Below are 230,686 nucleotides of genomic sequence, written 5' to 3'. Positions count from 1 at the left end.
CCCTTGATTAAACACAAATACATTCTGTACCCCCAAAGGCAAAATCAAACCCAGCGCTAATAAAACAGCATGGATAATAGCTTCCAGCATAATTATATTCCCCCAAATTTAGTCCATCATATTTCTCTAGTATTTGCTCTCCTAAATAGTCCTCGCGCAGGAAGCTTGTACGTTTCTAATCCTCTCGTATTTCCTTTAAATTCTTCACGTTCTGCGTATTCTGTTGTACACTATGCTTCAACTGCTCTAACGCCAGCTCGTAGTCCTGCGGATTATTCATATTGAACGCGGCCTTATGCCACATGTCTTCACTCACCCGCGGCAAATCCTCTACCGTCGCATAACGAACGTTCAGCTTGTCCAACCAATCGGTGAGACGAAGCCGTCTACTGCGCAAACATTCCTCGGCAGACGGCAGCACGCTCCGATGGTACACAGCCAGCAACGGGTGTATACGTCCATCCATAGAAGAGATTACTGCTTGCAATGCTGGTTCCGTCGTCCCTTGCAACTCCGTCCATTTCTCAGTTACAACGAGCAGGTCATGCAGCACCTCTGGCTGTACAAAGGGCATATCACAAGCGACAACCATCCCCCACTCCGTAGTAGATGCAGATAATCCTGCATGGATACCGCTCAAGGGCCCCATACCCGGAAAAACATCTGGCACTGTCTCCATACCACTCAGACCATATCCTTGGCTGTCACGAGTGACTACTACAACCCGCTGGGCCGCCTGCTGCAATGTAGTATACGTCCGTTCAAGCACAGTAGCTCCATCAATCTCAAGCAGAGCCTTGTCCTGTCCCATTCGGCTGGAACGTCCTCCTGCGACGATAATCCCAGTCACTTTCACAAATAAATCCTCCTTTTTTTCTGAAAACAATTGCAAATATGCATATGAATTCTTGAACAAAATTTAATTATTACATAATTGTTAATTTATTGGTTTGTTAACCCTTTCAACACATGATACATTGGAATAAGAACCTTCCCACAGATCGGCATCGATGCGTAGTTCTCTATCGGGCTAAGAAAGGAATGGCTTGTCTTGCAAAAGAGAGAAATTCAAGAGACTCCTCTATATTCCTTAAAACTGTATAATTTTTTTCTATATGGAGCTATGGTCATTTTCTCCAGCTTCTTCCCGCTGTACCTGCAAGATATCGGCATGGACAAGCTGGAGATCGGGAGTCTGATGGCCATCGGACCTTTTGTATCCGTATTCGCGAACCCTTTTTGGGGCTATACAAGCGACCGGAGCCGTAACCTCCGACGTATTCTGCTATTTATGATTATAGGTACCTTGTTATTGCTGCAAGCTTTATTTCATGTCCATACGTATATCATGATTTATGTGTCGATGATTGGTTTTTATTTTTTCCAAAGCCCTTTATTTGCGCAAAGCAACAGCCTAATTCTCAGCTATATTGAGGGCACAGACCGGAAATTTGGTTCATTCCGTATATGGGGTTCCTTCGGTTGGGCTGTGACAGCAGCAGTTGCCGGCATAGTTATTGACCAAACGGGGATATCCAGCATATCCACCATCTTTACGGTACTTCTTCTGGCTGCATTGATCTGCACCTTGTCGATTCCACCACTGAAAAGCACTGTGGAGACAGCAACTATTCATTTGCGTGGCTTTGGCAGCGTTCTAATGAACGGATACTTTATATCCTTTATTTTATTGGGCATCCTTGTATCCATCCCGAATTCGATCAACAGCGCCTTTATGTCCCTGTACATCACCGAGCTGGGCGGGTCCAAACAGATGCTTGGTTTTGCCGTTTTTATGTCATCGGTATTCGAAATTATTGTCTTTTTGCTGTTTGATCGCTTCTTGAAGAAAAAAATGACTGTGATGGTCGGCTGTTTGGCACTCGTCAGTTTGCTGTTTGCCTTACGTTGGGAACTGATGGCTCTGGCCACAGACCCGATTCAGATTGTGTTCATTCAGGCTCTTCATTGCGTCACCTTCGGTGGATACTTCTATGTAGGCACCCAATTGACCGTCCTGTTCACCCCTGCAGCTTACCGATCATCCGGACAGGCCGTATATACTTTGACCTGGAGTGGTATATCCGGTATCGTAGCAGGTTTTGCGGGAGGTTGGCTATTTCAGAACTTTGGCGGAGAAATGATGTACCATGCAGGGGTCTTTTTCGCCCTACTTGGCTCTGTGGGATTCGCTATCATGTGGTATATGCTGTACAAGAACGGTTATCAGCCAGGACTGCCAGCGGGCACTAACGAATAGAAGAAGCCCCTTAACAACACTAGAGGAATGAGCTATCCCCTCTTCCCTTCTGGCTTGTTAGCAAAGACAATAGAGTATCGTCAAGTCAATGATCATGGATAAAGAGTGTGCATGCGTAAAATAAAGGAGTCTGCCGACGGCAGACTCCTTTTCAACTTGGTCGCACGAAGCTACCATCTCTCCCACACTTTCCAACAATCTATTGCTTAGGCAATTGGAAAGAGCTTTTCAACGAAACAACACGGTTAAATACAGGCTCACCCGGCTTGGAAAGCTTCGGATCGACACTGAAATAACCATGACGGAAAAATTGGAACTTGTCCTGCGATTGAGCTTCTTTCATGTTCGGCTCGACATAGCCATGAGCAATTTCCAAAGAGTTCGGATTCAATTGGTCAAGGAATGTTTTTTCCGATGCATCCTCTTCAATCTCTTCCGTGTCCTCTGCGTTAATCAAAGGCTCATACAAACGGAATTCGGCAGGTACAGCCTGAGTAGCCTCTACCCAGTGGATCGTGCCTTTCACTTTACGTCCAGTAAAGCCTGATCCGCTCTTGGTTTCTACATCATAGGTACAGTGAATCTCCGTTACATTTCCGTCCGCATCCTTAATCACATCGTTGCATTTAATGAAGTAAGCATGTTTGAGACGTACTTCATTACCAGGGAACAAACGGAAGTATTTGCTCGGCGGATTTTCCATGAAGTCCTCACGCTCAATATAAATTTCACGGGAAAACGGAATTTGACGTGTACCGAGTTCCGGATTTTCAGTATTATTTTCCGCCTCCAGCATTTCAACTTGTCCTTCAGGATAGTTTGTGATAACCACCTTCAACGGATCTATGACTGCCATGGTGCGAGGTGCCTTAAGCTTCAAATCCTCACGTACAAAATGCTCCAGTACCTGCAAATCGATGACTCCGTAGGCTTTGGAAATGCCTGTCTCATATACGAAGCTGCGGATGGCCTCCGGCGTGTAGCCGCGACGACGTAAACCGGATATCGTCGGCATACGCGGATCATCCCAACCATCTACATGCTTTTCATCCACCAGAAGCTTGAGCTTACGTTTGCTGGTTACGGTTTGAGCCAGGTTCAGCCGTCCAAATTCGTATTGATGCGGTACCTTTTCCATCTCGCATTCAGCTACAACCCAATCGTACAGCGGGCGCTGATCTTCGAACTCCAGCGAACAGAGCGAGTGCGTTACTCCCTCAATCGCATCTTCCAGCGGATGAGCATAGGAGTACATTGGATAGATGCACCATGTGTCGCCTGTATTGTGATGTGCTGTGTGTGAAATGCGGTAAATAACCGGATCACGTAAATTAATGTTTCCTGAAGCCATATCAATTTTGGCACGCAGCACCTTTTCACCATTTTGGTATTTGCCTGCACGCATCTCTTCAAACAGCTTCAGATTGTCTTCCACACTGCGATCCCGATAAGGGCTATTTTGCCCCGGTTCGGTCAGTGTGCCACGAGTTTCGCGGATTTGGTCCGCGCTTTGGTCATCCACGTAGGCTTTACCCTTTTGGATCAGCAGGATGGCACGCTTGTACATTTCTTCAAAATAATTGGAGGCAAAATGTTTTTCCTCCCATTCATAACCGAGCCACTTCACGTCCTCTTGAATGGAGTTCACGTATTCCGTGTCTTCCTTCGCCGGATTGGTGTCGTCAAAACGCAGATTTGTGCGTCCTCCGAATTCATCTCCTAACGAGAAGTTGATCCAGATAGCTTTGGCATGTCCAATATGCAAATATCCGTTTGGTTCAGGCGGAAATCGTGTAACAACCTCCTTTACCTTACCCGTACGTAGATCCTCTTCAATAACATTTTTAATAAAATTGGGGGGAGTGATCGGCTTCTCCACGCTAATCAACCTTTCTTCCGTATAATCTGTGTAAAACCTGTTCCCTTAAATATACCCTTTCACACCGCATAACTCAATAAAATGAAAATCCTTATGCTCTCTTCAGCAAAAAAAGTGACAAGTTATGAAAAAGAGTTAACATTTTCGGCAAATAAATTCGTTATAGTGTATATATCTTTTATTTTGTCCGGAAAAGGAGACCCACCCGTGTTTAAGCTGCTCATTGTGATCCTGCTGTCTATGCTTTTGTCCTCTTCCGTCATGACTTCCGGTCATCCTTCATCGGACCCGGTGAACGAAACCGTACAATCTCGTCCGCTAGCCAGCGCTCCAGAAGACCCCTCCGTCCATTTATATGCCGTGAATCCGTCACAGGGACTATTCCATTCAGCTGTACTGGAAATCGGCCAGCAGCGTCGCACATTCCGCTGGTCGGGCTCGGCAGATATCTCCACCGCACCACAATTATATTACAGGGATGTAAACGAGGATGGTGTCCGTGAAGCCGTCGTGATCATCACACGCGCCTCGGGAACGGGTGTCGAATTGCAGGAGCTGCATATTATTAACGCACAGACGATGGAAGAATATGCGGTCGAATCGGCAGCATATGCTGTGTCCCAGCGCGTACACAGCTCAGTGGAGCTACGTGACCACAACCGCCAGGTGCATATTACTGTCACGATTGACGGTGCTACACAGACGATGGACCCTAAAGCATCAGTATTTTACGATGATCCAGTGCAATTTACAAAACATCTCGATTTTAACTCCGTCGTAATGTATGATGCCGAACAGCTCCCTCTGCAAGCCACTGTATCTGGCAGTGTATCCCCGACCGAATTTGTAGGGGATTTGGATTTGAAATATGTATACGAGCATGAACGGTTCCGGGTGGGACCTATAGAATTTGAAGCTTCCTCTCCCTTTTGACGACTCTCGCAGAATAAGGTAGCATGGGATTAAATGCTAGACTGGCTGGTTTAGCGATTTTCCGAGTGAAAGAGGGGATCAATCATGTTTACATATGCGTTGGACGAACGCACAGTCCTTCGGCCGCTCACCAAGGAGCATGTGCAGCCTCTGTTTGAGCTGATCGAAATGTCCCGTGACCGCCTGCGTCAATGGCTTCCATGGGTAGACTCTACCACGGAAATCAGCCACACAGAGCAGTTCGTGCAGGGCGCCTTGAAACAAGCCGCAGAGAACGGTAGTCTGACCGCCGGAATTTGGATAGACAACGAGCTTGCTGGCATCATTAGCTACCATGAGATCAATTGGACTCACCGCTCCGTTAGCATCGGATACTGGCTTGGACACGGGTACGAAGGACAAGGTCTTATGACCAGCGCCTGCCGCGTATTCGTTGAATATGCTTTGATGGAGCTGGACTTGCATCGGGTCGAAATCCGTTGCGCAACTACGAACCGCCGCAGCCGCGCTATTCCAGAACGTTTGGGCTTTGTGCTCGAAGGCATTGTACGCGAAGCGGAATTGCTGCCCGACGGCTACATGAACCACGCAGTGTATGGTATGCTCCAAAATGAATGGAAGCAACTTCGGTAATATTGATGTACAACAACGCCGCAGACCTGATCAGGTCTGCGGCGTTGTTTGTTTAGGCCAGGCATAAAACCGAATATTACTGTCTGTAGCCTCCCGCCTATTTTAAGAAATAGGCCATTAACACATCATCCACGAATTGGCCTGCTATGTAAAACTCCTCATGCAAACGTCCTTCAATCGCGAAACCGCTTTTTTCATAAAACATAAGGGCTTCCGTGTTGCATGAGAGTACACGCAAACTCAACTTGCGTATGCCCTCGGCAGCTGCAATGTCCTTCATGGAGTTCATGAGCGCCGTCCCAATACCTTTACGATGATAAGCTGGATGTACAGCTATATTTATTTCGAGTACATGACAATTACTAGCCAACAGCGTTGGAGAACGAAATCCAATATACCCGCAGAGTACTTCCTGTTCGATGGCGACCAGTTGAGAGCCTGGAGGCGTATTGCGCAGAAACTCTCCGCGCGACTTCCAAGACAGCGAAGCGGGAGCCGTGCGTTCATTCCATACCAATTCATCCAGCGCAATCAGATCAGGAGCATCCTTCATCTCCGAATGACGTATTGTCAAGGGTTGACTTGTAAACAATTCCTTTCAATCCTTCCTGTGAAGGCTTTCCTGAAGCAATAACTACAACCATTCGTCACTTATTGTACCATAATTACAGCATATTACTGCACTTTTATTAGGACTTAAGAACTGGGAGCATCTACCTTGGATGTCGTAGTATCCAAAGTATCCGAATGATGCCGGAAACGGTTCAACCAGCTATGCAGGACGAAAAACAGGATCGACAACACCGCTACGCCTGATGCCAGCCAAAGTGTAGGCGGTAACCCACCGCCATCATACAACTTCCCCATAATATAAGGCCCCATTACCCGTCCGGCTGCGCCAATACCCCCCACAAGCCCAATGTAAAAGGGTGCACCCCGACCTCCATGATCAGACAGGAATGCTGGAACCGCAGGTGCAATCAGCATTTCTCCCAGGGTCGCCAGAACCATAGCGAATATCATTCCAGTATAGTTCTGTGTGCCCAGCATGACAATATAAGCCGCCAAATAAAATCCTCCAGCCCATGTCATTTGCGCTGAAGCGTGATGAGCGTACAGTCGTTTTATCCAAAAAATAATGGGTTGTGCGGCAAAAATAAGGATACCATTCAGCGTCCATAGTAACCCATACATCGTTTTAGGCAAGCCCTGCTCAATAATATGGGGAGACACTCCTGTATTCCAGATCGAATTGCCGAACCATAAAAAAAGCGAGCCTACCCCCACAAAGAGATACAATCTGGTATCACGAAACAGCAAACGAGCTGGTATTTCCTCTCTTTTCTTCACGGACTTGCTGAGCTGTACTTCTCCCTCTTCTCGATCTACCCTGCTTAGATAAGACCAGAAGAACCCGGCAAATACCGCAGAAGTCACCCCGTTCATCACAAAGCTGAGCTGATAGGAAAGGTCAGCCAGAACGCCACTCAATCCCGTACCCACTGCAACCCCAATATTGTTAGCGACATAAATAATATTAAACAGCTCTCCACGACGGTCAGCGAAACGAAAACCTACAAAGGCCTGAATCGCAGGCACAGATACGACATTAAAAAAGCCTATAAAGCCCATCATGATGACAAACGCTACCCAATGACCACTGGTAAATGGAAGCGTGAGAAGTCCCAGCGCGTTCATCGCCAGTGAGCCAACAATCAATTTTTTGGCTCCAATACGATGATAGAGGGCTCCGCCCAGCACTTGACCAAAAATTCCGCCCAGAGACTGCACTAAAATCGCAATCCCTGCATCTCCCATACTACGGTTCAGTTCGTCAAACACATACATGCTGACCAACGGCCACATCAATGAACTTCCAGCGGAATTAATCAGGCTAGCAATGAGAAACACTTTCACTTCTTTCGGATAAGACTCCAACCATTTCATATCTTTTGTTTCTCCTTTTGCATCTGACGCCATAAATGGCATTATCTCATTGGGGCTTCACATTCACCACCGTTGAGAAGAAAGTAGCCCCCTGTCCCATATCCGACAGCCGATCAGAGGTTAACACATTGGCACGCTGTCTGCGTCCTTTGCCTTCCCACCATAATCCCTGGCTAATCACTGTACCGGGCAGCATCAGATCGGTGACTTTGGCTTTCAGCTCATACGTCCCCCGATCATTCCATACGGTAACCGGTTCCCCATCCGCGATGCCTCTTGTCTGAGCATCCTCCGGGTGAATTTGTAGCAAGGGCTCCCGCTCCAGCCGCTGATGCTTGGGTAAGTTAGCGAAAGTAGAATTCAGAAAATTATGGTTTGGCGGTGAAATAAACATTAATGGAAACCGCTCGTCCGCTTGCGGTCGATGCTCTCCATCATACCCTTCAATCAGCGGCACATATGAAGGCATCGCGGGCAGACCTGCTTGTTTCATTTTTTCCGAATATAGCTCAATCTTGCCTGAAGGCGTGGTTAGACGATCCAAATAAGTAGCCTTTGGCGACATATCGAGCTTTACAAAAGGTGACTCTTTTAAGGCTTCCAAGGTTACACCGTTGAGATAAGGGTTCGTTGGATTATCAAGCGCGCCTGCGATCATGTCCGCTTCACTTTCCGTAAAGGCAGCTTCGTCAAAGCCCATAGCCCGTCCGAGCAGGCTAAACAGCTCATAATTGCTTTTGCTTTCCCCGAGTGGAGCAATGACGGGTTCCTGCATCTGGACATAGTGATGCCAGTAGGATTTATATAGGTCCGTACCCTCAAAGGAAGACGCTGCAGGCAGCACAATATCGGCATAACGGGCCGTATCCGTAAGAAACAGGTCATGTACGACTGTGAACAAATCCTCTCGTTCAAATCCTTCAGTCACCCGTTCCGAATCGGGAGCTACAACTACCGGGTTACTGCAGTATACAAATAACGCCTTAATCGGCTGTTCCTTCTGTAGCAGCGCTTCTCCGATCCGGTTCATGTTGATCACCCGGGCATCCGGGTTCTGTCGCAGATCAGGACGCGCCAGATTGGCGCCGTTAAATTTGCCATAAGCGCCATTAGAGCGTGACGCTCCCCCGCCGTGCTTTAGCCATTGTCCAGTGAGCGCAGGCAAGCATGTAACCGCACGTACGTTCATACCACCATTATCATGATGCTGAAGCCCATTACCTATATTGATATACGCTGCTCGCGCAGTTCCGTACATTTCCGCTAAACGGATAATATCTGCTTCCGGCACGCCGGTAATCCGCGAAACTCGCTCTGGTGTATACGTCTTAACATGCTCGCGCAGTTCCTCATGGCCTACCGTGTAGCGATGTAAAAATTCGTCGTCCGTCAGTCCCTGAGCGAACAGCACATTCATAACACCCAGCGCGAGCGCCGTATCCGTCCCCGGATATAACGGAATGAACCAATCCGCCCATTGCGCCGTCCGGTTGCGATGAACGTCAATAACGACCACCTTAGCACCCTTTTTACGTGCCTTCTCAGCCAAAACGACCTGATGCATGTTGGTGCTAATGACATTTCCACCCCACACAATAATGAGGTCTGCATCCTCCGTGTCCTCCGGGCTGGTGCCGCCCTTAAAGCCCATAACGGATGCCCAGCCTTCATTCCCAGCCACGCTGCAAATCGTCTGATCCAGTTGGCTTGAACCCAGCGCATTAAAAAATCGGCGATCCATTCCATCCACACTCAATACGCCCATATTGCCATAAAAGCTGTAGGGGAGAATAGATTCCGATCCGTCCGTACGTATCAGCTCCTTGAATCGACCTGTAATGGTATCGACCGCTTCCTCCCAGCTAATTCGTTCAAACTTCCCTTCTCCTTTGGGGCCTATACGTTTCAACGGATAGAGCACCCGATCAGGATCATATACCCGCTCCGTCATATTGCGAACTTTGTTACAAATAGCGCCTTTGGTAATAGGATGATCCGGGTTCCCAGTGACCTTGACTATCTTTCCATTTTCCTTGTGAAGCAGGAGCCCACACGTATCCGGGCAATCTAACGGGCATACAGCCGGAAAAATACCGTCCTGCTGCTCCGTCATCCGCTGTCCCCTTTGTAAGTCTTGTTGAAGCGTGGCCTCAGGAGGCGCGCTATTGCGATGATCCATAGTGTTGATGCTCCTTTCCGTTACCGTTTCCAAAAATTACACTGATCTTATCATATCCACAGCTTTGACCTATGGCAAGAGAAGGATTTTCCCACACAGCCGCTAGTCCAAAATATTAAAAAATCCGTCTGCTGCATAGAGCAAAACGGATTTTTTTAAGAATCATATTTTTTTCGACATCCTGTTTCATCATATCTTACCGAGGGTAAAAGAGATCAAGGCATTATGGGACGAGAGCACACTCATCCTCCATGCCAAATCATGGACCACTCCCAAAAAAATCCGCCATGACAGGTTTCGTTCCCCCGGGCCTGTCATGGCGGATTTGCTTTGTTCATTGCTGTTTAAAGTGCCGTAATTAAGCAGGATCACTCAACGGATTTGATGTGCAACCGAAGAAGTGGTTGGAGATTCATTCACTGGATGTGCGTTGGCTTGAGGCTTTTTTAAATAGGCCAACCAGTAGGCTCCAGCCACAAACAGGCTACCTCCTACCAAATTCCCCAGCCAGACCGGAATGAAGTTCATAACATAATCTGCCCATGAAAAGTGGCCTGCAAAAATAGCCGCCGGAATGAGAAACATATTGGCAACAACGTGCTGAAATCCAATAGCGACAAAGGCCATGGTCGGGAACCAAATCCCCATAATTTTGCCGCCAATTGAGTCTGTGCTATAAGCCAGCCATACAGCCAGTGCTACGAGCCAGTTACATCCTATACCCGATATAAAAGACTGCAAAAAGCTTTCATGTAGCTTATGTCCTGCCATATCCACCACTTTGTCCAGGTAAGGGCCCGTTTCTGTCAAACCCAGCACATGGCCAAAGAAAAATGCAACGAATAACGCACCCGCAAAATTACTGAGCGTAATAATCGCCAAATTACGAAGCATGGCCCCTGTCTTAATCCGTCCTGCCCATCTCGCCAAAGGAACCGCCATCATATTGCCGGTCAGCAATTCTCCGCCGGCGATCAAAACTAATACCAGACCTACAGGGAACACCGCAGCTCCAATAAAGGTAGCAATGCTTCCCCATTCTTTAGGCGCACTTGCAATAACACGTATATCCAGCAAAAACCCGAGTGCAATAAATGCACCTGCCAAAAATCCCAGTACCACCGCCACAGTCCACGGGTTGTTCGCCTTGGCCACTCCTGTTTCCACCGTCTTTTCGGCAATTTGCCCCGGTTTATAGCTCGCCATATGTCCCCGCTCCTTTAATATCTTTTCACTAAAATGTTCTTCTTTCATATTTTATTTAAAATCAGTGATTATGTTTGTGAAAAAAATCACTTTATCAAGCATTAAAAAAACAGCCCTTGGAAAAAGGACTGTCTTTTCTGTATTATTACATCTACTGCGCTACTACGCGCTTTGCATTTAGTTGTATTCTTCCTTTTCAACTGCTCTCAAGAACCAAATAACTCCACCGAGGCCTACCAGCGCTACGACTACAAGAAAAAGGATATAAAACAAATCCATAAGCTACTTACCCCCTAATCCTTATGCTACTCTATATTGTACTATAAGGATTCGTCCATACGTCTCAGATTGTTGACAAACTTATGAACAATGTCACAGACAAACCGAATTATACAGTAACTGGGTTCCGTTCGGATATTGTAGGCAATGCTTGTAAACCTGCTGCGTTCAGGAAATTCCAAGGCTTGTTATAATGTGGCTGGAAGAAGAAATCGACAAAGGCCAACTGGTCAATGGTCATATGATTTTGAATGGCTACGGATAGCGTGTTAATGGATTGCGTCAAATCCACCTTCGACATAATTTGTGCCCCCAAAATTCTCCGTGTCTCCTGCTCATATACCACTTTCAGTAATACCTTTTCGGAGGTTGGCATAAATTCAGGCCGGTAGCTGTCTTCAATGGTTACAGCTTCTACAGTCATGCCTTCGTCCGTTGCCGCCGCTTCCGTCATGCCTGTTCCTGCAATATTGTCTTCGTAAATTTTGATACCCGAAGTTCCTTGGGTTCCCATGTAGGCAATGGTTGGTTGTACCAGATTACGTGCTACCAGCGTACCCATACGAACTGCGTTGGTTGCCAAAGGGATATAAGCCGTTTTGCCTGTCGGATTATAGCGGATTGCACAGCTGTCACCTGCTGCAAACACGTCCGGGCAGCTACTTTGCATATAGTTATCCACAATGATCGCACCGTTAGGCAACATATCTACCTGACCTTTGAGCAGATCCGTTTGAGGTCGGAAACCGATGCAGAGAATAACAAGCTCTGTTTCATATTCTCCTTTAGAGGTCACGACTTTACTTACCTTACCGTTCGTACCCTCAAAACGACTCACCGTCTCGCCAAGTACCAGCTTAATGCCATGTTCCTTCAGGGAACTTTCAATCCGGTCTGTATACTCATGGTCCAAATACTTATTCAATATACGATCAGCACTGTCGATCAATGTTACATTTTTACCGTTCATTTGGAACGCTTCTACCAGTTCAACACCAATGTATCCTGCTCCGACGACTGTAATGTTCTGTACGTGCTGGGCTTTCTCAATGATATCATTCGAATGATTATAGTTTTTACAGAGCAAAATATGATCAAGTTCAATGCCTTCCAGCTTCGGAATAATGGGCCATGATCCTGTAGTCACAATTAATTTATCAAATGTGTCTGTAAATTCTTCACCTGTTTGGAGATTACGTGCATGCAGCGTCTTGCCTGCCGTATCCACACTCGTTACCTCATGAAGCATCTTGGTCTCTACACCCAAGTCAGCCAGTTGATCTGGAGACGAATAAAACAGTCCGTGCGGATCTTTGACGACACCACCTACGTACAGAGCAATACCACAAGATAAGAATGAAATATTATCATTACGCTCATAAACGGTAATTTCGGCATCTGGATAACATTTAGCTGTATTGACGATAGCTGCCGTGCCTGCGTGTGTACATCCGATAACTGCTACTTTCATGTTAAATTCCTCCTTGGTGTGTGGGCATAAAATGTATAATAATTGTGAATAGTTTCACGTAAACAGCTCGTTTGCGTTTGTGATTTATTTCACTTCATGCGCTTATTATAGTGTGATATTTTTCACATTACAATAGCTTTTTAAGATATTCACAATTTGTCCACATTTAAAAAAGAAAGGATATACGAGTTCAGTCGTTTGCTGAAATGTTTCTTTGCTCCATCCAGTTTTCCCTGTAAGCCTCCTGATTATGCCCTTGGAACCTACCTTCACATGATGCAACACACCTTAGACAAATGCATATGTAGAGAACAAAAAAGGTCCGTTTCCCGGAGACATTCCGGAAATCAGACCCTTTTTAAACATATACGTTGGAATTAAAGCGAAGCTACTATAGCAATTGCTCAATAGCTGCTTTCATCGCTTCTGGTGACTCCTTCGGTTCAAAACGACCCACAGGTACACCTTCACGATTCACAATGAATTTCGTGAAATTCCACTGAATTGTCCCATCTTCCTGTTCTCCAGGTTGTTGCTTTTTTAAATATTCAAACAGAGGCGCTGTATCCGGTCCGTTGACGTCCACTTTGGCGAATATCGGGAAACTAACCCCATAATTCAATTGGCAAAATTCAGCCGCTTCCTCGCTGCTGCCCGGCTCCTGACCGCCAAATTGGTTGCAAGGAAATCCTAATACAACTAATCCCCGATCCTTATATTCGTCATAAAGCTTTTGCAAATCCCCATATTGCGGGGTAAGTCCACATTTACTGGCGGTATTCGCAATAACCAGCACCTTACCGGTGTAAGTATCCAGAGAAACCTCCTGATTCGCTGGTGTTACGGCATTATGTGAATAGACAGACATACAGCATCCTCCTTCGTGTCGCTTGGTTTAGGTTACATAACCTATTTTAACCAAAACGTGACGGACATGCCAACATCCACAGTGACTTTACCGTGATGCCATCACTTCGAGTCTGCGTTCTTCGCGTTCGGAAGCGGACATTTTTGGGCAAGCATAACAATACCGCTGGCCTCCACCTGTCTTGTAATATTGGCAACAGGACGGTTTCATGTAGGTATTTTCACCGGGGCGGTAAGGATTGTCTAATTCAATGAGACGAACCGTAAACGGATTTCTTTTACGCCCGAATACCTCTCCCTCCAGCTCACGTGTCACATACATATAATCTTGTTCAAAGCGCTCCACATCCTGAGGATCAGTCAACGATGGCTGTACTCTATCCTTAAAATACAGCAATGTCAACGGAAACTGTCCCCACATTTGCCCAATAGATGCGCTCCCCACTGCAGCTATTGCCTCCAATATGGGCCGCATCTGCAAACTGTAAAAGTCACGTAACACTTGCTGATCGTGTCCGGAAGAAGGGTCATCCCCATTGTTCCGCGTATTGTCCAGCTCTGTTAGGTCGATGACCTGGAGGCTAATAGAGGGATATTGACCTTCATAACAAATATGAAATCTGAGATTAGAAACGGACAGATCCAAACGGCGTTCACACAGTGACACCATAAAATGCTGTGCAAACACGAGACCACGCAACTGGTTCACAAAATAAACAGCTGCGGTCAAATCGTCTTCAGCACGCAGAAGATCGCTATAGTACTCCATTACAGAGCGGAGCTTCTCTGGTTCAAGCCATTCCGCCACTGGGCCGGAATATACTGCATCCTCCGGCGTGACTCTCACTATTTTCGCTAATTGCTCAAGCTGATTGTAATCCAGTGGTCTCATGGTATGTCCCCTTTAACCTCTTGCCGCTACTTGTGGTCTGGCATCACGTCGCTCGGCAACAGAACCCACGGGTTGCTTCTCTTCCACATTCATTTCCTTTACTGCTTGGCTTACCGCTGGCTGTCCAGCCAAAGCATATGGAAGACAGAGCGGTACACCCGTACGAGGATCTGTTACAATATCCGCCTCAATCCCGAACACCTCGCGCAGCACATCAGGAGACATAACCTCAGTTGGAGTTCCTACCGCCTCGGCCTTCCCTTTTTTGATCGCAATCATATGCTGAGCATACCGGGCCGCATGGTTCAAATCATGTACGACCATAACAATGGTGCGCTCCGCCGAAGTATTCAGATACTCTAGCAAATGCAGCACTTCCAGTTGATGCGCCATATCTAAAAATGTCGTCGGCTCATCCAGAAACAAAATATCCGTATCCTGCGCAAGCGCCATAGCAATCCAAGCACGCTGACGCTGACCGCCAGAAAGCTGATCAATCGGACGATCGTGGAACTCACTCATTCCCGTTACTTGAATGGCCCACTCTACCATTTTGCGATCTTCCGCTTTCATGGAACCAAAGCCTTTTTGATAGGGAAAACGTCCGTAAGATACCAGTTCCGTCACGGTTAATCCTTCCGGTGCAGTCGGATTTTGTGGCAAAATAGCCAGCTGTTTAGCTACTTCCCGGGTGGATTGCTTATGAATGGATTTACCGTCAAGCAGAACACTGCCGCCCTTAGGATTCATGATGCGAGCCATCGTCTTCAGAATGGTGGACTTGCCAGAACCATTTGCGCCCACCAAGGCTGTGATTTTCCCTTGCGGTATTTCTACGTTCAGATCTTCTACAATCAATCGATCTTCATAAGCAATATCCAGATTTGCCGTTTTCAGACGAAACATTTGGAATCATCCCTTTCCCTTATCCAATATATATAGTCACGGGCTTAACGCACGACTTTCATCAAAACTTCATTCTATCTTTATATAATAAAGATATTGATAATCATTATCAAGTGTTAACTGGTTTATTTCCTATATCATACAGTGCATATCATCCAATATTCCCTCAAAAAATTCAAAAAAAGATCACAGCTCCTCGAAGCTGTGATCTTTTAAATCCGGCGAATCGCATTATGACTATACAGAAGACAGTCCAAATGCTTCAGCCATGAGACGTATAGATTTCATTTTGGCATCAAAGTCGTGAATAATGCTCGCAACCATGATCTCCTGTGCATTATAGTCCTTACTTAATTGCTCAATCTGACGCTTCACCTGTTCGGGCGAACCGACCACCATACGTTTGCGATTCTCACGAATACGCATCCGGTCAAACGGCGTATACGGATACGCCAGTGCCTTTTCGACGGAAGGTGTTCCAGCGGAGCGCATTCCCTGCTCTAATAGTACAAGAGACAAGTCCATACTGGAAGCCAACCGATTCGCCTCCTCTTCGGTGTCCGCACAGATCGCAAATACGGCAACAAGCGAACGCGGTTGGTCACTATGCTGGGAAGGCTGGAAGCTTTCCTGGTATTCCTTCATAGCCCCTGTGCCGCCTTCACCATTAATGAACTGCGCAAACGCAAAGCCCACGCCACGCTCGGCTGCCAGACCTGCGCTATCACCGCTGGAGCCGAGCAACCACATTTCCGGTACAGTTTCTATGAGCGGCATCGCCTGTAGCGAACCGAAACGGTGATCATTGCCTGTGCTGTCATGTAAATAAGCTAACAGGTCATCCAACTGCTCAGGGTATAGATCTACGCCACCTCGCATTTTGCCTTCTTGCAGTGCTCTGGTAGCAATGGGCATTCCTCCAGGCGCTCGTCCCAGACCCAGATCAATGCGTCCCGGATACAACCCCTCCAGCACACGAAAGTTTTCCGCTACTTTATAAGCGCTGTAATGAGGCAGCATCACACCACCCGACCCCACTCGAATGGTTGAAGTCCGGGCGGCCAGATGTGAAATCAGTACCTCCGGACTGGACCCTGCAAGATTTGCGGCAGAATGATGCTCTGATACCCAAAAGCGATGATAACCCAAGCGTTCCGCCTCTATAGCAAGCTCAGCGGTCTTTTGTAATGCCTGCGCATGCGTCATGCCTTCCGATACCGGAGATTGGTCAAGAATGCTGAGTTTTATCATAAAAGTCTGACCTTTCTATTTTGGAATAAGGATAGGCATTAATTATAGCACGCGTAGCCACAGTTACCCAAGAGGGGGCCATATCAATTTTATAGTGGAAAATTTTATTTCTCGTAAAGACTTGCGTTCTCTTTATCCGCCTCATAGAGATGCGAACGCTTTTTAAAGAAACTATACAGATGTGTAACGATTACTTTCAAGACAGCATATCCCGGAACCGCCAGTACAATTCCCACCACACCAAACAAATTGCCTGCGGTCAGAATAACGAAGATAATCGTGATCGGATGTACTCGAAGAGATTTGCCCATAATTTGTGGAGAAATAAATTTACCCTCAATGAGCTGTACGACTGTCCATACGATAACCATCTTGAGCAGCATAATCGGTGAGGTGACCAAGGCTACAATTAACGCAGGTGTAATGGCAATGACGGGACCTAAGTAGGGGACAACGCTCGTAAAGGACGCAATGACTGCAAGCGTCAGAGAGTAGTCTAATCCAATGATTAGATAACCAATATACAACAGCGCCCCAATACAGAAGCTGACAATAATCTGCCCACGAATATAGGAACTGACCTGATGGTTCATTTCAGTCATAATGCGATCTGTTTCTTTACGAAACATAGGCGGGAGCATTTTCAGGATAAACTGTGGCAGCTTGTGTCCATCTTTTAGCAAGTAGAACAGAATAAATGGAACCGTGGCAATCGCAAGTACCGTTTCTGTAACCACGCCCAAGAAGCTGCCCACGCCCGTCCATGCATTATTAATAAAGCTAGATAACTTTTCAGAAGCTTTGGAGGCCAGCTCAGATGGATTAATTTGAATGGTGTTCTGGAACTGGTTTACAAAATCGCTGCCGATCAGTTTCTCGAATTGTCGTTGTACTTGCTCGCTATAGGCAGGGAAATTCTGGATAAGCCCCTGTATTTGATCGCGGATTACAGGTACCACCGATGTAACCACAATCGCAATAACTCCTATAATGAGCAAAAACAGTACAATAATGGAGTATATTCGTTTTACCTTGTTACGCTCCAGTACATCAACCAACGGATTGAACAGATAGTACAACACGCCGGATAAAATGACAGGGAGAATTATCGTTTTAAGCAGCACCATGACAGGTGTGAATATGTATGAAATTTTGGTAAGCACCAAGATATTCAAGCCGATCAGCAGCAGTACCAGCAGGAATAACACAAACTTGTTGTTCAGAAAAAACTTCTTGAATCGGTCTTTCCATGCCGGAGTTATTTCCACACCACATTCCCCTTCTCTTTACACAATTGAGTATACGTTCTTCATAGATACGATATATTTTTGGAACAAAATATACAAGGTTATACCCAAATAAACACAAAAGCAAACAAAGTTGTACGTCATCGTACGAACTTCGCTTGCTTTCGAGGGTTATGGAGTATCATTTATCGTGGTTGCAGCATCCACCGTCGTGGTCACAGGTTTGTTCTCCTGTTCAAAAAGATTCTGTATGAAGCGCTTGAGCTTTCTTTCGTCCACACCCAACACCTGCGCACCCTTAATGGTTTCCCCGCGTACCAATTCATTCGGCGGGATTTGCTGCTTCGCTACTGTTGTTGCATCGATATTAAAGCCCAATGAAGCCAATTGCAGCATTTCCGTAGTACTGAGATTCGTTTCAATATAAGGAGAAATGCTATTTAAAATACTTGGCAGTTTAATTAGAGATGAGGTTGACTGAATTTTACCGCCAAGCTCGGTAATGAATTTGCGTTGCCGCTCCGTACGCGTAAAATCGGAAGTCGCATCATGACGGAAGCGCACATATTGCAAGGCTGTTTTACCGTCCATGTGCTGCATTCCCTTTTTCAAATCAATATCAAACTGGTGTTTATCTGCCTTGGAGGTATAGTGCATATCTTTTTCGACATCCAGGTCAATACCACCCACAGAATCAACCAACGCAATAAAGCCATTAAAATCAGTATATACATAATATTGAATCGGTATGCCCAACAGGTCGCTCACGGTCTGTCTGGTCAAATCCGGTCCACCGTAGGAAAAAGCAGCATTCAATCGACTTTGCCCATGACCTGGGATATTGACGTACGTATCACGAAGAATCGACATAAGTGTAGCCTTTTTCGTAACCGGATCAATAGAAGCAACCATAACGGAGTCAGAACGCCCTGAATCCTCTCCACGGGAGTCGCCACCTAGCAGCAGAATATTCACTCTTTCTGTCCCATCCCATTCTGGTGGGAGCGATACCTCTACTGGTTGTACATTGGTTTGAGTTTGTGCCTGCGGTTTGAATTTCGAATCCTGTCCCGAAGCAACCGAAATTTGATTCGTAAAATGATATATAGAATACGTATAATATCCGCCCACTAAAAGAACCGCCGCAGTCACAGAAATGCCTAACCATTTTAAAAATTTTCGCATATTTTCGGGTAACCTCGCTTTTATTCATCATCGTTCGGCTTTTAAAAGCATACCCTCCCTGCAAGTTATCTGTCAATTCGCGTCGTCTGTTCTAGTGGTCGTCCGGATACCATGGATTCAAATGGACAAGCACCTCATAAACCCGCGGTTCCTGCTTCATGACAGCCCCCTTAATCAGTCGGATAATATCGTGTCCCTGCTGAATCGTCAAAGAGGCATCCACTGAAGCGCGGATATCCACGATAATATAATGGCCGTGCTCACGGGCACGGATACGGTCAATACGTTGAACCTCGGCTACACTCAGTGCGGCTGCGGCGTAGCTTTCAATTTCCTCCGTGGCAATCGCTTTTTCCATAAGCACATCTATGGATTCACGGCCCATTTCCCACGCCAATTTCAGAACTAGCAATGCCACTACGAATCCCGCAATAGGGTCGCCGTAAGATAAGATTGAAATGCTCCAGTGCTCCCCAATCAGCCCCAAACCGATACCCAGTACAGCAGCCCCAGAGGCGTACACATCAGCGAGATGATCTTTTGCCGTTGCGATAAGACCCTGACTATTGGCCGCTCTCCCGATACGAATCGTGTAGATATACAACCACTGTTTCCAGAGCAAGGAAATAATGGCGGCCACCAATGCCAGTATATGCTCCTGTGGCATCGGTTCGAACAGTGCTGCAATCGAATGATAGCCGATAAATATGCCCGCTCCAAACAATATGACCGCCACCACGCTTGCACCGATCACTTCTGCTTTGCCGTGACCATAAGGATGATCCTCATCCGGCGGCTGGCTGGATATGCGCATCGCTCCCAGTGCCGTTGCAGAGGCAATCACGTCCCCGGCATTATGCACACCATCGGCCACCAGCACCTTGCTGTTGAACATAAGTCCTGTAATAATTTTAATGCCGGTTAATAGGATGTTGCTAATCAGGCTGATCCATGCTGAGACCATGGCGCGCTTGCCCATATCCTGTTCCTGCATGATGTATAACCCCTCCAAATTTATCTTTTGAAAAATGTATCCTGAACGCTGATCATTTATTTCAAGGTAGCTCCGCTGCTCATGTCATCTTATGGTGCTGCTCCTTCAAGCGGTATGGGTGAAGATTACAATAGCCCCGGAAGATGAGCCTCCCCGGGGCTATTATGATAACCATAGTGGAGTATTCTATGAGAATACTCCTGTTTTATCTATCTGGACCGTCCGCGACGGCCGCCTTGTCCTTGACCACCACGCGGGCCGCCTTTGGCTTGTCCACCGCGGCCACCTTGGCCTCCGCGTGCGGAACCGCCGCTACTGCGGTCATATCCGCCACGCTCGCTGCTTTGCCCTGCCGAGCGGCCTTGGCCTCCGCGTGCGGAACCGCCGCCGCTGCTGCGGTCATATCCGCCACGCTCGCTGCTTTGTCCTGCCGAGCGGCCTTGGCCTCCGCGTGCAGAACCACTGCTGCTGCGGTCATATCCGCCACGCTCGCTGCTTTGTCCTGCCGAGCGGCCTTGGCCTCCGCGTGCAGAACCACTGCTGCTGCGGTCATATCCGCCACGCTCGCTGCTGCCGCGGCTAGAACGACGTTCGCCGCCTGTGGCATCACGACGACCCGCCTGTTCGCGACCGCTGCCCCGGCGTCCGCCGCCGGAGTCGTTGCCGCCGTAGGAACGGCGGTCGTTTCTGCCCGAACGGCGTTCTCGACCCTGTCGATCAGCCGTATCGGAAGCAGGTCTACGCTGTCCGCCGCCCTCACTGCTGGTGAATGTGACACCAGCAACTTTCTGGATGTTCCGAAGCTCTGGAACATCTCTTGGCGTAGCGAGCGTCACTGCCACGCCTTTGCCTCCGGCACGGCCGGTACGCCCGATGCGGTGGATGTAGCTTTCGGCATCCTGTGGCATGTCATAGTTAAAGACATGCGTGACGCCTTCTACATCCAGGCCGCGCGCAGCTACATCAGTCGCTACGAGCAATTGGAGTTTCGCTTCCCGGAACGCCTTCATCACTTGCTCCCGCTTGTTCTGGGACAAATCTCCGTGAAGCTCACCGCTCTCAAAGCCCATCTCTTGCAGCTCTTCGTTCAGTTTGGCAGCCCGGCGCTTCGTACGGCAGAAAATAACAGCCAAGTACGGGCGATCCGTATTCAGCATATCCACCAATGCCTGTTGCTTACCACGGTCTGTTGTTTGCACAACGACCTGACGGATTTGGCTCACCGGAACGGAAGAAGCGGATTTCACTTTGACATCTACGGGTTCGTTCATATATACACGAGCCAGCTTGCGAATACCGGCTGGCATCGTAGCGGAAAACAGCATCGTCTGTCTCCGGTAAGGAACCTCCTGAAGAATCGTCTCCACATCGTTCAAAAAGCCCATGTGTAACATTTGGTCGGCTTCGTCCAGGACCAGCATTTTAATGCCACCCAGATCCAGCGTGCCACGTCTCAGGTGATCCAGCAGTCGCCCAGGTGTACCAATAATCAGTTGTGCGCCGCCTTTCAGTTTACGAAGCTGACGCTCTACGTCCTGTCCTCCATAAACAGCCAGTAATGACAAGCTTGGCTCTGTAGCGGCCAACGTGTTCGCTGCCTCTGTAATCTGGAGCGCCAGCTCACGCGTCGGTGCAATCACGAGCGCTTGTGGATGACGCTTGTCCAAATTCATTTTTTGCAAAATGGGTAGTAAGAACGCAATCGTCTTCCCGGTTCCCGTATGTGCCTCGGCGATAACATCCTGACCTTCCATCAACAGTGGAATCGACTCCTGCTGTACAGGAGTTGGGGATGAAATTCCCTGTTCTTTCAAGGCTTCTACCCAATGCTGCTCTACGCCTAATGCTGCAAAATTCTTCAAGTGGTATTCACTTCCCTTATCTGTATTCAATATGTGTCACGTAAAATAGGTTCATGTGCCATATGACATCTATCGTTCCATAGTTCAGAATTCCCATTTTTGTATCGGTTCTCATTCTACCCTTTTCAGGAAGGGAGCTTATCCGTTATCGTTGAATCTGTTCATGTAACCAACATACGGCCGCAATGCGGCTCAGGCCCGTTCCATCTATGACTTTCCTAGTATACGCGAAGTTGAACTGGTTTCCAAACGATTTTAATGAACAGTACCACAGTCAATGTAAAAGGTGAATTCGATCTTCATGTCATATATTATGGTATATGAATTGGTAATTCATGAATAAAGGATGGATGCTTGTGGTTAACAACCTGCATTATAATTTCATAATGACCGGTTCCTTGTCGGAGAAGCACACTTTGTTTGCCGAAGAGTGCTTTACTAACCTGTTCGATTGTTTTGAAACGCTCCTGAATATATCAGGAATCCGCAATACCCGTGTGTCAGTCTATCAAGCCGGGGCTAAAAAGGCCAAACACGGTAAGATTCGCTGGGACAAGCAGGAGTTGCTTCGTATTGTTACCGATGATGAATTGATTCCGCTGATGCTAGCTATCGAGGCTCCCAGTATCAAATCATCCTATAACAAAGGGACAACGCCGGAAGTGTACATTCTTTTGTCCAATGACCCCCTGTGCCAATCTTCTAATCATTGCGGCATGCTCGTTTCAATCCGTCAGGACGTTTATGAAAGTATCGACCAAGCAATCGTCGAAGACGTTATGATGAAGCTGAGCCAGTGGTTAAAGGCAAACAAGCTGCTACACAGCTCGCGTAACTTTTATGCTGGCAGTAAAGCACGCGCTATTATGGATATTCTTCCATTTATGCTCGAACAGGATACCCCGGATATGAAGTATGTTTTTCAAACGTGGACTCCGTTCCCTTTACCACACACTTAAACAATCCGTCATACCATTAACCCCAGGAGGCTGCAATTTATGCAAATTCAAGTTCAAAAGGTTGAAAAAAAAGAGAACGAATATCTCATTCATTATCAAGCCGGGGGAGCGTTGCCGTTCGTTCCGCATGATATTGTTCTGATCCATGGCAAACAGTATTTTATAGGGACGATTTTGAAAGTAGAGCCGGAACAAGCCCTTGTACGTATCAATCCAGAATATGAAGACCAACTGGCAGGGTCCATCGGACTGGAACTGGCTTTCTCTCCAACCGTTTCTATTCAAGGAGCAGACAGCATTGTCGAGAAGCTCGGCTATTTCCCTCCCTTTCATTATGACCGAATTACAGCTGCTAATATGACGAAAGACCAGATTACGCTGACGATTGAGCTATCCTACGCTAGCGTGCTTGTCCCTAAATCACCGGATCTGGAGCCTTCGGCTGAGGCACCTGTAATCCCTGAAGCTCCAGTAAAAGACGTCCCACGCTATGCAGTGACTTTTACATTTCTGGAAACCAAAGAGCATGTATTAATTCCTGTAGAAACAGAAAACATCATCTTGCAGCTTGATTTCCGCTATGAAGAAGCAGACATGGTCGTTGATATCGATGCCTTGTCGGGACTGTCAGGTAGCTTTCTGTGCAGAGGTATCCGCGCAGAGATTAAGGAGCTGAATGAATAAACAGGAGGCTCGCGAGCTGTTACGTTGTCATTCTTTTATTCACGATGATCTGGAGCATCCCAAAATGCAAAACGGATTTCTAGGGATGCTCCGCCCCTTTCAGGGAGAACTGATCGAGGACAACTTCCATGAACTGATGACCATCATTGAAGTTCTCGCAGATGAGTTGGAGAAACCATCCGTAGAACGGGAGCTGATTGCCGCTCTGTGGGGGATATGTCAATATACACGGGCATGGGCATTGTATCCTGATAGTATGCTGCAGCGAAACAACCTGCTGACCGTAGAGCAGATCAACACCCTCGACGATTGGATTGATACGATCTCCTATGCGGTTATGGTGCTGCTGGAGGGTGGCGGACGGGAAGAAGCTTTATCGAACTACAGACATGAGAGTTGATCCGCAGTGATACATATATCTTAGTCAAGGAGGCCGCTTGTGCACTGCTTCGCGCACATAAAAGCATGCCTTTCGCACAACATGCTCTGAAGCAATTATCGCAGCATGAGAATTCGGTGCATCTGCCAAACGGGAGCTGTCCACATAATCGACAACCAAAGGAGAATCACTCTACTTATGCGTGTAAGAATATTTATATTCATATTGATTATCGGGATTATATGTGTGCCTGCCTATTTCATCATGAGCAGCTTTGGATTATTTCAAAATGAAAAGGTGCTTTTACATTACAAGCTTGCCATTGAGGTAAAGGATAAAAAGTATGATGCCTGGCCTTTAATCAGCAGCTATACCGCTATAGATAAAAAAGGGGACAATCGTCAGCTCTACTATCAGGCGGAGGGCTCAGGCATAGAGTATCTGTTTCAACTGGCGTATGGACAATATGAACTCCGACCCTCCAAGGAAAATCCTTTTCTGGACGGGGGAGTCCACTACACCATGGACCATCCTGAGTATGTGCGTGAGGAAAAGCAGTATGAGAATGCTAACGACTACACGGAATTAACCCATTATTACAATCAGCAGGAACAGATTATTTATACCTATAATCCCAAAGCCAAGCTCGATAAAACATACGTCCGTTCCATCATCACCGCTGGGATGACTCGCACGACCGGTAGATCAAGCCGTGCGGTAAAGGATGACTATATCAATATCAGTAAGCTGTTTAAGGACAAGCTGGGAGTGAATGTGAAGGTAGATGTGGATGAGGACAACAAAATCGTCACCCTATCCATGACATGATCTCACAAACGATGCACCGCTGCGTCTTCTCATTTCCAAAAAGAGGTCTATGGTTTACTAGGATCAAGGAGGCTGGTTGTTGATGTCATTCGCAATTGAATCAGGGCTTTCGCCTGCCCAGATCGCGGCATTGGAGGAACAGATACAGCATATATTGCCCGCTGGCTATACACGTTTTCTTTCACAATATAACGGTTTTTATGTAGCCGCCCCTTTTTATTGCAATGTGCCCTTCGATCGCGTGGATAACGGAGACATTGATTTGACTTGTTTTTTCGGATATGAGGTATCCAACAAAAATCATGACCTTCTAGCGATTAATGATGAATTTCTGGATGAAATCAATCATGTCCAGAACGCTTTGTTGATTGGTGCAGATGCGGGCGACAATTTTTACGTTCTAATATGTAATGAATACACCCCGTATGTGTACTACTGGGACCGCACACATCTTCATGCTTATGATGACAAACTGAACTATGATATTGCAGAGCAGGACGAATGTGGACATTTGTATCTGGTGGCAACAGACTTTACAACGTTTTTTAATCAGGTAATTGAACGACTCAACGAGCAGAAAGGGAGGCCTACTGATGACAGAAATACATAACCCTAATTGGGGACCGGCTTATTTAGAAGGTTGGGTTGTACCCGAAAACCCAGAGGCATGGGTCGAGCAGGAGTGGACAGGTACGCTTCGTTCACAGGCAGGACATACGAAATTCCACATTTTTTATTATGGAGAACTTATGGACGAGCTGATCACTGGAACTGAATTTGCCCCCCAACTCATTATTGCAGAAGAGGCAGTCACAGGTGAACAGATCGTGATTTTTGACGGAACCCGCCATGGTTACGATGCTCTGCTATGCGAAGTTTATACCAAGGAACAGCAGAACAATCGTACTCCCCTGCTGCCCTATCTGGACGAAGATGGTGAAGATACTTTCGAGGTAAGCTTGACCGCTTTTTATAATGTTGATTGGGATGACGAGTTTGCAGACGATGTGGATGAGAATGGACAGTTAGAGCTGATCAACGGCGAACGATGCGATTTTGAAGATGCGAAGCGGAACGGCTATGATGCGATCAGCATTACGATTACCAACGCTAAAGGTCTAAAAACAGAGATCATTCAGGAAGAGCTGGCCTGACGATGGTGTTCAAAAGAATCAAACATCGGGAAGGCGATATTTTTGTTATCCCCATGCATGACGGCCGATTTGCGGTATGTCAGGTGATCTGCGCACTGTATGGTAGATTCAAAAAAGCGTTCTCCTTCGGGGTTCTATCCATAGGCCAGAATCAAGCGTACAAGGGTGAAAAGACATATCTTCCGTTCACAAATTATCGCGGCCGATTTGAAGTTATATTCACCGCCACCCAAAACATGACGAAGGGAGTATGGCCTATTATCGATCAGCGCCCTCTATCCGAGGAACAACAGCAGCTAAAATATTTTAATTGTGCGGGCCATCTGTATTGCGGGGATGAATATATACGCAATCTGGAACTGGAAGAATATAATCAATATACTGTAATGGGCGTGGCTGGATATGAGTTGGTACAGCGATATTTAGCCCAATACGAAGACCACTAGCAGAAGAATAGCAGCACAAATAACCACCTTGAAGTTTGATACCAAGGTGGTTATTTACGCTGCTAAAAGGGCTCGAACGTATAAGAGAATGGTGTACGCTCTGTCCCTAATACTGACTTCACGCGCTCTTCATCCACCAACGCTTCGACGAGGCTATATAAATCCGAGGCTGCATACCGAAAATTGCCCCATGTGCATAGATTCAAAGCATAGATTGGGAATTCTCCCCGTTCATCAGGCGATTGAATATCCCAAATCAGCAGGTCATTCCCTTCACTGGAAGCGAAGGGAACCGCATGCTCCAAAAGCTCCGGAAAACCATCTGGCTCCAGCGCCGCTTCTTGTAGAACCTCTTCCGATCCCAGTAATTCATCAAACCAGGCCCGCCAGTTATGATAACGATGAAGCCATGAATCCGGGTGATCGCCAAGAGGAATATGAATGTTCCATAAGCCACATAGTCGCCCGTAACCAAGAGTTTTGACATAATCTATATAAGAAGGCGGAAAGCCCATACCATTTTTAAAACGATGCTCTATTAGAAAAACCTCATCATAATAAGCCTGAAACTGCGGACGTTGCAGCCCTGTAAAAATGCTCATGTTCGCCCTCTCCTTTTGCACGTCCTATTCACCTTTTCACCCTTCGGCGCATTGAAAAGGCCATTTTCAAGTGTTAAAATGGGAATAAGATGTATATTCTAAAAAAAGAGTGAAGATGCGTCAACATCCTCACTCTTTGGCAACAGCCGCTTTTAAGGGCGGTAGCCGTGTCAAAGGATGATCATTGAAATAGACCGCTTGCCTTTGTCGAGGGCGGTCTATTTCTTTTTATGGAAGGAAAGAATTAGGATCACCAACGTTGCGAATTGAATCATCAACATTAGGGTGTCTTTAACCTCCACAGGCCTCACCTCCTTTACAGGAGACTAGCCGACCGCCCATCTAAGCCATTCTGTTGTTGAGGAATATTATAACATAAGACTCGTAAAACGTACGTTTTTACGCTCTTTTCGAAAAAGGAGGAACGAATATGGAGCAAAAGCGCTTCAAAGATGAACATGGATATAAATATGACTTTAGCGCCGTGATCCGGAGAGGAGAACAAGTAGCTGTTCACTGTCCCCGTTGTCAGGGCCAAGCTTTTATTTCCAACTCAAAGGAAGACTGTCATTACGTCGTTCGATGTTCTCATTGTTACTACACGTATCAGCAGCCAGAATCTTATACATTCTATGCACGCGGCGTATGCAACCATTGCGAGCGGTATTTTAATATCGAAATCCATGATGACCGAACGAAACTCCATAAAAATACGAATATAAACTGTCCGCACTGTGAGACACGCAATCAGGTTCCGGTGCATCGTGTTCAATCACACGAATGGCATACAGACGTGGTCCAAAACGGAAAAGACCCTATTTTCCAGCTTCAGCTGTACTTCCTTGATTACTACCGGGGGAAACCTGTCTGGGCTCTTAACCGGATACACCTGAATTACCTGCTCTCCTATATCTCTGCCGAGTTGCGAGAAAAGCCTACATCCGGTATGATGCGTACGGCTTCCCATTCCATTCCCAAGTACATTAAGGATGCGAAGAATCGACAGGCCATCTTGAGAATATTACAAAAGCTACAGCATAAGCCAGCGACTAAGGGAGGGGCCTCCATACATGAGCATACAAACTTTTGACAGCCTTGAAGCATTGATTCGTGCCGTTGGCCAAACAGAGATCAATGAATGGGTATTTGCCAATCTGGAACGTGTTCAAAGTAATCCGCTCAATTCTACCTATTACATCATCCCCGAGGAAGAATTGTGGGAACTGGAGGATGCCGGTCTCACCGTCACCAATCATCGTGATGAAAGTATACCTGCATCTCTACCAGACCATCACGTGCAATCTTGGTTGGAGGTGGCGACTGTACAGGATATCATTGAAGTGTTACGCCACAGCGGAAGCGAGCCGGATATTGAACGCATTGCGCAGGGACTGCGATATTATCATGAATATGATGCTTTTATGGAATAAGCGTTTCCAGCAGCTCTTTTACCTCAGGGACAGCCTGCTTCAGGCTGTTTTTTAGTTTCTTCGCGCCACCCCATATACGATAAACAAGCACCTCTTGTTCATAGTCCTCCAGCTTCTCAAGCTCCTCCACCAGTACCTGTGCCTGCTCTACGGTTTCGATTCTGGATGACTTCAGTGGTTTGGCAGACTCGTTGCCTGCCAGTAGAACCCTCGTCCAAACGGGGATCGTGTCCGGTGTCAGTCCGTGTGCGTCAGCAAATACAGCGGCGTAACCGTCCTGTACGGACTGATGTTCACTGTCCACCAGCTTCATATAACGATTCACTAATGGAAAATAGTTCTTTCCTTTTAGGCCCAGTCCCATCACCGCATAGGTTCCCGGCATCGCCGACTTTTCACCGGGCTCTACATCGTTATACCACTTGAACTCTTCCATCACGACCTCAGCATATTCAGCCAGCAACGGATGCAGCGACGGATACTCAAGTGCGTTGGCGAAGAAACGATGTAACGTAGATTTAGCCAACTTGGGTACAGGCAGGTAGTTTTTCACCTTGCTTTTGAACTTCATCCGATATTCCTTGGTAAAGCCCTTTCTTAAAATATCGCATAAATATACGAGTGCTTCTCTATAGCTCTCTTCTTCCTCTGAACGAATCTGAACCTCCAGCGTTTGCAAAATATCATTGGCTTGGCAGATGACTCGCTCACTTGTATATAACGCTGGGATGCTTCCTGATCCGCTCTCAAGCCACACGGAAGCCTGCTCCGAGCCTAGCTGTGCAGCAATCTCCAAATACTTCTGCCGTGCATCGGCATCGGTCGAGCCCACCCGCATCGCGGTAAGCAGGAACATCTCCATGGCTGGCGCAGGAATTTCCGAAGGGAGAATATCGGGCTTCACTTTATAATCCAGCCCATAGCTTTTTTCCCGATCTGTATAATTGGCCAAAAATTCATCCTCTGCCCAATGCTTCAAGCCACTGCTGAGCTGATACCTCCATGCTTCCTCACGCTTGCGGCTGACCTTCACTTTGGCATCCATTCGATTCAGCAGCTCATTCATCCACTGGGCGTTTACAGGGTACAAATGAGGATCAAGCAAGTGCCTTACTAAGAAAAAATCGTCCTCTTCCTTCGGCACAGCTTTACTAGAGGGGTTGAGTTTCTGCTCTACAAACTGTTGGATAGTGGCTAACAGTTGCTGCCGCTTATCTTCGTTCAGGAGTGAGAATGTAAAATGACTAGCCTTATTCTCCAAGACTACTTCCAGATGAAATTCCAGCCGATAACGAAAGAACATGGAACTAAATTCTTTCGACTTAAACAGAGCCTCTATCCGTTCCCTAAACACAGGCATCCATTCGTCCTGTACCTGCTGCAATGTTACCCCATCTGTAAACCCAGAAATTTTCGTATCCGGTCTACGATGATCCCAATCAAACGGTTCGTAGGTATCCACCCACAGCCCATCCTTCTTACAGGTAACTTTTAAGTATTCATGAATCCCTTCGTGAAGGACACTTTTGATTTGGAATTCGGCGATGCGCTTTTGCTCAGAAGCGTACGCCTCATCAATCGCCTCAAAAATTGGATCTATGTAGGCTTGTACCCCTGATGTCATAAGATGTGTTCCTCCTTCGTCCCCTCACAAATTGTAGTTCCTATGAAATTAAGATAGACTAATCTATAACTATTTTATTTCCTGATTATAGCATATCTCTCATTTACTTTTGGGCTCTATCCCTATAGATAGAGTGCCGGAAAGCAGGTGTATTCTACATGTATTGGGTTTCCACACAGCACACACCGGTGGCTACCGATGAACTGACAAATATTGAGCATACCTATGGAATAACTTTACCACCTCCCTATGTAGCATTCCTCACCCGCTACGGGCCGGGCACCTATTGTGGCCTGCTGATAATTGAAATGCCTGATCCTCAACTATTGCAATCCTATACGGATTACGAACTGTGGACGCATGATGATAACTGCCCAATTACAGCACAGCAGCTGGGCGAGTGCGTGGTCATTGGCAGTTCCATAGATGGTGACTTCCTAGCGATTCACCCTCAGGTTGAAGGCTTAATGTGGCTGCCACGACACTCGGAGATCATTACTACGAAGACTTTAGATGTTCAAGTTCCATTCACAGAGACATTAGGACATATACTACAGGATGAATTTGGAAGAATGGAGCCATTCCCCCGTTATTTCGAACCTGTCAGCCAAGACAAAACCGCTACATTCCTACTGTTTAGTCCCCTGGATACGGCCGAGGCCTACAATCCAGCCAATCCGAGCGATCAGGCGCTGAATTTTGCTCCGGCATCCTTACAAGCATTGGCTCAGCGATTTAAACAGCATTTTAACTCAAATCTATGGATTGAAAATGAGCATATCTGCATGGCTTTTCTTCAGACTCTTGGCGGATACGTGCGTTTTAACTATGCATATGGACGCGAAGTGGCGATCATTTATGAATCCAAAGCGATAGCACTTCGTGATGAAATTTTATCATTCTTGCAAAAAGAGCATTGCCGGGTTGTAGAGTAAGAGGAGGGCGAATACGAATGACAGTACATTTTACACAAACCTTAGAAAAACTGGAACAAGTCGTTGATCGTCTGAGACAAAGTGGGATGCCTGATGTGGTATACCAATGGACGGAAGGGATTTCTACAGGTGAACTAACTGAGCTGGAGGAACGGCTGCAGATGCATTTGCCTGCCTCCCTGTCTGAATTGATAAAGCGGTGTGGCAGCTTAAATTTGCTATGGTGTCTCCCCCAACACTGTATTGTAGCTGATGGACCAGAGTGTTCATATAAAAACAGCAAGGATCTTGAACAAGAGCAGTGTATCCTAGACGATATCACAGGAGAGTTTGGATGGAATCATGAGTATATTGGCTATTTTACATCCTATGGGGAAGATACCGACTCAGCAGCGGACGAGCAACGATATCTGATCCTTAATTATAATGGTGCGGGTGATCCGATACTGCTTGATATGGCAACATCCGCAACAGAGCCAGCGGTTTTCTGCTATCATCACGAGCTGGATCAGTTCACGCTGCTCGCGGAAAATCTACCCGCCTATATAGACACCATGCTCACCTTGCACGGGCTATGGCTATGGGATTGGTTTAAAGTGACCGATGAGCATGGCATTCAGCTAAACAGCCCACCACTGCAACTGTGGCAACGCTGGTTGAACATGTTTTGCACGATGAAGCTGGAGGATGCACAGTCGTTGGAGACGCTAATCCATTACACCACCATGCATGGCGTAGATTATCCTGCTGTGTTGCAGGCTTTTCAAGCCTATGATCCAAAGGATATTTTTCTTGCCTGGGAGCAGCACTGGCAGAACATTCAACATAGCCAGGTTCCATTCTCTACTTGGGCCGTTTTGGTAGGGGAGACTGCGGGGATTGGGGCTGCTGATTGGGTCCGCTCCTTGTGGGAACCGGAAACCGCGCAAGCATGGACATCTTTAGCTCAAAACAATACCCTACATGCTAAGGGTGCATTTGCGTCCACACGTGCTTATCTAAGCGCCCGCTGCCTACCCGAGCAGGAAGGCTTGGTATGTGTTTGCAATCACCTGCTACAGCATTCGGTCGCAGAAGACAAATTAGGAGGATACACCGCTAATGGGCAGCTACAACATTTTCGTTCACCACAGATCATTAACTGGATGCGGGATAAGGTCAATCATCCGGTGGATGGCTGGGCAATACTTTTCGCTCACTCCCGTCCTACAGCTGAGCAGTTGATTGAATGGCTATCCGATAGCGAGCTTCATCAAAAAATTGCAACCGAGGCGCTGGATATTATGATTCATCGGGATCCTCTTCCCGCTCTGGAAGCAGACGCTTGGGCCAATATCTCAGATCTACTTCTTGCTTCTTTGCAGCTCGTTATGCTCAAAAAAGATAAACGTCGTATTGAAGCCGTACTTAAGCAGCTTTCAGATTTGGAACTTCGTTAATCTTTCGGAATGGTTGTATGCGGATTCGCATGTACAGTGGTGTGAGGTAAAGAAAGTTAGCCGCTGCGTCAGCGGCTTAACCCCTTGAGGAAAGTATCTATAGTGAATGCGATCAATTCATCATTGGATTTTGCCATAGGAAGTTCAAAATTCAGGAGCAAAGAAGTCAATCCGTGCAGCATGCTCCATACGGATCTGGCGATCAGGTGCTCATCTCCTTGAATGATGCAGCCCTCCTCCATAGCAGCTTTGAGCCCCGCTTCAAGCAGCTCAAAGCCTTTAAAACTCCCACTGTCTATAAGACTGACCAAGCTTACAGATTCCAGGTTGCTGATAAACAGGATGTTGTAATATTCCGGGTTAGTCGTTCCAAAACGAACATACGCATCAGATACCGTTTTCAATGTGTCCAGCGTATTCAATCCCGCTGCCTGTGCTTCATCCACACGCTGCAGAAGAGCCTGCAGGAACAAGGTATTTCCTTCTAGCAGCAGTTCACGGACAACGGCTTCCTTATTGGCAAAATAATGATAAATAGTCGTTGGTGAATATTCGATCTGATCCGCAATTTTGCGCATGGAGACTTCGGCATACCCCTGATTCAGGAAAAGCGACCGGGCGGCCTCAATGATTTTCCGGCGGATCTCACTGCTTTCACGTTCTCGGCGTTTGATATGTTTCATGAGTAGATGTACTTGCCCCTTCTGCCTACCCCAATTTGGCGGCGATACGATCAGCTTCCATTATACCCGAGTTCATAGCCCCTTGAAACCCGCCCCCAGGCTGTGTCCACGCCCCTACCAATGACAGACGGTCTACTGCTGATTTGTGCTTCAGTCTTTTTATGCCGGACTGGCGGACCGTTTGTGCGTAGCCATAAACGGCCCCGTCGGGATTAGCGGTATAACGCTGCATCGTGCGCGGTGTGCCCAACTCGGCCACCACTACCTTGCTGCGAAAACCAGGATACAGCTGTTCTAGGCATCCCAGTATCTGCTCTGTCACGGCTTCTTTTTTGGCTTTATATTCGGGACGTGCGGCAGGCCAGTTCTCCAATCTGTCCAAAAATGTAATTGCAATGACACCCTTCCCCGGTTCATTGAGCTTAGGGTCCATAGCGTTATAATTGGTGAGCATCCAGTTGCCTTTGGTATACTGGCCGCTCATCATAACTTCATAATCTGTTTCCGAATCCGGCTCATTACGTAGGATTAAGTCTTCTTCGGTGATACCAAGCTCATGGGGTTCACATGATAATCCCAGATATAGCTGGGTGAGAGATATGCCAGTCTCCAAACTGCTGACAGCTTCCAGCTCACGACGGGCAACATCATAGTTTTCCAGTAGGCGGCCATAGGTATGATGGGGACTGATACCAGACACAATCCAGTTGGCTTTATATACATCCCCTTTTTTCAGACGGACACCAGCTGCTTTACCGCGTTCGAGCATAATCTCAGACACCTGACTGCGCAGGTGAACTTCTCCTCCCGCTGACTTAATAGCGTCAACCAGTGCATTGGATAAAGCCTGTGCGCCTCCCTCAATGTAATACGTCCCCTCCAAATGATAGCCGATCCAGGGAATGAAAAAATACAAGGCCGCAAGCCGTTTTGGAGGCAATCCATAATAGGCCCACAGCGCGGTGAAAAATTCCGTGAATCGGTCAGACAACCCGAACTGGCTTACAGCTTCCCAGGTAGTCATCTGCGTCCAGCGGAAGAAGGTTCCTGCTTTGAGCAGGCCAGCCGCCCTGCGCCAGGAAGTGAGGGAAGAAAAAGCAGAGAAGCCTGTTTCAAAACGGCGAATGCCCGCGAATAGACTATCGATGGCTGCCACCTCAGCAGGAAACATGTTTTTGAGGAGCTGCACATACTCCTGAACATCGGACGGAATATCAATGGTCTGCCCTTCCCAACGAATGGAGTAAGGGTGCTTTTTGCGGAGAGGAACAATTCGCTGGTCCGCATTACAGTCCTTTAACATCCGACCGAAGCTGCCTTCCCCGAGTCCACCGACACCATGCAAGGAGACATCAAAAGTGTAGCCCTTTCTTGTAAATTCAGTTGCGAAACCGCCAGGCAGAGTGTGGCTCTCAAAAACAGCTGTTCGGTAACCGAGCGCGGAGAGTCTTGCTGCACAGGACAAGCCACCCAGTCCTGCACCGATGACAATAACATCGTATTGATTCATGATTTCATCTCCTTTATTAACATCGTTATATAAGTTAACGTCGTTAAGTTAAGGAGATTATATACCACAATATTACCGTTGGAAAGCCTCGGTTTCTTATCTTCCTGTCATAGACGAATACAATCTTTTCGATCTATCTATTTGCTGATTACAAATCTCTTCAATGGATTTTTGCAAAATTCTAAGTTGCGAAAGTAGAATTTTTTATAAAAAACATCCAAAATTGTAGCGCTTTCACTTGTCAGATTCCAATGAAGGTGCTATCCTTCAAGTGGGATTGTTACTGAAAAGGCAAAACCCGAGTACACTTGTGTACCCGGAGTTTGCCTTTTTTTTGATTTGTATGAATTCCACAGCATACAGTCAACCATCCCGAACATGTAGTAAGCGCTTTAAAAAATGACACCAAAGGAGATTAATCTCATGCAAAGAAGACGTTTTGCCCTTGTTTTATTATCTTTCGTGTTCCTGCTTACGATCTTTTTCCCATCCTCCAGCTCTGCCGCAGCAGCCGATGTCCCAGCGCCACAGGCTACCCTGCTTACGCAGGTACAGCCCTTGGGTGAAGTTGTTTCTGCTGTTGTACTGAAATACAGCACTAATATTGACGGGGCATCCTTATCCACTTCCAGCTTTCAGGTTCAATCTGTACTCAATGATGTATATACAGACAGAACCGTGACCGGTGTATATACCAATGATACCGGAGCTATCACCAACCGCAGTACTCATGGTAAATATGTCGTGATTGAGCTGGATACGCAAGATAAAAATGCAAGTACCCTTACTTATGATGCAACAAGCGCAGTTAACCGCATCAACACGTTGAATTATACGATTAGTCAAAAGAAAGATATTGCAACTTCAAAGAAAACAGTCATTCCAGCCTCTGCACAGACTGTAAAAGCAACGGATAAAATTACACCGATCGTGGACGATTTCCAAAAAAACACCTTTGAAAATAAAGAAGGCTTCAAGCTGAACTACTTTACGTTTGAGCCTAAAGTAGAGCCCGGCAAAACCTACCCTCTGGTTGTGTTTCTGCACGGAAACGGCGAACGTGGCGACGGAAACGGAGTAAACCTGCTGGCAAATGCCGGAGCTGTTACTTGGGCTTCTCCTGAGCAGCAAGCCAAACACCCATCCTTCGTAATCGCTCCACAAAGCCCGATTGACCTGGAGCATAAATTCATTTGGGCGGATGAGCCACGCAACAGCGCTGTAGCCGATTTGGTACGTGAAACGGCGTTAAAATACCCGATCGATACCAACCGAATCTATATTGTTGGTATTTCTCAAGGAGCCATGGGGACGTGGAGATTGTTGGAGAAAAATCTTGACTTGTTCGCCGCAGGTGTGCCGATTGCCGGTTTGACCAACTATGAAAAAGCCGTTAACATGTACGCGCCTGTTGAACCTACACACGTCGAGGTATTGAAAAACGTTCCTATTTGGGCCTTCCATGCTGCAGACGACACCACAGTAAGTCCTAAAAACTCGCAAGAAATGGTCGCTGCCATTAAAGCACAAAACGGAAACCTCATTCACTTCACTGAATACGAAGCAGGGATTATCAAACCTACAGGACACTTCTCCTGGGTTCCGGCTCTGCAAAATCAGGATATGATTGAATGGCTGTTTGCACAAAAGAAATAAATGTAGTTTTTGTATTAAAACCGAACTTAAAAGTTTCATATTGTGCCACTACGCAGTCGGATAGTGCTTCCCATCGCCACCGCCCCCGGATTTCTTGAACAAAGCCTTTTATAGAGTAGTAATCCGGGGACAAAAGCGATCGCTTCGCTTGTACAGCACTATTCCGTCTACTCCATTTTTATGTTCATTTTAAGTTTGGTTTTTTTATATCTCCAAATAATGCGCCAGAACGGTTCGATACCCGTCTGGCGCTTTTTTATATCATTCAAAAAAAGGCACCTGCCTTCCTGTGTACCACCATCAGGAAAGCAGGTGCAATATCAAAACGAGGAGACTGAAAAATTTGACACTGGTATTGCCATTTGCAGTTAACTTGGAACCTGCTACTTCGCGCGTTTCGCAGCTTTGATCGTTTTCAAAGCTCGTCTGCGAGTTACCTTGTTCGGACTCCGAAGCTGTCTTCTGGCAGTTGCCACATCTGCTTTAGCCATGTGCACATCACCATCCTATTCACTTAGGCTCATATTGGGAGCATGCACCTAAAGACTGTTAGTAATGATTATGATTCTCATTATCATTTAAGATTATATAATGAAATCTACTAGCATGCAAGAGCTTTTGGGTAGAGTATGTATCTTTATTAGGACGGTGTTCATTTCACCCTTTTACGCTTCTGTGTTACATTATATAAGTAAAACGAGAACAAAAATTCGAATCAGATTTACGTTCGCCATTTTCATAGTCCTTTATTCCGAACTAAATCAAAGTCTATATCTTCCCGACATGTGTTCCATAACAATTCATCTGTAAGAAAACTTAATGCATCCATGTTGCGCAATCGTTCGACCAACTCAGTAATCACATCTATGTCTTCACGTTGTACATGCCTTGCAAGAGTGAATTCCTCCCGTGTCACCATCAACATATAGATGCGAATGATTTCTTTCCTTTTTTACATGTCGAAGAGTAAGCACGCTATTGTCGATCATCATGACGTAACGGTCCTTGATCAGATAGCCTTCAAAAAGCTCATACATATGCGGAAGATCACAGGGACCAAGAATGACACTTACTTTTTCAAAATTACTTTTGTTCATTTAGATTTAGCTCCCTTCACATCTATTAAAACGGTCTTTACTAAAGATTAGATTTGTAAATTTTATAACTTTTAAAGATTAACCTTTGTAGTTATTTTATATCCTTTAAAGATAAACTTCAATAGTTAATGTTATTTCTATTTAAATTTCTATAATGAGGTGTATGTATGGGAATTGTTTTTAAACTTGAAGAATTACTTCGAGAAATCGGGATTACTAAAAACGCTCTCGCTCGTGAGGCAAAAATCAGGCCTAATACCATCTATGAGATGTGTAACAATACATCCAAGCGAATCGAATTTAAAACATTTAATACCGTGATGGAAACACTGATTCGGCTCTCTGGTCGTCCATTAACTCTACATGATGTTCTCGAATATATACCTGAAAATGAACTAGAGAAACACTAATTCATTCACAGAATAGTCCGCTGCACCTTATATCTCTGCCCCTGGCAGGGATATTTTTTCCCTTGTTATTTAGCATAATTGTTATCATTATTTCAGAGTACGTGTAACTAGAATCTATACTGATAAAGGAGTATTTTTCAGAAGCAAAAATACGTCCGGCTACCGTAATAGATATGGTAAATGGCAAAACCAAAAGACTTGAACTGGAAACACTAGTCCATATACTTGATGCTTTGAATAGATTTGCCCGCCAACGAAGATTTACAAGGGCTATTACTCTCGCTGATATTATAGAATACATTCCTGAAGATGGAATTGAGAGACAGTGAGACTGTAACATGAGAATGAGGATTACTATTAGCCCAGTGGGCATTTCCATGACAAAATAAGAGGTTGCTAAGGCCCTCTTTTCCCCATATTAAAGAAGCGTTGGGCTTGTTGTCCCAACGCTTCTTTATGGTAAAACAACAACTTATACTATGATTAATCCACTTTGCCGCCCTCTACAACCAATTGATCTGTAAAGCCTTCTCCATAAACAGAGGTCAATGTGTCCTTGTAGGCTTGATGCACAAAGTTTTCCTTGCCTAATGTAGCCAGCTCATTGTTGATCCAGTCTAACAACTCCTTATTTCCCTTTGCTACTGCGGGTGCAATTGTATCTTGACCACCAAAGGCCGGGATGGTTACGGTAAAGCCGGGGTTGGCCTTGGCCCAGGCGATCAGCTCTGTATTATCGTTGGCAATGGCGGCACCGCGTTTGTCTTTGAGGGCTGAGAAGATTTCTGTGTATTGATCGAATTTAAGCAGCTTGATGTCAGGATAATTTTTCGTGAAATAGGTTTCAGCCGTCGTTCCCTTTGCGACAATCAGCTTCTGGTCCGAATTCTTTAATTGGTCAATCGTGGTGATTGGAGCGCTGTCAGGTGACACAATGCCAAAGGATAATTTCATATATGGATTGGCAAAATCGACTTTTTCTTTACGCTCATCCGTCACCGTAAAGTTAGCCATGATGATATCTACCTTGTTGGATTCCAAATAGGCGACCCGGCTGGCAGCATCCACCAGGACAAATTCCACCTTGGACTCGTCACCCAAGAGATCTTTGGCAAACCGCTTCGCAATGTAAACGTCAAAGCCTTGATTCTTCCCTTCCGAATCCACGTAGCCAAAAGGCGGCTTATCTGCAAATACACCAATTCGAATCTTGCCATTCTTTTTAATGTCCTCAATCGAAGCAAATTTAGCCGAGCCTGAACTACCGTTGGTATTTCCGCCTCCTGCACATCCCGCCAAACCAACAAGCAGCAAGCTTAAAGCCAGTAATAACGTCGTGAACTTCATTCCTTTTCTCATCTGTATTCATCCCCCTGTTTATATCGTTTCGTACTGAAATATATCCAGAAAGTGCTGGGCACGCTCTGTTTCCGGTTGGGTAAAAAATTGCTGTGGCGTAGTCATTTCACATATTTGTCCTTGATCCATAAAAACGATACGATCTCCTACCGACTTGGCAAATCCCATTTCATGCGTCACGATAATCATGGTCATGCCCTGTTGTGCCAGCTCTCGCATGACATCCAGCACCTCTCTGACCATTTCCGGGTCCAAGGATGCGGTGACTTCATCAAAGAGCATAATTTCCGGGTTCATACACAGGGCGCGCACAATCGCAATCCGTTGCTTTTGCCCGCCTGATAATTGTCTCGGATACGCATCTTTGCGATCCAGCAGACCCACTCGCTCCAATAGCTGCTCCGCTTGCTCAAGTGCCTCCTGCTTGTTTCTCCGCTGAACTTTAAGCGGGCCGAGCAATATATTTTCTAAGACCGTCATATGCGGAAACAATTCGTAGTTCTGGAACACCATTCCGATATGCTGCCGCACCTCGCGCCAATTCACTTTCTTATCCGTCAGGTCCTGCCCTCTATAACGGATAGCTCCGCTCTGGACTGGTTCCAGACCATTGAGACATCGGAGGAGTGTGCTTTTTCCACATCCCGAAGGACCGAGAACGACCACGACTTCCCCCTTCGTTACATCCAGATTAATCTGTTGCAGTACTTTTCGGTCTTCGAAGCTTTTGTGCAGCCCTCGAATTTCGAGTAAAACCTCCACAGCCTCTCCCATGACACCCACCCCATCCTGCTAATTTTGCCATCTGCGTTCAAATCTTTTGGAAAGTCTGGATAACGGATAGCATACGAGAAAATACAATATGAAAATAAAGCCGTACACCCAGAAGGATGCCGAGGGCGCTTTGATTACACCGAGCTCAATAATCTGCTGTCCGACCTTGACCACTTCCACTACACCGATCAGCACCACTAATGAAGTGGTTTTGATCATCCGTGTCGCCAGATTAATAGAACCGGGAAGCATTCGGCGCACCGCCTGGGGAATGAGCACATGGCGGTATAACTGTCTATATGTCAGTCCCAGTGCCTGCCCGGATTCCACCTGATGCTTGGGCAGTGATTCCAATGCACCACGAACGATGTCACCAATCTCGGCCGCTCCCCACAGGCTGAATACGATAATTGCTGTCAATTCCCCGCTGATATTCACATTCAACAAAGGAGTAAATCCAAAATATACGACATACAACCACACCAGAATTGGAATAATGCGGAATGTCTCCAAATATAATTTCAGCACAAACCGAATCGGTCTTGATTTTAAGGTGCGCAGCAACCCCATCAAAATGCCTAATAGAGTACCGATAATAATGGAAAGTAGCGCAATCTCCAGCGTAACGAGTAATCCCCCTAATAGACGCTCGAAATTGGAACCTTCAAAGAGCACATTAATCCCCGAATTCAGCATATCGCACCTTCCTTTCCACCCACGTCAGCAGTATCGACAAAGGTAAAAGCAGGACGAGATATGCCAATACCAGCAGAATTAGTGATTCTGTTGTTTTGTAGTACATGCCGATCAGGTCTTTTGCCACATTCATCAGATCTAATAAAGCAATGGCGCCAACAATGGAAGTCTCCTTGAGCAAAAAAATCGCATTCGCTCCCAGAGACGGAACACTGATGGCAAAAGCCTGTGGCAAAATAACATATCTCGCCAGTTGTATCTTGGACAGCCCGAGACTCAGCCCGGATTCCGTCTGGGTTTTACTCACTGCTTCCATTCCCCCACGGAACGCCTCAGCCATATACCCCCCGCCCAAAAAGGTCATGCCCACAATGGCACACGTCATTTCGCTCATATGCAGACCTATTTTCGTAAACCCATAATACAGAAAATATAACTGTACAAGCAGCGGCGTATTTCGGGAAAGCTCAATATAGGCAACAATGATGCCGCTAATTCCCCTTACCTTGTAATACAGCACTGTGCTGCACAGCAAACCGACGACTAATGAAAATAGAATAGCAAAAAAGGCGATCTTCAACGTCAGCCACATAGCTTCTCCATATAACGGCAAGCTCTCTACAATAAACTCCCAGTCTAAGTTCATATGTGCATACCTTTCGATTTTCGATTATTCCTATGTATTTGCTTTGCTTAATAACAATGATTGTATTCCTGCCCAATTATTACGTCAATACTTTGATGAAAATTTGTCATATTTATCTATGATTTAGGAAGAAAAGTGTTGTTTTATTTCAGAAATAAATAAAAAAAGCTTGAAATGAATAAATTTCATTTCAAGCTTTGATTTATGCTATACGATTCATCACACGAGTGGCTCTGTAACTACAGGACCGCCAAGCTTCTCTATAATTAAACGGCTTTCCTCATTTAACCCTTGCAGGGTAATAGATTTGCCGGATTTCGTATACTTTTGCAGCACCTTGCCGATGGCAGTAACCGCCGAGTGATCCCAAATATGAGAATGGCTAAAGTCCACCACGACACGTTCTGGATCATCCGAAGGTTCGAAATGATCGACAAAACGAGTTGTTGATGCAAAAAACATCGGACCCCTGACATGGTACACCTTCTCATCGTTGTTCTCCGTCGCGCTAATGCGAATTTTAGCCATTTTCCAGCCAAAATGCAGGGCACTCAGCAGTACGCCCACGATCACGCCCTTGGACAAATCATGCGTAGCCACCACGATGATCACCGTAACTACCATAATTAACGTATCTGCTTTCGGAACCTTGGCAATGTTTCGGAGCGATTTCCAATCCACAGTTCCAATACACACCATGAACATGACTCCCACCAATGCGCCCATTGGCACTTCCTTTACAACCCCGCCAAGCACGAGCAGCAGAAAGGCCAAGAATACCCCAGCCGTAAAAGTGGACAAACGCCCTCTTCCGCCTGAGCTGACATTAATGACGGATTGTCCGATCATGGCACAGCCACCCATACCACCAAAAAAGCCATTTACAAAGTTGGCAATCCCTTGTCCGCGGGCTTCCCGGTTTTTATTGCTTTTCGTTTCGGTCATTTCATCCAAAATACTGGCTGTCAGCAGCGATTCCAGCAGTCCAACCAGTGCCATCGTAAAGGAATACGGCAGCAAAATCCGCAAAGTGTGCCACGACCACTCAATTTGCGGCAAATGGAATGAAGGCAGCGAGCTGGTTAGTGTACCGATATCTCCTACTGTTTTCACATTCAATCCAAATACATACGTAATGATCGTCATGATGATGATTGCCGTCAATGGGGCAGGAATGCTTTTCACAAATCTCGGTAAAATATACACAATAAGTAGCGTCCCTGCTACCATCGCGTACATGATCCAATTAGCTCCATGAAAGTGGGTGAGTTGCGCCATAAAGACGAGGATGGCCAGCGCATTCACAAATCCGGTCATGACTGGCTGCGAAATAAAGCTGATAAAGCGACCTATTTTCAATACACCCAGCAGCACTTGAATGATTCCTGCCAAAATGGTAGCTGCAAACAGATATTCCACGCCATGATCCTTCACCAGGCCAACGACCAGTACAGCTACGGCCCCGGTCGCTGCCGAGATCATCGCCGGACGTCCACCTGCAAAAGAGATGACAATTGCCATCGAGATGGAGGCGTACAGTCCGACCATGGGATTGACCCCTGCAATGATCGAGAAGGCAATCGCCTCGGGAATTAGTGCTAGCGCCACAGTCATGCCCGCAAGTATATCGGCCCGGATATTACCGAACCATTGTTGTCTAAGATTCATACTGTCTCGTTCCAGCCTCCTATATTTACAGAGAGTAGCGTGTTGACTCGCAACCCGTGTGTTTCGGGCATCCGTCCAGCTGCCAATCGCCAAGGCTCTCCTATCATTCAGCTCGTCTCTCTCAAACGAACCCGGTCCGTTACATTCAGTCCATCATTATAACGTAAGGAATTCGCAGAGACGAATGAGTTAAAAGGCTGTTTACAGAAAGAAATCATCTATTTCCTTGAAATATCGCCCAGTATCTTCATCTTATTCGTTTTCTTATAATTAAAATTTTCGCAATTTCTAAGATTCTAACCTGCTAAAGTTTATCACCTTAACTTCATACTCAGACTCCGCGAACTGTAAATCTTGATCCGCCGTAACCAGTACCAATTGGTTTATAATAGCTGTCGCAAGAATCAATGCATCTGGGGTCTTGAGCTTTCTTGCAAACTTATCTTTTTGTTCTCTTCTGATACGCCCCGCTTTAACTGCGATCTCTGAATTAACTGCAATAAATTCCCCGCCAAGAAAAGGTATCGAATCTAAGTCAGTATCAGTGGGCAACCCGGCTATAAACTCGGACTGAGTTATAACAGAAAAGAAAATATTTTCTTTATCTTCCTCAGCTTGTCGTATCACTCTATCCAAAGATGAGTCAAGCCTATGAAGGGCAATAGCTGCATTCGTATCAAATAAATACCCCCTCTAATCCCAATCCTCTCTGGATTGTTTAACACTCTCTTCGATCTCAAGTAATTGCTCCTTACTTAGGCTGCCTCGGGAATTTAAAACAGCTTGCAACCCTTTCGGTAACGGGGACTCTAAATCAATAACCTCAGTTTCCCCCTGTTTATTTTCTATAGTAACTTTTGATGGTTCAAACCCAATATCACGAAGGAGACTTAGGAGACGTATTCGATGTATATCAGTTAATTTTTTTGCCACTAAAATCACTCCTTAGCAAAAGATTAGTTTCCGGTCATAGCTCGATTGATTCGTTTTTTTATTATTTTAAAATTTTCGCAATTCCTGTACAAGCTCCGATAGAGCTTCAGCAAACTCCGAGTCCGCATGGTGCTGAAGTAGGCTTTCAAAGTCAGGCAGTGCTTTCTTCAATAATCGATAGCTATAGTCATAATAACTCCAAAAAGCTACCGGATCATAACCGCGTGCTTCTTCCTCTTCCCACTCCAGTTCATCTTCTTCTGGATCGCTGTCTGCCGGCCATAGGTATTTTTCGTCCAGCAGCATGGTTAGAGATTCCACAGACTTCTGTGAATCCTCCTGTGCATTTTCCATGTCCAATGCTCCAACAACCGCATGGTACAGTTCCAACTCACTCAGCGTGATATCATCCGAATTTCTCGTATGCATATTACGCAATAAGAAAAGTAACACCCATGGCGTAACCTGCCACAGTGTGCCTTGATGCTCTATCAGATCAGCAATTGCTGCGTACTCCCCGTTGGATATCAATTGTGGCAACTCCGTGCCCCTACCATAAGGAGTAGTCAGGCGGTGCCATGGCACATCTGCAATTAGGAGATTATTCATCTTATGTGTATCCATAACCCCTCCTTCCTGGTCGGTATCTAAAACCTTCCCGATTTAAAAATGGAATACAGTAAAAAGGCAACCATTAAGAGAGCTACAACAAAGCCGATTTCAATGGCAGGTACATTCCACAGCATGGTCGCCTGATGATTCAGCGATGAACCGATAATCAGTCCGACCATAATAATGCTGAACGCTAACAACACGATACTGAATGACAGGCGGTTGCTGATCTGATCCAGCCTGCGCAGAAGCATTTCCAGCTCCGGCACAGTAACCTCCAGCTTAAGCTTGCCCTTGCTGATAATCGAGGCCAAATGTCTCGCCTGTCCTGGCAGTTCCATCAGCGTCTCCACCAGCTCGGTTGCACCACCCAGCAGCTTGCCTCGGATACGACGACCACTGAAGCGTTCCTTCAACAGCTTGTTACCAAAGGGCTCAGCCAAAGCGATAATACTGAGATCAGGGTCCAGATGCTCCACGACCCCCTCCAGTGTCAGCAACGCCTTGCCTAGCAACAGGACGTCCGACGGCAAACCAATCCGATGGCGCTGCGCTGCGCCAAATAGGTCGTTCAAAGCATCACCAATACTGACCTGTGAGAAAGGAACGTCTGAGTAATCTTCGCGTATCTTGTCCAGATCGGCACGCAGCGCATTCAGGTCGGTGTCCGGTTCGACCAGACCCAAACGTTCGATAGACCGAACCATGGCATCGGTATTTTTGCGCATCAGGGCAATAATGAGGGAAGCGAGATGATTCTTCATCTCTTCGCTCAGCCTTCCCGTCATGCCAAAGTCCAAATAAGCGAGACTGCCATTTTTCAGAACGAGTAAATTCCCCGGATGGGGATCGGCATGAAAAAAACCCTCCATAAAAATTTGATGCAGCATGCTGTTCACCAGCCGCTGCGCCAGTTCTTTCAAGTTATATCCACGGCGTAATAGCTCTTCACGACTACCTAAGTGAGTTCCGTCTAGAAACTCCATGGTCAGTATACGGGAAGAGGTATGATCCCAGTATATTTTCGGAATATAGATATGTGGGTCCTGCTCAAATTGGAGCGCAATCTTCTCTGTGTTACGGGCTTCATGGTTGTAATCCAGCTCCTGAATGAGCGATCTCCCCAGCTCCTCTACCATCTGGCGAAGCTGATACCGCTCTACCCATTCCCAGCGCTTGGCTGCCATAGCGGTCAGTTCCCGCAAAATGTCCAAATCTCGCCGAATAATGCGATTAACGCCAGGACGCTGGATTTTAATGGCGACCATTTCGCCGCTGTGCAGCTTGCCCAGATGCACTTGCCCGATCGAAGCAGCGGCCAGCGGAACATCGTCAAAACGAACCAGTATGTCCTCTAATGACGTGTCCAGCTCCTGCTCCAGAATGCCACGCGCTGTTTCAGATGAAAACGGCGGTACCTGATCCTGAAGCTTAACCAGCTCACGGATAATAGGCTCCGGCAGCAGGTCAGCACGTGTGCTTGCCAACTGTCCAAGCTTGATGAATGCAGGCCCCAGATCCTCCAGCACAAGTCGAATCCGTTCACCTAGCGTTTTGGACTCGGGAGTTTCTCTCGTCAGCCACTTGCGAGGCAATGACAGCAGCTGGAACAGTCCCATTTCTTCCACCATATAGCCAAAGCCATGACGCGCCAGCGCCATGGCAATTTCCCGGTAACGACCGGCGTGCTTCATACGAACCGCCATTTTAATCCAGCCGGTTCGCTTCTTCAGCGTCGCTCGAACCCGTAAGCGCCGCCTTTTCTTTTTCCAGCTCCGCTACCTGTTTTTCCAACAATGCCACACGTTGCTCCAAACTTGTAACATCATTTTCGGTAGGTACTTCCAGCTCCTGCAAAATGCGGCTAACCTGTTCGCGGATCACTGTTTTGAATTGTCCCTGTTCCTCTGCCCCTCGTTCGATCAGACGATCGACCAGCGCTTTGGATTCCGAGGGCGCAAGTTCTCCCCGGTTTACGAGATCCTCGACGGCTTTCTCCACCTTTTCTTTGCTGACAACGGTGAGGCCCCACCCCAATGAGATGGCTTTTTTGAACAAATCGCTCATAATATATCCTCCCCTACCTGTGATTACCTATAGTATAACCTGAAAAGGGGAGCCGCATAAAGCTCGCAGCTCCCCTTCCTCAATGAATGGAATGATCTATGTTTAACCTGGAAAGCGTCCAGCCCACTTGGCAGCCTGAAGCAGCAGCTTGCGGTATCCCTCGTGCTGGAAGCTTGGCTGATTATGTCCAGGCATCAAATAGACGACCCGACCCAAGCCATAGGACAGTGACCATGCCGCCGGCCACCACTCGCCCTCGTGTTCATATTCCATCAGTAGTGTTTTTTCAGTGAATGGATCAAAGTCAAAACGATACGGTTCCTCTTGGATCTCAAACGGCTCGATTCCTTCCATAATCGGATGATCCGGCGCCGTTACTTTGAAGGAAAGCGGTCCGGCAGCCGGATGCCGCAAAAAACGCGCCCCCATTAATTGTGCAATTTCATACCGTCCTTGCAATGTGATTCCGTTATGCAGCACAAGCAATCCACCCCCGCCGCTAACATAGGACAGCAATCCTGCTGTTTGTTGAGGAGACAGGACCTCCTTGCGGCTATCACAGTACGAGATACATAGATCGAATGGGGTTAGATTTTCCTTGAGCAGCATTTTACGATTCTCACTGCATTGTACGGTCATCCAATCCTGTAAAATATGGCTAATCTCTTCGTCCACCCCTTGCAGCGGGTGAAACTCCGGATACGAATAATCTCCTAACAACAATGCTTTTCTTTTTTCCATGATAAATCCTCCTTGCCTGACTTGTATATAAGGACTTTAAAGGCGGGACCCGTGTCATTTATTCTTGTTTGTGGGGTCAAAACGCTCAGAAAATTCCGTTTGGCCCTCATCCATTTCCCATAACACCGCCATCATTGTCCGAGCTACGGCATATATAAATAATTCTACAGACGGCCTATTAAATCCTTTAGCAGAAGATTATAGCATATATGTTCGCTCGGGATAAACTTATTTAAAACTTATTCAAAATTTATAAATCTGAACGATGGCGATTCGGCCTGTTTATGGTATACTCGTAAGAAAAAAAGTGCGTCCATGCTTGATTAACAATAAAGGGCCGCTTTTTGTAAGAATTTATGCTTGCGGTTATAGAATTGATAAGAATTGCCTCAAACCTTATACATTCTATAAATCTTAAAAAACCGGGGAGGTTGCATGAATGAAAAGGACTGGAATGACCCGGCCCTTGGACAGCTTGGGGCGAATTGTGCTACCTAAAGAGTTGCGCATGACGATGGAGATTGACATCGGCGATCCATTAGAGTTTTTTATTGAAGACCAGACACTCATGCTCCGTAAGTACAAATCAACCAACTGTATATTTTGCGGTTCGGTTGATACCAACACCTACTTTAAAGATCAGTTTATCTGCGATGAATGTGCAGCCTCGATGAAAACGGAAGATTTACTTCCGGTCACAGCGACTGAAACCCATTCACCCCCACTTAAGCAAAATATGCATATGAAAAAAATTTATCAGCGCACGGACGTTATTTTGGAGAAAATGAGAGAGCTTATGGAAGAACATCCAGCATCTTCACAAAAACAACTCGCCTCCATGCTTGGTGTGAGTCAGGGAAGGATTTCCCAACTGAAAAAGCTCATGTAAGCGAATCACCAAAAAAGTAATGTATACGCTTCCAAACTATGTAAGGTTTAAGTCTATTGATATTTAGAAAAGCCGGACCCTTTAGGGGAATCGGCTTTTTTTCGTTTTTATGAAGTAGTGGACTCGTTTGCAAAACTATTGACCGTAAGCCCGGCATTGTTCAACCCAGCGTGCTGCCGCTTTGGGAAGAGAAGCGAGATGAACATGCGTGTAGGCTGCCAAAAGGTTCCCTTTCGCATAGCCCTCGCTCTGGAGACCACGCATCCCCTTGGTTTGATAGGCGTAGGAGTAGGGGACGGATGATTCATCATAGTGCATGACAGAATAATGAAATTCATGTCCCCGAATGGTCTCTCCAGCCTCCAGCAGCAAGCAATCCTGCAAAGCGGTTGCTTCCCGGTATCCCAGTGCGGCCCGTTTCTCTTGCATGCGGACGTCCGACGGAATAACCCCGGCCATGTGATGGGCATTACCCATACGATCCGTAAGTGTCCGTGCCAGTACCATATAACCGCCGCATTCGGCGAATACTGGCATATCCCGGCTCACCGCGTTGCGGATATCTTCCAAAAAGCCTGTATTTGCAGCGATATCTGCGGCAAACTCTTCGGGGAAACCGCCGCCCAGATATAGGCCGCTTGCCTGCTCAGGTACGCGTTCTCCCGCCAGAGGACTGAAATAGACAATCTCCGCTCCCGCCTGACGTAGCAAATCCATATTTTCCGAGTAGTAAAAATTGAAAGCCGCGTCTCTGGCGACGGCGATGACGGGACGTCCCCCGGTATCAGCTTCATGCCCTACTGATGGAAGCCGATCTGGGGAAAATAATGGGTGATCAGGCGGGCTGGGCGGCGGAGCCGAATCTGCCAATGCCCGCAGTGCATCCAGATCCGTACCCGCGCGGATCAGCTCTGCCGCCCGTTGGAAAAGCGGCTCCAGCTCGCCGCGTTCCACAGCAGGTACTAAACCCAGATGACGCTCGGGAATATCCAGCCCGTCATCACGCTTTAACCAGCCGAGCACGGGGATGCCGCACTCCTGCTCAATCGCCTTTTTGACGATGCCATAGTGCCCTTGGCTACCGCAGCGATTCACAATTACGCCCACAATGCGCAGCTTGGGCTCCAAGCGCTGAAAGCCGAGCACAATAGCGGCGGCGCTTCGTGCCATACTGCGCACGTCGACCACCAGCAATACAGGGCTGTCCGTCAGCATGGCGATCTCAGCGGTCGAGCCGGTGTTGCTGAGCGGGTCCTTGCCGTCATACAGCCCCATGACGCCTTCAATCACGGAAATATCCGCGCCTTCAGAAGCACGGATAAAGATTTCACGCACCGTATCTGGTGAGGTCATCCATGAATCCAGATTACGGGAAGAAGTCCCGGTCGCGGCAGTATGATAGGTCGGATCAATATAATCCGGTCCGCACTTAAAACCCTGCACTCGCAGGCCGCTATCGGCGAACGCCTTCATCAGCCCGAGGGTAACCGTCGTTTTGCCTGCGCCGCTGCCTGTGCCAGCAACAACAATACGGCTTCTGCGCGTAGCGGCAGATGGATCAGACTGTACAGCAGCCTGCTTCATGACGTCAGTCATAGGAAACCCGCGCTACAGACAACGTCATATTGCCGCTTTTTTTCTTCTCCAGCAGCCAATGGTCTGCACCAGAAGACAACAAGGCTGAAGGTTCGCTGACCCCATATGCGCCAGTGTATTTGAAGACGGTTTCCGATGGATTGGGAAGCTGCACCGTATTCAGCTCTGACGGAGTATACGTCACCAGTTCCCAACCGTATTTGGCGCAAAGAGCAAGTAAGCCCTCTTCGTCCTTTTTCAGATCAATAGTGGCAATATTCCGTACGCTTTTCACGGACAAACGCAGTTCTTGCAAGGTGTCCAGCACACCCGCCTCCAGCTCCTCTAATGCAGTCCCACGGTTGCAGCCGATGCCAAGCACCAAGCTTTTCGGACGGTACAGCACGCCATTAGAAAGAAGCTGCTCCTCTTCCTCCGGCTCCAATAAACGGTCACTCACGACCAACGCGGCGTTAAATGGTTCTTGTAATGCTTCTGCCGTTGAAGCATATACCTTGATATGTCCAGGTACAGGCTTGTCATAACGCCACCAGTTCCGTTCGCCTGTCTCTTGTATGAGCGCAACAGGCTCCTCGTTCACAACAGCGGCGCTCACAGGAGTGGCCTTGTCGAAGCTATCGACCACCCATCCCAATTCCCGACCAAACATGTCCACCGGAATCGTGCCCTGCACGTCTGATGCAGTCGTGATTACAGCACGTGCGCCTAGTACAGTCGCTACATGGCGGGTCAATTCATTGGCGCCACCCAAATGGCCAGACAATACGCTAATGACATGCTCGCCTCGATCATCAATGACAACTACCGCTGGGTCTACCTTTTTATCCACCAAAATTGGTGCAATCATACGAACTACTGCACCGAGAGAAATAAACAAAATAATACCGTTATATTGTTTAAATAAATCCGGCAAAATCAGCTTGACTGAGCCTTCGAACAACTGAATGCCACGCTCCTGCTCGTCGCCACGCTCAAACTTGGACATGTAATACACATCCGTGCCCGGAAAGCTGGCTCCCAAATTGCGAACCATTTCCACTCCATGCTTCGTGATCGCCACAGCGGCAAATGGATTACTCACCGGACTTCACTCCCTTCCGGTAGCCATGGGTGAACGACTTGTCGTACAGCTTGGAACGATGCGCATCCTTGTCCACCAGTCCCGGGTCCAGCGCCCAGCCTGCCAGAATCATGGCATGCATCGTAATGCCTGCTGCACGCAGATCAGCTGGCAATTGGGCAAGCGTCGTGCGTACGATCTTTTGATCCGGCCAGGTCGCCCGCTGTACAACCGCTACAGGCGTGTCCTCGCTCCAGCCTGCCGCCAGAAACTCAACAACTACCTTCTTCGCCAGCGTTGCGCTGAGGAATAAGGCCACTGTGCAGTGATGGGAAGCCAAATCACGCAGCTTTTCCCGATCTGGTACAGGTGTACGGCCTTCGGCACGCGTCAGAATGACGGTCTGCGTCAGGTCAGGCACAGTTAGCTCTGCACCCAACACGGCCGCAGAAGCAAAGACCGAGCTGACGCCCGGCACGATTTCGTATGCTACTCCGCGCTGCTTCAGCAACACCATTTGCTCCAAAATGGCACCGTACACTGCCGGATCGCCTGTATGTACGCGAGCTACACTGCGTCCAGCCTGCACAGCCTCGCTCATGATCTCGACCTGCCGCTCCAGGTCCATGCCTGAGCTTTGCAGTACCTGCGCCTCTGGTTTGGCCGTGGCAATCAACTCGTCGTTCACGAGTGAATCCGTGTACAATACCACATCGGCCGTGCGTAGAATCCGGGAGCCTTTGACAGTAATCAACTCCGGGTCGCCGGGACCTGCTCCTACAATATATACTTTGGGCTCCAACGTCATTTGCTCACCACCATTAAACTCAAATATTCAAGTTCCTGTCCGCGCAGCTCACGTGCGTTGCGCCATACCATTTCATAAGGAGAAGTGACCTTGGTAATGACAGAAGCACGGTCCCCAAGATGGAGTTCATCCAGCACATCCAAAATCAAATCCAGCACCTTGGCAACCTTGATAAACACGACCGTATCGTGATTCTCAATCGCCCGCTTCATCGCTTCCCGATCATCCGTAGCCGGAATAATACCGACCTGCTGATCTCCGTCTGCCAAAGGCAATTCCAGCGCTGCCGCCGCCCCCAACACAGACGAAATGCCCGGAATAGATACAATCGGCACCTCAGGATGGAGATCCTTCATGAGCCGTGCCAAATGAATAAAGGTACTGTACAGATTAGGGTCTCCCTCTGTGACAAAGGCTACATCCTTGCCTTGACTCAGTGCCTCCCAGCAAGCAACCACCGTTTTGTTCCATTCACGCTCCAGTACAACCGGGTCCTTGGTCATTGGAAAAATGAGTCCCAGCATCTCCTTTTCCTCCGGGTTGACGTACAACTCCACGATCTCGTGAGCATACGACTTACCTCCCCGGCGTTTCTTCGGATAAGCCACAACTGCACATTCCTGAATCATGCGATACGCCTTGACTGTAATCAGCTCGGGATCACCCGGCCCCACGCCTACGCCGTAAAGTGTTCCTGTTGCCGCTGTATTCATGCTGTCTCTCTCCCCCTCTTGAATTACCAGCTTACTCCCCTGCTACTTCATCAGCCACGTCCACCACCGGCTGTCCTGTAATAACATATATCGGATTGAGTCCATCAAAACGAGTCATATTCAAAATCGGCTTGCTACGCGCTGTTTGCAGTAACGTCACCGAAGTATCGAGTCCTGCTGCTTGCATCGCCTTCATACCGTCATGCAACGTCTCAATCGTTGCAGCATTCACTACAATTCGTCCATCCTTACGTAGACGGGAAGCACACAGACGAATCAGCTCAGCCAATTCTCCCCCGCTCCCACCGATAAACACCGCATCCGGGTCTGGCAGATCTTCCAATCCGGCAGGCGCTTTGGCATGAATGACCGGGAAATCGGTACGGAATTTGATTTTGTTTGCTTCGACATTAGCCAGATCGCCTTCATTCTTCTCAATGGCAAATACTTGCCCATACCTGGCCAGCCGCGCACATTCCACCGCTACAGAGCCGGAGCCTGCGCCGATATCCCATACGATGCTTCGTTCGGTCAGACGCAGCTCGGACAAGCTGAATACGCGTACTTCACGCTTCGTGATCAGCCCTTTTTCCGGCTTGCGCTGGTGAAATTCTGCATCCTCGAAGCCAAATCCCCGACGAATTGCAGGCACGTCTTCTCCCTTACGGCGGCGTAAAATAACCACATTCAATGGTTGGAACGTTCTCTGTGCCATCTCTTCCAGCGTATAATGCTGATACGCCTCATCCGGTCCGCCCAAATGCTCGCCGACAAAGGCATCATATTCCGTCATGCCATAATGCAGCAAATAGGCAGCGACTGTGGCGGGATGATTTCGGTCATCCGTTAGCAGCGCGACCTTGTTCTGTCCGTCGATCCGCTGCGCCAATCCGGTCATCGGACGGCCGTGTACGCTTTCCAGCACCGCATCCTGCCAGCTTTCACCGAGACGCGCAAACGCCAGCTGAACCGAGCTGAGATGCGGCAAAATATCCAGATGTTCAGCCCCCAGCTTGGCAGACAAATAACCTGCAATTCCAAAAAAAAGCGGATCGCCTGACGCAAGCACGACAATATCCTTGTCCTTGCGCAACCGTCCCAATTCTTCTACCACGGCAGATAAGCCGCTCTTTAATGTTCGTTTTTCCCCTGCGAATGCCTTGAAAAAGGCTAGCTGGCGTTCTCCACCAACCAGCAGGTCGGCACGCTCAATGTGCTCCAGCGTCTCCTGCGACAGACCTGCCGCTCCATTTTCACCGATACCAATGACACGAATCACTCTACTCACCGACTCTCGCCCTCCCCAGCACGTTCCCTTTCATCGTTACCAGTACCATTTCCACGACAATTCCACCACCTGCATGGTCCAGACAATGCTGACATCCATAGGTACACAGCTTTTCAAAAAAGCTCAGCGCATTCGCTTCGGTCATCATATCTGCCACCTGCGTAGCTGTATTCGCCTCTGCCACTGCCGCTGCAAGCGACTCGTCCACACCTGCTTCACGCGCGACCTCAGCCAAAAAGCCAAAGTCCACCGGTGCGCTCTTGGAGTGAACCATCATGACACCTTGAGCTACCTTCGACAGCTTGCCGGGCATACCGACGAGAATAATCTTTTTCATTCCCAGCCGTTTCCCGTGCTTAATGGCAAAGCCGACAAAATCCCCCATCTGAATAAAGGCCTCTTCCGTCAGCTGATCGTACATTTGCATGGCATATTTTTCACTGCTGCCACCTGTGGTCAGGACTATTTCCTGGCAGTTCATCGCTTGCGCAACCGATATGGCCTGCACGACACTGGCTTTATAAGCTGACGTGGAAAACGGAACGACCACTCCACGCGTGCCTAGTATGGAAATACCGCCAAGAATGCCAAGTCGCCCATTCAACGTTTTCTTGGCAATTTCTTCACCGTCCGGTACGCTGATGACGACACGGACACCTTTGGCCGATCCGTGCTCTTCAAGCACGCCTGTCACAGCCTCCGTAATCATCCGGCGCGGCACCGGATTAATCGCTGCTTCCCCGACAGGCACAGGCAGACCGGGCTTCGTTACCCGCCCCACGCCGATGCCACCGTCCAGCTCAATGCCCGGCTCCTCCCGCCAGCTAACAGAGGCGCTAATTCTCGCCTGATGCGTGGCATCTGGGTCATCGCCACCGTCCTTGATCGTCGTGCAGGAAGCTTCGTCCGCGTCCAACACAGGCTCAATCAGCTCAAACGCATGATCAAAGCCCGCGGGCAGCGATATCACTGCTTCCTTCGGCGGAATGCCCGTGATGAGCAGTTGTACCGCTCCTTTGGCCACTGCAGCCGCACAAGCTCCAGTCGTAAAGCCTGACCGCATCGGCTTGTCAGGTGCGGGAGCTTCACCGCTTTTCATCCGTTTGGGCCTGTCGACGGACGCCGCTTCCTTTTCCATGCCAATTCCTCCTTAACCTCTTCTGCTGATCATACTCCAATTCATTTCATGATACAGCAAACGGACAACCGCATCTAGCGGACAGCCATTAAGGAGATCGCATTCAATGCTGCTACGACAATTGTACTGCCGCCCTTGCGTCCAATATTCGTAATGAACGGAATATCCAGCTTGCGCAGCTCGTCCTTGGATTCTGCCGCCGAGACGAAGCCTACGGGCATGCCAATTACCAGTCCGGGCTTAGCTGCTCCTTCTTTCACCAGACGAATTAACTCCAGCAACGCTGTCGGCGCATTACCAATGGCATAGATACCGCCTTCGCCCGCCTGAATCGCTTTGCGCATCGAAATAATGGCGCGTGTCGTATTCAGCCTTTTCGCTTCTTCCATGACGTCAGGGTCAGATATGTACACATGCACATCCCCACCAAATTGACGGATACGATCCTTGCTCAGCCCCGCTTGAATCATTTGCACATCCGCCACTACCTGCTGTCCTGCACGAATCGCTGCAACCCCGGCTTCAATCGCTTTTGGATGAAACACCATACTGCGGCCCAGCTCAAAATCAGCAGATGCATGAATGACACGCTGTACAACGGGATATTGCTCTGCTGTAAAAGGATGCTCTCCCAGTTCTTCTGTGATCATCTCGAAGCTTTTGCCTTCAATCTCCTGCGGCTGTACCGTTAGCGGTTTGAAATCTGTTTTAAAATCCATCGTATCGACCACTCCCTTATGGAAAATCAGAAAATTAAATTAGCTTAGAACATTAAAGTTACCTATTGTTCCACTACGCAGTCGGATGGTGCTTCCCATCGCCACCGCCCCCGGATTCCTTGAATAAAACCTATGATCAGCGTAGAAATCCGGGGACAAAAGCGACCGCTACGCTTGTACAGCACCATTCCGACTACTCCGTTTTATGTTCATTTTTCAAGTTCGTCTTATATAGGGAAAATGACATTCATGTTAAGGAGTTACAAACACCTCTACACAAAAACTGCACATTTTAAGATGACTATATTTTAAATACACGCCAGAAATCGTTCTGAATTCATCGGATTGACTGGACCGACCAACTTCATAGGCTTATGTCTTAAAGCACAGACTCCTCTTTGTCTATACGCAGTGCGTCGATGACTCCGTCGAAATGATCAAATACTGTGCCAAATTCCACTTCCGGCCTGGAAATCAAAAGTACGTGAATCCCCAGCTCCAATGCAGATTGAACCTTTTCATCCACTGCTCCCGTGCGTCCGCTTTCCTTGGTGACCATCACGGTCGTGCCATAGTGCTTGTACAATGCTTCATTCATCTCGCGGGAAAAGGGTCCCTGCATGGCAATAATATTCTTTTGCTCCATGCCCAGTTCGCTGCATTTCTCCATATTGTCCAAGCGCGGCAGCATGCGTGCAACCAGACGAATCTCAGGGTCTCCGAGTAAATGCTTGGTGAACGTGCCGAGCGTCTTACTGCCTGTCGTAAGCATTACAGAGCCTTTGAGTTGCTTCGCTTCTAATGCGGCCTCTTCATAGGAAGACACGATGTGGAGCAACGGATGATTGTCATATACCAGTCCCGTTCGCTCGTAGCGAATATAAGGAACTCCGGATACGCGAGCGGCTGTCATCGCATTCGCATGTGCTTCTTCTGCAAAAGGATGACTGGCATCAACGACGGCCAGTATTCCCTGCTCCCGAATCATTGCAGCCATTTCATCGGCTGTCATTCGGCCTGTACGTACGTCTAGTCCCACTTCGGACAAGCTGGCTGCCGCGCTTTCGGTTACGACCGAGGTCAATACGTTGAAGCCATTGTCACGGATTTGCAGCGCCAATTCCCGAGCGTCGCTCGTTCCGCATAGCATGAATATCATGAGCCCTTCACCTGCCCGCTTCCGTTCACTACAGATGGCGTATGTGAATGCTCGTGATGGTGATCATGGTCATCATGGCTGTGAGCATGGACATGCTCATGAGTGTGATCGTGGCTGTGTGTATGGTGATCATGATGATCGTGCTCATGTGCATGATGATGATGTTCATGGTCGTGCTCATGCTCATGATGGTGATCATGATCGTGATGGTGATCGTGGTCATGATCGTGGTGATGATGGTGGTGCTCCTGCGCCTCCAGACGGAACTGGCAGTTATCACAATTGGCCGTAACCTTGCCAAACAAGCCTTCCTTAGCTCGCTCCAGCACCAGTTCAATCAATTGGGGATGGAAACCAAAATATCCGCCCATCTCCACTTGTAATGCAGGGTGAGCCTCGGCAAATTCCTGGGTCATTTCTCCGATGCGCTTAATCAGCACACCCGTGAACAGAAAATAGGGAAGCACAATAATCTTTTTGGCCCCCAATCGTACACAACGCTCCAATCCATCGGGAAAAGAAGGCTGCGTCACACCGATAAAGCTGCTCTCTACCCACGTATAAGAAAGCTGCTCCCACAGCATACGGGTGATTTTGAAAAAGTCACTGTTCGCATCTGGATCGCTACTTCCGCGTCCTAACACAAGTACCGCCGTTTCTTCGTCGGATACCTCGGGAAATGCCTCTACAGCGCTATTCATTCCCGCTGGAATCGCAACCGGACGGGCCTCTTTCAAGCGGCTTTGCAGAATGCTGACGATTTTCTCGTGAACGCCAATCGGGCGTCCGTATACAAATTCCACCTGCGGATATTTTGCTTTTGCCCGGTCAATAGCCATCGGAATATCAATTTTGGCATGTACCGCTGCAAACAAGATAATCGGAATAAGAACGACACGCGTCGCCCCTTTCTCCACACATGTTTGCATCCCTTCAGCAATGCTGGGACGTGCCAACTCCAAGAAACAGGTTTCCACGCACATATCCGGTACCCGGTCTGCCACTGCCTGTGCAAATTCCAGCAGCTCCTGGTTCCCCTCCGGGTCCCGACTTCCATGTCCAACCAACAATATTGCATCCACTGCTGTTTTTTCCTCCTCTTTAATAGGGATAACCTGCATGACGCCCTATTTTATATATATGCTTGTATCCAGTTCATCAGGCCTTCATTCCATTAATCACCACAAACCGCATTCACTTCTACCGTTGCTGGTGCATCTTCATGCCGGAAACCCGCAACGACGCCTACACGTTTAAAAAATTTATGAAAACGCTCATTCGGATGCCCTTTTTCCTTATATTCAGCAATGACGTTCTCCACGATATCAGTAATCTGATCACCCGGAATTCCTTCCGCTACGGGCTGAGCGGCATGAGCATTGCGACCGAATTTTTTGCCACCGAGGAAGAGGTCGTATCCTCCCTTGCGATAGACGATTCCGATATCCTCCAGCACCGCTCCATAGCAGGCCATACCGCATCCGTTCAAAGCAATACTCGTTTCCTTGGGTGCCTGTAACCCGCCAAGTACAACCTGTAGATGCTCAGCCACAGGCACAGCGTCATCCTTCTCCATATTGCAGAAGTCGCACGCCTTCACCTTAAACACATCGCCAATCGGCATGACAATGAATCGTTCATCCCGCAGCCGTCCGACCAGTTCCTCGGGGTCTGCACACGGCACGCGCAGCACGATCTGATGATCTGGCGTGTATTCCAGCTCGCCGTCATCACCCGCTACCTCGGCGAGCAGCGCCATCTGACGAGCGGTGAACTTCTTGTTTCCCACACCCGGGGAAACGCCCACCTCAAACAGCGCAGGCTTGCCAAAGCCGCCTGTCGCCATTCCAGCCGTAGCCCCCGCTCCGGCCACCGCTGACGTTCCGGCGGTACTCTCGGCGGTAGGCGCTTGCCCGCTCCAGCGAGCGTTGGCTGCGCCAGGCAGCTTGCCGCCGACAGCGAGGCGGCTTAGTGCCTCTGCCGCCAGCGATGCTGGGGCTGCGCCGGTTTGCACAGCATTCGTTGCCTGCACGGCAGCCATCGCTTGCGGGCGTGCCTGCGTCGCAACCGCAGCGCCGCTCGCGGAGGGTCCAGCGGGCGTAGTCGGGGCTGCGCTTGCCTGCGGTGTATCCTCTTGTGCGCCCAGCGACCACGGCTCCGCTTCCGTGCGGAGACGCTGGTGCGGCTTGAGTGCCTGCTCGGTCGCATCTAATGTGTATTTGCGCTGATATCCGCGCGGAGTCACGATCAAGCCGTCATACACTGTCGTCGAGGAATTGCCGATGATTACAGTCGTCAGCATCCCAATGTCATGGTTCAGCATATCTTCCAGCGTCGTTACAATAACTTGCTGACGTTCACGATAAGCACTTTTCACCAACCCGACTGGAGTTTGCGGATCGCGGTAACGCAGCAAAATGGACTGCGTCTCCACAATCTGGCGGGTACGCCGACCACTGCGCGGGTTGTATAATGCAATCACAAAATCGGCCGAAGCCGCTGCTTCTACGCGCTTCACAATCGTTTCCCATGGGGTCAGATGATCACTCAGACTGATCGTGCACGCATCATGCATAACTGGCGCCCCCAACAGTGATGCACAGGACTGAATAGCCGAGATCCCCGGTACGACTTCTACCTCAACCCCGTCCTCGCGTCGCCAGCCTTTTTGCATCAGCACCTCATACACCAGCCCTGCCATACCATAGACTCCCGCATCTCCACTGGAAATGACAGCTACCTTCTTGCCCATCTCTGCTTGGCGAACCGCCTCCTGTGCACGGCTCACTTCCTCTGTCATTCCTGTGCGTACAATCTCCTGTCCGTTCAACAACGGACGGATCAAATCAACGTAGGTATTGTAGCCGATAATGACCTCACTTTCGGCCAGCGCATCCAGCGCCCGTTTTGTGATATGTTCCATATCTCCTGGTCCAAATCCAATCACCAGCAATTTTCCTAATGGGCTCATCGTGCTCCTCCTATTCATCCTTTTCAGGGCAGCTATGCTATCTATTTCAATGATTTATGCACATCGTGTAACTCAAAAAAACCCCATCCTGCCCGGATGGGGTTTCTATGTACGCATCTCTCATCAGACGAACAAACAGCGTAAGAAGACACTATTTGTCTTCCTCCAGCCTGCCGTTGTTTTCCATCTGACTGTTTACGCTTCAAACGCTGCTGCACGTTCATATCCACGCAAACCTCTAGCCAACATGGAAAAAGCAACGTGTGCCTGATTTCCTGATTTCGTACACCCATCCTCTCCACGAAGGTTAACGGTGCATACAGATCAAGGTAGGTCTCCTGGCTTGGCATCAACGGATTCTTTCGTCTTCCCCGTTTTTCACGAGTGACCATTTTAAAAAATCCTCTTCCTTACAGTGGCGGGACCGCTCGGGATTTGCACCCGATTCCCTGTTACCCTTTGCTCAACCGCAAAGGCACCTTGTCTGTCCGCTATTTGATTATGGGTCTTATCATAACCTTGCCTCAATCAGTTGTGCAAGCACGAAAAACGCTTTATTTCAAGTTCTCTGCTTTATTTTTTAACATATGTAGCAATTCGTCCGGGTCCGCAGAGATACTTAATAACGCTGGGTGCTCGGCCCCGGTAAACCCTTCTTGCACGCTATGACGCACCATTTCTACTAACGGGTCAAAATATCCATTCACATTCAACAGCCCAATGGGCTTGCGATGAATCCCGATTTGCGCCCAGCACAATACCTCGAATAGCTCCTCGAAGGTTCCCAAGCCACCCGGAAGAGCGATAAACGCATCGGCCATCTCGCTCATTGCCGCTTTACGCTCATGCATGCTTGCTACCTCAATAAATTCGGTAACTCCCCGATGAATGATCTCTGCATCAAATAATAGGGTGGGCATAATGCCAGTGACCTGACCGTCACCCGCCAGCATTCCATCCGCCACCTCTCCCATCAGCCCCCTGCTAGAGCCACCATAGATCAGACGGATATGATGACGAGCCATGGCTTCCCCCAGCTTGCCTGCAGCCTCAACATATACCGATGAATGTCCAGGTCTGGACCCGGCAAATACGCAAATAGAATTCATTAACGTCTCAGCTCCTGTCCTAAGTATCATGCATCGAAACTTATTCATTATATTAGATAAACATTTTCGCTATAACAAAAATCTTTGTCGATGCATGTCCAACAAAAAAAGATAAAGACCTCGTAGGCCCTTATCTTTATTTTACTCTGTATCCCAAAATATAAGTTCATTTTTTAGCATACTGCATTTATAATTTCTATCTCATTTCAATGACCATTCACGATCTTCAGACCACAGCCATGCACCGAATCGTTATGTTCAAAATATTTACCCAGCTCCACCATCATCGCGCCCATGCGCTCTTCGGTTGGAAACACGACTCGGTCAATCCCTTCTTCCACAATGGACTGTGCAGTCACCTTCCCTACGGATACAGCAATCACATCCTCACGAAAAGCTTCCAGTAACTCCTCGATTCGATTTTGCTCTCTGGCATATTGGGCCAAAAATCGGATTTGCGGACCACTTGTAAACGTAACAGCATCAACATTACGATGGATAACATCCTCCAGTAACGCCTGCAATTTTGCTTCCTCAGGTGGGATATGCTTATAAGGAAGTACCTGGCGGGTCACTGCCTCCTGCTCGTCCAGCCACTTTACCAACCGTGGAGCTGGATCGCCATGCAGTTGCAACAGTACTTCCTTCCCCTTCAGATCGTATGGGGCGAAAGCTCCTGTCAATCCGATCAAACTTCCGTCCTCGTCTCGTACTGCTGGCGTAAAGCCACGCTTTTTGAGTCCATTGACCGTCTTGTAGCCCCGCGCTGCAATGTTGGAAGATTGCAGCAACTCCATGATCTGTTCGGCCACGCCCATATCCTCTGCCATATCAAACAGGGCATCCAGCCCCATACCTGTCGTGAAGATGTACCAGTCCGGAGGGTGCTTCACCCACGATACAACAGCGTTGCGCAGCTCGATATCATCCAAAAAAACGGTGCCCTGGGCCGGGCGCTGTACTGGCTCACCCCCCATCTTCACAACTAGCAGCGCCATTTCTTCTGCTTTACGGGGACCAGCAAGAGCGACTCTCTTACCTGCCATGCGTTGTGCCATTCTGTTGCCTCCCTTGTAGAAGTCGTATTTCTTTCTACCAAGTATACAATCAGAGGGGTAAAAGACAAATAAGAATTACTTTTCCGATAAATACAGTAATCTTATAAGTGGTCGTGTCCTGTTCTGCCTCCATGCTGGCTTTCTTTCTGACTACTGCTATCCCGCTCTCCGTTAGATGCCTTATCATCTCCGCCTCTCCCTTTAGATTTGGGTCGGAGCAACATCCATAGCAACAAGGGCATGATAACAAAAAAAATGATCATCACCGCGGTCCACTCCCGGCTGAAATCATAAATTTGCACGATGTTGGAGAACAGCATAAACGAACAGACGTAACCCAACAAACCTACGGGCCAAACCATCAGACTTCCCCATGCATGGGCAAACATACGCTTTACTGCCAAACTGGTAACGTACAGGTCAACCCCAATCTTCGTAAGAAAGGTCGGTACGGTCAGTGCGGCCACGAACAAGTCGAACCGATCCAGAAAGTCCGTTAGCTGCAATTGACGCACTAGTTCATAGGATGGATAAAATAGCCGGGACAAGATAGGAACACCAATAACCAACTCCGACAGCAACATCAGCATGGTCAGAAATGCGGTTCCGAGCAAATGCCCATACCACGCACTACGCCCATTATAGCTCTTCCCAGAAATCACAAAGGGAACCATCATGATATCGGCCATATATCCCAGCATGCGCCAACTGCCCTTGATCACTCCATCTACTTCCGGATGTAAATAGGGTCTCAATACCGAAAAATCCATATTACGCCCGAAAAAAAGCGGCATGGTCAGCAGCGTCAGAATCAACAAAGGTACAAAAATCTCGGTCATATTCACGATGGTGCTTATTCCGCCTTTGGCCATAAACGCCAGAGTCAAAAGCAAAATAAGAGATACGACAACAATCGGAGTCAGCGGCAAAAGTACAACCTCCACCAAATCCGTGATAACTCTCAAATCCCGTGCAAAAATGATCAGAAATAAAATAAGGTAGACTGCAAGCAGCATACGTCCTAGCACAGGGTGAGAGCTCACCATGGCCTGCATCAGGTCCTGATCAGGAAAACGCCGCTTGAGTCTCAACATGGCCCAAATCGGCAAGCATAGCACGATAGCTGCAATTACACATGTCCAGTAGGCATGTTGATTCGCGTAATCTGCTGCCTGCGCCGGAGCATGTATAAGGGTAATAGCGACCTCCATCAATACACCAAGCAGCACGATTTGTCTGGTTGTGAACTGTCTCATGCAGGTACATCCTCCTTTTGCCCGCAGGCATCCATTACACGATTTACAACGTAGGGGGGAGCCACATGTCAATAAAACGGGCCAGCCATGTAGCCACATAAACAGTGCTCTTCGTTGATGTTCCGTAAATCCAGACACCAATGCTAATGACATACAATACGCGTGAGATCCAGCGATTGACGGCAGGCGCATCCCTAATACTTTTGCGGTCAATCAGATACATGAAGAGCATAGCCAGCAATAAAGGTAATAGAAATACTTTATTCATTCTGGATTTGCTCCTTTTTGACCCCGAATGGTTTGGTGACCGCACCGATATTTTCAATATGCACGACCGGATCTATAGTGACCTCCACCTTGGGATACAGTTGATCCCATTGAGGTTTAATCCGTTCCCATTCATCCGGATGACTCGTAATAATAGCCCGGCCCAAACCAAGTACGTCTGAGTGATATTTTTGCTGGATCACCTTGACACCCTCTCCCAGCTCCCTCTTAATTTCCTCGGCTGTCTGCTGTTCCAGCCACTTCAAATTTTCCTCGTTGGAAATATCGAAATCCGTCTCATTTTCCTTCACATTCCCGTTACAGTTCATATGAACGGTCATGCGAATATCGTTCCCACGAATATATGGCTTGATATGGACATTATTTTCGATGAGGTGTACAGATATGTAGCCTCTACCTTTGGGAGGGTGGATAAATATTTCTGTCTCCTTGGCTTGCTCCATACCCAAAAGCAGGAATCGACTGAGGTGGTTATCTATAATCCCTGTTAACCTGTCTTTCCGAAATACAGCTAGCCCATCGACCTGAATATTTGTCTTCTTGTCTTTAAGATTAGAGGGGCCATTCTTCACCAGAGACATCACCGGCACCACCGGGTCAATACCATCCAGCAGGACGGAATTTATCAGCAGCTTAACAGAACGAGGTTTTTTCATATAGGAATAGTTGAGCTCACGAACCATTTCTGCCGGATATTGCTCAATCGGGGCATCTGCCTGAAGCACTTCCATCGCTGATCCCTTCGTAATAACAACCAGGGAAGACAGACGGTTTTGCGGAATACGCGCCAGTACATCCATCATTTTGTTAATCCCTTCCCGCGCCAGCGTCTCACCGAACAGCAGCACCCGTCGATGGGAGTAATTCAGCGTTCGCGAAACCGCACGCTGTTCCTCGGTGCTTGCTCCCCGGAAGCTTAGGCCTGTTTTGGACTCCAGGTAGTAGGATTTCGTACCACTTGTACCTCCCCCTCCTCCTGTACTGCCCGAAGATCCAAGTTGTCCGGGTAAAGCGATTTGCATCGTTACCCGGTATTGATCGCCTTCTTTATCCAGACCCGTGCCCATCACAAAGGCCACATCGTTCACTTCACGGCGATCCCAGCATCCTCCCAAAAGAACAGAACAAAGCAGCAGACAACAGAGCACAGCCGCTTTACGTATTTGTTGTGCATCGGATTTGGGCTTCATCACCATCCCTCCTCGGTTGTAGGCGATCCATTCATCTTTTCCTTCGCTCGTTTGTTGTTGTCTTTACCAATCCAGGAAGGACGTTTAGTCATTTTCCACCAAGGCGCACGAACGACGATATCCTTTTGATCCATATGTTTGTATGGGCTATATCCGCTCATATAAGGAACACCAAACGATGTTAGCTTGGTTAGATGCGTAGCAATCAGCGTTGTCGCAATAATGATCCCAAACAATCCGAATAATCCCGCCATCAGCATAATTGGAAATCGTAGCAGACGAACCGTGATGGCAAAGTTAAAACGCGGGATGGTAAACGACGCAATACCTGTGAGCGACACAATAATGACCATCGGGGCCGATACAATCCCTGCTTGTACAGAGGCCTGACCGATGACGAGCGCTCCAAGGATACTGACAGCCTGACCGACCGTTTTGGGGAGACGAATCCCCGCTTCTCGTAACGCTTCAAAGGAAATTTCCATCATTAGTGCTTCCACCAAAGCGGGGAAAGGGATAGACTCACGCGCTGCCGCAATACTCAAAATAAGCGTCGTCGGCAGCATATCATGATGATAGGTCGTCACCGCTACATATAATGCAGGCAGAAAGAGAGCCAATATGAGAAAAAGAAAACGAATCCAGCGCACCATATTACTGATAAAAAAGCGCTCGTAATAGTCTTCGCTCGCTTGCATCATCTGCCACATCGTGACTGGCCCAATCAGGGCAAAGGGCGTTCCGTCTACAAAAATAGCAAAACGTCCTTCCAATAATTGCGCAGTGACGGTATCCGGGCGTTCGGTGTATTCCATTTGCGGAAACGGCGAAAACGGGTGATCTTCAATCAGTTCCTCAATATATCCAGTCTCCAGAACACCATCAATTTTAATATCGCTAAGCCTTTTTTTAACATCCTCCACCAGTTTTGGATCTATGATCCCTTCAATATAAGTAAGGACGACGCTCGTTTGAGTTTCTGTTCCGATGGTCATGCTGTACATCTTGAGCTTGGAGGTTTTCAATTTGAAACGTAACAGTGCCGTATTGACGCGAAGTGTCTCTGTGAATCCTTCACGCGGTCCACGAATAACCGATTCGGTCTGCGGTTCCTCCACTCCACGGCGGACACCCCCCTTGGCGCTAAAAATATACGCACGAGGCGTGCCATCTACAAACAAGGCGGCATTGCCGTCCAGTATCGCTGCCGATACCATCTTCCATTCGTCCATCGTTTTGGTCTGGGACATGGAGATACGAGTTTCATCCAGCGGCTCCAATTTGCCGTTCACTTCAGGGTCCTTGAGCATCATGCCCAGAATGACAGGCCGCAGAATATGGTCCTGCAAATCCTCCGATTTTACCGTACCTTCAAAATAAGCCAATAACCCTTTGCGTTCAGGGGAAATCATGAGCTCTCGATAGACGATATCAGAGCAATCCTTGAAAATATCACGCAAAGCAATCAAATTGTCTTCCACACTGCTACGCAGCGGCTGTTCTAGCCATGAAGACTCAGGCAGTCCTTTAGGCACATTGAAATTTCGTGTCTTGCGGTCTGCGGCTGGAATCGCTCGCCGGCTCCACGGTGGCTTCGGCAACTTGGGAAAGCGCCCTTTCTTCATCGTTATTCCCCCTTTACGAATGAGCCGAACAGATAATATGACATATAGGATGTACCAGCCTGCAAAGGATTATGTATCCAATGAACTCAACATGTTGAACAGATAACAAAAAGGCCCTGCAATGATGCAGGGCCTTCGAAAATCCATTATAAATCTGAAAATTTATGATAAAGGAATGATTAATCTCCCCAATACTCCTCGGGATGGTATTCAATCTCAGAACTAGCTTTGAACGTAAGCTCATCTGTCTGATCATGATATTCCACGCTTTCCGGGGTGACGTAATACCAATGCTTCACCACGGGTCCATCGTCTACCAGCGTTACAAAACGAAATACGTTCAACTCCCCGCTATAACGCACAATCGCCTCCGCCGTCTCATGCGGCAGTCCTTGAAGCGTAAAGCGAAACACGCCGTCCGCCGATTCCAAATGGCAATCGAAAACCTGCTTGCGGCTGTCAGCAAAGCTACGTCCCGTGACGGCATGCTTGATCAGCCATGTTTCCTGCTGCGCCATTGTGCGCACCTCCTTTTAGGGCAAATCAATCAACATATAAAAAACAGAATCTTCTGCTTTCGGTGAGAGCTTCGGCTCCTGCTCAATACGAGCGGAATCGCGTCCTTGCAGAATATGTTCACCGTTCACACGCAGCGAGCCTTCGATGACGAATAGGAACACGCGCCGACCCTCGGCCTGTGTGAATTCTACTTGCTCTCCAGGCTGAAGCTTGCTTAAATAAATCGTTAAATCCTGATTGATTGCAGCTATTTCACCCTCTGTGCCTGGTACGCGCTTTCCGGCAACGACAGGCAGAAGCTGACCGTGAAGACGCTCAGGATTGAACGCTGTAGCCTCATATGACGGTTTCAGGCCTCTCGTATGCGGGCTAAACCACAATTGCAGTAGACTGACATCCTCCGTTTGTGAAGCGTTGTGCTCCGTATGAATGATGCCGTGGCCCGCTGACATTCGCTGAATGCCTCCAAAACGAGTCACCGCTACATGTCCACGGTTGTCTTCATGACGCAATTCCCCATACAGCACAATCGAAACAATCTCCATATCACTGTGCGGATGCGCCCCAAAGCCCCGTCCCGGTGTGATGACATCGTCATTACAGACACGCATAGGACCAAACGCTGTATTGTTCTCATCCTGATACTCCGCGAATGAAAAGCTGTGACTCCCCCGCAGCCAGCCCTTATCGAAGCTGAATCGGGAAGCCGCCGGATATATTGTAAACATAATAGCCCTCCTTCAGGAAGAAAAATGAGATCAAATCCCTCTCATTGTAACCGAGCCCCAGCGATAAAGCTACGCCTCTGTCTGAGTGATAATTTCGTCTATAAAAGACTGCAAAGTACTGGTAACAAAGGCTTCCTTACGCCGGATAAACACCGTTGTTACTTCATTGTACGGCTCAGGCATCGCATGACCGCAGACAAGGCCTTGAGCCACCAGCCCACTGATCGACGATTCGGGAAAAACAGTCATTCCAATACCAGCCGCCACACTGCCGATAATTGTCTCAAATGTCCCAAACTCCATAATCTGCTTGGGAATAATCCCCTCCATCTTGAGCCAGGTTTCCAGCCGTCCCCGGTAGCCGCAACCTTTTTTATACAGCAGGAGTGGACGGGTTGTAAGATCCTCAACAGAAAAGTCATCTCCTTGGGATACGAGGACCAGCTTTTCCTGAAATACATCAAACTGTTCAATCAGCGGATGCTTCACCGGCCCGGTCACAAAAGCTCCATCCAGCCGCATTTCTGCAACCTCCTGCACCAGAGACTCTGTAACCCCGGCCTTTAGGGACAACTCGACATCCGGGTACTTGCTATAGTAAGCATGTAAAATGGCCGGGAGGGCAATGACAGTCTCCACAATGCCAATCTCCAGCACCCCCGAAGGTGCAGAGGTATTCTGAAACGCATGTTTCATTTCCTCGAATTGCGATAAAATGCTTTTCGTATATTGCAGCAGACGCTTGCCCTCGGCATTGAGGATCATTCCCCGCTTATGTCTATTAAATAAAGGCGTTTGCAGTTCCTTTTCGAGCAGCTTGATTCTGGCCGTTACATTGGACTGGACATAGCTAAGCTCGGCTGCAGCCTTGCTGACACTGCCATGCGCAGCCACCGTCTGGAAAATGTTTAAATCGTTCAGATCCACTACTGCTCCCCCTTATTGTGAAGGACAATGGGCCATCAAAATTGACGCGCCTTGTCACTTATTATCATTTTAAATGATCATAATGTTTATTTTCAATCATTTTACCAACAGCTTCCTATCCTTTATGATGTGTCCATAAGATATGTCCGCTGAGACCGGCAAGGAGGAGCTTTTGTACACCATGAACAGACAAATCATGACCGGATCTTTATTATGCCTAATCGCCAGTATGTCCTGGGGGGCGATGTTTCCGGTTTCGCACATTGCATTACAACATATCAATCCACTGTACTTTTCATTTTTGCGCTATTTATCGGTTACACTCATTTTAGTCGTGCTATTGTGGCTCAAAGAGGGACGGACTGCATTTCGCTTTGAGGGCAAGGGTAAGACGTTGTTATTCTTCGGGACCATGGGATTCACCATTTATAATATGGCCGTTTTCCAGGGGCAGCACGCGATGGGGGCAGCAGGTACTCTCGTAGCCTCTATAATGGAAGTTCTAATGCCGATGATTTCCATTGCGATGGTGTGGATCATGACCCGTAAAATGCCTCCGAAATATACACTAATCAGCATGGTGATTGCGCTGGCTGGGGCTTTACTAGTGATCACGAACGGAAAATGGACCTTTTTCACGCTTGCCGGACAACATTTACTGCCGCTGCTGCTTATTTTCGTAGGCGTCGTCGGATGGGTCGTATATTCCATGGGAGGCAGCCATTTTGCAGGATGGTCTACTCTTCGGTATTCAACCCTAACCTGTCTGCTCGGAACTCTCGTCTCCTTCGCAGTCGTCACATTTGCCTCTGCTTTCAACTGGATTGTGGTGCCAGACTGGCAGGCTGTGTGGTCAGTTAAATACGAAATGAGCTTTATGATCCTGCTTCCAGGGCTAGCCGCCCTGCTTAGCTGGAATGCCGGAATCCGAAAGCTGTCTCCACTGAACGGAATTCTATTTATTAACTTTGTACCGATTACCACGCTGGTACTCATGTACTTCCAAGGTTATGCTATTAGCCGTTTTGAACTATATGGTACAGTGCTAGTCATTTTCGCACTGATTCTGAACAATATGTTTCAGAGAAGTTCGCTGCGTCCTTCCGACAGCTCACGGAATTTCCGTTTCCGCCTGGATCGCCGCAAGTCCTTCCAACGTTAACTTCTAACTCTGCAAACCAAAAATTATGCTAAAACATTTAAAAAAAGCGCCTGGATACAGAGTACAATCTCCTGTATCCGGCGCTTTTTATCATTTTAAGATTTTCCTTCAACCTGAAACCGTCCAACCAGTTCGCGTAGCTCCTCTGCCATTTGGCTCAGGTCCGCTGTAGATGAAGCAATTTCCTCTATAGAAGCGAGCTGTTGCTCAGCTGCCGCTGAGATCGACTCGGTGTTGCTCGCTGCCTCGTCCGAAATGTGGGAAATATCGCTCATAATATCTACGACACCTACAGTCCCCCGTGCCATTTCCTGAGTCACTCCGGTAATGTCATTGATATGCTCCATAGCTCGTTCCACGGCTTGGCTGATTTCCGCAAAGGATTGCTCAGACGTGGTTACCGAATCAATGCCTTCCGTCACCCGTGTCCGCGCTTGATGCATAGCACCCAGAGCATGATTCATATCCACCTGCATCGCTTCAATGCGCTCCGAGATCAAAGTAGCCGATTTCGCTGATTCCTCAGCTAGCTTACGCACCTCCGTAGCGACCACGGCAAATCCCTTACCATGATCCCCAGCGCGTGCGGCCTCAATGGACGCATTCAGAGCTAACAGATTGGTCTGTTTAGCGATACCGGATATAACGCTGATAATATTCACGATTTCACCGGAGCGCTCATTCAGGGAGTCCATGGCTTGTCCGAGATCGTTAACGGTCTCGTCGATGTCATGCATCTTCTGTACAGCCTGCGTAGCAGCCTTGCTACCCTCCTGAGCCGACTCGGCGTTCATCTTCACATGTTCAGATACGCCCAGCATACGCTCGGATACGTTCGCTGCTTGCTGAGCAAGCTCCTCCATATGTACAGAGCCGTGCTTGACGCTCTGCACCTGACGTTCGCTGCCCACAGCTACTTCCTGGATAGCAATGGTGACATGCTCAATCGCTTGGGTCGTCTGATCTGCACCCGCAGCCAGCTCCTCCGCTGAAGAACTTACCCGATCTGTCGTTTCGTGTACGCTTCGAATCATCGTGCGCAAACTATCGACCATAGTTTGGAAGTGAGAAGACAATTCGCCTACCTCATCCGTTTTTCCAGTTTCCAAATCGCCCGTCAAATCTCCTTCACTGATTCGTTCTGCTGATTTTTGCAGCTTACGAATCGGTACCAGAACAGAACGGGTGATCAGGAAAATCGCGATAAGCGCAATCACCAATGAGGCAGCCAACACAAAAATGGTTACATAACGTATGGCAGCGGTGGCATCGCTAATCTCGGATTGATAGAAGGTACCTGCTATTTTCCAGCCGGTATCTTTATTCGTTACATAGTTCAGGTACTTCTCTTGGCCTTCATACACATATGTATACTGCCCGCTCTGCGCAGCATACATATCATTTATAAAGCTTGCATCAAGAGATGTACCCGGCTTAGCTGTAGGGTGGACTACAAATTTTTTCGTATGATCCAAAATGATGATATACCCCTCCTGGCCGACTTTGATGGAGGCCAGTTTGCGTACACTTTCCAGATTTAGAGAAATCCCGATAACCCCGGACTGGTCGGAAAGCGTCTGAGATACCACCACAACAGGAATACCCGATGAATTGATGATAACAGGGGTGATCGCTACCTTACCGGGTTGCTTCATCGCTTCGATGTACCATGGCCGTGTGCGAGGATCAAATGTCCCTTCGTCCTCCTTGGGCACCCCCCGAATCATCAGCCCGTCCGGTGTTCCAACAAAAATATCCGTCGCATCTTCGTGCAAGCCCTTGTATTGAATCAGTTTGGGCTGAATCAATGGGCTGTTTCGACCATCTATCATTGAGGCGTCCAGACGCTCCGCCAAATACTTCGCATCTTTAATTTTACTGGCGATTGCATATTCAATAATCGAGTTAGCCGTCGCTACACCCTGATTTGCACTGCTGTAGAGCTGTTTTTCCATAGCATTATATGATGATTTATAGGTCGCAATGGAAATACTTAAGCTCGGAATCAGCAAAACAAGCAAAAAGCCTAAACTTAGCTTGTTCCTGAGTGTCCATATAGTTTTTCTCTTTCGCGTTGTTCCCATGTTTTTTCCCCTTTGCTCATAAAACGATATATTTGAATTACATTCAGTGTTAGTTATATCGGTTGAAAGTAACAAATGATTTACAATAAAATTTCACAAAGGAGAAAAACAAAAACCGCGCCCTATGAGACTAAGGACGCGGTTATATGAACATTTAGACCTGTACGTTACTGTTTTCAGCCTTTTTACGGCCAAATAACTGATCCACTGCCAGAAAACGTCCACCGACAAGCGCTTGCTGAAGGCTGGTGAACAGAATCAGCAGATCAAATTCAATCGAGCCAAAAGGCTGTCCTTTTTTAGCGGTTAGCAATACACCAATCATAACAATGGTCAATGCCGCTCCAGCCACTCGTGTTCCGATACCCAGAACCAGTGCAATTCCTCCAACCAGCTCAACCGTAGCGACCACAGGGGCCATCCAACCAGGGAGTCCGATACTTTGGAAGAAGCCAGAGGTTCCGTCTAATCCCTGAAACTTTTGTGCACCGTGAACGATAAAAATAACCCCTGTAAAGATTCGTACCAACAACAATCCAATATTCATAAGCGTTTGATTCATTTGCTCATCTCCTTTTAAGTTGTATAAAAATCCTGTAACAAACTACATAATGTAGTGTATTGTACATCGAGAATCGGGAGCGCGAAAAGCGCCACCCGTAGGAAACATCTTATCCAACTAGATTAGCGCCAGTGCGAACATAAGTGTCAGCATCACTAGCACATAGCTGGAAAACATAATCGAACGCCAAGGCATTTGAATGACAGGTTCTTGCTGAGGGTCTAAAATACGTGAGATACGATAATTAATGGACGTTTCTGCAAACGAGGAACAAGCGGCGGAGTTTACCAGGCGAGTATTGGCAGGCGTCATACTCAGAAGCTTGAGCAATGCGCTCCCAATCCCAACTGGTGAACCGGCTCGATGAATCGCTTCGTTATCAGCCAAAATTTCACGGGCCGTCTTATAATGATTGGTAATGTGACGCAGAACCGGCAAGTAAAATAGCTGTTTAGCACACACTTGCAGCAACCAGGTCTTCAACGGATCATAATGTTTCATATGATAGGCTTCATGGTATATGACCGCTTCTTCCTCGTGCTTGTCCAGTACGGACAATAGTGCAGAGGACAATACAATACGTGGCTTCCATAATCCCATGGTGAAGGCGGCTGGCTTAGGATAATCAATGACCCATATCCGATCGGTCCCGAGTTCACGATATCGCTCACCCAGTGCTTCGGTCAGCGGCAGGTCACGCATTCGGTGCAGTCTGCGAAAAGCTGCCCTGGTAGCCATACACTGTCTGACTGCTTCTCCTCCGGCGATAGTGAAGGTAACGAGAACCAGCCCGCTGAGCGCATCCACCATGTAGCCGATTCCGTAGTGCTGCAACAAGCTTCTGCATATTTGAAACACGTTATAATTCAATTTCCAGCCGAAAACATGCTGCCCGGCGTACATACCCATCTGTATAAGGGCGAAACCCGAAATCAAGGCGCCTGCTGTAAACAGTAATTTAGAACGTGTTTTCCACATCGTCTACATATCCTTTTTCCATTGTTTAATTTTTTGTTCCAGACGTTCGATCAACTTCGGATCGGCCACCTCCAGAGCATCAATCATATGATTGACAGCAAGCGGACCAAATTCATCAACCAATTCGTGACTCAGTCCCTTGGATTGCTCATCCATGAACTCATCCCTGCTTAATACTGGACGATATAAAGACGTTCTCCCACGTATACTCTTACTCAGTATTCCCTTTTCCACTAAACGGTTCATCACGGTCATTACCGTATTGAAGTTAAAGTCCCGATCCCCCTCCAACGCGGTCTGCACTTCTTTGATACTCCGATCCGAAGTGGACCATAAAATATCCATAATTTTGGCTTCCAGAGGTCCGAAAAATCGGTTAAGCCCGGTTTCGCCAGCTTTAAAATTCAGTCGTTTCATAAGAAGCACCTCACACTACCGATTGTAGTGTATATATCCGGATAAAGTCAACCGTCACACCTAATGTCAGTTTCTTCATGGAATCATATACAAACCGCCGAATGTCTCCATCCGGCGGAAATTCATCGGTATTCATAGCTTTTAGTTCAATCTGCCAATCTGTATCCTACACCTCTTACGGTTGCAATATATTCAGGTTCTGCAGGTCGATCATCCAGCTTCTTGCGCAAACTTTTGACATGCACATCTACAACGTTGCTGCCGCCTACAAAATCCGTCTCCCAGATATCGTGCATCATTTGCTCGCGGGAGATCACTTTGCCTTGAGCATCAATCAGCTTCAGCAGCAAATCGTATTCTGTTTTAGTCAGATTCAATTGACTCTCTTCTTTATATACCAGCATTTTATCTCGATCAATCCAGATGTCCTTGAATACCGTACGACGGCTGGCTTGCGCGGCCTGACGGGAAGCGGCAGGATGGCGTACAATCATCCGTTCAATGTCATGCACCATATGATTGGAAGCCAGCGGCCACACCAGCACCTCTTCTGAAGGAAGCAGCTCATGCGCATGTACAGACACCCGATCCTGAACCACATACATAACCGGTGTGTCTTTCATGTGTTCTACCTCGAGACGATTGCGGATATCCAGTAATTCACTCTGTGGTTCGGTGGCGGTCAAATCGTAAATCAACAGATCGCTTCCCAGATGACGCTGCACTTCAGGCTCCCAGCGATGAAAAACCATCACATCAAAACACGCATCTGACAACGTACGCACCAACCCATGAACTACACCCGGTACCGAACTGATCAGAATGATACGACGTGTAGTCGGACAATACAAAGGCTCATTGGAGGGAACGGTCTGCAACGTAGGTGTAGAGGGAGCTGCTAACATCGATGTCCAACTGCCCTTCACCCGTCTAGGCATGTCAGCCACTTTGAAACGATTCGTTATCTGATTCGCTTGCTTTGACATTCCTTACACACTCCTCCGAATACGACATGGGCATGGGCAATATTATACCCCGTTTCATGCGCAACCGTGTCAATCCAATCATGTGGGACTTCACTCATTACTTCATCTACTCGGCCGCATACCTGACAAATAATATGCTGATGATCGTCCATCCGTCCATCATAACGACTAGCAGCTTCCCCCAGCTTCAATTCACGGATTAATTCCTTATCCGTCAAATAACGTAGGGAATTATATACTGTTCCATAGGCCAGATTATATCCGCGCTCCATCAACCGATTCATAACATCAGCCGCAGTAGGATGATCGTGGGCTTCACGAACCACATCATATACCGCTTGGCGCTGCGAAGTTAAATTTAAAGTTCTCATACCGCATCTCCCTTAACCAACGCAGATTATATTAATTACAAAATTACAATCACAATAAAGATCAACTTAGAATAAGTATAAATCTTAATTTATTTCAAGTCAATGGGATCGGATAAATTGAACGGCTTTGCAACACAATGTATACATGGTACATCTCAGCCCATACACATTGGAGGAATATTTTATGAAAATACTGTGGATATTCATTCTCTTTATGATGCTTACGCTCGGAACAAGTATATCGATAAAATGGCTTTTCGGCGCTCATCATCCTTGGGAGCCTATTTCATTGGCTTTTCGCACTATGCGACCATCGGAATATGTCGTCCTGGCAGGAATGCTTATAGTGTTCTTTATAAATGTGGGCAAAAAGCCAATAGGAAACGCATTTCGCTTCCTGTTCTCACAATGGTCACGTTTCCTCAAAGTTTCTACTTCTTCCTCTGATTCTCCGCAAGAGAGTCATCAGAAAGAACAAACAAGGGAAAACGCAAGCAAATAATGGATGGACATAGATGAGGGACATTCGTCCAAATTCAAAGTGGCAATCCATGCATTCCGTTCATATTCATTATCCATATTAATAATGACCGCATTTCCAAGAATAAAATCGAACATCAAAATGAGCATTTTACCGGTACTGATGTATGTTTTGTCGGCAAGACGATGTCTCATGAGACATTTTCCTCTCCTTTTTTATTCCGGGTCTTTCTCAGCCACGACACGATTAGCAGCAAGATAGGAAAAAACACGGCAAATATCGGAAACAGCCATTTCAGCACTAACTCGCCTGTTTGAAGGTGATCTTGATAGCTCAGTGTCATCAATACACAAGAGACTAACATGATAATCCCAAATGGCAGGATCAGTTTATGGTATGACATTCTCAATACATCCTCTGCGGCTTTAACCGCGGCATAATAGAAGATGAAAATTTTAAAAAAATCAAAGATAATAACGCTCATAACGCCGATGACATCGACTCTGTCGATAAAATCAGATATTTCGACCTTGCTGATCATCGAGAGTAGCGGGTAAGTCGCCCGTTTAAACACATCCTCTCCCAGTGCAAGCACATTGGACAGTGTAACAATAGATAGGAGCAGCCCTCCGAACAATATAGCAGAGACCCCTACCCCATTGGCACGATAGCCCTTTTTTAATGTGGGAAGAATCATCGCAAACGTAACCATCTCGCCGTACGGTAGCATCACGGCTTGCGAATAAACAACTTGCCATATCGGCTGCCAGCCATGCTCGGCTATGGGCAATATATTGCCCACATCTACAATGCCTGCCAACAAAATTAATATATTCGTGGCTAGGCCCAGCAACAGTAGCAAAATCAACATGATGATGGCCGTCCGGCCTGCAACCTCGATTCCCAAATACACCACATACATTACAAGTCCAATCATTAAGGCACAAATGACTGTCAACGGCGTATGCTGAAGTGTCCGGTCGGCAATCAGGATCCCCGTGTCCCGAAGATCCCGTGCTCCGCCGTAAAGAAAAAACACGATATATATAAAAGCAAGCGCACTCCCTGCTTTCTTGCCCAAAAGGGCTCTGCAGTACTGTGTCATGAGCAAGTCGGGAAAGCGTCGGTGAAGGCTGCCATAGCATACAAAAAGCATTGCCCCCAAAACTGTGGAAATGAGGATGGCGATCCACGCATCCTTGCCCGCATTCCTTCCGGGAATAGACATCATGGATGTACCCATCTCAAACAACACCATAAGAGAGATCATCTCTTTTGCACCTATCTGTACCCTTTTTTTCATGGCCTTCCCTCCTTGTTCTATTTTTCACTAGTCTGATTCCCCCTTGGAATATGGGTTAGTCCGCGACTGAGTGTGTTTCAGTATAGAAGTCACTTGAATACGAACGGTACTTTCCGCAAAATAACGGCTCCAATCGTGAGAGAGCCTCTTCCATTGTTGGGGATGGCTCCTCTCCAGCGCAAGGCCAAAGCCTATTACATCGCTGCGGGTACGCTGAATGTCTCTGACTGTTGAAGCGATTACTTTTTTCGTCTCCTCTGTCCATTGCTCCTGCAGTCTTTTCATCGCCTCCGGACTCTGTAAGTTAATCGAGCACTCGGCTTCCTGTACTGCCCCGGTCTGTTTTAAGTTAATCACAAAAATAGGCTCTCCTTGCTCCATCCGAGTGTGTATCTTGGTTGCAGAAAACAAGGTTTCGATGCCAATGGTTTCCCTATTCTTACCGCAGCTCAGTGTTGTTTGGGCACCTTTCACCTTGTTGTTGATCATAGACAGTCCAATGGCCTGGTCATCGTCCAACCAGTGGACAAGCCGATCCTTTTTGAACACCCCCATTCCGTTAATATGAACAATGGCTTTCGGTAAAATATTGTCCACATTGTTCTTGCTTGCAGCCTGCTCCAAATTCCCATTGACCCCTATGCCCGTCAGCACAGGACCGCCACCCTTATGAGACATGCTGCGAATGACATCGTCGATAGTCACCGCGTAATCCCCGGCATACAAACGCTCCGATGTTTCCAGCTTTCCTGAAATATCATTGGCCGGAATACGGCCGATCGCGGTCATGATTGCCAGTACATCCTTCCCAGTATTACCGCGTGCCACCAGCATTTTCACCGGCAACCGGATTTCTGTAGACCTTTCCAAAGAATCCATCATATCGCCGATTCCAGCCCGTGCCAGCTTTTCACCAATAACGACCAGTTTGGTGTGCGCCAAAGAAATGATCCTCGGAACCTTTTGTGAGGCTCTGCGGAGCGCTTGAAACAGATTTTTTCCCTTTTCCCGATACAAAACGACAGGAGTATCTCCTCTCGCTTTGGCTCCGGCGATTTCATCTGCCACGATCACCTGTAGGGAAACTTCGTAATCTGACTCCCCAACCATATCAATTCCTATCCCCGCTACTACTGCTCTCTGGTTTAACTCCACAGAATCCCAGCAACCGGATAACAAGGGAGCGAACAGTAACAGGACCAAACACAGTCTCCCTATACTCCCCTTAAAGGTTACTGCCCTTTGTTCATTCCTCTTCCCCTGATACACCCTGATTGCCCCCCTCCTGCATCGGTGTGGTTTTATCAGAAGGGGAATTCCCGCTTCCACCCTTCATTCGTTTCTGGTTCTTAGACGTTATGCTTTTAGGACGTTTCTTCATCATCCAAAATGGGAGTCGCAATACGGCATCCTTTTGACTCTCCAGCACAAAAGGACTGAAAGGCGCCATGTAGGGCACCCCGAAGGAACTTAGACTGTTCATATGAGCAATCAACGCAATCAGCCCCAATGTAATGCCGTATAGCCCCATAAACGCTGACAGTATCATGAAAATAAACCGGCACAATCTCCCGGCCACTGCCATGTTATAGGCTGGGATTGCGAAACTGGCTATTCCTGTCAGGGCTACTATAATTGTGAGCAGCGGGGTGACGACTCCGGCTTCCACGGCCGCTTGACCCAACACAAGCGCACCAATAACGGATACCGTTTGACCACCCGCACGCGGCATTCGAATACCCGCCTCACGCAAAATCTCAAAGGTAATCTCCAAAATAAACGCCTCTAGAAATGCCGGAAAAGGAACGGATTCCCGCTGAGCCAATATGCTGATCAGTAGTGGAGTCGGTATCATTTCATAATGGTATGTTGTTAAGGCAATGTAGAGAGAAGGCCCCAGAATAAGAATAATGAAGCTGATATATCTAATGAGCCGAACAACAGTCGCCATATCGTAACGCTCTTCATAATCCGAAGAACTCTGAAAAAATTGGGCAAATATTGTAGGCATCACCAGTACAAACGGAGTCCCGTCTACAATGAGAGCCACTCGACCCTCCATAATATTGCTGCTAATGGTGTCCGGTCTTTCCGTGTTAAAAATCGTCGGGAATGGTGTAAAGTGATTTTCCTGTATCATCTCCTCAACCATGCCGGACTCAAATACAGCGTCAATATTGATGCTTTCTACCCGTTTACGAACCTCATCTACGACACGTGGATTTGCAATATTTTTCATGTAGAGCATGGCCACATTTGTGAGGGACGTGCTTCCCACTTGGAACATCTCCAGTGTAAGATCGGAGCTTTTAATCCGTCGCCGGACGAGAGAAATATTCGTGAACAGGGATTCTACAAATCCCTCTTTCGGTCCTCTGACGACTGTCTGTGTTGTTGGCTCGCTGACTGCGCGTGTCTCTCCCCCACGTGTGCCGCACGCAATGGCTTTTTCGCAGCCTTCCAATAGGATGATCGTGTCCCCCACTAACAGTTGTTCCATCATGGAATTCCAATCATCGCAGTCCTTCACTTCTCCTAGTGCAAGCGCATGACTCTGTATTCTTGCGTACAGCGCTTCTGCATTCTCCGCCTCAGCAGCCACTTCAGCAGATGGGCGGCTAAGCATGGATCTCATGATGAGTTCATTCACCGTATCCGTTTTAGCCATACTATCCAGAAACACAATAGCGGCGGGAACATCCGCCCTCAGCCCTAATTTAAAGCGGCGAATCAGAAAGTCTGGGCTATCTGATGTCAATTTCTTAATTTGCTGCAAGTTGGTTTCCAAACAAGTATCGATTTTTAAATAGCGCGGAGAATTTTCATTGTTCTTGCCCGCACCCGACTTTTTATTATGTTTGCGATAGGGATAGCGAATCATGAGCAAACCTCATCTCCAGTAAGGCAGCAATAGATACCGCCTATTTTTCCTTATTCTTGTATCTTTGGAGTATGCTCAATCTATTCCCAGTTATGCACCAAACACGTGAACGAAACGTTATAAGCGCATCAGCGTAATAAATTTCAATAAATTCTTCATTTTCAAGCTTAATGTCAGTTTTTTTGATAAAATGAAGAAATATGCCTCTCGGGAGGGTTAGCATCTTGTTCAGTACGTTTTTTGTAAATACCTGTATCCTTGTCACCTTTTTGTACATAACTGGCCTCATATCACAAAGATATAAAATCCGTCTGCACACCTTGAAGCGTAAGATACATTGGATCGGAGGCGGCCTTTTTGGGTGCTATGGCATTGTTATGATGTACTATTCAATTCCAGTAGGATTTAATACGATTGCCGATCTTCGTCATTTGGCCATCGTAGCTACCGCAACGTACATCGGCGCCCCAGCAACGCTCATGGCTACCCTATTTATATGTGTAGGTAGATTATTGCTGTTTGGTATCAACACTCAAGCCATCGTAGGCGCTATTTTTATGATGCTCGTTGGGCTGGGGTGCGCTTTATTGTCACATCTGTCCTGGTCACGTTTACCCAAGCTGATGATTATGAACGTTTTTGCTATGGGCATTATATTCTGTTCCCTTATGATTAATTTGAAGAATCTTGATGATGTTCTGCATGTTTATCCGCTCCAATTATTCATATCCATGATCGGCGGATGTCTTCTGTACCTCATTGCTGAATCTATCAACACATCCAATGAGCTATTACTTCGACTGGAGCATACCTCCTACACAGACCATCTCACTAATTTAAGCAACAGAAGACAGCTTGAGTTTTCATTGGAAGAGAAGCTCCCTCAAGCTCGTCAACGTCATGAGCACTTATCTGTACTGGTGTTGGATATTGATCACTTCAAGGAAGTCAACGACACCTATGGGCATGCGGCAGGAGATGCAGTGCTGCGCCAGCTTGGGCAGATTCTAATGGAAAAATGTCGTCCTAATGATGTAGTCACCCGCAGCGGGGGGGAAGAATTCACCGTGCTTTTGCCAAATTGTGCTTTTCGGCAAGCGTTGCGAATAGCTAATCAGATTCTTAGTGGAGTAAATCAGCACGAGTTTATTTTAGCGGATGGTCTTGTTCTTAAGGTCACGGTGTCCATCGGTGTGACGACATTTCCTGGTACCGGGGAAGATATGTCCGGGGCAGCCCTGTTGGAGCAGGCAGATAAAGCACTATACGAAGCTAAAAATGCAGGACGTAACCGGGTTTGCTCATATGAAACATAATTTGAGGCATGACCATTTCATAGAAATAGCCGATACAACCCTCTTTTGAGAGTCGTATCGGCTATTATCATTTTGAATCTTCATTATGATTGCATTTTCCCACCACGAGTGATGTACGATTGGCAAGCGAAGCCAGCGTATGGGACCCCCATACTTCCAGCATACGTCGTTCGCTCTCGGCTAAAATTTCGGATACGGCTATCGCCAACTCCTCACAAAAAGGATTGGTTTCCGGTTCATGCATCATACCCGGGAAAATCGGATCACATATTTCAATGGCGTGGTATATATCGGCAAGTGTAATATGGTCGGCCGAACGGGTAAGCACATAGCCTCCCTCACGACCTTCGCGTGCTGCAATCAAATCTGCCTGTACAAGTCGCGTCAGCACCCTGCGCACCAAAGTGACTTCGCAGTCAATGGAACGGGCAATAGAACCGCTGGCACAGAGTTCTCCGTGCTTTTCCAAATAGACAAGCGCCTTTACCGCCACCCCAAGCCATTTGGGCGTTGCGGTGCGTAGTCGTTTTTCACTATTCAAATGAGATGACACCCCTAAGCTGTAGAAACTTCGTTGAATGCATTGTACGTGATGTCAGAAGTAAGTTCAAGCCTGAAAGCCGGAATCCTCTGTAGCATTAGCGCCCAAAGTAAAATGAGCTAGCCGCACTTCCCCGCTCAACAACAGGTATACATCACGTGTGCCAGAGACTGAATGTACCGCTTCCGAAAGCGTAACCCATGCTTGCGCCCCTCCTGTATTGCCCACGTTCACACGTGCCACAGCTTCGCTGTCCGGTGCATCCAAACGCAGCTCAATTGTGGCATCGCTACTGTTGCCTGACACGCGACACTGAAGCTCGACCACACTCACCGTATCCATGTCTACGCCATGAAAGGCAATCCAACCGGAACGTTGAGGTGTGCGCGGACGTACACAGGCCTCCCTTTGCTCCTTGCTTTCATCCAGTACGATGTCGGAGCAATTATCAAAGTTTTCAGCGCGAATACTTCGTCCGGCTTGGCGTGGTGGAATAACTTCGCCACGAACGTACACAGGGTGCTCCAACCGGATATCCGCTGAGGAAGCGCCTGCCAGCAGTGTATATTCCCCCGTTTCAACGCAATAGCAATCCCGTGTAACATCCCAAATCGCCCAATCCTTCATCCGAATCGTAAAGGAAACCGTTCGCGTCTCACCTGCGTCTAAGCGAATACGTTGAAAACCGCACAATGTCTTCAGTGGTCGCTTTACTCGTGAGGCACCGGGCCGTACATAGAGTTGTACAACCTCTTCACCAGCAGCTACACCCCGATTCGTCACCTCTACCCACACCTGGAGCGTATCCACGGCATCCAGTGCAGCAATAGATTTTACGCTATCCTTTGGGGCATCCGTACGCAGGTCATTATATTCAAAAGGCGAATACGTCAATCCATGGCCAAACGGATACAAGGATTCACCTTCAAAATATTGATAGGTACGACCGCCGCGAATAATATCGTAATCTTTGATGTCGCCCAATTGATCCTCGCTCTGAACCCAGGTCATGTTCAAACGCCCCGCTGGCGCGTAATCTCCAAATAACACATCCGCTATTGCTGTACCATGCTCTTGTCCCGCATGAGACGTGTATACGATCGCTGGAATATGCTCCTGAACCCAAGGGATGGCAAATGGATAGCTGCCCGTCAGAACCACAATCGTATTCGGATTGACGCGATACACTTCCTCGATAAGCCGTTGCTGGGAAGCTGCCAGTTCCAAGCCTGGACGGTCATTCTCTTCCTTTCCATTGATGAGCGGGTGATTTCCAACAAATACAATTGCTGTATCTGCCGCTTGCGCAGCGGCTATCGCTTCCGCTAAACCATCTGACACCGTCTCTACCTGGAATGTTTGGCTCTGTCCTAAAACTGTCGAGGCGTTACTCTCTACAGCGTTAAGTGCAGATTTTTCAGCCTCCACTACCTTTAATGAGCCCTCCGTTCCGGCAATCACTGGTTTGCCATTCCATGTTGTCCACAGATGCTCTCCTTGTCCAACAGGAGTCAGCCCAAAGACCTCTTTGACATACCAGCCATACGCTTCATCAGCTGTAACACGGAGCGTTTCCTCATCACTCGTCACGTAAGTACCCAGATGCTCATCATGTAACGTCACACTGCCATAGCCCCAATCCGTCATGGTCAATACCGTTGGGTCTCCATCCTGGGACAGGCGCATCTCACCAGAAGAATCGACTGTAAGCTTCGCTCCGTCATTCGCCGCCGTCAAGGTCACGCGATTCTTGGCATCACGGTACACGACGCTTTCCTTTGCGTCCTCGCCTTCCAGTTTGGCACGAATCGCCTCCAGCGGTGTAACCCGGTAGGGCAGCGTACCGGAATACCAGTCGCGGTACACCTCATTGCCATGCGTACCAATGACCGCTACTTTGCCACACTGGGCAGGGTTCAATGGCAAGAGTTCATGCTCATTTTTAAGCAGTACGATCTGCTCCCTCGCCGCACGCAGCGACAATTCACGGGCTTGCTCTGTCAGGAGAGCTTCCTCTCCGATTGAGGCATAGGGATTGTCTGCCGCCGGATCAAATTCCCCCAAACGAAAACGGACACGGAACGTATGGAACAATGCCCGATCCAGGTCTTCTTCTTGTAGCGTTCCTTGCGCCAAGGCTTCACGAATTGCCTGTTTGGAGAGCTCTGCATCATCTGTAATGCTGTCAATTCCCGCCCGAATAGATTCGGCCACGCCAGGCGTATGGGAATCGTAATACTGATGATCGTTGACAATCCCCATGACATCACCCGCATCACTTACAACAAAGCCGTCCATCCCCCATTCGCCCCTGACAATATCGTTAACCCCATGATATAACGTAGCAGGCGTTCCATTAATCAGGTTGTAAGAAGTCATCATCGACTGTGCGCCGCCTTCCGTAAAAGGCTTTTCAAAAGCTCTTAGGTAATATTCTCGCAGGTTTCGTGGGTCTATACTGGAGGAGCCACTTCCCCGATCCACTTCATTGTTGTTACCCAGAAAATGTTTTAAAGTGGCAACCGCTTTCAAATATACCGGATGATCCCCCTGTATCCCCTTGACTAACTCCTTTGACAACTCTCCCGTCAAATACGGATCTTCGCCGTAAGCTTCCTCATTGCGCCCCCATCTCGGGTCACGCTCCATATCCACCGTAGGTGCCCACAGGGTCAGACCGTTTAATTTGGGATCACGACGATAGTAAACACGTGCCTCATCTGCGATAACAGAGCCGATTTGGCGCATTAATTCCGTATCCCAAGTACATGCCAATCCTACAGGCTGAGGAAATGAAGTCGCCTCACCTAACCACGCTATCCCGTGTGCCGCTTCCGTACCGTGCTTGTAAGCTGCGACTCCCAATCGGTCAATGGCCGGCTGGTATTGCAACATGGATTCAACCTTTTCCTCCAAGGTTAGTCGCGAAACGAGATCCCGTACACGCTCATCCAGATGAATCTTCGGATCTTGAAATAAATATTCGATACCCGTTGTTTCATGACTCATATCCGTCATCTCCTTAGCTTAATTAAGATGATAAAAAGCACTTTTATGAAAGCGTTTTAATATATCATAGCTAAAAAGGAGTACCCCGGCAACAATACCGAAAACATCCTATACTGTTTGAAAGAGAGACCGCAGCATAAAGACAAAAAAAGTTGTATTTTACCTTCAATATACAAAGCTAAAAATAATATTTTTTGGTATAATCAGGATATATCACTGAAGGAGGAAGCGCTAATGAAAAATACCGGAATGACAAGGCCTCTGGATCAATTGGGGCGGATTGTACTCCCTAAGGAAATGCGCACTACAATGGATATCAATATCGGTGATTCACTTGAATTTTTCGTAGATGAAGAAGGGTTTGTACTAAGAAAATACACCGGTGTCTCCTGCAAATTTTGCGGCGCAGTGGATCATTTAACTTATTTTCGCGACAGCTTTATTTGCGCAGAGTGCATCCAGGTATTAAAGACCGATGAAAATGTGCATGCCACAAGCACCGATGCTATCCAGGCTCAAGAAGATTCTAAGCCGACCCGAACCAATACAACCTGGCAACCCAAGCAATCTAGAGTGCAGCAAGGTGAAATGGTAAAAAAGCTACGCAAGCTGATTCAGGAACACCCGAATCTGCCACAAAAAGTATATGCCGAAATGCTAGATATTTCCCAAGGCCGGGTGTCCCAGTTGAAAAAGCTACTCTAAACCTTCCCAAAACAATATCCCAAGATCATATACTATGTACTCGCAAGCCTATCATTTTCATCGCAACTACGATGGCCAGATATAGAGTAAGATACATATCCGTGGATGTGTCCCTTACTCTGTATCTGGCTTTTTTATACCGCCCACTCCTATCAATGTGACAATAGTCACATACTCTCAATGTTTACGTATATACAATATATAGATCGAAACAATTGGTTAACACAAGATATCATCAATATGTTGTTTTTGTGAAAAATATATATATTTTACTATATGGAGGGTTTTACGATGAAGGTGCTGGAGGAACATCAATTATACGACATCGGCGAGCGGGTCATTGGGGCACAAGATCTGGACATGCTGCGGGAGAATGCGAATTTGAATGGAGAATCGTTCAGCGGCAAAATGAGCAAGCTTGGGTCCGAGTATGCCAAATGGTATGCGCGCCTGCGGGTACTTCCGCCTGAACTGACGAACGCGATTGACCACGGATATGTATATGTTCACGATTTGGACCAATATGCGCTCGGAACTACAAATTGTATCTTTATCCCGTTTGGTCGTTTACTGCGAGACGGCTTCAATACAGGCAACGGCTCTGTGCGCACACCGCAAACGATTATGTCCGCTATGGCACTGGTCGCCATTATTTTCCAATCTCAGCAAAATAGCCAATTCGGAGGTGTCTCCGCCAATAAAATAGATTGGGACCTTGCCCCATACGTTGCCCGGTCCTTCCGCAAGCATCTGCGCAAGGGACTTCGGTTGTTCGAGGAAGAGATAGAATCCCATCTGTCTGACGACGAACTACATATGGCCAATCCCCATTTGCAAGAAGTCTGCCCTCGTTCATACGCATTCGCACGCGAAGAAACGGAAACGGAAACCCGGCAGGCTGCTGAATCGCTCATTCATAACCTGAACACCATGAGCAGTCGGGCGGGTGGACAGATTCCATTCACTTCACTGAATTACGGAATGTGCACGTCTGCTGAAGGACGGCTTGTTACTCAATCGCTGCTGGAGGCCACTATTCGCGGCTTGGGCAGCGGGGAAACTCCTATTTTTCCGCAGCATATTTTCCAATGCAAAGAGGGAATCAACCAGGCAGAAGGCGACATCAATTATGATTTGTTCTTACGGGCAGTAGAATGCTCTAGCAGACGGATGTATCCCAATTTTGTGAATGTGGATGCCACCTTCAACTTGCCTTTTTACCGTGCTGATGACCCGGATACCATTATAGCGACAATGGGTTGCCGTACCCGCACCATTTCTGACCGTTTCGGTAGAAACCGGCAGAGTGGCAAGGGAAATCTCTCCTTCAATACCATTAATCTGGTGCGGCTTGGCATTGAGTATGGTATTTGCACAGGCAAACGCCTGACACCTGACCGTGATCGCTTTGATGCGAGACTGGAAGAAGTTATGCGCATTGCGGTGGATGGCCTAATCCATCGCTATCAAATCCAGACCAGCCAACCGGCCAAAGCCTCGGACTTTATGATGCGCGAAGGGGTATGGGAAGGTGGAGAACAACTGGCGCCAGATGATAAGGTGGGAAGCGTACTAAAGCACGGTACGCTTTCGATCGGGTTCATCGGGCTGGCTGAGTGCATGAAGGCACTATACGGGAAACACCACGGGGAGGATGATTTCGTATACCGCGAGGCACAGCGAATCATCACTTCCATGCGCGTGTATTGCGATCGAATGAGTGAATATCACAATTTAAATATTACATTGTTCGCTACGCCTGCCGAAGGTCTGTCGGGCAAGTTCACATTGCTGGATCAACGTGATTTCGGGATTATCCCTGAGGTAAATGATCGAGAATATTACACGAATTCTTTTCATATTCCCGTGTATTATACGCTCCCGGCTGCTCGTAAAATCAGCTTGGAAGCTCCGTTCCATAACCTCTGCAACGCTGGTGCGATTTCATACATCGAGCTGGATGGTAACGCGCGGAATAACCCGGATGCGTTTCTTAAAATTGTTCAGTACGCGCTGCATCAGAACATCGGCTATTTCTCTATCAACCACCCGGTGGATCGTTGTACGGAATGTGGTTATGAAGGGATTATCGGGACAAGCTGCCCCCAATGCGGCACAGATGAGGAGCATACACACTTTCAGCGCTTACGTCGGGTAACCGGATATCTGACAGGAGATTATACCGTTCGCTTTAATGCTGCAAAACAGGCAGAAGTTCGAGACCGGGTGAAACATAAGTGAATTTGTGTGGCTACATTCCGGAATCTCTGAACGAAGGATACGGCCTGCGCACTGTCGTGTTTATTAGCGGTTGCCGTCATGCCTGTCCCGGATGCTTTAATCCAGCGTCGTGGAGCTTCCGTGCAGGTGAGCCATTTACACCCCAACGACAACAGGAAGTCATTCGTGACATCATGGATAATCCGTTGTTGGACGGACTGACTCTCTGCGGGGGAGATCCGTTTTTCTCAGCAGCAGAATGCTCGCAATTTGTGCGTGACTTCCGCGAGGCCTGTCCCGACCGAACCGTGTGGGCTTATACTGGCTTTGTCTATGAAGATTTACTCACAGATCAGGAGCGACAGGAGCTAGCGCTTTTGTGCGATGTGATTGTGGATGGTCGTTTTGTAGAACAGCAAAAGGACCTGACCCTTCCCTTCCGGGGCAGTCGCAACCAGCGTCTGGTAGATGTAAAAGCCAGTATTCAGGCAGGCTATACCGTTTCATTGGCTTAACGCGAAGTTTACCCGGCAAGATGCTATATATCTAAGACAAGTCCCCATCATGGGTAAGGCTTGTCTTTTTTTCATATAGCTAACTGTTTCCATTGGAGTTTCTATTGCGCATCCTGTAAGTTTCACTTATGATGGTGAACAAGTATACGAGTGCATAATTATTCGTCATACCTTAACCGCATAGCTTGGAGATAGGTGTCTGTTCTATTCAGATCAGGCTTAAAAGGGAAGCCGGTGCAAATCCGGCACGGTCCCGCCACTGTAAACGGGGAACTTTCAGCTGTTCATATATCCACTGGTCCACAGACCGGGAAGGAATGCTGAGAGTCATGATCCGTAAGTCAGGAGACCTGCCTATTTTAACAACATCGCAAGTACCTACGGAAGATAGGGAGGTGTTAAGAGCAGTCGCCGTATTTTTGATTTTTTAATCACGGAGGCATTCTTTCCCCTACTTATTTTTAACTCTGGGGGAAGAATGCCTTTTTTGGTACGTAAAAATAAAACAGCTACCCACTAGGAGGAAAAGTACATGTCCATTATTGAATGGCCTGAATTGTCCGGCTTGATTAGCAGTAATCTGGGATATCCGCGTATCGGCGAAAACCGGGAATGGAAGAAAGCACTGGAACGCTTCTGGAACGGCAGCATTAACGAAAGCGAACTGCAGACGGAGATGAAAAGATTACGGTTGGAGCATCTGAGCAAGCAGCGTGACAAGGGGATTGATCGCATTCCTGTCGGAGACTTCTCCTATTACGATCACATGCTGGATACATCTGTAATGTTCGGTCTGGTACCCGAACGGTTCAACCATCGTCCCGCAGGTCCGGTTCCTCTGTCCGTGTATTTTGGGATCGCTCGTGGACAGAAGGGAGCAACCGCCAGTGAAATGACCAAATGGATGAATACCAATTATCACTACATCGTTCCTGAATTGGCAAACGCAGTCCCGGTGTTCACTGAAAATAAACCCTTACAGGCTTATCGTGAAGCAAAACAAGAGCTAGGCATTGATGGGAAACCGGTCCTCATCGGCCCCTATTCATTCGTTACCTTATCCAAAGGCTATGATCGTAAGGATTTGGCCGCCATCGTACGAAGCTTCCTGCCACTGTACACCCGTATCCTGTCTGAACTAGCGGCAGAAGGCGTTCAGTGGGTCCAAATCGATGAACCTGTCCTGACCACCTCATTCCCGGCAGAGGATTTGGACATTATTCAGGAAGTCTATGAAGCTTTGACTCAAGCTGCGCCCTCCTTGAATATAATGCTGCAAACCTACTTTGGCAGCCTGGACCATTATGAGCGTCTGTCCGCACTTCCGGTACAGGGATTGGGTCTTGATTTTGTGTATGATGATGGCGAAAATCTTCAGCATATATTGCAGCATGGCTTCCCTAAAGGAAAAACGCTGGGCGCTGGGGTTATTGACGGGCGCAATATATGGCGAAGCGACCTGAACGCTGTGGCTGCCCTGCTGGGTCAGTTAGCAGAACAAACCACTGCCGCACAGCTTATCGTACAGCCATCATGCAGTCTGCTGCATGTGCCAGTCAGTCTGGAGGCAGAGCACAAGCTGGACAAGGAGCTGGTGCAAGCGCTGGCCTTTGCCGATGAAAAGCTGGAGGAAATCGCCGTCCTGACGGCTGCACTTGGCAAACACGATCCTTCCGCACTCGCCAAGCTTGAGCAAAGTGCGGATGCGGTAGCCCGTTTCAACAGTTCAGCGGCACGCGTACAGACAGCTGCCGATCTGGCCGACCTGTTGGCAAAAGAGCCTCTGTCACGCAGCGTTCCTTTCGCCGAGCGTCGTGAGATTCAGCAAAATAAGCTGAAGTTGCCTCCACTGCCTACGACGACCATTGGTAGCTTCCCGCAAACCGCCGAGATCCGCAAGGCCCGCCTGCACTATCGCAAAGGAGAATGGTCAGCCGAGCAATACCGGGCGTTCATCCAACAGCAAATTAAGGAATGGATTGATATTCAAGAGGACATTGGCATTGACGTGCTTGTTCATGGAGAATTTGAGCGGACCGATATGGTTGAATTTTTTGGCGAAAAGCTGAACGGCTTTGCTTTTACGCAAAACGGATGGGTGCAGTCCTACGGCTCCCGCTGTGTTAAACCGCCGATTATATACGGAGACGTTTCCTTCGATCAGCCCATGACCGTGGAAGAAACGGCATTCGCCCAATCGTTAACTTCCAAGCCTGTTAAGGGAATGCTTACAGGCCCTGTGACCATTTTGAACTGGTCTTTTGAACGTAACGATATTCCTCGTAGTCAAGTTGCTTTACAGTTGGCTCTGGCATTACGGGCAGAGGTAGAGGCACTGGAACAAGCGGGCATCGGCATGATTCAGGTCGATGAGCCTGCAATTCGTGAAGGGCTTCCACTGAAAAAAGAACAACAGCAAGCCTATCTGGACTGGGCGGTTCAAGCCTTCCTTGTGACCACGGCCACCGTTGAACCTGCGACCCAAATCCATACGCACATGTGCTATTCCGAATTTCAGCATATGATTCAGTCCATCTCCGATATGGATGCCGACGTCATATCTATTGAAACTTCGCGAAGTCACGGAGAACTGATTGTCAGCTTTGAAGATCAGGTATACGACAAGGGCATCGGTCTGGGCGTGTACGATATCCACAGTCCGCGCATCCCCGATGTATCTGAAATGCTAAGCATGATCCAGCGTGCTCTGCGCGTACTGCCATCAGATTTGTTCTGGGTTAATCCGGACTGTGGTCTGAAAACCCGCACCAAGGAGGAATCTATCGCCGCCTTGCGACTAATGGTACAAGCGGCTCAAGCAGCCCGGGCTGCATTGGCTGTATCCAACTAATCTTTTTATCGTATCGAATCGCACCATCATTTCACCATATCCTATTCCCCTTTCCGGCCCTTTTTGGTAAAAGCCGGGAAGGGGGATTTATTCTAGGTCATATAATGTATAAACGCCTTGAATATGCTCCATTTTCATCTGCTTCATATGTACGCCTAAGCCATGTTCTTGATCCCAGGAGCAACTAAAATTCAAATACAGTTCATCCTTTGCCGATGAGTCGGAAATCAGTATAGACACAAGCTGTATTCGATCCAGCAATTGTTCCGGCCGCTCCACATAAGGCGCATATTCATCTGGGTCCTCTCCCCATATACTGTAAGCATTCCGGTACTTTTCCACTATGCCAGCATAATGATGGTGTATGGACTCCAACACTTGAGGATGAATAGCTGACGAATATTCCATATACTGCTCCCATGTGTTTTTTTGCAACTGTGTAGGTTCTTCTATAGTCTGTGCCTGTTCTTCGGAGTCAGCCCCCACGATAAATTCGACTTCTACTTCCGAGGGCTGCCCGCAAAAATTAAGATGTACTACACCACGCAGAACAATCTCCTCAGATACATCCCAAGACTCATCATCCTGTTCCAGTTCCATATACCAATTTTTCCAATCCACCCTTTACCCACCTCTTCATAAAAAGTAATATTTAACCCTATTGAATACTTTACAATCTATCATTTTAATGAATGAAATTAAAGTAGCATCCTATTTGTGCTTCCAGCCATATTTCGAGTAATTTCCAAATAAAAATACTTTTTTCTACAACATTCGCTACTCAATAAAGCCTCCAAGGAAGGAATTCTGCCCATTTTGGCACAAATATTTTATTATTAAAAATTTAGTACCTTGCATTAATCAGTACATGATGTTAAATTATACCTGACTACTGTTCTATAATTAGTACCTGTGACAAATTATGCACAAACACACGTTTCTTTCCCTTATTCCGAACGACACCTATGAATTATTGATAACATCCAGGAAGGGAGCACCGCTCGTGAATGTGAACATCCAATTCAAAAAAGGGGTACTGGAACTGTGCGTTCTAGTTCTAATTGGACGCAAAGACCGTTATGGCTACGAGTTGGCGCAAGCCGTCTCCCGTCATATTGAAGTAGCCGAGGGAGCCCTATATCCACTGCTTCGCCGTCTAGTATCAGAAGGATACTGCACAACGTATTTACAGGAATCGACCGAGGGGCCTCCTCGCAAATATTATCGGCTGACCGATACTGGCAGTCATTATACAAGAATACTTACGCGGGAATGGAATGATTTTGTCCATAATGTCGCAAGCCTACTGGAGGAAGGAAATTCCGATGAATAGAAAACAGTTTCTTACAGAGGTGGAACAGCGTCTTTCTCCTCTCCCTGCAGAGGTACGCAATGAGCTGCTTAGTGATTTGAGCCAGCATTTTGACTACGGGTTGGTTAATGGCAAAAGCGAAAGTGAGATTGCCAATGAGCTGGGTAACCCGGAGGATATTGCCCGAGAAGCGTTGGATGATCCCAATGCAGCCTGGAACGATTCTCCTCCGCTTCGTCAGGGAAGCTTCGCACGCAATCTTTTTACTTTCTTAGGGCTGCTGTTTCTCAATTTGCTAATCTCCATCCCGATTATGGCTACCCTATGGGCAGTATGGGCTTCATTGGCCGTGGTATCGGTCAGCTTCATTGCAGCCCCCCTTCTCGCCGTTACTGATTATGCACTAAACAGCACCTTTTACCCGGCCAAATTCTTTTTCTCTATCACGTTGACGGGTATAGGTCTATTGCTGCTGCCTGGAGTACGTTATCTCCTACTCCTTATGGTCAAGGGCACAGTACGATACTGGAAATGGAATCAGACTACCCTGAGGGGAGCTTACTAACAACATGAATAAAAAGTGGTTTATTGCAGCAGGTCTGTGCATTGTCATCGGCGCAGCCGGAATGGTGGCCTACGGTGCCCCATGGAGTCAACAAGTCATGAAGGAAACAACTGCGATTAACAAAAAATGGACGTTTACACGTGGTCAGCTACAGAAGCTGAAAGTGGACAGTTCTGATGATGTCTCTATTTTGTTTGCTCCTGGCTCTGGCGACCAAGGTACGATACGCATTAGCGGAGAAGTTCAGACAAAAGTAGCCGACCAGATTCATAATGCCCAAATTGAGAACGGTAAGCTTACGATTCAATCGGAGCCGGCCCCTTCCTTGTCATTCCTTTCGATCACCCCTGATGTGGATCAAACGATTACCGTAGAGATGCCCTCCGGCGAAACACTAACTGACCTACAGATAGATGCACATTCAGGGAATGTAAAACTTCAAGATGCCTCCGTGCAGAATACTTCCATCACCGCTACTTCAGGCACTGCCGAGATTACAAACCTCCAAAGTACCCACCTGATCGCAAATTTAACATCCGGCAATTTTACAGCCAGTCAGCTTGCAGCAGATATGGAGTTGAAGCTTACTTCTGGCGATGTTACCATCCGCGATTATAGCGGTAATGGCCTTATTTCCCTAACCTCAGGGGAGACAAATATTACGCAACGTGCCGTAGCCAACTTGGAAGTGAATGCTGATTCTGGTGACGTGAAGATTAAACAAGCTCCCGATTTTAAAGGTGTTTATAATGTCCACTCTGACTCTGGGAGTATAGATACTCCCGAATCTGTTCCCGGTAGTGTGAACGTGATAAAGGCAGAAACCACCTCAGGGGATATTAATATTTCCAAATAGGAGACCTCTAGATGAATACCTCATCAGAGGCGAAGTTTGGTTCAATGAGTTTAACCTTGTATAATGTAACCATGTGCTCACATGCACAACCACGTTATGGAGTGAAAAGGAGGAGACTGGATGGAACTTAAGAATAAAACAGCCATTATTACAGGAGCCAGCAAAGGAATCGGTAAAGCAATTGCCGAAACTTTAGCTAAGGAAGGCGTCAACCTGGGATTAATCTCACGAACATTGACTGACCTGCAAAAGCTGCAGGATTCGCTGGGGAGTACATACGGTGTGAAAGTGGTGAGTGCTGTTGCAGATATATCGGATCGCGCACAGGCCGCTGCCGCTGTAGCTTCACTGGAACATGAGCTGGGCGCTGTCGATATTTTGATCAATAATGCAGGCATTGCTACCTTTGGCACAGTCGCAGATATGGACCCCGAAGAGTGGGAACGTATTATTCGCGTAAACCTGATGGGAACCTATTATGTCACACATGCTGTTCTTCCAAGCATGCTGGCACAAAAGAGCGGGAACATTATTAATATTTCCTCGACGGCAGGAGAACGAGGTTTTGCAACAGGCTCGGCATATTGCGCATCCAAGTTTGCTTTGATGGGCTTCACGGAAGCACTGATGCAGGAAGTTCGCAAATCTAACATTCGCGTCACCGCGCTGACTCCAAGCACTGTCAATACAGAACTGGCGGCAAATGCAGGATTGCCTATTGGTGATGAAGATCGCATGCTTCAACCGCAAGATTTGGCCGATCTGACATTAGCCGCATTGAAACTGCCTCCACGGGTTCAATTAAAAGTAGCCGGTATTTGGACAACCAACCCACAGTAATTCGACACGACATCTTAGATTCATTGGCTGTACAATGCTCCGGCAGACGTAATTGTTCGTCATGCCGGAGCTTTTTTTTCAGCAGAGCTATACCAAAACAAACTGTAATATAAAGCGCTTTGTACTTCCAGCATATATACATACAATTCCTACAACTATAAGCGCATTTCAGGAAAGGGGAAAAATGATGAAGAACACAGGAATGACACGGCCATTAGACCATTTGGGCCGCATTGTGCTGCCCAAGGAGCTGCGCAATTCTATGAATATTAATATTGGAGATGCCCTCGATTTTTTTATTACCCCAGAGGGACTGATGATTCGCAAGTATACGGGGGTTTCTTGCTATTTTTGTGGTGCCGTAGATCATTTGAGCTATTTTAGGGATCATCTGATATGTAAAAGTTGTATTGAAAATCTGAAGAGCGATAATCCTTCCAGTCATTTGAGTGAATCCCGTCCTGTCCAGCCCAAGAAAAGAAGGAGTTACAGAAATCAGAATGATCTCCTGAATAAACTAAAACAGCTCATGCAGGAGCATCCTAATGTATCTCAAAAAGAATTAGCCGAAATGCTCGAACTATCCCAGGGACGCGTGTCACAGCTTAAAAAGCTACTCCTTTAAATGATCCTGCCGATCCGTCTGTTATTATCAACAAAAAAAGAGCCTGACGGCTCTCGGATCATCATCGTTACGCAATGTCAGAATGCTCCATAACCGGGACTCGATAGGCCAGCAAGGACTCGTCTATTACGGCAGAAATAAACGTTGCTTCTATTTCAGGCACCAATCTAAGCGCATAATTCCATGCGTTTTCTTCAATTTGCAGCGCAAGTCGTTGCCGGGTCCCTATCCCGCTCTCTTGCTCCAAAGCATCGGAGAGGTCCACTAATTCCGTATCGGCGGCGTGCCCGATCTCATGTGCAAGCACAACCGTAAAATACTCCTCAACTCGATCAACGCTGCCGAACATTTGTAAACACTGTGTTTCAATAACGTCCGTATACATGGTAATGGCGTGAGCATTCATGGCATATTTGCCCCCAATCAGCCTTCCACCAGGAAAACGTTTCTCCAGCTTAACTGTCACACCTATAGCAGCCCGTTCCAAAAGCTCAGCGACAACGCGCTCTGCCTGATATCTTTCCAACTTAGCTTCGCTCCTCAAACCAGGATATATAAAGTTATATTTACTTTAAACTTATGAAATCATGGATGTGTTCATACCATACACAGTACGATATTATACCTTTTTACAAAGGAGAATACCATGTCAGAAGATTATTATATAGGCTGGGGAACGCTTGCCCTTATTAATGCCGGTTTGGCACAATCCAAAAATCGGAGCGGGCTAAATTGGTTTCTGCTCTCCCTATTAATAGGGCCACTGGCTACCCTTTTTATCGTTGCATGGGATAAGCTGGAATCCTAATCCAGCCATTAGGTCATTCCCATCATTATCCGGAATGAAAAGGGCAACCTTGGCGCTTCTGCTGAAGCACTGCATCTGATGCTGTATTAGCCTGTCTCGACATATACGGCTTCTCTTGAACTCCGAAATTCGGCTTCACAAGCCGATTATCGTAGGAACTATGAAAAATATGCGTTGTCGCCGGGGATAGCGGAGGGATCAGCCATGTCCAATTGCCTGTCAGTGCGCGCCCAGCCTTGGCCTCCCGTTCCTCAAACAGCTTGAATTGTGCCGCTGCGGTATGGTGGTCGACAATGCTGACTCCCGCTTTTTTAAAAGAATGCAGCACAGCAATATTCAATTCCACCAGCGCCCGATCACGCCAAAGCGTTGTTTCACTCGTCGTATCCAGCCCCATCAGCTTAGCCACCTGTGGCAACATATTATAGCGGAAGGTATCCGCAAAATTACGGGCGCCGATTTCTGTTCCCATATACCAGCCGTTAAAGGGAGCCGCCGTATAGATGATACCGCCAATTTCCAGCGTCATGTCCGAAATCATAGGCACGGCATACCAACGTAATCCCAAGGAAGCGAAACCCGAAAGTTCTGGATGCTCAATGGCTACCTCCATCACCAAATGCTCAGGAATATCAAATAGCTCGGGAGGCCGCCCGCCTGCTTCCACAACCAGTGGCAAAATATCAAAAGGAGTCATCGCTCCTTGCCAGCCCATATCTTTACAAACATTGGTAAAATCCACCGAGATCGGGTCCCCGATGATCCCTTGATCGGTTTCATATCCAGCGTAACGAATGAGTTGATGGTTCCAGATGCGGATATTCGGCTGCCCCGGCTTGGAGGCGCGAAATACAGTAAGCGTTGGCTTAATTTTACCGCCATTCGTTCCTATGCGCATATGCTCCAGGAGCTCGCGGACCACCTCCGTCGCATCTGACGCGCCCCGCGCATCTCTGACCAAAAGCTTGTCCCAAAATAAGCGCCCTATGCAACGGTTGCTATTGCGCCAAGCCATGAGTGCTCCGTGCTCCAGCTCTTCGTACGTATGATCATACGTTCCCGTAGTCTCTATGTCGTGACGAATATGAAGAAGCCGGGCTTCCGCTTCATCGCGGCTTCGGCCCAGCTCCTCATAACATGTATATATAAACTGCTCCGCTTCATGCAAAAGCTGTTGTTTCACTTCCATAACATACACCCCATCCCGGCAGCTCTATGACTCAAGAGCCTGTGGTCTTCCACGCCTTCACGTTATTATACTCCAGCGGCAGAGTGGAACCAACGGGATGTGTACCTTGTTCACCTGATCTCCATATACGTGGAAATATATCCCAATATCTTATCCCAAATACGCACTCAGCATCCAGATATGTTTATCCATTGCTTCTCTCAAGCCGTTAAGAAGATCCTCTGTCGCTTTATCCTGTGCTGCTTCCGCTGCTTCCATCCCATTAGCCAGTTCAACAGTGATGGTTTTAAAATCAGCAACAACGGACTTCACCATATCGTCAGCTGTCTGCTCACCTGCGGACTCCTGAATAGCTGAAAGTTGCAAATGCTCCTTCAAGGTCGCAGCCGGACGGCCACCAATAGCCAACAAACGTTCAGCAATCGTATCTAGATTAGCTGTTGCTTCATTGTAAAGTTCTTCAAATTTAGCATGCAGTGTGAAGAATTTAGGTCCTTTCACATACCAGTGAAAATAATGCAGTTTCGTGTACAATACAGACCAGGTAGCTACCTGACGATTCAATGCCTTGTGCAATTCTTGAATGGCCTCTTGTGTAGGTGCGTTCGTATGATTTAATGTACTCATGTTAAAATCCCCTCTCGTTTTCATTCAAAATATAGTTGGTGTAAAGCTTGGATACTCGTTAACAGTAGTGTCTGATTTTCTTCAAAATCCCATGCGTGAATCCAATAAATATTTATTTATTAATTTAGACTTAATCTAAATCCTGTTTTAATTATAACACTGTGTCGATGTTTTTCAAGTCTTTATTCGGTTTTAATCATGAAGATTACGTGAATTGATTGTAAATCAAACTCTATAGGCAATAGGATATCCAGAACCAAGACTTATTTATCTTTATACATAGGTTACATCAATAGGAGTAAAGAAGATGTTAATTTTGTCTGCTAAAGTATCTGTATTGTAGACAAAGTCCAAAGTCCATAACCTACTACCTCATACCTAGCCACGACAAAAAAGAGCCGGCCCGTAAGAGGGTCGGCTCTTTTATTATTCTTGCATCTCTGAAGGTTCCACGATTAAGGATACAACCTTGCCAGCATTTACATCAATCAGACCATGATCGGTAATTTTCAGGGCCGGGCTGACCGGCAAAGAATGCGTACTCAGCGACATGATTGGATTGTAATGGCGGTAGCCCAGCGACAACAAGGCTGAACGCAGCTCCTTCACATGCGCTGCAACCATTTCCAGCGGTCCTTCTGTTAAAATCCCGCCTACGGTTAACGGCAAATGGGACAGCACCTTGCCATTTTCAACTACGCAAAAGCCACCTTGGCTGGATAAAACCGTATTCGCAGCCAATATCATATCTTGCTTGTTATGCCCTACGACCAGCAAGTTATGGTTATCGTGCGAATAGGTGGTTGCCACTGCCCCACGTTTAATCGTATCTCCCCCGATCAAACCATAAGCACGGTTGCCATTCTTTCCATATCGCTCAAACGTAGCGATGAGTCCATGTTCACCATGTTCCCATACCAGTTCACCCTGCTCCACATTTGCAGGGGCAATCCGTTCGCTCGTAAAAGTTGAGCCATCCTTGACCATCATAACACGGCATTGATGTGTGCCATCAGCTACATCCATCTTTACCGTAAAATCCTGCTCCGTGAGCGGATTGAGCTTCACACTTTGATAAAAATGGGCGGGGAAGCGGCTTTTTATCGGTGCTTGATGGTATTCCTCGAACTTATCGAATACCTTGAGTCCGTCCTTATAGACTTGCTCCACATCAAATTGACCAAGATCGGACAGCAGTACAAAGTCAGCTATTTTTCCCGGTGCAATTGTTCCGCGGTCATGCATACGCATCCGTGCAGCAGGAGTAAACGTAGCTGCATAAATGGCATCCTCAGGCTTCATGCCCATTCCGATAGCTTTACTTACGATATGGTTCAGATGCCCTCGTTCTACGAAAGAGTCTGGCATCACATCATCCGTTACGAAGCAAAAATGTTGTGCCACATCTTCCTGAATAAGATAGTCCATCACTTCAGGGGTCATCGATTTTTCTTGAATTTCAATAAACATCCCGGCGGCCATCCGCGCCTTCATACCTTCAATACTTTGGTGAGTATGGTCCGAGCCTATCCCCGCATAGATCAACTGATGCAGGTCCAGATCAAGCAGCTGCGGCGTATGGCCTTCAATGATCAGCTCCGGGTAATGCTCACGAACATGGCGTAAGATGCGATTCGTCTTGCTTTCCGGATCACGAATGACATCCACATAGTTCATAATTTCACCCAGGCAGATCATTTCGCCGGTTTGCAGTAAGGCATCTATCTCGGGAATACCGATCTCGCCTCCTGAGGTTTCGAGCGGCGTTGCCGGGACAGAGCTTGGAATACCGTAGAACATATCAGCCACGCAATCTTTGCTGGCTTCCATCATTTCCTGAATGCCTTCCAATCCGAAAACATTCGCCATTTCGTGCGGTTCCGGTACAATCGTCGTTACCCCATTGCGAATCAGCCCATAGGAAAAGGTTGCCGGTGTCACCATTGTGCTTTCGATATGCAGATGGATGTCGATCAGGCCGGGAATCATATATTTCCCATGTCCCTCTACAATCTCAGCCACTTCAAAAGACTCCAGACCACGCTGACCGATATACATAAACTTACCGTCAAGTATAGCTACATTACCTTCTTCGAACGTCTTGTAGTAACTGTTATACACCTTAACTTGTAAAATCATTTTGTCTGCACGCATGATGTATCTCCTTCATCGAACCCGCTGATTATTGGACCAGCACCATTTTATCTGCCGGAAAATGCAGGGTAACCCGCTGACCACTCAGGTAAGGCGTATCCATTTCCTGATTAGCCGTAAAGTTGCCTTTCGCCGTTTCTACCACATACTGATAGCTACGCCCCAGGTAAGTACTTACCTTAATAATACCGGGAAGCTCATTTTCCCCTGTCTCGTTGCCTTCTGTTCGAATGACCAAATCATCCGGGCGAATAGCGCCCTGACGAGCACCCGGCTGGGCAGTACCCTGATTACGCGCTACACCGAACGAAAGATCGCCTGTATTTAGTCGAATACGATCCCCTTCTTCAGTACGCTCGTCAAAACTCAGAAAATTATTAAACCCAATAAAACGGGCGACAAATTCGGTCGTCGGATATTTAAAAATGGTCGATGGAGCATCTAATTGTTCGATGTTCCCCTTATTCATAATCGCAACCTGGTCAGAAATCGAAAAACATTCCTCCTGATCATGCGATACATATACGGTAGTGATGCCCAGTTCCTGTTGAATACGGCGGATTTCCACACGCATATTTACACGCAGGTTAGCATCCAAATTACTCAGAGGTTCATCAAACAACAACAGGTCGGGTTCAATCACAAGCGCTCGCGCAATCGCAACACGTTGACGCTGTCCGCCTGACAATTCACCGGGGAAACGTTTTTCAAATCCCCCCAGGCTAACCGTATCCAGCATGGTCATAACGCGGCGCTTTACATCATCTTCCTTTACCTTGCGTAACCGCAGACCAAAGGCAACATTATCAAAAACGGACAAATGCGGGAAGAGTGCATAACTTTGGAATACAAAGCCGAAGTTCCGTTTATTTACCGGAATCCGAGTATAATCCTTATCGCCAAACAAAAATGTTCCTTGTTTAGCTTCGAGAAATCCTGCAATGAGACGAAGTGTGGTCGTTTTGCCACAACCACTCGGTCCGAGCAGCGAGAGCAATTGCCCCCGTTCGAGCTGCAAATCGAAATCCTGCAAGATCAGTTGGTTGTCATAAGCGACCGATACGCGATCCAGAGTAAGCAGTGCCATAAGGTTGAAGCCTCCATTACCTTTTAGTGAAGTAAGACAATCCCATCAGTCGTTCAATCAAGAACATCAGGATACCGGTCAAAATCATCAGCATAACCGAAATCGCCGCAATCGTCGGGTCAAAATAATTTTCGACGTAAGTCAGCATTTGAATGGGCAGGGTGCTGAAGCCCGGTCCTGTCATAAAGACGGAAATGTCGACATTGTTGAATGATTCCAGAAAGGCAATCAGGATAGCCGCAATAATACCTGAGCGGATGTTGGGCAGAACCACCTTGAAAAAGGTTTCCAGCCGTCCAGCCCCTAAACTAAGCGCTGCTTCCTCAATCGCAAAATCAAAGTTAGACAAACTGGATGCAATGACTCTAATAATGAACGGCAGCATAATCACCGTATGTCCGATCAATAGTCCAGCATATACTGGTAAATGGTAAACAATGATCAGATAGCGCAGCAGTGTAAAACCAAGAACAATACCCGGTATAAGCAACGGGGAAAGGAACAAAGCATTCAGCGCATCCTTCCCGCGAAACGAAAAACGACTAAGTGCATAGGCGGCAGGCATACCGATCAGCAGTGCCAAGATGTTGCCTAGCAGAGAAACGACAATGGACGTTTTGAACGTGGACATAAACAAATCCACTTCAAAAATATTTTCATACCAGCGCAAAGAAAAGCCCTGCGGAGGAAATTTTAACACCGTGCCCGGCTCGAAAGAAGTGACCGATATGATCAACAGCGGACCGAGCAGAAAGATGAAGACCAGCAGGCTAAAGAAGCCTAGTCCGTAATGTTTCTCCCGCATATCCACCTACCCCTTCGGATTGAGTTTATGGGCCGCCTTATTTAAGAGACCGACCACGATAAATGTAATAACAATCATAATTGTTGCAATAACAGAAGCTAAAAACCAGTCGTTTAGCGTCATCGCGTTCTGATACAAAAATGTAGCGATAACCCGCTGTTTTCCTCCAAGTAGTGCTGGTGTCGTATATGCAGTCAGACTGCCTACGAAAACGAGAATGCTTCCAATGATCAGGCCCGGCACAGACAGCGGAAATACGATTTTACGAAATGCGCTGAATCTAGAAGCCCCGAGGCTCTGAGCAGCATGAACAAGATCACCGTCGATATTTTCGAGTACACCAATCAGTGAAATAATCATCAGTGGTAAAAACAAATGAACCAGACCAATAATCATCGCTGCCGGGGTGTATAAAATATTCAGCGGTTCATCCACGAGTCCTAAACCGATGAGCACGTTATTTAACAGCCCCTTGCGTCCCAGAATGACCATCCAGCTGAATGACCGCACCACCGGACTCGTCAACAAGGGAAAGATAGCCAGCGCTAGCAAAATCCCTTTACGACGCGGGGCCTTTTGCGAAATATAATAAGCCGTCGGGAAGCCGAGTAATACGCACACAAGTGTCGTTACGACACTGACTTCCAGCGTAGTCAGCAATATTTTCAAAAAATAAGGGTCCTTGAAGAAATGGAGATAGCCTTCTAGGGTGAATGAGCTGTTCTGTACGAAGGTCGAACCGATCGTCAACACAATCGGAATGACCATGAACACCGCCAGAAAGAGCAGACCTGGCAGCAGCAGCCAATACAAGTATGTTTTCTTCATGGGTAGCTCCTTGCGGTTATCAAAATGTTATTCCTTATTCAGCACCTGGATAAACAGCTCCAGAAAAGCTTCGCTGTCCACCTGTTCGCACACATTCATATTAGGGCTATGATTGAGGCGGTTCTGTACATCGCCCACTGTTTGTCCATCACATATGCGACTCGAGGTTTCCACGTCGACATACAACAGCGAGGTATTTACTAACCTCGAATTCAACGCGACGCCCACGGCAAGCGGGTCATGAAGCGCACACGCTTTTACCCCGTTGCGTTCTTCATAACGCTTGGTATAAACGGCCGTGCTTTCAGCTACATAATTACGAATTGCTGGGCGGGTCAGACGAGCAATATGATCCGCAGTCAGCAGAGCCTTCCGTGTTACATCCAGTCCCACCTGTATCAATCGACCAAATCCTGCATGAAATACGATTCGTGCGGCTTCAGGGTCAGCATACATGTTGTACTCCGCTACAGGTGTAATATTGCCGCATCCGTGAATAACACCGCCCATAAAAATGACCTCATTGACGTGATCCGTCAGCTCGGGACACTTGAGCAGCGCCAGTGCCAGATTGGTGAGTGGGCCGGTGCAAATGAGCGTCACTTCCCCCGGGTGAGCCATCACGGTATCAATGATGATATCCGGTGCAAAACCTTCGGACGCAGACATGGCTGGTACTACTCCACTCAATGCACCTCCAATGCCGTCTTCTCCATGGACACGGTGCTCGTGCAGACCTTTACGTATTAAGGGAGCCTCTGCCCCCCGATAAACCGGAATATCCGGTCTATCCAAAAGGTCGAGGATTTTGCATGTGTTCAATGTTGCTTGTTTAAGTGAAACATTACCGCATACTGTAGTAATCGCTTGGATATCCAGCTGACCACTTTTGGCCGCTAGTAAAATACCCAACGCATCATCAATGCCCGTATCTACATCTAATATGACCTTTTTCATTATTGTGCAACTTCCCGGTTCCAGCGATCTGTCCATGCCTTGATATGATCGTTAACGAACTTCATATCCAGCTTGGTCAGCTTGTTCACTACATCCGCACCGTACGTAATTCCCTCTGTATCCGCACCGGATAGTACCACCTGCGTATTCACCGGGGAATCAACCTTTGCCTTGGCAGATTTTTCTTGAACTTCCTTGCTCAGCTGCCAGTTGATAAATTCCTCAGCCAGCTCCTTCTGGTCGGAGCCTTTCACTACATTAATCGTGTTCATTACTGCGTAAGCACCTTCACTAGGAGCTACAAATTTCGCTCCTGGCACAGCCGCCTGCAAATCTTTGAAGTACATTTCCATGATCGGACCGCCCGCAATTTCTTGTTGACTAAACATGTTCACGAACTCGGACGTTTTGCTATAAAACTTAACGATATTCGGACTCAGCTCTTTCAGTTTTCCGAAGGCTTGGTCTTCATTAAACTCCTTACTACCCGCTACTTTGGAGGCTGCATCTACCATCATTGGTCCGGCAGTCGCCGTAATGTTCGGCAGAGTCACGTTTCCTTTGAACTCATTGCCCCACAGGTCAGCCCAAGAGGTCACATTCTTTTTCACCAGCTCCGGATTATAGGCAATACCGAGACGCCCGACCGTATAAGCAGGACCATACTCCTCACCCAGCGGCGCTTTGGCAATATCATAAATTTGGTTCAGGTTCGGCACCTTGCTGCGATCCAGCTTCTCAAACAATCCCTGTTGGATTCCCTGTTGAGCATAATAATCAGACAGATAAATCAGATCGACGTCTGTGCTTCCTTGACTGATTTTGTTCAACCGTTCTGCGTTATTTCCAATTTCGACTACGATGTCAACGTTATGTTCCTTTTCAAAAGGCTCGTACACTTCTTTGTTAAAAAAGTCCTCGGAAAAGCCCCATGTTGAAATAACTAGTTTCTTTTTCCCATCAGCTGAGCCATCTTTTCCATCTGTCTGACCGCCAGTAGCATTGCTGCCGCAACCTGCCAGTACCACAGATGCCAAGGTCACAGCCATAAATCCTTTAAACCATTTTTTCATATGAAACTCCCCCTGTTTTTTTATTCTGCACACCTTATGACACAAAAAAGAAAAGTACTCTTGTAAAACAAGAATACTTTTCTTCGTAAACAAAGAATAAGTTGATCCCGCTGCGCGTTATAACAGGTTCTCCCCTCAGATAGATCCGAAGCGAAAAGCCGAATATCCAATTTTATTAGGATTCTTTCAGTATGATGTTCGTAATTGCCCACTGCGTTGCTGCATCATAATCGCGCAGTAAAGCCTCTATATCGAGCTCCATATCCTCAATCAGCTTCTCGCGAAGTCTCTTCTTGTACAGCATGGACATTCGGAAATCCACTTCCAGCTTCAAGCCGGGGGCTTCCACTTCCAATGCCGCCGAGCGTGGAGAACGCCGGTGCTTCGCCACAAAGGTAACAATGTTGTTCTCAACGGTGGCCCGCAGCAGCGTGGTCCCGAAGCCGAACAGTTCCTTTGAAACTTCATTGTAAATCTGGCACATCCGCTTCTTGCTTTCGTTACTGTCGAGCAGCGTCATGAACCCACCCTCATCAGCATATTACGTACAATCAATCTTTCAACACGATAGATTATACATAAATATACGATAAATAGCAAACAAAAATCCCTAATTCAATAACATATGATGCGAAAAAGCGAACAATATGTCGAACTTTGTAGCTTTTCAACATTTTTACACTTTTTCGTCTAACCCTTAAGTTTCCGAACACTGCTATATTCCCCGCAGGAAAATTAAAGTAGACTACAAAGTCGTTATCGTTACCACTCTGGGAGAATATTTTTTTCTTCTACTATATATGTAGTTTTATTTAAACGCATTTAACCATACCCCGCGGGAGTCCCCTAGCGATTGTACGGTTTTTTTATGTTATATAGCTGACTGGCCAGATGGGAACCCTTCAAGAAAAAGCCGATTGAATCCACGAGGACACGACAAGAGTAGCTGGCCACAGCAGCATAAAGTTAGCTATGATATACGCCTTCTTAAAAGCATAACGATGATAAAAATACCAACAGCTCCATGAGATAAATACTCCTATCGGGTAGCTCATTATGACATAGGCAAAAATATAACTGATGAGATAATCTCCAGCTGTTGGTGCATCGAAAGAAAATGCGACCACCATCAGCATGACCGGATAGGCAAATAACGTTAAGCCATAAACGATATTCAATATAAGTAAAATGACAAATGCGTTTTGATCTTTCATGATGTTCTCCTAACTATTGCAGTCCGCCTGTATCACCATTGTGCAGCCCGTTTGCGTCTCTCCTCACGTCGATCAGCTTCTTCCATTTTCCGAATATAACGTTTCAACTGCTCTTTATGATCGTCCAATTCCTGTATTCGTACAGTTGTGCCTTGGAGAAACGTCTCCATTTTACGTGTTAATTCAGCAGCCGATTCGCCCCTCCAGTCTTGCAGACGACCATATATATTTCTCATCTGCTGCTCCTGATGCTGAAGTCTTTGCTTTAGCTGTTCGCATTGCTGTACAGCCCTTCGCAGATCCCCCAGACTCAAAGATATTCTGCCCATCTCTTTTGCCCCCTGTTGTGTTCTTACAGCTGATCTTTTACTGATCCACCATCGTGAATTCCTGACCCTTGCGATCTATATATTCTGCTATCTCCGTAATTGATTCTTGATACCAGCGATTAATCCGATCTAGCGTTGCCGTTGCACTATGCGCAATTGGGGTCAAAGACTGACTTTCACTTGTCCCGATATGAGCCTGAAATAACTGGATGGATGCTCGGGTATCGCTAGAGAACCCATGCAGGCTGGAACGCATCTGGTTAGCCGCATGCTTTAGCTCCTCAGGTGTTAATTGAATTGTGCCCCCATTTTTGTTGCCCACAAAATATGCCCCACCATGGGTGCGACCATTTTGCTGTCCTTCTCCCATCAGATTCACTCCCAGTGTAGTAGCAGCAAACTGCCCGAAAGCACCCATTTGTCCACCGTAGCGTTCAACCAGGTCGCCCATGACTTCCTTGAGTTCTGCTCGCGCGGCCAGCATTTGCTCGTACGCCTGCACCCGTGGATTGCCTTCCACCAATTGACCGTCCATGGTGTACAGTGGATTGCTGATATTGCCATTTTCATCAAACGTAAAGTTTCCCATGCTATGAGTGTTCTCTCCACCTAATACAGAATTATAGAATTTGGTGAATGCATCTTGCTGCATCATAGGCAGCGTAACCGGGACAAAAACAATTGGGGACCATTGAGGACCAAAAATAAGATCTCTTAATTCATTATTTTTTTTAAGTGGAACTGAAACAGGAATAGTAAACTTGGCCGCATTGGCAGTCTTATAATCACTCCCAATATGATACGTTTCCCCCACATGTTGATTAGCTTTAGTAGCTCCCCCACCAACGCTATCTCCGGGATGGGCAAAAGCCACATTAGTCTTCTTGAATTCTCCTGCTTTCACCCTCTTTTGAAGATCTTCAGGCAATAAATGTACAATACCCGGAGCAGCAAAACTCACGGATGATAAACCATTTTTCACTGCAATATATTCTGCTTCTGCACCGCCTAAAGAATGGCCTGTCGTAGAAATTTCGGAAGCGGGGTACTTCTTCTTCACTTCGTCATACAGTGTTTGGGCTTTTGTAAACTGATTATCTTGATACTGGGCTTCATAATGTTGAAATGAGCTTTGTACCTGTGGGGGGAGCTTTTTTATCTCTTCTTGATTATTGGCATAATAATCGTGAACTTGATTTAAAGTTTTTGCTCGTCCGCCCACAACATCGCTAATGTCCGTTCCTATGTCCATCGCTCTACTCCATATTGGTCTTCCCCCTGGTTCAGTTCCCCTATATCCTATAATCACCTGATTGCTATTCTCATTGTGAAAAACGGTCGCATCAAATCCAGAACCGTTCGTGTCATGTAATAGTTTCTCGTCTAAATCAACAACCTTCCAACCGGGAATATCTTCATTTTTATAAGTCTTTGGATCAATATCCAATAGGTAAGCCTCATCTGCTATCTTCCAGTATGTTTTTTCGCTAATATACTGCAACTATTACCCCACCTTGTCTAATCACCTAATATATTATAAAGTTAGAAAAAGTTGATACTTTCAAAAAAGGAGCATCAAAAATTGAAAAAGAAAAAAATTTGGGTTACTGCTCTTATCTTATTCTTCATCCTAGTAGGAGCTCTCTATTACATGCAGTACGCATCAAATGTAAAAAAAGAAGAAGCCGTTAGAGCAGGTATACCTATTGGAAAAGAGTACATCCAAAAATACTATAGGGCTGATTTCATATTTAAGAGTTATGACTATATAGGGAGCTATGTTAATAATACGGTTCATCTAATCGGCTATATAAAAGGGCATGAAGGTCAATCGATATCTATTGCTTACGATTTTGAAAAAAAAGAAGTGCTTAGTGTAACCGGACCGGATTGGTTCATTGACAGTCGATACCCTAAAAAGAATGTTCCACCATTTTAAAAATCAAGATTTGTATGCAAAAAAAAAAGCATATATGATTCATTCCAGTTCAAGAATATATTTTTCCAATCTAAGGAAGTGAAATCATTATAATACTTCCTGTTTACTTGCGGTATAGTTGAAGGTGAAAATAAGTATAAAGTCGTTGGTTACTGCATTTCTGGTCGTGGTTCATACCTAATAACGATTAGGACTTTGTAACTGGATGTTAGAAGAAATTTGCGTATATGAACATAATTTTTAGAGGTTGTATTGAGCTAATCCTTATATTGGCTATAATGATCTATTCTATTATTAACAAACAAAGCAATAATGTTCCTGGGTATATAAAAGGGGATAATAAGGAGAAGAATACAACTTGAAGAAGAAAAAGGTTTGGGGAAGCATCCTTATATTACTTTCCATCCTTGTCGGAATCTTTTGTTACATGCAATATACAGCAAATACAGAAAAAGAAGCATACGTTCAATCTGGCATACCCATCGGAAAAGAATACATTAAGAAGTATTATAATGCCGATTTTATTTACCAAAATAACGAGTTTATTGGCAGTTACGTTAACTCTACCGTTTATCTCCGTGGCTATATAAAAGGGCATGAGGGTCAGATAATCTCACTAAATTACGACTATAAGAAAAAAAAGGTACTCTACGTAACTGGACCGGATTGGTTCATCGATAGTCAGGATCCCAAGAAGGACGTATCTGTTCCATAAAATAAGATTCGCTTTATTCAGTAAATAAGTTCACTCTTCCATTCTCAGGAAGCAATATCATTATAATGTATTATATTTATTTCGAGTATCAATCGGAACAGAAATGAGGACAAAGTCGGAGAGGATTGTATTTTGGTGATAGTTCTTACCTAATAACGTTTAGGACTTTATAGCTGTATGTTAGGAGAAGATTACGTAAATGAACATACCTTTTAAGTTGTGTCTAATATTTCTATGACGCCGCTTATTCTGACAGGATTCGGTTTCTCAGTACCTCAAGAAAAAGAGTTATAGATGTCGCAACTCCCATCGGCATCAACCTTATCCACTACAAACTACGCTATATTAGAGGTCACGGGAACAGCAAAATTACCATTCACTACACTTATTAAACTAATGAAGTGATCAAGGTTTCTGGACCGGGTTGGTTTGTTATTGGTTTATTAATAGTAGGGTTATAGATGAGGATGCTCCTTATTCCTAAGAAAGCGTGTAGCATATTCACTCCAATTCTAAGGAGATTAATTCAACTTGAAAAAGAAACAATTATGGCTTTTTGTCTTTATATTACTTGTCATTCTGGTAGGAGTCTTCTATTACATGCAGTACGCATCGAATGCCAAAAAAGAAGAAATCGTTCGAACAGGCATGCCTATTGGAAAAGAGTACATCAAGAAATACTATAGGGCAGATTTCATATTTAAGAGTTATGACTATATAGGTAGCTATGTTAATAACACGGTTCATCTAATCGGTTATATAAAAGGGCATGAAGATCAATCGATATCCATCGCTTACGATTTTGGAAAAAAAGAAGTTCTAGATGTATTAGGACCGGATTGGTTCATTGACAGTAGGAATCCTAAAAAGAATTAGAATATTGAACCATGATTGCAGAAAAGGCTCCTTAGGAGCCTCTTCCAGTCGTCGTTAGTCCCCACCTTTGGTGCTATGCTTAGTTACATGAATAAAAGGATATTCTCCTTTGCTAATTTTACGTTTCCATTCTTGAATCATATCTTCTTGGGTAGGCGGTTTCTCATTCACGATTGCTCCTGTAGTTACTTTAGCCATATTCTTTACCCTCTCACGATGGATTAGTTATTGCGTCTTTATCTTTTCTCCAGTCATTTTGATGTTACCATCCATTTCTACCAAACTCGTTTTACATTTTAAACCGATAGCATCCTTCGCGGTGACCTGAATTGTGTTCCCCGCATTGAATACCAAATTTCCATCAGCCTTAACACGGATGTCCTTTTTACTCCGCAATTCGATGCCGTGGTCATCCAACAGTCGAATCACCACTTCATCGTCGTTCCCCGTGATTAAAATTTCATTTTTCTCAAAAATAATAGCTTTGCGGTACTTGGTCATAAAGATCTTCGTGGACGGGTCCTGAATAAAGTCGCCCCCTTTGGATCTCTTGCGGATCGAGTGAGTTACAATGGCGTCCTTTTCTTTAGCGGTCGGAAAGTAAATGTCTACAAAATCAAATAGCTCCGGCATGCAGTACCATCCTGTATTCCCTTCCGATGTATAAAATGTAGCCGTTGGGAAAGCGTAGGTTTCCTTGACATTCGGCTTGACCTTATCCATTTCATAAAAGAAAACCTTCACATGATCCTGCTCGATTCCAATAACCTTCGATTTTAACGAGATACCACGAATGCTTTCATTTACAATCAAATCCTGTTTCATTCCATCCGCTGTAGTCAGCACATATTCATGCCACAAAGCACTATGTCGTATAAACGCAACAGACTGCAGGACGTATAAAGCTTTCCCTTTAAATTTAACCTCCGCCCCAATTTGCAGCAGGACATCTCTAGCCCCTGTCGTTTGCACTTTATAATATAAAAGATTGTCATCCTTGCTGGCTCCTGGTTTGGTTTTTCTGGTCATCGAGTAGTTATATTGCTTTAGCTCCCCTTGATTGACACCATCCGGTAATCCAAAATAAAACTGAGGTTTTTCTCCAATCGGATCAGGTATTAGTCCCCAACCAAGCCGAGACGCTATACGTTTTAGAAACGACCAGTCCGTTTCGTCGAATTGCATCGTAAATTCCTGTAAAAGCTGATCTTTTAAGCGGCTCGTACAATTGGCTTTGGGATAGGATTTGAGTACATGTTCAAGTAATGCCTGCACCTTCATCTTCACATTTTGAAAGGATTGTCTATGAAGCACTTCATCCAGCTGGCTTGTATAGGAGAGGGCCTCGACAACCAAATAGGCTACATTGGACACCAACTTGATTCTGAACTGCGTGACTAATCCCCTAAATAATACACTCTGCTTTTGATCATCATTCACATAAGAAACGACTAACTTCGCCCCTGCCTCCATATGATCTGTGTACTCTTCCATTTGGGCACCCGTTAACACACCTGTCAAAAAGACTTTCACATGCTCATTCATTTTCTGTACAACTTTAACTTTCGGATTTTTAAGAGATAAAACCGTTCCGTTATACTTTATGATTGGATATCCCATGTCTCTGCCCCTTTTTGTCGGTTAGTTTACAATTATCCGTTGTTCGCTTACGTATTGAATGACATCTTTAACAGTTTGATTATGCTCCTGATCGTTGAGAGCCTGATCCAATGCAGGGAGCGTGGTAAAGGTTTTATTTTTTTTCTGAAAATATATCTCGGCCATAGGGAATTCATCAACTCTACCAGGTCCATGAACCCCGTTGTCAACATCGGCAATGATGATAACATCCTTCAATCCATCCTTATTCACATCCTTGAAGGCCACTGCTTCTACTCCTCCGTAACGTGCAACCCACTCACGGTTCCCGTAGAAATCGGGGAATGGATAAAGAATATGTCCTTGGTCATCCAATAGGAAGAAAAAGAATTTACGAAGACCTTCCGGATATCCATATGTGGATACAAACCTTACTTTCCCAAAGCCTTCAAGAGTAGTTTGAAAAGACTGTGACTCTTCAACTTCATACTGGTCGGTATCCAATTTCTGTTCATTTACAACGGTAGCTGGCTGATCAACGACAGGACTTAGCTCAGTCCATAGTTCTTTATTTTGCTTAATATTATCTGGAATCTGTGCAAGACGAATTTCATATTCTGCATGGTCCCCTACCGCATGAGCCACAGGAATACTAATTCCTAATGAATCACTTGTGAGGTAACTAAACGATTCTATTCCTGCTTCCACAGGCGATCCTTCGGGTACATCCGCGCTTGCTAATGCTAGAATCAAATCATCTTGAGTAAAGTTACCAAGTAAATCTTTTTGTTCTGGCTCTACAGCTGAGAATTCCCCACTTTTTATAAGATCAATAAAAGGTTTCTCGATCTTCACCAGATCACTCAATCCTAATCTTGAAGTCTGCTTCATATCCAAGTTGGTCGTATAGAAAATATGATTAGGATAGGCTGCGTCCTTCACGTAACGAACACCTGTATATTGAACACTCAAGAACCGTTCACTTTGCCGTTTAATTTCATAATCAATCTCTACATGAACTTCAGTACCCGAATCGACATATTCGTGTAATTCTTTTACCGCTTCGGCCTTAAGAATTTGGTTTAAAGTTTTTTGCTTTGCATTATCCTTGAGTTTTGTAATTTGAGGATATTTAATAATGATCCCATTTTCCGAATATTTCTCTTGCATGAGTTCATAGCTTGGCTGATTATCCCGAACATCATTACCTTTATTGTTTTCAACGTGAATTGAACTTACATCTTTTGACACTTTTCCGCACGAAGCCATTATCATTAACACAAGTATAATAAATGCTATTTTTTTACAATGAATTCTAATCAAGAGCTTTCCCTCATCTCACAACGTTAAGAATAAATCCTTAAAATTCATTTGAAAATATTCTCGCATTTCTTGTAATACATTTCTCTATCTTTTAATCCATTGTACCCGCCATTAACTTTTTTAGTAATTTGCCTTACCGTTGCACCTTTGTCACACAGAGCATTCATATTATGCTGCTCCCACCAAAATCCTGCGCTTGTCCAAGGATAATGTTCTGCAACATATTCCACACCTTCCATAACTTTAGGATCATTTAAAGCAGTAGATAGTTTTTGATAATTGTGTCGTCCTGTTAATTGAATGTATCCCCCACCTTTATACTTAGGGCCATCACCTTTATAAATATTGCCCAAATCCTTTCTCCCTTCGTATTTCTTGCCACTTGCAATTTCTTTTGTATAGCGACCGCCAGCGGATTCATGACTACATTGACTTATAAAATGTCTTATTCTGGCCGGTGTTGTGATATTGTATCTTTCCAAACAATTGTTCAGATCGGTTATCATAGCTTTACTTATTTTAATCCAACCAAGTTGTTCTAGTTGTTTCACACTAACATATTGCTTTGATTCGTTTACGGCTGGAACTTCTTTGACTTCCGATTTATTAGGTTTCACTTCCTTATCTATTGGCGGCGCCTTCTCTGTGATATCGATCAGACCCAGCTTCTCGCGAATGGCTCGTCCTGCCTTCTCAGCAGCTAACTTTTCTTTGATATTCCCGCTTGCCTCAGCAGCCATCCAACGAATTGTTTCTTTTTGCATTTGCTCTTGAGCCCATTTGGGGAACGTAGCCATTTCGCGTAGTTTGCTTCGCAGTCCCTCTGCCAGCTTTTGCGCTTTACGCATACCGACCTCGTCGCCGTTGGCTTGAGCGGTGTACCAATCCTCTTTGTATTTGCGCATCCAGGTCTGGGCCCAGTCGGGATAGTTCAGTTTTTGTTTCTTTTGTTCTGCTGCCAGATCAAAAGCCATTGCTTTACTGTGTGCATTAGCGGTTGTTAAAGCTTTCAACATAGGGGTTGCACCAAACGTTGGCTCTTTCCATTTCATAGGCTATCTCCCTTTTGTAAGAATGCTAGAAGAATCGTATCTCCGACATACAGGTATCGTGATATTTGGTTCCTCGCTCTACGGCCTCAATCGTTATTTTCACAAATGAAGTATGAATGGCACTACCTGGAAACTCATTACTTAAAAAATCATTATCTACCATTATGGCCTGCCCATTCGAGAACTCTAGTTTCATTCGCTTAACTCTGTTATTTGTTTGGAAAGCATTAGATGACTTAGCCAAGCCATTGATGAGTTCGAAACCCTTCAATTCTTGCACAGAACCAAAATCAACCTTGACCCACTCTCCAATCCCGTCTCCCTTAACTCCTTCGCACCAAGCTGTGCTTGCATCTCCATCCATGATGTTACGGGCAGCATAGGAGTTCCCTGCTTGATCAGAAAGCGTAGAAGAAGCAATGATTTTCTGTGCCGGGATGGTTTTTCGATATTTCATTAAATCCGTTGCAGTCTGTACCCATTGCGTAGGGGACACATTATAGCCTATCCTATGGAATACATTGGAGTATTTTATAGGCAGACCTGTTTGAATATCTTGTTGTTGCATTTCACCCTTGGAGTTCAGAAAAGCAACCCTGTGGTTATCCAAGGTTATAACAGGAGAGTCTGTGGCTTTCATTAGTTGCTTCTTCTCCCCTGTCTGTATATTGAACATATACGACTTATCATTATCGTAAGAAGAGAGAAGCAATTGATCGTTATAAAGCCACTGCTCGATCTGTATTCCTTCTATCCCTAGCTTGATTTGTTGAATTTGCTTATTCTTGGACAAGTCATAGATCAATACAGTATGGTTACTATCTACAAGGGCAAATTGACTACCGTCAGGCGAAAACACTGGAAGATTGAGATAGTGACCATCATTTAATTGCCCCAATGCTTTAGTTTCCTGCCCCTGGTTCATAAGATAAAAAAAGGCTGCATCCCCTGTGTAAACACACTTGCGTAAGTCAGGAGACATAACAGCGTAGTCCCTATTTGGCACCTTAAATTCATATAATTTCTTTGTAGTAGATAAATCAAAGATTTTGATCATTAAATAATTCAAATCCTGCGACTCTCTACATAAAGCGATCCGCCTACCGTCATCCGAGAACCTAACCAGATACAACTCAGATTCAGGATACGCTTCACCTTCACTTGCATATAATTCATCTATAATGTCATCTAAATCAATATAGGTATTGCCTGTAGGATCATCCATATCAGCGAGATAATCCATGGGCATGTTTCCATTTTCCGCTTCAAAAAGCAACCAATTTACAGCCTTTTTTGCTGGAGGAAGTCTCTTGGACTGAGAGACTGAAGCATGAGATTCCTTTCGCTCCTGTACTGCTTTTTGGCCCTCGCTCGATTGTATACACCCGCATAGCATGGAAAAGATCATGATGAATAACGTAATTTTACTTATCCATACCGCAGTTTTATTTCGCTTTCTACTGCTTATCACAATAACTTCAGCTCACCTATACAAGTATTGGGGAAATCCGCGCCTTTTTTCACTTCTAGAATAGTGATTTTAACGAAAGATGTTCGTATGGGTTCATCGAACTTGAAGCGGGTGTCATTATTCTCAAGCATCACAGATTGTCCATCCGAAAAATCAAGTTTCATTTTTCGGATTGTATTTACGTCTAAATACTTATTGTTAACCCACATAGTGCCATCGACCATCCCTATACCTCTGACCTGTTGAGTTGAACCCAAATCTATAGTTACTGTTTCTCCTACTCCGCCTCCCTTCGTTCCTTCACACCAAGGGGTTAAATTATTATCGTCCGTTAAATTGTTAACGCTAAAAGAATAGTTACTCTGATTAGGAAGTGTGGAAGTGGCCGTAATTTTTTTCACTTTGACCTTGTTGCTATATTTCATATAATTGGTTTTTGTTTCGATCCACTGTATTGGAACTACCCAGGTTCCTTCACCACTTACAATGGACGAAATATCTTCTTTTTTTCCACTAGCTACATCAATCATGAACATTTTTACAACCTCATCATCTGCCAGAACCAATTTTTTTTGATCTGGGGATAAAATAAAATCGCCCTCATTTTTAGTTATAAACTGTACTTTTCCAGTGTGTATATCTAGTGAATAAATATCGTTTATGAAAGTATTATCTTTTTTATAAGTGGTATAAATAAGTCGGTTCTCCTGATCCCATTGCATAATACTCGAGACATCAGTGCCTGCAAGCAGAAGCTTCGTACCACTATCACCGGATAGATCAAGCATTACGATCCCTGTCTGATCATCAACAAAACATAACTTGGTGTTATCCGGTGAAAACACTCCCTGAGCAATATTACTAACATCCGCTTTGCCTTTGTTAGTCTTCAATTCTGTAGTTTTTTTACTTATTGCATCATATAAATACAAACGTCCGTCCATTACGTATAGATATTTGCTTAAATCAGAAGAGATCACAGGATATTGAGCCGTTGGCGGCAATTTAAACTCTCGTTCTTTTTCTCCCGCATCCAGATCGTACACTTCAATAATGAGCATCTCCTCTGGTTGCTCCCCATAAACATCTCTGATAATCGACATACGACTGCCGTCACTTGTTATTTCCCCAACATATACTTGTGAGCCACGATATTTTAGACGTTCTTCCCGAGTTTGCATGGTGTCAATCAGGTCGTCGATACGGATATTAGTTTCTCCAGTAGGATCATCTAAATTGGTTAAGAATTGAACTCGATCTTCTACGCCTTCCTGACCATTCAAAAGCCAGCTTGCTTGCTTTCCATTCCCCTTTGCAGCATCCTGATTGACCTTAACTTCATTACTTGATAGTTTATTGGGGGACTGCGAAGATGTATTGTCCTCTCCTATGGTTGCTGTACATGCAGATATCAGCACTGAAAAAACAATAATCAAAACTACTTTTATACAACGCATGATTTCTCCTCTCTTCTACACTCTCTATAAAGTTTCCTCATTAAGCGGGTTGGCTCAGTTCCTTTATACGATTCTGTACTTCCTTATCCCTACTTATTTTTAATGGATCCATCGTCTTGGATAATACGCCTAACTGCTATTACGTTTGTATATATACGACCGTAAGACCCCTTCCAATCTTTGCTTAATTTATCTATCGTTACATTATGAGAAGGCTTTTTATCTGAATCCATTTCACTAGGCTTAGTTGCGTTACCATGCTCGTGAATAAATTCCCCGTTCCCGATATACATGCCTACATGATTCGGTTGTCTCCCCGTTCTTTTTTTCCAATCAAATAATATTAGGTCACCTAACTTCAGGTTTTTATAATCCCCCTTAGAGCGTAAACTTTGGTGGTCAACCTCTGTCCCCCGATTGATTTGGTCTCTTGTAGTACCGCCTATACGCACATTTAATATGGTAAAGTACACCGAGGAACTAAAATCAGAACAGTCCATATAAATAGGTGGATTGTTGGGGTCCAGCTTCATCGTTGTAATTTTAGTATCCATACAGTAAGGAATCTTGCCTAAAAACTTCTTAGCGAATTCTACAATTGCTTTCCTTTTTTCCTCGGCAGAACTGTTGGATGGAGTAGGCTTTGGTTCCTCCTTCGCTGGCTTTTCAGGAGTAATCGGCGTCTTCTTGCCCGGTTCCCTTTTCGTTGTTGTCGTCGTTGCTGGAACTGTTGGCGTTGCAGCCTTATTAACCTTAGGCCATGGAAGAATGCCATTGGCTACTTGATGCAGGTACACCGCGAGCACATCACGGCCATAGCCCTTATTGTCCAAGCCGTATTTCTTCGCAAAGTCCTGCAATGCAGCGTTAAGCTCCTTATCCCAATCGCCTGTTGTTGGAAGCTTGTACGAGAAGCTATCTGGATACTTCTTGGCAAGCTTGTTCAAATTCTCCCTGGCAAGCTGGCTGTTCACGCCATACTTACTCCGCAGAGCAGCTGCTTCCTTGGCTAGAGCCTTTTGATCAGCAACGGTCAGCTTATGGGCCGCGTCTGCGTATTGTCCGGACAGCTCTTCTAACCGGTTCGCATCGAGATAGGAGTTGGCAGAATGACCACGAATCAGCTCGTTGATTAGCACATTGTCACGCAACTGGTTCGCGAGAAGATGCATCTGCTTTTGCTTGGCCTTGTCATTTGCACCGTACGCTTCCCACCACTGGGACGTGTATTCATGCATTTGCGCTCTGGCCCAGGCAGGCATACGATCTATTTCTGCCACCTGCTGACGCAATTGCTTGGCCTTGGCCGCTGCTTCCTTGGCCCCCTTTTTGTCCCCGGCTGCCACGGCCTTGTAGTAGTCCGTTTTATATTGAAGCAGCAAGTCCTGTACCCATTGCGGATATCCCTTCCCCTTTAATTCTTGAATTAGGGATTTATAGGCTTTCAGCTCTGCATCAGGCACCTGATTTTTCATGAGCTTACTTGCCTTGATATGAAGCGTTCCATCGGTTCGGATATAGCTGCTTTTGCACGTCAGAGATATTTCGCGAGTAGCGGTCATCTGTACCTTTTTGCCATGCAGCACCAAGTCTGTATCAGCGTGAAAGGTAAGATCGTGATGACTATACACGTGAATACCGGAAGCTGGATTTAAGCGTACAAGTATCTTTTCTTTTTGGGTGGAAAGTGCCACTTCTTTGTCGTCGAATCTCGCCACTTTTTGAGTTTTGGTATGAAATAGCTTTCTTGACGGCTTGCTGATTTCATCTCCTTTGAAGTCTCTCTTACGCAGGGATTGAACCACACGAGCTTCCTTTTCTTTGTTGGATGGAAAATACAAATGAACATGATCCCCTAGCTCGGGCATGCAATGCCAGCCGATTCCATCACTGGTATACATGGTGGGGTAAGAAAACCAGCATCCCTCAACTTTGGACTGCACAGAGTCCACGGACAAGTGAAGTTTAACGGATTCGTTTTCACCATCTAACTCTATGACTTTCCCTTCAATAGAGGTACCTTTGATTAACGGGTTATATATAAGCTCCCTCGGAATACCTGCTTCCGGAACGAGAATGTAGCCATATGTCATAATACCTTGCTTCATCTCTGCATGAATCTGCTCAATAACCCAATGCTTTCGTTGAAACATGACGACATCTCCAAGTTCAAAACGCTTCGTATCCTCCACTTCAGCATATGTATACTGGGGACCTGACTTTGTTTTTTGGAGGGAAAAATTAATGCCACGCAGTTCACCTTTCACCTGTTCTTTCGAAGTACCTAACCATAGTCTCGGGAATACGGATGTAATCTCAGCAATCAGTCCAGCTTGCAGATGAGAGGCCATTCTTTTTAGAAACTCCCAATCACTCTCCCCATACTGGATAGTAAAGCCGCCCAGCTTTTGATCGCTGTCCGTCAGGTCAATAAAATCCCCGTGTGGATAGGTATCGATGAGTTTGCGGAACAGTTGATAATACGTCAAGTTGCTATTTTGAAACGAACGATTTTTCCGTTGTTGATCCATCAGATATGTAAAAGAGGCAGCCTCTATGTACATGTGATATATGCCATTTTTGAATGCAATTCTAATATTGGTGACAATTCCTTTAAAGATGCTAACTGTCCCTCGCTCTTTATCCGTCTCATATACCTCTAGCACATCTTCATCGTAAGCTAATCCATCATACTTTGCATGATCCTCATCCGGTATGAGAGCAGTGATGTACACCTTGCCGTGCTCATTTATCTTCTGTGTCAATTCAAAATCAAGCAGCCTGATAATTTCATACGGTGCATTCACTCTAATATTTCCATAAGTCAGCATAGTTCCTGCCAGTCCCATCTTACTCCCCCCGTTTGCTTTTCATATGATGCAAATCCTACAATCTGTTAACTATTCCTGCCCGTCTGTGGTGAACGAGATTTTTCCACACCACATGCATAAGTTCGTGGAGCAGCTCATAAGAGCCGGAGATTGATCTACGTATACATCCTTTTTCCCATTCAACCAAGGCATAGAAACGCTCGGTTTGCAGGGCAGCGGAATGATTTTTCCGGAATTTCCTTTGTTAGCAGAAGAGACTGTAGGATTATGCATACTACGGCACATTCCGAAAGAAGGGATATGCGTCTGCGGGTGAAAATCCTGAATATTCCCTTGCAGTTTGTCGCCAATACTAATCCCCCTGTTAGCTGAAACACTAAATCTTCCCGTATGACTTCCATAGCTGCAATGTATCTGTGCCCCATCCACTACATAGCTCTCACTCATTCTTAGACTCTCCTTTGTATAGATGGCCCCTCTGTATCGACCTTTTGTAATTTCAAGCCTGCCAGATTGAACTTCAAAATACATTCAGCCACATCGAGGTCTACAATGATATGATGATTGGCATCCTGAACCCTGAATATTTTATGATTCTCCACTGCATATTCATCTAGAATGATTTTCTTCAGTGTACCGTCCCTATGATATTCACTACATGGTGATAAACACATCAGGCTAGGCGGATTTACCAGCCAATACCTTGTTTGCTGCATTCGCTGCATATCGGCAAAAACAACCAACTTCCAGCTTAATCCGGCCTGATATATATCAAAGATTTCCTTTAGTTGTTCAGAAACGATGGATACCGGATGCTCTATAAAATCAATATAGTCCGCATCACCTGATACATAAAATTGTAAAATAGATTCTTCATCGGCACATGATGGGCTTTCTGCCCATTCCAACAACTGCCTGCGATTTGTCTCTACTGGATACATATACTCCGTAATACGATTATCCTGTTGAATCATGTAGTACTCCATAAGCTGTTGAATACACCACCTCACTGATTCCTTTATACTCCCCTATTCTTACTTCCAAATCGTTCTTACATTTCAACGCCTTGAATTCAGGTAAATGTACAGCCTGCTGAATAGCATCTTTCGCTAATTTCAGAATATATTGATGAAATTCCCCTGCAGCCTGGAGTACAAATCGCTCCACATCAGGCTGAAAAATCTTATTCATATAGGGTTTTCGAAGCTGATTCAATTCATCCTCCAATTCTGCTAAAAAGCTGAATGCCCAGCCTGCATCATAGATTCCATAACAAGGTTGAGGATCAAAGAACCAATTTTTATCATAGGCTTCGACGACATAGTTATAGTTACGATCCATCAGATACGTGCGCCTCATAGAATAGGTAATGTATCCGATCCTCGTCTTGGCCACTTCTGCAGAATGGGCTTGCAGGCAGATCGATTGAAAGGATTGAATAAAGGAAGAGATGAGCTCTTCTTTTATTTGTTCATACAAAGACGCTGCTTGATGTAATTTCTGGTTCAATACATCTTCTGCATAGGTCTTAAGGAAGTGTTGTAGGGCTTCCTGTCTATTCATGATTCCACCTCTGAACCTATTATATAGAATATTTACATGATATTACTGGTTCTATCCTCCTATTTTATTACACAATTTTCATATCATGAGATTACATATGAATTTATGAAAAAAGAATGAAAATAATCATATATTTTCGTGAATGTGTAATAATACAAACAAAAACCTTCCCAGAAAGGCTAGCATTAGACCTAAAAAATGAAGGTTTGCGCAAGCGAATAGGTAAATGGAAGTAGAAAGATCGGTTTATAATGAAATAATCATGTATAATTAATGATACGCTCCAAAAACACATTCAGAGGATCGGGAATGGGATACACAAACTGCTAAAGTTTTTGGATAACCACCACTTTGCATCAGGATTGGAGATACATGACTACTTCACCTACAGGTTTTTATAATAGTATTCAAGAGGCTACCGCGCATGTCATTGATGTGTTGAGTGATATTTTGCATGTAAATACCATTTTCATTGCCGCTAATGATGGGATTACGAATGTAATCGTTGATTCATTTAACCGGGAAGAGATACTCGTTAAGAAAGGGGATGTGCTCCCTTTTGAGCTTAGCTATTGCAGTCTGGTGTTGGACCATCCTGCAGATCACCTCACGATTTCAGAAACGACTATTCACCCGCTCACATGCGATTTAGATGTGACTAAAACCATGGGAAACCACTCATTTACAGGAATCCCTATTCGCATGAAAAATGGTCAGGCTTACGGAACCATTTGTATCTTGGACGCGCCATTTGTACATTTGACAGAATCCGAATTGAAGGCCCTACAGGCTATGGCTGTATTTCTGGGTTATGTGGTGGAACTGGAGAAAGAAAAGATAGATGCTGAGATCTCTGCCCTGAGCAAGCTGGATTTGATCTCTTCCCTGAGTAATAAAATTCGGTTTTCGCTAACCGAAATATGGGGAGCCACCGACCTCATGCTGACGACGGAGTTAACAGAGGAACAACAGCAATATATGAGCATCATGGAGTCGAGCAGTCGCTCGCTTATGACGTTGTTGAGTAATATTTTGGATTACAGCAATATAGAGTCCAGACAGATCGATGATATTGAAGATCCGTTTGATCTGAGAACGATGATGGAAAATGTATTGAGTCTGTATACAGAGGTAGCTGCGCGACGGAATCTAGAGTTGAAGCTCGACTGGAATCTCACCAGCTCGCCTATTTTTATCGGGGATGAGGCTAAAATTCGCCGTATGCTGATTAATTTGGTAGATAATGCAGTGAAGTTTACAAGCACAGGAGCCGTCACTTTATCTGCAACCACCCGATCTGTGACCGATGCACCTGAGGTTGAACTGGAATTAAAGGTGAAGGATACTGGAATCGGTATATCTCCGAATAAATTGAATTTGTTGCTTGAACATGACCGTGGGTACTCTCTCTCATATGGAAATCCAGGCTTGGGTTGGCAGATTACCAAACATCTATTAAAACGAATGAACGGTAAGATGACAGGGAGCAGTGAACCTGGTAGCGGGACGGAGATAACGCTCCAGTTCACCCTGAAAATATACCAGGAGTCTGCCTAAAACAGAGATTAGCTTGTGATGATATGGCATATCCTATAATAGAAGCCCGTGACGCATAACGTCACGGGCTTTATGTTATGGGTACGTGTCACTAGGCAGTATTATCACCCTATACCGCACGTTTGTGCATAGCCAGACTTAGTAACGTTTGGGAGCAGCCAGCTTAGCCAAATCCGCCATATACGTAAAAAAGGCCTCTGGATCTGTATCGTATACCAGGTTTACAGGACGTCCACTTGCCTGTTCCACCGTTCTGCCCTGACTTGGGCCTTCTGCGATAACGCTGCAATGCACCGTCTTTTTCTTGACAGTGTCCGGGCGTCCTACGGATGCAGTGGTCAGTACATCCCACAAGTAGTAGGTTGAGTTCGTTTCGCTATAAACAAGCGGAGGACATCCTGCATAGCAATTGCCCAAGAAATCCACGCCTTCATATCGGCGCTCCGCAGCCCAACGATTGCGTACTGCTGGAGTTAATGGCACTTTGCTTGTGCTTTCCAGCGCTACCAGATCAATCGTAATGCCGCTTTGCCACACCCGATATGCCGCTTCTGGGTCCCAGAACACATTCCACTCTGCTGTGCCGTCATGCTCCGGCTCTTCTACATTCCCTTTTTCAAAGGTGCCACCCATCCATACCAGCTTTTCAATCTTTGCTTCAATATCCGGTGCTTCATCCAGCGCTCGCGCCAGATCGGTTAGCGGTCCAGTGAATAGCAACAGCGTCTTACCTTCAGCTCCGCGTACCTTTTCGATCAGATGCTGATGAGCTGGCAGGGATGAAAGCGGTGCTTCCATACGCCCCGATTCATTCAGTACGGGTAATGCATCCACATAGAAGGAATGTAAACGCCAAGCGGCAGGAAACGGATTTTTACCGCGTGAATTAGACTTTGCGACTTCCACAGGCCCTTTATTTTGTCCAAAACGATCAATAATTTTACGACTGGCATCCGTCGCAGGCTCCAGGTAACCATCTGCTGGAATCACCGATACTCCGGTCAAATGAACCTGCTCCATCTGAAGCAGCATAAAAAGGGATACTAGATCATCCACTCCACCATCATGATTAAAATAAACGTTTGTCTGACTCATCTGTCTCTTCCTTCCTTTATCCCCGTAAAACAGGCTTGTTCTTATCGGCAACCATCCTTCATTATGCCTGATCGCTTCACAGGAGTAAATGTGGGATAGTGCGTGAATCAGCGATTTTTTGCTTACTCCATGCTTAAGAAAGGTAGAAATGTGTGTAATAACAGGGTAGAATCGTGGGTCCTAATCGGAAGCGTATGAAGGAGAGATGCATATGACAGCCCGAACAATAGAAGAGTTGGAGCAGATCCGTAAAGAATGTAAATCCATGGTGACGAAAAGGGCTGCGGCTTCAGGTGGGGCGGTATTAGTTCCAGTTCCAGGGGCTGACGTTCTTGCTGATGTTGGCATTTTGATGCAGCTACTGCCAGCTATTAATGGAAAATTCGGATTATCTGAGAAGCAGCTGGAAGGTCTGGACGCAGAAACAAAATCCATGGTGTATGGTTTTATCACCTCGATTGGCAGCAAGCTGATCGGGCGACTCATTACCCGTGAAGTCATCGTGCAGATTTTGAAAAAAATGGGCATTCGTATCGCTACCAAGCAGGTTAGCAAGTTTGTCCCCCTTCTGGGGCAAGGGCTAGCCGCGGCAATTGGCTTTACTGCTATGCGAACCATTGGTAATCGGCATGTCGATCAATGTTATGAAGTGGCCAAGCGCTTGCTGGAGCAGCGAACTGCGGCAGATATCGCGCGCAACTGGACGGTTCCACAGCAGCCGCTAGAGCCTGTGGGAGTTGATCATTTGCCAAACCGGGACCCGGAAGCAGCAATTCCACTACTGCCAGCATCCACTAAAGATTAAGTCCTTCAAATTCAAGTCAACCATCCATTTCACCCACACGGGGTACTGCAGATCGAGACAGCTCCTGTATCCCGTGCTTTTTAGCCTTCCACCTTGGCTCCATAGGAGCGAGCTACCGCTACTGCCTGCTCGATATCCAGCTTGGCTCCAGTGATGTCCAGATCTTTAAAATTCACACCATCCATTTTCGCACCGCGCAGGTCTGTTCCTTGAAGATGGGCTTTGTGCAGTCTTACTCGGGTAAGATCCGCCTCCCGCAAATCTGCTTTTTCCAAATTGCATTCGGATAAGTCAGCTTCCTTGAATCGTATTTTTCGCAAATCTTGTTTTCTTAAATCTGCATGACGCAAATTCGTATAAGACCAGTCTCCGCCCGTAATTGTGATACCATCCATATTCGCCCCTGCAAAATCTGAACCTACTAGCTTGCAGTTATCAAACCGGACTACAAACAGATTGGCGCTGGTGAACAAACAATTGGTAAAAGCCGACTCCTTGTAGTGAGATGCATTCAGAATGGCTCCGGTAAAATCACAGTCCACAAAAGTACAGCCCTCCACGAGGGACTCATTCATCTCCACACCCCGAAAGCGACATCGGGTAAACTCGCAATTTCTCCACTCGCCTTCTCTGGCATCCATTGATCCAAAATCACGGGCTTCATAGACCTCATCTGTATAAAAGAACATGTTCTCTCTCCTATTCCTTATTCCTTATATTAGGAACTCAGCATTTCGGCAAGGACCGCTCAAAACCGCCTTTCATTTTTCCCAGTAAACCCTTCATCATCTTATGATCCTGCGGCGTAAACTCAGACATACACGACCGAATCAACTTCGTATAATAAGGGACTATCTTACTTAACAGTTCTCGTCCCGCCTCTTTTAATCCGACAGTCACCATCCGCCCGTCACTCTCATGAGCCACACGTTCAATCATGCCATCTCGCTCTAATCCGTCGATCAGCCCCGTCATGGTTCCACGCGTCACATCAGCTTTTTCCGCCAACTCTGATGGTGTCATGCGATGCGGCGAATGGCAATGCAACAGGCTAAGAACAATAATCCGGCCCTGAGAAGCCCCCAACTTGCTAAAATCGGTATCCATTTCTCTGAAAATACCGTTAGCCAAGCGCGCAAATGTCACAAAAGTCTCTATATTATCCACTTCGGCATCTTCATGTCCAAAGCTACGCAGCACCCCGCGTATGGAGTCATTATGAAAATTAAAGTTCATAGTCTATCCATTCCTTCCTTAATCCCGCTTGTTCCGTCAGACGGTAGCTTTTCCATTCGTCTGGCAGCAAAGAAGCATACGGTTCCTTGGCAAAACGATCATCTACCAGGACCAACAATCCTTCGTCGTGCTCTGTGCGAATAAGTCTGCCACCTGCCTGAAGAACCTTGTTCATCCCTGGATATACATACGCATAGTTGAAACCATTCCGTCCCTGTTCGGAAAAATAATCCCGCAGCACATCCCGCTCTGCTCCAATTTGCGGCAAGCCGACGCCGACGACCACTACCCCATTTAAGCGATCCCCAGGTAAATCGACACCTTCAGCAAACACACCACCCAGTACGGCAAAGCCAAGCAAGGTGTGCTCTTGCCCAGGCTGGAAAGCCTCTAGAAATCGATCCCGCTCTGGTTCGGTCATCCCCGGACTTTGTACCAACGTATTTGCGGACACGTCCCGAAGCATGAACTCCTCATATACCTCACGCAGATATGGATAGGACGGGAAAAATACAAGGATATTTCCTTTCCGTTCTACAACCAATGCAGCCAGCATATCCGCAATCGCCCCTTTGGAACGCTCACGATCCCGATAACGGATGGAGAGCGGCAACAGACGTACATCCCACTGCTCCTGATGGAAGGGGGAAGGAACCTGTAACGTATAATCTTCCTCGTTTGCTCCGAGCATGTCCCGGTAATAAGCAAGCGGTGTCAACGTTGCGGAAAAATAAATGGCTGAGCGGTAGCCCTTAATAGCTTGTCCCAGCAAGTGAGAAGGATCGAGGCAGAACAGCTTGACCCTCACTTCACTGCGCCCCGCTTCCACATAAGTAACGTATCGTTCATCGTATAAAGCAGCAATGCGCAGCATATTCTGAGCGGTAAAATACGTATCTAGAAGCAATGCATAAGCCGTACCCTCACCGCTTGCGTGGCTTGTACTGCCCCCCGTCACCAGTTCACGTTCAGCTGCTTCCACAAAAGGCGCCAACAGCTCCAGCACCTCTTGCGGTGCTGCTGTCTCCACTGCTTTTCCTGTATCTGCATATTGCTTGCGCAGCGTAATCATATGTGCGTTCACTGCACTCGCAGCCGCAGCAATCTCTGGGCTTAGCAACTTAAATTCTCGTTTCAGTTCTAAAAAAGAAGATTTCAAAATTTCCGCCGAAAACATGTCCCGACCGCGTTCTACCAGATTATGCGCCTCATCCACCAGTACGACACCTTTTCGCTTGTGCTCCTCCAGTAATCTTTTCAAAGAAATCCGTGGATCGAAAACATAATTATAATCACTGATTATACCATCCGAGGCATACGCCACATCCAGCGAAAATTCAAAGGGACATACCTTATGCTTGCGCGCATAACGCTCAATCACCGCCCGGGTCATTAACGTCTCATTCGCCAAAATATCGGATACCGCACCGTTGATCCGGTCGTAATAGCCCTCGCACATGCTGCATGATCCAGCATCACAATCATTTTCATCCTTAAAGCAAATTTTATCCTTCGCAGTCAAAGTCACCACATGCATGTGCAGCCCTTGGGCCTGCATTCTAGCGTAAGCTTCTTCGGCTGCTGCCCGAGTGGTGGTACGAGCCGTCACATAATATACTCGCCTAACCTGGCCCTCACCGATAGCCTTGATCGCAGGAAACAAGGTGGATACCGTTTTACCAATACCTGTAGGCGCTTTGGCAAACAGGTTAACCCCTTCGGCAATCGTCTTGTACACCGAACCCGCGAGAGTTCGCTGACCCGAACGATATGTGTCAAAGGGAAAGTTCAACATAGCAATGCTGGCATCCCGCTTTTCCGCATGTGCTCTCAGCAGGAATGCATACGGTGCATAACCAGCAATCATCTCTTGTGCGAAAGCTTCTAGCTCAGCAAAGGATAGCTCGCGCCTAAATCGGCGAATGTCTTCACTGTGTGCCTGTACATAAGTAAGCTGGACCTGCATGGAATGATGTTGTTCCTCACGAGCAATCATATAGGCATACAGAAATGCTTGTGCCCAGTGTACGGGTTGACCGTCACCCTGAATATCTTCGAGGGGCAAAGAGATCGATTTAATTTCATCAACTGTCCATACGCCATCCAGCTCAATCAGTCCGTCACAGCGGCCTTCAATGATAAACAATTCGTCCTTATACGAAATTTCTGTACGTAAATGTACCTCTTTGCGGTCATGCTCCTTGTAACCTTTCTGGATAACCTGATGCACGCGAGTTCCTTCGAGCATACTGCTATTCGAGCGAAAGCCGCTATGAATGCTGCCGCTCCGATGCACATATTCCACAAGTGGACGCACCGATATGTGAATTGGTTCCTTCATACGATCACCCGTTCCGGTCATAGTCCTTTCACTGTACCACGTAGATAAACGAAACGTAAGGGACATAAGAATCGTTTGTGGTCGATTGGTATTCACTCATGCCTACTTTTTACCGAAATATAGAAACGAGGCCTTTTGCTTTATTCCCCACGATACTACAACTCTCATTTCAGCATAAAGGATAGGGATATGTTAAAAGAATTAATTAACAATTTTGCGTTATTAACAAGCTTCTTATTCTTTGGAAATTTATTTTTCCGGAAATATGAGCGTTACCTAAAAAAACATGTATTCATTTATCGGGTAATGAACGGTTTAATGCTGGGTCTGTTTGGCATTCTGTTAATGATGACCGGTTTATGGATCCGTGGGCACTTTGTGGTCGATCTGCGCCAATTGGCGATTATCATTTCTGTTTATATGGGAGGATCGGTATCCGGTCTGCTGACTACCTTGATCATAAGCCTGTACCGTATTTACATCACAGGTGGTTGGACAGATGTTTCTCTGACTGCTACCGTCAATTGCTTCATGACACTGGGCATTTCACTTATCTTTATTCGAGAAAAAAGCCTAACACTCCGCAAGTGGATGTCGGCTGTGCTTGGAGCTGCTGTAGTGTCACTGTTATCTACTTTCTATGTGGTTAATCCTCCTGATAATGAATCTATGATAATAATCACAACCGTTAAGTTACTTGGCGGCCTGTTCACTTATTTTATGATGTCCCATATCAAAAAAACAGAACGAGCTGTTCATCTGCTGGAAGAAGCTGCAAATCGGGATCATTTAACCGGACTCTACAGTCCGCGTGCTTTCGATGCGCTATTCGAAGAGGTCTTTCATACTTCCAAGACTACAAAACAGCCCTTTGGACTCGTGATGCTGGATATTGACCACTTTAAAAATATTAATGATACGTATGGTCATTTGAACGGAGATACCGTCTTAAGCCAATTAGGAATGCTGTTAATCCGGGAATCTACAACGAGGGCGTACCCCTCCCGTAAAGGCGGAGAGGAATTTGCCATTCTGATTGGAAATTGCGATAGTCAGAAAGCAGCAAGCTTTGCCGAAAAGATTCGGAAAGCTGTGGAAAATGAACGTTTTCTTTTGAATGACGGAACCTCGATCTCTCTAACCGTATCCATTGGAGCAGGCAGTTCACCTGTCATTGCATCGAGGCACTTACTGGAAAAGTCAGATGAGGCATTATATGAAGCTAAGCGTTCAGGACGCAATCAGGTGAAACTGGCAAAACCATAAATATTAGTCGCTAAATGTCAGGAAAGCTGGATTATTGTTAATAAAAAGTGGTAAAATGGAAATAACATCGTTATCAAAAAAACTTCTGCCGCTAGTGGAGACATGCCTTACAATCGACATGGGGGGTGGGCTTTGTGAACCTCGAACAATTGGAAAAACTCATGGAAAAAGAACGCCGTGAACTGAATCGCATGGCTGACTTACACGGATTAAAAGATGAACGTGTATTGGACAAATCCTCCAGACTTGACCGTATTATGGACAAGTACCTTCACACCAAGCGTGCAATAAACCAAACACACTCATAGAAGCAAGCTACATCGCTGCCCCTCAGGGCAGCTTTTTTATGATGTAAGCAGTATTCGTCCTCCTTCGGTGCACCTCTGCATCTTACTCACCTTCTTGTTGACTGACTATTTTCCGCCATATTCCGTCCGCAACAATTGTTGTGTGAACGATATCCATTCTCTGGCGGCAAAGGACAGATAACGATCGTTCCGCCAGATCATCCCCAAATGCCAAGGTATGACGGGGTCCACCAATGGAAGAACACGCAAGCGCTCGGAATCCAGATCTCGGCAAATGGCCTCCGGCAACAGCGCTACTCCCAGGTTTGCAGCAACCATTTCGCTAATCAGATCCCATTGTGAGCTTTCGTAGACTACACGCGGCTGAAAGCCAGCACGAACACATTCCGCAATGATACGGTCATGCAGCGTAAAATCCTCACGGAACAGTACAAACGCCTCCTCCGCCAACGCAGATAACGGTACCTCCTTGCACTCTGCCAATGCATGCGTAGGATGAACGAGCAAATTCAGCTTTTCCTCCACAAACAGAAATGTCTCAAACATATCTCCAACCGCAGGCAGCACAATCACCCCGATATCCAATGCCCCGGCTTCTACGTCCTGTTCCACTTTCTTCGCCCCGTCCTCAAATAATTGAATGGTCACATCAGGATATGCCTTATGGAATTCTCCAATGACACGCGGAAAAAAGCTTGATCCGACCATAGGGGGCAGGCCAATACGGATATGTCCCTTTTTCAGGTTCATCAAATCACTCAGCTCCGAGGACAGGCTTTGAAAGGACTTTACAATCGCTTGTGCTTGAAGCTCAATTACCTTTCCCGCGTCCGTCAGTTCGATTCTTTTGCCAATTCGGTCGAACAAAGCGACCCCCAATTCATCTTCCAGACTTTTAATCGTCTTACTGATCGTCGGCTGGGTAATAAACATGCTCTGGGCTGCCTTTGTAAAGCTACGCAACCGCGCGACTTCCAAAAAGTATTGTAAATGTCGGATATCCAAAGCTACACCTTCTCCCATAGACAAACGGAATAGATTACATTCTTTATATGCATTTTACTCATGAAAGCTTGTGATGTAAAATTTCATTACAGTTTGAAAATAACCGATCTCAAAGATAGGAGCCATTATATATGAAAAGCTTCATACGCGGTGTCCTCCAGATCGCCGTCCTGATGGCCTTTTCGCTCATCCTGAACGCGGTAGTCTCTTGGCTCCACCTGCCTGTACCCGGTAGTATCATTGGTATGCTGATCCTTTTTATTCTGCTGCAAACCGGCTTGGTCCGGCTAAGCTGGATTGAAGTTGGTGCAAATTGGTTGCTGGCCGAGCTGCTATTATTCTTTATCCCCTCCGCTGTCGGCGTTATGAATTATTGGCCGATGCTGGAACACGATGGTATGAGCATTATGCTGGTCGTGTTGCTCGGCACCTTTCTGGTGATGGCCTGCACAGGTATGGTCGCTAGTCTGCTTGGTAAACGAAAGGAGCATAAATCATCATGACCGGTCTTCTATGTATTGTATTGACACTCGCTATTTACTGGATGGCCAAACGCATGTACCGCACACTACCCAAGGTGTATTTGTCTCCATTGCTCATTACACCTATTGTTATCATTTTGATTTTGACGCTGACGGGTGTGAACTACCGTTCTTATAATTCGGGCGCTCACTTGCTGTCCATGCTGCTACAGCCAGCTACGATTGCATTTGCTGTCCCTTTGTACCGATATTTCCCTGTGTTAAAAAAACACGCGACCCAAATCGTGCTTAGCGTGCTGTCTGGGTCTGTTGTAGCCGTGTTGTCCTCCATGGCGCTTGCTAAGTGGATGCACCTGAATTCTTCGCTGCTGAGCAGCCTGATTCCTCGCTCCATTACGACGCCCATTGCGATGAATGTATCGCAAACGATTGGCGGCAATCCGACGGTCACGGCTGTATTCGTTATTCTGACCGGATTGAGCGGTCTTATTATCGGTCCGATGATTGTAAAACTGTTCCGTATCGAAAATGAAGTCTCACGTGGGGTGCTGCTCGGTACCGGTGCTCATGGTACAGGCACTTCCAAAGCATTCGAGTTCAGTTCGCTGACGGGGACGATATCCAGCATCTCGATGGTGCTCGCCGCTCTCTTTACCTTGGCGGCTGCCCCGTTCCTGTTCCACTTGATGCTGTAAGCCATCTGTATACAAAGAAGCAGCGATTCTCTTGTTATGAAGAATCGCTGCTTCTTTGCTTTCAGTCCATGTCTCAAAGCAATGGATGGCTCAAGGATATATATCCCTCGCGGCCTCAAATAGCTTTAACGTCACCGGGTTTCACCTCTACCTCTACAGGCGTTACAGCTTCATACAGGTAAGCATCCAGCTCAGCCGTATATTGTCGTTCTTGCGCGGCGCTCCAGCCTGCATGTTCGGACATCCATGCAATGGCGGGCTGTTTCCAGCGCTTCACCTCGTCAATCTGGAAGAACAGAGCCCCAGTTCGGCGTATAAAAAAATCAGACGGTGTCACTGTCATTTCCTGTTCCATCGCATACAGGAGCGGGGCACGCACTTCCACAGGCAGCGCCGCTTCCTTCTCGGTAGCCTCCTTCATGCTCTGTGCCGCTATGGCAAACAATCGCTCTGTGTTGGAGCCATAGCGGGTAGCCCATGCTCTAGCTATATCCGGCGACAGGCCGAGCGCAACACCTGCTGCGGTTTGCTTACCTACGTACGCGTCCCAGCCCGCTGAGCCTCCTACGCTGCCACCCGAAATCGGGATATGTCTGGTGCGGCATGCCCGGAAGCTCTGCCCATGCAAGCGCCCCAGCTCCTGTACCGCACGATCCACGACGAGTTCGGACATTTTCCGGTAGCCCGTCAGCTTGCCGCCTGCAATCGTGATCAGACCTGAACGGGATTCCCAAATTTCGTCCTTGCGTGAAATTTCCGAAGGGCTTTTACCGTCTTCATAAATGAGCGGCCGTACCCCTGCCCAACTGGATTCTACATCCGTAACAGTCAGCTTTACATCCGGAAACATTCCGTTGATCGCTTGAAGCACATAGGCCCGATCTTCGGCGGTCATCCGGGGATGCGCCGTATCCCCCTCATACACCGTGTCGGTCGTACCTGCATAGGTTTTTCCATCACGTGGGATGGCAAATACCATGCGTCCATCCGGTGTATCGAAGTACACTGCCTGTTTGAGCGGAAAGCGCTCAGCATCGAACACCAGGTGAATACCTTTCGTCAGGCGAAGCACCTTGCCCTCTTTGGAGCGATCCATTTCCCGTAACGTGTCTACCCATGGTCCGGCTGCATTAATAACCAGCGAAGCTTGAATTTCGTATGGTTTTCCCGTTACCCGGTCCGTTACGCTTGCACCGCTTATTCGTCCTTCGTCATACAGCAGCTTGTCAGCCTTGGCATAGTTCACCGCCAGCGCCCCTCGTGTAACAGCTTCCTTCATGACCTCAATCGTCAGGCGAGCGTCATCTGTGCGGTACTCTACATAGCTGCCGCTTCCCTTCAGTCCATCACGCTTCAGCAAAGGCTCGCGCTCTAGTGTAGCTTGGATGTCCAGCATGCGGCGGCGCTCACTACGCTTAACACCAGCAAGGAAATCATATACCAGCAGCCCGACAGAGGTGGTGAATGCGTTAAACGTGCCGCCCTTGTGAAAAGGAAGTAGCATACGCTCGGGTATGGTCACATGTGGACCATTTTCGAATACGATTGCCCGCTCCTTCCCGACCTCGGCTACCATCTTAACTTCAAACTGCTTCAAATAACGAAGACCACCATGCACTAGCTTGGTCGAGCGACTGGACGTACCCGCTGCGAAATCCTGCATCTCCACCAATGCTGTCTTCAAACCACGATCCGCCGCATCCAGCGCAATACCCGCCCCTGTAATGCCGCCGCCAATGATTAAAATATCCAAATGCTCATGTCCCATACGTTCCAAAACAGCGGTTCTCTCCTGCGCAGCAAATCCCTGTTCTCCCATCATTTATCCCTCCAGCTTTGTATATATTCACGATGCAATCTGCCAACCGAATCATCATAAGGTACAAAAAAAGACCACGAACATCGCTGCGGCGGATGCCGAGCGGTTCATGGTCTCTCCAAGTCTCCTGACGAGTATTAACTTATCTATATCGTAGCACACACGGTACGCTATGAAAAGGGAAATCTGCCTGTTGCCAGATGGCTGCCTTCTATCGCAAAACCGTCTCTACTTGAACGCCATTGCGGCATGAACTGCCTTTTTCCAACCACCATAAAGCTCAGTCCGCATGTCCTCACTCATGGACGGAGTAAAGGTATGATCACTCTGAGCATATCCCCGGACTTCATCCAGACTGCTCCAAAACCCAACTGCCAGTCCCGCTAAATACGCCGCACCGAGTGCAGTTGTCTCGTTCACAGCAGGTCGTTCTACAGGCAGATCGAGAATATCGCTCTGGAACTGCATCAGGAACTCGTTCATCACTGCGCCTCCATCTACACGCAATGAACGCACAGGTACACCCGAATCGCTCGCCATGGCAGTTAGGACATCTTTAGTCTGGTAGGCCAGCGATTCCAGTACCGCTCGTATAAAGTGCTCCTTGGTCGTTCCCCGCGTCAAACCAAATGTCGCGCCGCGCACGTCACTGTCCCAATACGGGCTGCCCAAACCCACAAAGGCTGGGACAAAATATACCCCTTCCGTCGAGGTCACACGCGCCGCATACGCTTCACTATCTGTGGCCTCGCGGAACATGCGCAGCCCGTCACGCAACCACTGAATAGCAGACCCAGCTACAAAAATGCTGCCCTCCAGCGCATACTTTACCTGACCATTCAGCCCCCATGCAATGGTCGTAATCAGTCCATGTTCCGAGTCACAGGGTTCATCTCCGGTATTCATCAGCATAAAGCATCCCGTACCGTATGTATTTTTAATCATGCCCTTGTCAAAGCATCCCTGACCGAACAGAGCTGCTTGCTGATCGCCCGCCGCTCCGGCAATAGGGATTTCCTGCCCAAAAAAGTGATAATCCACCGTATGAGCATATATCTCAGAAGATGATTTCACCTCTGGTAGCATAGACGCAGGAACGCCGAGAATATCCAGCAGCTCCTCATCCCATTTTAGCTCATATATGTTGTACATGAGTGTGCGGGCCGCATTGGAGTAGTCCGTTACATGTGCTTTACCACCGGACAATCTCCAGATTAGCCAGGTATCAATCGTACCAAACAGCAAATCCCCGCGCTCCGCTTGAGCTCGTGCTCCTTCGACGTTGTCGAGTATCCATTTGACCTTGGTGCCAGAAAAGTAGGGATCAATGAGTAGTCCCGTTTTGCTATGAAAAATACGATCAAATCCACGACTTTTCAATTCCTCGCAAATCCCGGCTGTTTGCCGTGACTGCCATACCAACGCATGATATACAGGCAGACCTGTATGTTTATCCCACACCACTACGGTTTCCCGTTGATTCGTAATACCAATCCCGGCAATTTGGCTGGCTTTCACACCTGATTCCGACAGGCAGGAGGCGATGACGGCCAAAATAGAGCTCCATATTTCATTTGCGTTTTGCTCTACCCACCCCGGCTGGGGAAAATACTGTGGGAACTCCCGTTGTGCCTTGTATACCACTTTTCCCTGCCGATCAAACAAGATGGCCCGCGAACTGGTTGTGCCCTGATCCAAGGCAAGAATGTATTGCTCCATCACTTCCCGATCTCCTTGCTTATAATGTTATGATGCCCACTTTTTAGGCTTATCCAGACTTATTCTAAAAATCCTTGGCCCAATAATGAAAAAGCGGCGAGCTAAGACAAGAAAATAAAGTCTTAGACTGCCGCTGCTTGTATTGAACTAACGTTTCCCGTTAGCGAAATGACCTGACTTTCTATCGTCCTCAAAGAGATCCCTGTAATAAATCTTCTAACAGCTCATTAGTTCCTGTGTTTTCGATTGGCGTATATATCCCCATCACGAACTCACCACTTTCAGAGACTGTAAAAGTATTGTAACGAAATGTCAATAGTCCTGCTTGAGGATGATGTATCACTTTTTCCCCTTCCGAGTTTCTGGAAACATCATGGCGTCCCCACCACTCTCTAAACTCCTCGCTTCTGTCACTTAACATGTTAACTAAATCCTGATACCACGAATCATTCATGTGTAAGGCGTATCGGCTTCTGAAATGGGCCAACAGCATGGTGGCGACGTCTTCCCAATTAACTATGCGAGCTTTGTTATCCTTCATCATAAAGATGCGCCAAAGAATATTTCTTTCAATTTCTGCTATTTGGTTAAAGTCTCCACACAATATACTTGTCATTTTGTTCCAAGCAAAAAGGTTCCATCGCCTGTCGATGACATAGGCAGGGTATGTTCCCAGCTTGTCGAGAACCTGTTGAAGGGCTGGAGAAATGGATTCATCTTCTGTTACGTTTGGAAGTACAGAATGGTTAGCCAATACGAATAGATGGTTGCGTTCGTCATTACTGAGTCGAAGTGTTCGCACCAAACTCTCCAGTACTTGTTCCGACACTTGAATATCCCGCCCCTGCTCCAATGCGGTGTACCATGGTAAGGAAATGCCTGATAGACTTGCCACTTCTTCTCGCCTCAGACCAGGCGTACGACGACGTGAGGTCTCAACCCGAAATCCCACATCATGCGGGGATAGACGTGTGCGACGAGTCCGAAGAAAATCAGCTAGTTCTTTTCGTCTTCTTTCAGAATTCATAACAATGATACACCTCTATATCCTGATAGAATTTATAACAGTATCCGTACAATTAGCATTCAGAACAGTACTACAAATACAGACCTATTTGGGCGTTTACAAAACTGATTATAATCGATTTGTCGCCTACAGTGTAGGAGGAATCGGCAGTCAAGGCTGAATAGGTTGTACTTCCGTTCCATAACAAATAATCGAAGAAGAGAGGATTTAGGGTGAAACCAGAACAGAACGATCGTAGCAGTACTTTGAGAGGCCAACGCATTATTCTCTTCGGAGGAACTTCTGGAGTTGGATTTGCGACAGCCGAAGCCGCTGCACGGGAAGGAGCGTCCGTAGTCGTAGTATCCAGTCGAAAAGAGAAGGTTCACAATGCGATCTTGCGCCTCCCCCAAGGTTCGGAAGGACATGTGGTTGATCTATCTAGCGAGGAGCAGGTTCAAACATTTTTCAGCCAAATTGGTGAATTAGACCACTTGGTTTTCTCGGCAGGCGATTCATTACTAATCAAAAATCTCAGCTCAATTGACGTGGAGACTGCACGGCGATCCTTTAACCTGCGGTACTGGGGAGCGTTTATGGCCGCAAAATACGGAAGTGAGAACATCAAACAGAACGGTTCCATCATTTTAACTTCTGGCATTGCCGGAGTCCGACCTCAGAAGGGTTTGACGGTCGCAGCCAGCGTATGTAGTGCTGTTGAATCTCTAGCCAGGGCGCTGGCTGTTGAACTCAGTCCTCTTCGTGTCAACACCGTTAGTTTAGGGCTAATACGTACTGAGATGTGGGACAGTATTCCTGAGGAAGACCTAAACGCGATGTATGAAACTGCCGGAAAAGACCTCCCTGCTGGCCGAGCGGGAGAACCCGAAGACGCAGCTGAGGCTTATCTTTATTTAATGCGTGGAAAATATTCCACCGGACAGACCATTGTCGTGGATGGCGGTTCTACACTGGTGTGATTTAATTGTACAAGAAGTGTAATATGTCTATACTTTACGCTCCAATGAATTTCACATCGAGTCACTACAGACTCAATCATGGAGTTGCCTCCAACAACAAGGGTACTCTTAATGTCAGCATGCTTTAACCCATTACCATTCAGCAATGAAAAGACTGTACGAGGTCACCAGAGCATGATCATGTTCCTAGGTGGCCTCCCACCAAATAACTTCTTTATATACGGGACTGCTTAAGTCCTCGACCAAAATCTTGAAAATCAGAATTCTACTGATTTAGATCAACCTCGTGATAGGACTAAACAAACATCTTGCAGAAATACCCAAGATACAAAATGAGTTTTTTTGAATTTATGCAAAATACATATGATCAAATCTAATCTATTGCCTATAATGCTCGAACAGTTGTTTATTGGAGGTTGTAACTGCTGTAGCTCCCGCAGCCAACGCCGCTTCCACATCCTCTGGGGTGCGAATAAGTCCGCCCGCCAAAATGGGAATGCCCGTGCGTTCGCTGACTTCCTTAATCATAGGTGGAACAACACCGGGCAGCACCTCAATATAATCAGGTCGTGTTTTTTCCACCAGCGCGTAGCTTTTTTCCAGCGCAATCGTATCGAGCAGGAACACCCGCTGTACAGCAAGAATCCCTTTCTTTTTAGCAGTTGCAATCACCCCGGATCGGGTCGAAATAATCCCAAACGGCTTAATTTCCTGACACAAATATTCAGCCGCATACTCGTCATTCTTCAAGCCTTGCACCAGGTCGGCATGCAGAAGCATTTGCTTGCTGCGACTCCTAGCCATCTGGTACAGGTTGCGCAGCTGCGCTACATGCGTATCCAGAAAAACCGCATACTCATAAGAGCTGTCCAAAATACCCTCCAGCTGCTTCATATGCTTAGCTGCAGGTAAAATGCGTTGTCCCTGAAATGGCATGGATATCCCCCTTAAAGCTGAATGTCGGTCAAACTCGTTCAAATTTTATATTATCACTCTGTTCGACGAAGGTGAAGCGGTTTCATTGCAGATATGTATAAAGGCTGCCTTCCCTGCAATAGATGTCAGCAGGAAGAAGACAGCCTAATCGTTCAAAAAACTGGATCAAATCACACGACGGCACCCTTAAAATGCTCTATAGTGTACTAGCCTTCAAACCCTCGGCGCAGCCATGAGGTAGCGAGCATGATCGCACCGCGCTTGGCTGCTGTTTCCGACAATGGGTTCAGCATCACAAAGTCGTGGATGATGCCCTGAAAGCGTGCAGCGGTTACATCTACCCCTGCTTCACGCAGCTTGTTCGCATAGGCCTCACCTTCATCGCGCAGCACATCGGCCTCGCCTGTAATGACCAGCGCACGTGGTAGCCCTTTGAGCTGTTCTGTGGTGGCACGTAACGGGGACGCCGTGATCTGCGCTCGTTCGTTGGGATCCGTCGTATATTGATCCCAAAACCATTGCATTCCTTCGCGGCTCAGGAAATATCCTGTGGCGAACTCCTGGTATGATTCCGTGTCAAAGGAAGCGTCCGTCACCGGATAAAATAACAACTGCTGCAGGATGGAAGGACCACTGCGTTCTTTGGCCAGCAGCGTTATGGCCGCGGTCATGTTACCGCCGACACTGTCTCCGGCTATCGTCAGCGTATCGGGCTTCAATCCATGCTCGCGCCCATGCTGCGCCACCCATTGAACGACCGCGTAAATTTCCTCAATTGCCGTCGGATATTTAGCTTCAGGTGACAAGCTGTATTCCGGGAATACAACTGCTGCCTGTGAGCCGACTGCCAATTCACGAATCAGACGATCATGCGTATGGGCATTACCGAATACCCAGCCTGCTCCATGAATATATACAATGACCGGGAGATCGCTTGTCACCTGTTGTGGACGAACAATTCTGACCTTCACCTCACCGCCAGGCCCACCTGGAATAGACAGATCTTCTACATCTGCGGCGGGTTTGTCTGCTGGACCGGATTGAACCTCATTGACCGTTTCACGTCCTTTTTCAGGACCCAAATCATATAGAAACGGAGGCTTGGCATTGTCGTCTGCAAATTTCTGCGCTGCGGGTTCAAGCTGTACTTTTTTACTCATATCGTTTCACTCTTCCTTTCTTATCTGTGCTCTACATATATCCAATATGGCTTAAGTTTGCTCATTCAGTTTCACCTTATATATTTAAACGAGTTCCTCTCTTTCCAATCGGAGGACTTTAGTTTGCCCAACAGAAGAGCTTGACTTTTATTTTATATTGTAACTATAATAGTTACATGTTAAAGTTCTTAAATGTACCAGGTACATTTACGATCAAACTGATGAATCATCCAAATCATATTTATAGGAGGCTATCTATTATGAAAATTGCAGTTATTGGTGCAACCGGTAAAGCAGGAAGTAATATCGTAAAAGAAGCATTAGACAGAGGACATGAAGTAACCGCCATCGTCCGTGACTTGGCTAAAGTAACGGAAAGCCGTGCTACTGTAGTACAAAAAGACGTTTTTGATCTGAAAACAGATGATCTGAAAGGTTTTGACGTAGTCGTTAATGCTTTTGCCGCTCCACTCGGACAAGAGCATCTGCATGTCGATGCAGGTAACGTACTGATTGAAGCCCTGCGTAATGTATCCGGTACTCGCCTAATTGTCGTAGGTGGTGCAGGCAGCTTGTTCACTGACGAATCCCAAACACTTTTGGTAAAAGATGCTCCTGGCTTCCCTGATTTCGTATATCCAACAGCAAATAACCAAGGAAAAAACCTGGAAATTCTGCGTGGTACTAGCGATCTGAACTGGACTTTCATTAGTCCTTCTGCGGAATTTGCTCTGGGTAAACGTACAGGCTCTTACCAAGTGGGAAAAGAAACGCTGTTGGTTAATTCCAAAGGTGCAAGCTATGTCAGCTATGAAGATTATGCAGTTGCCGTAGTGGACGAAATCGAAAAACCGCAACATCTAAACCAACGTTTCACAGTGGTGTCCGAGTCTTAATTTTTCTATTCTTGCAGCGTTTATAGCATAAAAGAGACCCTTCGCCCATTTTCTTATGCTGCATGGAAAGTCCGCTTTACTCTAAATCAGACTTTCCATGCACGCTATGAGAAGCTGAACCCGAAGGGTCTTTTTGTTATGACCTGTTGATACTCTCGTTATGACTTGTCAGTGCTGACCTTCTTTTCTATATCGTGAGCGGAAGTCTCCCTTTTATTGCTAAAACACAGCTTGAGAATCGGAGGCGAAGCCAAGGTCGTCAGAATGATGGCAATGATCACCGATGTAAAATATTGCTGTGCCAACAGACCCGTCTGTAGACCGGTAGCTGCAATAATAAGTGCGACCTCGCCGCGAGATATCATCCCGGAGCCGATCGCAAGGGCAGAACGGTTATCGAAGCCCGTCAGCCGCGCCCCGAGACCTCCCCCGATTAGCTTTGTCACCAGCGCAATCAGTGTCAAAACAACAACAAATCCGAGCTGCTGCCCTACTCCCTCAAAGGAAACATTTAATCCGATGCTGACAAAAAATACAGGAACAAAGATGGAATAAGCGATGGGCTCCACCTTTTCTTCTACGACGTGCTTAAAGCTGGTTTGTGCAATGGCAATCCCGGCCGCAAAAGCCCCGATAATACCTGCCATCCCCAACATATCCGCAAAATACGCAAACCCAAAGCAAATAATCAACGCAGTCGTGATGACTGCTTCAGTCACCTTGAGTGGAGCAAGTATTTTCATAATCCACGGAACAACGAACCAGCCACCCAGAATAGCTACTACGAAGAAAACTAGCTTTTTGCCAACAAGAAGTCCCAGCGAAGTTTCTCCACCCATACCGAATATACTCATTACTACCGCTAGTAGCACCACGACAAGCACATCATCCAGCACTGCTGCACCCAAAATGGTCGAGCCTTCCCGGGTATTCAGCTTATTCATATCCTTGAGTACCTGTACCGTAATGCTTACAGAGGTAGCACTCAGAATAATTCCTAGAAACCAGCCTTCATGCACCGAGAATCCAAAGGCTTCCCCTACACCAAAACCGCAAATTAGCGGTAAAATAATACCTCCAACCGCCACAGCTACCGCAGGCTTCCAGTTACGTCGAAGTTGATCCAGGTCCGTCTCCAGTCCAGCAATGAACATCAGCAGCAGCACGCCGATTTCAGACATATTATGAATCAGCGAATCATTCTGAACCCATCCCAATACGGCTGGACCCAGGACAATTCCTGCGATCAGCTTTCCCAACACCGCTGGTTGACCGAGCTTGACAGACAAATGACCCGCGACTTTTGTGAACAACAGAATCAGCAGTAGATACAATATAAATTGCATAGGCTGATAACCTCCTTTGGTTTAATCCTTGAACTTATTTGCGCATAATTCACGATATTGAAGAAAACTGATAATCGAGGATTTTGCAAAAATCCCATAAGCGACTTCCAATGAACAAGATATAGATCGAAATGGTTTAGTTCGTCTATATATTGCACTTCGGAGCGACTGGAATCGAATTTTGCAAAATCCTGAATCATAAAATGCTAAACAAACGTGCAAAATATGTGTCTGACCTTAACGGACAACTCGCAAAATAAAAAGGGGAACCCGAGATACAGCACAGGTTCCCCTAAAAAAGACATAAAGGAGCCTTGGTGACAGGCTCCTCCGGTAATTCATATATTCATTTGATGTTGTCGGTCATACTTGCGCAAACAAGCAACTTTATCCTTTAATTATATCTCTTCTGTAAACCCGTGTAAACGTATTGAATCAATTTTCTGCTTTTTTCACATAGTGGTCGCGGTATTCGTGGTCCAGCATACTCATCAGAATCGAATCATGGTATTCATAATTATAGAATAAAGCATCCCGCTGCACACCTTCGCGCTGAAAGCCTACTTTTTCATAGCAACGAATGGCGCGTTCATTAAAATCAAATACATTCAGCTCAATCCGATGCAGATTACAGATACCGAATCCGTAACCCAGCATGAGTACAAGCGCTTCGGTGCCGTAGCCTTTCCCCTGATTTCCCTGCTCATTGATCGCAATACGGATGTTGGCACTGCGGTTCAGGCTGTCCATATCCTGCAAGGCAATATCCCCAATGACACGATCACCTTCGCGAAGCGCAATCAACAGCAGCAGGCTTGAGGCATCCTGTCCTTTAGCTTCAATATAACGGGCAATTTGATCCTTGGTAAAGCTGCGTTGTGTGCCTGTCAGCCGCCGCACATCCTGATCGAACAATGTATTATAGTATAGCTCGGTGTCCTCTACGTTAACGGGACGCAAGTATACCCGTGATCCTTCAAGTAACCGTGCCACAGGCTCTGAGGATGAAGTTTGTTGAGTCATCATGATCTCTCCCATGCTAAAAATATAAATGACGAAAATCAAAGCAAATTATTGCGCAAGATCGACTACGCAAGGTCTGCATTTTGCTCCGTAGTCAGGCTAGAATCGGCGAGGGACTCGCGCCAAATTACAGATTGAAGCAACAGTCCCGTCAAACCCAGGATTCCAACAGTCATTCCGATCCAGACAAAAGCCGTGCCCGCCCCTGCTATTCGGATCAATACTCCTCCGGCAAGCGGTGAAACGACCATGATTGCTCCAATCACGGTACTTTGGATACCAAAGACGCGTCCTACCATATCAGCAGGGGTTTTGGCTTGTAATATATAGTTCTGGGTGATAATGTACAGGCCGTTGCCCACGCCCAGCACAGCCCCGATCATAAGCAGTACAGGCAATCCAGTTCCAGGTTGCGCCCAGCCTAAAGCAGCAATAGCTCCGCCAACCAGCACATATCCACCACCGAGCCCCCAGCCTGCGCTTATGCGATTCAAGCGATTAAGCACAAGCATGCAGCCGACGGCGCCAGCCCCAATGGCTGAAACCAGCCAGCCAAGCAGCGATTCATTACCTGGAGCGAGCACTCGCAGCAATGTAGGGAACTGGTAGTCGATCATGAGAATGGCGATTAAGCCGAAAAGTCCGAATATGAGCGTATGCAAAAGCATTCGACTGCGCCATAAGAACGCCCAGCCCTCACGCCATTGGTTGAAAAAACGAGATGCGCGGACATGCTCCTCCCGCATTTTAGCTTCATCAGCCTCAGGCGCTGTATGCGCAGCCGACTTTCCTTGCTTCTCGGCTGCAACAGCTTGTTGGTCTGCGCTGACCAGCGCCGGACCGATTCCGCGCAGCGGCCACAGCAGCAGGCCGGAACAGAGACGCAGCAATGCATTGAGAATAATGCATGCCTGGGGGGACAACACAGTCAAGGTCATAGCGCCCAGTAATGGCCCTGCCACTTTGGAGGCCTGATTGACCAACCCATTCAGCGAGGTTGCCCGAAATAGGTCGTCGCTGGTGACTACCGTGCGGGTCAAGCCTTGCTGTGAAGGCATTTGGAATACGCCAGCCGCCGCGCGCAGACCAAGCAAAGGCAGCAGCCACGCCGGGCCCGGGACGGCGAGGATGGCCAGCGTCAATAAGGCAATAGCTGCATCGCAGACGATCATCAGCCTGGCCTTGTGTACCCGGTCGGCTAACGTGCCCGCGATGGAACCCAGCAGCAGACCCGGTAGGGCCATCACTACCGGAATCAGTGCAATCATCATAGGGTCGGCTTCCCAGCGATAGGCAACAAGCACCTGAATGGCGATAGCATCAAACCAATCGCCAAAGGAAGCAGCCGTGTGCGCTGCAAACATCCGCCGAAAACGGCCATTGCGCCAAATGCTAGGCGTGGATTGCAGTTCTTTCTTTTCCTTCATTATCTACTCACCCTGCTCTCATTTTCAGCTTCTTTAGCAATAAGAACATTCTAGCGGGTCTATATCAGAGGAAAATCAGACAGCTAAAAACATCAGACGACAGAAAGTGTTTGTTCCAACCAGCGCCTTAGCGCTGGACGATGCAGTGTTAAACTGTTATCCCGGTCAAGCCGATCATATTGAGCCGCATATTTCTCTTCCAGCATGGGATAGGAGCCGCAAAGCTTCAAAAAACTGCGGATTTGGCAGATCGCTTTGATTTTTAGCAATTCCTGTTTAGCCATATCAAGGGTGCCCAGCCCTTCATCCATGAGCCGCTCGGCGTTGCCCACATCTCCAGTACGTAAAAGCATAAGTCCGCGCATCATGCGATAACGGCCCAGTTCGCGCAAATACGGAGCTTCCGACAGCATGCCTTCCAGACGATCAGACAGTTCCGCAGCCTTTTCCATATGATTGGAAGCCAGATGCATGTACATCTCCATCAGTGCAACAGGCATCACAAATTTATCGAGATCATCCCGCTCCATGACCATCAAGGTCAGTGGTAGACCTTCCTGTGCGCGTTCAGGTTTTCCATTTTCCACATAAGCCTCCAGGATGTTGAGAATGCGTAATTCCCGTTCCTGATCACTGGACAGCAGCCTGCTGGAAAGCGCACACTCACATAGAGCAAGCCCCTCATCCGTCACCCCTGCTGTGCACATATATAGCAGCAGCATCCAATACAGTCGGTCTGCGCGTGTAAAGTCCTCCCGCTCCAAGAACCAGGAAACATCCGCCTGTACAAAACGGGTATACATTTGATAAAAGACAGACAATTCAAAACCCATCTGCTCCTGCTGGGCAGCCAGCGCTACAATGGAATTCCCCTGCCCCAATAGCTGGTATTTCCGGAATAGTCCATGTACGGCGTCCTGCACCTCCTGATCGAGCAAGGACGGATGATTCTGTGGCTGCACGTCAGTCAAGGTCAAGCTGTAGCCATACCCTCTAACCGTATGAATACGGAGCACATCCCATGATTTAAGTTTTTTGCGCAATCTGTAGATATGATCATCCACCGTACGCTCCACCGGATACTCCAGCGGCCACACACGATCCAGCAGTTGTTCCCGGGTGAACACCTGATTCCGGTTATCGTACAGAAAGCGCAACAGCGCAAACTCTTTAGCCAACAACATAACACGACCTGCACTACAGATCACACTGTAACCGTCTGCATCAAATTGCAGTCTGATCATCCACCTCGCCTCCGACATATCGTTTCTTGGCTGCACCTAGCCCTATAAACATAAGCAGAACACTCAGGCACAAGAGCAGCAGCAGCGGAATTGTCCAGCCTTGTGTTGCATCATGCAAATAACCGAACAGTGTCGGCCCGGTCGCTGCTAGCAAATAACCAAAGGATTGCGCCATACCAGACAGCTCTGCTGCCTGCTGCGGTGTCCGCGTCCGCAAATTAAAGAACATCATCACTAACGGGAAAGCAAAACCACCCGCTATACCGATACAAATGACCCAAATCACACTCCACTGTGTAGCTCCAAGCAGAAATCCACCCAGACCGATAAAATACAGCGCAGCCATAATCAGAACCAATACCCGCTGATCCTTCACCCGTGCCGCCCAAATAGGCACAATAAAGGTAAATGGCATTTGCGAAAACTGCAGCACAGACAGCATCCATCCCGCAGTCTCTGAATCCATTCCCTGTCCGCTCATCATTTCTGGAAACCAGGCGGCAGGAACATAGAACAGAGCAGATTGCAGCCCCATAAACAGCGTCACCTTCCAAGCCAAAGACGATGTATATACATTCACGGTTCGGGCAGACACTGCCGCTTTATTGGCTGTTTTGCGTGCCTTAAGGAGCTGGGGCACCCAGAGTAAAATACCTACGACACCCACAATCCCCCATATTCCCAAAGCACCTCGCCAGCCCATACCTCCATTTATAGCCAGCGGTATACTCAGGCCAGATGCGGTTGCTGCGACCACATTCATGGATACTGAGTATACGCCGGTCATTAGTCCGCTGTTGCGAGGAAACTCCTCTTTGATCAGACTGGGCAGTAACACATTACACACGGCAATAGCCAGTCCCAGCATGGCGGTCCCGACAAATAATGCGGTCACCCCCAGCGTTGAGCGCACCACAATACCTGCGGTCAACAACAGCAAGGCTGCAAAAATAACAAGAGACGACCCGAAGCGGCGCGACAGTTTGGCTACAAAAGGCGACAACATGGCAAAAGCCAGCAGCGGCAATGTCGTTAATAGGCCACTCAGTGTATTCGAAATATGCAAAGAATCCTTAATCAAACCGATAAGAGGTCCTACCGAGGTAATCGAGGCGCGCAGATTGGCACCTACCAGAATGATCCCTACGGCAAGCACCCAAGGACCGGCATGCCACAAAGATTTGTATACCAAAGCTCGTTGGTGTTGCTGTGAACTCATCTCTCCATTCTCCAATCCATCTGTATTATGCTCAAAGGCTCCAACCAAGTGTACGGCTGGAGCCTAGCAATTTTTATCTCATTAAATTATAAAGGCATTCGTGCCATATGCATAGGACGGATCGACACAGCGCCCCAAGTCTTCAAGTTCACCATATAGCTTCATTGAAAAAATAAAAGCTGCCTGAAAGGATAGTTTCCTTTGGAGGCAGCTTTCAGTTCATAAACTTCGATGCGACCAGCGCTGCTTAACGTACCAACCAGCCGCCGTCCACCGCCAAGATATGACCGTTCATGTAGTCGGAACCCTGACTGGCGAGGAAAACCACAACTCCCATCAAATCAGACGGATCGCCCCAACGACCCGCAGGAATACGCGACAAGATTTCTTGATTGCGACTTTCATCCGCACGGATTGGAGCCGTGTTTGCCGTAGCAATATACCCCGGCGCAATCGCATTAATCTGAACGTTATGAACCGCCAGCTCGTTCGCAAATGCCTTGGTCAAACCAGCTACCGCATGCTTGCTCGCTGTATACGGCGGAACGAATTTGCCACCCTGAAAAGCAAGCATAGAAGCGACATTGATAATCTTCCCGCTTTTTTGCTCTACCATTACCTTTGCCACTTCCTGGCTCAGATGATATACGGCATTGAGGTTGATCTCCATGACAGCGTCCCAATCCTCATCTTTATACTCCAGCAGAGGGGCGCGACGAATCGTACCTGCATTGTTTACAAGGATATCAATTTTACCGAATTCATTGACGCATTCTTCTACAATTTTTTTAATGGATTCTTTTTGCGTCAGATCCGCCTCATGAAAGACAACCTTCACACCTGTAGGTTCGAGCAGACGTCTTGTTTCTTCATAATCATCATTGTTAGCTACAATGAACAGGTCTGCACCCGCTTTGGCCAAAGCTACGGAATACCCTTGACCCAAACCACTGTTGCCTCCTGTTACAATCGCCGTTTTACCTTTTAGACTGAAAAAATCCAATGAAAAATTGTCCAGACCCATGCCTACGCCTCCATCACAAATTAGTATAAAAACCTATATTTCCTGAAGCCTACAGCGCTGCGCGTACTTCCTTATATTTAGCTACATAACGTGCTGCATTTTCTGTGATCAAGTCGTAGCGACCTTCCTTGGCTGGAGCCGTCAAATTACCCCCAATTCCCACGGCTACACATCCATTACGCAGCCAGGTTTCCATATTGTCCAGATCAACGCCACCGGTTGGCATAATCTGTACATGAGGCATTGGACCTCTGACGGCCTTAACAAAGTCCGCTCCCATTGCACTTCCTGGGAACAACTTCACGACATCGCTACCCAATTTCATGGCTTCCTTAATCTCATTCAGCGTCATACAGCCGGGCATATAAGGAATCGCGTACAAATTGCATAGCTTCGCTGTTTCTTCTTCAAAAGAAGGACTCACAACAAACTCTGCTCCGGCCAGAATAGCAATTCTCGCCGTCAGTGACTCCAATACTGTTCCTGCACCAATCACTGCCCGATCTTTAAATTCGTCTCTCAATCTTCGAATGACCTGATCCGCATCCGGCGTCGTAAATGTAAGCTCAATATTATCCAAGCCGCCTTCAATGCAGGCTTTAGACATGAGATATGCTTCCTCCGCCGTGTTTCCCCGAATGACTGCGACGACACCTACTGAAGTGATATGTTCCAAAACTTTCTTTTTCGTCATGTTCCTGATCCTTTCCACGAATGGGATGATCATGTACCCTCAGCCGCTTGCAGGTCTACGCTCCAACACACTGATCGGATTAACGCAACTCGCTCATGGCAACCTGATCCATGTCTTTGTATGTTTTATTTTCACCGGCCATGCCCCAAATGAAGGTATAGCTGCCCGTAGCCGCACCGCAGTGGATAGACCAAGGTGGAGAAATAACGGCTTCATCATTCTTCATCACCAGATGGCGCGTTTCGTTCGGTTCACCCATCAGGTGGAACATTCTCGCATTCTCATCCAGTTCAAAGTAGAAATACACTTCCATACGACGGTCATGAACATGTGTCGGCATGGAGTTCCACACACTGCCGTTCTCCAACGTCGTCATCCCCATAACCAATTGGCAACTTTGAATGCCTTCATCATGGATAAAGCGACGCAACGTACGGTTGTTGGCTGTTTCCTGCGAACCCAGACTTTCAGACGGTACATCGGCAAAAGACTGCTTTGTCGTCGGATACGTGGTATGAGCCAAAGCTGAAACGATATAAAATTTCGCAGGCTTTTCACTGGAATCGCTTTCAAAGATCAACTCCTTGCCACCTTTACCTACGTAGAGACAGTCTTTTGTGGCCAGCTCGTAAGTTTCACCGTCCACCTTGACCGTACCGCTGCCCCCGACATTAAAAATACCCAGTTCGCGGCGCTCCAGGAAAGTTTCCGCTTTGATTTGATCGTTACCTTCCAGTGCAACAGATTTATTCACGGGATAAATGCCCCCGATAATGACACGATCTTCATGCGTATAGACCAGCTTTACCTCCTCAGGTACAAACAGTTCCTGGATCAGATAGTGCTGACGCAACTCTTCAGTCGTAAAATGCTTGGCATGTTCGGGATGAGTTGAATAACGCATTTCCATAAAAACATTCCTCCTGTTTAGATAAACTTTTTTATCAACGGAATTGTTATAAAAGCGGTTTCTAACTCTACTTCTTAGCTAGAATTGTAATAATTATCTAAGAGGGTGTCAACCCAAAACTTCACTAATCCTAGAAAAACCCTTAATACACACGAAGTTTTACACGATTTTCACATTTTGATAAACAAAATCGATTTTTTTTATCTATATTACCCAAAAAGTTTTTAGCAAATATATCAACTTCATCATTGTGAAAAACCGATTTATGTGATAATTTCAATTTATTCAGTTGGTGCATGCGCTTACAGATTAAGTTTACTAAACATAAGGAGGAATACAAATGACCGCAACATTGGATGCTGTTACCTTCGGAGAACCGATGGCCATGTTTTATGCCAATGAAGCAGGCTCTCTGGATGAGGTGCGTTCATTCACCAAAGCGTTGGCCGGGGCAGAGACGAATGTTTCAGCCGGTTTGGCGCGTTTAGGTCTACGGGCGGGACTCGTGACCAAACTCGGCGAGGATGCGTTCGGCAAGTTCATTGCCAGTGCGCTACGTCAAGAAGGGATCGACACCCAGAACGTCATGTTTACCAAAGACCACTCTACCGGCATGCTGATTAAATCCAAAGTTACAAGTGGGGACCCAGAGGTGGAATACTTTCGCAAACATTCCGCCGCCTCCACACTAAGCATCGCTGATTTTAACGAGGCTTACTTTTCCGGAGCTCGCCATCTGCATTTTACAGGTATTTCTGTCGCCCTCTCCCCTGAGTGCCGTGATTTCGCACGACATGCGCGGCAATTTATGAAAAAGGCTGGCAAAACCGTATCCTTTGATCCGAACCTCAGACCCAAGTTATGGCCTGACACGCAAACGATGGTGGAGGCGATTAACGAAGCATCTGAGGGGTGCGACTGGCTTCTACCCGGCATTCATGAAGGTAAAATATTGACAGGCTACACCTCACCGGAGGATATCGCTTCCTTCTATCTTGACCGAGGTACCTCGCTGGTCATCATCAAGTTGGGAACCGAAGGTGCATATTACAAATCCGCAGATGCTGAGGGATACGTCAAACGCTTTCGCGTAGAGCATGTTGTTGATACCGTAGGCGCGGGTGACGGATTTGCCGCAGGTGTTATCAGCGCGCTACTGGAGGGCTTGCCCCTGGCAGAGGCCGTCAAACGCGGTAATGCCCTTGGCGCACTGGCTGTCATGTCAGCTGGAGATATGGACGGCTATCCGACACGAGCCGAGCTGGAATCCTTTTTGCTCAGCGCCAGCACGAATTAATCCGGTTTTATTCCCCGCATAGCCTTCACCGCTATTAGCGCAAGCTCAACAAGGCCGAAAGAAGTCGGCCTTAACTTTTAATAGCCCGTATTCGCGTTTGTACGATCTGAGCAGCATACGCATACTCAGATCGTACAAAGGAATACGGGCTATTTTTATAATATATGACACATTGCTCGTCTACAGCGTTTTGACGGATTCTCCCCGATTAATATCCGGTACAAATCGGTAGATAATCGGAACCGATTCGCCGCCCTCCTCAATGCTGGACAGCAGCGTCTTTGCCGCTTGCTTCCCCATATCCGCAATCGGTTGCGTAATAGTCGTAATCGGCGGATTGTAAATATGGGCAAACTCCGCATCGTCAATCCCGATAATAGACAACTCCACCGGAATGCGTATACGGCGGGCATTCACATATTTCAGCGCTTCTGCTAGCACAATATCATTCCCGGCCAACAGCGCAGTCGGTGGCTCTGGCAGCTGGAACAACTCCTTCAGTGTCTGCTGGATTTCTTCTCTCGGCACACTGCGCATATACTCTTCTCGAAATGGCAAGCCATGCTCCTCCAGCGCCTTTTTGTATCCGCTGAGCCGCTCCACCCGTGGAGTAATCCGATTCAAGCCAAGCGGCAAAGTAATCAGCGCAATTCGCTCATGTTTGTGAGCCACAAGTTCCTGAATCGCCAGCTTAATCGCCATTTCGTTATCCAGCAGCAGGCTGCGCGTATTCACCCCGTCTACCAAACGGTCCAAAAACACTAACGGATACTTTTCACGAATGAGCTGGTTGTAAATATCTGCATGCTTGCCTGTCGGGAAGATGATCAGGCCGTCCACCTGCCGAGCCTTGAGCATCTCAATATATTGGCCCTCCTTGTCCGGGTTTTCATCGGCGTTGCAAATGATCACCTGAATGCCAAAACGCTGCAATTCCTCCTCAATCGCACGGATGGACTGGATCGAAAGGGTATAGTCAATGTTGGCTACAATGACCCCGACCATAAACGTCCGGTTTTGCTTCAAGCTGCGGGCCAGCCCGTTAGGCTGATAGTTCAGCTCTTGAATAACCTCGGCAATCCGGTCTCTGGTCTGGTCGCTCATATATTTATATCGTTTGTTCAGAAATTGCGAGACAGTGCTTTTAGACACTCCTGCCTTCTGGGCAACATCTTCAATCGTCGGCTTCTTCATCGGTACACTCCTTGTCTTTCATGTACTGCGTTAGTGCAACAAAAGTATATCTTTTTTTTAGTAAATTTACCATACTTCTATTTATGAATGCCATTATGATATAAGTCGAACTTCAAAGTTGCCTATCGTGCCACCGTGTAGAAGTATGGTTCTCCAGCAGCAAAAAGAGGCAGCTCAAGATGTTCTCTTGAACTGCCTCCACGTAACCATAAATACTGCTCGGATCAGTGTGCTGGAACGGGCGTTGCAGACTGATCTGGTGTATCGTGCTCGACCAGCGCATGTTTTTCCCATAACCGGCTTTTCCAGCGGGCATACATGATGACAGCACGAGTCCATTCATCAGCAGCAATCGCCAGCCACACTCCGGCGAGCCCCATGTCCAGCTTGAACACAAGCAGATAACCAAGCGGCAAGCTCATGCAGACCATGGAGATCAGGCCCATAAAGACCGGGAACTTCGCATCTCCAGCAGCACGCAACGAGTTAATAATGACGATATTCGTTGTCCGACCAGTTTCTAGCAGAATGCTAAGTAAAATGACCTGTGCTCCCAAACGAATAATTTCAGGATTTTCCGTGAACAAACCAAGCAAGGGAACACGGAAAAAGATGACCACCGCATCAATAATCACGGTCACGAGCAACGCCCATTTCACACTGGTCAGTACACGTTTATAGGCAGTATCCTTCTGTCTGGCTCCCACGAGCCTTCCTACCACAATAGCCGTACCCATACCGACTGCCATACTGAACAAGTAAATATAGCTTGAAATATTATTCGCATATTGACGTGTCGCCATTGCTTCTGCGCCCAGATAAGTCACGTACAGTGTGAAGATGAGCTGACACGACTGATACATAATGGACTCCAGCGCGGATGGTACACCAATGCGCAATATTTTAGAGATGAACTTTTTGGACAGTTGGACGTAATATTTCCACTCGACACGAACCTCAGTGACCCGGTACATCAGCCAGAAGAAGATCAAGAGACAAATAAAGCGGCTACCTACTGTAGAAATAGCAGCACCCTCTACTCCAAGTGCAGGCATTCCCCAATGCCCAAAAATCAAAACATAGTTGCCGACCACGTGGATCACGTTCATAAAAACCGATACATACATCGTTTCTTTGGTAAAACCATGTGTACGAATGGTCGCGGCCAGCGCATTAATCAATGCTTGAAGAAAAATGGCACCCCCGACGATGCTCATATACGACTCCGCGTAAGCCAGAATCTCACCCTGGACATTCAGCCATTGCAACATGTGCGTACCAAATACAAGAAAAATTACGCTAAGTAAAAGACCTACCATCAAATTCAACGTAATGGCCGTACCTGTAACCTGGGCCGCTTCGACTAGTTTCTTAGAACCGATATATTGAGCTACGACGATAGCAGCGCCGTTGCCGATAACCTCCAGTACAAGGATGGCAATTGAAATAATTTGATTGGACGCGCCCACACCCGACACTGCATTATCAGATACAGAACTGATCATGAACGTGTCGACGCTCCCCATTAGCATAAACAGAAACAATTCAAGGAAAATAGGCCATGTTAAACGGAACAAATTCAGTTCCTTAGCTTCGGACAATACCGAACCTTTTTTTAGTGCTCTGGTTGTCATTCATTCACCTTTCTTCATAGATTTATTTAACGATCAAAAGGTATGTTAGCACAGTCATTCTGAAAATACATCCCGTTTACGTAAAATGATTTGCAAAATGCGTAAGAATTCATTTATCACTCTCTTTATAATTGATTATCGAACTTTATTGAAACAGAATATTGCAAGAATATACCAGGAATCTGGTCTTTTCGACGTAATTATGAGCTAAAGAGTATAATAGAATACGAGCCTGTGAGCATTGCCGCTGACAGGTTGTGAAGATTGTTGTATGCTTCCTAAGCATAATTTGTGAATTAAAGATGGAATATATAGGACATTCATAGGGTTAAAAGGTAATAAAGGAGGCTTTTACAGATGACTCAATCATTTCAAGCTCTTGTCGTCGATCAGACGCAGGACGGTGAAGTTCAAGCAGAGGTACGTTCTCTGGAAGCTAGCAGTTTACCTGCTGGAGAAGTATTGATTCGTGTCGCTTATTCCAGCATCAATTATAAAGATGGGCTTGCTGCCCACAAGGATGGAAATATTGTCAAATCCTATCCGTTCGTACCAGGCATAGATTGCTCGGGAACCGTCGTCTCTTCGGAGGATAGCCGCTTTAGCGAAGGACAAGCGGTGCTCGTTACCGGATACGGGCTGGGTGTGTCTCAATTCGGGGGATTCAGCCAATATGCACGTGTGCCTGCGGACTGGGTGGTTCCACTTCCAGACGGACTCACGCCGAGAGAGGCGATGATATTCGGGACAGCTGGATTCACCGCAGCCCTGTCGTTATATCGGCTGGAGCAAAACGGCGTTACTCCGGAGCAGGGCAAGGTACTCGTCACCGGAGCGACGGGCGGCGTAGGCGGGGCAGCCATTGCCCTGCTGAACAAGAGAGGCTATCATGTCGTAGCCAGCAGTGGCAAGGCTGATGCTCACGATTACCTCAAGGCGCTCGGAGCAGCCGAGGTCATTTCCCGCGAGGAGGTCTACGACGGTGCGGAGAGCATCCGCCCGCTGAGCAAGCAGCTTTGGCAAGCGGCTGTTGATCCTGTAGGCGGAAAGCCGCTCGCTTCGCTGCTCAGCCAAATCGCCTACAATGGCTCTGTAGCCGTGAGTGGCCTGACGGCAGGCACCAAGCTGCCTACGACGGTGCTGCCGTTTATTTTGCGGGGCGTAAGTCTGCTGGGCATAGACTCTGTCTTCTGCCCATACGACACCCGCGTAGCGATCTGGAAGCGACTCGGCAGCGAATGGAAGCCGGAGCGGCTGGAGCAGCTCGTTGAGCGCGAAGTCGGATTGGCTGACCTGCCAAGCGCGCTCGAAGACATCCTTGCAGCCCGCTCGCAAGGAAGAACGCTAGTACGACTGGTTGACTAAGCGAGTAGGTCCGCAAGCTAATCCGTTGACGCGGTTTCGCGTGAAGGAATGTTCATTCCGTAAGCTCTAGCTTCGGAAAATGTAAGAAGCCTGTAAATCTGCATTTTTTGAGATTTACAGGCTTCTTTTCGTTTATTGCTACTTCCTTATCCATAGATGAGCAAACAACATAGATACATCATGGTACATTTGAAGCAGACGGTTTACTTTTCGCAACCAAATGAACCTTTTGAGGACCTCAGTTGTTATATAGATAAACTGCACGAGAAAGGAGAGCACATTCATTGGAGAGTAATCGAGAGTTGTTTGATTTGTATCAACGAGATGTATACCGAACCTGCTACTACATGGTACATAATGCATCGGATGCAGAGGATTTAACACAGGAAGTGTTTATCATCCTGTTTCGCAGCAATCGTGAACAGATCGAACAACTAAAAGCCTGGATTATGAAAATTACGGTCAATCATTGTCTGAATTTCCTTAAACGCCAGAAAAGCCTGCATTTGAAGGTATCGGCTAATCCCTATCGATTTAGCGGGGCGGAAGGTAAGCCTGTAGACAGGCTGGTGGAAGAACGCGAATCGGCAGAAGAATGGGCCGTTTATATGAATCGTCTTCCAGCCAAAATCCGCGCTGTGCTGACACTCCGCTATATGCATGATTTCACGCTGGCGGAAATATCAAAACTGCTGGAAATTCCGCTGGGAACCGTCAAATCGAGGAATCACAAAGGGCTAAAGTTAATGGAGAAAATACTGCGGGATGCAGGTGTACAAATTCCCGAGATGGAAGGAGAGAACTATGAACAACATAGAAAAGGCATTGAAGCGCAAGTTAAATGATGATTCGGAAATGGCCTATCCTGACTTCGATGAGATGTGGAACCGGATGGAACAGACAGGGCATACTGCCCCTACGCTAACCGACACTTCCGATTCATTCCCTCCGCACCGACACAGAAATTGGCGCAAAATAGCTATCGCCGCCTCTCTGAGTGCACTTCTCGTTGCCGTTCCCGTCTATGCCGCCATCCATTATAATTGGGGCGATCTGCTGCACGGAAGAAGCGGCATACAGACGGCACTAAATCAAGACCTTGGACAGCCGCTGGAGCAATCCGTAACCAGAGACGGAGTGAAGCTGACGCTGCATACCGCTATTGTCGATGAGAACCGGACCGTGATTCTGTACAGCTTGGAGGTCGGAAAACGCGCAGACAACGAGTTTTGGAATGTCAAAGGCGTATCACTTAAAAGTGCTGCGGGGAAAAGCAGTGCGGGCGAGTATAGCTTTCAACAATGGGACGAGAAAAACCAACGTTATAACGGCTACTTTGAAAGCGATTGGACACCGCAGCAAGAAACAGAGAACGTGCGACTGACCGTAGATCATATTGAGCTCACCAGCGTTCAGGAACTGGAATTGCCGCTCGATATCAAATCGCCTCAGATGCAGACGTTCAAGCTGGATCGTAACGGCTTACAAGATTTGAAGGTACAGGTATTCGAACAAGGGAAGGATAAGCTAATGCTGTCCTCGGCAATTACCTTCGATTCGTCCAAGCCGAAGGAATGGGACAATCCACAAATCATTGCCTACAAAGGTGGAGAACCTGTGCGGCCTCAGCCTGGAGGAGCTTTTGGTACACCCGGAGAGAATGGGGAATACACAGCCCAGCAGTATTTTACTAAAGCAGATATACCGGAAGGACAGACTACTTTCAAACTGCAATATGCGCAAACTGAGAAAAGTATAAATGAACCCATAAACCTTGATCTGCAGCTAAGCAAGAAGAAAATGGAAAGCGGAACGATTAAAAGCGTGCTGAACACCCCATTGGAGAACGGCAATCCGAATTTTACGCTAGAACAAATGATTGTCACACCTACACAAATCCGTGTCACGATCAGAAGCGAAAAGAAATTCGCCATGTTACCTTATCAAAAATACTTTCTTTCTGTGAACGGCACAACGCTGGAGGGTAGTCGTTGGTCTTCACCTGATCAGGAACACGATCTGAACACGATTCGTTTTGAACGACCGTCCAATCTTGTGATTACCAAGGACACTCTCATTACTTTTACAGGCAAATACAAGGTTACGACCCATTCGGATGACAAAACGTCACAGCGTTTAACTGATATTTCTGAGTCAAAGCAGACGCTAACGACACAAATCGGTGGCTATCCTGTGAAGTGGACTTACTACAAACAAGGATCAGACTTATTCATAGAAACCGAAAGCGAGGATGCTCACTTTGGAGGGATTAACCAGACGCATATTGGCCTGAGTAAAGAACGGATTATCGGCAAGCCAATCACAGCCAATTTCGCCGGAGACGGCAATAACAAGGCAGTGGATGTCTACAAGAACTTCATAGGGAAGGAAGCTTCTATCTATATGTTCTACTATACAACGGACGACCCAGAAGCAGAGACAACTGTACCCTTGCAGCCTCTGACAAGCAACAGCGAAGCAGCTAAATAGCAATGCTATAAAAAGAGGGTCCTCTATGCCTGTGTGAACCGTGGTATAGGGAACCCCTTTTTATTTTCCTAGTAAGGCACAGTCTGCCTGAAACGATTGACTCACGCCCTACTTCACAGAACCTTGCGTAACGCCATTGATAATCCATTTTTGCGCAATCAGATAGACAATAATCATCGGCAGCAAGGCCATCAGGTACGAAGCAAAAGCCAGATTAAAGTCAGTATTGAACTGCCCCTGGAACACATACTGAACGAGCGGCAGTGTATACTGCTCTGCATCGCTGATAATAATGAGCGGCAGCAGGAAGTCGTTATATGTGGACAGACAAGTGAGAATTCCCACCGTAGCACTAATCGGCGCCATCAGCGGGAATATAATGCGCCAAAAAGTACCCCATGTCGTCGCACCATCTACCGTGGCTGCCTCTTCCAATGCCACCGGAATGGAGCGAATATAACCGACATACACGAAAACATTAAACGCCAAACCATACACTGTATGCAGCATAATGAGACCCAACAGATTAGTCATATGAAGGCCCGAGGCCAGTTTTACAATCGGCAGCATGATGATCGGGAACGGTATAAACATGGCGCTCACAAAGTAAAAATATAATCCCTTAAAAAAGCGTCGCTGCATATTACGGGCAATCGCATAAGCGACCATCGAATTGGTTAGCAAAGTGAGTATGACCGTCGATGTCGTGACCATCACACTGTTCTGAAAAGCGCTGAAGAAGTTGGTCATTTCCACTGCACGACTAAAATTTTCCCAATGCAGCTCGGTCGGAAAGGCAAAGGCGGAATGCGCCATCTGCTCGGGATTTTTAAGGGCTATCGTCACCGTCATATAGAGGGGAAACAGAATAAATATTGTCCCCAACGCTACCAGAAGCAGCACAGGCCAGTTCGTACGTCTGCTCGTTTTCATCAGTTATCCATCTCCCTTCTCTGGAGGAATCGCAGCTGTAAGATGGAAATGATCGCGATCACAATAAAGTAAATAACAGAGTTAGCCGACTGATAAGCAAATTCTCCGCCTCTAAAGCCTCCGGTGTATATCAGGTGGGAAATCGACTGGGTGGCCCGACCCGGCCCGCCATTCGTCAAAGCCACGATCTGATCGAACACCATCAGGGAATTTTTCATCGCCAATACCATATTGATCGTAAAAAATGGAGCAATTAACGGAAAGGTAATGCTCCAGAATTCGCGCCATTTACCCGCACCGTCCAAATTGGACGCCTCATACAGACTTGTCGGAATGGTTTGCAGCCCGGCCAGATAGAGAATCGTATTAAAGGCAATCCCCTGCCATACAGCTACGATGACAACCCCCACCCAAGCCAGTTGTTCGCTGCCCAAAATGTTCGTCGACAATGAGGTAATACCTAAATTTTGCCCCCAAATCGTAAACACGTTCGAGAACAAGTAATTGAATATGTAACCCACGATTAGCACGCTCAAAATATTAGGCAGAAAATAAATACCGCGGAAAAAGTTACGAAACCGTATTTTAGCATTCAGCCCTAGCGCAATCAGCAAACTAAGGATATTAGTCGCAATGGTAACCACAATCGCAAATTTAAAAGTAAACCAGTAGGCGTTCCCCACATTGTCGTCCTGAAACAAATTAATATAGTTCTTAAACCCGACAAAGTGATACTGATGACCAAAGCCGTTCCAGTTCGTAAGCGAATAATAAAAGCCCTGCAAGGCAGGCAAGGTCAAAAATACAAAAAACAATAGCACCGCTGGCACCGTCATCCAGTAAAAAGTCGTTAGTCGCTTATTCATGTCTCCTCCTCCTCTCCTATCGGCGGTTAGCTACCTTATTCCACTCACTGTCTAGCTTGGCCAAATAAGCGTCGATGTCTCTGTTTTGCAGGAAGGCCTGCACAATAGAATTCAATTGGACCGCTTTGGGAATATAGTGATCGGCAAAATCAATGACGCGGCCCGATTTAAAATAAGGCAACAGCTCCGCCACACTCGGATCATCCTGCGTAACTCCCTTCACCGCCGAAAACAGCGTTTGCTCTGTAATGTATTGCTTGCTGTTCTCCGGCTTCAACAAGAAGGCAATGAACTCCTCGGCTTCCTTTTTATGCGGAGTGCTCTCCGATACGGCCAAGAGCGTATCTATACCGGACACCAGTTTGACCGCCTTTTCGTCATTCCCTGTCGGTAATGGGAAAAAACCAAGCTCCACTTTCGGATTGGCTTTGCGAATTTCAGATATGGCCCACGAGCCCTGAATGTACATCAATCCCTGCCCGTTAGCGAAGGCACGATTACCGTCGGCATAGTTTTTGCCAAAATTATCACCATGTCCGTATTTCAATAGCTCCAGCTGCTTTTCAGCAACCTCGCGGTACTTGTCCTGAAAGGTGACCTGATTTTCACGCCGTTGCAGGAAAAAATCAATGCCCACCAGATTCGGGCCCAGGGCATTAAAGGGGAGGTTCGTTTGCCAATCATCTTTATATGTAAAATAGAACGGGATTTTCCCAGCAGCCTTGATCTTTTGCGCCGTTGCAATCAGCTCATCCCACGTTTTAGGCACCTGTAATCCCATTTCCTTAAAAAGCGTTTTGTTATACATCACACCATTCGCATTCGCAGCATAAGGAATTCCATACACGGGATCGGCCCCGGTCACATCCTTAAGCATTTTGAGGTAAATCGGGTCAATCGTACGTGGCAATTCTGTATTCGCCAGATCCGTAAAAATACCGCTTTGTGCCAAAATGGAGTAGGTATCTGTGGCCCCAAGCCCCACAATGTCAGGTACATCGTTTTTGACAACCCGGGTCAATAACACGGTCTCTGCCTCTGGCGGGTTGACCTGTGTCACTTCAATACCGGGATGTTCCTGATTGAATTGAGAGATTAGCTTATCGAATGAACCCTTGGCCTCCGGCTTGTTTTGAAAAAACTCAATTTTCACCTTACCCGAAGCATCGCCCTTGTTGCATGCGCTTACAAAAACAGCCAACAAAAGGATCGCCGCCAGTGTAGACAGCTTTTTGACCCAACTCCACATGCTCATACCTCCTTTTCCCCTATGTCAATCTATGCGGGACTAGACAATTAATACCCGTCCCTTATGGAAAAGAAACGATAAAAGATCCAACTGACCCTCAAGCGGTCAATTGGATCTTTCTTTTACTTTTATGATGTTCAGGCTACGGATGCCCCTAATACAGATAATCATCAGTCACAAAACGGCGGTATGCGCCCCAAGTAAAAAAGATAAGATATAGACTAACCACGGTGATAATCGCCCTATCCACAGACGAATTCCCGATTAAGGACCTATCTAATCCTGTATGCTGCATATATGGAATAACCATAAATGCGATCACATTGTATAGGTATGGGATATGAGAAACAAAAGAGACCAATTTTAAATACAATGAATCAAACAACAAAGAGCCCAGATTGTAAACCATACAAACACCGATGGCATACGTCACACTTTTGCTATACATAGCGATAAAACAATAAAAAGAGCTTATTGCTAATAATGAGGCAAGCGCCCAACCATAGTATTTAAGCATCTGCAGTCCTTGAGATCCGGACAGCCCCGCATCACTTACATCATAGGAAAGAGTCCATACTTCAACGATCACCTGCGAGGATACTGCAAATACAATGAGAAGAAACAAAATAGTAACATTTAAAACCAGCAGCTTACTCCAGAAAATCTGTCCGCGGGTAAATCGGCGCATAAATAACAAACGCAGTTGCCCGCTTCGAAATTCCTCTGTGTATACAGCAGCAGCTAAAGCAGCCACAGCTATGTTGCATACTAAAAACAAATTCTCACGCAGACCAGTAACGACAAAGTTTAAGGATAATACCTCTACAGGAACCTTCATCGTGCGCAAAAAATATACTCCTGTCGAACAGGCTAGAATCGGTGTACATAATACCATGAGCCAGAACCACTTCCGTCTCCACAATCGCTCGAACTCGCTGTATATTAATGATTTCATAGTCCCATCAATCCCATAAAAGCATCCTCTAGCCGTTGGCCGTCCTCTACTAATTGATCAGTAGGTCCCTGCCAAACTAGCCTGCCCTCTTTGATAACAACGAGTTCATCACACATCTGTTGCAGTTCATCCAACAAATGACTGGAGATAAAAAAGGCATAATTCGCTGAATCACGTAGCTGAAGCACAATATCTTTCAGCTCCTGCATTCCCATAGGATCCAGCCCATTGGACGGTTCATCCAGCAATAAAAGCTCAGGAGTCCCCAGCATGGACTGCGCAATACCTAGCCTTTGCTTCATTCCCAGCGAATAGGTTTTCACCTTGTCATCTCCCCGTGTTTCCAGCCTCACCTTTGTAAGCAACTCTTCAATATGTGTCTCCCGATCTGAGGACGCAATCTCAAAGTGTAACCGTGACAAATTGCGCAAAACCTGCCTGCCTGTCATATAATCAAAAAAAACCGGAGATTCAATAATAGCCCCCACCTTGGACAGCGCCTTTTCCCGATCCGTCTGTACATCATATGAGGCTATCTTTACAGAACCGCTGGTTGGCTGCATTAATCCGGTCATGATTCGCATCATTGTAGTTTTACCAGCTCCATTAGGTCCGATGAATCCATATATCTTCCCTTTCTGAAGCTTAAAAGAAACACGGTCTAACAAGTGCCTTTTTCCCATTTTTTTCGTTACCTGACTGACCTCCAGTAAGGAGTCCGACATACTATTCCCTCCATCCATAACAAATCACAACATAGTTCCAACGCGTGCATTTGATATGTAAGATCATGATGGATAACACAAACTTCATTTAACAATGAATCATATTATTTATTCAATTTAAAAAGTATCATATGTTGCGAAATGCAAACAACTTTCTTTATATGTAAAATATAATAACAATAATATATGAATACCATTTATCTTAATTAATGGTCATTAATTTTTGTGATGATATCTTTGTCTTTTCACTGCAAAAAAGGTAGCCCTTCAGTAAACGTTCTACCTCAGGGCTACCCTCTATATAAAATAAACTGTTTTCTATCCAGTAACTACTAGCCTGTCACCTACTCCAGCTCAACCCACTCGCCGAGCAACGCGTCCAGCTCGGCTTGCAGCCGCTCACGTGCGTCCCACAGCTCCGCCATGTGGATCGTATCGCCGCTTGTGCCGAGCAGCTCCAGCTCGGCATCCGCTGTCGCCAATTCTGCTTCTTTGGCGGCGATGGCCCGCTCCAACCGCTCGCTGGATGCAGCGGGCGTGCGTGATGGCTTCGCGGCCTTCGCTTCGCGGGCCCCAGACCCGGCAGCGGGCGAGCCCAAGCGATTTGAGCGTGCACGGCTCGCATCGGCTCCCGCAGTCGCTCCCGTATGCGCAGCCGGCCCCGTGCCATTGCTCGCTGCACTGGAATGTGCAGCTGTGCCCGAGCCTGAGCCGCCACCGGATGCGGCTCTGCTTGCAGATGTCGGGCGCGTCCCGGTACCCCCCTCGCTCTGTAGACGAGCGTTTTCCATCTCCCGCTTCTTCGCTCGGTACTCATCAAAGCTGCCCAGATAAAAGGTCAGCTTTCCAGCCTCCAGCTCCCACACGCGTCCTGCTAGCTTATTCACAAAATAGCGGTCATGTGAAATCGCCAGTACCGTTCCCGTGTAGGTGTCTAACGCTTCCTCCAGCGCCTCGCGTGAGTCAATGTCCAGATGGTTCGTCGGCTCATCCAGCACCAACAAATTTGGCTTTTTCATGACCAGCAACGCCAGCCGCAAGCGGGACCATTCGCCACCGGACAGCATGCTCACGGGCTTAAACACATCGGCACCGTAAAACAAATACTTCGCTAGCAACCCGCGCGCCTCGCCTTCTTCCACCCCTGCTTCCTCCTTGAAGTAAGCAAGCACAGTCGCTCGGCTATTCCGCTCTCTCTCTTGCTGCGCCAAATATCCATACTCCACGCGCGCACCCCACTGGACCGAGCCTGCATCCGCGCTTTCCTGACCAAGCAGCAGCTTGAGCAGCGTCGTTTTGCCTGAACCGTTATCGCCCAGCAAGGCCACCTTTTCACCGAATTCCAGGCTGCCCGTTGCCCCGTTTAATATTTGATGCTCTCCATAGGCTTTAACGATTTCTTCAAACTGTAGCACCCGGCGACCGGAACGATCCTCCAGCTTTAAGTGAAATTCCGCCCCCTGCGGGTCCAATACAGGCCGCTTCACCAGCTCCATACGCTCCAACGCCTTACGAATGGAGGCTGCTTTTTTGAAAAACTTTTCGTTGTCGCCATTGCGCCCCCACTCTTCAAAACGCCGAATGGCCTCTTTCATCTTTTTGATCCGCTTTTGCTGTTCCTTATAATCTTCAAATTGCAGTAGCAATCGTTCTTCCTTTTCCTTAACATAGCCGCTGTAGTTCGTATAATACGTAAACGCCTCGCCATCTTCAAGCTCAATCATTTTAACGGCGATCCGATCCAGAAAATAACGATCATGAGATACAACCACACACGCACCTGTGTAGCCCTGCAAAAATTGCTCCAGCCATTCCAGCCCCTTCAAATCCAGATGGTTGGTCGGCTCATCCAGCAGCAGCAAATCCGGTCGTCCAATGAGCTGTGATGCCAGCGCTATTTTTGTTTTCTCTCCACCCGACAGCGACCCGAAGCTGCGCGTATACATTCCTTTGGGAATACGCAGACCATCCGCTACCTGATCAATATTTGCATCCATTTCATAGCCGCCGTTGCGCTCAAACCGTTCCTGCAAGGCAGCATACGATTGCAGCAGCTTCTCCAGAAGGCCTACGTCTGCTGCCACAACCGGATCTGACATTTCCCGTTCCAGTGTGCTCATCTGATTGCGGCAATCCTTCAGCTCACGATAGGCGTAAGCCAGCGTTTCGTACACAGTAAAACTCTCAAACTCCGCCGGAATTTGCGGTAAATAGCCGATTTTCGTATCCTTGGCGATGACGAGCTGCCCTTCATCCGGGCGGGACAAACGTGCGATTAGGCGTAATAGGGTGGTTTTACCGCTTCCGTTGCGGCCGATGAGTCCCACCTTTTCTCCTGTATGGATATCAAACGATGCACCATCCAAAATCAGATTGGCAGCGTGGTGTTTTTTCAATTGTTGACCGTTTACTATATACATGTTCAGGCTCTCCTTTATTTAGGAAGACCCTTACCTGGGTAACACAAAAAGAGCCGCAGGAGCAACCCCGCGACTCTTCGGAAGATACAGCAATCCGTTCGAGTTAAGGTAGGCGTCTTCTCGCGATGTTTACAACCGTATGATTAAAATTGGACAGACTTCTCCCGTTGTATGGAAAAGCATGAACAATGCCAGCCATAGCAATCGGCAGCTGGCTAATACGGTTGTTCAGCATCTCGTGATTCACCTACCTCACCTCCTTCTTCATAATTGTGTGTAGTATAACATGTTTGCTCGTATTATAAAAGAGGGCGATGGTTCAGCGAATTATGAAACAGAGTGGTGCCCTCTGACAGCCTGTGATGTCCCCGCTCTGGTAATCGAAAATACGCCGCAGACAAAAGCAACAATCACAAATGCCCCACCCACCCAAGCGTTCGTGGCAACAGATTCACTATTCTCAATCACTACTCCTCCCAGGGCAGAACCGAGAGCGATCCCGACCTGGAGTGCGGAGAAATTAAAGCTTTGCTGAATACTACCCGATTCGGGTGCATTTTCAATAAGATAACTTTGCATCGGGGGCGACAAGGCCCAACTCAGTATGCCCCAGATGATCAGTAGTGGCGCAAATACATAAATCGAGTGGATTGAGAATGGCAGCAAGAACATCACGGCGATAAACACGCCTACGACGACTAGAATACTTTTCGCTGTGCCGAACCGATCTGCCAAAGAGCCGCCAATAAATCCGCCGCTCACTGCCGCCAGCCCAAAGACAAAATAGGCCACACTAATCCACGAAGCGTTTAAGCCCATCATATTTTCTAAAAATGGAGTGAAATACGCATATAACGTGTAATGGCCCGCCAGTGTCAGCGTGGTCACCAGATGAGCACTGATGACTTTAACATTTTTTAAGGATTTCAGCTGATCGCGCATAGGCACAACATGTTCGGTCGGAATCCGCTCCATAAACAAGTTGATAACGATCATAGCAACGACCGTCAACAAGGCAATGATCAGGAAAAGCACCCGCCAGCCAAACGCATTTCCAATCAGCACCCCGGCTGGAATACCTAGAACGATGGAGGAGCTAACCCCCATGGAGATGACACCAAGGACACGGGCCTGATAAGCCTTGGACACCACTTTGACTGCAATGGTCAACGACAATGTCACGATCAGCGACCCGCTTGCAGCGGTAACGATACGGGATACAAACAAGACAGCATAATTCGGACTCCAGAAGGCCAGCAGACTTCCCAGAATAAAGATAAACATCGACCACAGGTACAGTCGTTTTCGTTCAATTTTGGCGGTCAACGCCAACAAAGTTGGCCCAGCAATAGCATACACGAGCGCATAGATCATGATAAGCTGTCCTGCCGTGCTTACGGAGACATTCAAATCCTGCGCAATTTGGGGTAGCACGCCACCGATAATCAGCTCTACTAAACCCACCGTAAAGGTCGCAATCGTTAAAATAACTACTTTGAAGTTCATTACATTAGCTCCTTTGCTGTCATGTAAATTCCCTCGTATTACGCAAAAAAATCCTGACCACAAGAAATGTACAAGACGTACACTTTTTGTAATCAGGATTTATCGGTTCCTGGTAGAGACCCTCAAACCATATTATTGAGGTTATACAAATGGGGCATTCATTTATTACGCATTCACGAAGGTTATAGCTATTACTATAAAGGAGCCTGTGGCTAAGTTCAACCCCCTACAGCCGCAAAAATTCGCTCATGGCACGATCCGACAGATAGGGTAGATACTCATGACCGTATTCGTGATACAGGAGTATTTCCTTGTCTGATACGATTTTATTGTACACCGCAAACTGCGTGGAGGGTGGACAGATGGTGTCCGACAGCCCTGTCACAAACAACACACGACCACGAATACGATCTGCCAAATGTTGAATATCGATGTAGCCTAGTCGGTGAAAGAGCTCCTCCTCGCGCATATGATTCGGATCAAACCAACGAAAATAATAAACCAGTTCTTCATATGCAGATGTAGTGGCATCCAGCGCCCAAGCTCTTTTATAGTCCGACAGAAATGGATATACCGGAACTGCCATACGGACACGTGGCTCCAATGCAGCGCAGGCAACCGTTAAGGCCCCTCCCTGGGAGCAGCCAAATGCGCCGATCCGTTCAGGGTCGACCTGCTCCATAGACATCAGAATGCGTACCGTCTGCACGGTATCCAAAAATACATTGCGGTAATACATCCGATCCGGGTCCGGGTCGTCAATCCCCCGGATGATATGGCCGCGAACCGTCGTTCCTTGAACCTGCAAATTGTCCTCTGATAGCCCTCCTTGCCCCCGGCAATCCATAGCCAGCACGGTGAATCCGTGTGCCGCATAGCTCACCTTGTCGAACCAGTCACCACTGTCGCAGGAATATCCATGAAACATGGCCAACGCTGGACCTTGTTCCGTAAGGTGCTTAGGACGAGCCAGCTTCCCATGAACCTTCGCTCCGCCCACTCCAGTAAAATATAGATGGTAACACTCCACCATCGGAGAGACAAAATCAGCAGGCTCCAGTGTATAATCAAGCGGCTGCCGCTCCAGCTCCTGTAATGCCCGTTCCCAGTATGCGTCAAAGTCCGGCGGCTTCGGGTTACTCCCCATATATGACTGCAATTGCTGTAAAGACATATCCTCTGGCATTCAAGTTCCTCCTACATCCGGCCCGACTCGCGGTCGTCTGCGACCACTTCATCCGTTGCGATAACATACTTCATAATGTCAGTTACTGTTGTGTATGCGATACCTACATACGTGTCAGCGGCTCCATAATAAATCGCAATCCGCCCAGTGTCCGCATCATGCAGCGTAGCACACGGGAAAACCACATTCGGCACAAAGCCCCGTTCTTCGTACCATTCCTCTGGGGTCAGCACGAAATTGGAGGAACGATATTTAACTTTAGACGGATCATCCAGGTCAAGAACGGCTACGCCCATACTGTATACCAGCCCATTGCACGTGCCCGTCACCCCGTGGTAGAACATCAGCCAACCCTCGGTCGTCTCAATCGGGGCCGGTCCGCCGCCAATCTTTACCGATTGCCACCAGCCCTGTCCGCCCTTGCTCATGACATGACGGTGCTTGCCCCAATAGACCAAGTCAGGACTTTCACTTAGAAAAATGTCGCCAAACGGTGTATGTCCGCTGTCGCTCGGACGGGATAGCAACATAAAGTTTCCGTTTAGCTTGCGGGGCAACAGCACACCATTGCGATTAAACGGCAGGAACGGATTTTCCAATCGTACAAAGCTTTTAAAATCCTTTGTTTGTGCTATCCCCAACGCTGCACCGTAAAAATCTGTACACCAGATGATATAATACGTATCCTCCACGCGGACCAGACGCGGATCGTAAGCATAATTAGGCTGGTAATCGCTTCCTTCCTCATCGACCAAATGCAGACGTTCTGTCTCAATGTCCCAAGCCAACCCGTCGTCACTCCAGCCTAGATGCAAATGCGGACGTCCATTAATCGTTTCAGCCCGGAATACCCCTACAAACCGTCCCTCATACGGAGCTACTGCACTGTTGAAAATACGGGCAATACCCGGCACCGGATTGCGTCCAATGACTGGGTTTTCAGTATGCCTCCACACCGGAGCCTCGCTACCTTCCGGCTTATCCTGCCACGGCATTTTCGACAGACTTTCTCCCACAATTCGTACGTCACCTACATCCAAATCCACATTCAATTTACTCATACGTATATTCTCCTCTCACCGAGATACTTGATCTCATCATTTTTCTATTTCGCCGTTATTCTATTTCACTGAACCCTGCGCGAATCCGTTATAGATATATTTTTGTAATGATAAAAACGCAATCAGCGTCGGAATAATGGCAATGATAATGCCCGCGCTAATAACTTCCCATTGCGAGCCATATGGCCCTTTAAACTTGAACAGCGCCGTCGATATAACCTGAAGGCTTGTTTTGGGCATATACAGGAACGGGGTGTAAAAGTCGTTGTAAATATTAACGCCTTTGATAATGATCACCGTCACAATGGCAGGCTTCAGCAGGGGCAAGATAATGCGCCAGTAGATCGTCAGATAGGAGGCCCCATCCAGCATGGCCGATTCATCCAGTGCCACCGCAATGGAATCCAGAAATTGCAGAAAAATATACACCGCAATAATATCCGTTCCCAAATACAGCAAGATTGCCGCCCAAGGCGTGTTAAACAGCTCCAGCTTGTTGATAATTTGAAATGTCGATACCTGAGTCGTTACCCCCGGAATGAGGGTCGCGAGCAGGAACGCTCCGAGCATAAGACTTTTGCCCTTAAATTTAAAACGGTTCAAAATATACGCGATCATGGAACCCGTTAATGTGGCTCCGATGATCGAAATCAACAGGATAAAAGCTGTGTTCACAAATCCGGTCAGCATATTTCCGTTAATAAAGGCTTTGGTATAGTTAGCCCAATTCAGCCAGTTCACGGGGGGAGTCAGAGGACTGGTTGCCGCATATTCAGTCTTCGTCTTCAAAGATGCAAACAAAATGACGACAATCGGCAGCAGTGCAATGAACGCACCTAGTAGTAGCGCCGCATACTTGATGCTGCTAGCCAGTATTCTTTTCAGCTTATACATGATTAGTCCTCCTCTCCCCGAATTAGCAACCGTTGAAGCAACGTAACAGCGATTACGATCAGCAGCAGAACAACCGCCATCGCCGAGGCCAAACCGACCTTGCTGTATTTGAATGCCACATCAAGCGTTTGAATGACGAATGTTTCGCTACCGTTGGAGCCACCGGTCATAATATACGGAATATCGAATGCACTGACCGCACCGCTAATTGCCAAGATGAGATTCAACTGCAAAATCCGCTTGATGCTCGGCAAAATAATTGAGCGGAACTGATGCCAGCGGTTGGCTCCATCGATATCGGCTGCTTCATACAAATCACTGGATATGGAAGAAATCGCACCGAGAAACACAATAAAGTTAAAGCCCATGTATCTCCAGATCGACGTACCAGCCAGCGAAATATTGATAATCTCCGGGTTGCCCAGCCACAGCTTGACATACGAACCCAGCCCCACTGCCTGAAGCAGGGTATCGAGCGTGCCGTCTGGCTTAAAAAAGAAAAGAAAAATAAAACCAATGGCCACCCCGTTCATTAGGGAAGGAAAAAATAAAACGCCTTTAAAGAAATTTTTAAACCAGGTCTGAAAGCTGAGAATGGTTGCAAAATAAAGGGCCAGACCCATCTGTACAAACGTGGCTACAAAGTAATACAGACTGACCTTAAACACCGAGAAATACTCGGGGTCGGTAAAGATTTTGATATAGTTTTCAAAACCCACATATTCCAGACGCTTACTATAGCCGTTCCAGTCCGAAAAGCTGTATTTAAACATATTGATCACCGGCAAGTACGCAAAAGTGATCAGCAGCGCTAGCGGAATAAATGAAAAGGCAACAATAATCGCCAATCTTTGTTTGGAGTAGCTGAGATTCGAAAATTTTAACATGCTGCACCTCCTGGCTATCCGTCCATCGACTGCTACGTCGATCCTTTTTTTCGTCAGTTCAGATGGCTATTTTGCTTCCTTTGCAGCCACTTCAGCACGCGCCTTCACCCATGCATCGTTCAGGTCTTTCATAATAGCGTCATACGATTCCGGGCGGTTACCAACCGCTGCCTCAATAATGCGTTTCTTGAAATCGGGCTGCCACAAACCAATTTCGCCCATTTTGTCTATTTTATCAACAATTCCTTCCTGTCCTTTTTGAGACGGAGTAAGCGTTTCAAAAACCACTCCCTGATCTTCGTATTGCTTCAAAATGCTAGGCATTGGGGCACCCTTCAGCGGACTAATACTGCCTGCCTGCTCTACAGCATAGTTGGACTTTTCGGTAAACCAGTCCACCCAAGCACGGGCCGCCGCTTTATTTTCACTGTTTACGTTAATACCGAGATTAAAATCACCCGCTAGCGGTACAAGTACCTTCGAGGCATTCGTCGGGAAAGGCATAAAACCGATATCTTCCTTGTTAGGAGCTGTGCTTTTGATCTGGTCAATCGCCCAAGAGCCAAGTACCATCGCACCGATTTTGCCTTGAGCGAGATCCGCCTTGGAGGTCTCCCAATCCGTAGTCGTTGGATCTTTTTCAATCAGGCCTTTTTTAGCTGCATCGTACAGGACCTTATACAGTTCATAGTGGGGCTGTCCTTTCGTGAAATTGTCATCTGTATTTGGCTGTGTGATATTCACGTATTCCTTCGTACCCGCCAATGTTGCCAGACTAGACTCCCACTGGGTCAGTGCCCAACCAGAGGCATAGTTCGTAAACAGCGGCACTGCCTTGGTTTTGTCCTTAATCTGCTGTAACGCTGTTAGGAATTGGTCCGGTGTTTTGGGAAGCTGCGTGATTCCTGCGTCCTTGAACACCTTTTTGTTATAAATCACACCAGAGTAAACCATCGCAATCGGAATACCGTAACTGTTATGATCCACCGTACGTTCTTCAAGGCCGGTATACTTGTTTTTCATCTCCTCATAAGTACCCAGTGGCTCGAAAAAATTGGGCAGCTCTTCAACTGGAATACTGCCAGGAATCAGCAAAACATCTCCATAATCCCTGGTCCCCATACGGATTTTAATTTGACCCTCATAATCGGCCAATGCCTGAAAATTGACCTTCACGTTCGGATAAAGTTTGTTAAATTCCTTGGCGTAGTCCTGAAACACCGTATCCACAATATCTGTCCGCTGTGTGATAACCGTAATTTCACCTTCCACATCCTTTGGATCAGAGCTGGCTGCTGGTGTATCCGATGCTTTTGGAGCACAGCCTGCAAACAAACCCGCTACTAGTAGCACTGACAACAATGGCATCAAAACTTTAGACAACTTCATAAAACGACCCCTCCCATTTTTTTAAATAAGGTTATCGTTAAGCTAACAAAAATTATTTTATTATGATAACGCTTACTATGTCAATTACATTATTTTTTTGTACAGTACGCTGGGCTATTATCTTGTAAATAAACACAAGACGAGAATAGTTGACAGTTTACAAACACCTAGATATGATACTTCTGTAAAGTTAACGATAACCTAATAACTTATTTTCCGAAGGAGGCTTTGTCTCTTGGAAACACTACTGGACGAAATTAGACAGGAATGGAAGGAACACATACTCCCATTCTGGCTTGGACTGAAGGATGAGACACACGGTGGGTTTTACGGCGAGGTGGAGGTGGATCTGCACACTCATAACCAAGCCGACAAAGGCGGGATTGCCACTGCACGGCTACTCTGGTCATTCTCGGCGGCTGCCCGTGTAACAGGGGAAAATACCTATGCAGAAGCCGCACGACATGCATTCACATTCCTGCGGAATCACCTGCTTGATCCATTACATGGAGGAATGTACTGGATGGTGGACTACACCGGGCAACCCGTGGACACGTGCAAGCATGTATACGCACAGGCATTTGCGATCTATGCGATAGCAGAGTATGCACGTGCCACAGACGACCCGAATGCATTACCACTAGCTATGGAGCTGTTCCACCTGCTGGAGCAAAAAGGATATGATCGCACCCGACAGGCATACGGCGAACAATATGACCGCTTGTGGAACACGCAGCCTAATGAGCTACTCAGCGAAAATGGGGTTACCGCGCATATCACCATGAATACGCATATTCATGTTTTGGAGGCGTATACCCAATTGCTGCGCGTCTGGCCAAATGAAGAGGTTCGAAATGCGCTGACGAACGTACTGGATATTTTATATCATCGTGTTTACGATGCTTCCGCCCGACGATTGGGGGTATTCTTCGATCGTGAATGGCGCTCTCTGCTTGACCTGACCTCATATGGTCACGACATCGAAGCCAGCTGGTTGATTGAGGACGCTATGAGTGTGCTGGGTTATTACCCGTCAGAATACGTGGATATGGTGATGGATATTGCCAATGCGGTAGCAGAGCGCGCTGTTCAGCCAGACGGATCGCTCATCAATGAGCGGGAAGGAGAGCGAGTAGACACCTCACGTATCTGGTGGGTACAGGCCGAGGGGATGGTTGGTTTTTACAATGCGTTTCAACGTACAAAAGACGAACGTTTTTTGCAAATTGTGAAAAATCTATGGTCCTATACCCGGCAATATATCATCGATCCGCGCCCCGGAGGCGAATGGTTCTGGTCAGTTCAAGCGGATGGTAAGCCTGATGCGAGAGAGATTGCAGGACCCTGGAAGTGCCCTTATCACAACAGCCGATTTTGCATAGAAATGCTAGAAAGGATGGAAAACCAATGATCCATAGCAAATACAATGAGCTGCGGTTGCAGCAAGAGGAACTGATTACACGCCCCAATGAGGTTAAAGCTACCTTTTATAATGGTATCTACGAACGCTACCTCTATCCAGTGCTCACACGCCATCATGTTCCACTTCACTGGCGGTTTGATCTGGATGCGCAAACTAATCCCTTTTTCATGGAGCGGCTGGGTGTAAATGCGGCATTGAATCCAGGGGCAATCTATCATGAAGGAAAATACATTCTTGTTTCGCGTACCGAGGGACTGGATCGAAAATCATTTTTCGCTTTAGCAGAGAGCGATAACGGCATTGATCAATTTCGATTCATTGACGCCCCCCTAGTATGGGAGGATATCGACCCAGAAGAAACAAATATGTACGATATGCGGCTGGTGAAGCATGAGGACGGCTGGATTTACGGTATTTATTGCTCAGAGAAAAAAGACCCTGACGCACCACCTCACGATACCTCCAGTGCTGTCGCTCAGGCCGGACTGGTCCGTACTCGTGATCTTCGTACATGGACCCGGCTTCCCAACATCACTACCCAATCCCCACAGCAGCGCAACGTTGTCCTGCACCCTGAATTTGTGGACGGTCAATATGCCTTCTATACTCGTCCCCAGGACGGGTTTATTTCCACCGGTTCAGGCGGAGGCATCGCCTTCGGCCTGTGCAAAGATATTACACAACCCGTGATTGAACACGAAACCGTCATTGATGAGCGTTGTTATCATACGGTGTACGAAGCCAAGAATGGTCAGGGCCCTGCCCCGATCAAAACCAGTCGCGGCTGGATTCATATCGCTCACGGGGTACGCAATACGGCCGCTGGGTTGCGGTATGTGCTGTATACCTTTGCCACCAGTCTGGAAGACCCTACGCGCGTCATCGCCAAGCCCGGCGGGCACTTTCTGGCTCCTTATGATGAGGAACGCGTGGGTGACGTTTCGAATGTTATTTTTTGCAATGGGGCAGTCGTTAACGAACAAGATGAAGTCTTTATTTACTACGCATCCAGTGATACCCGTATCCACGTAGCGACGACCACCATCGCTCGACTGGAGGACTACACCTTCAATACACCATCCGACCCGTTGCGCTCTCTCAGCAGCGCCGCTGTTCGTCGTGAGCTAATTCATCACAATGAAGCGCTATTGCAAGCACACTCCCGTCCTTCCCAGCGGACATAAGCCGCAGGCTTTATCCTGCTTGCGGAACCATGTATACTATCCATAGAACAACTGTTACCCGCAGGCTAATAGTTGTTCTATGGGCAGCCATGCTGCCAGTCTTTGTATCTTTACAGGACAGCAACCCTGCTAAGTCTTTTGGATTTTTACAGGCGGCTAAGCTACTGATATATTCCCCAGCATTTTGCATCCATTCTCTGGATTAGGCAAAATGCTTATCTTTTTAAAATTGGAAGGCGGAACAGGAATGAAGAGCAACGTAACGATGCGGGATATTGCAGATAAGCTGGGAGTAAGCAGCGTGACCGTGTCGAAGGCGCTCAATGACAAGGATGGGGTTAGCGAGGAGCTAAAAGAGCGTATTAAGACGCTCGCAGGAGAAATGGGTTATCGTTTCAATACCGTTGCCAAGTCCATGAAGGAGGGCCTCACCTATAACATTGGTGTTGTCATCCCTGAACGTTTTACCGGCCCCGGCCAATCGTTTTATCTGCACATCTACCAGCAAATTTCACGGGCACTGGAGCCATACGGCTACTACGGCATCCTTCACATCCTCCATCGCGAAGACGAAGAACAGCTTAATCTGCCACGTATCTATTACGACCGCAAGGTGGACGGCTTCATTCTCCTGGGCCAAGTGAGCAAGCCATATATTGAGCTTGTACAAACCATGGACCTGCCCAAAATGTTTCTCGATTTTTATGATGAGCATGCCGATATCGACTCCGTGGTGACGGATAATTTTTACGGAGCCTACGAGCTGACCAACTATTTGATCGCCCAGGGACACCGGGATATTGCATATGTGGGTAATATCTATTCCACCAGTAGTATTCAGGATCGTTTCCTCGGCTACTATAAATCCTTGCTGGAGCACAGGTTGCCCCTCCGTAACGAGTGGGTGCTCAGTGACCGGGACGACGAAGGTACTTATGTTGAAATGGAGCTTCCTCAGCCGCTACCAACTGCCTTTGTATGTAACTGCGATCAGGTCGCTCACAATCTGGTGCATAAGCTCATTGGTCTGGGATACCGCGTACCTGAAGACTGCTCTGTGGTCGGCTTTGACAACGATGTATACGCCACTCTTATTGTTCCGCAACTGACCACGGTCGGAGTAGACATCGAGCAGATGGCACGTACCGCGATTGATTCGATGATGAAAAAAATAAGCCATCCCGGTAGCCGCTTTGGTCGAGTCCTGGTGCAGGGACATATTGTATATCGTGATTCCGTGCAGCCCATCCAGAGACCATGATCAATGCATACCTTACTTGGGGACAGGTCACCCCTACTCTAATTTCCACAACCAAAAGCCGCTCAGCATGTCGCTGGAGCGGCTTTTGACGTTCATAAATTCTGCAGTGTGATCATCGTACTCACATTCAATTGTAGATTTTGCAAAATCCTGGACTAGGAGCGCTGGGCGACAAAGGAATTGCCCGCCCGATTGAGAATCGGCAGCATCCGCATTTCTTGCCCCATCGAGGCTTGGCAAAGCGGACAAGCAGGCTCGTTCAAAAAGGTGAAATCCGTTCGCATCCAACCGTTGCAACCCTCGTTTGTACACGACCAAATAGCCGTATTTTCCTCTGGAATGATTTCCGGGGCCTGGCGTCTGTACATCTATATCCCCCCTCGGTTTTTATAGGGTAATATCCCCTGTCGGCTTACTGTTAATTTCCACCTGTCCGGGTATTAATATGCTCTAACGTCCAAAAAATATGCGCAATTTACCAAAATGTTTATTTACGGATAGCCTTGGTCCAGAAGCCGCCATGAAATTGCTTCGGCTCTACCGTAATGACAAAAGCCTTAGGATCCAGCTCCAGAATGGACTGATACAGCTTATTCTGGTTTTTCCGTTTAGCCAAAATTTCCATCACCAGGCGCTCTCCATCACGTCCACTGCCCAGCCAGGCTGTAACACCGTATCCTTTGTCCCGTAGCGCATTGGCAATTCCTCCATTGATCTCATTGCTGATCACCTTAACAGTGACATAACCAAGCGCTATTTTTTCCTCAATCCATGCTCCAATAAGAATGCCCAATGCATAGCCAATGGCGTATACTGCAAGACTTGCCACTTGATCCAGGTACTTAAGCACAACATTCAAGCCCAACACATAGACCGTAACTTCCACGGTGCTAATGAGCGCAGCAATGTACTTCTGTCCTTTCAGCGTCAGAATCATGCGCAGTGTATACGCCGATACGTAAATAATTTGAATAACGAGAATAAACAATAAAATTTTGAGCATGCGCTCACTCCCCACTTCACGTTCTGATTTAACCCGTATCCAACATTATACCCCCGTCTGTGATATACAGCCTCTGGTTTCGTATTACCCTCACTCGGGTAATGACTAACTACAGCATGCTGAATGAAAGTTCGATCACATAAGGAGGGCTACAACATGAAGGATAACGGAATTAGCGATAAAATCAAAGGTAATGTGAACAAAGCCAAAGGTGAAATCAAGGACCAAATCGGGAACGCTACCAATAATAAGTCCCTTCAAGCCGAAGGTAAACTGGATAAGGCCAAAGGCCATCTTCAGGAAACAGCAGGCAAACTGAAGGACGGCAAATAATCCTGAATGGATAACCTCGACGCACTGTTTTACCAACAAGTCTCGCTGTCTTGTGCAGCGGGCTTGTTTTGTGTTGTTCGGATACTTTTGGAAAAACTTTTGCGCAAACAGGGCAACTTTTACGGTTGCTGTTGCGTCTAACCAATATAAGCACAACCCATAATGACTCTCCAAGCTGTTGGATTTTGTAGGCATTAATGTTACTCTAGTCTATGAACCAGGCTATAATTCTTAAATAAAGGGGTAGACCAACGAATGAAATCACTGAAATCTATCAAAAAACCTGTCATCATCACTGCCGTATCCGCCTTGGCCATATCCGGGGCTCTTTTCAGCCAATCCACATATGCCGCACAAGTGACTAAGCCGATCCAAGCAGTATATAACAATATCAAAATCATCTACAACGGAACCGAGGTTCCTTATGATGCCAAAACAGAACCGTTCCTGCTGGATGGCGTAACGTATATCCCACTGAAGCTGGCAGGTACAGCTTTGGATAAAAAGGTAACATGGGATGGTACAAACAAACGCGTAGTCATTGCCGACAACGGCGTTCCGATTGATCAATCTACAGTGACGGCGTTGAATAACCAGATTACGACGCTGACTCAAGAGCTCAACACAGCAAAAGCAGCAAACACGACGAAAGATGCTACCATCGCTCAATTGCAAAAAGACAATCAGACGCTAAAAGATGACGCGAGCAAAAGCAGCTCTAGCACCTTGAAGGATCTCCAAAAGGAGTTGAACGATGATCACAGCGATGACTACGATACTAATTCGGATATTGAGCTCAGTGGCAACAAAAACGATATTACAGTGACCATCGAAATGACGAAATCCAGATGGGAAGGTTTATCCAGCAGCAAACAAAGAACCTATCTGGAAGATATCGTTGAAGATATTTTGAAAGAGTACAAAGATGCCGAGGTAGAGGGTACGGTTAAGAACTCTAGTAATAGAGATAAATTAGCAACCTTTACAACCAATAGCAGAGGCGATGTTACGATTAAAAAAGTAGGTACATCTTTCGACGCAAGCAGTATCCAACGTGATTTATTCAACAGATACAGCAGCTACGCAGGATACGGCTTTGATTTCAGCGTAAGAGGCGACAGCAATAAAGCTAACGTGGATGTGTATGTAAATCCGGATGATTGGAATAAAATGTCAAATTTACAAAGAAGCAACCTGACAGATGGCATTATTGATTTTCTTAAAGACGAAGAGTCCATTGATAGAGTCGATGGAACTATACGCAATAAAGGGAACAGCAGTCAAATCATTACCTTCTAAGATTAATCTTTCAAAAAAAGCGACAAAGGCCCTTAAGCCTTTGTCGCTTTTTTATGATGTACAAGCAACATACATTCCACTACTTAATTAATCTGCCAACAGAAGTAATATATTTTATATAATCTTCATCCGCATTGGTTGTATCGATATTCATTGTATAAACCAAATTACCAGGACTGGTTATTTTAACTTTGTAAAACATACTGGGTTTAGAATAAGGATATACACTATAGGTCCCTTTGCTATAAACAATCATAGGATTAAAGTCAATTTGCTTGAAGGCGGGCGATAAGTCGCTCTTATACGTAGCATGAATATTCAATACACCTTGCCTTTGATCCCAGTCAAAGGAAATAAGATCAAATGCATTCGCATCAATGACTTGGGCCAAGTCTTGTCCCTTAAACCTCATAAGAACTGGACTTTCCGTAAAGCTATCATGCCTTAGCTTCAATAAGCCACGCTTGGAATCCCACTCCATCTTCGCATCTGTATCTTTCAACAAAATGGATACCGGTAAAAACATTGCATTACTTAGCATGATAGGGACTGTGTCCATTGTCATGGGTTCGCCGTTAACCGATATATCGGGTGATCCAATCGTTGCCGTTACATTACGGTCTAACAGATCAACAGAAGCGGTTTTGTTCGCTGCATTATAAGTTACTTTACCGCCCAGTATATCCTCAGCCACTTGGAGCGGTATAAGCAGCCTTCCCTTCTTATCCACAAAGGGGGATGCAGGGTAGGTGTATAAAACGTAATGATCATTGACCTTCAAGTGTATGGGGGTATGATCTTGAGCCGATGCCAAATTCGAGTTTGTAGTAGCAAAACTTAGTACAATCATAAGGCAGACCAACAGTCTGATTTTCATAATGCTCTCCTTTGTTAGCGTTTAGGCTAAAACAAAAATTTGTTCAAGTAACAGTTCTTACGACTTATTTTTCATAACTAGCTTATCCTCACAAAAACATAACGTCAACCATAATTTATAATTTTTACCTAAATAAAGATCATACCATCCAGTTGGCTCACTCTAAAATAATGAGGATTCACCTTACAGGTATATCTCGGTGTTGGATGCTAAAACCTTCCTTATAGCCATATAATTCATAAATACATTAATAATATTTATAAATAGAAAGGTATTTAGCAATGAAAGCAGAATATATCTCTGTATTCCAATTTAGAAAGGGGCAAATGTGTATGATGAGAAGTTTTGTTAAACGTAAAGTCAGGAAAAGTATTGCAATAACACTAACATTATTATTAGCAATCGCAAGCGCACCATTAGGTGCAATAGACGCGGCGGCAACGGTGCCAGACCAGAACAATAAGCAAGATGCGCCAACCTTCTCTAATGTATCGGTTCATGACCCTTCCATTGTCAAAGAGGGTGACACTTATTATGTATTTGGGTCACATATCTCTGCGGCGAAGTCAAAAGATCTTACAAACTGGACTTCTTTTGCAAACGGTTACACCACGCCTGGAAACACACTTTACGGGGATTTATCGAAGAATCTGGCCGGATCTTTCGCTTGGGCGGGTGAGAATGATGCGGATAGTAAGGGAGGATTCTCGGTATGGGCGCCCGATGTATTTTGGAATGAGCATTATGTCAATGAGGATGGGACAAAAGGGGCATATATGATTTATTATAGTGCATCTTCCACCTACATTCGTTCCGCGATCGGCATTGCAGTTGCACCCAAAATCGAGGGTCCATATCAATATGTGGATACCATTATACACACTGGTTTTACGAAGGAGACTGCATTCGATAAAGATAGCAAGGTAGATAAAAAATGGACAAATACGCCGATTCAACAACTTATTAAGGAAGGCAAGCTTGAGGGGCCCAGACCGGGATGGTTTAATACCGATGGTTCTTATGCGAATCGGATGTTCCCAAATGCAATCGATGCAAGCGTTTTTTACGATGCAAACGGTCGCTTGTGGATGACGTATGGATCATGGTCCGGGGGAATATTTTTACTGGAGCTAGATAAAGCAACTGGCAAACCCATGTACCCAGGTAAAGATGGAACTACAGAAGACGGTCGGCTCATTGATCGTTATTTTGGCACCAAGATCGCAGGCGGATACGGTGAGTCAGGGGAAGGTCCGTATATTGAATACAACCAGGAGACGGGTTATTACTATTTGTATGTAACCTACGGCGGTCTTGCAGCGGACGGGGGGTATAACATGAGGTTATTCCGTTCCAAGAGTCCGACAGGACCTTATAAAGATGCCAAAGGACAGAATGCTGTTTTGCCAGCAAACACCAAAAATATAACTTATGGCAACAAGTTAATAGGTAATTTCTTGTTCGATAGTAAAATAGGTGACCCCGGTACAGACACTGGCTACGGCTATGTTTCCCCTGGACACAATTCTGTATACACCGATCCTGCTACTGGACAAATGTTTGTCGTCTTTCATACCCGATTCCCTCATCAGGGGGAGACACATGAGCTGCGTGTACACCAAATGTTCATGAATCAGGAGGACTGGCCCGTCGTAGCTCCTTATCGTTACGGTGGCGAGACGCTTACAAAGCTAGATGAGAAACAATTCATTGGCGATTATCAATATATTAATCATGGCAGTGATTCTTCGGCTACGATCAAGAATACGCAATTCATTCAGCTTAAAGCAGATCATACCATTGAAGGCGATGTGCAAGGAACATGGCGCAAGTCGGGGGATTCGAATATCCAATTAACACTGGATGGTGCTATATTGGATGGGGTGTTCTTAAGACAATGGGATCAGGTTACGAATCAATACATCCTGGCGTTTACAGTTTTATCGAATAAAGGTGAGATGGCTTGGGGCAGTAAGCTCCCTGATATGACCGATACGACAGTAGTGGACAGTGTGTATCGTGAATTAGATCTTGGCGATACAAGTCGGGTGACGGCTAGCCTGAATCTTCCGAAGGAAGGCAGTCGGCAATCCCGGATTACCTGGAAAACTTCAGACCAAAGCGTCATTACGGATACAGGTGAAATCAAGCGTCCAGGAATCGGAGAAAAGGCTGCATCTGCCACTTTGACAGCTACTATTACCAAGGGAGAACGTAGTCGGGACAAAATTTTTAACATCACGGTATCCCCTTATGAGAAGGCAACATTGACTGCGTCATACACGTTTGAAAATAATCTAGAGGATCAGCAAGATGCTTTTGCTAATGGCGAAGTTATCGGTGACCGAATCGATCGCCAGGGAGGAAGTGTGTCCTACGCTGAAGGCGTAAGAGGCCAAGCTGTAGTCCTTGACGGAAAGTCAGGCATTGCTCTGCCTGCAGGACTCATATCCAGCTCAGCATATTCCGTGTCACTGTGGGTAAAACCAAGCGAATTGACTGTTCATACACCAACTTTCTTTGGAGCTATGGATAGTAATCACTGGATTAGCCTTTTGCCAAGAGGACCTGAGAAGGATAACACAATGGTCTGGTCCGGCAGCTCATCTTGGTATACCGGCAGTACCGGCCTAAAGATCAAAACAAATGAATGGACACATCTCGCCTTCACTGTAGATCGTGGAATGTTAGCCGTGTATGTGAATGGAAAGATTCAATTTACCGGCTCAGGATTTCCAGATGTCTTTACCTCTAAATCTGGATCATTCAGCTTAGGTGTCAACTGGTGGGACCCTGCGTTCAAAGGATCTATTGATGAGCTGAGTATATTTGAAGGTGCGCTCCCCCCTGCACAGGTGGCGGAGTTAGCGAAGATGAAAGTGAATTAAGACTAATGAATCGTGAGTATCGCTAGTGTCGAAAAGAAAAGCTACAAAAAAGAGAGCGCTGAATAGCGCTCTCTTCCAATGAACCATATAAAATGTAAGAAATATTAATAGGCCAATGCAAAAAGTCCTTTGATGTGGGACAAGTAACGGATGTTACTGCCTTCCTTCATCAAAGTGGCTACAGCGCCTTTCAGTTGGGTGCCATTCGCGCCTACAGTACCAATCGCGTCTGTTCTGCCCAAGCTGCCCAGTGTACCGGAGAATACTGGTGTAAAGCGTTCCATTTTCGCTCCGTTGAAATAAGCGAAGATGTTGTAACCAACTAATTCGCCCATTTGCCAAGCCAACTGTGCAGTTGGTGGGTATGGACGCTCGCCTTCACTCGGGAACACCACTGCACTGTCGCCAGCGAGGAAGATGTCTTCGTGAGAAGTCGATTGCAGCGCACCATTCACAGTTGCGCGACCACGGTTTACTTCAATACCAGATGCGCCAACCAGTGCATTACCTTGTACGCCGCCTGTCCAGATCAGTGTGTTCGTTTTGATCGAACGTCCGTCTTTCAAGAGAACTTCGTCAGCTTTCATTTCTGTAATCGGAACACCCGCTACGATTTGAACGCCACGTTTTTCAAGGCTTGTTACTGCACGATCAACCAGTGGTTGAGGGAAGCCTGCCAAAATAGATGGTCCAGCTTCTACGCAATACAAGTTGATATCTTCGTAGTTAATACCTTTTTCGCGACAAATTGCAGGCAATTTGTCAGCATATTCGCCCACCAGCTCAACGCCAGTCAGACCGCCACCACCGATAACGATTGTAGCGTCCGCTTGGTTACCGGATTGCTTGTAAGCATCCAGACGAGCTTCCACATGTGCGCGAATGCGATTGGCTTCTGCCACTGATTTCAGCGTGAAGCTATGCTCTTGCAGTCCTGGAATACCGAAGTAAGCCGTTTCACTGCCCAGGGAAATAACGAGAGCGTCATAGCTCAACGTAGCGCCACTGGCCAAGGTTACTTTTTTATCGTCAGGCTTGATTTCGGAAACAGTATCCACTTTCAGGATAATTTCCTTGTTACGCAGCAGTTTTTCCAAAGGAAGCGCAACAGCTTTTTCAGCAATTGTACCTGCCGCCAAACGGTGCAGTTCCGTAATAATTTGGTGCGACGCAAAGCGGTTAACCACTGTAATGGTTGCTTGGCTAGCGTCCATATGCTGGCGTGCTGTAAGAGCGGCCAGCAATCCGCCGTATCCGCCGCCCAAGATCAAAATTTGCTTCGACATGTCCATCCTCCGTTCTTGATCAGGTAATTATTTGCTTTCGCGTTGGCGCTCATTCAGAATATCCAGGAAAGCCTGGCTGAAACGCAGCGTTTTTTGTACATTCGGATCTTTAAGCATTTTGAGCAGGCCAAACAGACCTACACTGCCGTCTGTAGTTTGTACACGGTCATTTGCTTCAATTGCAGCAGAAGCCAATCCTTTAGCCGAATCTGTAACAGGCTTCACAAACTCTCCCATGGAGCTTTTCATATCTCCGATAAAGACAGGGTCAGTCGCCAGACTGCGAGCTACATCATAAGCGTCGGTCATCAAAGTAACCATCTCAGTCAACTTGGGCAGATTTTCTACCAGCACGGTCAGCGATTGCTGAACCTCCGGTTTCATCAATTGGTCCAATACATCCCGAGACTCTTTGGTAGCTTCTTGTGTTACTGCCACCTCTTGTTGGTTTTCAGACATGCGTGAACGTCCTCCTTTACTGTGAAAATAGAAGTCCATTCCTTTCTCGTAACCTGTATCCATAAACTCTAGCAATAAAACGTGCATTGAATTCACGCCCTAAACATGCAAGAAGCACAGCTAAAACCGGCCTATACCCTAAAGGGCAAGACTGATTTATCGCAGATGCCAATTGTATATTGCTCAGACGGTATTCTGTTGTTACTGCTGCGGAATATCCCACGAAGCGCTCCTTCGTGACTACAACAGGCCGAAACGGAACCCTATACCTCTATATTACACCTTTCACAACACAATCGTCGAAGAAATTTTAAATTTGCACAAATTTCTGCAAAATTTTTATTGTTATTTTAGATAAAAATTAGAATAAGCTCGATTTTTGTCCAACTTTCCTTAAAAAAAGGGTCATTTTATGCTAGAGGAGGGTAATAGAGAGCGTACGTTTCAGTTCGATAATATGAAAATAACACAAAATATATTCATACGGAGGTTTAAAATGATGGCTAAAACATTTGGAGATATGGTTCAAGAGGCGAGACAGCACGTTCAAGGCATTGATTCACAGGAGGCACGTCAGCGAATGGAGGCAAATCCTGATACATTCGTTATCGATGTACAGGACTCCCATGATGCAGGCGCTTGCGGTCTGATTCGCGGAAGCGCCAATATTTCATTGGGCATGCTGCCCATCCGCGCTGACTTGGAGGTTCCACAGGATTTGCGTGACGAACGTCTACGTGACCGCAACCGCCCGATTATCACCACTTGTGGGGCAGGCGGACAAGCTGCATTGGCAGCTTATACACTCCAGCAGATGGGCTTTACCAATGTAGCTTTTATCGAAGGCGGAACAACAGCCTGGAAGGAATCCGGCTTTGAAGTAGAACTGTACTAAGGGACCTACGCTCCAAGAATCGCCCTACGTACGTAGGGTGTCTTCAGAAGTATCAGGATTATCAGGTGCTTCGAAATCATCAGGAGACGGCTGCGGCACACCAGATTCAATGAACTCATCTACATCGCGGGCAGCCTTAACTTGATTGCATTCATTGCAAGCACATACACAATTGACCGGCGTCGTGTGCCCCCCTTTTGCCCGAGGCAGTAAATGATCAATCGTGTCACCGTAGTCTCCGCAAAAAAAGCAAGTATAGCGGTCACGCTTAAGCACATATTGACGAAATTCCTTGTTGCTATACAGTCTGCGCACGGTGTATGGATTAACAATCACCGCCATACGCTCTCTGACCAGGGTCATGGCCAGATCAAGCTCAATCTCTTGATGCCAGCGTCTCCCCTGGTCGGTTTTGCCTCTTAGCCGAATCATGCCATTGCGATTGAGCCGCAATGCCCGGGTATCCGCAGGCTTCAGCCTGCTAAGCAGATGCCGAACCCGTTGCCGGTGGCGCTCACGCGCTTTATCCGTGACCAGCTTCCTGCGGGGGCGTTGTGCCTCCATAGGTAGTGGCGCCTCCAGGCTGTGCGCAGCCGTATTTGCTTCAAGGCTATGCTGCGTCACGGGAGCAACCGAGGGGTTCGTTTCCTCGCCGGAAGGAGCGGACGTAGCCGCACGTTCTTGCGGGGCCGGGGCCAACCCTCGGCAGGAACGGCAAGGACCACGCCGTGAATAAGGACCAGCCCGGCGACCCGTTCTGCGCTGAAAGTCCGTTAAAGGTTTCATTTCCTGACAATACGTACATTTTTTAATCAGCGGTTTGCTCGCTTCATCCTTGTTCTGCTGCGGTTCTGTCACGTCCACCCCTCCTTTCCTCTGTTGCTCGTGCTTTACGGTTTTCACCAAAACCCGAACTATTGTTAAGTTAGATTCATTTTACCGTTTTCACGTTCCCTTTTCTAGCTACCCGAGTCGTTGGGAACACTTAGGTATAACAAATTTTAATGATTTAGCATACGTTATACAGCGATCCTTGTTCTTCATTCAGCATCATATTGACCGTCTGACGTTTAGCCCCCCTCACTTGGTGGGTAACTTGTTATATATGAAGGAGGGACGCACATGAAAAGGAACCATACGATGATGCAATTTTTCGAGTGGAATGTCGAAGCTGACGGTTCTCACTGGAAGAAGCTTACCCGCCTGGCGCCGGAACTGAAAGCCAAAGGAATTGACGCGATATGGATTCCACCTGTCACCAAAGGCCAATCGCCCGAGGATACGGGATACGGCGTCTATGACCTTTATGATCTGGGCGAATTTGACCAAAAAGGTGCGGTGCGCACCAAATACGGAACCAGGGAAGACCTGCTGGAGGCTGTTGCCGCCTGCGTTCGCCACGGTGTGGCCGTCTATGTCGATCTGGTTATGAACCATAAGGCTGGCGCGGATGAAACCGAAGTGTTCAAGGTCGTCGAGGTCAATCCGGATAACCGCAATGAGGTCATTTCCGAGCCCTTTGATATCGAGGGCTGGACTAAATTTACGTTCCCCGGCCGTCAAGGTCAGTATTCCACATTTCAATGGAACTTTGAACATTTTAACGGAACCGATTACGATGCAAGCCAGGACCGGACAGGAATCTATCGTATTTTAGGTAAAAATAAAAGCTGGAGCGAAAATGTAGATGATGAATTCGGCAATTATGATTATTTAATGTTCGCCAATATTGATTATAATCATCAGGATGTGCGCAAAGAGATGATCCGCTGGGGCAAATGGCTGGTAGATACTCTGCAATGCAACGGATTCCGTCTGGATGCAATCAAGCATATTAATCATGAATTTGTACGAGAGTTTGCTACAGAAATGATTAAAAAACGCGGACAGGATTTTTATATGGTAGGCGAGTTTTGGAAACCGGATCTGGAATCGTGTCAAAAGTTCCTCGATACCATTGATTATAAAATCGACCTATTTGACGTATCCCTCCACTACAAACTACATAGCGCTTCCTTGGGTGGCAAGGATTTCGATTTAAGCACCATTTTCGAGGATACGCTTGTTCATACCCATCCCCTGAACTCGGTTACTTTTGTCGATAATCATGATTCCCAGCCGCATGAAGCGCTTGAATCCTGGGTGGAGGACTGGTTCAAGCCCAGCGCCTATGCACTTATCTTGCTGCGCAAGGACGGTTATCCCTGCGTATTCTATGGCGATTACTACGGCATCCAGGGACAAACGCCCGTCAAAGGCAAGCAGGCTGAGCTAGACCCGCTTCTATATGCCCGATACCATAAAGCTTATGGTGAGCAAAAAGATTATTTCGATGATCCCCATACGATTGGATGGGTTCGTCAAGGCGTGCCTGAGCTGGAAGGCTCCGGATGTGCTGTGGTGATCACCAACGCAAATGACGGAGAAAAGCGCATGTTCGTAGGCAAACAACATGCAGCGGAAGAATGGATAGATTTGACCGGGCGTCACGATCATACTGTAAAGATTGAGCAGGATGGCTACGGCATATTTCCCGTTCGTGCCGGCAGTGTATCGGTGTGGGCACTTCCCGCAGAGGAAGACAGCCAGGAAACAGAAGAAGAAGCGAACGCTTAATCTATACCCAACACAAAGAGGACAGGATGCGAGGAAGCGCCCTGTCCTCTTTGTGTATGGAAAGTCACTCCGTTACCTTGCTTTGGTTGGCCACAGCCTGCTTCTTAGCCTCTACATGACTCGGATCACCGAGATAAAAGCGCCGTATGGGATCTATATGCTCATCCAGCTCGTACACCAGGGGAATGCCTGTGGGAATATTCAAATCCAGCAATGCGGTTTCGTCCAGATTCTCCATATACTTGATTAAGGCCCGCAAAGTGTTACCATGTGCAGAAATGATAACTCGATCCTTTTTGAGAATCAAAGGTACAATCCGCTGCTTCCAAAACTCACCGACCCGATGCACTGTGTCCTCCAGACTTTCCCCAAGCGGCAGCTCTTCTGGCTTAATATTGCGATAACGCTCTTCCCGATGCGGACTCCGCTCGTCCTTCTCATCCAGCATGGGTGGCCGCACTGTTAGGCTACGCCGCCAGATATGAACCTGCTCCTCGCCGTATTGCACGGCGGAATCCAGCTTGCTAAGCCCTTGAAGAGCACCGTAATGGCGTTCATTCAGCTTCCATGACTTCTGCACAGGTATCCACAGATGATCCAGCTCATCCAAGATGTGATACAGCGTGCGGATAGATCGTTTTAGCACAGAGGCAAATGCCAAATCAAACGTATATCCAGCCTCCTTGAGAATACGTCCCGCCTCAATGGCCTCATGAGTCCCTTGTTCAGTCAGGTCCACGTCCGTCCAGCCCGTAAACAGGTTTTGTCGGTTATACACGCTTTCTCCATGCCTAACCAGCACCACTTGATACATACACTCACTCCTCTCCTGTCTGTCTTTATGTTTTACCCAACTTCTATGTATTTAACGTAAAATGCAATTTTTAAACCGTCTATTTAATACAAAAAAGGACGGCATTCAGCCATCCTTTTCTTCTCACCCTGCACTTAGTCCCTCTTACTGAACTTGGCCAACAGATCCAAAATCCGTACATACAGCCATACTAGAGTCACCAGCAATGCAAAAGCACCATACCATTCCATATATTTGGGTGCACCTTGATCTGCTTGCTCTTCAATAAAATTGAAATCAACCAGCAGATTCAAAGCCGCAATGATCACGATAAATAAACTAATACCAATACCCAGCCAACCCGTTTCATGGATATACGGAACATTCATACCGAAAAAGTTCAAAATAAAATCAACTAGCGTCACCAGAAAAATCGCCATCGTACACAGGACAACGAATGAGATAAAGCCGCGTGTCACCTTGATGATTCGCTGTGTGTACATAAAGAGCATTAAGAACAAAATACCCACGGTCAGCAAAATGGCATTGGCTACAATTCCAGGGTACTCATACTCCATAAAGGCTGAAACGCCACCCAAAGCAAAACCACTCAGAATCGCATATACAGGAGAGAGTAACGGAGCGGTTTTTGGAAAAAAGGATATCGCAAGTGCTACGCCTGCCATACCAATAAAGCCTGCCGTCAGCAAGGATAGCACCTCTACGGTTCCCTCGTAGGTCATGTACCAGGTAATGCTGCCAGAGACGATGAGCAGAACCAGCAGAAGCAACGTTTTGTTCACCGTTCCTCCGATGGTCATGCGTTGTTCACTAGCTTCTCTTTCATCTTCGCGCAAAAAGATGTCATCACGTAAAACTGGATTGCTAAAGCTCATACAGGGTACTCCTTTTCGATGTTGTTGTTTGCTATGCTATATGTATATATCGGCACAATATGAAAAAAGTTTCAGAAAATTTCAAACAAAAAAAACTCTAACCTTGCCATACGGCAAAGCTAGAGTTAGAGGGTCAGGTCGTTACAGGTTAAAAATCAGCCGTAGCAATTTGGATGGTGCCTGTCACAGCTCCAGCTGGAGTAGCTTGGAGAGCAGCTACCAGCAACAAAGCCACTTCTAACGTCAGACTATTGGCTGCCGGGATAACATACGTGATCACGGGAGCATTGACACGTGTAACAACCAGATCCACCGGATTGGCACCCGTGTTATTCACGGTAATTGTAGCATTATTACCGCCTTTCAAATTTTCAAAAAAGGATTTACCCACACCCGCAGCGAGATTGTAGATTTGCGAAGGTAAAAGGATCGCCATAAAACTCACCTCCCTTGCGTTTGATAGTGTATTCTATGCTTCCAATCTATGAGCGTAACGTTAAGTGACTCAGTAATAAGACACAATTTAAAAGACTCATAGATTAACATACCCTAAGCTATGCCAAAGAGGAGTTGCCCTCTCAGATCCCTTTCAGAATCTGCGGACAACTCCTTTTTTAAATAATGGAAGTCTCAAACGGTATACAAGCGGCTAGTAGGATTGTATGTTGCCTTTGCTCCCTTATTGCACGTGAATGCTCAATTCCTGCGGACCGAAACGGGAAGGCGCAGAAACCTTCACACGAATTTGTCCAGCCTCCCCCTTCGTACGAATCCAGAATGCAATGCGTCCACCAATTAGGGATAAGCTTGAAGGACCGATCAATTCACCCACCCCTTCGACCTCCACCGAAACTGGATCTGCATAGAACGGCAAGACGTTGCCGTATTCGTCCAGCGCATCCACTACTACTCGGGTTACGTCCCAATCGCCAACTTCCAGCACCATATCATCTGCAGCTACCCGCAGCTCTGTCGGCACCGGATTACGTGAATAGTATTTGCGGGTCACTTCTTGCCCATCTACGTATCCAATGAATACAGCGTCTTCCCACTTCATGCCCCAGTGGCCTGTCAGCTCGTCGATCACGACAGGGGGATGAGGAAGCGCCGGGTACTTCTCTCGGTTCGGACGATAAACACCTTTGCGCTCATGACCGTAGATGAACTCCACCTCATCACAATTGGTGAACACGACCAGCGGCACGATGCCTCCAATATTCCGCTCACCACGCGACCAGTAAGTGACCGGCTCCATAACGATTTCCTGTTCGACGTTCTTCTGGCTCCGGTACACACTCGCTGCAAATTTAGGCAGGCGGAACATATCCATGACACCGTGGTAGCAGATTTTATCACCGGAACCAAAATCAGCATGCGTGTTATAGTCAAAAGCACACCAACCAATCGCCCCGGCAATGCCCTCATCGGCATAGGAAGCATTTTGGACCCGCGTATGGCGCAGTGCATGCTCCATTACCCGTTCCTCCTGGTCAAAGCGCTTGGTCGGGTACATATGCCCGTTATATTCCGTTACCAGATAAGGGACCGGATGATCCAGCTTTGTAACGAGAGACGGCTGGCGCAAGCCTGTCGTTTCGCCATCTACGCCTTCTGTATCGTCATACGTATCAAAATTGCGAATTTCCTTCGCCAAATATTTTTTGTGCCCACCATCATGAACAAAATCATTTATCGTATATACATCTTCCAATAGCTCACTGCCTACAATATAACGCACACCACCCGTAGCACGGGTCGGATCTAGCTTTCGTGCTAGCTCATTGGTACGCGTGTACAGATCATGGTCATCCTGCGACTCATTAATTCGTACCCCCCAGATTACAATGGAGGGATGATTACGATCACGGATAATCATGTCCTCTACGTCCCTCACCGCCTGCTCCTTCCACGCTTCACCGCCAATGTGCTGCCAACCCGGTATCTCTTCGAAAACGAGCAATCCGATCTCATCACAACGGTCTAGAAAATGACGGGACTGAGGGTAGTGGGATGTCCGTACCATATTCAGCCCCAGCTCCTCCTTGAGCACATCTGCATCACGACGCTGCGCTCTTTTAGGCATAGCATAGCCAACGTACGGATAGGACTGGTGACGGTTCAAGCCAAGCAGCTTGATCTTCCGCCCATTCAAGTAAAAACCGTCCGGCTGAAATTCGGCCTCGCGGAAGCCAAAGCACACGGTCACCTGATCCAACTCTTCTCCGCTTCGTAGCAGCGTCAGCTTCGCTTCATATAGCTTGGGATCATCTATATCCCAAAGTTGCAGGCCGCCCAGCTCTTTCAGCTCCAGCGTTACTTCCGCCGCCGTCACCGCTTCCAGCCCGGTCTCCGCCTTCACGCTCGCTCCGTCCAGCAATTGCAGCGCGACCGTCAAGTCGTCCTGCTGATCGCTGATGCCCTCCAGCTCCACGACCACGCGCACCGCCTTATTTGCCGCAAGCGGCTCCGGTGTTTGGACGAATACCGTTCCGAGATGTACAGGCTCCACTATTCGTAGCTGCACTTCGCGATAAATACCGCCGTAGGTCAGATAGTCAATGACTGCCCCAAAGGGAGGGATGTCGTCCCGTTCCGTGGAATCGACAATGACCGTGAGCACATTGGGGCTGCCATATTCGGCAAGTTCGGTCAATTCAACGCTGAACGGTGTATATCCACCTTTATGCTCCCCCGCTTTTACCCCGTTTAGAAATACCTGGGCATAGGTCATGACTCCTTCAAAATCAACATACACTCGCTTACCTTTGGCATCTGCCGGAATGTTCAACTCTCTTTTATACGTAGAAATAAACTGAAATGCCTTGTCGTCAAAATAATTATACGGAAGCTCTACATTGGTGTGCGGCAGCTGAATTGGCTCATACCGACTTGCATCAATGCCTGCACTTACTTCGCTCTCGACATATTCAGGAAGATAAAACCATTGGTCATTCAACGGCAAAATGGTACGCATGGGCAGTCACCTCAACCTTTTATTTTCCACTCTTATACCATAGTAAAATATTTAAGTAAAAATAACGAGTAAAACTTAGTAAAACAAATATATGTTCAATGTAAGCATTTACAAGGTAATTGTCAATCCATTTTTGTATCTTTTTATATCAAAAAAACAACCCCGGTAAGCCGGGGCTGTCCAAATCAATAACGCCGATTTTATTGGGTATCGGTATGTAGCGGCGCACTGCTGTTGCGAATCATTAGCTCGGTCGGAATGATGACCTTCCGCCCCACCTCGTTTGCACCGTTGCGTACTGTATGCAGCAAGAGCTGAACGCCCGTCTCTCCCATCAGTTCGGTATGCGTTTTGACCGTTGACAGAGATGGGGTCAAATATTCCGCTGTCGGAATATCATTGAAGCCAACAATTGAGATACGTTCCGGCACCGCAAGGTGATGCTGCTCCAGCGCCTTTAACACCCCAATAGCCACCGAATCGCTCGCGACAAAGAAGGCTGTAGGCAGGCTTTCTGTTCCTGCCAGAATAGCCGCTTCCATCGCACGGAAGCCGTCTGCCGCCGTTCCTCCGCACACATGAATATCATCCGACGTGCACAGCCTGTGCTGTTCCTGATACCGTAAAAACGTCTCATAGCGGGCATCTAGCTCGACTCGTTCGGAATCATGGGACTGCTCATCCTTGCCCATACCTACATATCCGATGTGACGATGGCCTGCGTCCATCAAATAATCCAGTGCATCAGCCGCAGCGTGAGCAAGGTCAATGACCACATAGTCTGCCCCTGTTCGCTCTACCGGATGATCCAGAAAGACGCAAGGAATGGGCAGTTCCAGCATACGTTCTACCTCTTCGCTGCTAAAATGCCCCAGCACGATCAGCCCATGTAGCCCTTCGGATGACGCCTTCAGCGCAGTCAGGTCCTCTCTTCTGAAAATACGCTCCAGCTGCGCCCCGCTTTGGCGGCACTCTTTTTCCACGCCAAACCGGATAGACAGATAATAAGGGTCTTCCAGTTCCTCGTACGCGCTAAACCAGTGCACCATGCCCAACCGGATGGGTCCCTCTGCCTTCTTGCGGGGCTGACGACCAATACCGCCATTTTTACGTTTAACCGTCGTATATTTCATGCGCTCGGCAACCTCAAAAATTTTACGCCGCGTTTCCTCAGAAACAGACAGTGTTTCATCATAATTCAGCACTCGGGAGACCGTGGATATCGAAACCTCTGCCTCCTGGGCGATATCTTTTAACGTAGGCATTGCAGACTCCTTTAATGGTTTTACTCTATTTTTACTTTTATTTTACTATTATCTTACTCGTCTCCCCTGTGCAACACAACCCGTCATTCCGAAAAGGGTCAACCATTTTTTTCATATTATAAGCCTAATCATGATAAAATACGTACCATAATAGAAATGACACCAAGGAGGATACACACTTTGAAACAGGAACTGATTGACCGCCTGACTACATATGTTCAGGTAGATACCCAATCTGATGAAAGCAGCCACACTTGCCCCACTACACCCGGACAGCTCACATTGGGCAACCTTTTGGTGGGCGAATTGAAAGCCATTGGTATGACAGACGTAACCATTGATGATCATGGTTATGTGATGGCAACCCTTCCCTCCAATACGGATAAAGAGGTTCCCGTCATCGGTTTTCTCGCTCACCTCGATACGGCTACCGAGCTGACTGGCGCAGGGGTAAAGCCGCAATTGACGGAAAACTATGATGGGGGCGATATCACGCTGAATGCTTCGCTTGGTGTGGTTCTTTCTCCACGTGAGTTTCCCGAACTGACTCAATATAAAGGCCACACCCTGATCACAACAGATGGTACCACCCTGCTCGGTGCAGACAACAAAGCCGGGATCGCAGAAATCATGACAGCTATCCACTACCTGATTGACCATCCAGAAATTCAACATGGCAAAATTCGCGTTGCTTTTACACCGGACGAAGAGATTGGAAGAGGACCGGAACGCTTTGATGTAGCCGCTTTTGGCGCTGAATATGCCTATACGGTAGACGGCGGACCGCTCGGAGAACTGGAGTATGAGAGCTTTAACGCCGCAGCCGCCCATATTACCATTCACGGTGTGAATGTGCATCCCGGTACGGCTAAAAACAAAATGATCCACGCTGCCAAAATCGCTATGGAGCTGCATAGTCGGTTACCTGCAAACGAAGCCCCGGAATATACAGACGGATATGATGGCTTCTATCATCTCTTGGAGTCTACAGGTACGGCAGAACAAGCTAAACTGTACTATATTATCCGTGATTTTGACCGCGAGAACTTTGAAAACCGGAAAGCTTATTTAACAAATGTAGTCAAAGAGCTGCAGGCCGCATATGGAGAAAACCGTATTGCACTGGAGCTGAGAGATCAGTATTACAACATGAAAGAGAAAATAGAGCCAGTCAAGCATATCGTCGATGTCGCTTATGAAGCAATGACAAAGCTGAATATCGAACCCATTATCAAGCCGATTCGTGGCGGTACAGACGGTTCACAGCTATCCTACATGGGACTGCCTACCCCGAATATTTTCACAGGTGGGGAGAATTACCACGGTAAGTTTGAATATGTATCGGTGGACAACATGGTACTTGCTACCAAGGTTATTGTGGAAATCGCACAACTGTTCGAGCAACGCGGCAAGTGAACTACCTATACACAGCACTGACACGTTAAGATTAAATAGAAGGCATATCGTTCCGTAATGGAAACGGTATGCCTTTTTTTCTGAAGCTTTCATTTCCCTTTAAATTTTCAATATCTTTATAACTTTTATCCGTCTTTAGACCGACAACTATATACGAGACTATAAAAAATATATCTAGTAAAGAAAGGTAGGTTATCTATTTGAATACAATAGATGCATTAATTGCAGCCATTCCCTACATACAACAGATTATGCGTGAGAAAGTGACCCTTGCTCTCTTCGACCGCACTCATGTCCTTATGTATACCCAATCGGAGGGTATGGATCTCGGCTTTGAAACAGGCTCGGAGCTGCTCGAGGACTATAAAGATTTTGCCATGCTTAAAAATGGACGTGAGGCCAGCCTGACCCACATTCCTGCTGAAATTCTAGGGTTTCCTCTTGATATGATCAGTATCCCTGTATTTGACGAGAAAGGTGAAGTCATCGCAGCATTTGCGGCCTCTTATAATTTGACTAACAAAAATCAACTGGATCAAATCGTATCCGAGAATCGCTCCATCACCGAGCAGCTCATTGATATGGTACAGCATGTAGCGGCTCATTCCGAGGAGCTTCAGGCAACCAGTGAACAGATTTTGAAAAACACTCAAATCGCCGTACAAAACTCGGGTAAAATCAATCAGGTAGCTGTGTTCATCAAGGAAATTTCCGATCAGACCAACCTGCTTGGATTGAATGCAGCGATCGAAGCCGCACGTGTAGGAGAAGCAGGAGCAGGCTTTGGTATCGTCGCTCAAGAGGTGCGCAAGCTATCCGTAGAATCCAAAAAGGCAACGGTCGATATTGAAGGAGCCCTTAAGGATGTACAAAACTCCATTCGTCAAATGGAGCAGGAAATTGAGCAAATTGTTTCTTCTTCTCAGGAGCAGGCGACTCTGGTAGGCTCCTTCACTGAAGTGATGGAGCGTATGCAAAAGGCGAGTGAAACGATGCAACATCTGGCCAATGACCTGACTTCGTATGCCATAAAATAAATCTTGGGATAAAAAAGGGGAGCACACTGATCGCAAAATGCGTAAAAGTGTGCTCCCTTTATGTACAAAAGCCCTATCGGGCTTGATGGTCTAAATCTGAAACTCAAGCAGTATAAGAAAAAACACCATGATTTGAAGGAAACACTGGGTCTAACCCTCCCAAAATATTTCCCACCGGAAGAGCAATACTAAGAAACGCCAAGACCATAGTTACCGAGATTAATGCCTTTTTCATTATGAAGCCCCCTTAATAAAATGGTTTGGTATTGCTCTTGCTGTGATGGTGTTGCCAAATCTCGATAAGTTTCAAACAGAGCAACCAATGTCCTGAAATCGGCATCCGCTTCTACACTGGCAGAGAATTGCAGAGAATCAAGGACATAATTTAAGGCAACAGAGTATTGCTTCTTCTTGAAATGGTAAATGGCCAATTGGTTGACCAGTTTTAAATAATATACGCGGTTTGCTCTATCTTCATAACCTTCAAATATCTTAATATCATCAGCAAAATCGTTCAGCAGGTCGTCTATATTCCAATTATTCAAGTTAGCCGCTTCGGCAATACCAACCAATCCTGGAAGTAGCTCCTCTTCATTGTCGTGAAGAAATTGAACGTACTCAGGCAAAAGTTCCCTTCTCCCCGAAAGTAATTCAATCGTAAATAAATTGGCCTTGGCGAGGAAACGGAATCTCTCTACTTCTTCGTGACCGCTCTGATCCAGCCCCATAAACCAGCCCATTTCGCTATACTTCATAATATAGTTTCTGGCTTCCTCATACTTTCCCATATTCTGATAGTAAATAGACTTCGCCAGATAACTGTAAGCATAATAAAACACTAGCGGGTGTTTGGTGTCCAATGTCTCATACTTGCCGTCTGCAGCATTTCTCAGTTGGGTGTGATACAGGCTTTCAGCCAACGTATGCAGATAATCTGCTACTTTGTTCGCTTCATCCCAATCATTATGTGTGTAGCTGATTCTAAACAACTCACAAGCTTTATCGAGTTCGTGGCTGTCCGACAACAAATAAATGGCTTCCCTTTGGTTCAGGACCTCTTCCACTAAAACCCGCCTCCCTATCCTGAAAATTGCGATTACCCCTTAGCACAGCGGCTACTCTTCAGGGTAGTTATGCTCTTAGCCTCCATTTTTTGCATACCAGTATATTACAAATATAGTCAAAACCTAACTTGAAGTCAATTTAATCATCGCTACCTTCTTTTTTTTGCAACCTTACATTGCTGTGTATGGTTATGGATTTTGCAAAATTCGATTCCAGTCGCTCCGAAGTGCAAGATATAGACGAACTAAACCATTTCGATCTATATCTTGTTCATTGGAAGTCGCTTATGGGATTTTTGCAAAATCCTTGGTTACGAATAATCGACTCCCCTTATAGAAATAATGCTAAAGAAGACAAAATGCAGGCTCTCTCATGAATGGTTTTTATGATGCTATAGTATCGTCGGGGTAACTACGTTACGAATTAGTGCGTACTTTTCAATCGGATATCGGGGCCTTACAATCAAACCTGTGCATGAAACCAAAGTATAGAGTAATACTCAACAGAGCATGTACCTGTTCATCAAAATATAAATTCACTTAAGGAGTGAAGTTAATAACATGGAACTTCAATTGGCTTTAGACTTAGTAGATATCCCGCAAGGTATTGCATTGGTAAAAGAAGTAGAGTCGTATATTGATATCGTAGAAATCGGTACGCCGATTGTCATCAATGAAGGACTTCATGCAGTAAAAGCAATGAAAGAAGCATTCCCGAATCTGAAAGTGCTGGCTGACCTGAAGGTTATGGATGCAGGGGGCTATGAAGTGCTAAAAGCTTCCGAGGCTGGTGCAGATATCGTTACGATTTTGGCTGTAGCTGAAGATGCGACAATTAAAGGTGCAGTAGAAGAAGCGAAAAAACAAGGCGGCAAAAAAATCCTGGTGGACATGATCGGTGTTAAAAACCTGGAGCAACGTGCGAAAGAAATCGACGCTCTGGGCGTTGACTACATCTGTGTGCATACAGGCTACGATCTGCAAGCTGAAGGACAGAGCCCGTTCGAAGCACTGCAAACCGTCAAAAAAGTCGTGAAAAACTCCAAAACTGCCGTGGCTGGCGGTATTAAACTGAGCACCTTGGCTGAGGTCGTGAAGGCTCAACCGGATCTGGTTATCGTCGGCGGTGGTATCACTGGCGAGGACGACAAAAAGGCTGTAGCTTCCCAAATGCAACAGTTCATCAAACAAGGTTAATCCCAATGGAAACCTCTCAATATTTATCCGAGGTACTCAAGGAGCTGCAATTGGTTCCACAATTGATCAGTGATACAGAATCGGAGCAGCTGATCCACTCCATCGCCGCTGCGAATAAGGTATTCGTGGCAGGTGCAGGCCGCTCAGGGTTCATGATTCGCTCGCTGGCGATGCGGCTGATGCATATGGGGGTTCAAGCTTACGTGGTCGGGGAAACCGTAACTCCTGGTTTGGGCGAGGGCGACCTACTCATTATTGGTTCAGGCTCTGGTGAAACCAAAAGCCTGACCTCCATGGCAGAAAAAGCAAAGAAACTTGGGGCCTCTCTAGCGCTTCTAACCACTTCCCCGGGTTCCACCATTGGCAAACTGGCCGATATCATCGTCAAGCTGCCTGGTGCGGCCAAGGACCCGTCCAACAAGGACTACCAAACGATTCAGCCTATGGGCTCATTGTTTGAGCAAACCCTGCTGTTATACGGTGACGCATTGGTACTCAGAACGATGGAGCTGCGCAAGCTGACCTCCAAATCTATGTTTGGCCAACACGCCAATTTGGAATAAAAATGTAATTCCTTTACGATAACAAAGCAGGCTGTCCTTTACATGTCACATGTGAAGGACAGCCTGCTTTTATGCTTGTATAAGGCGACGTTCGATACAGCATAGAATAAGGCAAAACAAGCCCGGCATGTATTCAAACCATTTATTCGCTGTTCCCTGCTGGCAACGACGGGACTTTGGACGGATCAGCAAGTGCCCAATAGGCATATTTGGCCTTTAACCGTTCGTCGAATAGTAGCGGCTTATCCAGCCGGGCTATCGGAAACGTGCTGAGCCACGTATTTCCATCATCCGTACCCCAAATCGTCACATTGCTGATATGATTCTGCTGCCTTGAAAACATATCGAACAGCGCCCGATAGCGGTGAGCCTGCCGGACCAGCATAGATTCTGGAATCGTTTCATAGCGATCTGTGTCATTGGAATAAAGACCCATATCCAGCTCGGTAATCTGATTGTCCAGACCAAGCGAAGCAAACTTTTCTATGGACTGCTCAATCTCGCTAATAGCGGGAAACTCCAGGCGGATATGCGATTGGTGGCCTACCCCGTCAATCGGTACACCTTTAGCGAGCAGATCACGTACCAAATTGTACAGAAAATCCCGTTTCTTCGGCTCATGTGTGTTGTAATCGTTAATGAATAGTCGTGCGTTCGGGCCCGCCGCTTCCCTCGTGACACGGAATGCTTTTTCAATATAATCAGTACCAGTAATCTGATACCACTTGCTGCGGCGCATGCCATCCGGCTGATCAGGATCAATGACCTCATTCACCACATCCCAATCGGTGATGACATTTTTATATCGGGCTGCAACAGCGCGAATATGCGTCTCCAGCCGATCTAGCAAAAGCTTTTTATTCTCAGCAGTCGGCGTCATCGGCTGTCCATTCTTATCCTTGAACATCCAATCCCCAGTTTGGTTATGCCACACCAAAGTATGGAAGCGAATTTCCAGTCCATGCTGTCTAGCAAATTGCACAATTTGGTCTGCTTCCTCCCAATGGAACTGTCCCTCGGACGGTTGTAAGGAGATTGGCTTCATCGCATTCCCTGCAACGACGCTGTTAAAATGCTTCTGTACCAACTCTCCGTAAGCCCCTTCGGTCTGGAAAGCTTCAATCGCCGTGCCAATGCTAAACTGTCCCCCATATAATCCATGCAAAGAAGGAATGTCCTTTTCAATAGCCAGCGGCGGTACAAGTGACAGCTCGAAATCATCCATATAAAAGGAAGACGTTCCTTCTGCCGTTTCCAAATACATAGAAACGGTGTCTGCATCATGCGCAAGCGTATACGTACCAGACAAATGCATCCATCCCCCTGTCGTAGTAGCCGTGTCGCCTACAACAGTTTCATACGCACTATCCCCTTGGTGATCACGCTGTATGCTGAGCCTCACCTTGGCAGGCTGCTCACCCGGCGCCAGCTTCACCCAGGCACTGACCGTATATCGGCTGCCCTTTTGCATCGTAGCAGTCACATCCAGCTTGGGGCCGGCATATGTCTTTTGTCTGCCTGTTGTCAGCAGACTGTATGAGCCGGTTCGTGCATCGGCATTCGAAACCTGCACGGTCTCGGCTCCCATACGGGACACCCATCCTTGAGCCGTACCATCTTCAAACCCGGATACGATACCATTGGCCGGCTCCGTTGGCGTCTTCGATACCTGTGTTATTTCTACCTCATCCACATAGTAGGCCTGCGCGGGATTCGAGCTTTCCACATACAGCTTCAATGCATCCATCCCCCCGGTAAAAGTATATTTCCCCTGAAGTTTGATCCACGATGTATCCGCCGTCTCCGTCTGCGCTACCGTCTTCCATGTCGTAGTCCCACCTGTCGGCTGCTGCTCCACTGTAAGTTTAACCATGCTCGGAACCGCAGAATGACCATCTAGCTTCACATAGCCACTAATTTCATACTCTACATCCGGCTGCAACAGCGACTTCACATCCAGCTCCGCCCCGTTCCAAGCCGCTGTGCGGGCGGTTGCCTTCAGACTGTGCGTGCCGCCATATGCTGCTTCCGTGACGGATGCAATTTGGGTATAAGTTCCCCGAGGCTTCCAGCCATCGCTGTTTCCTTGCTCAAATCCATACGTTCCAATGGTTTTATGGATATTACCCGCTGACAGCACCGTATCCGCAACGGGCGGGGAATGTTCTATAGACGTAGCTGCCTTCGCTACAGACGCTCCCCACCAACCAACAGGCGATAACAACAGCGCTCCAGCCAGCACCAGACAAAAAGGCTTAACCCAACATGGCCGCAAAGCAATCCCTCCCGCACTCAAATTTTTTGAATTCGTATTGGGCACCATTGGATTTCAGTTACTATCCTTTGACACCTCCCAAGGTCATACCCTTCACAAAGTATTTTTGCAAAAAAGGATAAACTAAAATAATAGGCACTGAAGCGACAATCGTCATCGTGGCCCGAATCGAGGTAGGCGTGACCGACTTCGCCAGATTTTCCGAACCAGCGAATTGGCTCGCATAGTCCTGAGTGTTAACAGACGTGTTGGAATTTTGCAGTATTTTCATCAGCTCATATTGAAGAGTGCTCCATTGCTCATATGACGAATTGTACAAAAACACATCGAACCAGGAATTCCATTGCGCGACCGCTGTAAACAGCGACACCGTCGCCAGTACGGGAACACACAGCGGCAAAACGATGCGCATAAAAGTGGCAAACTCCCCAGCCCCGTCAATACGCGCCGACTCCAAAATCCCTTCCGGCAATCCCTCAATAAAGGAGCGAATGACAATCACATTAAACACCCCGATCAATCCCGGCACGACATACACCCAGAAAGTCCCCAGCATCCCAAGCTCACGAATCAGGAGAAAGTTCGGAATCAATCCACCGCTAAAATACATTGTTAAAATAAAAGCAATCGAAACAAATTTGCGCAGCACATATTCCGGCCGGCTGATCGTATACGCCACCATCGCGCAGCAAAACACAGAGGTCACCGTACCCGCAACCGTACGTAATACAGAAATCAGCGTAGCATGGAAAATCGTCGCTTCCTTGAACACATATTCATAATTACTCCACGTGAATTCACGCGGCCACAAATAGATCCCGCCCCGAATCGAATCATTCGCTTCATTCAACGAAACCGCCAGCGTATTTAAAAACGGATACAGCGTGAACACCATCAGGCAGAGCATAAACACGATATTGCACGCATCAAAAATTCGATCCGAGGGGGCCCGAAATCGCCCGTGTACGGCCTTCCCTTTGCCCATGACTTCCGCTCCTTTCTAAAAAATAGTTTAGGCATTTGGATCGCGCACCCTCTGCTATCTCCTTCGAATAGCACAGTCCTAAAAAACAGCCTCTAATGGCGATAGCGAAGCTGAGCCAGCTATCATGACGCCCAAGGAAGCGCGAGTCACGCGTCTTCCTTAAGCTCTCCCCTTGCCACTACCCTCAGTTCTTAAAAAAGTGACTTTATGGCGGGCAACAGCGGAGCGGGCGGAATTGTTCTGAAGAAGCGGAGCGTTCGGCTAAAAGCTTTCCAGAGGAAAGCTCGCATCGTAAGCATAAGCTAGCCCCGGATTCCAACCTCTAATGTTTTATGATAAAAAGGAATACGGGGATAACAGCGATCGGAAGAACAATCCGCACGCGAAGCGGCCGTCCCCCCACCATAACTCACTCTTTTCTCAGAACAATCTCTCCTCCCCTAACCGCTTCGCAATATGATTGGCACTAAACAGTAAGATGAAGCTGACTACCGTTTTGAACATCCCAGCAGCAATGGAAAGCGAGAAATTACCCATCTGGATACCATATTTCAGTACGAAAATATCCAGATTCTCCGAATAATCCACGTTCATGCCGTTGCCCAGTAAGTATTGCGGCTCAAAGCCGGATTCCAGCAGATTGCCGATGTTCATAATGAGCAGGATGATAAATACAGGCTTCAATCCGGGTAATGTCACATGCCAAATTCGCTGAAAACGCCCTGCTCCATCCATCTCGGCCGCTTCATACTGCGAGGGATCAATCATCGTCATCGCGGCCAAATAAATGATGGTGTTCCAGCCGACATTTTTCCATACCTCCGATGCACCGAGAATGCCCCAAAAATAGCTTCCCTCGCCCAGCCACAGAATAGGCTCTTTAATCAACCCCAGCCACATCAGCACCTCATTGATGATGCCGCCATCCGCAGACAGCGCCGTACTGATGATGCTAGCCGCGACCACCCACGAAATAAAATGCGGTAGATAGCTGATCGTCTGTACCACCCGCTTAAATACGAGCTGGCGAAGCTCATTCAGCAAAATCGCTAATGTTATAGCGGTGACAAAGCCCAGCACCAGATTAATAAAGCTCATCGCCAGCGTATTGCGCATGACCCGCAGAAAGTGTTCATCCTGAAATAGAAAATGGAAATGTTTTAATCCGACCCATTGCTGATCGAGCAACTTGCGGGCAGGCTTAAAATCCTGAAAGGCAATTGTCCAGCCCCAGATGGGCAAATACTTGAAGATAAACAGCCAGATTAAAAAAGGGACGGACATCCATACCAGTGCCCGTTGCTGATTCAGCTTGTGCATAAATCCCCTAAAGCCGGTTCGCCGCGAGGGCGGCAACTGATCCGGGGAGATCGTGACTGCTGGTGGTGACGAGTGGCCCATAGCTGCTTCCTCCTTTATTTTTTACCGGGATTCTCGATTTTTTTGGCAACCTCCTTCGTGATCAGCTCCTCATACGCCTTTACATCCAGCTTGTTAAATTCAGTAGTGTATTCACTCCAAATCGCATCAAACTGCTCCGGTGCAGACAGCACCAAACGCGGGAAATATTTGCGCTGCAGGTCCCCCTTCTTTTGCTGGAAGAGCTGCGCAGGTGAACCTTGAGCAATTGGGATACTCCAGGCCGGATACCATGGGCGCTCGTCTGGTGCGGAAAACATTTGCGAGAAGGACTCTACACCATAGACTTTTAGTAGCTTTTTATCTCCCTCGGTGTAGGACATACGCGCAACCTCCGGCTGCCGTCCGGCACCAACGGAGTTGCCGTCAGGCAGGGTAGAACCGCTACCGTATCGCGGCCAACTGTATTCAAAATATTTGAACCCGAATGATTCGCGGAACGCGTCCTGACCAGTCTGCTTAATTTGCTCCTCAGTCCGGTAAAAGCGTCCTTTTTTATCTACATCATAGGTTTCTCCCTTGATTCCCCAGTTGGATAACACCTGGTTTTCGTCGGTCAGCAGGTTGTCAAAAAATTTGATGATACGTACCGGGTCCTTGGCACTGACCGTAATTCCTATGCCTCGGTTATTAACGAATGACGACGGATCAATGTACTGATCCTTTATATTCTGGTCGTATACAACAGGCAGCCCTATATACTCCATATCATCATTGCCCGATTGCTTGGAAGCCTCCTGCAGATTATTCAGGGCCTGCCCCGCCTGCCAGCGGTAGTCGAAAAAGCCCAGCACCTTACCCGAAGTCAGCTTCGCCAGATATTGATCGTAATTGTCCACAAAGGACGATTTATCAAATAGGCCTTCTACATTGAGTTGATTTAGCTCTTTCAGATACCGCTTTGTGATTTCCATATCTCCATAATCCGTGGCCCGGTGTGTTTTCATATCAATAATCGTGCCGCCATCATTCGGATAGCCTGCCAGATGCATCGGTGCGTTCGTAAGAGCATAAAACCTATCCTGCGTGGTTAACGCCAGGTACCCAGTCAATCCCTCATCTGCATGCTTTTTTGCATAGTTACGAATCAGGGCTAAATACTCGTCAAGTGTTTTGATTTTTGGATATCCCGCTTCTTTTAATACCCTGCGTTGCACCCAAAAGGCTCCTTGCTCTAAGTTAGGTGCAGGTAAATAATCGCCTACCACCGCACTGAGCGGCAGAAAGTAAATGTTCCCATCCTCCGCCTTCATCAAGTTGTAGTACGGTCCATATACACGCTTAATATTTGGTCCATATTTGTCGATCAAATCATTCAGGGGAATAAAAGCCCCGGCATCCAGTAGCTTATCGATCGTGCCATCCGGTACTATCACATCCGGGTAATCGTTACTGGCAATAAATGTACCGATCTTCGTATTGGAATCACCCACCAAATGCTCCAGCTTCCAGTTTACCCCCGTCTGATCCTCCAGGATTTTGCCGATCCGCGTTTCTTTGGTATTAATGTCCCTCCCCGCAGTGGCATTAAAATACGTGAATGTGACCTTCTCCTTGCTATCTCCTGACGCCGGCTCCTTGCCCGAGCTCCCTGAGCAAGCAGCGATCATAGACGCCATCATAACCATTACCAGAGTGATGATTCCGAACCTTTTGCTTGTCATGCCAGCCCCTCCCCTTTCGTCCTCTTTTGTCGATTGTGTGTGAATATCGTGCGCACGTACCTCAAGCACTGAGAATCCCGTACGCCCTAAATTGTAAGCACTTTCATTTTATAAAATGCCGTTCTTTTCGTTCACCTGTCAATCTAAAGGTGTTACTTAGAAAACTATAGGTAAAGGTCCTTCAAAGCGAAATAGGCGTTGCTGTCTACCCTCACTCCCGATCCGCAGGAATCCTAATTCGAATCTCCGTACCGTCGCCGGGTGCGCTGCGAATGGCAAGCTCAAAGCGGCTCCCGTAGTAAAGTTTAAGACGATAGATGACATTTTGTAGACCTATACGCTCACCCATTTCTTCCTGCCTTTGCATGTAACCATATAAGCGTTGTACCTGTTCCTCAGACATGCCCACCCCATCATCCCGAACCGTTAGAATCAGTTGTCCTTCCTCATGCTCAAAATGTATCTCAATGCGTCCCCCATGCTTTAGCGGCTCAATGCCGTGGATGCTTGCATTTTCAACCAGTGTCAGCGCGACCATTTTGGGAAGCAGATTGTCCAGGTCTTCAGAGCGCGCTTGCACTTCGTACTGTATTCGCTCACCAAAGCGATATTGCTGGATTTCCAGAAAACAACGGATCAGCTCCAGCTCCTCCCGCAAAGTAACCCGATCCTTGTTCCACACCAGCGAATTGCGGAAAATCCGTGCCATGTTATGAATAATGCGCGCTGTCTCATCCTCATGCTTCATCAAGCTCCGCATGCGAATCGTCTCCAGCGCATTGAACAGGAAATGCGGGTTGATCTGGCTGTGAAGTGCATTCAACTGAGCATGTCTGCGCTGAATTTCCAGATTTTTTCGCTGTATATCGGCCATATAGACATCGTTAATCAGTCGCTTTATTTTCAGCGTCATCCGATTAAACTCACCTGTTAATTGCCCGATTTCATCTCGCGACTCTGTACCGCGAATCAGCTCAAAATGCTGGTTTTTCACCTTCTTCATGTGCTTTAAAATACGATGAATCCTCACGTTCAACGAACGTGTAATCCAAATAATGATTAATGTAGGCAGCAGCATATTGACACAGGTTAACAAGAGCACAAAATTGCGAGATTCCTGCATTTCATACAGCACTGCATCTCTCGATACCGCAGCCACAATGCTCCAGCCATTCAGATTGCTCGTAAGCACATAATTCGTCTTGAACTCCATCGTGTCCTCGGGCAGCTTGAGAGTGTTATAGGCTACATGTTTGTGGTTTATATCCACTTTGGGGTCCGTTGTATATTCGATTCCCCCTCGTTCGTTCAGCAGAAAGAGACTTCCCTGCAAATTCAGGTTATTGAAAATCTCCCGAATGGACGACATTCGCAGTTCTATTTTCAGTATTTTTTCACGACCATTTTGGGAATAAAAGTAGTTCATCCGCCGAATCAGGCTAAAAGGGTACATCTGTTCACCTGTGCTGTCATCGGTACGTACAAATATAGGCTTGGACTGGCGTCCAGGCGAGATTTTGGTATACCAGGGCAAACTTCTGACTCCCTCATCTATAAAGCTGATTCCCCCGGAATTCAGCAGCGTTGAATTATTGGTGTAGATCGTAATTCCACCTACGGAATGGTATGCAGGACTGTAAGTGTTGTTCAAGATATGACGTAAATAAGAGTCATAAGCGGCGATATAGTCAGCAGGGTGGGGATATGTTTCTTCCAATACCTCATTGAGCTGATGATCAGTATAAAAGATAGACGAGATTTCCATCGCATCTTCAAATTCACGGTAAAATTCAATTTTAATCTGTTCCAGTGCGCGCGAAATATCCTGCATACGCTGTTCCTTCACGTTTTGCGAGGTGACATGGTAAAAAATAAGATTGGTCAGCACTACAGGCGTGAAAACACAGAGAAAATAAAGCAGCAGCATTTTATCCCGCAATCGCACATGATCAAGAGTCGTTCTCAGCATCTTCATTCGCTGGCCCTCTCTGGCTCGTCGCCAATACTCAGGCTATTGCGGTATTCACTAGGCGTGGCGTGCGCCATCTTTTCAAACTGGGTAACAAAATAGTCTGAACTGCCGAAGCCCACGCGCTCAGCAATTTCATAAATCCGCAGATCCGTCTGCCGCAACAAGCGTTTCGCCTCCTGAACACGCAATTTCAGCAGAAATTCGTTAAAGTACACACCATACGTTTTCCTGAACAATTGACCGAGGTATACCGGGTTCATGTAAAAGCGAGCCGCAATACTTTTCAGGCTTATATTCTCGGCGGCATGCTGCTCAATGTAAGCACGGATGTGCTGGATGCCTCCTTGCTGACAATCCTTGCGCAGAACCCCAATATACCTTCCACTTTCCTCTGCAAAAGCTGTAAACAATCGCTGTAGTTCACCCAGGGACAGGTTCATGTCCTGCCAGTTCATCATCGGTTCTAGTGACTGAAGTGAGCGCTCATTTCCCTGCATGTTTTGAATGACCCGAACGATACTAAGTAAGCATTGATGCAGACTCATTTTCATAGCCTCAGGTGCATAACACTCCTCCCGAAAACTACTAAATAAATAATCCACGGCCACACGCAGCTCATCCAACCGCAGTTCCTCAACTTGTTCCGTCAAGCGATCCAGTACGTCCTGAGGGATGGTCTTATAGTGAAGTGGTGGCATTCCCTCCCGTAGATATACAACAATACCGCTATTGTCATAAATGTATTTATGGAGCACTGCTTCCTTTGCACAGGCGTAGGACTGCTGGATATCCTGCAACCGATTCACAGGCTTTCCTGCATAAACGAAAACCCGACTTCCCAGCTGACCTTTTAGTGTCTTCATCCCCTCTATCTCTCGTTGTAGCGCTTTCATAAAAACTTCGACCTTGCCTTCAAAACACCCCAAAAAGAAGTCCGGTACGATAAGACCAATCCGGTTACGATGCTCATGAACATAGAGAGGGTACTTGCCATCCATTAAACGATGAAGCGCTTGCTCTATAAGCTCCCTGAACTGAAAAAGTGATAGCATGACACCATCGTCACCGGAGCGCCAGGGATGTTGGTCATTCAGCTCGACGAGTACATAGTACATATACGTGGCTTCCCCAAGCCGCAGCTGCTGCTCCCACTGTGTCACCACTACATCATCCACTGGGTTCATCATCACAGTCTCTAACAGCCCACCTGCATGGTGATTCTGATATCGTTGTGCATTCTGTTGTTCACGATGCAGTCTTTCACTCAGCTTGCGCAGTGTAGCCGAAAAGTCACCCTCATCAATCGGCTTAAGCATAAAATCATGAACCCCATAGCGGATTGCCTGCTGCGCATAAGCAAAATCACTATAACCGCTTAAGATAATAAACGCGGGATGTTCTGTACTCTGTTCGAGCACAGACCGGATCAGCTCTAATCCGTCCAGCACAGGCATACGAATATCGGTAATGACCAGGTCCGGGTGAATACGGCTGATTAGCTCCAGCGCATCCTCACCGTTATCAGCTTCTCCTACGATTTCAAAACCACAGGCTTGCCAATCCATGAGTTGAAGCAGCCCTTTGCGAGTAAAGGTTTCATCATCCACCACAATGGCTCGATGCAGCTTCATAACACGCTTCCTCCTTTTGAAGTATGCCTATTTTATTATTTTAGTTAACTATTCCAATGATCTCAGTCAATATGGTAATGTAAAACATCAGAAATTGGAAATTTTCGTTATACCTATTATATGACGAATAGAGGGGTGCAAAGCATGCGCACTCCAGCAGCCAAGCCAAAGCAGTAAATATACAAAAAGGAGACGAATCCCTGAATAGGGGTTCGTCTCCTTTTTTGCTATTGCGTAAAAAGCTTTTATTATTCTCTTATTCGTGAATTCAGGCTATCGCTCAGCGATGATACTGACCGCTTGCAGATGGTCGGCGTACTTTACAAACTGCTTGCGCATACCCATAACCCTTGTCCGGGCAGCATGGTTACGCATAAGGTTAAAGGCGATTTTTCCAAATCTCAACCAGCCCTCGTCCTGAATGATACGTGGCAGATGCAATAAGTGCATGGGAACCGTATAGATTTTAACGACCTTAAAGCCTTCCTCTTTCAGCAGCTGTTCCCACTCTGACACCGTCAACGGTGTCGCATTAACTCTCATGGCTGTAGCCAAATCCTTGTAAATTTGTTTTCTGAGCGCAGGCTCAATATGGTTAGAAGCAAGGCACATCTCATGAATAGCATACTTCCCGCCCGTTTTCAAAAGCCGCCTGGCTTCCGAAATAATCTGCGCTTTCTTGGCTCTTGTGTGCATCGTCAGCATGGCTTCCCCATATACCACCGTCGCAGAGGCATCCGGCAACGGAACCTGTTCAGCATCGGCAATAATAACTTCCCGGTTTGCTCCGCTTGCATACGTTTTTACAATAGAAGCCGCCTTCTCATTCTGTTCAATCGCAATATAACGACGGGGATTAAGCCGCAGTGTGATTTGGGCAGTTATACCCAATCCGGGGGCAAACTCAATAACCTCATCCTGCCCGGTTACGTCAAGTCCCTCTATCATCCAACGTGTTGTTTTTAACCCTCCGGGCCTAAGCACGCGCTTACCGAGACTTGCTAATATCCAGTGCCCTGGCACCTGTTTGTAATCTACTGTCTGCATTGGCTATTAACACCTCTCCTTAAAATTTGATAATGATATTCATTATCAATACGAGTGAAAAAAAATAACTATTTTCTTTTTTTTTTATGAGCATGTTGCTGCTGTGTCCTCTTTTATATGTTTTGCGCATAGCTTTCACTTGGCGTTTTGGTCAACACCACATGCAGGCTGGAATTCACCTCTGCACCACCACGATAGGAAAAGTGCTCATCTCCCGTAACATGAATGATATCCCCTTGGACAACTTCCGTTGCTTCGCCGTTCACAGTTACAGTCCCGCTGCCTTCAAGAACAAGCAAATATACATTCGCTCCTGGGTGATTATGTGTTGGTAGCTCGGCATTAGGAGTAAAGTTGAGAATAAAAATTACATTGTCGGCTTCCTTATGCACAATTCGTTTTGTAAACCCAGCTTCTTTATATTCCTGAAATTGAATGAGGTTTGATTTTTTCATATTAGTTCACGCTCCTGTTTGAAATTAAATTTGCTTAAGATGGATTAATACCTTTATTGTATTGGATTATTTCGCTCGCCTTGTGATTGCAATCACAAAACTAAATTTAAGTAAAAATACTTTTAAAATATTTAAAAATTTGATTTCAATCATCTTTTTCATCGACACATCCAACTAGAATCAAATTGTGTTAGATAAACAAAACAAGCAGGAGGTTATTCCATATGAAGCCTGGATTCAAGCTGGCAAAGGATATTTATTGGGTAGGAAAAATTGATAATCGTGAGGTTCCCTTTCATCGTCTTCTACTATCAAAGGGTACAACCTATAATGCATATCTATTGAAAACTGGAAAACCAACCATTGTGGATACCGTAGATATGGCGTTCGGTAGAGAATTTGCCGAAGCTGTAACCGAATTGATCGATCCATTGGATATTCAATATATCATCGTCAATCACACGGAACCAGATCACTCGGGCGGATTGGCGGCACTTGCTTCCAAGGCAACGAACGCTACGATTGTCTGCACTGAGATTGCCGTTCCGGAAATTCAACAAATGTACAAGCTTCAGCATCGCAACTTCCTCGTAATCAAGGATGGGGATCAACTGGACATTGGAGGCAAAACGCTGCTATTCAAAGAAACTCCTTATCTGCATACAGAAGAAACCATGATTACGTATTGTATAGAAGATAAAATCTTGTTCCCTTGCGATATTTTCAGTACACACGTGGCTGTAGAGCATCTATTTGCTGATGAGGCTGGTTTTGATATCACCGAGGACTTTATCGGATACTATCAGGCTATTATTCATCCACATCGCAGATATGTGCGCACATTAATCGAAGCTGTTGCCGATCTGGATATTGAGATGATTGCACCTTCCCACGGCTTCGCGATCCGGCATGATATTGCCAAGTTTATTGATTTGTACGCCTCTATGAGTACCGAAACCAAGGAGGATAAAAAAGTAGCGATTGTCTATGCCACCCTCAAAAATAACACTAAAAAAATGGCAAACATCCTGAAAGACTGCTTTTTGGAGAACCAAATCAAGGTGGAGCTATGGGACGTGGATAAAGCGGATGGAACGGAAATATTGAAGAGTATTGCCTCAGCAGATGCTGTTTTCGTCGGTAGCTCTACCAAATATGCCGACATGACAGGCAAATTGGAAGACCTATTGCAACAAATGCAAAAGATGAATCTGGAAGGCAAGCTGGCTGCTGCCTTTGGTTCCTACGGCTGGAGCGGGGAAGCCATTGAAGTTGTACAGGATTACTTGAATGGTACTAATATGAAGGTTCAAAGCACTTCAGATGTAATCAAATCAACGGGTATGACCCATGTGGAATTCCCGGTACGTATTCGTTTCTCTCCTACAGAAGTTGAAAAAGTGAAAAAAATTAAAAATGCCGCTGAATTTGTCTCAGATCTACTGCTTAGTGTTATTTAAAACACAGTAGCGTATAGCGAATAGGAGAGATACTGAATGGGTAACCAACATTACATTATTATCGGAGGCAGTGTCGCCGCCGTCAACGCGGCAAAAGCGATTAGAGATCATGATGATCTGGCCGAAATTTCTATTTACGGGGAGGAAGCATCCTTTCCGTATAACAGAGTCAAACTTTCCAAGGGACTATTCACTGATTTGCACAGCGACAAAATCCTGATCAAAAAGGAAAAATGGTTTGCCAATCAACGAATTCATGTGTATTCCGGCATCAAGATAACCGAGATACATCCAGAGGATTGTACTATCAAAACAATAGATGGACAAACCGTTGCTTATGACAAGCTACTGCTGTGTACAGGAGCTCACAACCGTAAGCTTGTGCTAGATGGGGCTTCTCTAAGGAACGTTCACAATATCCGTTTTCGACAAGATGCGGATCGCCTTAAAGCGGAATTGCGACAGGGAGACCGGATATGTATCATCGGCGGCGGTATTCAAGGCGTGGAAACCGCCTGGTCCTTCCAGCAAGCCGGGTATGCTGTAACCATACTGGAAGCTTCGCATCGGCTTATGCCCCGTCAGCTAGATGAAAAGGCCTCCGCTATTTTGACCGATCGGATGACCGAACGGGGTACTCAGGTACTCCTTGGGCAAGGCGTAAAACGTATTAAAGGCACAGATCACGTAGAAGGTGTGGAACTACAGGACGGCTCTGTTATCCCTTGCGAGCATGTCGTGTACTCTATCGGAATTGTACCGAATACGGAGCTTGCTCGCCAAATCGGCCTTGATATTGGACAAGGCATTCTGGTGAATGCGCAGATGGAGACCAGCTCCGCCAATATCTATGCAGCAGGTGATGCAGTCGAATTTCAGAGTAGAGTAGATGGGTTATGGGAAAGCGCAATGGAGCAGGGAAAAATAGCAGGCGCTAATATGGCGGGCGCATCCGTCAGCTATCAGCCTCCCCTCCCTGTAACCCTTTCGAACTGCTATGAATCTCCTCTCTTTTCCATCGGGCTAGTAGATGAACAAGTCTGCGACACCAGCCTGATTACTAAAAATCAAGCTTCTTATACACGTATGTTCATACAAAACGGCTCTATCTGCGGCGTGATTGGCTTTGGAGATGCCCTTGCTTCACTACCATACAAAACAGCCATCATGCAGGGACTCAAACCGGACGTACCAGAGCTTACAAAAATTTTGAATGACAAGGAGAACTAGAGATGAAAAAATATGTATGTCAGCCCTGTGGATACATTTATGATCCTGCTATCGGTGACCCCGATGAAGACGTTATGCCCGGTACAGCGTTTGAGGATCTTCCAGAAGACTGGGTTTGTCCAGTCTGTGGTGAGGATCAAAGTCATTTTGCCCCAATAGATGATACAGAATAACAACCATGCGCTATAACCTGTAGTTTCCGGTTTATGAATGGAGTGAATGAATGTGAATGAGATGTCCTGCCCCTGCCAGTGCGAAAAGGAGCCCTGTGCCCGCAAAGTGCCTATCTTTTCCTCTTTGTCCTGCGAAGATTTGTGTAAGGTCAGCTCCATGATCCGACACCGAAAATACCAGAAAGGCGAGGCCTTGATTGTGGAGGAGCAGGCTTCCGATACGCTGTACATTATTAAAAGCGGGCATGTCAAGCTGCTGAAGATGACGCCTCAGGGCAAGGAGCAAATTCTGCACATTCTGACAACTGGTGATTTTTTTGGCGAGTTGAATATTTTTAACAGCGATGAGCTGAGTAACTTTAGTGCGTATGCCTTAAAAGATACTGATATTTGTATGCTCACCAAGGATGATATGGAGCAGTTGATCCGCGACAATCCCGATATCTCTTTGAAGCTGCTCAAAACCATTACTAAACGCTTGGCACATACCGAAAACCTGGCTCAAAGCCTAGCTACCAAAGACCCGGAAATCCGCATCGCCTATATGATTCTTGAGCTTGGACATAAATACGGCAAGCCGGATGGTTCCTACATTAAAATAAACCTCCCCCTTTCACGCGAGGAAATGGCTAATTATGTGGGTGTTACCCGCGAAACCATCAGTCGCAAATTCGGAAAATTTGAACAGCTGGGGATTATTCATAGCAAGGGTACAAGAGAGATTACCATCTGCGATGTACAGAAACTGAACGAATATATGGATTGAGACACATAGATACAATGTTACTCTAACATGAGGACAACAAAAAACCGCTTCTTTAACTTATGGATTGCAGTTGATCTATCAACCACTTCCATTTCGTTAAAGGGCGGTTTTTTAGCATATTTTATACTCCACTAACTATCAATTGTTGTGTTCACACTTGGGGAAGACGCACCCCATATAAGTTTCCCTGAAGGTGACTCCGATGGAAGCATGTCCTTGGGAGGGGCAGTCTCAATCGTGGTCGATTTGGAGCAATCCCACACTACTTTGACCAAATACCCAAACAACAACACATTCAACAATGATGTCACACACAAAATAATACCGTATTGATCCCGAGAGTTGGAGCTATAGAAAATATCGAAGGTGTTTAGGAAAATCGTAAGACTAAATCCACCCGCAAGCCACAAAAATCTGCGGTCTCGTAAATACAGATACGCCAGTACAGCTAACGCGGCCGCAGGGAACAAGTACCGTTCATGCATGCTGGAAGCGAAGGTAAATACACCTGCAATGAGCACCAGTGCAACTGCCGCTGTAAATTGTGGTTTGCGACTGCGGATATACATCCACCACGTAAACAGAGTCACCAGCACAATGCAGATCATACCCCATGTATGGTAACTGAACAGGAACAATGTTGTAGTGTCCTGCGTATAATTGCCACCGATCAGTGCAAAGAAATTATATGCGTTCACCGAAGCATACGGATACTCGCCGACCGTTCCCTTGTATAGGTCAAGTAGCCATAACGGCTCCTGCCCCCACGAAAATGGTAATATGACCAGAATGGTCGTCACAACAGCACCGCCAATGGACAACAGCCAAGGCTGTATTTTACGTTGTCTCAGCAGCTCAAAGAACAAAACAGGCCCATAAATAATTCCCTGCGGCTTCATCAATACGGCTACCGTAAACAATACGGCTGACCAGCCGACCCGGTTTTCCACAAGCAGCACAATCATGCCCACAATCAGCATAGTAAAGAAAGAATCCACCTGCCCCCAGAAGGTCGAATTGATAAATACAGCTGGGTTAAACACGTAGAATATAGCCAATCCAAGGCTTATTCCATAGCCGACCCGTTTGCTTGCCAACCGGTACAGCATGTACGCTGTCACGATATCGGCTAATATATTGGGAAGCCGCAGCAGTACGGACATGTAGGGACTGAAAGCATCCGTAGAGCCGATTTGACCGATCACATATAAAATATAAATATAGAACGGCGGATAATCACTTGATCCATTCGTGTAAAAGCCCGATAAGCTATCCGCTGCTGTCGTAGCCCAGTTCCGGAATAGCATTAAATCCATATGACCCGAGATCCATGGGGCGATCGCCATTCTTAAAAAGAACCCCACACCCAGCACTGTCCACAGCATCAGTCCCCGATTACGTTCCCCGAGCTTCCATTCACGAGCCCGAAAACGGTATGCAATAAACACGAATGCACCGAAGAACAAAGCGGCGAAAACCGCCAGCGGAGTAGCATAAGCAGATGAGGAGTTCCCACTTCGTCCACCACCCATACCACCGCCAGGACCGCCCATACCAGATCCGTTACCAGACATGCCACCGGGGCCTCTGTGCTGTCCGTCTCTGGCAACACCACTGCCGCCCGAAGACGTATCATTCCCGGCCGTTGTACCTTTGTCACCCGATGTCGATGTTCCCTCAGTGGAGGAGTTGGTAGGTTGCCCCGGTCCTCCCATACCTCCACCAGGTCCGCTTCCTCCTCCGAACCCGCCGGATGGGCCCTGCCTAACAGCCGCAGACTGGGACGCAGAACTACCTGAATAACTCCATAACGAAACGACACTAGCGACAGCACACAATATGAGACTAAATAGAAGTATATATTTCAGACCGTTCGCTTTCCAAACGTTCAAATCCGATGCACCTCTCTCTGTTTCTATTTTCCCATATTGTATCTGCCTTAGCTTAGGACTTTGTGAGTTCTGGCTGAATGTTGGCTGAATACCGAATCATCACACTGAAGTTTGTCGTTCCAGCTCCATAATCGCCCTTTCCAGCTGAGATTGTGGATGCTTCAGCATGTTACCGTGACCGACAGCTAATAAAGATGGATTGAAACTCACCAGCTTTTTGGCGCTTTTCAGCGAAATTCCCTTGTTCCAGGTAGCCAGTGCCGGAAAAGGAAACAGCGGCTTAAGCCTTCCCGATACTGCTATACCACCTCGGGTCTGGAAGGCGTCGCCTGCAATCAACGCACGGGTACGAGTATCCAAAAATGCCATCGAGCCCGGCGTATGTCCCGGTGCGCTGATCGCCAACAGCGAACCTACATGATCCCCATCCTACAGTAAAACGTCAGGCTGGGTAAGGATATGCTTCGGTACATCGCCTCGAATAGGAGTATCCGGTTCTCCTGCCTCCAACGATACATCGCCCTGTAGCAGCGGTGCGTCCCGTCTTGAAATAAATACGTGCGCGTCAGGATACCTTGCCTTAAGCTTATCCAACGCACCCACATGATCCCCATGGGCATGGGTAAGTACAATTCGAATAATCGGCTGCCCGATCCGCGCCGCAGCCTGCTCTATACCACGGGTACTGTATGGCAATCCGGCATCTACCAAGGTGAGCCCCTCTTTCTCCTCCACCAAATAACAGTTCACCGGGAACAGCCGGGGCATAAACGTCAATTGATACACATGCTGCACCTGAACAATACGCATTTTAGCTCATCTCCTTGTCTTAATTATAAACTAATCATATTAGTATTATAAATAATATAATTAGTTTTAAGCAAATATTTTTGCCGCTATTCACCCAGAGTTGGAGCTTGGAACTGCTACGGGGACGATCATACTGAGAAAACAGCAAAAAGCATCCCCAGGACTCTGCCCCCGGGGATGCCTCTCACAACAAGAATTAACCTTTTCCTCCTGTTATTAATAACGAAGCCTTCTTGGCTATTTCCTCTTTATCAAACGGAGTATTTCCAGATGCCCATAAATAACCAGCCTCATGTATGATATTGGCATAAATAGGTACATAAAAACTCTTCTCTGAGTCTGTACATATGTTATCTAAACTTTTCACTAAATATTTTTTCAGCTCAATTAACATTTTTTCTTTCAACAGAGGCGCAAGACTTAAATAGCTACGACGGCATTGAATTTTCGGTTGTTGATGAAAGTCACATACTGCTAGAACGAGTTGATTTATGGTGTCCTGATCGAACTCTACTACTCCTAATGTTCGTTTTTCAATGACGTTCGAAGCAGAGTCGTCAATCATGTAATCCAACATTTCGTACTTATCATTAAAATGTGCATAAAATGTAGCACGATTCACTTGGGCCCCTTTTGTTAGATCTGCTATTGTTATCTTTTCAAAATCCTTTTCATTCACTAAATTAACAAAAGCGTTAATCAACGATCTCTTTGTATGTGTCATTCGCATATTTTTTACTTTTGTCCCCACGTTCTGCCCTCCTTATTTGGCACATTTCAATTTTTGTTTCTATAACAACATTCTCATTTAATTGTTGGTTGTTCCATATATTAAGCGGGCTTATACTTACTAAAACAACATATGTTGCTTTAAAATATACCACAAATAAGGAGTTCATATAAGATGAAAACTATTGCAATAATTGGTGCAGGACTCGGGTTAGGTTTATCTATCGCGAAAAAATTCGGGGCGCAAGGGTTTAAGGTAGCTTTAGTTTCTCGTAATACAGAAAAATTGGAAATCATCACAAATGAACTAAAAAGCCTGAATATTGTAGCGCGCTCTTATGTCGCGGATATTACGGATTTGAACGCTTTAAAACAAGCCTTACTGGCTGCTAAAAAAGACTTAGGCAGTATTGATGTACTCGAATTCAGTCCTTATGCAGGATGGAGTAATTTCACAGATATTTTAGAAACAACGCCCGCAAGCGTCTTGGAACAAGTCAACAGCATTGTGCTTCCTGCAGTTCTATCCGTCAATGAAGTATTGCCTGACATGATCAGCAATGGTTCAGGCGCGATTCTATTTACAACGGGCATATCTGCCATGTTCCCTTTGCCCAGTCTTGGGAATGGTGGTATCGTGATGTCCGGCCTTCGAAACTATGCGACTAACCTGCATAATGAACTGAAAGAAAAAGGAGTTTTTGTAGGACACCTTTCAATCGGCACTTTCATACAAGCTGGTACGGCAGGAGATCCAGATATCATCGCAGAAGCTTGGTACAACTTATACGAGAAAAAGCATAGCTTTGAAGAAACATTCCCAAAAGGAATTGATCCAACCAAGCTGTAAAATTATTAAAGCGAGAAGATGACCATGGATGGCCGTCTTCTCGCTTTTTTGTCATTTATAAGCGTCCTCTGTGCAACAACTTCATCCGTAATTACAGCCTGATTGCCTCAGCAATAGGCGTACTGCCAGACACCAGATTAATTGCACGATGATACGTCTGCTGTTCCTCCAGCGCTGCTACCACAGCTGCCGCCACATCTTCACGGGAAATGGTCTGGCTGGTGAGCTCCTCACCGGTAGCAACTTTGCCGGCGCCCACATCATCCGTCAGGCCACCCGGACGAAGAATCGTGTAGTTTAGGTTGCTCGCTTCCAACAGGCGGTCAGCGTAATGCTTCGCCACATAATACGGTTTAATGGATTCGGGCCACTTCTTTCGATTCTCTGCATGTAGGGCGCTGACCATAACGAAGCGTTGGATACCTGCTTGTTCGGCGGCTTCCATTGCCTTGACCGCTCCATCCAAGTCGATAAGCAGCGTTTTATCTGCACCTGTTTTCCCGCCGGAGCCTGCTGTAAATACGACAGCATCGCTGCCTTTTATAGCTGCGGCAATTTCGCCAACCGTCCCTTCGAGGTCAGCTACCACCGTTTCTGCTCCCAAACGTTCAAGCGCTTCGGCCTGATCCGAATTTCGGATCAACGCCTTTACGCGATGCGATTCATTTTGCCCCAATAGACGGACAAGATGTCTGCCTACTTTTCCATTTGCACCAATCACCAGTACGTTCACTCATACCCCTCCTGTATTCGCAGTCTCTCATCTACATTATACAGATGTATTTTACCCTTCGGGTCTGCGACGCAATCATGTTAGCTGCATCAGGTTGAAATCAGACTTCTTTGGTAAGCTCGACATCTCGCTTTTGCCGCACACGCAGACCTGCCAAAAAGGTAGCCATCATCACCTCAATACTCCGGTCCACCTCCACAGGTAAACCAAAGCCGCCCTTTTGTTCAAGCGAGGCGAATCCATGAAGCAGACTACGGAATCCCCTCGCTGCATGAATGCAATCTTCTTCCTTGAAGCCATAACCACTGGACAGGACGGTAATGACCAGCTCGGCCACGCGATCCGCAGCCTGCCTCATTTCGGTATCATTTCGATCTGTTGCATACAGCATCGCTTCATACAAACCGGGTCGCTCCCGAGCATACCGCATATACGCCTTCCCCATAGCGGTCAGCGCATCTTCGCCCGCTCTACCCACCGCTGCGCTCATCAAAGCTTCCTCCAACTGTTCGAGGCTGTGCAATGCCAGTACTTGGCGCAGTCCGTTCAATCCGTTCACGTGGTTATACAAGGAGGGAGGGCGAATGTGGAGTTTTTGAGCCAGCGTGGTGAGCGTGACATCCCCCATCCCTTGTTCATTGGCAATGTCCTCGGCAGCCCGCAGGATATCTTGCAACTTTACTCCGTTTCTAGGCGACATCATCCTGTCTCCTTTCATCGAATTTCTATGTAATCCGGTTCCTTATACCTATACAGAATTGATCCAGATTCTATTTTAACTAATCCTGTTAGTTTATACAAAGAAGATGCCGTTTACAACAGCCGGCCTGCATTGAACCTTTATAGAAGAGCATAGCAGTCATTACTGATATAATAAAAAAATAAGATCATAGAACGGACCTGATCCCTTTCTCGATCCCCTACAAAGGAGCTAGCTATATCTATGGAATCCAAGCCACTTCCAGCTATTGAATTCAATCACATTATCAAATATTTCGCCGGGTCTGGACAGCAACGTGCTGTTCTGAACGGGATTACGGCAAAAGTTTCCCCCGGCAAAATCACCACGTTGGTCGGTCCATCGGGGTCTGGTAAAAGCACGTTGCTTTCACTGTGCAACCTCCTAATGACACCGGATGAAGGGGACATCCGTGTCCTCGGCAAACCGATATCGGAGTGGGAGATCCCTGAACTAAGACGGAGAGTAGCATTGGTTTTTCAGGATGCCCCCATGCTTCAGGGAACTGTCCTGTACAATCTCCAAACCGTAGAACGGCTGCACGGTACAGTGCTGGATGATCCTGCCGGCCTGTTGGAACGCGTAGGACTCACCCACGATCTGTTGGAACAAAAGGCGCAGGAACTGTCCGGTGGACAAAGACAGCGCTTGGCCTTGGCGCGGACGCTCGCGAACCGCCCGGATATTTTACTGCTGGATGAGATTACTTCTGCACTGGACCCCGCCTCGGTCAAAGAGGTTGAGGAACTGCTGCTGCAAATGAACAAAGAAGAGGGAACAACGATGATCTGGATTACGCATCATATGGAACAAGCCCGCAGGGTAGGCCACGAGACATGGCTGATGATCGACGGAAGACTGGTAGAACAAGCGGATACGGAGACGTTTTTTAATGCTCCGCAGCATAGTGAGACCCGCAGGTTTGTAGCAGGAGAATGGGTATGACGATTGTTGCCTTGATTCTCTCTCTCGGTTTTGTATTTATCGCCATCGTCATGTCCAAATCCTTCAAACTCGGTCTGGACCGAGACATTATCATCGCCACAATCAGAGCGTCGATTCAACTGCTGGCGATTGGATATGTATTACATTTAATTTTTGGGATGCAAAGCTACGGATTTATCGTATTATTCATTCTGCTCATGATTACCGTAGCCTCACAAAATGTTGCGCGCAAAGGACGATTTATCCCCGGTCTCATGTGGAAGTCATTCCTGACGCTGCTGTGTGTGGAAATCGTTACGCAGGCGTTCCTGATTGGCCTGCATATTATTCCGGCGACAGCCCGATATATGATTCCGATTAGCGGCATGATCATTGGCAGCTCCATGATTTTGTCCAGCCTGCTGGTGTCCCGGCTCAAGTCGGAAGTTCTGCTGCGCAAGCCTGAAATCATGCTCATTCTGGCGCTAGGCGGCACGCCTAGACAAGCCATCTTCCCTATACTCAAGGATTGCATACGTTCCAGTATGATTCCAACCATTGAGGGGCAGAAAACGCTGGGGCTTGTCCAGCTTCCCGGCATGATGACCGGACAAATCATCGCAGGTGCCAATCCGATCGCCGCCGTGCGTTTGCAATTGCTAATCGTATTCACTACCATGACCTCTGCTATTTTGACCAGCGTGCTGCTCAGCTTGTTCATTTATCCGGCATTATTTACCCGCCAGCAACAATTGAACACAGAAGCATGGGAACGCTGATCGAGGCGGATATATCCAGTTATTTACCAGCTTCTATAAAAAAGTAGACATGTTTAATTCCTGACATGAAGGTTAATAGATACACGAACACGCTTTACTAAAATTCGATGAGGAGTGATTGAACATGGCTAACAACAACCAAAATGGCAAACTGAGTCGCGAAGAAGCAGGACGTTTAGGTGGAGAAGCTACTGCTAAAAATCACGACAAAGAATTTTATCAGGAGATTGGCGAAAAAGGTGGCGAAGCCACTTCCAAAAACCATGACAAGGACTTCTACCAGGAAATCGGTGAAAAAGGCGGCGAAGCCACTTCCAAAAACCATGACAAGGACTTCTATCAGGAAATCGGACGCAAGGGCGGTGAAGCCCGTGGCAATTCAGACCAGAGTGATAGCGACGGGAAAATGAGCAGGGAAGAAGCAGGCCGCAAAGGCGGCGAGGCCCGCGCCCGTCAGCGTAGAAATAACTGACAATAGGGAGTATGTGGTTGGTGCAATTGTAATGTAGAGGCACAGACTGCGTATAAACACGAAGTATAGTGGACGTTTATGTTATAAAAGCCTATCTGCCGTTGTTTTGGCAGATAGGCTTTTTGTGTGAAATCTACTTTCGCCAACCGATTATACGCCTTACAATATACATAAACAGGTTAAATAACCAATCATACATATTTTATTACAAATGAAAGAATGGATTATCGGAGGTTTGCGCGAATGTTGATTACAAAGAATAAAACGGCTGCAACTGTTTTAAGAATTATATTTTTTTCACTGATTTTCAGCTGGATTTATTATTATTCAGGTTATCACTCAGCAGAAACCGCTAAATTAGTTAAAACTACAGATGATTACTTGGTCATACAGAGAGATGCTGCTAACGGAGGTGAATATAAAGAATTATATATTTCCTCAAAGTCTGTGATCCCTCCTCTGGTTATAGACAAACAATATTATTTCGTATCTGATCAAAGGTACTTTCAACGCCCATATATCCGTTATGTAGAGGAGTAAAATAGAACAAGACAACAAGGACTAACATAGCCCTTGACTAAAGCTTCATGAATAATACAAAAGAGTGCATGCAACTCAAGTCAAATATTCCTGTATTCCGGCTGTTAAGATGGAGTCGAAAGGAGGGAACCCTCGTGTACGAATGGAACGAAATGGTCCAGCTCATGATCGATTGGATTGATAATAATCTTACTTCAGCACCTTCGTTGTTGAGAATGTCCGATCAGTTAGGCTACTCCCCTTACTACTGTACAAAACAGTTTCATTCTCTTACAGGAATGACGTTAAGGGATTATGTGTGGATGCGCCGGATTAGCCGTGCTGCACTGGAACTCCGGGATAGCAATGTCCGCATCCTCGATGTTGCAGTAAAGTATGGGTTTTCTTCACAGGAGGCTTTTACACGGGCATTTGTAAAAGCGTTTGAGGTAACTCCGGCTGTATACCAGAAGGAGCCCCGACCTATTCCGTTAGCCATTCGTGTTGAGGTATTCTCTCCTTATCATTACCATTTGAAGGAGCGGGATAAGATGGTTAAGGATCATTTGCAAGAAGCTGAAGTCAAAATCGAGCATATACCAGCACACAAATTTATTGGAATCTGGGATACTTCTTCTCGAAACTACGGCGATTTCTGGAGAAACGGTCACAATTGTGATGAAATTTGCGGAACATTGGAAAGCATGTCTCATCTCAAGCTTCCCGAACAATTGGGTCAAACTGCGGGCTGGTTTTATCAGGATGGTCAGAAGGGCTATCTCTATGGAATACCGGTTGTCGCTGACTATGCCGGAGAGATTCCCGCAGGAATGAATTGCCGGGACATCCCCGAATCAGATTACCTGGTGTTTTTTCACCCGCCCTTTAATTATTTAAAAAACAATGGAGACGTTATGAGAATGGTGGAGGAGAAGGCTTGGAACTTTGACCCTAGCAGCCTGGGGTATGAATGGGATGAGGAAACGAAGCAGGATTATCAGCGGCATTTCCCAGAAGGATACGGCTACGCAGTGTTACGTCCAGTGAAAAAAGTGTAGAGAAAAAGAATCCGAAGAAGCCGCTATGATCAGGATGCTGTTCATCGTCTTGCTAAAGTCTATTGAAAAATAATAACAGTCTATTACTAACGGGTCCCATTTTGAGGTGCAATACACATCGAATTGACATTGTGGACACAATACGATGTAAATATAGAATAAACCGATCACTGAATCATACAGTTGTCGGTTTATTCTTGATCAGTATTTTTATTTTGTAAGTAACTATCAATGATTTTAACCCAATCCGGTAACAACGCCACATGGTGTTTTATCGTTTCACTATCTGATTCCAATACAATCACGCCATCTGAGCTGCTGTTGTCAATGACAATTAAATGATCGATAAGTTTAAGATGTAAGAGAAGATTGTCCAGTGAGGTCTGATGCCGTCTTATAATATCAGCGGTATCAATGTGGTGACCCCCATTTCGAACTCGTGCAGCAACTCGCTCGATATTAAGACGATAATCACCAAGGCCCACATAAAACATAATAACTTCAAAGCCCTTTTCTTTTGCCACTCGCATTTGTCGAATCACATTGCCACCAGCAAGTGTCGTCTCTACGGTAAAATCTCGTTTATTTCTTATACAATCCCGCGCTAGCTTAATCGCTTCCTTTCCTGCCGATACTTTGTGTCGATCAGGGTTTTCACGATCAATCCCTCGCGCTAACGCATCTGGATCGATATTAACACTTACACCAAGTTTATAGATTACGAATTGTACTCTTACCACTTCCGTTGTTTCCTGCGAATACAAACATAGTAGCAAACGGCTCACTCATGATAAAATATCCTGTTCTTTAATTCGTTCGACTTGACCATTACTGTACTCTTTAACAAATTGACCATCCGGCGTTTTGTAGACAATATATGTGCCATTTGCTTTAGCGTCCAGTTTTGCTCTATCTCCAGTTAGTTTGATTAGCTTGCCTAGGTCGTGTGTACGATTCATTCAGTCATCACCATCCCATACAATTCATATATCGAGAGTATATCATAAATCGAAAAGTCTGAAAGAATCCAGCGTCACTCAAAACCACACGAATACCGTACGTCTAAAAATCGTGACAAGTAAATAGGATCGAAATATCGTTCTTTTTAATACATTTTAATAAATAAATTTGGAATAAATGCTACTTCCAGCTTTTTGATTCGTCTATAACAACAAATACACTTGCGGAGGTATAGGCAATGAAATCTTTTCGTTTTTGGCTGGTCCTACTCTCATGTCTAGTTATTACTGTAAATATTACGGGGTATGACGACTATAATATACTATTGCTACCATTAGCCCGCTAGTTTGGATGTATGAATCATTTCGATTTGTGCGAGAGGCAGACATCCCCATAGCCATTGTTTACTTCACTACCCTAGTTTTCTGGTATCTCATTGGATACGCTTTGGACCGTATGATTAGAAAATTGAAAAATTAAAATCACTTGAAATTATCTTCCAAAATATTGTCTACCTTCTCAGGCTCGTACTCGATCGTTCTGTAGTCAGGTGATGAAGGAATCATATTGATCACAACATTTCTCATTTGTAGCTTGTACTTTCCTTCCTCAAAAGCAAGAACATGCTTAATGGAAGGTAACTCCATATCCTCATACTTCGTTATCGACGAAACAACAATCTTGGAAGGGTTAGAATCATCCACAGACACGATACGATAATCAATCGGTGTTCCCTGAGCTTTTAGAAAGTTAAGCCGTGCCTGTTCTGTTTTAAAGCGATAATCATCAGACAGTGAAAGCATCTTATCGTAATCCCGACTCATAGAAGCGTTCATATATTCTGAAAATGTCGAGACAGCAGCCTCTTTGGGCTTATCGGGAAGTTTATAAGGTTCCTTATCCCCTCCAAAACCTGTAGCAATTACAGTCAAAATCCCTCCGAGGACAACCAAGCAAGCCAACTTATTACGCGATACAAGCCTCAATAAATAAAACCCCCTTTGTTGTAAATTTTACCACCTATTTTCAACGTATCTCAACTTAAAAAGCCACTGTAAAACGCGGTATAACTTTTTGTAAAACCCCATTCATTTAAATCCAAAGCCATTCTTTTAATATAATTTTATTTTAACGTTAATACTCACTGAACACCTTTGTTACCTTATGTAATGTCGCCTTCCCATCCTGTAAACTAAGTTCCATCAAGCGATAACCGCTGGATCATAGAGAGGATGAGATATTTATGAGTTTGGATAATAGAGTTTTTGCGATACAAGCTGGTCTGGACGGACGTGTAAATGCAGTTATAGATCAAACCCTTGCCGAGAAGCGCCTGGTCGGCGCAGTCGTCATGATATATATGGATGGTTCACCCGTGTATGTCCGAGCGGCGGGGCTGGCTGATCGAGAAGAACAACGTCTTATGCATGAGGATGCTTTATTTCGGCTTTCTTCTGTATCCAAACCGATTGTATCGACTGCGGCTTTGGTTTTGGCAGCCCAAGGATTGATTAAGCTCGATGAATCTATTGAACGCTGGTTGCCCGACTTTCGCCCCCGATTAATCAGTGGTGAGCAGCCCTCCATTACAGTACGCCAATTGCTGACACATACTGCCGGGTTGACCTATGGCTTTTTAGAGGAAGAAGGCGGCGGTCCCTATCATCGTGCAGGCGTATCAGATGGCATGGATTTTTCAAATCTTACGCTGGAAGAGAACTTGCAACGTTTGGCTTCTGTGCCTCTGTTATATGCACCGGGTAAAGCATGGGGATATTCGATTGCTACTGATGTGCTAGGCGCGATCATTAGCCGTGTATGTGGCACAACCCTTGATGCAGCTGTTAAAAAGCTCGTTACAGAACCTCTCGGTATGCACGACACCAGTTTCACGGTCGCGGATGCTGGACGGCTTGCGGCTCCTTATGTCAACGATATATCAGAACCCCGGCGGATGCGCGAGCTTGAGGTTGCGCAGGTTTTTGAAGGCACTGCAGGACTTCGTTTTCAGCCTGCACGAGCCTTTGATTCCACGGCTTTCCACTCTGGTGGCTCGGGTATGATTGGCAGCGCAAAAGATTTCATGCGTCTGCTGGAAACACTGCGAAACGGCGGCAATCCGTTACTTTCAGAGGAATGGGTCCGTGAAATGGGCACCATCCAGACCGGGAACCTCCCCTTGGCAGGTTGGCCGGGGCGGGGCTTTGGACTGGGATTCACCGTACTCCAAAATCCCAACGAAAGCGGAACAGCAGAATCACCCGGAACGTGGCGTCTCGGAGGAGCTTACGGTCATTCGTGGTTCGTTGATCCCGCACTAAGACTCAGTGTGGTCGCCTTTACCAATACAGCATTCGAAGGGATGTCAGGTCCGTTTACAACCGAGCTTTGCCAAGCCATTTACGGTAGCTCAAATAGGGTCTAATAAAGTGGGGGTTACATGTTTATGGTCTACAGGCGAGGACAGGACAATTAACGTGGTAGAGTGCCCGTGCTTTCCACACTCATCCCCGAACTGCTCCAGCTTGAGCATAGACTCAACCATGACTTTCAGTAAGTAATTTTGCTCGCCGCTGATTCTATGGCATTCAATGACTTCAGGTGCAGATTGGCAAAACTCAACAAATGAATTGCATTGATTCGTGTGCACGAGCACGTGAGCCATGATCGGCTTTCCGACTTTCTCATGTGAAACTATGGCACGATACCCAGTGATAATACCTTTATCCTCCATGCGCCGCACTCTTTCCGTTACGGCAGGCTGGGAAAGTCCAACCTCCTTACCCAGCTCGGTCATGGAGATACGCGCCTGGTTTTGTAGACACAACAAAATTTTATGATCCACTTGATCCATCAAATCCATCTCCTTAAGTCCAAGGTAATATTACAAAAACACAATTATTATTATGTATTATTTCGAGTATTGCCTTATTATTTTATAATTTAATGAAATATTAGCATGCAAAATCAAGGACGTAAAGCAGGAAGAAGTGGAGAAGGAATGAAACTAATGAAATATAGTAAGCCCCTGCTTTTCATTGCGCTTGGCCTATTTGGTGTATACACGATCGAGTTCGGTGTGGTTGGCATTTTGCCAGTCATCATTGAACGTTTTCATATTACGGCAGCCCAGGCCGGGTTTCTTGTCAGTTCATTTGCATTGATCATCGCGCTGTTCGGTCCCTTCATGGTGCTATGGATGTCCAGGTTTAACCGCAAGCGAATCATGACAATGTCGTTGTTTGTTTTTGCCATAACAAGCTTGCTGTCAGCCTATACATCCAACTTTTATCTACTAGTGATTTTACGTATCATTCCGGCTCTGTTTCACCCGGTGTATTTCTCGCTTGCCTTTGTCGCCGCCACTGCGTTGTATCCCCCGGAAAAAGCAACGCAAGCTTCCGCCAAAGCCTTCCTCGGCACAAGCATGGGAATGGTACTCGGTATTCCAATTACGGCTTATATCGCCAATCAATTTTCATACGAGGCCTCCTTCTGGTTTACTGCGGTAGCGAATGGGATTGCAGGGATCGGTATTTTATTTATGCTGCCGGATACACCACAAGCCGAAATGTTCTCCTATCGGAAGCAGCTTGGCATTTTGCGTAAAGTATCGCTGTGGCTCAATATCGGGGCGGCTACTTTTATTTTTGCAGCTATGTTCTCGGTGTATAGCTATTCTGCCGAATATTTGGGGCAAAATACAGGGATGAGCAGCAAAGTTATCAGTTTTCTGCTTATTATTTTCGGCATCGGCGGAATGCTCGGCAATCTATTGGCTGGCAAGCTGATGGGCTTGCATAAGGTACGCACCGCTCTTTTTCATCCAGTAGCCTTGGGGGGCACCTATTTGCTGTTGTACGGGATCAGTTCTTCATTTATCCCTACGCTCTTCATCATTATCGTGTGGGGGGCCGTTCATACCAGCGGACTGATTGTCGCCCAGATTTGGGTGATTGATGAGGCCAAAGAAGCTCCCGCGTTTGCCAACAGTCTTTATATCTCGTTTATTAACCTAGGGGTCTCACTGGGCTCACTGGCAGGGGGGTGGTTTATTGCCAGAGCGGGGATCCATGGGACGCTGTGGAGCGGTTTGCTGTTCGCCATGCTGGCGATGGTATGCATCGGGTCTAAAGTGATTTATCCACGTATTTTGCGAAAATATAAAGGGTTAGATGTGCAAAGCTAAAGAGTTGCAAGAGGCAAACCTGTTATCATAAAAAACCGGTTCAACACTTTGTATGGTGTTGAACCGGTTTTTGTTTAAAAATTGATTCCTGCCTGTCGGATTAGATCAGCGTATAACCGCCATCTGGGAACAGCACGCTTCCGGTGGTAAACTTGTTCGTCATCAGATACAACACAGTATGTGCGATTTCCTCATTATACCCCACTCGACGGAGCAAGGTTACTTCCTTGTATTCCTCAAAAGCCTGCGCCCGCTGCTCACCCTCAGGGCCGTCTCTCCAAATCGTGCCGGGGGATACGACATTAACCCGTACGGGGGCCAATTCTACTGCCAACGCCTTGCCCAAACTTTCGATCGCGCCGTTAGCCGCTCCATATGTAGCACCAAATCCCATCGGTCGTTGACTGAAGGCCCCGGACATGAGGACGATCGAGCCGTCCTTGGAGATATGTGGTACCGCATGCTTGGCAGCAAAATATTGCGGCCAGAATTTCCCTTCGAACGGGGTTCTTGCCTTTTCCGTGTCTATCGTGATCGGACCACGCGTGTAGCTGGCACCCGGTGTAAACAGATGGTCGAATGCTCCGACTTTTTCAAAAAACGCCTGAACCTCTTCCTCTATCTGATTATTCAGTTGGAAGGTTTCCACCGATTCGGCAGGGATGACCTTCTTCGCCTGCTCCAGCTTTTCTGCGGAACGCCCAGCGATCACAATGCTTGCCCCTTGCTTTGCTGCTTCTATGGCTGTTGCCAGCCCTATACCTGCACTGCCGCCAATCACGACGACACGTTGATTATGTAAATTCATATTATTCTCAGCTCCTTTATGAGGATTATATCATAACTATTTTAAAGGCATACTTATTTTTATTCGAATGGGCTTTCCTGCACCGTGCTTTTGCGATAGGATGTCGGCGATTGGCCCGACCAGCGCTTGAACTGTCTGCTAAAATGCGCAATATCCCCATAGCCGAGCATATCGGCAATTTGTTGCACCGACCATTGCGGATCAGCCAACAGCAACTTGGCCTCATGCAGCACAAGCCCGGATAGATATACACGGGGAGATACGCCAAAAACGCTACGGAATACACGATTACAATGGGACACACTAATACCTAGCTCGGATGAAATCCCCTCGATCCCATCCTGTTTTTCCACCGAGCCGGCCTGTCCATAAGGCTGATTCACTCTGCCCTGAAGACGACTGGCAATCTGATGGGCAAGCTCTGCCTGCACATATCCACGCCCCGGCAGATGGGCCGCTTCACTGGATACAGCCTCCCATAACGTTGCGAACAGTTCAAACACAGCAGATTGAATCCGCATTCGCTTTGCCACCGAATCACTACCTACTCCTATATCTTCCGGCGCTGAAAGATCGAGCAACTTGCCCAGCGCTGGTCCCATCTGCCCTGCCACTGTTCCTTCAGCTGGAAACAGCACCTGCTCCAGACGACTCAGAAGCGAGAGAAACAGCTTATCATCAATATCGAAATGCATACAAAAATACGTAAATCCCTCTCCGTTACTATGGCTGGAGTGGACAATCCCCGGTCGCAGCAGCACCAGATCACCCTGTCGCTGGGTATAGCTGCGACCATCCACAACCATGATCTGTTCTCCCGCAAGCACGATGTTAATCTCATATTGAGGATGCTCGTGTAGCGGATAGCTCCACTCTCTTCCGACACTTCGTGTATGAATAGCAAACAAATTGACTGTGGTTCGCACATCGGGAAAAAAGAATTCCTCTCCGGCAACTGTAAGGTCTGGATGATGGGGGCTCTTCGGTAAACGTGGTGTCGACATGTTTTCCCTCCTGGCTTACTTGCATGGATATACTCCAGTATATCGCTTTCAGCGCGATTTGGATAAATAGTTGAGCGATTTGACAATGGTTCCCCACCACATGACATGCTAGGCTCTAAGTGAAGTTAGTCAAAGTTAAGCTTTACTATGAAAGGGGTTTCATTATATGTCTAAAAATATATTTTATAACACACAGCATGCACCTATCGGGTCTTTTTCCAGCTTTACGCTTGGGTTTAAGGGCAATCGCGGCGGACTTGGTTTGGAGCTGGGCAAGCCTGCCGATGAAAATGTATATATCGGGCTGCAATCCAGAGATGGCGGAGTATACGAGGCGCTTCCCTTTTTTGCATCCACACAGGATGAAAGTGCCCGCTACGACGTGGAGAAAAAGGGTAAACGAACGGAACCGCAGCTTATGCCCTTTGCCGATTCAGACATTACCCGTGAGCTAAAAGCAGGAACGGATACATGGCAGGCTGGCGATTTGACGTTCCGGCTGTACTCTCCTGTTCTCCCAGTGCCCGAGCCGGGAACCGCGGGTATGGATGAGCTGCGGGCAGCGTTGGTCCCGGCGGTATTCGCCGAGCTAACCGTCGATAACACACTGGGGACTGCAGCGCGAAGAGCTTTTTTCGGATATCAGGGCAGTGATCCGTATAGCGGCATACGCATTATAGGAGAAGATCCGCGCAGGGACGCTAAGGATTCTACCCAATTAGAGGAGAGACTCACAGGCATCGGCCAAGGACGCAGCACAGCCATTGTGACCAACAGCAGTGAAGCGGTACCTGCCAGCGGATTTGCAATGGAGAAGCTGCTTGGGGAGACCATGTCCGAGAATTTATCCTTTGGCCTGGGCGCGACGGGTGCGCTTCTGATGGACGTTCCCGCAGGTGAGAAGCGCACATATGCTTTCGCCATATGCTTCTATCGCGGCGGCATTGTGACAACAGGCATTGAAGCGTCGTATTACTATACCCAGCTGTTCAAGGATATTGAAGACGTGGGAAGCTATGCGTTGAAGCATTTTTCAAACCTGACCGCAGCCTGTGTTCAGGCTAATCGCTGGATGGAGTCGGCCGACTTGAGCCCGGACCAGGAATTTATGCTCGCTCAGGCGATCCACAGCTACTATGGCAGCACCCAACTGCTTAGTCACCAAGCGGATGGAGAACCGATCTGGGTTGTGAACGAAGGCGAGTATCGGATGATGAATACACTCGATTTGACGGCAGATCAGCTCTACTATGAATTGATTTTAAATCCATGGACGGTACGCAACGAGCTGGAGTGGTTTGTCCAAAGGTACAGCTATCGGGATGAGGT

Annotated in this window: 218 protein-coding genes, 4 pseudogenes and 3 riboswitches (2 of these 225 only partly in view); of the genes and pseudogenes, 69 read left to right on the top strand and 153 right to left on the bottom strand. The window is 46.8% G+C overall.

Annotated features, from left to right (window positions below):
• On the bottom strand, positions 1-90 hold the 5' portion of the coding sequence (locus MHB54_RS15315) for a LysE/ArgO family amino acid transporter (RefSeq protein WP_023990738.1). 525 nt of this gene lie to the left of the window's left edge; the window shows 90 of its 615 coding nt (coding positions 1-90); its start codon is at positions 88-90; its stop codon lies off the left edge, out of view.
• 85 nt (positions 91-175) lie between these two features.
• Positions 176-856 carry a molybdenum cofactor guanylyltransferase gene (gene mobA, locus MHB54_RS15310; protein ID WP_023990739.1) on the bottom strand — a complete coding sequence of 227 codons (681 nt, stop codon included), beginning with the start codon at positions 854-856 and terminating at the stop codon, positions 176-178.
• 195 nt (positions 857-1,051) lie between these two features.
• Between mobA and MHB54_RS15305 the strand changes: the two genes are divergently transcribed.
• Positions 1,052-2,260 carry an MFS transporter gene (locus tag MHB54_RS15305; RefSeq protein ID WP_028540718.1) on the top strand — a complete coding sequence of 403 codons (1,209 nt, stop codon included), beginning with the start codon at positions 1,052-1,054 and terminating at the stop codon, positions 2,258-2,260.
• A gap of 199 nt (positions 2,261-2,459) precedes the next feature.
• On the opposite strand, the gene MHB54_RS15300 is transcribed toward MHB54_RS15305, so the two are convergent.
• Entirely contained in the window at positions 2,460-4,139 is a 1,680-nt protein-coding gene (locus MHB54_RS15300; RefSeq protein WP_028540719.1) for a glutamine--tRNA ligase/YqeY domain fusion protein, read from the bottom strand.
• Positions 4,140-4,346: 207 nt separating this feature from the next.
• Between MHB54_RS15300 and MHB54_RS15295 the strand changes: the two genes are divergently transcribed.
• Both MHB54_RS15295 and MHB54_RS15290 read left to right on the top strand, forming a co-directional pair.
• Positions 4,347-5,072 (top strand): hypothetical protein, encoded by a 726-nt coding sequence (locus MHB54_RS15295; protein WP_023990742.1) that lies wholly within the window; start codon positions 4,347-4,349, stop codon positions 5,070-5,072.
• Between the two features lie 84 nt (positions 5,073-5,156).
• Positions 5,157-5,705, top strand: coding sequence for a GNAT family N-acetyltransferase (locus MHB54_RS15290; protein ID WP_023990743.1), 549 nt, complete (start codon positions 5,157-5,159; stop codon positions 5,703-5,705).
• A gap of 97 nt (positions 5,706-5,802) precedes the next feature.
• Here the strand turns inward: MHB54_RS15290 and MHB54_RS15285 are convergent, their stop codons facing one another.
• The 13 genes from MHB54_RS15285 to MHB54_RS15225 all read right to left on the bottom strand — a co-directional run bounded on the left by MHB54_RS15285 (position 5,803) and on the right by MHB54_RS15225 (position 21,991).
• The gene (locus tag MHB54_RS15285; RefSeq protein WP_023990744.1) at positions 5,803-6,297 is read right to left on the bottom strand and encodes a GNAT family N-acetyltransferase; all 495 of its coding nucleotides are present in this window, start codon (positions 6,295-6,297) and stop codon (positions 5,803-5,805) included.
• 104 nt (positions 6,298-6,401) lie between these two features.
• Positions 6,402-7,652 carry an MFS transporter gene (locus MHB54_RS15280; protein WP_023990745.1) on the bottom strand — a complete coding sequence of 417 codons (1,251 nt, stop codon included), beginning with the start codon at positions 7,650-7,652 and terminating at the stop codon, positions 6,402-6,404.
• A gap of 46 nt (positions 7,653-7,698) precedes the next feature.
• On the bottom strand, positions 7,699-9,831 hold the full coding sequence (locus MHB54_RS15275) for a molybdopterin-containing oxidoreductase family protein (RefSeq protein ID WP_023990746.1): 2,133 nt from the start codon (positions 9,829-9,831) through the stop codon (positions 7,699-7,701).
• A gap of 372 nt (positions 9,832-10,203) precedes the next feature.
• Positions 10,204-11,037 carry a formate/nitrite transporter family protein gene (locus MHB54_RS15270; protein ID WP_023990747.1) on the bottom strand — a complete coding sequence of 278 codons (834 nt, stop codon included), beginning with the start codon at positions 11,035-11,037 and terminating at the stop codon, positions 10,204-10,206.
• A 388-nt stretch (positions 11,038-11,425) separates the two neighbouring features.
• Positions 11,426-12,787: an FAD-dependent oxidoreductase gene (locus tag MHB54_RS15265; RefSeq protein ID WP_013312369.1), complete on the bottom strand. Its 1,362-nt coding sequence runs from the start codon at positions 12,785-12,787 to the stop codon at positions 11,426-11,428.
• A 391-nt stretch (positions 12,788-13,178) separates the two neighbouring features.
• Positions 13,179-13,655 (bottom strand): glutathione peroxidase, encoded by a 477-nt coding sequence (locus tag MHB54_RS15260; RefSeq protein WP_023990749.1) that lies wholly within the window; start codon positions 13,653-13,655, stop codon positions 13,179-13,181.
• An 87-nt stretch (positions 13,656-13,742) separates the two neighbouring features.
• Positions 13,743-14,546, bottom strand: a complete 804-nt coding sequence (locus MHB54_RS15255) for a hypothetical protein (RefSeq protein ID WP_264454436.1) — start codon at positions 14,544-14,546, stop codon at positions 13,743-13,745.
• A gap of 12 nt (positions 14,547-14,558) precedes the next feature.
• On the bottom strand, positions 14,559-15,452 hold the full coding sequence (locus tag MHB54_RS15250; protein WP_023990751.1) for an ABC transporter ATP-binding protein: 894 nt from the start codon (positions 15,450-15,452) through the stop codon (positions 14,559-14,561).
• A 237-nt stretch (positions 15,453-15,689) separates the two neighbouring features.
• Positions 15,690-16,703 (bottom strand): LLM class flavin-dependent oxidoreductase, encoded by a 1,014-nt coding sequence (locus MHB54_RS15245; RefSeq protein WP_028540726.1) that lies wholly within the window; start codon positions 16,701-16,703, stop codon positions 15,690-15,692.
• 104 nt (positions 16,704-16,807) lie between these two features.
• Positions 16,808-17,971, bottom strand: coding sequence for an AI-2E family transporter (locus MHB54_RS15240; RefSeq protein ID WP_023990752.1), 1,164 nt, complete (start codon positions 17,969-17,971; stop codon positions 16,808-16,810).
• Between the two features lie 150 nt (positions 17,972-18,121).
• Complete coding sequence (locus MHB54_RS15235) at positions 18,122-19,135, bottom strand: LCP family protein (RefSeq protein WP_013312376.1); 1,014 nt, start codon at positions 19,133-19,135, stop codon at positions 18,122-18,124.
• Between the two features lie 91 nt (positions 19,136-19,226).
• Positions 19,227-20,129: a cation diffusion facilitator family transporter gene (locus MHB54_RS15230; RefSeq protein ID WP_023990753.1), complete on the bottom strand. Its 903-nt coding sequence runs from the start codon at positions 20,127-20,129 to the stop codon at positions 19,227-19,229.
• A gap of 209 nt (positions 20,130-20,338) precedes the next feature.
• A complete protein-coding gene (locus tag MHB54_RS15225; RefSeq protein WP_340981698.1) occupies positions 20,339-21,991 on the bottom strand; it encodes a DEAD/DEAH box helicase in 1,653 nt (550 codons plus the stop codon).
• A 350-nt stretch (positions 21,992-22,341) separates the two neighbouring features.
• Between MHB54_RS15225 and MHB54_RS15220 the strand changes: the two genes are divergently transcribed.
• The 7 genes from MHB54_RS15220 to MHB54_RS15190 all read left to right on the top strand — a co-directional run bounded on the left by MHB54_RS15220 (position 22,342) and on the right by MHB54_RS15190 (position 26,441).
• Positions 22,342-22,950 carry a hypothetical protein gene (locus tag MHB54_RS15220; protein WP_235322476.1) on the top strand — a complete coding sequence of 203 codons (609 nt, stop codon included), beginning with the start codon at positions 22,342-22,344 and terminating at the stop codon, positions 22,948-22,950.
• Positions 22,951-22,989: 39 nt separating this feature from the next.
• The gene (locus MHB54_RS15215; protein WP_264454434.1) at positions 22,990-23,634 is read left to right on the top strand and encodes an immunity 50 family protein; all 645 of its coding nucleotides are present in this window, start codon (positions 22,990-22,992) and stop codon (positions 23,632-23,634) included.
• Positions 23,627-24,034 (top strand): hypothetical protein, encoded by a 408-nt coding sequence (locus tag MHB54_RS15210; RefSeq protein WP_053326289.1) that lies wholly within the window; start codon positions 23,627-23,629, stop codon positions 24,032-24,034. Before MHB54_RS15215 ends, MHB54_RS15210 begins: the two co-directional genes overlap by 8 nt.
• Positions 24,035-24,211: 177 nt before the next feature.
• On the top strand, positions 24,212-24,841 hold the full coding sequence (locus MHB54_RS15205; RefSeq protein ID WP_053326290.1) for a hypothetical protein: 630 nt from the start codon (positions 24,212-24,214) through the stop codon (positions 24,839-24,841).
• A gap of 82 nt (positions 24,842-24,923) precedes the next feature.
• A complete protein-coding gene (locus tag MHB54_RS15200; protein WP_049828352.1) occupies positions 24,924-25,451 on the top strand; it encodes an SMI1/KNR4 family protein in 528 nt (175 codons plus the stop codon).
• A complete protein-coding gene (locus tag MHB54_RS15195) occupies positions 25,435-25,995 on the top strand; it encodes a hypothetical protein (protein WP_023990760.1) in 561 nt (186 codons plus the stop codon). Before MHB54_RS15200 ends, MHB54_RS15195 begins: the two co-directional genes overlap by 17 nt.
• A gap of 2 nt (positions 25,996-25,997) precedes the next feature.
• Entirely contained in the window at positions 25,998-26,441 is a 444-nt protein-coding gene (locus tag MHB54_RS15190; RefSeq protein ID WP_023990761.1) for an immunity 26/phosphotriesterase HocA family protein, read from the top strand.
• A gap of 62 nt (positions 26,442-26,503) precedes the next feature.
• Here the strand turns inward: MHB54_RS15190 and MHB54_RS15185 are convergent, their stop codons facing one another.
• Together MHB54_RS15185 and MHB54_RS28720 are read right to left on the bottom strand one after the other, a co-directional pair.
• Positions 26,504-27,043: an SMI1/KNR4 family protein gene (locus MHB54_RS15185; protein WP_264454433.1), complete on the bottom strand. Its 540-nt coding sequence runs from the start codon at positions 27,041-27,043 to the stop codon at positions 26,504-26,506.
• A gap of 218 nt (positions 27,044-27,261) precedes the next feature.
• Positions 27,262-27,345, bottom strand: coding sequence for a putative holin-like toxin (locus MHB54_RS28720; protein ID WP_223822146.1), 84 nt, complete (start codon positions 27,343-27,345; stop codon positions 27,262-27,264).
• A 128-nt stretch (positions 27,346-27,473) separates the two neighbouring features.
• Here MHB54_RS28720 and MHB54_RS15180 point away from each other — a divergent pair, with 128 nt between their 5' ends.
• Together MHB54_RS15180 and MHB54_RS15175 are read left to right on the top strand one after the other, a co-directional pair.
• On the top strand, positions 27,474-28,133 hold the full coding sequence (locus tag MHB54_RS15180) for a hypothetical protein (protein WP_023990763.1): 660 nt from the start codon (positions 27,474-27,476) through the stop codon (positions 28,131-28,133).
• Positions 28,114-28,473: a DUF7716 domain-containing protein gene (locus MHB54_RS15175; protein ID WP_177235823.1), complete on the top strand. Its 360-nt coding sequence runs from the start codon at positions 28,114-28,116 to the stop codon at positions 28,471-28,473. The genes MHB54_RS15180 and MHB54_RS15175 overlap by 20 nt, the downstream gene beginning before the upstream one ends.
• Here the strand turns inward: MHB54_RS15175 and MHB54_RS15170 are convergent.
• Complete coding sequence (locus MHB54_RS15170) at positions 28,463-30,097, bottom strand: DUF6138 family protein (protein WP_264454432.1); 1,635 nt, start codon at positions 30,095-30,097, stop codon at positions 28,463-28,465. The genes MHB54_RS15175 and MHB54_RS15170 overlap by 11 nt on opposite strands.
• A gap of 158 nt (positions 30,098-30,255) precedes the next feature.
• On the opposite strand from MHB54_RS15170, the gene MHB54_RS15165 reads away from it, so the two are divergent.
• Together MHB54_RS15165 and MHB54_RS15160 are read left to right on the top strand one after the other, a co-directional pair.
• Positions 30,256-31,032, top strand: a complete 777-nt coding sequence (locus MHB54_RS15165) for an SMI1/KNR4 family protein (RefSeq protein ID WP_023990766.1) — start codon at positions 30,256-30,258, stop codon at positions 31,030-31,032.
• 17 nt (positions 31,033-31,049) lie between these two features.
• Positions 31,050-32,471, top strand: coding sequence for an SMI1/KNR4 family protein (locus MHB54_RS15160; protein ID WP_076264509.1), 1,422 nt, complete (start codon positions 31,050-31,052; stop codon positions 32,469-32,471).
• A 68-nt stretch (positions 32,472-32,539) separates the two neighbouring features.
• On the opposite strand, the gene MHB54_RS15155 is transcribed toward MHB54_RS15160, so the two are convergent.
• Both MHB54_RS15155 and MHB54_RS15150 read right to left on the bottom strand, forming a co-directional pair.
• On the bottom strand, positions 32,540-33,154 hold the full coding sequence (locus tag MHB54_RS15155) for a TetR/AcrR family transcriptional regulator (RefSeq protein WP_023990768.1): 615 nt from the start codon (positions 33,152-33,154) through the stop codon (positions 32,540-32,542).
• 25 nt (positions 33,155-33,179) lie between these two features.
• Complete coding sequence (locus tag MHB54_RS15150) at positions 33,180-34,664, bottom strand: phytoene desaturase family protein (RefSeq protein WP_264454431.1); 1,485 nt, start codon at positions 34,662-34,664, stop codon at positions 33,180-33,182.
• 423 nt (positions 34,665-35,087) lie between these two features.
• Between MHB54_RS15150 and MHB54_RS15145 the strand changes: the two genes are divergently transcribed.
• Entirely contained in the window at positions 35,088-36,320 is a 1,233-nt protein-coding gene (locus MHB54_RS15145; protein WP_075154869.1) for a PHB depolymerase family esterase, read from the top strand.
• A gap of 383 nt (positions 36,321-36,703) precedes the next feature.
• On the opposite strand, the gene MHB54_RS15140 is transcribed toward MHB54_RS15145, so the two are convergent.
• The gene (locus MHB54_RS15140; protein WP_175405225.1) at positions 36,704-36,811 is read right to left on the bottom strand and encodes a putative metal homeostasis protein; all 108 of its coding nucleotides are present in this window, start codon (positions 36,809-36,811) and stop codon (positions 36,704-36,706) included.
• A 245-nt stretch (positions 36,812-37,056) separates the two neighbouring features.
• Positions 37,057-37,417: pseudogene (locus MHB54_RS15135) on the bottom strand (hypothetical protein).
• A gap of 167 nt (positions 37,418-37,584) precedes the next feature.
• Between MHB54_RS15135 and MHB54_RS15130 the strand changes: the two are divergent.
• Entirely contained in the window at positions 37,585-37,827 is a 243-nt protein-coding gene (locus MHB54_RS15130) for a helix-turn-helix domain-containing protein (protein ID WP_023990771.1), read from the top strand.
• 483 nt (positions 37,828-38,310) lie between these two features.
• Here MHB54_RS15130 and MHB54_RS15125 read toward each other — a convergent pair whose 3' ends face one another.
• From MHB54_RS15125 to MHB54_RS15075, 11 genes and pseudogenes are all read right to left on the bottom strand, one after another.
• A complete protein-coding gene (locus tag MHB54_RS15125; protein WP_025721633.1) occupies positions 38,311-39,186 on the bottom strand; it encodes a cysteine ABC transporter substrate-binding protein in 876 nt (291 codons plus the stop codon).
• A gap of 18 nt (positions 39,187-39,204) precedes the next feature.
• Positions 39,205-39,960 (bottom strand): amino acid ABC transporter ATP-binding protein, encoded by a 756-nt coding sequence (locus MHB54_RS15120; protein WP_025721631.1) that lies wholly within the window; start codon positions 39,958-39,960, stop codon positions 39,205-39,207.
• Between the two features lie 18 nt (positions 39,961-39,978).
• Positions 39,979-40,656 carry an amino acid ABC transporter permease gene (locus tag MHB54_RS15115; protein WP_023990775.1) on the bottom strand — a complete coding sequence of 226 codons (678 nt, stop codon included), beginning with the start codon at positions 40,654-40,656 and terminating at the stop codon, positions 39,979-39,981.
• Complete coding sequence (locus tag MHB54_RS15110; protein ID WP_023990776.1) at positions 40,637-41,302, bottom strand: amino acid ABC transporter permease; 666 nt, start codon at positions 41,300-41,302, stop codon at positions 40,637-40,639. Before MHB54_RS15110 ends, MHB54_RS15115 begins: the two co-directional genes overlap by 20 nt.
• A 219-nt stretch (positions 41,303-41,521) precedes the next feature.
• On the bottom strand, positions 41,522-42,970 hold the full coding sequence (locus MHB54_RS15105) for a SulP family inorganic anion transporter (protein WP_068938975.1): 1,449 nt from the start codon (positions 42,968-42,970) through the stop codon (positions 41,522-41,524).
• Positions 42,971-43,258: 288 nt separating this feature from the next.
• Positions 43,259-43,645, bottom strand: a pseudogene (locus MHB54_RS15100) (PIN domain-containing protein); the annotation flags it as partial.
• Positions 43,646-43,663: 18 nt separating this feature from the next.
• Positions 43,664-43,903, bottom strand: a complete 240-nt coding sequence (locus MHB54_RS15095) for a hypothetical protein (protein ID WP_016822811.1) — start codon at positions 43,901-43,903, stop codon at positions 43,664-43,666.
• A gap of 66 nt (positions 43,904-43,969) precedes the next feature.
• Positions 43,970-44,527: a hypothetical protein gene (locus MHB54_RS15090; protein ID WP_340981697.1), complete on the bottom strand. Its 558-nt coding sequence runs from the start codon at positions 44,525-44,527 to the stop codon at positions 43,970-43,972.
• A 23-nt stretch (positions 44,528-44,550) separates the two neighbouring features.
• On the bottom strand, positions 44,551-46,221 hold the full coding sequence (locus tag MHB54_RS15085; protein ID WP_023990781.1) for an ABC1 kinase family protein: 1,671 nt from the start codon (positions 46,219-46,221) through the stop codon (positions 44,551-44,553).
• A 1-nt stretch (position 46,222) separates the two neighbouring features.
• On the bottom strand, positions 46,223-46,582 hold the full coding sequence (locus MHB54_RS15080; RefSeq protein ID WP_013312404.1) for a phasin family protein: 360 nt from the start codon (positions 46,580-46,582) through the stop codon (positions 46,223-46,225).
• Positions 46,583-46,684: 102 nt separating this feature from the next.
• Positions 46,685-47,323, bottom strand: coding sequence for a ThuA domain-containing protein (locus MHB54_RS15075; RefSeq protein ID WP_023990782.1), 639 nt, complete (start codon positions 47,321-47,323; stop codon positions 46,685-46,687).
• A gap of 439 nt (positions 47,324-47,762) precedes the next feature.
• Here MHB54_RS15075 and MHB54_RS15070 point away from each other — a divergent pair, with 439 nt between their 5' ends.
• On the top strand, positions 47,763-48,212 hold the full coding sequence (locus MHB54_RS15070; protein ID WP_075154870.1) for an AbrB/MazE/SpoVT family DNA-binding domain-containing protein: 450 nt from the start codon (positions 47,763-47,765) through the stop codon (positions 48,210-48,212).
• Between the two features lie 135 nt (positions 48,213-48,347).
• Here MHB54_RS15070 and MHB54_RS15065 read toward each other — a convergent pair whose 3' ends face one another.
• The 19 genes from MHB54_RS15065 to MHB54_RS14975 form a co-directional block, all read right to left on the bottom strand.
• Positions 48,348-49,808 (bottom strand): cobyrinate a,c-diamide synthase, encoded by a 1,461-nt coding sequence (locus tag MHB54_RS15065; RefSeq protein ID WP_023990784.1) that lies wholly within the window; start codon positions 49,806-49,808, stop codon positions 48,348-48,350.
• Positions 49,801-50,889, bottom strand: coding sequence for a cobalt-precorrin 5A hydrolase (locus tag MHB54_RS15060; protein ID WP_075154872.1), 1,089 nt, complete (start codon positions 50,887-50,889; stop codon positions 49,801-49,803). The genes MHB54_RS15065 and MHB54_RS15060 overlap by 8 nt, the downstream gene beginning before the upstream one ends.
• Positions 50,882-51,676: a precorrin-4 C(11)-methyltransferase gene (cobM, locus tag MHB54_RS15055; protein ID WP_053326306.1), complete on the bottom strand. Its 795-nt coding sequence runs from the start codon at positions 51,674-51,676 to the stop codon at positions 50,882-50,884. The genes MHB54_RS15060 and cobM overlap by 8 nt, the downstream gene beginning before the upstream one ends.
• Positions 51,673-52,389: a precorrin-2 C(20)-methyltransferase gene (gene cobI / locus MHB54_RS15050; RefSeq protein ID WP_023990787.1), complete on the bottom strand. Its 717-nt coding sequence runs from the start codon at positions 52,387-52,389 to the stop codon at positions 51,673-51,675. Before cobI ends, cobM begins: the two co-directional genes overlap by 4 nt.
• Positions 52,390-52,420: 31 nt before the next feature.
• Positions 52,421-53,677, bottom strand: a complete 1,257-nt coding sequence (locus MHB54_RS15045; protein ID WP_068938981.1) for a bifunctional cobalt-precorrin-7 (C(5))-methyltransferase/cobalt-precorrin-6B (C(15))-methyltransferase — start codon at positions 53,675-53,677, stop codon at positions 52,421-52,423.
• Positions 53,670-54,815 carry a cobalt-precorrin-5B (C(1))-methyltransferase gene (locus MHB54_RS15040; protein WP_023990789.1) on the bottom strand — a complete coding sequence of 382 codons (1,146 nt, stop codon included), beginning with the start codon at positions 54,813-54,815 and terminating at the stop codon, positions 53,670-53,672. Before MHB54_RS15040 ends, MHB54_RS15045 begins: the two co-directional genes overlap by 8 nt.
• A 74-nt stretch (positions 54,816-54,889) precedes the next feature.
• The gene (locus MHB54_RS15035; protein WP_013312413.1) at positions 54,890-55,534 is read right to left on the bottom strand and encodes a precorrin-8X methylmutase; all 645 of its coding nucleotides are present in this window, start codon (positions 55,532-55,534) and stop codon (positions 54,890-54,892) included.
• A 379-nt stretch (positions 55,535-55,913) separates the two neighbouring features.
• Positions 55,914-56,693 (bottom strand): precorrin-6A reductase, encoded by a 780-nt coding sequence (cobK, locus tag MHB54_RS15030; RefSeq protein WP_053326309.1) that lies wholly within the window; start codon positions 56,691-56,693, stop codon positions 55,914-55,916.
• Positions 56,690-57,775, bottom strand: coding sequence for a sirohydrochlorin chelatase (locus tag MHB54_RS15025; RefSeq protein WP_068938982.1), 1,086 nt, complete (start codon positions 57,773-57,775; stop codon positions 56,690-56,692). The genes cobK and MHB54_RS15025 overlap by 4 nt, the downstream gene beginning before the upstream one ends.
• A gap of 92 nt (positions 57,776-57,867) precedes the next feature.
• Complete coding sequence (gene cobJ / locus MHB54_RS15020; RefSeq protein WP_053326311.1) at positions 57,868-59,664, bottom strand: precorrin-3B C(17)-methyltransferase; 1,797 nt, start codon at positions 59,662-59,664, stop codon at positions 57,868-57,870.
• Between the two features lie 311 nt (positions 59,665-59,975).
• A riboswitch (cobalamin riboswitch) is annotated at positions 59,976-60,161 on the bottom strand.
• Positions 60,162-60,218: 57 nt separating this feature from the next.
• Positions 60,219-60,773 (bottom strand): LOG family protein, encoded by a 555-nt coding sequence (locus MHB54_RS15015; protein WP_023990794.1) that lies wholly within the window; start codon positions 60,771-60,773, stop codon positions 60,219-60,221.
• 206 nt (positions 60,774-60,979) lie between these two features.
• Complete coding sequence (locus tag MHB54_RS15010; protein ID WP_023990795.1) at positions 60,980-61,831, bottom strand: uroporphyrinogen-III synthase; 852 nt, start codon at positions 61,829-61,831, stop codon at positions 60,980-60,982.
• 101 nt (positions 61,832-61,932) lie between these two features.
• Entirely contained in the window at positions 61,933-63,087 is a 1,155-nt protein-coding gene (locus tag MHB54_RS15005) for a GerAB/ArcD/ProY family transporter (protein ID WP_023990796.1), read from the bottom strand.
• Between the two features lie 43 nt (positions 63,088-63,130).
• Positions 63,131-63,355, bottom strand: coding sequence for a hypothetical protein (locus tag MHB54_RS15000; RefSeq protein ID WP_023990797.1), 225 nt, complete (start codon positions 63,353-63,355; stop codon positions 63,131-63,133).
• On the bottom strand, positions 63,348-64,565 hold the full coding sequence (locus MHB54_RS14995) for a Ger(x)C family spore germination protein (protein WP_023990798.1): 1,218 nt from the start codon (positions 64,563-64,565) through the stop codon (positions 63,348-63,350). Before MHB54_RS14995 ends, MHB54_RS15000 begins: the two co-directional genes overlap by 8 nt.
• Entirely contained in the window at positions 64,565-66,190 is a 1,626-nt protein-coding gene (locus tag MHB54_RS14990; protein WP_023990799.1) for a spore germination protein, read from the bottom strand. Before MHB54_RS14990 ends, MHB54_RS14995 begins: the two co-directional genes overlap by 1 nt.
• A gap of 179 nt (positions 66,191-66,369) precedes the next feature.
• Positions 66,370-66,708, bottom strand: a complete 339-nt coding sequence (locus MHB54_RS14985) for a hypothetical protein (RefSeq protein WP_023990800.1) — start codon at positions 66,706-66,708, stop codon at positions 66,370-66,372.
• Positions 66,709-66,723: 15 nt separating this feature from the next.
• Positions 66,724-67,437, bottom strand: a complete 714-nt coding sequence (locus tag MHB54_RS14980; RefSeq protein WP_340981695.1) for a pirin family protein — start codon at positions 67,435-67,437, stop codon at positions 66,724-66,726.
• Between the two features lie 69 nt (positions 67,438-67,506).
• Complete coding sequence (locus MHB54_RS14975) at positions 67,507-68,364, bottom strand: LysR family transcriptional regulator (RefSeq protein ID WP_023990802.1); 858 nt, start codon at positions 68,362-68,364, stop codon at positions 67,507-67,509.
• Positions 68,365-68,545: 181 nt separating this feature from the next.
• Here MHB54_RS14975 and MHB54_RS14970 point away from each other — a divergent pair, with 181 nt between their 5' ends.
• Positions 68,546-69,526, top strand: a complete 981-nt coding sequence (locus MHB54_RS14970; protein ID WP_023990803.1) for a DMT family transporter — start codon at positions 68,546-68,548, stop codon at positions 69,524-69,526.
• Positions 69,527-69,621: 95 nt separating this feature from the next.
• Here the strand turns inward: MHB54_RS14970 and MHB54_RS14965 are convergent, their stop codons facing one another.
• The 10 genes from MHB54_RS14965 to MHB54_RS14920 all read right to left on the bottom strand — a co-directional run bounded on the left by MHB54_RS14965 (position 69,622) and on the right by MHB54_RS14920 (position 79,589).
• The gene (locus MHB54_RS14965) at positions 69,622-71,610 is read right to left on the bottom strand and encodes a methyl-accepting chemotaxis protein (RefSeq protein WP_023990804.1); all 1,989 of its coding nucleotides are present in this window, start codon (positions 71,608-71,610) and stop codon (positions 69,622-69,624) included.
• 154 nt (positions 71,611-71,764) lie between these two features.
• Positions 71,765-72,172, bottom strand: a complete 408-nt coding sequence (locus MHB54_RS14960; protein WP_023990805.1) for a DoxX family protein — start codon at positions 72,170-72,172, stop codon at positions 71,765-71,767.
• A 117-nt stretch (positions 72,173-72,289) separates the two neighbouring features.
• The gene (locus MHB54_RS14955) at positions 72,290-73,150 is read right to left on the bottom strand and encodes a M56 family metallopeptidase (protein ID WP_023990806.1); all 861 of its coding nucleotides are present in this window, start codon (positions 73,148-73,150) and stop codon (positions 72,290-72,292) included.
• 3 nt (positions 73,151-73,153) lie between these two features.
• A complete protein-coding gene (locus tag MHB54_RS14950) occupies positions 73,154-73,567 on the bottom strand; it encodes a BlaI/MecI/CopY family transcriptional regulator (RefSeq protein ID WP_023990807.1) in 414 nt (137 codons plus the stop codon).
• Positions 73,568-73,713: 146 nt separating this feature from the next.
• Entirely contained in the window at positions 73,714-74,553 is an 840-nt protein-coding gene (locus tag MHB54_RS14945) for a winged helix-turn-helix domain-containing protein (protein ID WP_023990808.1), read from the bottom strand.
• Entirely contained in the window at positions 74,529-74,924 is a 396-nt protein-coding gene (locus MHB54_RS14940; RefSeq protein WP_023990809.1) for a Fur family transcriptional regulator, read from the bottom strand. The genes MHB54_RS14945 and MHB54_RS14940 overlap by 25 nt, the downstream gene beginning before the upstream one ends.
• A gap of 465 nt (positions 74,925-75,389) precedes the next feature.
• The gene (locus MHB54_RS14935; protein ID WP_023990810.1) at positions 75,390-75,599 is read right to left on the bottom strand and encodes a hypothetical protein; all 210 of its coding nucleotides are present in this window, start codon (positions 75,597-75,599) and stop codon (positions 75,390-75,392) included.
• Positions 75,596-76,708, bottom strand: coding sequence for a GerAB/ArcD/ProY family transporter (locus tag MHB54_RS14930; RefSeq protein ID WP_023990811.1), 1,113 nt, complete (start codon positions 76,706-76,708; stop codon positions 75,596-75,598). The genes MHB54_RS14935 and MHB54_RS14930 overlap by 4 nt, the downstream gene beginning before the upstream one ends.
• 27 nt (positions 76,709-76,735) lie before the next feature.
• Entirely contained in the window at positions 76,736-77,911 is a 1,176-nt protein-coding gene (locus MHB54_RS14925; RefSeq protein WP_028540755.1) for a Ger(x)C family spore germination protein, read from the bottom strand.
• Between the two features lie 43 nt (positions 77,912-77,954).
• Positions 77,955-79,589, bottom strand: a complete 1,635-nt coding sequence (locus MHB54_RS14920; RefSeq protein WP_023990813.1) for a spore germination protein — start codon at positions 79,587-79,589, stop codon at positions 77,955-77,957.
• Between the two features lie 224 nt (positions 79,590-79,813).
• On the opposite strand from MHB54_RS14920, the gene MHB54_RS14915 reads away from it, so the two are divergent.
• Positions 79,814-80,905 (top strand): GGDEF domain-containing protein, encoded by a 1,092-nt coding sequence (locus MHB54_RS14915; protein ID WP_023990814.1) that lies wholly within the window; start codon positions 79,814-79,816, stop codon positions 80,903-80,905.
• 67 nt (positions 80,906-80,972) lie between these two features.
• On the opposite strand, the gene MHB54_RS14910 is transcribed toward MHB54_RS14915, so the two are convergent.
• Both MHB54_RS14910 and MHB54_RS14905 read right to left on the bottom strand, forming a co-directional pair.
• Positions 80,973-81,446, bottom strand: coding sequence for an Rrf2 family transcriptional regulator (locus tag MHB54_RS14910; protein WP_013312437.1), 474 nt, complete (start codon positions 81,444-81,446; stop codon positions 80,973-80,975).
• A 66-nt stretch (positions 81,447-81,512) separates the two neighbouring features.
• On the bottom strand, positions 81,513-84,455 hold the full coding sequence (locus MHB54_RS14905) for a glycoside hydrolase family 3 protein (protein WP_264454427.1): 2,943 nt from the start codon (positions 84,453-84,455) through the stop codon (positions 81,513-81,515).
• A 234-nt stretch (positions 84,456-84,689) separates the two neighbouring features.
• On the opposite strand from MHB54_RS14905, the gene MHB54_RS14900 reads away from it, so the two are divergent.
• From MHB54_RS14900 to metE, 4 genes are all read left to right on the top strand, one after another.
• Positions 84,690-85,160, top strand: a complete 471-nt coding sequence (locus MHB54_RS14900; RefSeq protein ID WP_023990816.1) for an AbrB/MazE/SpoVT family DNA-binding domain-containing protein — start codon at positions 84,690-84,692, stop codon at positions 85,158-85,160.
• 291 nt (positions 85,161-85,451) lie between these two features.
• The gene (locus tag MHB54_RS14895; protein WP_023990817.1) at positions 85,452-87,401 is read left to right on the top strand and encodes an anaerobic ribonucleoside triphosphate reductase; all 1,950 of its coding nucleotides are present in this window, start codon (positions 85,452-85,454) and stop codon (positions 87,399-87,401) included.
• The gene (gene nrdG, locus MHB54_RS14890; RefSeq protein WP_023990818.1) at positions 87,398-87,895 is read left to right on the top strand and encodes an anaerobic ribonucleoside-triphosphate reductase activating protein; all 498 of its coding nucleotides are present in this window, start codon (positions 87,398-87,400) and stop codon (positions 87,893-87,895) included. The genes MHB54_RS14895 and nrdG overlap by 4 nt, the downstream gene beginning before the upstream one ends.
• A 176-nt stretch (positions 87,896-88,071) precedes the next feature.
• Positions 88,072-88,267, top strand: a riboswitch (cobalamin riboswitch).
• Between the two features lie 160 nt (positions 88,268-88,427).
• Positions 88,428-90,746: a 5-methyltetrahydropteroyltriglutamate--homocysteine S-methyltransferase gene (metE, locus tag MHB54_RS14885; RefSeq protein WP_264454426.1), complete on the top strand. Its 2,319-nt coding sequence runs from the start codon at positions 88,428-88,430 to the stop codon at positions 90,744-90,746.
• An 87-nt stretch (positions 90,747-90,833) separates the two neighbouring features.
• On the opposite strand, the gene MHB54_RS14880 is transcribed toward metE, so the two are convergent.
• Positions 90,834-91,367: a DUF6985 domain-containing protein gene (locus MHB54_RS14880; protein WP_023990820.1), complete on the bottom strand. Its 534-nt coding sequence runs from the start codon at positions 91,365-91,367 to the stop codon at positions 90,834-90,836.
• Positions 91,368-91,749: 382 nt separating this feature from the next.
• On the opposite strand from MHB54_RS14880, the gene MHB54_RS14875 reads away from it, so the two are divergent.
• From MHB54_RS14875 to MHB54_RS14855, 5 genes are all read left to right on the top strand, one after another.
• Positions 91,750-92,079, top strand: coding sequence for a PadR family transcriptional regulator (locus tag MHB54_RS14875; RefSeq protein WP_029518618.1), 330 nt, complete (start codon positions 91,750-91,752; stop codon positions 92,077-92,079).
• Positions 92,072-92,623, top strand: a complete 552-nt coding sequence (locus tag MHB54_RS14870; protein WP_068939004.1) for a DUF1700 domain-containing protein — start codon at positions 92,072-92,074, stop codon at positions 92,621-92,623. Before MHB54_RS14875 ends, MHB54_RS14870 begins: the two co-directional genes overlap by 8 nt.
• A gap of 4 nt (positions 92,624-92,627) precedes the next feature.
• Positions 92,628-93,479, top strand: a complete 852-nt coding sequence (locus tag MHB54_RS14865; RefSeq protein WP_068939006.1) for a DUF4097 family beta strand repeat-containing protein — start codon at positions 92,628-92,630, stop codon at positions 93,477-93,479.
• Positions 93,480-93,599: 120 nt separating this feature from the next.
• Complete coding sequence (locus MHB54_RS14860; RefSeq protein ID WP_013312448.1) at positions 93,600-94,319, top strand: 3-ketoacyl-ACP reductase; 720 nt, start codon at positions 93,600-93,602, stop codon at positions 94,317-94,319.
• Positions 94,320-94,506: 187 nt separating this feature from the next.
• Positions 94,507-94,944: an AbrB/MazE/SpoVT family DNA-binding domain-containing protein gene (locus MHB54_RS14855; protein WP_013312449.1), complete on the top strand. Its 438-nt coding sequence runs from the start codon at positions 94,507-94,509 to the stop codon at positions 94,942-94,944.
• Positions 94,945-95,011: 67 nt separating this feature from the next.
• On the opposite strand, the gene MHB54_RS14850 is transcribed toward MHB54_RS14855, so the two are convergent.
• A complete protein-coding gene (locus MHB54_RS14850) occupies positions 95,012-95,470 on the bottom strand; it encodes a hypothetical protein (RefSeq protein ID WP_053326325.1) in 459 nt (152 codons plus the stop codon).
• 120 nt (positions 95,471-95,590) lie between these two features.
• Here MHB54_RS14850 and MHB54_RS14845 point away from each other — a divergent pair, with 120 nt between their 5' ends.
• Entirely contained in the window at positions 95,591-95,752 is a 162-nt protein-coding gene (locus tag MHB54_RS14845) for a hypothetical protein (RefSeq protein WP_013312451.1), read from the top strand.
• A 25-nt stretch (positions 95,753-95,777) separates the two neighbouring features.
• On the opposite strand, the gene MHB54_RS14840 is transcribed toward MHB54_RS14845, so the two are convergent.
• The 12 genes from MHB54_RS14840 to MHB54_RS14785 all read right to left on the bottom strand — a co-directional run bounded on the left by MHB54_RS14840 (position 95,778) and on the right by MHB54_RS14785 (position 107,516).
• Positions 95,778-96,941: a nitric oxide synthase oxygenase gene (locus MHB54_RS14840; RefSeq protein WP_068939008.1), complete on the bottom strand. Its 1,164-nt coding sequence runs from the start codon at positions 96,939-96,941 to the stop codon at positions 95,778-95,780.
• Between the two features lie 150 nt (positions 96,942-97,091).
• Positions 97,092-97,568, bottom strand: coding sequence for a Dps family protein (locus MHB54_RS14835; RefSeq protein WP_023990827.1), 477 nt, complete (start codon positions 97,566-97,568; stop codon positions 97,092-97,094).
• Between the two features lie 426 nt (positions 97,569-97,994).
• Positions 97,995-99,722 (bottom strand): adenine deaminase C-terminal domain-containing protein, encoded by a 1,728-nt coding sequence (locus tag MHB54_RS14830; protein WP_068939010.1) that lies wholly within the window; start codon positions 99,720-99,722, stop codon positions 97,995-97,997.
• Positions 99,723-99,750: 28 nt separating this feature from the next.
• Complete coding sequence (locus MHB54_RS14825; RefSeq protein WP_028540765.1) at positions 99,751-100,809, bottom strand: ABC transporter ATP-binding protein; 1,059 nt, start codon at positions 100,807-100,809, stop codon at positions 99,751-99,753.
• 16 nt (positions 100,810-100,825) lie between these two features.
• The gene (locus MHB54_RS14820) at positions 100,826-101,614 is read right to left on the bottom strand and encodes an ABC transporter permease (RefSeq protein ID WP_013312456.1); all 789 of its coding nucleotides are present in this window, start codon (positions 101,612-101,614) and stop codon (positions 100,826-100,828) included.
• Positions 101,615-101,620: 6 nt separating this feature from the next.
• Positions 101,621-102,442 (bottom strand): ABC transporter permease, encoded by an 822-nt coding sequence (locus tag MHB54_RS14815; protein WP_013312457.1) that lies wholly within the window; start codon positions 102,440-102,442, stop codon positions 101,621-101,623.
• A gap of 27 nt (positions 102,443-102,469) precedes the next feature.
• Positions 102,470-103,399, bottom strand: a complete 930-nt coding sequence (locus MHB54_RS14810; RefSeq protein ID WP_068939012.1) for a nucleoside hydrolase — start codon at positions 103,397-103,399, stop codon at positions 102,470-102,472.
• Entirely contained in the window at positions 103,399-104,472 is a 1,074-nt protein-coding gene (locus tag MHB54_RS14805; RefSeq protein WP_104497685.1) for an ABC transporter substrate-binding protein, read from the bottom strand. Before MHB54_RS14805 ends, MHB54_RS14810 begins: the two co-directional genes overlap by 1 nt.
• A gap of 175 nt (positions 104,473-104,647) precedes the next feature.
• Positions 104,648-104,992: a hypothetical protein gene (locus tag MHB54_RS14800; protein WP_023990832.1), complete on the bottom strand. Its 345-nt coding sequence runs from the start codon at positions 104,990-104,992 to the stop codon at positions 104,648-104,650.
• Positions 104,993-105,374: 382 nt separating this feature from the next.
• Positions 105,375-105,686 (bottom strand): hypothetical protein, encoded by a 312-nt coding sequence (locus MHB54_RS14795; RefSeq protein WP_028540768.1) that lies wholly within the window; start codon positions 105,684-105,686, stop codon positions 105,375-105,377.
• Positions 105,687-105,718: 32 nt separating this feature from the next.
• Complete coding sequence (locus MHB54_RS14790) at positions 105,719-106,015, bottom strand: WXG100 family type VII secretion target (protein ID WP_028540769.1); 297 nt, start codon at positions 106,013-106,015, stop codon at positions 105,719-105,721.
• A gap of 37 nt (positions 106,016-106,052) precedes the next feature.
• Positions 106,053-107,516 (bottom strand): hypothetical protein, encoded by a 1,464-nt coding sequence (locus MHB54_RS14785; protein WP_053326328.1) that lies wholly within the window; start codon positions 107,514-107,516, stop codon positions 106,053-106,055.
• A gap of 81 nt (positions 107,517-107,597) precedes the next feature.
• Between MHB54_RS14785 and MHB54_RS14780 the strand changes: the two genes are divergently transcribed.
• The 3 genes from MHB54_RS14780 to MHB54_RS14770 all read left to right on the top strand — a co-directional run bounded on the left by MHB54_RS14780 (position 107,598) and on the right by MHB54_RS14770 (position 109,545).
• A complete protein-coding gene (locus MHB54_RS14780; protein ID WP_053326329.1) occupies positions 107,598-107,954 on the top strand; it encodes a hypothetical protein in 357 nt (118 codons plus the stop codon).
• A 358-nt stretch (positions 107,955-108,312) separates the two neighbouring features.
• Complete coding sequence (locus tag MHB54_RS14775) at positions 108,313-108,669, top strand: hypothetical protein (RefSeq protein WP_053326330.1); 357 nt, start codon at positions 108,313-108,315, stop codon at positions 108,667-108,669.
• 531 nt (positions 108,670-109,200) lie between these two features.
• Complete coding sequence (locus MHB54_RS14770; protein WP_053326331.1) at positions 109,201-109,545, top strand: hypothetical protein; 345 nt, start codon at positions 109,201-109,203, stop codon at positions 109,543-109,545.
• A gap of 54 nt (positions 109,546-109,599) precedes the next feature.
• Here MHB54_RS14770 and MHB54_RS14765 read toward each other — a convergent pair whose 3' ends face one another.
• The 10 genes from MHB54_RS14765 to MHB54_RS14720 form a co-directional block, all read right to left on the bottom strand.
• Entirely contained in the window at positions 109,600-109,743 is a 144-nt protein-coding gene (locus MHB54_RS14765) for a hypothetical protein (RefSeq protein ID WP_167348641.1), read from the bottom strand.
• Between the two features lie 27 nt (positions 109,744-109,770).
• Entirely contained in the window at positions 109,771-111,165 is a 1,395-nt protein-coding gene (locus MHB54_RS14760; RefSeq protein WP_023990840.1) for a hypothetical protein, read from the bottom strand.
• Between the two features lie 21 nt (positions 111,166-111,186).
• Entirely contained in the window at positions 111,187-112,467 is a 1,281-nt protein-coding gene (locus MHB54_RS14755; RefSeq protein WP_340981692.1) for a hypothetical protein, read from the bottom strand.
• 44 nt (positions 112,468-112,511) lie between these two features.
• Positions 112,512-113,519, bottom strand: a complete 1,008-nt coding sequence (locus tag MHB54_RS14750; protein ID WP_256704486.1) for a glycoside hydrolase family 19 protein — start codon at positions 113,517-113,519, stop codon at positions 112,512-112,514.
• A gap of 25 nt (positions 113,520-113,544) precedes the next feature.
• Positions 113,545-114,762, bottom strand: coding sequence for an NADase-type glycan-binding domain-containing protein (locus tag MHB54_RS14745; protein ID WP_340981690.1), 1,218 nt, complete (start codon positions 114,760-114,762; stop codon positions 113,545-113,547).
• A 224-nt stretch (positions 114,763-114,986) separates the two neighbouring features.
• A complete protein-coding gene (locus tag MHB54_RS14740) occupies positions 114,987-116,447 on the bottom strand; it encodes an NADase-type glycan-binding domain-containing protein (protein ID WP_340981689.1) in 1,461 nt (486 codons plus the stop codon).
• Between the two features lie 89 nt (positions 116,448-116,536).
• Complete coding sequence (locus MHB54_RS14735) at positions 116,537-119,296, bottom strand: C40 family peptidase (RefSeq protein WP_340981688.1); 2,760 nt, start codon at positions 119,294-119,296, stop codon at positions 116,537-116,539.
• Between the two features lie 51 nt (positions 119,297-119,347).
• Positions 119,348-119,725 carry a DUF4280 domain-containing protein gene (locus MHB54_RS14730; RefSeq protein WP_028540779.1) on the bottom strand — a complete coding sequence of 126 codons (378 nt, stop codon included), beginning with the start codon at positions 119,723-119,725 and terminating at the stop codon, positions 119,348-119,350.
• 2 nt (positions 119,726-119,727) lie between these two features.
• Positions 119,728-120,252, bottom strand: a complete 525-nt coding sequence (locus tag MHB54_RS14725) for a hypothetical protein (protein WP_340981687.1) — start codon at positions 120,250-120,252, stop codon at positions 119,728-119,730.
• Positions 120,236-120,841, bottom strand: a complete 606-nt coding sequence (locus tag MHB54_RS14720; protein WP_340981686.1) for a hypothetical protein — start codon at positions 120,839-120,841, stop codon at positions 120,236-120,238. Before MHB54_RS14720 ends, MHB54_RS14725 begins: the two co-directional genes overlap by 17 nt.
• Positions 120,842-121,213: 372 nt before the next feature.
• Between MHB54_RS14720 and MHB54_RS14715 the strand changes: the two genes are divergently transcribed.
• Positions 121,214-122,398: a sensor histidine kinase gene (locus MHB54_RS14715; RefSeq protein WP_264454421.1), complete on the top strand. Its 1,185-nt coding sequence runs from the start codon at positions 121,214-121,216 to the stop codon at positions 122,396-122,398.
• Positions 122,399-122,536: 138 nt separating this feature from the next.
• Here the strand turns inward: MHB54_RS14715 and MHB54_RS14710 are convergent, their stop codons facing one another.
• Positions 122,537-123,493, bottom strand: a complete 957-nt coding sequence (locus tag MHB54_RS14710) for a nucleoside hydrolase (RefSeq protein ID WP_264454420.1) — start codon at positions 123,491-123,493, stop codon at positions 122,537-122,539.
• A 211-nt stretch (positions 123,494-123,704) separates the two neighbouring features.
• Between MHB54_RS14710 and MHB54_RS14705 the strand changes: the two genes are divergently transcribed.
• Entirely contained in the window at positions 123,705-124,298 is a 594-nt protein-coding gene (locus MHB54_RS14705; protein ID WP_028540784.1) for a hypothetical protein, read from the top strand.
• Positions 124,299-124,378: 80 nt separating this feature from the next.
• On the opposite strand, the gene MHB54_RS14700 is transcribed toward MHB54_RS14705, so the two are convergent.
• Genes MHB54_RS14700 through MHB54_RS14690 form a run of 3 tightly spaced genes read right to left on the bottom strand, consistent with a single transcriptional unit; the run spans position 124,379 to position 127,896 of the window.
• Complete coding sequence (locus tag MHB54_RS14700; RefSeq protein WP_028540785.1) at positions 124,379-124,987, bottom strand: pentapeptide repeat-containing protein; 609 nt, start codon at positions 124,985-124,987, stop codon at positions 124,379-124,381.
• A 37-nt stretch (positions 124,988-125,024) separates the two neighbouring features.
• Positions 125,025-125,534 (bottom strand): MarR family winged helix-turn-helix transcriptional regulator, encoded by a 510-nt coding sequence (locus MHB54_RS14695; protein ID WP_013312480.1) that lies wholly within the window; start codon positions 125,532-125,534, stop codon positions 125,025-125,027.
• Positions 125,524-127,896 (bottom strand): ATP-dependent DNA helicase, encoded by a 2,373-nt coding sequence (locus tag MHB54_RS14690; RefSeq protein ID WP_264454799.1) that lies wholly within the window; start codon positions 127,894-127,896, stop codon positions 125,524-125,526. Before MHB54_RS14690 ends, MHB54_RS14695 begins: the two co-directional genes overlap by 11 nt.
• A gap of 168 nt (positions 127,897-128,064) precedes the next feature.
• On the opposite strand from MHB54_RS14690, the gene MHB54_RS14685 reads away from it, so the two are divergent.
• Both MHB54_RS14685 and MHB54_RS14680 read left to right on the top strand, forming a co-directional pair.
• Positions 128,065-129,141, top strand: a complete 1,077-nt coding sequence (locus tag MHB54_RS14685; RefSeq protein ID WP_023990852.1) for a GGDEF domain-containing protein — start codon at positions 128,065-128,067, stop codon at positions 129,139-129,141.
• 134 nt (positions 129,142-129,275) lie between these two features.
• A complete protein-coding gene (locus MHB54_RS14680) occupies positions 129,276-129,449 on the top strand; it encodes an aspartyl-phosphate phosphatase Spo0E family protein (protein WP_013312483.1) in 174 nt (57 codons plus the stop codon).
• Positions 129,450-129,554: 105 nt separating this feature from the next.
• Here the strand turns inward: MHB54_RS14680 and cidR are convergent, their stop codons facing one another.
• Entirely contained in the window at positions 129,555-130,454 is a 900-nt protein-coding gene (cidR, locus tag MHB54_RS14675) for a cidABC operon transcriptional activator CidR (RefSeq protein ID WP_023990853.1), read from the bottom strand.
• Positions 130,455-130,585: 131 nt separating this feature from the next.
• Between cidR and MHB54_RS14670 the strand changes: the two genes are divergently transcribed.
• Both MHB54_RS14670 and MHB54_RS14665 read left to right on the top strand, forming a co-directional pair.
• Positions 130,586-130,957 carry a CidA/LrgA family protein gene (locus tag MHB54_RS14670; RefSeq protein WP_013312485.1) on the top strand — a complete coding sequence of 124 codons (372 nt, stop codon included), beginning with the start codon at positions 130,586-130,588 and terminating at the stop codon, positions 130,955-130,957.
• Positions 130,954-131,631: a CidB/LrgB family autolysis modulator gene (locus MHB54_RS14665; RefSeq protein ID WP_013312486.1), complete on the top strand. Its 678-nt coding sequence runs from the start codon at positions 130,954-130,956 to the stop codon at positions 131,629-131,631. The genes MHB54_RS14670 and MHB54_RS14665 overlap by 4 nt, the downstream gene beginning before the upstream one ends.
• Positions 131,632-131,746: 115 nt before the next feature.
• Here the strand turns inward: MHB54_RS14665 and MHB54_RS14660 are convergent, their stop codons facing one another.
• From MHB54_RS14660 to MHB54_RS14650, 3 genes are all read right to left on the bottom strand, one after another.
• Positions 131,747-133,450, bottom strand: a complete 1,704-nt coding sequence (locus MHB54_RS14660; RefSeq protein WP_340982138.1) for a glycerol-3-phosphate dehydrogenase/oxidase — start codon at positions 133,448-133,450, stop codon at positions 131,747-131,749.
• 228 nt (positions 133,451-133,678) lie between these two features.
• The gene (gene glpK / locus MHB54_RS14655; RefSeq protein ID WP_068939037.1) at positions 133,679-135,169 is read right to left on the bottom strand and encodes a glycerol kinase GlpK; all 1,491 of its coding nucleotides are present in this window, start codon (positions 135,167-135,169) and stop codon (positions 133,679-133,681) included.
• 190 nt (positions 135,170-135,359) lie between these two features.
• Positions 135,360-136,196, bottom strand: coding sequence for a helix-turn-helix transcriptional regulator (locus MHB54_RS14650; RefSeq protein WP_028540790.1), 837 nt, complete (start codon positions 136,194-136,196; stop codon positions 135,360-135,362).
• Positions 136,197-136,408: 212 nt separating this feature from the next.
• Here MHB54_RS14650 and MHB54_RS14645 point away from each other — a divergent pair, with 212 nt between their 5' ends.
• Positions 136,409-137,155: an SDR family oxidoreductase gene (locus tag MHB54_RS14645; protein ID WP_264454418.1), complete on the top strand. Its 747-nt coding sequence runs from the start codon at positions 136,409-136,411 to the stop codon at positions 137,153-137,155.
• A gap of 378 nt (positions 137,156-137,533) precedes the next feature.
• Here MHB54_RS14645 and MHB54_RS14640 read toward each other — a convergent pair whose 3' ends face one another.
• Positions 137,534-138,091, bottom strand: coding sequence for a glycerol-3-phosphate responsive antiterminator (locus MHB54_RS14640; protein WP_028540792.1), 558 nt, complete (start codon positions 138,089-138,091; stop codon positions 137,534-137,536).
• A gap of 206 nt (positions 138,092-138,297) precedes the next feature.
• The gene (locus MHB54_RS14635; protein WP_028540793.1) at positions 138,298-139,251 is read right to left on the bottom strand and encodes an alpha/beta hydrolase; all 954 of its coding nucleotides are present in this window, start codon (positions 139,249-139,251) and stop codon (positions 138,298-138,300) included.
• Between the two features lie 260 nt (positions 139,252-139,511).
• Between MHB54_RS14635 and MHB54_RS14630 the strand changes: the two genes are divergently transcribed.
• Positions 139,512-140,147, top strand: coding sequence for an NAD(P)-dependent oxidoreductase (locus MHB54_RS14630; RefSeq protein WP_028540794.1), 636 nt, complete (start codon positions 139,512-139,514; stop codon positions 140,145-140,147).
• A 158-nt stretch (positions 140,148-140,305) separates the two neighbouring features.
• Here MHB54_RS14630 and MHB54_RS14625 read toward each other — a convergent pair whose 3' ends face one another.
• The 8 genes from MHB54_RS14625 to kduI all read right to left on the bottom strand — a co-directional run bounded on the left by MHB54_RS14625 (position 140,306) and on the right by kduI (position 149,034).
• The gene (locus tag MHB54_RS14625) at positions 140,306-141,493 is read right to left on the bottom strand and encodes a cation:proton antiporter (protein ID WP_264454417.1); all 1,188 of its coding nucleotides are present in this window, start codon (positions 141,491-141,493) and stop codon (positions 140,306-140,308) included.
• Positions 141,494-141,928: 435 nt separating this feature from the next.
• The gene (locus MHB54_RS14620) at positions 141,929-142,519 is read right to left on the bottom strand and encodes a GNAT family N-acetyltransferase (RefSeq protein ID WP_413630609.1); all 591 of its coding nucleotides are present in this window, start codon (positions 142,517-142,519) and stop codon (positions 141,929-141,931) included.
• Positions 142,520-142,581: 62 nt separating this feature from the next.
• Positions 142,582-143,943 (bottom strand): MFS transporter, encoded by a 1,362-nt coding sequence (locus MHB54_RS14615; RefSeq protein WP_023990861.1) that lies wholly within the window; start codon positions 143,941-143,943, stop codon positions 142,582-142,584.
• Positions 143,944-144,035: 92 nt separating this feature from the next.
• A complete protein-coding gene (locus MHB54_RS14610) occupies positions 144,036-145,187 on the bottom strand; it encodes a winged helix-turn-helix domain-containing protein (protein ID WP_028540797.1) in 1,152 nt (383 codons plus the stop codon).
• The gene (locus tag MHB54_RS14605) at positions 145,168-146,406 is read right to left on the bottom strand and encodes a CynX/NimT family MFS transporter (protein WP_264454416.1); all 1,239 of its coding nucleotides are present in this window, start codon (positions 146,404-146,406) and stop codon (positions 145,168-145,170) included. The genes MHB54_RS14610 and MHB54_RS14605 overlap by 20 nt, the downstream gene beginning before the upstream one ends.
• A gap of 247 nt (positions 146,407-146,653) precedes the next feature.
• Positions 146,654-147,430, bottom strand: coding sequence for a 2-dehydro-3-deoxy-D-gluconate 5-dehydrogenase KduD (kduD, locus tag MHB54_RS14600; protein WP_028540798.1), 777 nt, complete (start codon positions 147,428-147,430; stop codon positions 146,654-146,656).
• A gap of 49 nt (positions 147,431-147,479) precedes the next feature.
• The gene (locus MHB54_RS14595; RefSeq protein WP_025683172.1) at positions 147,480-148,124 is read right to left on the bottom strand and encodes a bifunctional 2-keto-4-hydroxyglutarate aldolase/2-keto-3-deoxy-6-phosphogluconate aldolase; all 645 of its coding nucleotides are present in this window, start codon (positions 148,122-148,124) and stop codon (positions 147,480-147,482) included.
• Positions 148,125-148,203: 79 nt separating this feature from the next.
• Positions 148,204-149,034 carry a 5-dehydro-4-deoxy-D-glucuronate isomerase gene (gene kduI / locus MHB54_RS14590; RefSeq protein ID WP_023990866.1) on the bottom strand — a complete coding sequence of 277 codons (831 nt, stop codon included), beginning with the start codon at positions 149,032-149,034 and terminating at the stop codon, positions 148,204-148,206.
• 340 nt (positions 149,035-149,374) lie between these two features.
• Here kduI and MHB54_RS14585 point away from each other — a divergent pair, with 340 nt between their 5' ends.
• On the top strand, positions 149,375-150,331 hold the full coding sequence (locus MHB54_RS14585) for a sugar kinase (protein WP_028540799.1): 957 nt from the start codon (positions 149,375-149,377) through the stop codon (positions 150,329-150,331).
• 180 nt (positions 150,332-150,511) lie between these two features.
• Here MHB54_RS14585 and MHB54_RS14580 read toward each other — a convergent pair whose 3' ends face one another.
• Together MHB54_RS14580 and MHB54_RS14575 are read right to left on the bottom strand one after the other, a co-directional pair.
• Positions 150,512-151,525, bottom strand: coding sequence for a LacI family DNA-binding transcriptional regulator (locus tag MHB54_RS14580; protein ID WP_023990869.1), 1,014 nt, complete (start codon positions 151,523-151,525; stop codon positions 150,512-150,514).
• Between the two features lie 224 nt (positions 151,526-151,749).
• Positions 151,750-153,159 carry an MATE family efflux transporter gene (locus MHB54_RS14575; RefSeq protein WP_023990870.1) on the bottom strand — a complete coding sequence of 470 codons (1,410 nt, stop codon included), beginning with the start codon at positions 153,157-153,159 and terminating at the stop codon, positions 151,750-151,752.
• Positions 153,160-153,516: 357 nt separating this feature from the next.
• Between MHB54_RS14575 and MHB54_RS14570 the strand changes: the two genes are divergently transcribed.
• From MHB54_RS14570 to MHB54_RS14560, 3 genes are all read left to right on the top strand, one after another.
• Positions 153,517-154,524: an acrylyl-CoA reductase family protein gene (locus MHB54_RS14570; protein ID WP_264454415.1), complete on the top strand. Its 1,008-nt coding sequence runs from the start codon at positions 153,517-153,519 to the stop codon at positions 154,522-154,524.
• Between the two features lie 284 nt (positions 154,525-154,808).
• Entirely contained in the window at positions 154,809-155,369 is a 561-nt protein-coding gene (locus MHB54_RS14565; protein WP_254348404.1) for an RNA polymerase sigma factor, read from the top strand.
• Positions 155,329-157,014, top strand: a complete 1,686-nt coding sequence (locus tag MHB54_RS14560; protein WP_340981684.1) for a DUF4179 domain-containing protein — start codon at positions 155,329-155,331, stop codon at positions 157,012-157,014. Before MHB54_RS14565 ends, MHB54_RS14560 begins: the two co-directional genes overlap by 41 nt.
• Before the next feature lie 108 nt (positions 157,015-157,122).
• Here MHB54_RS14560 and MHB54_RS14555 read toward each other — a convergent pair whose 3' ends face one another.
• The 13 genes from MHB54_RS14555 to MHB54_RS14495 all read right to left on the bottom strand — a co-directional run bounded on the left by MHB54_RS14555 (position 157,123) and on the right by MHB54_RS14495 (position 171,085).
• Complete coding sequence (locus tag MHB54_RS14555; RefSeq protein ID WP_023990874.1) at positions 157,123-157,947, bottom strand: carbohydrate ABC transporter permease; 825 nt, start codon at positions 157,945-157,947, stop codon at positions 157,123-157,125.
• A complete protein-coding gene (locus tag MHB54_RS14550) occupies positions 157,947-158,813 on the bottom strand; it encodes a carbohydrate ABC transporter permease (protein ID WP_053326352.1) in 867 nt (288 codons plus the stop codon). Before MHB54_RS14550 ends, MHB54_RS14555 begins: the two co-directional genes overlap by 1 nt.
• A 16-nt stretch (positions 158,814-158,829) precedes the next feature.
• Positions 158,830-160,062 carry an ABC transporter substrate-binding protein gene (locus MHB54_RS14545; RefSeq protein ID WP_264454414.1) on the bottom strand — a complete coding sequence of 411 codons (1,233 nt, stop codon included), beginning with the start codon at positions 160,060-160,062 and terminating at the stop codon, positions 158,830-158,832.
• Between the two features lie 154 nt (positions 160,063-160,216).
• On the bottom strand, positions 160,217-161,017 hold the full coding sequence (locus MHB54_RS14540) for an ABC transporter permease (RefSeq protein ID WP_076295224.1): 801 nt from the start codon (positions 161,015-161,017) through the stop codon (positions 160,217-160,219).
• Positions 161,014-161,742 carry an ABC transporter ATP-binding protein gene (locus tag MHB54_RS14535; protein ID WP_023990878.1) on the bottom strand — a complete coding sequence of 243 codons (729 nt, stop codon included), beginning with the start codon at positions 161,740-161,742 and terminating at the stop codon, positions 161,014-161,016. The genes MHB54_RS14540 and MHB54_RS14535 overlap by 4 nt, the downstream gene beginning before the upstream one ends.
• A 344-nt stretch (positions 161,743-162,086) precedes the next feature.
• On the bottom strand, positions 162,087-164,162 hold the full coding sequence (gene abc-f / locus MHB54_RS14530; protein WP_264454413.1) for a ribosomal protection-like ABC-F family protein: 2,076 nt from the start codon (positions 164,160-164,162) through the stop codon (positions 162,087-162,089).
• Between the two features lie 103 nt (positions 164,163-164,265).
• Positions 164,266-164,409, bottom strand: a complete 144-nt coding sequence (locus MHB54_RS14525) for an RAxF-45 family protein (protein ID WP_016822706.1) — start codon at positions 164,407-164,409, stop codon at positions 164,266-164,268.
• Positions 164,410-164,489: 80 nt separating this feature from the next.
• Positions 164,490-165,668, bottom strand: coding sequence for an MFS transporter (locus tag MHB54_RS14520; protein WP_023990880.1), 1,179 nt, complete (start codon positions 165,666-165,668; stop codon positions 164,490-164,492).
• A 69-nt stretch (positions 165,669-165,737) separates the two neighbouring features.
• Positions 165,738-165,837: riboswitch (purine riboswitch) on the bottom strand.
• A gap of 57 nt (positions 165,838-165,894) precedes the next feature.
• Positions 165,895-166,854 carry an acetylxylan esterase gene (locus MHB54_RS14515; protein ID WP_023990881.1) on the bottom strand — a complete coding sequence of 320 codons (960 nt, stop codon included), beginning with the start codon at positions 166,852-166,854 and terminating at the stop codon, positions 165,895-165,897.
• A gap of 11 nt (positions 166,855-166,865) precedes the next feature.
• The gene (locus MHB54_RS14510; protein WP_023990882.1) at positions 166,866-167,915 is read right to left on the bottom strand and encodes a glycoside hydrolase family 130 protein; all 1,050 of its coding nucleotides are present in this window, start codon (positions 167,913-167,915) and stop codon (positions 166,866-166,868) included.
• A gap of 60 nt (positions 167,916-167,975) precedes the next feature.
• Positions 167,976-168,809 carry a carbohydrate ABC transporter permease gene (locus MHB54_RS14505; protein WP_023990883.1) on the bottom strand — a complete coding sequence of 278 codons (834 nt, stop codon included), beginning with the start codon at positions 168,807-168,809 and terminating at the stop codon, positions 167,976-167,978.
• 2 nt (positions 168,810-168,811) lie between these two features.
• Complete coding sequence (locus tag MHB54_RS14500) at positions 168,812-169,696, bottom strand: carbohydrate ABC transporter permease (RefSeq protein WP_053326360.1); 885 nt, start codon at positions 169,694-169,696, stop codon at positions 168,812-168,814.
• Positions 169,697-169,762: 66 nt separating this feature from the next.
• Positions 169,763-171,085: an ABC transporter substrate-binding protein gene (locus MHB54_RS14495; protein ID WP_254348388.1), complete on the bottom strand. Its 1,323-nt coding sequence runs from the start codon at positions 171,083-171,085 to the stop codon at positions 169,763-169,765.
• Positions 171,086-171,320: 235 nt separating this feature from the next.
• Here MHB54_RS14495 and MHB54_RS14490 point away from each other — a divergent pair, with 235 nt between their 5' ends.
• From MHB54_RS14490 to MHB54_RS14480, 3 genes are all read left to right on the top strand, one after another.
• Positions 171,321-172,496, top strand: a complete 1,176-nt coding sequence (locus MHB54_RS14490; protein ID WP_340981682.1) for an AGE family epimerase/isomerase — start codon at positions 171,321-171,323, stop codon at positions 172,494-172,496.
• Complete coding sequence (locus MHB54_RS14485) at positions 172,493-173,692, top strand: glycoside hydrolase family 130 protein (protein WP_023990887.1); 1,200 nt, start codon at positions 172,493-172,495, stop codon at positions 173,690-173,692. The genes MHB54_RS14490 and MHB54_RS14485 overlap by 4 nt, the downstream gene beginning before the upstream one ends.
• A gap of 247 nt (positions 173,693-173,939) precedes the next feature.
• Positions 173,940-174,953, top strand: a complete 1,014-nt coding sequence (locus MHB54_RS14480; RefSeq protein ID WP_023990888.1) for a substrate-binding domain-containing protein — start codon at positions 173,940-173,942, stop codon at positions 174,951-174,953.
• Between the two features lie 155 nt (positions 174,954-175,108).
• Here the strand turns inward: MHB54_RS14480 and MHB54_RS14475 are convergent, their stop codons facing one another.
• Entirely contained in the window at positions 175,109-175,321 is a 213-nt protein-coding gene (locus MHB54_RS14475; protein ID WP_023990889.1) for a cold-shock protein, read from the bottom strand.
• A 119-nt stretch (positions 175,322-175,440) separates the two neighbouring features.
• Complete coding sequence (locus MHB54_RS14470) at positions 175,441-175,956, bottom strand: DUF2179 domain-containing protein (RefSeq protein WP_023990890.1); 516 nt, start codon at positions 175,954-175,956, stop codon at positions 175,441-175,443.
• A gap of 156 nt (positions 175,957-176,112) precedes the next feature.
• On the opposite strand from MHB54_RS14470, the gene MHB54_RS14465 reads away from it, so the two are divergent.
• Complete coding sequence (locus MHB54_RS14465; protein WP_023990891.1) at positions 176,113-176,289, top strand: CsbD family protein; 177 nt, start codon at positions 176,113-176,115, stop codon at positions 176,287-176,289.
• Between the two features lie 255 nt (positions 176,290-176,544).
• Complete coding sequence (locus MHB54_RS14460; RefSeq protein ID WP_023990892.1) at positions 176,545-177,588, top strand: stalk domain-containing protein; 1,044 nt, start codon at positions 176,545-176,547, stop codon at positions 177,586-177,588.
• 79 nt (positions 177,589-177,667) lie between these two features.
• On the opposite strand, the gene MHB54_RS14455 is transcribed toward MHB54_RS14460, so the two are convergent.
• Entirely contained in the window at positions 177,668-178,465 is a 798-nt protein-coding gene (locus tag MHB54_RS14455) for a copper amine oxidase N-terminal domain-containing protein (RefSeq protein WP_023990893.1), read from the bottom strand.
• Between the two features lie 332 nt (positions 178,466-178,797).
• On the opposite strand from MHB54_RS14455, the gene MHB54_RS14450 reads away from it, so the two are divergent.
• Positions 178,798-181,353 carry a LamG-like jellyroll fold domain-containing protein gene (locus tag MHB54_RS14450; RefSeq protein ID WP_264454411.1) on the top strand — a complete coding sequence of 852 codons (2,556 nt, stop codon included), beginning with the start codon at positions 178,798-178,800 and terminating at the stop codon, positions 181,351-181,353.
• 104 nt (positions 181,354-181,457) lie between these two features.
• Here the strand turns inward: MHB54_RS14450 and MHB54_RS14445 are convergent, their stop codons facing one another.
• Both MHB54_RS14445 and MHB54_RS14440 read right to left on the bottom strand, forming a co-directional pair.
• Complete coding sequence (locus tag MHB54_RS14445; RefSeq protein WP_023990895.1) at positions 181,458-182,639, bottom strand: NAD(P)/FAD-dependent oxidoreductase; 1,182 nt, start codon at positions 182,637-182,639, stop codon at positions 181,458-181,460.
• 27 nt (positions 182,640-182,666) lie between these two features.
• Positions 182,667-183,098, bottom strand: a complete 432-nt coding sequence (locus MHB54_RS14440) for a DUF1641 domain-containing protein (protein WP_013312528.1) — start codon at positions 183,096-183,098, stop codon at positions 182,667-182,669.
• 499 nt (positions 183,099-183,597) lie between these two features.
• Between MHB54_RS14440 and MHB54_RS14435 the strand changes: the two genes are divergently transcribed.
• Positions 183,598-183,993 (top strand): rhodanese-like domain-containing protein, encoded by a 396-nt coding sequence (locus MHB54_RS14435; RefSeq protein WP_023990896.1) that lies wholly within the window; start codon positions 183,598-183,600, stop codon positions 183,991-183,993.
• A gap of 24 nt (positions 183,994-184,017) precedes the next feature.
• Here the strand turns inward: MHB54_RS14435 and MHB54_RS14430 are convergent, their stop codons facing one another.
• Complete coding sequence (locus MHB54_RS14430) at positions 184,018-184,851, bottom strand: HNH endonuclease (protein WP_023990897.1); 834 nt, start codon at positions 184,849-184,851, stop codon at positions 184,018-184,020.
• Between the two features lie 264 nt (positions 184,852-185,115).
• On the opposite strand from MHB54_RS14430, the gene MHB54_RS14425 reads away from it, so the two are divergent.
• A complete protein-coding gene (locus MHB54_RS14425; protein ID WP_023990898.1) occupies positions 185,116-186,609 on the top strand; it encodes an alpha-amylase in 1,494 nt (497 codons plus the stop codon).
• Positions 186,610-186,673: 64 nt separating this feature from the next.
• Here the strand turns inward: MHB54_RS14425 and gpmA are convergent, their stop codons facing one another.
• The 5 genes from gpmA to MHB54_RS14400 form a co-directional block, all read right to left on the bottom strand.
• The gene (gene gpmA, locus MHB54_RS14420) at positions 186,674-187,423 is read right to left on the bottom strand and encodes a 2,3-diphosphoglycerate-dependent phosphoglycerate mutase (RefSeq protein ID WP_025721385.1); all 750 of its coding nucleotides are present in this window, start codon (positions 187,421-187,423) and stop codon (positions 186,674-186,676) included.
• Between the two features lie 134 nt (positions 187,424-187,557).
• Positions 187,558-188,298, bottom strand: a complete 741-nt coding sequence (locus MHB54_RS14415; RefSeq protein ID WP_023990900.1) for a Bax inhibitor-1/YccA family protein — start codon at positions 188,296-188,298, stop codon at positions 187,558-187,560.
• Between the two features lie 148 nt (positions 188,299-188,446).
• The gene (locus MHB54_RS14410) at positions 188,447-188,734 is read right to left on the bottom strand and encodes a hypothetical protein (protein WP_023990901.1); all 288 of its coding nucleotides are present in this window, start codon (positions 188,732-188,734) and stop codon (positions 188,447-188,449) included.
• 243 nt (positions 188,735-188,977) lie between these two features.
• Positions 188,978-191,272 carry a glycoside hydrolase family 2 protein gene (locus MHB54_RS14405; RefSeq protein WP_340981681.1) on the bottom strand — a complete coding sequence of 765 codons (2,295 nt, stop codon included), beginning with the start codon at positions 191,270-191,272 and terminating at the stop codon, positions 188,978-188,980.
• 200 nt (positions 191,273-191,472) lie between these two features.
• A complete protein-coding gene (locus MHB54_RS14400) occupies positions 191,473-192,537 on the bottom strand; it encodes a LacI family DNA-binding transcriptional regulator (RefSeq protein WP_023990903.1) in 1,065 nt (354 codons plus the stop codon).
• Positions 192,538-192,717: 180 nt separating this feature from the next.
• On the opposite strand from MHB54_RS14400, the gene pepT reads away from it, so the two are divergent.
• Both pepT and MHB54_RS14390 read left to right on the top strand, forming a co-directional pair.
• Positions 192,718-193,953, top strand: coding sequence for a peptidase T (gene pepT, locus MHB54_RS14395; RefSeq protein WP_264454409.1), 1,236 nt, complete (start codon positions 192,718-192,720; stop codon positions 193,951-193,953).
• Between the two features lie 200 nt (positions 193,954-194,153).
• Positions 194,154-194,990: a methyl-accepting chemotaxis protein gene (locus MHB54_RS14390; RefSeq protein ID WP_023990905.1), complete on the top strand. Its 837-nt coding sequence runs from the start codon at positions 194,154-194,156 to the stop codon at positions 194,988-194,990.
• Positions 194,991-195,178: 188 nt separating this feature from the next.
• Here the strand turns inward: MHB54_RS14390 and MHB54_RS14385 are convergent, their stop codons facing one another.
• Positions 195,179-196,054 carry a hypothetical protein gene (locus tag MHB54_RS14385; protein WP_023990907.1) on the bottom strand — a complete coding sequence of 292 codons (876 nt, stop codon included), beginning with the start codon at positions 196,052-196,054 and terminating at the stop codon, positions 195,179-195,181.
• Between the two features lie 561 nt (positions 196,055-196,615).
• Here MHB54_RS14385 and hxlA point away from each other — a divergent pair.
• Entirely contained in the window at positions 196,616-197,251 is a 636-nt protein-coding gene (hxlA, locus tag MHB54_RS14380; protein ID WP_264454408.1) for a 3-hexulose-6-phosphate synthase, read from the top strand.
• Positions 197,252-197,256: 5 nt separating this feature from the next.
• Entirely contained in the window at positions 197,257-197,814 is a 558-nt protein-coding gene (hxlB, locus tag MHB54_RS14375; protein ID WP_264454407.1) for a 6-phospho-3-hexuloisomerase, read from the top strand.
• A 142-nt stretch (positions 197,815-197,956) separates the two neighbouring features.
• Here hxlB and MHB54_RS14370 read toward each other — a convergent pair whose 3' ends face one another.
• The 8 genes from MHB54_RS14370 to MHB54_RS14335 form a co-directional block, all read right to left on the bottom strand.
• Positions 197,957-200,089 carry an endo-1,4-beta-xylanase gene (locus tag MHB54_RS14370; protein WP_254348374.1) on the bottom strand — a complete coding sequence of 711 codons (2,133 nt, stop codon included), beginning with the start codon at positions 200,087-200,089 and terminating at the stop codon, positions 197,957-197,959.
• Between the two features lie 61 nt (positions 200,090-200,150).
• On the bottom strand, positions 200,151-201,074 hold the full coding sequence (locus tag MHB54_RS14365; RefSeq protein ID WP_028540826.1) for a carbohydrate ABC transporter permease: 924 nt from the start codon (positions 201,072-201,074) through the stop codon (positions 200,151-200,153).
• Positions 201,075-201,494: 420 nt separating this feature from the next.
• Positions 201,495-202,475, bottom strand: coding sequence for an ABC transporter permease (locus MHB54_RS14360; protein WP_023990911.1), 981 nt, complete (start codon positions 202,473-202,475; stop codon positions 201,495-201,497).
• A 14-nt stretch (positions 202,476-202,489) separates the two neighbouring features.
• A complete protein-coding gene (locus MHB54_RS14355; protein ID WP_023990912.1) occupies positions 202,490-204,157 on the bottom strand; it encodes an ABC transporter substrate-binding protein in 1,668 nt (555 codons plus the stop codon).
• 211 nt (positions 204,158-204,368) lie between these two features.
• Positions 204,369-206,132: a sensor histidine kinase gene (locus MHB54_RS14350; protein ID WP_264454406.1), complete on the bottom strand. Its 1,764-nt coding sequence runs from the start codon at positions 206,130-206,132 to the stop codon at positions 204,369-204,371.
• Positions 206,129-207,760 (bottom strand): response regulator transcription factor, encoded by a 1,632-nt coding sequence (locus MHB54_RS14345; protein ID WP_264454405.1) that lies wholly within the window; start codon positions 207,758-207,760, stop codon positions 206,129-206,131. The genes MHB54_RS14350 and MHB54_RS14345 overlap by 4 nt, the downstream gene beginning before the upstream one ends.
• 273 nt (positions 207,761-208,033) lie before the next feature.
• Positions 208,034-208,807, bottom strand: a complete 774-nt coding sequence (locus tag MHB54_RS14340; RefSeq protein ID WP_028540834.1) for a class I SAM-dependent methyltransferase — start codon at positions 208,805-208,807, stop codon at positions 208,034-208,036.
• A gap of 113 nt (positions 208,808-208,920) precedes the next feature.
• Positions 208,921-209,262, bottom strand: coding sequence for a cupin domain-containing protein (locus tag MHB54_RS14335; RefSeq protein ID WP_076264549.1), 342 nt, complete (start codon positions 209,260-209,262; stop codon positions 208,921-208,923).
• A 224-nt stretch (positions 209,263-209,486) separates the two neighbouring features.
• Between MHB54_RS14335 and MHB54_RS14330 the strand changes: the two genes are divergently transcribed.
• From MHB54_RS14330 to MHB54_RS14315, 4 genes are all read left to right on the top strand, one after another.
• Positions 209,487-210,722 carry an FprA family A-type flavoprotein gene (locus MHB54_RS14330; RefSeq protein WP_340981680.1) on the top strand — a complete coding sequence of 412 codons (1,236 nt, stop codon included), beginning with the start codon at positions 209,487-209,489 and terminating at the stop codon, positions 210,720-210,722.
• 36 nt (positions 210,723-210,758) lie between these two features.
• Positions 210,759-211,952 carry an NAD(P)/FAD-dependent oxidoreductase gene (locus MHB54_RS14325; RefSeq protein WP_264454402.1) on the top strand — a complete coding sequence of 398 codons (1,194 nt, stop codon included), beginning with the start codon at positions 210,759-210,761 and terminating at the stop codon, positions 211,950-211,952.
• A gap of 2 nt (positions 211,953-211,954) precedes the next feature.
• Positions 211,955-212,125, top strand: coding sequence for a rubredoxin (gene rd, locus MHB54_RS14320; protein WP_007432984.1), 171 nt, complete (start codon positions 211,955-211,957; stop codon positions 212,123-212,125).
• A gap of 61 nt (positions 212,126-212,186) precedes the next feature.
• Positions 212,187-212,891 carry a Crp/Fnr family transcriptional regulator gene (locus MHB54_RS14315; RefSeq protein WP_028540837.1) on the top strand — a complete coding sequence of 235 codons (705 nt, stop codon included), beginning with the start codon at positions 212,187-212,189 and terminating at the stop codon, positions 212,889-212,891.
• A gap of 131 nt (positions 212,892-213,022) precedes the next feature.
• Here MHB54_RS14315 and MHB54_RS14310 read toward each other — a convergent pair whose 3' ends face one another.
• The 3 genes and pseudogenes from MHB54_RS14310 to MHB54_RS14300 all read right to left on the bottom strand — a co-directional run bounded on the left by MHB54_RS14310 (position 213,023) and on the right by MHB54_RS14300 (position 216,344).
• On the bottom strand, positions 213,023-214,783 hold the full coding sequence (locus MHB54_RS14310; RefSeq protein ID WP_264454401.1) for a glycosyltransferase 87 family protein: 1,761 nt from the start codon (positions 214,781-214,783) through the stop codon (positions 213,023-213,025).
• A 99-nt stretch (positions 214,784-214,882) separates the two neighbouring features.
• Positions 214,883-215,593: pseudogene (locus MHB54_RS14305) on the bottom strand (MBL fold metallo-hydrolase).
• A 196-nt stretch (positions 215,594-215,789) separates the two neighbouring features.
• A complete protein-coding gene (locus tag MHB54_RS14300) occupies positions 215,790-216,344 on the bottom strand; it encodes a TetR/AcrR family transcriptional regulator (RefSeq protein WP_023990922.1) in 555 nt (184 codons plus the stop codon).
• 153 nt (positions 216,345-216,497) lie between these two features.
• Here MHB54_RS14300 and MHB54_RS14295 point away from each other — a divergent pair, with 153 nt between their 5' ends.
• Positions 216,498-217,172, top strand: coding sequence for an SDR family NAD(P)-dependent oxidoreductase (locus MHB54_RS14295; RefSeq protein WP_023990923.1), 675 nt, complete (start codon positions 216,498-216,500; stop codon positions 217,170-217,172).
• A 91-nt stretch (positions 217,173-217,263) separates the two neighbouring features.
• Here MHB54_RS14295 and MHB54_RS14290 read toward each other — a convergent pair whose 3' ends face one another.
• Positions 217,264-217,905, bottom strand: a complete 642-nt coding sequence (locus MHB54_RS14290) for an SDR family oxidoreductase (protein WP_023990924.1) — start codon at positions 217,903-217,905, stop codon at positions 217,264-217,266.
• Between the two features lie 100 nt (positions 217,906-218,005).
• Positions 218,006-218,605 (bottom strand): TetR/AcrR family transcriptional regulator, encoded by a 600-nt coding sequence (locus MHB54_RS14285; RefSeq protein WP_053326378.1) that lies wholly within the window; start codon positions 218,603-218,605, stop codon positions 218,006-218,008.
• A gap of 243 nt (positions 218,606-218,848) precedes the next feature.
• On the opposite strand from MHB54_RS14285, the gene MHB54_RS14280 reads away from it, so the two are divergent.
• The 5 genes from MHB54_RS14280 (at position 218,849) to MHB54_RS14260 (ending at position 222,396) form a co-directional block, all read left to right on the top strand.
• Entirely contained in the window at positions 218,849-219,589 is a 741-nt protein-coding gene (locus MHB54_RS14280) for an ABC transporter ATP-binding protein (RefSeq protein ID WP_023990926.1), read from the top strand.
• The gene (locus tag MHB54_RS14275) at positions 219,586-220,347 is read left to right on the top strand and encodes an ABC transporter permease (protein WP_023990927.1); all 762 of its coding nucleotides are present in this window, start codon (positions 219,586-219,588) and stop codon (positions 220,345-220,347) included. The genes MHB54_RS14280 and MHB54_RS14275 overlap by 4 nt, the downstream gene beginning before the upstream one ends.
• Positions 220,348-220,471: 124 nt before the next feature.
• Complete coding sequence (locus tag MHB54_RS14270) at positions 220,472-220,819, top strand: KGG domain-containing protein (RefSeq protein WP_103744479.1); 348 nt, start codon at positions 220,472-220,474, stop codon at positions 220,817-220,819.
• Positions 220,820-221,062: 243 nt separating this feature from the next.
• Positions 221,063-221,359 (top strand): hypothetical protein, encoded by a 297-nt coding sequence (locus MHB54_RS14265; protein WP_264454400.1) that lies wholly within the window; start codon positions 221,063-221,065, stop codon positions 221,357-221,359.
• Positions 221,360-221,493: 134 nt separating this feature from the next.
• On the top strand, positions 221,494-222,396 hold the full coding sequence (locus tag MHB54_RS14260; RefSeq protein ID WP_071558061.1) for a helix-turn-helix domain-containing protein: 903 nt from the start codon (positions 221,494-221,496) through the stop codon (positions 222,394-222,396).
• 191 nt (positions 222,397-222,587) lie between these two features.
• On the opposite strand, the pseudogene MHB54_RS14255 reads toward MHB54_RS14260, so the two are convergent.
• The 3 genes and pseudogenes from MHB54_RS14255 to MHB54_RS14245 form a co-directional block, all read right to left on the bottom strand.
• A pseudogene (locus MHB54_RS14255) lies at positions 222,588-223,185 on the bottom strand (zeta toxin family protein).
• Positions 223,182-223,355 (bottom strand): hypothetical protein, encoded by a 174-nt coding sequence (locus MHB54_RS14250; protein WP_023990932.1) that lies wholly within the window; start codon positions 223,353-223,355, stop codon positions 223,182-223,184. Before MHB54_RS14250 ends, MHB54_RS14255 begins: the two are co-directional and overlap by 4 nt.
• A 483-nt stretch (positions 223,356-223,838) precedes the next feature.
• Complete coding sequence (locus MHB54_RS14245) at positions 223,839-224,342, bottom strand: hypothetical protein (RefSeq protein WP_264454398.1); 504 nt, start codon at positions 224,340-224,342, stop codon at positions 223,839-223,841.
• A gap of 257 nt (positions 224,343-224,599) precedes the next feature.
• On the opposite strand from MHB54_RS14245, the gene MHB54_RS14240 reads away from it, so the two are divergent.
• Positions 224,600-225,781 (top strand): serine hydrolase domain-containing protein, encoded by a 1,182-nt coding sequence (locus MHB54_RS14240; RefSeq protein WP_023990935.1) that lies wholly within the window; start codon positions 224,600-224,602, stop codon positions 225,779-225,781.
• On the opposite strand, the gene MHB54_RS14235 is transcribed toward MHB54_RS14240, so the two are convergent.
• A complete protein-coding gene (locus MHB54_RS14235) occupies positions 225,767-226,210 on the bottom strand; it encodes an Lrp/AsnC family transcriptional regulator (protein ID WP_023990936.1) in 444 nt (147 codons plus the stop codon). The two genes, MHB54_RS14240 and MHB54_RS14235, sit on opposite strands and share 15 nt — an antisense overlap.
• Before the next feature lie 156 nt (positions 226,211-226,366).
• Here MHB54_RS14235 and MHB54_RS14230 point away from each other — a divergent pair, with 156 nt between their 5' ends.
• Positions 226,367-227,545, top strand: coding sequence for an MFS transporter (locus tag MHB54_RS14230; RefSeq protein ID WP_023990937.1), 1,179 nt, complete (start codon positions 226,367-226,369; stop codon positions 227,543-227,545).
• Between the two features lie 100 nt (positions 227,546-227,645).
• Here the strand turns inward: MHB54_RS14230 and MHB54_RS14225 are convergent, their stop codons facing one another.
• Together MHB54_RS14225 and MHB54_RS14220 are read right to left on the bottom strand one after the other, a co-directional pair.
• Positions 227,646-228,353 (bottom strand): SDR family oxidoreductase, encoded by a 708-nt coding sequence (locus MHB54_RS14225; RefSeq protein ID WP_076264557.1) that lies wholly within the window; start codon positions 228,351-228,353, stop codon positions 227,646-227,648.
• A 59-nt stretch (positions 228,354-228,412) separates the two neighbouring features.
• Positions 228,413-229,357 carry a helix-turn-helix domain-containing protein gene (locus MHB54_RS14220; protein ID WP_068939115.1) on the bottom strand — a complete coding sequence of 315 codons (945 nt, stop codon included), beginning with the start codon at positions 229,355-229,357 and terminating at the stop codon, positions 228,413-228,415.
• A gap of 166 nt (positions 229,358-229,523) precedes the next feature.
• Between MHB54_RS14220 and MHB54_RS14215 the strand changes: the two genes are divergently transcribed.
• On the top strand, positions 229,524-230,686 hold the 5' portion of the coding sequence (locus tag MHB54_RS14215; RefSeq protein ID WP_264454397.1) for a glycoside hydrolase family 52 protein. It continues 1,036 nt past the right edge of the window; 1,163 of the gene's 2,199 nt are visible here — the first part of the coding sequence; it begins with the start codon at positions 229,524-229,526; its stop codon lies off the right edge, out of view.

Source organism: Paenibacillus sp. FSL M7-0802, assembly GCF_038004945.1.
Taxonomy (GTDB): Bacteria; Bacillota; Bacilli; order Paenibacillales; family Paenibacillaceae; genus Paenibacillus; species Paenibacillus polymyxa_B.
Note: the sequence above shows the minus strand (reverse complement) of the source record. Positions and strands in the feature narration are given on the sequence as shown.

What these genes read in the sequence shown, in the direction of transcription:
- MHB54_RS15290 (WP_023990743.1), top strand. Translation starts at nt 5,157, where the DNA reads ATGTTTACATATGCGTTGGACGAACGCACAGTCCTTCGGCCGCTCACC.
- MHB54_RS15280 (WP_023990745.1), bottom strand. Translation starts at nt 7,652, where the DNA reads ATGAAATGGTTGGAGTCTTATCCGAAAGAAGTGAAAGTGTTTCTCATT.
- MHB54_RS15275 (WP_023990746.1), bottom strand. Translation starts at nt 9,831, where the DNA reads ATGGATCATCGCAATAGCGCGCCTCCTGAGGCCACGCTTCAACAAGAC.
- MHB54_RS15270 (WP_023990747.1), bottom strand. Translation starts at nt 11,037, where the DNA reads ATGGCGAGCTATAAACCGGGGCAAATTGCCGAAAAGACGGTGGAAACA.
- MHB54_RS15265 (WP_013312369.1), bottom strand. Translation starts at nt 12,787, where the DNA reads ATGAAAGTAGCAGTTATCGGATGTACACACGCAGGCACGGCAGCTATC.
- MHB54_RS15260 (WP_023990749.1), bottom strand. Translation starts at nt 13,655, where the DNA reads ATGTCTGTCTATTCACATAATGCCGTAACACCAGCGAATCAGGAGGTT.
- MHB54_RS15255 (WP_264454436.1), bottom strand. Translation starts at nt 14,546, where the DNA reads ATGAGACCACTGGATTACAATCAGCTTGAGCAATTAGCGAAAATAGTG.
- MHB54_RS15250 (WP_023990751.1), bottom strand. Translation starts at nt 15,452, where the DNA reads ATGTTTCGTCTGAAAACGGCAAATCTGGATATTGCTTATGAAGATCGA.
- MHB54_RS15245 (WP_028540726.1), bottom strand. Translation starts at nt 16,703, where the DNA reads ATGATAAAACTCAGCATTCTTGACCAATCTCCGGTATCGGAAGGCATG.
- MHB54_RS15235 (WP_013312376.1), bottom strand. Translation starts at nt 19,135, where the DNA reads ATGCGAAAATTTTTAAAATGGTTAGGCATTTCTGTGACTGCGGCGGTT.
- MHB54_RS15230 (WP_023990753.1), bottom strand. Translation starts at nt 20,129, where the DNA reads ATGCAGGAACAGGATATGGGCAAGCGCGCCATGGTCTCAGCATGGATC.
- MHB54_RS15220 (WP_235322476.1), top strand. Translation starts at nt 22,342, where the DNA reads ATGCTTGTGGTTAACAACCTGCATTATAATTTCATAATGACCGGTTCC.
- MHB54_RS15215 (WP_264454434.1), top strand. Translation starts at nt 22,990, where the DNA reads ATGCAAATTCAAGTTCAAAAGGTTGAAAAAAAAGAGAACGAATATCTC.
- MHB54_RS15210 (WP_053326289.1), top strand. Translation starts at nt 23,627, where the DNA reads ATGAATAAACAGGAGGCTCGCGAGCTGTTACGTTGTCATTCTTTTATT.
- MHB54_RS15205 (WP_053326290.1), top strand. Translation starts at nt 24,212, where the DNA reads ATGCGTGTAAGAATATTTATATTCATATTGATTATCGGGATTATATGT.
- MHB54_RS15200 (WP_049828352.1), top strand. Translation starts at nt 24,924, where the DNA reads ATGTCATTCGCAATTGAATCAGGGCTTTCGCCTGCCCAGATCGCGGCA.
- MHB54_RS15195 (WP_023990760.1), top strand. Translation starts at nt 25,435, where the DNA reads ATGACAGAAATACATAACCCTAATTGGGGACCGGCTTATTTAGAAGGT.
- MHB54_RS15190 (WP_023990761.1), top strand. Translation starts at nt 25,998, where the DNA reads ATGGTGTTCAAAAGAATCAAACATCGGGAAGGCGATATTTTTGTTATC.
- MHB54_RS15185 (WP_264454433.1), bottom strand. Translation starts at nt 27,043, where the DNA reads ATGAGCATTTTTACAGGGCTGCAACGTCCGCAGTTTCAGGCTTATTAT.
- MHB54_RS15180 (WP_023990763.1), top strand. Translation starts at nt 27,474, where the DNA reads ATGGAGCAAAAGCGCTTCAAAGATGAACATGGATATAAATATGACTTT.
- MHB54_RS15175 (WP_177235823.1), top strand. Translation starts at nt 28,114, where the DNA reads ATGAGCATACAAACTTTTGACAGCCTTGAAGCATTGATTCGTGCCGTT.
- MHB54_RS15170 (WP_264454432.1), bottom strand. Translation starts at nt 30,097, where the DNA reads ATGACATCAGGGGTACAAGCCTACATAGATCCAATTTTTGAGGCGATT.
- MHB54_RS15165 (WP_023990766.1), top strand. Translation starts at nt 30,256, where the DNA reads ATGTATTGGGTTTCCACACAGCACACACCGGTGGCTACCGATGAACTG.
- MHB54_RS15160 (WP_076264509.1), top strand. Translation starts at nt 31,050, where the DNA reads ATGACAGTACATTTTACACAAACCTTAGAAAAACTGGAACAAGTCGTT.
- MHB54_RS15155 (WP_023990768.1), bottom strand. Translation starts at nt 33,154, where the DNA reads ATGAAACATATCAAACGCCGAGAACGTGAAAGCAGTGAGATCCGCCGG.
- MHB54_RS15150 (WP_264454431.1), bottom strand. Translation starts at nt 34,664, where the DNA reads ATGAATCAATACGATGTTATTGTCATCGGTGCAGGACTGGGTGGCTTG.
- MHB54_RS15145 (WP_075154869.1), top strand. Translation starts at nt 35,088, where the DNA reads ATGCAAAGAAGACGTTTTGCCCTTGTTTTATTATCTTTCGTGTTCCTG.
- MHB54_RS15140 (WP_175405225.1), bottom strand. Translation starts at nt 36,811, where the DNA reads ATGGCTAAAGCAGATGTGGCAACTGCCAGAAGACAGCTTCGGAGTCCG.
- MHB54_RS15130 (WP_023990771.1), top strand. Translation starts at nt 37,585, where the DNA reads ATGGGAATTGTTTTTAAACTTGAAGAATTACTTCGAGAAATCGGGATT.
- MHB54_RS15125 (WP_025721633.1), bottom strand. Translation starts at nt 39,186, where the DNA reads ATGAGAAAAGGAATGAAGTTCACGACGTTATTACTGGCTTTAAGCTTG.
- MHB54_RS15120 (WP_025721631.1), bottom strand. Translation starts at nt 39,960, where the DNA reads ATGGGAGAGGCTGTGGAGGTTTTACTCGAAATTCGAGGGCTGCACAAA.
- MHB54_RS15115 (WP_023990775.1), bottom strand. Translation starts at nt 40,656, where the DNA reads ATGCTGAATTCGGGGATTAATGTGCTCTTTGAAGGTTCCAATTTCGAG.
- MHB54_RS15110 (WP_023990776.1), bottom strand. Translation starts at nt 41,302, where the DNA reads ATGAACTTAGACTGGGAGTTTATTGTAGAGAGCTTGCCGTTATATGGA.
- MHB54_RS15105 (WP_068938975.1), bottom strand. Translation starts at nt 42,970, where the DNA reads ATGAATCTTAGACAACAATGGTTCGGTAATATCCGGGCCGATATACTT.
- MHB54_RS15090 (WP_340981697.1), bottom strand. Translation starts at nt 44,527, where the DNA reads ATGGATACACATAAGATGAATAATCTCCTAATTGCAGATGTGCCATGG.
- MHB54_RS15085 (WP_023990781.1), bottom strand. Translation starts at nt 46,221, where the DNA reads ATGGCGGTTCGTATGAAGCACGCCGGTCGTTACCGGGAAATTGCCATG.
- MHB54_RS15080 (WP_013312404.1), bottom strand. Translation starts at nt 46,582, where the DNA reads ATGAGCGATTTGTTCAAAAAAGCCATCTCATTGGGGTGGGGCCTCACC.
- MHB54_RS15075 (WP_023990782.1), bottom strand. Translation starts at nt 47,323, where the DNA reads ATGGAAAAAAGAAAAGCATTGTTGTTAGGAGATTATTCGTATCCGGAG.
- MHB54_RS15070 (WP_075154870.1), top strand. Translation starts at nt 47,763, where the DNA reads ATGAAAAGGACTGGAATGACCCGGCCCTTGGACAGCTTGGGGCGAATT.
- MHB54_RS15065 (WP_023990784.1), bottom strand. Translation starts at nt 49,808, where the DNA reads ATGACTGACGTCATGAAGCAGGCTGCTGTACAGTCTGATCCATCTGCC.
- cobM (WP_053326306.1), bottom strand. Translation starts at nt 51,676, where the DNA reads ATGACGTTGGAGCCCAAAGTATATATTGTAGGAGCAGGTCCCGGCGAC.
- cobI (WP_023990787.1), bottom strand. Translation starts at nt 52,389, where the DNA reads ATGAATACAGCGGCAACAGGAACACTTTACGGCGTAGGCGTGGGGCCG.
- MHB54_RS15040 (WP_023990789.1), bottom strand. Translation starts at nt 54,815, where the DNA reads ATGGAAAAGGAAGCGGCGTCCGTCGACAGGCCCAAACGGATGAAAAGC.
- MHB54_RS15035 (WP_013312413.1), bottom strand. Translation starts at nt 55,534, where the DNA reads ATGGATTTTAAAACAGATTTCAAACCGCTAACGGTACAGCCGCAGGAG.
- cobK (WP_053326309.1), bottom strand. Translation starts at nt 56,693, where the DNA reads ATGATATTCATGCTATGCGGAACGAGCGACGCTCGGGAATTGGCGCTG.
- cobJ (WP_053326311.1), bottom strand. Translation starts at nt 59,664, where the DNA reads ATGAGCCCATTAGGAAAATTGCTGGTGATTGGATTTGGACCAGGAGAT.
- MHB54_RS15015 (WP_023990794.1), bottom strand. Translation starts at nt 60,773, where the DNA reads ATGAATTCTATTTGCGTATTTGCCGGGTCCAGACCTGGACATTCATCG.
- MHB54_RS15010 (WP_023990795.1), bottom strand. Translation starts at nt 61,831, where the DNA reads ATGGCACAACGCATGGCAGGTAAGAGAGTCGCTCTTGCTGGTCCCCGT.
- MHB54_RS15005 (WP_023990796.1), bottom strand. Translation starts at nt 63,087, where the DNA reads ATGAGACAGTTCACAACCAGACAAATCGTGCTGCTTGGTGTATTGATG.
- MHB54_RS15000 (WP_023990797.1), bottom strand. Translation starts at nt 63,355, where the DNA reads ATGAATAAAGTATTTCTATTACCTTTATTGCTGGCTATGCTCTTCATG.
- MHB54_RS14995 (WP_023990798.1), bottom strand. Translation starts at nt 64,565, where the DNA reads ATGAAGCCCAAATCCGATGCACAACAAATACGTAAAGCGGCTGTGCTC.
- MHB54_RS14990 (WP_023990799.1), bottom strand. Translation starts at nt 66,190, where the DNA reads ATGAAGAAAGGGCGCTTTCCCAAGTTGCCGAAGCCACCGTGGAGCCGG.
- MHB54_RS14985 (WP_023990800.1), bottom strand. Translation starts at nt 66,708, where the DNA reads ATGGCGCAGCAGGAAACATGGCTGATCAAGCATGCCGTCACGGGACGT.
- MHB54_RS14980 (WP_340981695.1), bottom strand. Translation starts at nt 67,437, where the DNA reads ATGTTTACAATATATCCGGCGGCTTCCCGATTCAGCTTCGATAAGGGC.
- MHB54_RS14970 (WP_023990803.1), top strand. Translation starts at nt 68,546, where the DNA reads ATGAACAGACAAATCATGACCGGATCTTTATTATGCCTAATCGCCAGT.
- MHB54_RS14965 (WP_023990804.1), bottom strand. Translation starts at nt 71,610, where the DNA reads ATGGGAACAACGCGAAAGAGAAAAACTATATGGACACTCAGGAACAAG.
- MHB54_RS14960 (WP_023990805.1), bottom strand. Translation starts at nt 72,172, where the DNA reads ATGAATCAAACGCTTATGAATATTGGATTGTTGTTGGTACGAATCTTT.
- MHB54_RS14955 (WP_023990806.1), bottom strand. Translation starts at nt 73,150, where the DNA reads ATGTGGAAAACACGTTCTAAATTACTGTTTACAGCAGGCGCCTTGATT.
- MHB54_RS14950 (WP_023990807.1), bottom strand. Translation starts at nt 73,567, where the DNA reads ATGAAACGACTGAATTTTAAAGCTGGCGAAACCGGGCTTAACCGATTT.
- MHB54_RS14945 (WP_023990808.1), bottom strand. Translation starts at nt 74,553, where the DNA reads ATGTCAAAGCAAGCGAATCAGATAACGAATCGTTTCAAAGTGGCTGAC.
- MHB54_RS14940 (WP_023990809.1), bottom strand. Translation starts at nt 74,924, where the DNA reads ATGAGAACTTTAAATTTAACTTCGCAGCGCCAAGCGGTATATGATGTG.
- MHB54_RS14935 (WP_023990810.1), bottom strand. Translation starts at nt 75,599, where the DNA reads ATGAGACATCGTCTTGCCGACAAAACATACATCAGTACCGGTAAAATG.
- MHB54_RS14930 (WP_023990811.1), bottom strand. Translation starts at nt 76,708, where the DNA reads ATGAAAAAAAGGGTACAGATAGGTGCAAAAGAGATGATCTCTCTTATG.
- MHB54_RS14920 (WP_023990813.1), bottom strand. Translation starts at nt 79,589, where the DNA reads ATGATTCGCTATCCCTATCGCAAACATAATAAAAAGTCGGGTGCGGGC.
- MHB54_RS14905 (WP_264454427.1), bottom strand. Translation starts at nt 84,455, where the DNA reads ATGAGTCATGAAACAACGGGTATCGAATATTTATTTCAAGATCCGAAG.
- MHB54_RS14900 (WP_023990816.1), top strand. Translation starts at nt 84,690, where the DNA reads ATGAAAAATACCGGAATGACAAGGCCTCTGGATCAATTGGGGCGGATT.
- MHB54_RS14895 (WP_023990817.1), top strand. Translation starts at nt 85,452, where the DNA reads ATGAAGGTGCTGGAGGAACATCAATTATACGACATCGGCGAGCGGGTC.
- metE (WP_264454426.1), top strand. Translation starts at nt 88,428, where the DNA reads ATGTCCATTATTGAATGGCCTGAATTGTCCGGCTTGATTAGCAGTAAT.
- MHB54_RS14870 (WP_068939004.1), top strand. Translation starts at nt 92,072, where the DNA reads ATGAATAGAAAACAGTTTCTTACAGAGGTGGAACAGCGTCTTTCTCCT.
- MHB54_RS14865 (WP_068939006.1), top strand. Translation starts at nt 92,628, where the DNA reads ATGAATAAAAAGTGGTTTATTGCAGCAGGTCTGTGCATTGTCATCGGC.
- MHB54_RS14860 (WP_013312448.1), top strand. Translation starts at nt 93,600, where the DNA reads ATGGAACTTAAGAATAAAACAGCCATTATTACAGGAGCCAGCAAAGGA.
- MHB54_RS14855 (WP_013312449.1), top strand. Translation starts at nt 94,507, where the DNA reads ATGAAGAACACAGGAATGACACGGCCATTAGACCATTTGGGCCGCATT.
- MHB54_RS14845 (WP_013312451.1), top strand. Translation starts at nt 95,591, where the DNA reads ATGTCAGAAGATTATTATATAGGCTGGGGAACGCTTGCCCTTATTAAT.
- MHB54_RS14840 (WP_068939008.1), bottom strand. Translation starts at nt 96,941, where the DNA reads ATGGAAGTGAAACAACAGCTTTTGCATGAAGCGGAGCAGTTTATATAT.
- MHB54_RS14835 (WP_023990827.1), bottom strand. Translation starts at nt 97,568, where the DNA reads ATGAGTACATTAAATCATACGAACGCACCTACACAAGAGGCCATTCAA.
- MHB54_RS14830 (WP_068939010.1), bottom strand. Translation starts at nt 99,722, where the DNA reads ATGCGTGCAGACAAAATGATTTTACAAGTTAAGGTGTATAACAGTTAC.
- MHB54_RS14825 (WP_028540765.1), bottom strand. Translation starts at nt 100,809, where the DNA reads ATGGCACTGCTTACTCTGGATCGCGTATCGGTCGCTTATGACAACCAA.
- MHB54_RS14820 (WP_013312456.1), bottom strand. Translation starts at nt 101,614, where the DNA reads ATGCGGGAGAAACATTACGGACTAGGCTTCTTTAGCCTGCTGGTCTTC.
- MHB54_RS14815 (WP_013312457.1), bottom strand. Translation starts at nt 102,442, where the DNA reads ATGAAGAAAACATACTTGTATTGGCTGCTGCTGCCAGGTCTGCTCTTT.
- MHB54_RS14810 (WP_068939012.1), bottom strand. Translation starts at nt 103,399, where the DNA reads ATGAAAAAGGTCATATTAGATGTAGATACGGGCATTGATGATGCGTTG.
- MHB54_RS14805 (WP_104497685.1), bottom strand. Translation starts at nt 104,472, where the DNA reads ATGAAAAAATGGTTTAAAGGATTTATGGCTGTGACCTTGGCATCTGTG.
- MHB54_RS14800 (WP_023990832.1), bottom strand. Translation starts at nt 104,992, where the DNA reads ATGACGCTGCTCGACAGTAACGAAAGCAAGAAGCGGATGTGCCAGATT.
- MHB54_RS14795 (WP_028540768.1), bottom strand. Translation starts at nt 105,686, where the DNA reads ATGAAAGATCAAAACGCATTTGTCATTTTACTTATATTGAATATCGTT.
- MHB54_RS14790 (WP_028540769.1), bottom strand. Translation starts at nt 106,015, where the DNA reads ATGGGCAGAATATCTTTGAGTCTGGGGGATCTGCGAAGGGCTGTACAG.
- MHB54_RS14765 (WP_167348641.1), bottom strand. Translation starts at nt 109,743, where the DNA reads ATGGCTAAAGTAACTACAGGAGCAATCGTGAATGAGAAACCGCCTACC.
- MHB54_RS14760 (WP_023990840.1), bottom strand. Translation starts at nt 111,165, where the DNA reads ATGGGATATCCAATCATAAAGTATAACGGAACGGTTTTATCTCTTAAA.
- MHB54_RS14750 (WP_256704486.1), bottom strand. Translation starts at nt 113,519, where the DNA reads ATGAAATGGAAAGAGCCAACGTTTGGTGCAACCCCTATGTTGAAAGCT.
- MHB54_RS14745 (WP_340981690.1), bottom strand. Translation starts at nt 114,762, where the DNA reads ATGGATTATCTCGCTGATATGGATGATCCTACAGGCAATACCTATATT.
- MHB54_RS14740 (WP_340981689.1), bottom strand. Translation starts at nt 116,447, where the DNA reads ATGCGTTGTATAAAAGTAGTTTTGATTATTGTTTTTTCAGTGCTGATA.
- MHB54_RS14735 (WP_340981688.1), bottom strand. Translation starts at nt 119,296, where the DNA reads ATGGGACTGGCAGGAACTATGCTGACTTATGGAAATATTAGAGTGAAT.
- MHB54_RS14730 (WP_028540779.1), bottom strand. Translation starts at nt 119,725, where the DNA reads ATGAGTGAGAGCTATGTAGTGGATGGGGCACAGATACATTGCAGCTAT.
- MHB54_RS14725 (WP_340981687.1), bottom strand. Translation starts at nt 120,252, where the DNA reads ATGATTCAACAGGATAATCGTATTACGGAGTATATGTATCCAGTAGAG.
- MHB54_RS14720 (WP_340981686.1), bottom strand. Translation starts at nt 120,841, where the DNA reads ATGAATAGACAGGAAGCCCTACAACACTTCCTTAAGACCTATGCAGAA.
- MHB54_RS14715 (WP_264454421.1), top strand. Translation starts at nt 121,214, where the DNA reads ATGACTACTTCACCTACAGGTTTTTATAATAGTATTCAAGAGGCTACC.
- MHB54_RS14710 (WP_264454420.1), bottom strand. Translation starts at nt 123,493, where the DNA reads ATGAGTCAGACAAACGTTTATTTTAATCATGATGGTGGAGTGGATGAT.
- MHB54_RS14705 (WP_028540784.1), top strand. Translation starts at nt 123,705, where the DNA reads ATGACAGCCCGAACAATAGAAGAGTTGGAGCAGATCCGTAAAGAATGT.
- MHB54_RS14700 (WP_028540785.1), bottom strand. Translation starts at nt 124,987, where the DNA reads ATGTTCTTTTATACAGATGAGGTCTATGAAGCCCGTGATTTTGGATCA.
- MHB54_RS14695 (WP_013312480.1), bottom strand. Translation starts at nt 125,534, where the DNA reads ATGAACTTTAATTTTCATAATGACTCCATACGCGGGGTGCTGCGTAGC.
- MHB54_RS14690 (WP_264454799.1), bottom strand. Translation starts at nt 127,896, where the DNA reads ATGACCGGAACGGGTGATCGTATGAAGGAACCAATTCACATATCGGTG.
- MHB54_RS14685 (WP_023990852.1), top strand. Translation starts at nt 128,065, where the DNA reads ATGTTAAAAGAATTAATTAACAATTTTGCGTTATTAACAAGCTTCTTA.
- MHB54_RS14670 (WP_013312485.1), top strand. Translation starts at nt 130,586, where the DNA reads ATGAAAAGCTTCATACGCGGTGTCCTCCAGATCGCCGTCCTGATGGCC.
- MHB54_RS14665 (WP_013312486.1), top strand. Translation starts at nt 130,954, where the DNA reads ATGACCGGTCTTCTATGTATTGTATTGACACTCGCTATTTACTGGATG.
- MHB54_RS14660 (WP_340982138.1), bottom strand. Translation starts at nt 133,450, where the DNA reads ATGGGAGAACAGGGATTTGCTGCGCAGGAGAGAACCGCTGTTTTGGAA.
- glpK (WP_068939037.1), bottom strand. Translation starts at nt 135,169, where the DNA reads ATGGAGCAATACATTCTTGCCTTGGATCAGGGCACAACCAGTTCGCGG.
- MHB54_RS14650 (WP_028540790.1), bottom strand. Translation starts at nt 136,196, where the DNA reads ATGAATTCTGAAAGAAGACGAAAAGAACTAGCTGATTTTCTTCGGACT.
- MHB54_RS14640 (WP_028540792.1), bottom strand. Translation starts at nt 138,091, where the DNA reads ATGCCATTTCAGGGACAACGCATTTTACCTGCAGCTAAGCATATGAAG.
- MHB54_RS14635 (WP_028540793.1), bottom strand. Translation starts at nt 139,251, where the DNA reads ATGAGTAAAAAAGTACAGCTTGAACCCGCAGCGCAGAAATTTGCAGAC.
- MHB54_RS14630 (WP_028540794.1), top strand. Translation starts at nt 139,512, where the DNA reads ATGAAAATTGCAGTTATTGGTGCAACCGGTAAAGCAGGAAGTAATATC.
- MHB54_RS14625 (WP_264454417.1), bottom strand. Translation starts at nt 141,493, where the DNA reads ATGCAATTTATATTGTATCTACTGCTGATTCTGTTGTTCACAAAAGTC.
- MHB54_RS14620 (WP_413630609.1), bottom strand. Translation starts at nt 142,519, where the DNA reads ATGATGACTCAACAAACTTCATCCTCAGAGCCTGTGGCACGGTTACTT.
- MHB54_RS14615 (WP_023990861.1), bottom strand. Translation starts at nt 143,943, where the DNA reads ATGAAGGAAAAGAAAGAACTGCAATCCACGCCTAGCATTTGGCGCAAT.
- MHB54_RS14610 (WP_028540797.1), bottom strand. Translation starts at nt 145,187, where the DNA reads ATGATCAGACTGCAATTTGATGCAGACGGTTACAGTGTGATCTGTAGT.
- MHB54_RS14605 (WP_264454416.1), bottom strand. Translation starts at nt 146,406, where the DNA reads ATGAGTTCACAGCAACACCAACGAGCTTTGGTATACAAATCTTTGTGG.
- kduD (WP_028540798.1), bottom strand. Translation starts at nt 147,430, where the DNA reads ATGGGTCTGGACAATTTTTCATTGGATTTTTTCAGTCTAAAAGGTAAA.
- MHB54_RS14595 (WP_025683172.1), bottom strand. Translation starts at nt 148,124, where the DNA reads ATGACGAAAAAGAAAGTTTTGGAACATATCACTTCAGTAGGTGTCGTC.
- kduI (WP_023990866.1), bottom strand. Translation starts at nt 149,034, where the DNA reads ATGGAAATGCGTTATTCAACTCATCCCGAACATGCCAAGCATTTTACG.
- MHB54_RS14585 (WP_028540799.1), top strand. Translation starts at nt 149,375, where the DNA reads ATGACCGCAACATTGGATGCTGTTACCTTCGGAGAACCGATGGCCATG.
- MHB54_RS14580 (WP_023990869.1), bottom strand. Translation starts at nt 151,525, where the DNA reads ATGAAGAAGCCGACGATTGAAGATGTTGCCCAGAAGGCAGGAGTGTCT.
- MHB54_RS14575 (WP_023990870.1), bottom strand. Translation starts at nt 153,159, where the DNA reads ATGACAACCAGAGCACTAAAAAAAGGTTCGGTATTGTCCGAAGCTAAG.
- MHB54_RS14570 (WP_264454415.1), top strand. Translation starts at nt 153,517, where the DNA reads ATGACTCAATCATTTCAAGCTCTTGTCGTCGATCAGACGCAGGACGGT.
- MHB54_RS14560 (WP_340981684.1), top strand. Translation starts at nt 155,329, where the DNA reads ATGAACAACATAGAAAAGGCATTGAAGCGCAAGTTAAATGATGATTCG.
- MHB54_RS14555 (WP_023990874.1), bottom strand. Translation starts at nt 157,947, where the DNA reads ATGAAAACGAGCAGACGTACGAACTGGCCTGTGCTGCTTCTGGTAGCG.
- MHB54_RS14550 (WP_053326352.1), bottom strand. Translation starts at nt 158,813, where the DNA reads ATGAATAAGCGACTAACGACTTTTTACTGGATGACGGTGCCAGCGGTG.
- MHB54_RS14545 (WP_264454414.1), bottom strand. Translation starts at nt 160,062, where the DNA reads ATGTGGAGTTGGGTCAAAAAGCTGTCTACACTGGCGGCGATCCTTTTG.
- MHB54_RS14540 (WP_076295224.1), bottom strand. Translation starts at nt 161,017, where the DNA reads ATGAAATCATTAATATACAGCGAGTTCGAGCGATTGTGGAGACGGAAG.
- MHB54_RS14535 (WP_023990878.1), bottom strand. Translation starts at nt 161,742, where the DNA reads ATGTCGGACTCCTTACTGGAGGTCAGTCAGGTAACGAAAAAAATGGGA.
- abc-f (WP_264454413.1), bottom strand. Translation starts at nt 164,162, where the DNA reads ATGTATATAGTAAACGGTCAACAATTGAAAAAACACCACGCTGCCAAT.
- MHB54_RS14520 (WP_023990880.1), bottom strand. Translation starts at nt 165,668, where the DNA reads ATGAACTTCAAAGTAGTTATTTTAACGATTGCGACCTTTACGGTGGGT.
- MHB54_RS14515 (WP_023990881.1), bottom strand. Translation starts at nt 166,854, where the DNA reads ATGCCAGAGGATATGTCTTTACAGCAATTGCAGTCATATATGGGGAGT.
- MHB54_RS14510 (WP_023990882.1), bottom strand. Translation starts at nt 167,915, where the DNA reads ATGAGTAAATTGAATGTGGATTTGGATGTAGGTGACGTACGAATTGTG.
- MHB54_RS14505 (WP_023990883.1), bottom strand. Translation starts at nt 168,809, where the DNA reads ATGTATAAGCTGAAAAGAATACTGGCTAGCAGCATCAAGTATGCGGCG.
- MHB54_RS14500 (WP_053326360.1), bottom strand. Translation starts at nt 169,696, where the DNA reads ATGTTAAAATTTTCGAATCTCAGCTACTCCAAACAAAGATTGGCGATT.
- MHB54_RS14495 (WP_254348388.1), bottom strand. Translation starts at nt 171,085, where the DNA reads ATGAAGTTGTCTAAAGTTTTGATGCCATTGTTGTCAGTGCTACTAGTA.
- MHB54_RS14485 (WP_023990887.1), top strand. Translation starts at nt 172,493, where the DNA reads ATGATCCATAGCAAATACAATGAGCTGCGGTTGCAGCAAGAGGAACTG.
- MHB54_RS14480 (WP_023990888.1), top strand. Translation starts at nt 173,940, where the DNA reads ATGAAGAGCAACGTAACGATGCGGGATATTGCAGATAAGCTGGGAGTA.
- MHB54_RS14475 (WP_023990889.1), bottom strand. Translation starts at nt 175,321, where the DNA reads ATGTACAGACGCCAGGCCCCGGAAATCATTCCAGAGGAAAATACGGCT.
- MHB54_RS14470 (WP_023990890.1), bottom strand. Translation starts at nt 175,956, where the DNA reads ATGCTCAAAATTTTATTGTTTATTCTCGTTATTCAAATTATTTACGTA.
- MHB54_RS14465 (WP_023990891.1), top strand. Translation starts at nt 176,113, where the DNA reads ATGAAGGATAACGGAATTAGCGATAAAATCAAAGGTAATGTGAACAAA.
- MHB54_RS14460 (WP_023990892.1), top strand. Translation starts at nt 176,545, where the DNA reads ATGAAATCACTGAAATCTATCAAAAAACCTGTCATCATCACTGCCGTA.
- MHB54_RS14455 (WP_023990893.1), bottom strand. Translation starts at nt 178,465, where the DNA reads ATGAAAATCAGACTGTTGGTCTGCCTTATGATTGTACTAAGTTTTGCT.
- MHB54_RS14450 (WP_264454411.1), top strand. Translation starts at nt 178,798, where the DNA reads ATGATGAGAAGTTTTGTTAAACGTAAAGTCAGGAAAAGTATTGCAATA.
- MHB54_RS14445 (WP_023990895.1), bottom strand. Translation starts at nt 182,639, where the DNA reads ATGTCGAAGCAAATTTTGATCTTGGGCGGCGGATACGGCGGATTGCTG.
- MHB54_RS14440 (WP_013312528.1), bottom strand. Translation starts at nt 183,098, where the DNA reads ATGTCTGAAAACCAACAAGAGGTGGCAGTAACACAAGAAGCTACCAAA.
- MHB54_RS14435 (WP_023990896.1), top strand. Translation starts at nt 183,598, where the DNA reads ATGGCTAAAACATTTGGAGATATGGTTCAAGAGGCGAGACAGCACGTT.
- MHB54_RS14425 (WP_023990898.1), top strand. Translation starts at nt 185,116, where the DNA reads ATGAAAAGGAACCATACGATGATGCAATTTTTCGAGTGGAATGTCGAA.
- gpmA (WP_025721385.1), bottom strand. Translation starts at nt 187,423, where the DNA reads ATGTATCAAGTGGTGCTGGTTAGGCATGGAGAAAGCGTGTATAACCGA.
- MHB54_RS14415 (WP_023990900.1), bottom strand. Translation starts at nt 188,298, where the DNA reads ATGAGCTTTAGCAATCCAGTTTTACGTGATGACATCTTTTTGCGCGAA.
- MHB54_RS14410 (WP_023990901.1), bottom strand. Translation starts at nt 188,734, where the DNA reads ATGGCGATCCTTTTACCTTCGCAAATCTACAATCTCGCTGCGGGTGTG.
- MHB54_RS14405 (WP_340981681.1), bottom strand. Translation starts at nt 191,272, where the DNA reads ATGCGTACCATTTTGCCGTTGAATGACCAATGGTTTTATCTTCCTGAA.
- MHB54_RS14400 (WP_023990903.1), bottom strand. Translation starts at nt 192,537, where the DNA reads ATGCCTACGTTAAAAGATATCGCCCAGGAGGCAGAGGTTTCGATATCC.
- hxlA (WP_264454408.1), top strand. Translation starts at nt 196,616, where the DNA reads ATGGAACTTCAATTGGCTTTAGACTTAGTAGATATCCCGCAAGGTATT.
- hxlB (WP_264454407.1), top strand. Translation starts at nt 197,257, where the DNA reads ATGGAAACCTCTCAATATTTATCCGAGGTACTCAAGGAGCTGCAATTG.
- MHB54_RS14365 (WP_028540826.1), bottom strand. Translation starts at nt 201,074, where the DNA reads ATGGGCAAAGGGAAGGCCGTACACGGGCGATTTCGGGCCCCCTCGGAT.
- MHB54_RS14360 (WP_023990911.1), bottom strand. Translation starts at nt 202,475, where the DNA reads ATGGGCCACTCGTCACCACCAGCAGTCACGATCTCCCCGGATCAGTTG.
- MHB54_RS14355 (WP_023990912.1), bottom strand. Translation starts at nt 204,157, where the DNA reads ATGACAAGCAAAAGGTTCGGAATCATCACTCTGGTAATGGTTATGATG.
- MHB54_RS14350 (WP_264454406.1), bottom strand. Translation starts at nt 206,132, where the DNA reads ATGAAGATGCTGAGAACGACTCTTGATCATGTGCGATTGCGGGATAAA.
- MHB54_RS14345 (WP_264454405.1), bottom strand. Translation starts at nt 207,760, where the DNA reads ATGAAGCTGCATCGAGCCATTGTGGTGGATGATGAAACCTTTACTCGC.
- MHB54_RS14340 (WP_028540834.1), bottom strand. Translation starts at nt 208,807, where the DNA reads ATGCAGACAGTAGATTACAAACAGGTGCCAGGGCACTGGATATTAGCA.
- MHB54_RS14335 (WP_076264549.1), bottom strand. Translation starts at nt 209,262, where the DNA reads ATGAAAAAATCAAACCTCATTCAATTTCAGGAATATAAAGAAGCTGGG.
- MHB54_RS14330 (WP_340981680.1), top strand. Translation starts at nt 209,487, where the DNA reads ATGAAGCCTGGATTCAAGCTGGCAAAGGATATTTATTGGGTAGGAAAA.
- MHB54_RS14325 (WP_264454402.1), top strand. Translation starts at nt 210,759, where the DNA reads ATGGGTAACCAACATTACATTATTATCGGAGGCAGTGTCGCCGCCGTC.
- rd (WP_007432984.1), top strand. Translation starts at nt 211,955, where the DNA reads ATGAAAAAATATGTATGTCAGCCCTGTGGATACATTTATGATCCTGCT.
- MHB54_RS14315 (WP_028540837.1), top strand. Translation starts at nt 212,187, where the DNA reads ATGTCCTGCCCCTGCCAGTGCGAAAAGGAGCCCTGTGCCCGCAAAGTG.
- MHB54_RS14295 (WP_023990923.1), top strand. Translation starts at nt 216,498, where the DNA reads ATGAAAACTATTGCAATAATTGGTGCAGGACTCGGGTTAGGTTTATCT.
- MHB54_RS14285 (WP_053326378.1), bottom strand. Translation starts at nt 218,605, where the DNA reads ATGTCGCCTAGAAACGGAGTAAAGTTGCAAGATATCCTGCGGGCTGCC.
- MHB54_RS14280 (WP_023990926.1), top strand. Translation starts at nt 218,849, where the DNA reads ATGGAATCCAAGCCACTTCCAGCTATTGAATTCAATCACATTATCAAA.
- MHB54_RS14275 (WP_023990927.1), top strand. Translation starts at nt 219,586, where the DNA reads ATGACGATTGTTGCCTTGATTCTCTCTCTCGGTTTTGTATTTATCGCC.
- MHB54_RS14270 (WP_103744479.1), top strand. Translation starts at nt 220,472, where the DNA reads ATGGCTAACAACAACCAAAATGGCAAACTGAGTCGCGAAGAAGCAGGA.
- MHB54_RS14265 (WP_264454400.1), top strand. Translation starts at nt 221,063, where the DNA reads ATGTTGATTACAAAGAATAAAACGGCTGCAACTGTTTTAAGAATTATA.
- MHB54_RS14250 (WP_023990932.1), bottom strand. Translation starts at nt 223,355, where the DNA reads ATGAATCGTACACACGACCTAGGCAAGCTAATCAAACTAACTGGAGAT.
- MHB54_RS14240 (WP_023990935.1), top strand. Translation starts at nt 224,600, where the DNA reads ATGAGTTTGGATAATAGAGTTTTTGCGATACAAGCTGGTCTGGACGGA.
- MHB54_RS14235 (WP_023990936.1), bottom strand. Translation starts at nt 226,210, where the DNA reads ATGGATCAAGTGGATCATAAAATTTTGTTGTGTCTACAAAACCAGGCG.
- MHB54_RS14230 (WP_023990937.1), top strand. Translation starts at nt 226,367, where the DNA reads ATGAAATATAGTAAGCCCCTGCTTTTCATTGCGCTTGGCCTATTTGGT.
- MHB54_RS14225 (WP_076264557.1), bottom strand. Translation starts at nt 228,353, where the DNA reads ATGAATTTACATAATCAACGTGTCGTCGTGATTGGCGGCAGTGCAGGT.
- MHB54_RS14220 (WP_068939115.1), bottom strand. Translation starts at nt 229,357, where the DNA reads ATGTCGACACCACGTTTACCGAAGAGCCCCCATCATCCAGACCTTACA.